Annotated in this window: 198 protein-coding genes, 2 pseudogenes, 1 riboswitch and 1 other annotated feature (1 of these 202 running past the window's edge); of the genes and pseudogenes, 167 read left to right on the top strand and 33 right to left on the bottom strand. The window is 53.1% G+C overall.

What is annotated here, in order from left to right; translation table 11 throughout:
- Positions 1-183: 183 nt before the first annotated feature.
- The 3 genes from IAE55_RS00525 (at position 184) to IAE55_RS00535 (ending at position 2,935) form a co-directional block, all read left to right on the top strand.
- On the top strand, positions 184-345 hold the full coding sequence (locus IAE55_RS00525; RefSeq protein ID WP_181152845.1) for a hypothetical protein: 162 nt from the start codon (positions 184-186) through the stop codon (positions 343-345).
- Between the two features lie 239 nt (positions 346-584).
- Positions 585-1,979 carry an MATE family efflux transporter gene (locus tag IAE55_RS00530; protein ID WP_200630630.1) on the top strand — a complete coding sequence of 465 codons (1,395 nt, stop codon included), beginning with the start codon at positions 585-587 and terminating at the stop codon, positions 1,977-1,979.
- 56 nt (positions 1,980-2,035) lie between these two features.
- Complete coding sequence (locus IAE55_RS00535) at positions 2,036-2,935, top strand: NAD(P)/FAD-dependent oxidoreductase (protein WP_200630631.1); 900 nt, start codon at positions 2,036-2,038, stop codon at positions 2,933-2,935.
- 106 nt (positions 2,936-3,041) lie between these two features.
- Here the strand turns inward: IAE55_RS00535 and IAE55_RS00540 are convergent, their stop codons facing one another.
- Positions 3,042-3,740, bottom strand: a complete 699-nt coding sequence (locus tag IAE55_RS00540; protein ID WP_200630632.1) for a hypothetical protein — start codon at positions 3,738-3,740, stop codon at positions 3,042-3,044.
- A gap of 247 nt (positions 3,741-3,987) precedes the next feature.
- On the opposite strand from IAE55_RS00540, the gene IAE55_RS00545 reads away from it, so the two are divergent.
- From IAE55_RS00545 to cysI, 7 genes are all read left to right on the top strand, one after another.
- Positions 3,988-6,519, top strand: a complete 2,532-nt coding sequence (locus IAE55_RS00545; RefSeq protein ID WP_200630633.1) for a GH39 family glycosyl hydrolase — start codon at positions 3,988-3,990, stop codon at positions 6,517-6,519.
- A 170-nt stretch (positions 6,520-6,689) separates the two neighbouring features.
- The gene (locus tag IAE55_RS00550) at positions 6,690-7,988 is read left to right on the top strand and encodes an MFS transporter (RefSeq protein WP_200630634.1); all 1,299 of its coding nucleotides are present in this window, start codon (positions 6,690-6,692) and stop codon (positions 7,986-7,988) included.
- A complete protein-coding gene (locus tag IAE55_RS00555; RefSeq protein ID WP_200630635.1) occupies positions 7,985-10,285 on the top strand; it encodes a beta-glucosidase in 2,301 nt (766 codons plus the stop codon). The genes IAE55_RS00550 and IAE55_RS00555 overlap by 4 nt, the downstream gene beginning before the upstream one ends.
- Before the next feature lie 29 nt (positions 10,286-10,314).
- Complete coding sequence (locus IAE55_RS00560) at positions 10,315-12,585, top strand: glycoside hydrolase family 3 protein (RefSeq protein ID WP_186381851.1); 2,271 nt, start codon at positions 10,315-10,317, stop codon at positions 12,583-12,585.
- Positions 12,586-12,946: 361 nt separating this feature from the next.
- Positions 12,947-14,098: a serine hydrolase domain-containing protein gene (locus IAE55_RS00565; RefSeq protein WP_234489211.1), complete on the top strand. Its 1,152-nt coding sequence runs from the start codon at positions 12,947-12,949 to the stop codon at positions 14,096-14,098.
- Between the two features lie 240 nt (positions 14,099-14,338).
- On the top strand, positions 14,339-16,195 hold the full coding sequence (locus IAE55_RS00570) for an assimilatory sulfite reductase (NADPH) flavoprotein subunit (RefSeq protein WP_200630636.1): 1,857 nt from the start codon (positions 14,339-14,341) through the stop codon (positions 16,193-16,195).
- 37 nt (positions 16,196-16,232) lie between these two features.
- Positions 16,233-17,957 carry an assimilatory sulfite reductase (NADPH) hemoprotein subunit gene (cysI, locus tag IAE55_RS00575; protein ID WP_145157023.1) on the top strand — a complete coding sequence of 575 codons (1,725 nt, stop codon included), beginning with the start codon at positions 16,233-16,235 and terminating at the stop codon, positions 17,955-17,957.
- 110 nt (positions 17,958-18,067) lie between these two features.
- On the opposite strand, the gene IAE55_RS00580 is transcribed toward cysI, so the two are convergent.
- Complete coding sequence (locus IAE55_RS00580; RefSeq protein ID WP_234489212.1) at positions 18,068-18,604, bottom strand: phosphatase PAP2 family protein; 537 nt, start codon at positions 18,602-18,604, stop codon at positions 18,068-18,070.
- Positions 18,605-18,675: 71 nt separating this feature from the next.
- Positions 18,676-19,293 (bottom strand): DedA family protein, encoded by a 618-nt coding sequence (locus tag IAE55_RS00585; RefSeq protein WP_105443361.1) that lies wholly within the window; start codon positions 19,291-19,293, stop codon positions 18,676-18,678.
- Positions 19,294-19,615: 322 nt separating this feature from the next.
- Between IAE55_RS00585 and IAE55_RS00590 the strand changes: the two genes are divergently transcribed.
- From IAE55_RS00590 to IAE55_RS00610, 5 genes are all read left to right on the top strand, one after another.
- Complete coding sequence (locus tag IAE55_RS00590; RefSeq protein ID WP_105443360.1) at positions 19,616-20,617, top strand: Gfo/Idh/MocA family protein; 1,002 nt, start codon at positions 19,616-19,618, stop codon at positions 20,615-20,617.
- 38 nt (positions 20,618-20,655) lie between these two features.
- Positions 20,656-21,603 (top strand): helix-turn-helix domain-containing protein, encoded by a 948-nt coding sequence (locus IAE55_RS00595; RefSeq protein WP_116230925.1) that lies wholly within the window; start codon positions 20,656-20,658, stop codon positions 21,601-21,603.
- 15 nt (positions 21,604-21,618) lie between these two features.
- Entirely contained in the window at positions 21,619-22,707 is a 1,089-nt protein-coding gene (locus tag IAE55_RS00600; RefSeq protein ID WP_145020881.1) for a Gfo/Idh/MocA family protein, read from the top strand.
- Between the two features lie 186 nt (positions 22,708-22,893).
- Positions 22,894-23,433, top strand: coding sequence for a superoxide dismutase family protein (locus tag IAE55_RS00605; protein WP_145020878.1), 540 nt, complete (start codon positions 22,894-22,896; stop codon positions 23,431-23,433).
- Positions 23,434-23,704: 271 nt separating this feature from the next.
- Entirely contained in the window at positions 23,705-24,970 is a 1,266-nt protein-coding gene (locus tag IAE55_RS00610) for an MDR family MFS transporter (RefSeq protein ID WP_145157024.1), read from the top strand.
- A 63-nt stretch (positions 24,971-25,033) separates the two neighbouring features.
- Here the strand turns inward: IAE55_RS00610 and IAE55_RS00615 are convergent, their stop codons facing one another.
- Together IAE55_RS00615 and IAE55_RS00620 are read right to left on the bottom strand one after the other, a co-directional pair.
- Positions 25,034-26,011: a metallophosphoesterase family protein gene (locus IAE55_RS00615; protein ID WP_145157025.1), complete on the bottom strand. Its 978-nt coding sequence runs from the start codon at positions 26,009-26,011 to the stop codon at positions 25,034-25,036.
- A gap of 15 nt (positions 26,012-26,026) precedes the next feature.
- Positions 26,027-26,878: an alkaline phosphatase family protein gene (locus IAE55_RS00620; protein WP_145157026.1), complete on the bottom strand. Its 852-nt coding sequence runs from the start codon at positions 26,876-26,878 to the stop codon at positions 26,027-26,029.
- 326 nt (positions 26,879-27,204) lie between these two features.
- Here IAE55_RS00620 and IAE55_RS00625 point away from each other — a divergent pair, with 326 nt between their 5' ends.
- The 5 genes from IAE55_RS00625 to IAE55_RS00645 all read left to right on the top strand — a co-directional run bounded on the left by IAE55_RS00625 (position 27,205) and on the right by IAE55_RS00645 (position 33,864).
- Positions 27,205-28,074 carry an ABC transporter permease gene (locus IAE55_RS00625; RefSeq protein ID WP_200631077.1) on the top strand — a complete coding sequence of 290 codons (870 nt, stop codon included), beginning with the start codon at positions 27,205-27,207 and terminating at the stop codon, positions 28,072-28,074.
- A 52-nt stretch (positions 28,075-28,126) separates the two neighbouring features.
- Entirely contained in the window at positions 28,127-29,026 is a 900-nt protein-coding gene (locus IAE55_RS00630; RefSeq protein WP_145157027.1) for a carbohydrate ABC transporter permease, read from the top strand.
- 39 nt (positions 29,027-29,065) lie between these two features.
- Complete coding sequence (locus IAE55_RS00635) at positions 29,066-30,586, top strand: ABC transporter substrate-binding protein (RefSeq protein WP_145157028.1); 1,521 nt, start codon at positions 29,066-29,068, stop codon at positions 30,584-30,586.
- 111 nt (positions 30,587-30,697) lie between these two features.
- Positions 30,698-32,440, top strand: coding sequence for a sensor histidine kinase (locus IAE55_RS00640; RefSeq protein WP_200630637.1), 1,743 nt, complete (start codon positions 30,698-30,700; stop codon positions 32,438-32,440).
- 26 nt (positions 32,441-32,466) lie between these two features.
- A complete protein-coding gene (locus IAE55_RS00645) occupies positions 32,467-33,864 on the top strand; it encodes a helix-turn-helix domain-containing protein (RefSeq protein WP_200630638.1) in 1,398 nt (465 codons plus the stop codon).
- Positions 33,865-33,894: 30 nt separating this feature from the next.
- Here IAE55_RS00645 and IAE55_RS00650 read toward each other — a convergent pair whose 3' ends face one another.
- Positions 33,895-34,791, bottom strand: coding sequence for a LysR family transcriptional regulator (locus IAE55_RS00650; RefSeq protein ID WP_105443352.1), 897 nt, complete (start codon positions 34,789-34,791; stop codon positions 33,895-33,897).
- Between the two features lie 104 nt (positions 34,792-34,895).
- On the opposite strand from IAE55_RS00650, the gene IAE55_RS00655 reads away from it, so the two are divergent.
- From IAE55_RS00655 to IAE55_RS00675, 5 genes are all read left to right on the top strand, one after another.
- Positions 34,896-35,816 (top strand): DMT family transporter, encoded by a 921-nt coding sequence (locus tag IAE55_RS00655; RefSeq protein ID WP_200631079.1) that lies wholly within the window; start codon positions 34,896-34,898, stop codon positions 35,814-35,816.
- 258 nt (positions 35,817-36,074) lie between these two features.
- Positions 36,075-36,491 (top strand): VOC family protein, encoded by a 417-nt coding sequence (locus IAE55_RS00660; RefSeq protein WP_200630639.1) that lies wholly within the window; start codon positions 36,075-36,077, stop codon positions 36,489-36,491.
- A 241-nt stretch (positions 36,492-36,732) separates the two neighbouring features.
- Positions 36,733-37,683 (top strand): glycoside hydrolase family 43 protein, encoded by a 951-nt coding sequence (locus tag IAE55_RS00665; protein ID WP_200630640.1) that lies wholly within the window; start codon positions 36,733-36,735, stop codon positions 37,681-37,683.
- A gap of 98 nt (positions 37,684-37,781) precedes the next feature.
- The gene (locus tag IAE55_RS00670; protein WP_076167139.1) at positions 37,782-38,501 is read left to right on the top strand and encodes a YebC/PmpR family DNA-binding transcriptional regulator; all 720 of its coding nucleotides are present in this window, start codon (positions 37,782-37,784) and stop codon (positions 38,499-38,501) included.
- A 32-nt stretch (positions 38,502-38,533) separates the two neighbouring features.
- A complete protein-coding gene (locus IAE55_RS00675; protein WP_234489213.1) occupies positions 38,534-39,328 on the top strand; it encodes a spermidine synthase in 795 nt (264 codons plus the stop codon).
- 107 nt (positions 39,329-39,435) lie between these two features.
- On the opposite strand, the gene IAE55_RS00680 is transcribed toward IAE55_RS00675, so the two are convergent.
- Positions 39,436-40,278, bottom strand: a complete 843-nt coding sequence (locus IAE55_RS00680) for an aldo/keto reductase (protein ID WP_200630641.1) — start codon at positions 40,276-40,278, stop codon at positions 39,436-39,438.
- Between the two features lie 134 nt (positions 40,279-40,412).
- Complete coding sequence (locus IAE55_RS00685; protein ID WP_105443348.1) at positions 40,413-41,636, bottom strand: MFS transporter; 1,224 nt, start codon at positions 41,634-41,636, stop codon at positions 40,413-40,415.
- Between the two features lie 178 nt (positions 41,637-41,814).
- On the opposite strand from IAE55_RS00685, the gene IAE55_RS00690 reads away from it, so the two are divergent.
- The 19 genes and pseudogenes from IAE55_RS00690 (at position 41,815) to IAE55_RS00780 (ending at position 61,086) form a co-directional block, all read left to right on the top strand.
- Entirely contained in the window at positions 41,815-42,246 is a 432-nt protein-coding gene (locus tag IAE55_RS00690) for a winged helix-turn-helix transcriptional regulator (protein WP_200630642.1), read from the top strand.
- 123 nt (positions 42,247-42,369) lie between these two features.
- A complete protein-coding gene (locus tag IAE55_RS00695; RefSeq protein WP_200630643.1) occupies positions 42,370-43,167 on the top strand; it encodes a helix-turn-helix transcriptional regulator in 798 nt (265 codons plus the stop codon).
- A gap of 231 nt (positions 43,168-43,398) precedes the next feature.
- Positions 43,399-43,793, top strand: a pseudogene (locus IAE55_RS34330) (VOC family protein).
- A gap of 320 nt (positions 43,794-44,113) precedes the next feature.
- A complete protein-coding gene (locus IAE55_RS00705) occupies positions 44,114-45,169 on the top strand; it encodes a LacI family DNA-binding transcriptional regulator (protein WP_200630644.1) in 1,056 nt (351 codons plus the stop codon).
- Positions 45,170-45,280: 111 nt separating this feature from the next.
- Positions 45,281-46,504, top strand: a complete 1,224-nt coding sequence (locus tag IAE55_RS00710; RefSeq protein ID WP_200630645.1) for a sugar ABC transporter substrate-binding protein — start codon at positions 45,281-45,283, stop codon at positions 46,502-46,504.
- A 24-nt stretch (positions 46,505-46,528) separates the two neighbouring features.
- Positions 46,529-47,455 carry a carbohydrate ABC transporter permease gene (locus IAE55_RS00715; protein ID WP_200630646.1) on the top strand — a complete coding sequence of 309 codons (927 nt, stop codon included), beginning with the start codon at positions 46,529-46,531 and terminating at the stop codon, positions 47,453-47,455.
- Positions 47,452-48,291, top strand: a complete 840-nt coding sequence (locus IAE55_RS00720) for a carbohydrate ABC transporter permease (protein ID WP_234489214.1) — start codon at positions 47,452-47,454, stop codon at positions 48,289-48,291. The genes IAE55_RS00715 and IAE55_RS00720 overlap by 4 nt, the downstream gene beginning before the upstream one ends.
- 40 nt (positions 48,292-48,331) lie before the next feature.
- Positions 48,332-50,653, top strand: a complete 2,322-nt coding sequence (gene yicI, locus IAE55_RS00725; RefSeq protein WP_200630647.1) for an alpha-xylosidase — start codon at positions 48,332-48,334, stop codon at positions 50,651-50,653.
- 695 nt (positions 50,654-51,348) lie between these two features.
- The gene (pyrH, locus tag IAE55_RS00730; protein ID WP_145020825.1) at positions 51,349-52,086 is read left to right on the top strand and encodes a UMP kinase; all 738 of its coding nucleotides are present in this window, start codon (positions 51,349-51,351) and stop codon (positions 52,084-52,086) included.
- A 151-nt stretch (positions 52,087-52,237) separates the two neighbouring features.
- Complete coding sequence (locus IAE55_RS00735; RefSeq protein ID WP_200630648.1) at positions 52,238-53,704, top strand: MDR family MFS transporter; 1,467 nt, start codon at positions 52,238-52,240, stop codon at positions 53,702-53,704.
- 240 nt (positions 53,705-53,944) lie between these two features.
- Complete coding sequence (locus IAE55_RS00740; protein WP_200631084.1) at positions 53,945-55,021, top strand: NAD(P)-dependent alcohol dehydrogenase; 1,077 nt, start codon at positions 53,945-53,947, stop codon at positions 55,019-55,021.
- 153 nt (positions 55,022-55,174) lie between these two features.
- Complete coding sequence (locus tag IAE55_RS00745; protein WP_105443343.1) at positions 55,175-55,762, top strand: TetR/AcrR family transcriptional regulator; 588 nt, start codon at positions 55,175-55,177, stop codon at positions 55,760-55,762.
- A 75-nt stretch (positions 55,763-55,837) separates the two neighbouring features.
- A complete protein-coding gene (locus IAE55_RS00750; RefSeq protein ID WP_200630649.1) occupies positions 55,838-56,668 on the top strand; it encodes an SDR family NAD(P)-dependent oxidoreductase in 831 nt (276 codons plus the stop codon).
- A gap of 59 nt (positions 56,669-56,727) precedes the next feature.
- Positions 56,728-57,102, top strand: a complete 375-nt coding sequence (locus IAE55_RS00755; RefSeq protein ID WP_200630650.1) for a DUF4180 domain-containing protein — start codon at positions 56,728-56,730, stop codon at positions 57,100-57,102.
- Positions 57,103-57,468: 366 nt separating this feature from the next.
- On the top strand, positions 57,469-57,999 hold the full coding sequence (locus tag IAE55_RS00760) for a GNAT family N-acetyltransferase (protein ID WP_200630651.1): 531 nt from the start codon (positions 57,469-57,471) through the stop codon (positions 57,997-57,999).
- On the top strand, positions 57,996-58,742 hold the full coding sequence (locus IAE55_RS00765; protein ID WP_200630652.1) for a WecB/TagA/CpsF family glycosyltransferase: 747 nt from the start codon (positions 57,996-57,998) through the stop codon (positions 58,740-58,742). The genes IAE55_RS00760 and IAE55_RS00765 overlap by 4 nt, the downstream gene beginning before the upstream one ends.
- Positions 58,743-58,860: 118 nt before the next feature.
- On the top strand, positions 58,861-59,712 hold the full coding sequence (locus IAE55_RS00770) for an MBL fold metallo-hydrolase (RefSeq protein WP_200630653.1): 852 nt from the start codon (positions 58,861-58,863) through the stop codon (positions 59,710-59,712).
- A gap of 221 nt (positions 59,713-59,933) precedes the next feature.
- A complete protein-coding gene (locus IAE55_RS00775; RefSeq protein ID WP_145157045.1) occupies positions 59,934-60,641 on the top strand; it encodes a Crp/Fnr family transcriptional regulator in 708 nt (235 codons plus the stop codon).
- Positions 60,642-60,756: 115 nt separating this feature from the next.
- Positions 60,757-61,086 carry an antibiotic biosynthesis monooxygenase family protein gene (locus IAE55_RS00780; RefSeq protein ID WP_200630654.1) on the top strand — a complete coding sequence of 110 codons (330 nt, stop codon included), beginning with the start codon at positions 60,757-60,759 and terminating at the stop codon, positions 61,084-61,086.
- A gap of 112 nt (positions 61,087-61,198) precedes the next feature.
- Here IAE55_RS00780 and IAE55_RS00785 read toward each other — a convergent pair whose 3' ends face one another.
- The 3 genes from IAE55_RS00785 to IAE55_RS00790 form a co-directional block, all read right to left on the bottom strand.
- Positions 61,199-61,804: a hypothetical protein gene (locus IAE55_RS00785; protein ID WP_145157047.1), complete on the bottom strand. Its 606-nt coding sequence runs from the start codon at positions 61,802-61,804 to the stop codon at positions 61,199-61,201.
- Positions 61,805-61,872: 68 nt separating this feature from the next.
- On the bottom strand, positions 61,873-61,995 hold the full coding sequence (locus IAE55_RS33690; protein WP_325168600.1) for an AraC family transcriptional regulator: 123 nt from the start codon (positions 61,993-61,995) through the stop codon (positions 61,873-61,875).
- Between the two features lie 12 nt (positions 61,996-62,007).
- Positions 62,008-62,727, bottom strand: a complete 720-nt coding sequence (locus tag IAE55_RS00790) for an AraC family ligand binding domain-containing protein (protein ID WP_234489215.1) — start codon at positions 62,725-62,727, stop codon at positions 62,008-62,010.
- 201 nt (positions 62,728-62,928) lie between these two features.
- Between IAE55_RS00790 and IAE55_RS00795 the strand changes: the two genes are divergently transcribed.
- From IAE55_RS00795 to IAE55_RS00805, 3 genes are all read left to right on the top strand, one after another.
- Positions 62,929-64,542, top strand: coding sequence for an extracellular solute-binding protein (locus IAE55_RS00795; protein ID WP_105443337.1), 1,614 nt, complete (start codon positions 62,929-62,931; stop codon positions 64,540-64,542).
- Positions 64,543-64,737: 195 nt separating this feature from the next.
- Positions 64,738-65,595, top strand: coding sequence for an ABC transporter permease (locus IAE55_RS00800; protein WP_438822508.1), 858 nt, complete (start codon positions 64,738-64,740; stop codon positions 65,593-65,595).
- 84 nt (positions 65,596-65,679) lie between these two features.
- Positions 65,680-66,528, top strand: coding sequence for a carbohydrate ABC transporter permease (locus tag IAE55_RS00805; RefSeq protein WP_105443335.1), 849 nt, complete (start codon positions 65,680-65,682; stop codon positions 66,526-66,528).
- A 125-nt stretch (positions 66,529-66,653) separates the two neighbouring features.
- Here the strand turns inward: IAE55_RS00805 and IAE55_RS00810 are convergent, their stop codons facing one another.
- Entirely contained in the window at positions 66,654-68,240 is a 1,587-nt protein-coding gene (locus IAE55_RS00810) for an ATP-binding protein (protein WP_145157050.1), read from the bottom strand.
- A 238-nt stretch (positions 68,241-68,478) separates the two neighbouring features.
- Here IAE55_RS00810 and IAE55_RS00815 point away from each other — a divergent pair, with 238 nt between their 5' ends.
- The 13 genes from IAE55_RS00815 to IAE55_RS00875 all read left to right on the top strand — a co-directional run bounded on the left by IAE55_RS00815 (position 68,479) and on the right by IAE55_RS00875 (position 79,157).
- Positions 68,479-68,763: a hypothetical protein gene (locus tag IAE55_RS00815; RefSeq protein WP_105443333.1), complete on the top strand. Its 285-nt coding sequence runs from the start codon at positions 68,479-68,481 to the stop codon at positions 68,761-68,763.
- A gap of 240 nt (positions 68,764-69,003) precedes the next feature.
- Positions 69,004-69,870, top strand: a complete 867-nt coding sequence (locus IAE55_RS00820; protein WP_200630655.1) for a class I SAM-dependent methyltransferase — start codon at positions 69,004-69,006, stop codon at positions 69,868-69,870.
- A gap of 195 nt (positions 69,871-70,065) precedes the next feature.
- A complete protein-coding gene (locus IAE55_RS00825) occupies positions 70,066-71,049 on the top strand; it encodes an aminoglycoside phosphotransferase family protein (protein WP_200630656.1) in 984 nt (327 codons plus the stop codon).
- Positions 71,050-71,214: 165 nt separating this feature from the next.
- The gene (locus IAE55_RS00830) at positions 71,215-71,460 is read left to right on the top strand and encodes a spore gernimation protein GerQ (RefSeq protein WP_105443330.1); all 246 of its coding nucleotides are present in this window, start codon (positions 71,215-71,217) and stop codon (positions 71,458-71,460) included.
- 13 nt (positions 71,461-71,473) lie between these two features.
- Complete coding sequence (locus IAE55_RS00835) at positions 71,474-71,860, top strand: spore coat protein (RefSeq protein WP_105443329.1); 387 nt, start codon at positions 71,474-71,476, stop codon at positions 71,858-71,860.
- Positions 71,860-72,996, top strand: coding sequence for a zinc-dependent alcohol dehydrogenase (locus IAE55_RS00840; RefSeq protein WP_200631086.1), 1,137 nt, complete (start codon positions 71,860-71,862; stop codon positions 72,994-72,996). Before IAE55_RS00835 ends, IAE55_RS00840 begins: the two co-directional genes overlap by 1 nt.
- Positions 72,997-73,012: 16 nt before the next feature.
- Positions 73,013-73,222: a hypothetical protein gene (locus IAE55_RS00845; protein WP_200631088.1), complete on the top strand. Its 210-nt coding sequence runs from the start codon at positions 73,013-73,015 to the stop codon at positions 73,220-73,222.
- On the top strand, positions 73,219-73,524 hold the full coding sequence (locus IAE55_RS00850) for a spore coat protein (protein WP_105443328.1): 306 nt from the start codon (positions 73,219-73,221) through the stop codon (positions 73,522-73,524). Before IAE55_RS00845 ends, IAE55_RS00850 begins: the two co-directional genes overlap by 4 nt.
- A gap of 191 nt (positions 73,525-73,715) precedes the next feature.
- The gene (locus tag IAE55_RS00855) at positions 73,716-75,722 is read left to right on the top strand and encodes a Na+/H+ antiporter (protein WP_200630657.1); all 2,007 of its coding nucleotides are present in this window, start codon (positions 73,716-73,718) and stop codon (positions 75,720-75,722) included.
- 66 nt (positions 75,723-75,788) lie between these two features.
- Positions 75,789-76,577: an alpha/beta fold hydrolase gene (locus IAE55_RS00860; protein ID WP_105443327.1), complete on the top strand. Its 789-nt coding sequence runs from the start codon at positions 75,789-75,791 to the stop codon at positions 76,575-76,577.
- A gap of 43 nt (positions 76,578-76,620) precedes the next feature.
- Positions 76,621-77,379, top strand: a complete 759-nt coding sequence (locus tag IAE55_RS00865; protein WP_200630658.1) for a TrmB family transcriptional regulator — start codon at positions 76,621-76,623, stop codon at positions 77,377-77,379.
- A gap of 155 nt (positions 77,380-77,534) precedes the next feature.
- Positions 77,535-78,719, top strand: a complete 1,185-nt coding sequence (locus IAE55_RS00870; RefSeq protein WP_200630659.1) for an MFS transporter — start codon at positions 77,535-77,537, stop codon at positions 78,717-78,719.
- Between the two features lie 33 nt (positions 78,720-78,752).
- Complete coding sequence (locus tag IAE55_RS00875) at positions 78,753-79,157, top strand: hypothetical protein (protein WP_200630660.1); 405 nt, start codon at positions 78,753-78,755, stop codon at positions 79,155-79,157.
- A 73-nt stretch (positions 79,158-79,230) separates the two neighbouring features.
- Here the strand turns inward: IAE55_RS00875 and IAE55_RS00880 are convergent, their stop codons facing one another.
- The gene (locus IAE55_RS00880) at positions 79,231-79,608 is read right to left on the bottom strand and encodes a winged helix-turn-helix transcriptional regulator (protein ID WP_234489216.1); all 378 of its coding nucleotides are present in this window, start codon (positions 79,606-79,608) and stop codon (positions 79,231-79,233) included.
- Between the two features lie 128 nt (positions 79,609-79,736).
- Here IAE55_RS00880 and IAE55_RS00885 point away from each other — a divergent pair, with 128 nt between their 5' ends.
- The 13 genes from IAE55_RS00885 (at position 79,737) to IAE55_RS00945 (ending at position 96,306) form a co-directional block, all read left to right on the top strand.
- The gene (locus tag IAE55_RS00885; RefSeq protein WP_200630661.1) at positions 79,737-81,164 is read left to right on the top strand and encodes an MFS transporter; all 1,428 of its coding nucleotides are present in this window, start codon (positions 79,737-79,739) and stop codon (positions 81,162-81,164) included.
- A gap of 488 nt (positions 81,165-81,652) precedes the next feature.
- Complete coding sequence (locus IAE55_RS00890) at positions 81,653-82,639, top strand: iron-hydroxamate ABC transporter substrate-binding protein (protein WP_200630662.1); 987 nt, start codon at positions 81,653-81,655, stop codon at positions 82,637-82,639.
- Between the two features lie 230 nt (positions 82,640-82,869).
- On the top strand, positions 82,870-83,835 hold the full coding sequence (locus IAE55_RS00895; protein WP_116230882.1) for an ABC transporter permease: 966 nt from the start codon (positions 82,870-82,872) through the stop codon (positions 83,833-83,835).
- Between the two features lie 83 nt (positions 83,836-83,918).
- The gene (locus IAE55_RS00900; RefSeq protein WP_234489283.1) at positions 83,919-84,743 is read left to right on the top strand and encodes a carbohydrate ABC transporter permease; all 825 of its coding nucleotides are present in this window, start codon (positions 83,919-83,921) and stop codon (positions 84,741-84,743) included.
- A gap of 84 nt (positions 84,744-84,827) precedes the next feature.
- Entirely contained in the window at positions 84,828-86,534 is a 1,707-nt protein-coding gene (locus tag IAE55_RS00905) for an extracellular solute-binding protein (protein WP_145157062.1), read from the top strand.
- Between the two features lie 91 nt (positions 86,535-86,625).
- A complete protein-coding gene (locus tag IAE55_RS00910) occupies positions 86,626-88,530 on the top strand; it encodes a cache domain-containing sensor histidine kinase (protein ID WP_234489217.1) in 1,905 nt (634 codons plus the stop codon).
- Positions 88,508-90,067 carry a response regulator transcription factor gene (locus IAE55_RS00915; RefSeq protein WP_200630663.1) on the top strand — a complete coding sequence of 520 codons (1,560 nt, stop codon included), beginning with the start codon at positions 88,508-88,510 and terminating at the stop codon, positions 90,065-90,067. Before IAE55_RS00910 ends, IAE55_RS00915 begins: the two co-directional genes overlap by 23 nt.
- A 655-nt stretch (positions 90,068-90,722) precedes the next feature.
- Entirely contained in the window at positions 90,723-91,445 is a 723-nt protein-coding gene (locus IAE55_RS00920; protein ID WP_200630664.1) for a class I SAM-dependent methyltransferase, read from the top strand.
- A gap of 106 nt (positions 91,446-91,551) precedes the next feature.
- Positions 91,552-91,878, top strand: coding sequence for a YrdB family protein (locus IAE55_RS00925; protein WP_186381855.1), 327 nt, complete (start codon positions 91,552-91,554; stop codon positions 91,876-91,878).
- Between the two features lie 134 nt (positions 91,879-92,012).
- Positions 92,013-92,117, top strand: a riboswitch (TPP riboswitch).
- A gap of 139 nt (positions 92,118-92,256) precedes the next feature.
- Positions 92,257-92,955 (top strand): thiaminase II, encoded by a 699-nt coding sequence (gene tenA / locus IAE55_RS00930; protein WP_145157068.1) that lies wholly within the window; start codon positions 92,257-92,259, stop codon positions 92,953-92,955.
- The gene (gene thiM, locus IAE55_RS00935) at positions 92,952-93,800 is read left to right on the top strand and encodes a hydroxyethylthiazole kinase (RefSeq protein WP_442793321.1); all 849 of its coding nucleotides are present in this window, start codon (positions 92,952-92,954) and stop codon (positions 93,798-93,800) included. Before tenA ends, thiM begins: the two co-directional genes overlap by 4 nt.
- Positions 93,797-94,612, top strand: coding sequence for a bifunctional hydroxymethylpyrimidine kinase/phosphomethylpyrimidine kinase (gene thiD / locus IAE55_RS00940; protein ID WP_105443315.1), 816 nt, complete (start codon positions 93,797-93,799; stop codon positions 94,610-94,612). The genes thiM and thiD overlap by 4 nt, the downstream gene beginning before the upstream one ends.
- 191 nt (positions 94,613-94,803) lie before the next feature.
- A complete protein-coding gene (locus tag IAE55_RS00945) occupies positions 94,804-96,306 on the top strand; it encodes a carboxylesterase/lipase family protein (protein WP_200630665.1) in 1,503 nt (500 codons plus the stop codon).
- A gap of 97 nt (positions 96,307-96,403) precedes the next feature.
- Here IAE55_RS00945 and IAE55_RS00950 read toward each other — a convergent pair whose 3' ends face one another.
- The gene (locus IAE55_RS00950; RefSeq protein ID WP_200630666.1) at positions 96,404-96,802 is read right to left on the bottom strand and encodes an effector binding domain-containing protein; all 399 of its coding nucleotides are present in this window, start codon (positions 96,800-96,802) and stop codon (positions 96,404-96,406) included.
- Between the two features lie 263 nt (positions 96,803-97,065).
- Between IAE55_RS00950 and IAE55_RS00955 the strand changes: the two genes are divergently transcribed.
- The 3 genes from IAE55_RS00955 (at position 97,066) to IAE55_RS00965 (ending at position 99,832) form a co-directional block, all read left to right on the top strand.
- Positions 97,066-98,349 carry an alpha-L-fucosidase gene (locus tag IAE55_RS00955; RefSeq protein ID WP_200630667.1) on the top strand — a complete coding sequence of 428 codons (1,284 nt, stop codon included), beginning with the start codon at positions 97,066-97,068 and terminating at the stop codon, positions 98,347-98,349.
- A 24-nt stretch (positions 98,350-98,373) separates the two neighbouring features.
- On the top strand, positions 98,374-99,246 hold the full coding sequence (locus IAE55_RS00960) for a sugar phosphate isomerase/epimerase family protein (RefSeq protein WP_089546936.1): 873 nt from the start codon (positions 98,374-98,376) through the stop codon (positions 99,244-99,246).
- A gap of 103 nt (positions 99,247-99,349) precedes the next feature.
- The gene (locus IAE55_RS00965; RefSeq protein ID WP_200630668.1) at positions 99,350-99,832 is read left to right on the top strand and encodes an NUDIX hydrolase; all 483 of its coding nucleotides are present in this window, start codon (positions 99,350-99,352) and stop codon (positions 99,830-99,832) included.
- Here the strand turns inward: IAE55_RS00965 and IAE55_RS00970 are convergent.
- Both IAE55_RS00970 and IAE55_RS00975 read right to left on the bottom strand, forming a co-directional pair.
- Positions 99,829-100,200, bottom strand: a complete 372-nt coding sequence (locus IAE55_RS00970) for a hypothetical protein (protein ID WP_200630669.1) — start codon at positions 100,198-100,200, stop codon at positions 99,829-99,831. The genes IAE55_RS00965 and IAE55_RS00970 overlap by 4 nt on opposite strands.
- A 71-nt stretch (positions 100,201-100,271) precedes the next feature.
- Complete coding sequence (locus IAE55_RS00975; RefSeq protein WP_200630670.1) at positions 100,272-100,706, bottom strand: Lrp/AsnC family transcriptional regulator; 435 nt, start codon at positions 100,704-100,706, stop codon at positions 100,272-100,274.
- A gap of 221 nt (positions 100,707-100,927) precedes the next feature.
- Here IAE55_RS00975 and IAE55_RS00980 point away from each other — a divergent pair, with 221 nt between their 5' ends.
- The 5 genes from IAE55_RS00980 to IAE55_RS34210 all read left to right on the top strand — a co-directional run bounded on the left by IAE55_RS00980 (position 100,928) and on the right by IAE55_RS34210 (position 107,208).
- The gene (locus IAE55_RS00980; RefSeq protein WP_145157074.1) at positions 100,928-101,938 is read left to right on the top strand and encodes an oxidoreductase; all 1,011 of its coding nucleotides are present in this window, start codon (positions 100,928-100,930) and stop codon (positions 101,936-101,938) included.
- 72 nt (positions 101,939-102,010) lie between these two features.
- Positions 102,011-102,970 (top strand): AraC family transcriptional regulator, encoded by a 960-nt coding sequence (locus IAE55_RS00985; RefSeq protein WP_325168589.1) that lies wholly within the window; start codon positions 102,011-102,013, stop codon positions 102,968-102,970.
- Between the two features lie 207 nt (positions 102,971-103,177).
- Positions 103,178-104,092 carry an SDR family oxidoreductase gene (locus IAE55_RS00990; protein WP_200630671.1) on the top strand — a complete coding sequence of 305 codons (915 nt, stop codon included), beginning with the start codon at positions 103,178-103,180 and terminating at the stop codon, positions 104,090-104,092.
- Between the two features lie 148 nt (positions 104,093-104,240).
- Positions 104,241-105,221, top strand: coding sequence for an aldo/keto reductase (locus tag IAE55_RS00995; RefSeq protein ID WP_200630672.1), 981 nt, complete (start codon positions 104,241-104,243; stop codon positions 105,219-105,221).
- 178 nt (positions 105,222-105,399) lie between these two features.
- Complete coding sequence (locus tag IAE55_RS34210) at positions 105,400-107,208, top strand: LTA synthase family protein (RefSeq protein ID WP_200630673.1); 1,809 nt, start codon at positions 105,400-105,402, stop codon at positions 107,206-107,208.
- A 77-nt stretch (positions 107,209-107,285) separates the two neighbouring features.
- Here the strand turns inward: IAE55_RS34210 and IAE55_RS01005 are convergent, their stop codons facing one another.
- From IAE55_RS01005 to IAE55_RS01015, 3 genes are read right to left on the bottom strand one after another with little or no spacing between them, the layout of a single operon-like run.
- Positions 107,286-109,217: an ABC transporter permease gene (locus IAE55_RS01005; protein WP_200630674.1), complete on the bottom strand. Its 1,932-nt coding sequence runs from the start codon at positions 109,215-109,217 to the stop codon at positions 107,286-107,288.
- Positions 109,204-109,971 (bottom strand): ABC transporter ATP-binding protein, encoded by a 768-nt coding sequence (locus IAE55_RS01010; protein WP_145157080.1) that lies wholly within the window; start codon positions 109,969-109,971, stop codon positions 109,204-109,206. Before IAE55_RS01010 ends, IAE55_RS01005 begins: the two co-directional genes overlap by 14 nt.
- A 42-nt stretch (positions 109,972-110,013) precedes the next feature.
- Positions 110,014-110,757 carry a hypothetical protein gene (locus IAE55_RS01015; RefSeq protein ID WP_200630675.1) on the bottom strand — a complete coding sequence of 248 codons (744 nt, stop codon included), beginning with the start codon at positions 110,755-110,757 and terminating at the stop codon, positions 110,014-110,016.
- A gap of 198 nt (positions 110,758-110,955) precedes the next feature.
- On the opposite strand from IAE55_RS01015, the gene IAE55_RS01020 reads away from it, so the two are divergent.
- From IAE55_RS01020 to IAE55_RS01075, 12 genes are all read left to right on the top strand, one after another.
- Entirely contained in the window at positions 110,956-111,627 is a 672-nt protein-coding gene (locus tag IAE55_RS01020) for a response regulator transcription factor (RefSeq protein ID WP_145023036.1), read from the top strand.
- A complete protein-coding gene (locus tag IAE55_RS01025; protein ID WP_105443301.1) occupies positions 111,624-112,640 on the top strand; it encodes a sensor histidine kinase in 1,017 nt (338 codons plus the stop codon). Before IAE55_RS01020 ends, IAE55_RS01025 begins: the two co-directional genes overlap by 4 nt.
- A gap of 76 nt (positions 112,641-112,716) precedes the next feature.
- A complete protein-coding gene (locus tag IAE55_RS01030) occupies positions 112,717-113,136 on the top strand; it encodes a MarR family winged helix-turn-helix transcriptional regulator (RefSeq protein WP_200630676.1) in 420 nt (139 codons plus the stop codon).
- Positions 113,137-113,227: 91 nt separating this feature from the next.
- Positions 113,228-114,061 carry an alpha/beta fold hydrolase gene (locus tag IAE55_RS01035; RefSeq protein WP_200630677.1) on the top strand — a complete coding sequence of 278 codons (834 nt, stop codon included), beginning with the start codon at positions 113,228-113,230 and terminating at the stop codon, positions 114,059-114,061.
- A 247-nt stretch (positions 114,062-114,308) separates the two neighbouring features.
- A complete protein-coding gene (locus IAE55_RS01040; RefSeq protein ID WP_105444076.1) occupies positions 114,309-114,914 on the top strand; it encodes a DUF2087 domain-containing protein in 606 nt (201 codons plus the stop codon).
- A gap of 12 nt (positions 114,915-114,926) precedes the next feature.
- A complete protein-coding gene (locus IAE55_RS01045; RefSeq protein WP_325168590.1) occupies positions 114,927-115,586 on the top strand; it encodes a spermidine synthase in 660 nt (219 codons plus the stop codon).
- 371 nt (positions 115,587-115,957) lie between these two features.
- Positions 115,958-116,623, top strand: coding sequence for a Vat family streptogramin A O-acetyltransferase (locus IAE55_RS01050; protein WP_200630678.1), 666 nt, complete (start codon positions 115,958-115,960; stop codon positions 116,621-116,623).
- On the top strand, positions 116,613-117,500 hold the full coding sequence (locus IAE55_RS01055) for a Vgb family protein (RefSeq protein ID WP_200630679.1): 888 nt from the start codon (positions 116,613-116,615) through the stop codon (positions 117,498-117,500). Before IAE55_RS01050 ends, IAE55_RS01055 begins: the two co-directional genes overlap by 11 nt.
- A gap of 312 nt (positions 117,501-117,812) precedes the next feature.
- Positions 117,813-119,882 carry a GxGYxYP domain-containing protein gene (locus IAE55_RS01060; RefSeq protein ID WP_200630680.1) on the top strand — a complete coding sequence of 690 codons (2,070 nt, stop codon included), beginning with the start codon at positions 117,813-117,815 and terminating at the stop codon, positions 119,880-119,882.
- A 172-nt stretch (positions 119,883-120,054) separates the two neighbouring features.
- The gene (locus tag IAE55_RS01065; RefSeq protein ID WP_234489219.1) at positions 120,055-121,098 is read left to right on the top strand and encodes an alpha/beta fold hydrolase; all 1,044 of its coding nucleotides are present in this window, start codon (positions 120,055-120,057) and stop codon (positions 121,096-121,098) included.
- A 65-nt stretch (positions 121,099-121,163) separates the two neighbouring features.
- Complete coding sequence (locus IAE55_RS01070; RefSeq protein WP_105443297.1) at positions 121,164-121,754, top strand: TetR/AcrR family transcriptional regulator; 591 nt, start codon at positions 121,164-121,166, stop codon at positions 121,752-121,754.
- Positions 121,755-121,855: 101 nt separating this feature from the next.
- On the top strand, positions 121,856-122,533 hold the full coding sequence (locus IAE55_RS01075; RefSeq protein WP_200630681.1) for a succinylglutamate desuccinylase/aspartoacylase domain-containing protein: 678 nt from the start codon (positions 121,856-121,858) through the stop codon (positions 122,531-122,533).
- Positions 122,534-122,641: 108 nt separating this feature from the next.
- On the opposite strand, the pseudogene IAE55_RS34335 reads toward IAE55_RS01075, so the two are convergent.
- Both IAE55_RS34335 and IAE55_RS01085 read right to left on the bottom strand, forming a co-directional pair.
- Positions 122,642-122,806 (bottom strand): annotated as a pseudogene (locus IAE55_RS34335) (lipocalin family protein); the annotation flags it as partial.
- Positions 122,807-123,063: 257 nt separating this feature from the next.
- On the bottom strand, positions 123,064-123,996 hold the full coding sequence (locus tag IAE55_RS01085; protein ID WP_200630682.1) for a DMT family transporter: 933 nt from the start codon (positions 123,994-123,996) through the stop codon (positions 123,064-123,066).
- Positions 123,997-124,125: 129 nt separating this feature from the next.
- Between IAE55_RS01085 and IAE55_RS01090 the strand changes: the two genes are divergently transcribed.
- The 9 genes from IAE55_RS01090 (at position 124,126) to IAE55_RS01130 (ending at position 136,535) form a co-directional block, all read left to right on the top strand.
- Entirely contained in the window at positions 124,126-125,550 is a 1,425-nt protein-coding gene (locus IAE55_RS01090; RefSeq protein WP_200630683.1) for an aminotransferase-like domain-containing protein, read from the top strand.
- Between the two features lie 173 nt (positions 125,551-125,723).
- Complete coding sequence (locus tag IAE55_RS01095) at positions 125,724-126,503, top strand: alpha/beta hydrolase (RefSeq protein ID WP_200630684.1); 780 nt, start codon at positions 125,724-125,726, stop codon at positions 126,501-126,503.
- A 214-nt stretch (positions 126,504-126,717) separates the two neighbouring features.
- Entirely contained in the window at positions 126,718-128,433 is a 1,716-nt protein-coding gene (locus IAE55_RS01100; RefSeq protein WP_145157093.1) for an alpha-keto acid decarboxylase family protein, read from the top strand.
- Between the two features lie 188 nt (positions 128,434-128,621).
- Positions 128,622-128,804 (top strand): hypothetical protein, encoded by a 183-nt coding sequence (locus IAE55_RS01105; protein WP_145157094.1) that lies wholly within the window; start codon positions 128,622-128,624, stop codon positions 128,802-128,804.
- Positions 128,805-128,905: 101 nt separating this feature from the next.
- On the top strand, positions 128,906-130,384 hold the full coding sequence (locus tag IAE55_RS01110; RefSeq protein WP_200630685.1) for a polysaccharide deacetylase family protein: 1,479 nt from the start codon (positions 128,906-128,908) through the stop codon (positions 130,382-130,384).
- 13 nt (positions 130,385-130,397) lie between these two features.
- Positions 130,398-131,720, top strand: coding sequence for a nucleotide sugar dehydrogenase (locus tag IAE55_RS01115; protein ID WP_234489220.1), 1,323 nt, complete (start codon positions 130,398-130,400; stop codon positions 131,718-131,720).
- Positions 131,721-131,729: 9 nt separating this feature from the next.
- Positions 131,730-133,607: a glycosyltransferase family 2 protein gene (locus tag IAE55_RS01120; protein ID WP_200630687.1), complete on the top strand. Its 1,878-nt coding sequence runs from the start codon at positions 131,730-131,732 to the stop codon at positions 133,605-133,607.
- Between the two features lie 35 nt (positions 133,608-133,642).
- Positions 133,643-135,412, top strand: coding sequence for a polysaccharide deacetylase family protein (locus tag IAE55_RS01125; RefSeq protein ID WP_200630688.1), 1,770 nt, complete (start codon positions 133,643-133,645; stop codon positions 135,410-135,412).
- Positions 135,413-135,455: 43 nt separating this feature from the next.
- On the top strand, positions 135,456-136,535 hold the full coding sequence (locus tag IAE55_RS01130) for a glycosyl hydrolase family 18 protein (RefSeq protein ID WP_200630689.1): 1,080 nt from the start codon (positions 135,456-135,458) through the stop codon (positions 136,533-136,535).
- A 33-nt stretch (positions 136,536-136,568) separates the two neighbouring features.
- On the opposite strand, the gene IAE55_RS01135 is transcribed toward IAE55_RS01130, so the two are convergent.
- Positions 136,569-137,471 (bottom strand): helix-turn-helix transcriptional regulator, encoded by a 903-nt coding sequence (locus IAE55_RS01135; protein ID WP_200630690.1) that lies wholly within the window; start codon positions 137,469-137,471, stop codon positions 136,569-136,571.
- A 202-nt stretch (positions 137,472-137,673) separates the two neighbouring features.
- On the opposite strand from IAE55_RS01135, the gene IAE55_RS01140 reads away from it, so the two are divergent.
- The 6 genes from IAE55_RS01140 (at position 137,674) to IAE55_RS01165 (ending at position 144,630) form a co-directional block, all read left to right on the top strand.
- The gene (locus IAE55_RS01140; protein ID WP_200630691.1) at positions 137,674-138,756 is read left to right on the top strand and encodes a glycoside hydrolase family 172 protein; all 1,083 of its coding nucleotides are present in this window, start codon (positions 137,674-137,676) and stop codon (positions 138,754-138,756) included.
- An 85-nt stretch (positions 138,757-138,841) separates the two neighbouring features.
- Positions 138,842-139,105: a binding site (T-box leader), on the top strand.
- Between the two features lie 71 nt (positions 139,106-139,176).
- Positions 139,177-140,862 carry a glutamine--tRNA ligase/YqeY domain fusion protein gene (locus IAE55_RS01145; RefSeq protein WP_200630692.1) on the top strand — a complete coding sequence of 562 codons (1,686 nt, stop codon included), beginning with the start codon at positions 139,177-139,179 and terminating at the stop codon, positions 140,860-140,862.
- An 80-nt stretch (positions 140,863-140,942) separates the two neighbouring features.
- Complete coding sequence (locus IAE55_RS01150; RefSeq protein ID WP_200630693.1) at positions 140,943-141,626, top strand: VOC family protein; 684 nt, start codon at positions 140,943-140,945, stop codon at positions 141,624-141,626.
- A 96-nt stretch (positions 141,627-141,722) separates the two neighbouring features.
- Positions 141,723-142,676: a LacI family DNA-binding transcriptional regulator gene (locus IAE55_RS01155; RefSeq protein ID WP_200630694.1), complete on the top strand. Its 954-nt coding sequence runs from the start codon at positions 141,723-141,725 to the stop codon at positions 142,674-142,676.
- A gap of 291 nt (positions 142,677-142,967) precedes the next feature.
- Positions 142,968-143,873 carry an RNA polymerase sigma factor RpoD gene (gene rpoD / locus IAE55_RS01160; protein ID WP_186381884.1) on the top strand — a complete coding sequence of 302 codons (906 nt, stop codon included), beginning with the start codon at positions 142,968-142,970 and terminating at the stop codon, positions 143,871-143,873.
- Between the two features lie 184 nt (positions 143,874-144,057).
- Positions 144,058-144,630, top strand: a complete 573-nt coding sequence (locus tag IAE55_RS01165) for a restriction endonuclease (protein ID WP_260866764.1) — start codon at positions 144,058-144,060, stop codon at positions 144,628-144,630.
- Between the two features lie 56 nt (positions 144,631-144,686).
- Here IAE55_RS01165 and IAE55_RS01170 read toward each other — a convergent pair whose 3' ends face one another.
- Together IAE55_RS01170 and IAE55_RS01175 are read right to left on the bottom strand one after the other, a co-directional pair.
- Entirely contained in the window at positions 144,687-146,291 is a 1,605-nt protein-coding gene (locus IAE55_RS01170) for a response regulator (protein ID WP_200630695.1), read from the bottom strand.
- A gap of 11 nt (positions 146,292-146,302) precedes the next feature.
- Positions 146,303-148,030, bottom strand: coding sequence for a sensor histidine kinase (locus IAE55_RS01175; protein WP_200630696.1), 1,728 nt, complete (start codon positions 148,028-148,030; stop codon positions 146,303-146,305).
- 232 nt (positions 148,031-148,262) lie between these two features.
- On the opposite strand from IAE55_RS01175, the gene IAE55_RS01180 reads away from it, so the two are divergent.
- The 5 genes from IAE55_RS01180 to yjcZ all read left to right on the top strand — a co-directional run bounded on the left by IAE55_RS01180 (position 148,263) and on the right by yjcZ (position 152,818).
- Positions 148,263-149,228, top strand: coding sequence for an ABC transporter permease subunit (locus tag IAE55_RS01180; protein ID WP_200630697.1), 966 nt, complete (start codon positions 148,263-148,265; stop codon positions 149,226-149,228).
- A gap of 25 nt (positions 149,229-149,253) precedes the next feature.
- Complete coding sequence (locus IAE55_RS01185) at positions 149,254-150,162, top strand: carbohydrate ABC transporter permease (RefSeq protein WP_145157602.1); 909 nt, start codon at positions 149,254-149,256, stop codon at positions 150,160-150,162.
- Positions 150,163-150,202: 40 nt separating this feature from the next.
- Positions 150,203-151,807, top strand: a complete 1,605-nt coding sequence (locus tag IAE55_RS01190; RefSeq protein WP_145157109.1) for an extracellular solute-binding protein — start codon at positions 150,203-150,205, stop codon at positions 151,805-151,807.
- A gap of 53 nt (positions 151,808-151,860) precedes the next feature.
- A complete protein-coding gene (locus IAE55_RS01195) occupies positions 151,861-152,589 on the top strand; it encodes a ThuA domain-containing protein (protein ID WP_200631094.1) in 729 nt (242 codons plus the stop codon).
- Positions 152,590-152,704: 115 nt separating this feature from the next.
- Positions 152,705-152,818: a sporulation protein YjcZ gene (yjcZ, locus tag IAE55_RS01200; protein WP_089546971.1), complete on the top strand. Its 114-nt coding sequence runs from the start codon at positions 152,705-152,707 to the stop codon at positions 152,816-152,818.
- Between the two features lie 220 nt (positions 152,819-153,038).
- On the opposite strand, the gene IAE55_RS01205 is transcribed toward yjcZ, so the two are convergent.
- Positions 153,039-153,926, bottom strand: a complete 888-nt coding sequence (locus IAE55_RS01205; RefSeq protein WP_105443279.1) for a helix-turn-helix domain-containing protein — start codon at positions 153,924-153,926, stop codon at positions 153,039-153,041.
- 136 nt (positions 153,927-154,062) lie between these two features.
- On the opposite strand from IAE55_RS01205, the gene IAE55_RS01210 reads away from it, so the two are divergent.
- The 7 genes from IAE55_RS01210 (at position 154,063) to IAE55_RS01240 (ending at position 169,455) form a co-directional block, all read left to right on the top strand.
- Positions 154,063-154,938, top strand: coding sequence for a sugar phosphate isomerase/epimerase family protein (locus tag IAE55_RS01210; RefSeq protein ID WP_105444070.1), 876 nt, complete (start codon positions 154,063-154,065; stop codon positions 154,936-154,938).
- Positions 154,939-154,950: 12 nt separating this feature from the next.
- Positions 154,951-156,009 carry a Gfo/Idh/MocA family protein gene (locus IAE55_RS01215; protein ID WP_145946199.1) on the top strand — a complete coding sequence of 353 codons (1,059 nt, stop codon included), beginning with the start codon at positions 154,951-154,953 and terminating at the stop codon, positions 156,007-156,009.
- A 278-nt stretch (positions 156,010-156,287) separates the two neighbouring features.
- Positions 156,288-162,527 (top strand): S-layer homology domain-containing protein, encoded by a 6,240-nt coding sequence (locus tag IAE55_RS01220; protein WP_200630698.1) that lies wholly within the window; start codon positions 156,288-156,290, stop codon positions 162,525-162,527.
- Positions 162,528-162,800: 273 nt separating this feature from the next.
- A complete protein-coding gene (locus IAE55_RS01225; RefSeq protein WP_200630699.1) occupies positions 162,801-164,522 on the top strand; it encodes a TerB N-terminal domain-containing protein in 1,722 nt (573 codons plus the stop codon).
- 5 nt (positions 164,523-164,527) lie between these two features.
- On the top strand, positions 164,528-165,847 hold the full coding sequence (locus tag IAE55_RS01230) for an ATP-binding protein (protein WP_200630700.1): 1,320 nt from the start codon (positions 164,528-164,530) through the stop codon (positions 165,845-165,847).
- Positions 165,844-168,045, top strand: coding sequence for a DEAD/DEAH box helicase (locus IAE55_RS01235; RefSeq protein ID WP_200630701.1), 2,202 nt, complete (start codon positions 165,844-165,846; stop codon positions 168,043-168,045). The genes IAE55_RS01230 and IAE55_RS01235 overlap by 4 nt, the downstream gene beginning before the upstream one ends.
- Positions 168,046-168,069: 24 nt before the next feature.
- Complete coding sequence (locus IAE55_RS01240; protein WP_234489223.1) at positions 168,070-169,455, top strand: hypothetical protein; 1,386 nt, start codon at positions 168,070-168,072, stop codon at positions 169,453-169,455.
- A 131-nt stretch (positions 169,456-169,586) separates the two neighbouring features.
- On the opposite strand, the gene IAE55_RS01245 is transcribed toward IAE55_RS01240, so the two are convergent.
- Complete coding sequence (locus tag IAE55_RS01245) at positions 169,587-170,132, bottom strand: TetR/AcrR family transcriptional regulator (RefSeq protein ID WP_105443273.1); 546 nt, start codon at positions 170,130-170,132, stop codon at positions 169,587-169,589.
- 169 nt (positions 170,133-170,301) lie between these two features.
- Between IAE55_RS01245 and IAE55_RS01250 the strand changes: the two genes are divergently transcribed.
- The 11 genes from IAE55_RS01250 to IAE55_RS01300 all read left to right on the top strand — a co-directional run bounded on the left by IAE55_RS01250 (position 170,302) and on the right by IAE55_RS01300 (position 186,730).
- The gene (locus IAE55_RS01250) at positions 170,302-171,219 is read left to right on the top strand and encodes an alpha/beta hydrolase (RefSeq protein ID WP_200630702.1); all 918 of its coding nucleotides are present in this window, start codon (positions 170,302-170,304) and stop codon (positions 171,217-171,219) included.
- A 164-nt stretch (positions 171,220-171,383) separates the two neighbouring features.
- Positions 171,384-172,400 carry an NAD-dependent epimerase/dehydratase family protein gene (locus tag IAE55_RS01255; RefSeq protein WP_105443272.1) on the top strand — a complete coding sequence of 339 codons (1,017 nt, stop codon included), beginning with the start codon at positions 171,384-171,386 and terminating at the stop codon, positions 172,398-172,400.
- Between the two features lies 1 nt (position 172,401).
- Positions 172,402-173,493, top strand: coding sequence for a dihydrodipicolinate synthase family protein (locus IAE55_RS01260; RefSeq protein WP_200630703.1), 1,092 nt, complete (start codon positions 172,402-172,404; stop codon positions 173,491-173,493).
- A 263-nt stretch (positions 173,494-173,756) separates the two neighbouring features.
- The gene (locus IAE55_RS01265) at positions 173,757-175,379 is read left to right on the top strand and encodes an extracellular solute-binding protein (protein WP_200630704.1); all 1,623 of its coding nucleotides are present in this window, start codon (positions 173,757-173,759) and stop codon (positions 175,377-175,379) included.
- Between the two features lie 22 nt (positions 175,380-175,401).
- Positions 175,402-176,331 (top strand): ABC transporter permease, encoded by a 930-nt coding sequence (locus IAE55_RS01270; protein ID WP_200630705.1) that lies wholly within the window; start codon positions 175,402-175,404, stop codon positions 176,329-176,331.
- Positions 176,325-177,188 (top strand): carbohydrate ABC transporter permease, encoded by an 864-nt coding sequence (locus IAE55_RS01275; protein WP_145157117.1) that lies wholly within the window; start codon positions 176,325-176,327, stop codon positions 177,186-177,188. Before IAE55_RS01270 ends, IAE55_RS01275 begins: the two co-directional genes overlap by 7 nt.
- Positions 177,189-177,231: 43 nt before the next feature.
- Positions 177,232-179,496, top strand: coding sequence for a helix-turn-helix transcriptional regulator (locus IAE55_RS01280; protein WP_145157609.1), 2,265 nt, complete (start codon positions 177,232-177,234; stop codon positions 179,494-179,496).
- 18 nt (positions 179,497-179,514) lie between these two features.
- A complete protein-coding gene (locus tag IAE55_RS01285) occupies positions 179,515-180,516 on the top strand; it encodes a zinc-dependent alcohol dehydrogenase (RefSeq protein WP_200630706.1) in 1,002 nt (333 codons plus the stop codon).
- Between the two features lie 14 nt (positions 180,517-180,530).
- On the top strand, positions 180,531-183,815 hold the full coding sequence (locus IAE55_RS01290; RefSeq protein WP_200630707.1) for an OmpL47-type beta-barrel domain-containing protein: 3,285 nt from the start codon (positions 180,531-180,533) through the stop codon (positions 183,813-183,815).
- Positions 183,816-184,058: 243 nt separating this feature from the next.
- On the top strand, positions 184,059-185,333 hold the full coding sequence (locus IAE55_RS01295; protein WP_200630708.1) for a hypothetical protein: 1,275 nt from the start codon (positions 184,059-184,061) through the stop codon (positions 185,331-185,333).
- Positions 185,334-185,455: 122 nt separating this feature from the next.
- A complete protein-coding gene (locus IAE55_RS01300) occupies positions 185,456-186,730 on the top strand; it encodes a hypothetical protein (RefSeq protein WP_200630709.1) in 1,275 nt (424 codons plus the stop codon).
- A gap of 94 nt (positions 186,731-186,824) precedes the next feature.
- On the opposite strand, the gene IAE55_RS01305 is transcribed toward IAE55_RS01300, so the two are convergent.
- Entirely contained in the window at positions 186,825-188,048 is a 1,224-nt protein-coding gene (locus IAE55_RS01305) for an MFS transporter (protein ID WP_325168591.1), read from the bottom strand.
- A gap of 149 nt (positions 188,049-188,197) precedes the next feature.
- Between IAE55_RS01305 and IAE55_RS01310 the strand changes: the two genes are divergently transcribed.
- From IAE55_RS01310 to IAE55_RS01320, 3 genes are all read left to right on the top strand, one after another.
- Positions 188,198-189,088: a LysR family transcriptional regulator gene (locus tag IAE55_RS01310; protein ID WP_234489224.1), complete on the top strand. Its 891-nt coding sequence runs from the start codon at positions 188,198-188,200 to the stop codon at positions 189,086-189,088.
- Positions 189,089-189,411: 323 nt separating this feature from the next.
- The gene (locus IAE55_RS01315) at positions 189,412-189,768 is read left to right on the top strand and encodes an ArsR/SmtB family transcription factor (protein ID WP_076166780.1); all 357 of its coding nucleotides are present in this window, start codon (positions 189,412-189,414) and stop codon (positions 189,766-189,768) included.
- Between the two features lie 4 nt (positions 189,769-189,772).
- Positions 189,773-190,264 carry an SRPBCC family protein gene (locus IAE55_RS01320; protein ID WP_200630711.1) on the top strand — a complete coding sequence of 164 codons (492 nt, stop codon included), beginning with the start codon at positions 189,773-189,775 and terminating at the stop codon, positions 190,262-190,264.
- A 111-nt stretch (positions 190,265-190,375) separates the two neighbouring features.
- Here IAE55_RS01320 and IAE55_RS01325 read toward each other — a convergent pair whose 3' ends face one another.
- Positions 190,376-192,346, bottom strand: coding sequence for a glycoside hydrolase family 127 protein (locus IAE55_RS01325; protein WP_234489225.1), 1,971 nt, complete (start codon positions 192,344-192,346; stop codon positions 190,376-190,378).
- A 137-nt stretch (positions 192,347-192,483) separates the two neighbouring features.
- Here IAE55_RS01325 and IAE55_RS01330 point away from each other — a divergent pair, with 137 nt between their 5' ends.
- The 5 genes from IAE55_RS01330 to IAE55_RS01350 all read left to right on the top strand — a co-directional run bounded on the left by IAE55_RS01330 (position 192,484) and on the right by IAE55_RS01350 (position 198,630).
- A complete protein-coding gene (locus tag IAE55_RS01330; RefSeq protein WP_145157124.1) occupies positions 192,484-193,296 on the top strand; it encodes a helix-turn-helix domain-containing protein in 813 nt (270 codons plus the stop codon).
- A gap of 345 nt (positions 193,297-193,641) precedes the next feature.
- On the top strand, positions 193,642-194,832 hold the full coding sequence (locus tag IAE55_RS01335) for a cytochrome P450 (RefSeq protein WP_200630712.1): 1,191 nt from the start codon (positions 193,642-193,644) through the stop codon (positions 194,830-194,832).
- Between the two features lie 321 nt (positions 194,833-195,153).
- Positions 195,154-196,482 (top strand): chromosomal replication initiator protein DnaA, encoded by a 1,329-nt coding sequence (dnaA, locus tag IAE55_RS01340; protein ID WP_234489287.1) that lies wholly within the window; start codon positions 195,154-195,156, stop codon positions 196,480-196,482.
- A 97-nt stretch (positions 196,483-196,579) separates the two neighbouring features.
- Positions 196,580-197,569: a quinone oxidoreductase family protein gene (locus IAE55_RS01345; protein ID WP_200630713.1), complete on the top strand. Its 990-nt coding sequence runs from the start codon at positions 196,580-196,582 to the stop codon at positions 197,567-197,569.
- A 221-nt stretch (positions 197,570-197,790) separates the two neighbouring features.
- Positions 197,791-198,630: a helix-turn-helix transcriptional regulator gene (locus IAE55_RS01350; protein ID WP_200630714.1), complete on the top strand. Its 840-nt coding sequence runs from the start codon at positions 197,791-197,793 to the stop codon at positions 198,628-198,630.
- Between the two features lie 126 nt (positions 198,631-198,756).
- Here the strand turns inward: IAE55_RS01350 and IAE55_RS01355 are convergent, their stop codons facing one another.
- A complete protein-coding gene (locus tag IAE55_RS01355) occupies positions 198,757-199,962 on the bottom strand; it encodes an MFS transporter (RefSeq protein ID WP_200630715.1) in 1,206 nt (401 codons plus the stop codon).
- A 127-nt stretch (positions 199,963-200,089) separates the two neighbouring features.
- Between IAE55_RS01355 and IAE55_RS01360 the strand changes: the two genes are divergently transcribed.
- The 24 genes from IAE55_RS01360 (at position 200,090) to glpX (ending at position 222,924) form a co-directional block, all read left to right on the top strand.
- Positions 200,090-201,352, top strand: coding sequence for an aminotransferase class I/II-fold pyridoxal phosphate-dependent enzyme (locus IAE55_RS01360; RefSeq protein ID WP_200630716.1), 1,263 nt, complete (start codon positions 200,090-200,092; stop codon positions 201,350-201,352).
- Between the two features lie 346 nt (positions 201,353-201,698).
- A complete protein-coding gene (locus IAE55_RS01365) occupies positions 201,699-202,238 on the top strand; it encodes a MarR family transcriptional regulator (protein WP_200631107.1) in 540 nt (179 codons plus the stop codon).
- Between the two features lie 33 nt (positions 202,239-202,271).
- The gene (locus IAE55_RS01370; RefSeq protein WP_200630717.1) at positions 202,272-203,726 is read left to right on the top strand and encodes an aryl-sulfate sulfotransferase; all 1,455 of its coding nucleotides are present in this window, start codon (positions 202,272-202,274) and stop codon (positions 203,724-203,726) included.
- On the top strand, positions 203,719-204,729 hold the full coding sequence (locus IAE55_RS01375) for an ABC transporter substrate-binding protein (RefSeq protein WP_200630718.1): 1,011 nt from the start codon (positions 203,719-203,721) through the stop codon (positions 204,727-204,729). Before IAE55_RS01370 ends, IAE55_RS01375 begins: the two co-directional genes overlap by 8 nt.
- Before the next feature lie 13 nt (positions 204,730-204,742).
- Positions 204,743-205,522, top strand: a complete 780-nt coding sequence (locus tag IAE55_RS01380) for an ABC transporter ATP-binding protein (RefSeq protein ID WP_076166742.1) — start codon at positions 204,743-204,745, stop codon at positions 205,520-205,522.
- A 21-nt stretch (positions 205,523-205,543) separates the two neighbouring features.
- Positions 205,544-206,320: an ABC transporter permease gene (locus tag IAE55_RS01385; protein WP_105443251.1), complete on the top strand. Its 777-nt coding sequence runs from the start codon at positions 205,544-205,546 to the stop codon at positions 206,318-206,320.
- 197 nt (positions 206,321-206,517) lie between these two features.
- On the top strand, positions 206,518-207,039 hold the full coding sequence (locus tag IAE55_RS01390; RefSeq protein WP_145134137.1) for a TetR/AcrR family transcriptional regulator: 522 nt from the start codon (positions 206,518-206,520) through the stop codon (positions 207,037-207,039).
- Positions 207,040-207,176: 137 nt separating this feature from the next.
- Positions 207,177-208,187 carry an NAD-dependent epimerase/dehydratase family protein gene (locus IAE55_RS01395; RefSeq protein WP_200630719.1) on the top strand — a complete coding sequence of 337 codons (1,011 nt, stop codon included), beginning with the start codon at positions 207,177-207,179 and terminating at the stop codon, positions 208,185-208,187.
- A 211-nt stretch (positions 208,188-208,398) separates the two neighbouring features.
- Positions 208,399-209,298 carry an AraC family transcriptional regulator gene (locus tag IAE55_RS01400; protein WP_105443248.1) on the top strand — a complete coding sequence of 300 codons (900 nt, stop codon included), beginning with the start codon at positions 208,399-208,401 and terminating at the stop codon, positions 209,296-209,298.
- Between the two features lie 168 nt (positions 209,299-209,466).
- Positions 209,467-210,999: an extracellular solute-binding protein gene (locus tag IAE55_RS01405; RefSeq protein ID WP_200630720.1), complete on the top strand. Its 1,533-nt coding sequence runs from the start codon at positions 209,467-209,469 to the stop codon at positions 210,997-210,999.
- Between the two features lie 74 nt (positions 211,000-211,073).
- The gene (locus tag IAE55_RS01410; protein WP_234489288.1) at positions 211,074-211,997 is read left to right on the top strand and encodes an ABC transporter permease; all 924 of its coding nucleotides are present in this window, start codon (positions 211,074-211,076) and stop codon (positions 211,995-211,997) included.
- Positions 211,998-212,024: 27 nt separating this feature from the next.
- A complete protein-coding gene (locus tag IAE55_RS01415; RefSeq protein WP_105443246.1) occupies positions 212,025-212,894 on the top strand; it encodes a carbohydrate ABC transporter permease in 870 nt (289 codons plus the stop codon).
- A 45-nt stretch (positions 212,895-212,939) separates the two neighbouring features.
- Positions 212,940-214,475: a sulfatase family protein gene (locus IAE55_RS01420; RefSeq protein ID WP_145157135.1), complete on the top strand. Its 1,536-nt coding sequence runs from the start codon at positions 212,940-212,942 to the stop codon at positions 214,473-214,475.
- Between the two features lie 219 nt (positions 214,476-214,694).
- Positions 214,695-215,120 (top strand): DMT family transporter, encoded by a 426-nt coding sequence (locus IAE55_RS01425; protein WP_076166721.1) that lies wholly within the window; start codon positions 214,695-214,697, stop codon positions 215,118-215,120.
- 52 nt (positions 215,121-215,172) lie between these two features.
- The gene (locus IAE55_RS01430; RefSeq protein ID WP_200630721.1) at positions 215,173-215,898 is read left to right on the top strand and encodes a Crp/Fnr family transcriptional regulator; all 726 of its coding nucleotides are present in this window, start codon (positions 215,173-215,175) and stop codon (positions 215,896-215,898) included.
- Positions 215,895-216,398, top strand: a complete 504-nt coding sequence (locus IAE55_RS01435) for a DMT family transporter (protein ID WP_200630722.1) — start codon at positions 215,895-215,897, stop codon at positions 216,396-216,398. The genes IAE55_RS01430 and IAE55_RS01435 overlap by 4 nt, the downstream gene beginning before the upstream one ends.
- A gap of 15 nt (positions 216,399-216,413) precedes the next feature.
- Positions 216,414-216,812 (top strand): NUDIX hydrolase, encoded by a 399-nt coding sequence (locus tag IAE55_RS01440; protein WP_200630723.1) that lies wholly within the window; start codon positions 216,414-216,416, stop codon positions 216,810-216,812.
- Positions 216,813-217,049: 237 nt separating this feature from the next.
- On the top strand, positions 217,050-217,535 hold the full coding sequence (locus tag IAE55_RS01445; RefSeq protein ID WP_200630724.1) for an RrF2 family transcriptional regulator: 486 nt from the start codon (positions 217,050-217,052) through the stop codon (positions 217,533-217,535).
- Positions 217,536-217,562: 27 nt separating this feature from the next.
- A complete protein-coding gene (locus IAE55_RS01450; RefSeq protein ID WP_200630725.1) occupies positions 217,563-217,838 on the top strand; it encodes a DUF896 domain-containing protein in 276 nt (91 codons plus the stop codon).
- Between the two features lie 125 nt (positions 217,839-217,963).
- Positions 217,964-218,983, top strand: a complete 1,020-nt coding sequence (locus IAE55_RS01455; protein WP_145157140.1) for an LLM class flavin-dependent oxidoreductase — start codon at positions 217,964-217,966, stop codon at positions 218,981-218,983.
- A gap of 238 nt (positions 218,984-219,221) precedes the next feature.
- Positions 219,222-219,515 (top strand): hypothetical protein, encoded by a 294-nt coding sequence (locus IAE55_RS01460; RefSeq protein ID WP_200630726.1) that lies wholly within the window; start codon positions 219,222-219,224, stop codon positions 219,513-219,515.
- A gap of 143 nt (positions 219,516-219,658) precedes the next feature.
- Positions 219,659-220,450: an alpha/beta hydrolase gene (locus IAE55_RS01465; protein ID WP_200630727.1), complete on the top strand. Its 792-nt coding sequence runs from the start codon at positions 219,659-219,661 to the stop codon at positions 220,448-220,450.
- A 230-nt stretch (positions 220,451-220,680) separates the two neighbouring features.
- Positions 220,681-221,679 carry an LLM class flavin-dependent oxidoreductase gene (locus IAE55_RS01470; protein WP_145157142.1) on the top strand — a complete coding sequence of 333 codons (999 nt, stop codon included), beginning with the start codon at positions 220,681-220,683 and terminating at the stop codon, positions 221,677-221,679.
- A 270-nt stretch (positions 221,680-221,949) separates the two neighbouring features.
- A complete protein-coding gene (gene glpX / locus IAE55_RS01475; protein ID WP_200630728.1) occupies positions 221,950-222,924 on the top strand; it encodes a class II fructose-bisphosphatase in 975 nt (324 codons plus the stop codon).
- Between the two features lie 71 nt (positions 222,925-222,995).
- Here glpX and IAE55_RS01480 read toward each other — a convergent pair whose 3' ends face one another.
- Positions 222,996-223,727 carry a class I SAM-dependent methyltransferase gene (locus IAE55_RS01480; protein ID WP_200630729.1) on the bottom strand — a complete coding sequence of 244 codons (732 nt, stop codon included), beginning with the start codon at positions 223,725-223,727 and terminating at the stop codon, positions 222,996-222,998.
- A gap of 172 nt (positions 223,728-223,899) precedes the next feature.
- On the opposite strand from IAE55_RS01480, the gene IAE55_RS01485 reads away from it, so the two are divergent.
- The 3 genes from IAE55_RS01485 (at position 223,900) to IAE55_RS01495 (ending at position 225,939) form a co-directional block, all read left to right on the top strand.
- On the top strand, positions 223,900-224,400 hold the full coding sequence (locus tag IAE55_RS01485; protein ID WP_200630730.1) for a DUF2243 domain-containing protein: 501 nt from the start codon (positions 223,900-223,902) through the stop codon (positions 224,398-224,400).
- Positions 224,401-225,228, top strand: coding sequence for a cytochrome c oxidase assembly protein (locus IAE55_RS01490; protein ID WP_234489227.1), 828 nt, complete (start codon positions 224,401-224,403; stop codon positions 225,226-225,228).
- Positions 225,229-225,345: 117 nt separating this feature from the next.
- Positions 225,346-225,939 carry a thioredoxin family protein gene (locus IAE55_RS01495; RefSeq protein ID WP_234489228.1) on the top strand — a complete coding sequence of 198 codons (594 nt, stop codon included), beginning with the start codon at positions 225,346-225,348 and terminating at the stop codon, positions 225,937-225,939.
- A 13-nt stretch (positions 225,940-225,952) separates the two neighbouring features.
- Here the strand turns inward: IAE55_RS01495 and pdxR are convergent, their stop codons facing one another.
- Together pdxR and pbp4 are read right to left on the bottom strand one after the other, a co-directional pair.
- On the bottom strand, positions 225,953-227,380 hold the full coding sequence (gene pdxR, locus IAE55_RS01500) for a MocR-like pyridoxine biosynthesis transcription factor PdxR (RefSeq protein WP_200630732.1): 1,428 nt from the start codon (positions 227,378-227,380) through the stop codon (positions 225,953-225,955).
- Between the two features lie 108 nt (positions 227,381-227,488).
- Positions 227,489-229,543 (bottom strand): penicillin-binding protein PBP4(5), encoded by a 2,055-nt coding sequence (gene pbp4 / locus IAE55_RS01505; protein WP_200630733.1) that lies wholly within the window; start codon positions 229,541-229,543, stop codon positions 227,489-227,491.
- Between the two features lie 154 nt (positions 229,544-229,697).
- On the opposite strand from pbp4, the gene IAE55_RS01510 reads away from it, so the two are divergent.
- A complete protein-coding gene (locus tag IAE55_RS01510) occupies positions 229,698-230,393 on the top strand; it encodes an FHA domain-containing protein (protein WP_145157148.1) in 696 nt (231 codons plus the stop codon).
- A 93-nt stretch (positions 230,394-230,486) separates the two neighbouring features.
- Here IAE55_RS01510 and IAE55_RS01515 read toward each other — a convergent pair whose 3' ends face one another.
- Positions 230,487-230,686, bottom strand: partial view of a hypothetical protein gene (locus IAE55_RS01515; protein ID WP_200630734.1) — the 3' end only. It continues 316 nt past the right edge of the window; the window shows 200 of its 516 coding nt (coding positions 317-516); its start codon lies beyond the right edge, outside the window — the gene reads right to left on this strand; its stop codon occupies positions 230,487-230,489.

The following is a 230,686-nucleotide window of genomic DNA, read 5'->3' on the forward strand; positions in this document are numbered from 1 at the left end:
CCCCAAATAGGATCCCTACAATTTAATCTTTTATACCACTAGTTTCCAGTTCTTCATTCTAACTGTCAAGCCGGCCGCGCATCAAAAAGTTCAAAACTTCAGACATCTGTCACTTGCCGGCCGGAACCGAGGCGTTGTTTGCCAGTGATCGGAGTAACGATTCTAGCAGAATGGCTTTGATCTATGAAAATCGAGGTGCAGTACAACTCTCCGCTCGGCGCATACCTGATCAATATCGGCTCGGTCGTCATCGGCATCATCGTGCTGCTTACCTGGTCGCTCCGCAAGAAAAACAGGGTGGACTGGAACCGCATAGAGCCGGAAGACGCTAAGCAGGTAAGTTAAGTACAAGCATAATCCGGAAAGAAAAACCGATGGAAGGCGGGCTCTCTGGGAGCCCGCTTTTGTCATTCGTGCAGAACGGTGTAGACGTGCGGTATTGTGAGCAATCAGGGGGAATGGCGGGCTGGGAGGATTCCGGGCATGGTTTTCCCGTACATTTCCACCGTTTTCCTGCCTTGTGCGCTCCTTTTGGCTGAGAATATAATCAGCTTATTACACGACATATCGAAGAAGGAGAAGTCATGGGAATATGGGTGCGTGAACGGTCGTTTTACAGCATGTTTATCCGGTTAACCGTGCTGATCGGACTGCAAAATATCATTACGCTTGGCGTCAATTTGTCCGATAATCTGCTGCTTGGAGGATACAGTGAATCCGCGCTGTCCGGGGTTGCGCTGGCCAACCAGATCCAGTTTATTTTGCATATGCTAGTCATGGGCGCGGCCGAAGGGCTGGTCATCCTGTCCTCTCGAAATTGGGGAGCCAAAAATATAGACGCCATCAAACGGGCCTCCAGCATCGGGATGCGGATCGCCCTGGCTGTAAGCGTGATCATGTGGGCGATCGTTTTTTTCTTCCCGCACGGCTGCCTGTCGCTGTTTACGAACGAGCAGAATGTGATCGCGGAAGGGGCGAAGTATTTAAAGATTATCTGTTTTTCGTACATATTTTTTGCGGTGACCAACATTTTGCTAGCGGCGCTCCGCAGCGTCGAGGTCGTGCGGATCGGCTTTCTCGTTTCGCTGTCCACTTTGATCATTAATGTGTGCCTGAATTACCTCCTGATTTATGGCCACCTGGGCTTCCCGCGCCTTGGGGTGAGCGGTTCGGCCATCGCCACACTGACCGCAAGGGTGATCGAATGCGTGATCGTCCTCACCTTCGTGAAGAAGTTCGATCAGCGGATCCGCTTTAAGCTGAAAGATTTTTACAGCATCGACAAGTCTCTGTTTAAGCAGTATCTGCGGATCGGATCACCTGTGCTGATGGCCAACCTGCTGTGGGCCGTATCGATGGGTGCCCAGACCGCCATCCTGGGGCATATGGGCGAGGCGGCGATCGCCGCCAACAGCGTGGCGAACACGATTTTTCAGCTGGTCACGGTCGTTACTTACGCATCGGCCAGCGCGACGGCGGTCATCATCGGCAAGACGATCGGGGAAGGGAATACGGGTAAGGTCATTTCCTACAGCAAAACGCTGCAGCTGCTGTACTTGCTCATCGGCGTACTGACCGCGGTCCTGCTGTTTGCCGTGAAGGACGTCGTCCTCGATCTGTATGCAATATCGGAGAGCTCCAAAACGCTGGCCCTGCAGTTCATGACCATTCTGTCGGTGACGGTCGTCGGTACGGCATACCAGATGCCTGCCTTGACCGGCATTGTCCGCAGCGGAGGAGACACCAAGTTCGTACTGTACAACGACTTCATTTTCATGTGGCTGATTGTGCTGCCGGCTTCGGCGCTGTGTGCGTTTGTGTTTGATCTGTCGCCGGTTATTACGTTTATGTGCCTCAAATGCGATCAAATCCTGAAATGCTTTGTTGCGATCGTAAAAGTGAACAGGTACCGCTGGATCCGGGTGTTCGACGAGCGTGGCGGGAAGCCAAAGGACGCTGGCGGCAATGTCGCGACCTGATACAGGATGATCACCATCCGGCAGGCGGCCTAAAGGGAAGGAGCGATTCGCTTAAGATGATATGGGACTGCGCGATCATCGGCGGAGGACCCGCCGGACTGAATGCCGCATTGGTGCTGGGGCGCTCCCGCAGGACGGCGGCGCTGATCGATAATGACCAGCCGCGAAACCGGGTCACACGGGTATCGCATGGCTATCTGACGCGGGACGGTGTCCGCCCCGAACAATTCCGAAGCTTGGCATATGAGGAGATCGGGAGGTATCCTACCGTTCGCCGGTTCATGGCAACGGCTCTGGAGGTGCATCCGGCCCGTGGTGCTTTCCGCGTTATCACTTCGATGCGGGAAGAAGTGTGGGCCAGAACGCTGATTCTGGCTACCGGGCTGCACGAAACGTTGCCCCGCATTCCCGGCCTAGAGCCGCTGTATGGAAAAAGCATCTTTAATTGCGTTTATTGCGACGGCTATGAGCTGCAGGACCGGCCATTGTTTGTGCTGTCGGAGCAGCCGGGACTGTATCACTTCGTCAAGACGGTGCACCATTGGAGCCGGGATTTAATCGTCCTGACGAACGGCAAGCCTGTTCTCACGTCCGGGGAAAAGGAAAGGCTCCAGGTCAAGGGGTTGCATGTTGTGGAGGAGCCGATTCATTCGTTCAGGGGAGACGGGGGGCAGTTAACGGAAGTTGTATTTCACAGCGGTGCATACGTACCGCGAGCCGGAGGCTTTATCGTACCCCATTGGTCGCAGAAGGCTCCCTTCGCGGCGCAGCTGGGCTGCCGGCCCGATGGAGCGGGCGGCATTGCCGTGGATGAACTGGGTAGAACGAGCGTAAAGGGTGTGTACGCTGCTGGCGATACCGCCCGTTTCGGGCCTTCGCAGCTGATCATTGCCGCAGGTCAGGGGAGCAAAGCCGCCATGGCAGTGAATGCGGATCTGATCGATGAGGAGTTTTGATGGGAACGATGCTCGTTGTAGAACCAAGCTCAGCATGTATAAAATCGTACATCGTATCCGTGCCACGGGCCATATTCCCGGTTTCTACTTGGGAATACGGCCTTTTTTAGTATGGATGATCCAACCGATCAAGCAATTGATCCGCTACGCTTTGCTCGGCCACAGACAAGTCGCCTGTTTGCTTCAACTGTTCCAGTTTCCCTTTAACCTGAGCGGTATTCTGATCACTTAGACCATAAGCCAGATGGGATACTACGGACTCAATTTGAGATGGAGTTTCCAATCCTGCGAGTGCTTCGATGAATTTGGATGGTTCCCGCGTGTACAGCTTGGCCAGAATGGCCGCATAACTCTCGGCAGAAGCCCCGTCCGTACCGTTACCTGCTCTTACGATGTTAGGATAATCTCCGGCTTCGATCTTATCCAGTTGTTTATAGAGATACTCAACGGTCTCAAGCGTCTTATGGCCGCTGATCCGGTTATACGTCGTCCAATTGATCCCTGCAATTTGCCGCATCATTTGAGCCACTTTCTCCTCATCGCCAATGTCTGTCCGGGAATAGATTTCATACAGCGCTTTTTCCGCGGCGATCTTCCCGCCTCCTTTTGGAATGACGGCCGCTTGCAGGGAACCCTTCGTCCCGGATTGACCGGCCGAATCGGCGGAAGGCTGCTGCCCGGAAGTGCTGGAGCTACTTGGCGTAGACCCTGTAGTAACGTGATTTGAATCCGAAGAATCGGCACAGGCGCTGAGCGATCCGCACAGTATCGCACACACGGCAAACAACGTAAATTTGTGGTTCATCAGAAATCTCAACCCTTTCTTGTATATCTGGATACATATTCCAGACGGTATAAAGGGATAAAAGTTGCTGTGGACCGGGAGAATTAACAAATTTATACAGCAGAGGATGAGAAAATTATCGTATCGGCATCCGTCAGCTAGGCTTTTTGACAACCTATCTGCCATAGTCAGAAACCAAGCGTTACTTACGAACTATCTTCATCTGCTATAATTAGGTCTAATGATGCGTTAAGGAGGCCGCCCAAGTATGGCGAATTCAGTTTTTGAGCTGCTCGAGATCGATGACAGCCTTCCGTTTGACGTATCCCTGCACAGTGTGAATTACGTGCCCAGCCACTGGCATAACAGCGTTGAGATCATTTTTGTGCTGCGGGGAACGCTTGAGGTTTCGATCGACACGGTCAGCCATACGCTCAAGGAAGGGGATGTGCTGCTGATTAACCAGCATCATGTCCATGAGGTCATTGGCCTGGACATGAACATTATCGCCACCTACCAAATTCCAACCGCTTATTTGAAAGAGCATATTGCAGGTTTTGAGGGCTTTTCCTTTGCATTTCAGGCCAGTAAGGCCGGGCCGGAATCCCGCGATGCCGTTTCCCGGCTGCGCCGGCTGCTTGCCGAGATGGTCCAGCTCAAATACAAGCAGACAGAGACGTACGGACTGGAGATGCAGGCCGCGATGCTTGGCGTTCTTTCCATCCTGGTCAAGCAGTTCAAGGTTCCACTGTCCGAAGGCGGCATCAGTGAGCGGTACATGGACCGGATGCTGCGGATTATTACGTATATCGATAACCATTACCGCGAGCCCATCACCCTTCAGTCCATAGCAGACCGGGAGTTTCTGTCCGTGCCTTATTTATCGAAATTTTTCAGCGAAAATATCGGACTGAATTTTCAGGCTTATCTGACCAGCATTCGGTTAAAAAATGCCGTCGAGGATCTGCTGCGACAAGAGGAAATCCCCATCGCCGATTTGGCCATGTTTCACGGTTTTCCGAACGCCAAGTCGTTCTATTCCGCGTTTAAGAACAGATACCATGTGACGCCGAACGAATATCGGAAACAGTACCGGCCGGAGCCGGGAAAGAAGAAGGAAAAATCGACTTCGAATTATATGGAGTTCAATCAATCCAGCGCTCTCGGGATTATCAATCAATACCTGGAGCGGGGCGCATCGCCGGGCGACAGGGAAGTGCATTCGCTGGAAACGCTCACCCGCCAGGTGGATGCGGCCGTGAGGACCCAGGCGATATCGCATACGTGGAAAAACTTGATCACGATCGGCAAAGCCAAGGAAGGACTTCATGCCGACGTTCAGCGGCAGCTCCGTTACGTTCAGGAGCGGTGCCCGTTTCGCTTTTTGCGTTTTCACGGCATTTTTGATGACGGCATGATGGTTTACAACGAGAGGGAGGACGGGCAGCCCGTCTACAATTTCCGGCTCGTTGACCAATTATTTGATTTTCTGCTCTCCATTCATCTGAAGCCGTTTGTGGAGCTCGGGTTTATGCCGTCCGCGCTCGCGGCCGATCCGGAGAAGGGGCTCTATTTTCGCAGAAGCTATACAAGCCCGCCAAAGTCACTCGACACCTGGTGCGAGCTCATTGACCGCTTTATCCGGCACTGCATGAATAGGTACGGTCCGGCGGAAGTCGAGAGCTGGATGTTCGAATTTTGGAACGAGCCGGAGCTCGAGGTGTATTGGCCGGGAACGGATGAAGAGTACTTCGAGTTGTATTCCCGGACTTTCCATACGATGAAGAACATTTCGCGGAATTTGCGGATCGGGGCGCCAGGGCGGATTATAACGCTTCGCTCCAACTTGTTCAGCGAGCGGTTTTTTGCCTTTTGCCGGGAGCGGGATTGCCTGCCCGATTTTATCCCGTGCCATTTTTATCCACATGAAAATCTGGAGGGTTTTTTCGAGCCGGATGAAGAACAAAGCGAGCTGCGCAAACTGGAGCCGTACCGCATCCTGCTGGAGGAGTTCCGGGGCATTTCACCGAACCCGGATTATTTACGGGACATGCTGACCCGGGAGAAGCAGCTTCTTGAAAAGGAAGGCCTGTCGGACCGCGAGATATACCTGACGGAATTCAATTCCACGGCATTTCACAGGGAGCTGACCAACGATACGCTGTACAAGGCGGCATACATCGCGAAAAATTTGATCGATAATCTCGACCGGATTCAGGGCTTCGGCTACTGGGTGCTCAGCGACAATATCGAAGAAACGTCGGCATCCCCTGCGTTGTTCCATGGTGGGCTGGGTTTGATAGCCCAATACGGAATTCCGAAGCCGGCTATGTATGCCTACGAACTGCTGGCCAAGCTGGGGGATCAGCTTATTGAACGCGGCGAAGGCTACATAGTGACGAAGAGTGCGAATGCCTATCAGATACTGTGCTTCAATTACTGCCACTTCGATGACCTGTATGCCCTGGGGGATACTTCGTTCGTAACACCGACCAGCCGGTACAGTGGGTTCAAAAACGAGAGAACCGTCAAGCTGGAATTCCAGCTGGATGGAATAGACAGCGGCAGGTATACAATCGTCCGCCGTTCCTTGAACCGGTCGAGCGGGAGCAGCTTTGACATGTGGGTGGAAATGGGTGCACCGTCTATCATGACCGGGGAGGATCTGCATTACATCAAGCAGAGATCAGAGCCCGGTCGCCATATCACCCAAGTTGATGTGGAGAACCGCCATATGACCTGTACCTTTACCCTGGAACCGCACGCAGTCGAGCTCGTCGAGCTGATTCCGGTCATTTGATGCGGGGTTGTGTCAATTTTTAACCTGAATTTTCGCTGTGTGAAGTGAAACGCTTACAAACGAATTAAAAATGGCCATAAAAGACTGCAAACCGCCGCCTCTCCTGAGCTGGGCGGTTTGTTTTATAATTGGTTTGTAAACGTTTTCAACCAATGAGGAGGTCAACCCATATGGCTAAAGCAAAAATTATCGGTCAAACGATCACGCCATTCAAACGGCTCACTTTCGGTATCATGTTCGGATATGCCTGCATGATGCTGGCTCTCATGACACCTGCAACGCTTCTATTAACTTTTAAAATGGTCGAAATCGATCCGAACGGCTATACCTCCTCCTACGGCTTGGTATCCGGGATTGGCGCCTTTTTTGCCTTAATCGGCAACCCGCTCGGCGGAGCGATCAGCGACCGGACCAACATCTCCTTCGGCCGCCGGCGCACATGGATTCTGCTCGGCCCGCTGTTTGGCTGTGCCGCACTGCTGTGGGTCGGAATGTCCACGCAGATCTGGCAGATCATCATCGGCTGGGCGATCGCCCAATTGTTCTTCAACTTCGGCATGGCCGCGTACACAGCGCTGATTCCTGATCAGGTGAAGGAAGAGAAGCAGGGAACGATCTCCGGGCTGCTGGGTACCGTGTTACCGGTAGCTATGGCGCTGGGCATGGTGCTAATGACGGCCATGACGGACGCCTCCTCGACGACGAAATGGAGCCTGCTTGCGGCCATCGGGATCGTGGGGCCTATCATCAGCCTGTTTATTATCCAGGACGGAAAAGTGCAGATCGAACACATGGCGCAGGAAAAGATGACGCTTGGCGAAAAGCTGAGCAGAGTATATCCAAATCCGCGAAAATTTCCGGCGTTCAGCTGGGCGGTCGTATCCAAGTTTCTGTTAATGATGGGGTACTGCAGCAGCTTGTACCTGACCGTTATGCTGGTTAACCGCATGGGCTATAGTGAAAGCGCTGCAACCGCAGCCGTGGCTACCATCAACATCGTGTCCATGGTGGCGATGGCGATCACGAGTATTTTCGGCGGCGTCTTATCCGATAAGTTCCGCAAGCAAAAGCCGTTCCTGTATATCTCGGCACTCATTATTATCGCAGCCATTCTCATCTATGCCTTTATCGCGCATAACACGGCATTTATCGTAGCATCCGCCGTGATGGGACTCGGGTTCGGCTGTTTCACGGCGGTTGATATGGCACTGGTTTCGCGAATCCTTCCGAACAAGGAAGACGCGGCCAAAGACTTCGGCATTATGAACGTAGCTAACGCACTGCCGCAGTCGATCGTGCCGGCCATCGCACCGCTGCTGCTGAACATCGGCGGCTGGTCCTTCTTCTATATCGTGCTTGCGGTCTGCGTCGTGGCCGGGGTGGCCGCGCTCAAGCCGCTGCCTGAAGTCGGGGAGCACGCCGGTGAAAGTAATCCAACCAATCTGGAAATTGGGAGAAGCGTATCATGAAACGAAATCTGACAGACATCATCTCTCAAATGACCTTAGAAGAAAAAGCCAGCTTATGCTCGGGGCTGAATATGTGGCAGACCAAACCGGTTGAGCGCCTCGGCATTCCGTCCATTGTGATGACGGACGGTCCGCACGGCCTGCGCAAGCAGGCCAACCCCGGGGACATGTCGAGCAAGACGGTACCGGCCACCTGCTTCCCGAGCGGAGCGGGTCTGGCATCTTCCTGGGACCGCGAGCTGATCCGGGAGGTCGGCGCCGCGATCGGCGAGGAGTGTCAGCAGGAGGACGTACAGATTATCCTCGGGCCTGCGGTCAATATTAAGCGGTCACCGCTATGCGGCAGAAACTTCGAATATTTCTCGGAGGATCCGTACCTGTCCTCGGAAATGGGTGTGAGCCATGTGAAAGGCGTCCAAAGCCAAGGCGTCGGAACGTCGGTGAAGCATTTTGCGGCCAACAATCAGGAGACGCTGCGCAACTCGATTAACGCCGTGGTCGACGAGCGGACACTGAACGAAATTTACCTGCGCAGCTTTGAGGGCCCGGTCATCGAAGGTGATGCCTGGACCGTGATGTGCGCCTATAACCAGGTGAACGGCGATTACTGCTCGGAGAACGATTACCTTTTGAACCAGGTGCTGAAGCAAAGATGGGGCCACGGCGGACTGGTCATGACCGATTGGGGCGCCATCAATGAACGGGTGAAGGGACTTAAGGCCGGACTGGAACTGGAAATGCCTTATGTCGGTCCGGAGCATGACCTGATGATCGTAGAGGCCGTTCAATCCGGAGAACTGGAAGAGGCCGTGCTGGATGAGGCGGTTCGCCGTCTGCTCACTGTCATATTTAAAGGATACGATGGTAAAAAGGAAGGCTTCGCCTACGACGCAGAGGCTCATCACCAACTTGCCCGGCGCGCGGCCGCGGACTGTATGGTTCTCTTAAAGAATGAGGGCGGCCTGCTCCCGCTGAAGCCGGAGCAATCGGTCGCCATCATCGGCGCATTCGCCAAGCATCCGCGATACCAGGGCGGCGGCAGCTCGCACATTACTCCGACCCGGATGGACGCTCCGTTCGATGCAATTGCGGGAATGTCTGCTGACTGTGCGTTTGCCCCGGGCTACCTGCTCAAAGGCGGCGAGGCCGACGACAGCTTGATCGAAGAAGCTGTGAAGCTGGCGCAAAGCAAAGACGTGGCCGTCATCTTCGCCGGCCTGCCGGATTCGTTCGAATCCGAAGGCGTCGACCGCACACGGCTGGATATGCCTTCCTCGCACATCCGCCTGATCGAGGCAGTCGCGGCGGCGCAGCCCAACACGGTTGTCGTGCTGTCCAACGGATCGCCGGTGACGATGCCTTGGCTTAAGCATGTCCAAGCGGTGCTGGAAGGCTATCTGGGCGGGCAGGCGACGGGAAGCGCAGCGGCCGACGTGCTGTACGGGAAGGTGAACCCAAGCGGCAAGCTGGCGGAGACATTTCCCGTTCGGCTGGAACAGACGCCGGCGTTCCTGAATTTCCCGGGGGGCAAGAGCGAAGTGACGTACGGGGAAGGCTTGTTCGTGGGCTACCGGTATTATGAAGCGAAAAAAGAGGAGCCGCTCTTCCCATTCGGTTACGGTCTAAGTTACACAACCTTTGCTTATGAGGATATCCGGGCTGACCGAACGTCTATGAAGGATACCGACACCGTCAACGTGTCTGTTACCGTTCGCAACACCGGTACGGTGGCGGGCAAGGAAATCGTGCAGCTGTACGTCAAGCCGCTGGAGAGCCATGTCGTCAGACCAGTCAAGGAGCTGAAGGGGTTTGCCAAGGTTCATCTGCAGCCGGGTGAAGCGAAGACGGTCCATTTTGTGCTGGATCAACGGGCTTTTGCCTACTTCAATACCGATATTCATGACTGGTTTGCCGAATCCGGTGCTTACGACATCGTTGCAGGTCCATCATCGGCGGATACGCCCCTGTCCGTCACCCTGAGCCTGGAATCGACCGGGATTCCGTTCCGTAAAGTGGGGCGCAACACCAAATTCTACGAGCTGATGGCCATCCCCGAAACGGCTGCGTTTGCCGAAGAAGCGATAGAGGGCAGCCTGGAGCGCCTGAAACAGATGGGAGCTATGTTTGCAGAGAGCATGGGAGACGACGGAATCGCCGAGCTGTTCGAGGCCGTGGTGAAGTGGCGGAAGTATGACGCCCTGCGCTCGCTGTCCGGCATGATGGGCGGGGGAACGTCGGAAGCGGATTTATCGAAAATCATCGACGATCTGAACACCAAGCTGAAACTGAATTCGTAATTCCGATGATGGATTGGAGGAAAGAGAACATGTCGAATACAAAAGCTGCGCTAAATATAGAAGAAATTCGTTATGTGAACAATCCCGATGGGCCGACGCTGGGCTATTCGGCTGCCTCGGGCGTAAAGATCCTGGAACAGGACGGCCTTTATTTCAAGGACCTGAGCAGGGACGGCCAACTGGATCCTTATGAGGATTGGCGGCTGTCGCCTGTAGAGCGGGCCAAAGATCTGGCGTCCAAGATGACGACCGAGCAAATTGCCGGTCTGATGCTGTACAGCCGGCATCAGGCGGTGCCTGCGGCGAGCGGAGGCTGGTTCTCCGCAACCTACAGAGGCAAAGCCTTTGAAGAGAGCGGCGTCAAGCCTTGGGAGCTGACCGATGAACAGCTTCATTTTCTGGCACAGGATCACGTGCGGCATATCCTGGTTACCACTGTGGAGAGCCCGGAGACCGCTGCCAAGTGGAACAATCGGGTGCAGGCGTTTGCCGAAGGGCATGGCCTCGGCATCCCGGCCAACAACAGCTCAGATCCGCGGCACGGCTCCGACTCCAGTTCGGAGTTTAACGCAGGCTCCGGCGGCGCCATCTCCATGTGGCCGGAAACCTTGGGGCTGGCGGCGACTTTTGACCCGGAGGTGACGCGGAAATTCGGGGAGATCGCCTCGAAGGAATACCGCGCATTGGGGTTGTCGACGGCGTTGTCCCCGCAGATCGATATCGCCACCGACCCGCGCTGGTTCCGCTTCAACGGAACGTTCGGGGAAGATTCGGCGCTGGCGGCCGATATGGCCCGGGCGTACGTCGACGGCTTCCAGACTTCGGAGGGAGAACGCGAAATTCAGGAAGGCTGGGGCTATGACAGCGTCAACGCCATGGTGAAGCATTGGCCGGGGGGCGGATCCGGTGAAGGCGGCAGAGACGCCCATTTCGGCTGCGGCAAGTATGCGGTCTATCCCGGGAATAATTTCGGCGAGCATCTGATTCCGTTTACAGAAGGCGCCTTCAAGCTGTCCGGGAAGACGGGCAAAGCCTCGGCCGTCATGCCGTATTACACCATTTCGGCGAATCAGGATACCGTGAACGGCGAAAATGTAGGCAATTCCTATAACGCCTGGCTGATCGGAGATCTTCTTCGCGATCAGTACGGATACGATGGCGTTGTGTGCACCGATTGGATGATTACGGCCGACGAGTCCCCTGCCAAGGATTCTTTCCTCAGCGGCAAGCCGTGGGGTGTGGAGGAACTGACCGTCGGTGAACGGCATTACAAGCTGCTGATGGCCGGGGTGGACCAGTTCGGCGGCAACAACGAAATCGGACCGGTGCTGGAAGCCTACGGAGTCGGGTTGCGCGAGCACGGAGAAGACTGGATGCGGCAGCGGTTCGAGCAGTCCGCCGTCCGGCTTCTGGTCAATATGTTCCGGCTCGGATTGTTCGAGAATCCGTATCTTGACCCGGATACGAGCGCCCGAGTTGTCGGAAACGCCGAATTTATGCGCGAGGGGTATGAGGCCCAGCTGAAGTCTGTGGTGCTGCTGAAAAATAAAAATGCGGTGCTGCCGCTGAAGGCCGGGAAAAAGGTATATATTCCGAAGCGATATACGCCGGCCGGAACCGACTGGTTTGGCAACCAAACCCCGGAGAAGCTGGAGTATCCGGTCAGTCTGGAGCTGGTATCCAAATATTTTACGGTGACGGATCAACCGGATGAGGCGGACTTTGGCCTGGTTTTCATTGCCTCCCCGAAATCGGGCTTCGGTTACAGCCAGGAGGACGTGGAGCAGCGGGGGAACGGGTATGTACCGATCAGCCTGCAGTACCGGACTTATACAGCCGAGCATGCACGGGAAGTGAGCCTGGCGGGCGATCCGCGTCCGGAAGACGTGCTGAACCGTTCTTATAAGGGGAAAAGCGTTACGCCTCAAAATACGACAGATTTGGACGCGGTGCTGGACACCCGGAAGGCGATGAAAGGCAAGCCGGTCATCGTGTCGATGCTGCTCTCGAATCCAGCGGTGGTGAACGAATTCGAGTCCGAAGCGGATGCGATTGTAGCCGATTTTGGCGTTCAGGCGCAGGTGATTATGGAGATCCTGACTGGCAGAGTTGAGCCTTCGGGACTGCTGCCGATGCAGATGCCGGCCCATATGAAGACGGTTGAGGAGCAGCTGGAGGATGTGGCTCATGATATGGAATGCCATGTGGACTCTGATGGCAACACGTACGATTTTGGCTTTGGCTTGAATTGGGTTGGCGTTATCGAAGACGAGCGAACGCGGAAATACCGGAAGCGTTGAAACAATGAAGCGGGCTTTTTTTCGGACCTTCAACGCCGAACGTCCGTTGGCGCAGTGGCACCCCTCAATAGCTGCTTGATTAGACTCAAGTTTATGTTTTCCGTGTCTTTATAAAGTTTGGCTATATTTAATTTTGGCGTTGAAGCGGCTGGAGTTCTCTGCTACAATTCCAAGCAGAAAGGCGGTCGATCTCGATGGCAAATCAATTTGCCAGTATGCCAAGCGGCTCATGCAAAGCCTATTCATAGGGCGAACCTTTGCATGGGCGGACGATCAGTTTAACAGTTCGCCCTCAGGACGTTTTATTGGATGGGCTTTGCACCTTATTTTTTCATTTTAAATAATAAGGGAGTTGAATGCATTGACCAATCCATGGATAAACAAACGTCAGCATTTCATCAATCTTCAAACACAGGTCCAGCGGCTGCTGGATGAACTTGCGAAAGACGATATCGGTGTAGGATTCCAAGCCGCAGCCTACTGGCATGGTGAACTGGTGGTGAATGCTTTTTCAGGCAGCGCCGATGCCTTAGGACAAAACCCCGTCCATCCGGATACGCTCTTCGTGATGCAGTCCTGCTCCAAAGGTGTGATTTCCACGGCGATTCATATTCTCGCCGAGCAGGGCAAGCTGGCGTATGATGAGCGGATTTCTCATTACTGGCCCGAGTTCGGGGCGAATGGGAAGGAACAGATTACGCTCCGCCAGGTTCTGACTCATACGGCAGGAGTTCCTTTGATGCCTGCGCACGCGGATATGGAGCTGGTTACCAACTGGCAAGCGATGGTGCACGAGATGGAACAGTTACAACCTATCTGGGAACCTGGCACCAAGGCAGGTTATCACGGCATGACCTTTGGGTGGATTCTAGGGGAAACGGCCGCCAGAGCGGATGGCCGGGCGATTGGCCAGATCATTCAGGACGAGATCTGCAAGCCATTAGGAATGGAGAGGGATCTGTATTTAGGGGCCCCAGCGGAAGCGGAAACCCGGATCGCCGAAATTAGCGGCGAAGCCGTACCTATTGCTTCCATGCCCGATGACATGCTGTTCAAGCGGGTGCTGCCTCCGGCCCTGGTTCCGGTTGCCAATCCGGAGTGGAACTCGGCTTGCTTCCATTCGGCAGCCGTACCAGCCGTCAATGCCGTCGCAAATGCTCAGGCGTTGGCGCGCATGTATGCTTCACTGATTGGCGAGGGCGTGGATGGCAGACGCCTGCTCAAGCCGGCCACCATAACCGAGGCAGCACAGCTGCAATTTGAAGGGATCGACGAAGTTGCGCTTGCTCCCGTTCGGTTGGGGCTGGGCTACTCGCTTAGCCAAGACGGTGATGCCATGGGCGGCGGCTCGGCTTTCGGTTATGCCGGATTGGGCGGCATGATCGGATACGCCGATCCGTCGAACGGCCTTGCCGTGGCAGTGCTGTGCAACCGGATGAAGGTTGGGCGGGGAGACCGGTCTCCGGATCGGCTGGTAACGGATCTGATCCGCGAGAAAATTTGTCATATGTAAATTGAATTTTATTCCTTCGTTTGGAGGGCCCGGCTTGTTTTACGGTCGGGCCTTTTTTATCATCTAACAGCGGTTTCAAGAGGAATAATCGGCACGAAGCCACTTTATCAGCAAACCTGATAAAACCTATAAGATCATTCTAATTGACCGTTCCCCCCTGCTGTGATAGGTTCAAGAGAGAAAATATGAGTAATTTACTAGGAATTATCACTAATGCATGCTACGCGAGGTGGATATTTGTTGGAACTTCAAGTAACGAACAGCCCTTTTAACCAAGAGCAGGTCGAGCTGCTCAACCGTCTGCTGCCCACATTAACCGATGCCCAGCGCATCTGGTTGAGCGGATATATCGCAGCGGCCGCCGTAACGGGTAGCGCTGTGCTGGGAACCGCCCCTATTGCGGCTGCCGCAAATGCGCCGGCTGCGTCTCCGGTAAGCACGGCACCGGCTGCGCCGAAAGAGGTTACCGTCCTGTACGGGTCGCAGACCGGCAATTGCGGGGCGTTGGCCAAGAAGGTGACCAAGAGACTGCAGGATCAGGGCTTTGAGGTCAAGCTTTCTTCGATGAGCGATTTTAAACCGAACGGATTGAAAAAGGTGGAAAACCTGCTGATTCTGGTCAGCACGCATGGCGAAGGGGATCCGCCGGACAACGCTATATCCTTTTATGAATTTCTGCACAGCAAGCGGGCGCCGCAGCTTGAAGGCATGCCGTTCTCTGTACTGGCGCTTGGAGACACCTCCTATGAGTTCTTCTGTCAGACAGGCAAGGATTTTGACAAGCGGCTGGAAGAACTGGGCGGCAAGCGGCTCGTTCCGCGTGTCGATTGCGACGTGGACTTCGACGAGCCGGCGGCGGAATGGATCAACAGCGTGGCCAGTGCGTTTGCCGAGCTTGCCGGAGCAGGAGCCGGAGCTGCACCGCAGGCCGTGCCTGTCACGGCAGATTCGCTGCTCGCATCCGCGGAATCGGAATATTCCAGAACCAATCCGTTCCAGGCCGAGGTTCTGGAGAATATCAACCTGAACGGCCGCGGTTCCGACCGCGAAACCCGGCATTTGGAAATTTCGCTGGAGGGATCGAATCTGGAGTATGAACCCGGAGACAGTCTGGGCATCTACCCGGAAAACCATCCGCGGCTTGTCGATGAATTGATCGAGGCGATGGGCTGGTCCGGCGAAGAATCCGTACCGGTTAACAAAAACGGTGATGAGGCTACGCTGCGCGAAGCGCTGCTCCACCATTATGAAATCACGGTGCTCACCAAGCCTTTGCTGGAAAAGACAGCCGCGCTCATTTCTAACGGTGCTTTGAACGAACTGCTCGCATCGGGTCATGATGAGCTGAGAGCCTACATCGAGGAACGCGATTTGCTCGATCTGGTGCAGGATTATTCCCTGAAGGGCATCCCGGCCAGAGAATTCGTAGCCATTTTGCGCAAAATTCCGGCCCGTCTGTATTCGATCGCCAGCAGCCTGAAGGCGTCGCCGGACGAGGTGCATGTAACGGTCCGGACCGTCCGCTACGAGAATCGCGGAAGAGAGCGGTACGGCGTCTGCTCGATACAGTTGGCTGAACGAAGCGAACCCGGATCGGCTTTGCCGGTCTATATCCAGCATAATCCGAACTTTAAGCTTCCGCAAAATCCGGATACCCCGATCATCATGATCGGCCCGGGCACAGGCGTCGCTCCGTTCCGCTCATTTTTGAGCGAGCGGGAAGAGACCGGAGCCGAAGGCAAGAGCTGGCTGTTTTACGGCGACCAGCACTTCGCGACCGACTTCCTGTACCAGATCGAATGGCAGCGCTGGCTCAAGGACGGCGTCCTGACGCGCATGGACGTGGCATTCTCGCGGGATTCTGATCAGAAGGTTTACGTCCAGCACCGCATGCTGGAGAAGAGCCGGGAACTGTATCAGTGGCTGCAGGAAGGCGCTGTGGTATATGTATGCGGCGACGAGAAACGAATGGCCCATGACGTCCATTCCACGCTGATTACGATCCTTGAACAGGAAGGCGGTCTCAGTCCTGAGGAAGCTGCCGAATATATGATTCGCATGCAGCAGGAGAAACGTTACCAGCGGGATGTCTATTAAGCGCATCCGATAGGCAAGCGAGAAGGAGAGAGCAAACATGTCTGATAACAATTTGATGTCACCAAACAGCGCGCCCCACAGCGATGTGGAGGATATCAAACGCAGAAGCAACTATTTGCGGGGAAGCCTGGTGGATACGCTGAAGGATCCGATCACCGGGTCGATCCCCGAGGACGATAACCGGCTGATGAAGCATCACGGCAGCTACATGCAGGATGACCGGGACCTGCGCAACGAACGGCAGAAGCAGAAGCTTGAGCCGGCTTACCAGTTTATGCTTCGGGTGCGCGCGTCAGGCGGCGTGGTTACCCCGCAGCAGTGGCTGATGATGGACCGGATTTCCCACAAGTACGGGAACGGGACGATCCGCCTGACGACACGCCAGTCGTTTCAACTGCACGGAGTGCTGAAGTGGAACCTCAAGAACACGATTCGCGAGGTGAACGAATCGCTGCTCAGCACACTGGCCGCCTGCGGCGACGTGAACCGGAACGTCATGTGCAATCCGAATCCGTACGAGTCGGAGATTCATTCGGAGGTGTACGACTGGGCCCGCAAGCTGAGTGCCCATTTGGATCCGCGGAGCCGGGCCTATTATGAGATCTGGCTTGACGAAGAAAAGGTGGTGGACAGCCACGATCATGACGTGGAACAGGAGCCGATCTACGGTCCGGTATACCTGCCGCGTAAGTTCAAGATCGGTATGGCGATCCCGCCTTCCAACGATGTCGACGTATTTTCGCAGGACCTCGGGTTGATCGCCATTGTAGAGGACGGACGTCTGGCCGGATTCAACGTTTCGGTCGGCGGGGGCATGGGGATGACCCACGGCGATCCGGCCACGTACCCGCAGGTAGGGCAGGTCATCGGGTTCTGTACGCCGGAGCAGGTGATCGATCTGGCAGAGAAAACCGTGACGATCCAACGCGACTACGGCGACCGTGCCGTGCGGAAACACGCGCGCTTCAAGTATACGATTGACGACCGCGGCATCGACTGGTTTATCCAGGAGCTGAGTGCGCGTCTCGGGTGGGAGCTGGAGCCGGCAAGACCGTTCCATTTCGAAAGCAATGGCGACCGGTACGGCTGGGTCAAAGGCAGCAACGGCAAGTGGCATTTGACCCTCTTTATCCAGAACGGACGGATTAAGGACGAGGAAGGGTATGAGCTGATGACCGGCTTGCGCGAAATCGCCAAGGTTCATACGGGGGATTTCAGACTCACGCCAAACCAGAATCTGGTGATCGGCAGTGTGAGCAGCCAGAAAAAGAAGAAGATCACCGAATTGGTGCAGCAGTACGGTCTGACTGACGGCATCCATTATTCGGCACTGCGCCGTAATTCCATGGCGTGTGTGGCACTGCCGACCTGTGGTCTGGCAATGGCTGAATCCGAACGCTACCTGCCTACGCTGCTCGGCAAAATCGAGCCGATCCTGGAGGAAGCGGGCCTCCGTGAAGAAGAAATCGTCATCCGGATGACAGGCTGCCCGAACGGCTGCGCAAGACCGGCCCTGGCGGAAATCGCCTTTATCGGCAAGGCGCCGGGCAAATACAACATGTACCTCGGCGGCGGATTTGCCGGAGAACGGCTCAACAAACTCTACAAGGAAAATATCGGCGAGGCCGAAATTTTGGATTCCCTGAAGCAGATTATTTTCCATTATGCCAAGGAACGCCGGGAGGGCGAGCATTTCGGTGACTTTACCATCCGCGCCGGTTATGTGAAGGAAGTCCGCTCGGGACAATTCTTCCACGCCTGATGGCATAAGCAGCCGGATCGGCAGTGGCTCGGTACGCTGCGGGCGGTCATAACGGCAGCGCAAAAAAGTGCAGTCCCCAGCGGACTGCACTTTTTATGCTGTATATAAACTCATAGATTGATCACGGCGACAGTGAGCACTGCCGTCATGCTGCCGACGAAGCTGCCGACCAGACAGTCCGAAGGGTAGTGCAGTCCGAGGTAAATCCGGGAAATACAGACGATGAGTGCCATAACAAGCAGCAGGACGGCGACCCAAAAGCCCATAAACAAAAACGGCGTAATGATGGAAAAGATGGCCGTTGAATGCCCAGACGGGAACGAGGGGTCCTTCAGCGGGTTTTTGCCAACCCGAACGCCTTCGAGGGCGAGGTAAGGGCGAATCCGCTGGACCTTGCGTTTAATCAGGGTCGTAATCAAAAAGCTGATAGCCAGCGCGGCAAAGCTCTGCAGACTCGTTGTCCGCCACGGCTCGGGAGCAAACAGCGCCACGGACAGCGTCAGAGTGATTGTAAACAGCGCGCCGCCCAGGTGGGTCAGCATGCGCAGCGCAGCATGGAGCATGGTCGGATTCTGAGTGCGGTTAATCCAGTGGAATACGCGCCGGTCCCAGCCGTGCGCCTGCTCCATATAACGGGTGATGATCATGCATCGGTCCTCCTCAAAAATGTGTTTTTTGCATCGAATGGTCGTCAGCGTCCGAAGCTTACCCTATTGCCTCATTGCCTCGAATGAACCTTAGTACGCTTGCGCCATTTCAGGTAAACGTATACGGCCAGAATGGCGAACACGGCGGCCACGACGTATTTCAAAAAATGCTCCGTCCAGGTCAAGACCAGCTGCCATTGATTGCCGAAAATGTAGCCGATCCCGATAAATACGGTAACCCAGAGCGCGGATCCCGTGTAGGCGTACAAGGCGAAGGTGCGGTAAGGGATGCGGATGATCCCTGTAAAGTAGCCGATAAACTGCCTGACTCCCGGAATGAAATAACTGAACAGTAGCAGCTTGTTGCCGTATTTGTGATATACCCTGGCGGTCTTTTCCACATGCTCCGGTTTGAGAAACAGCCATTTCCCGTAACGCTCAATCAGCGGCTGACCCAGCTTGTACCCTAGCACGTAAGTAACCGTCAGCCCGACGATGGAGCCGAGGTAGGCGGCACCTAGAGCCGGAAGCAGGTCCAGTACGCCTTTATAGGACAAATACCCGGTGTAGGTAAGCGTCGTATTGCCTGGCGGGATCGGCAAGGCGATGGCATCAAGCGGAAGTCCGAGAAGCAGGACCCAATATCCGTACTGTCCGAACAGCCGCTCGATATATCCCAGCACATCCATAAGAATCTCCTTATCGTGATTGTACTTGTGCTTTCTATTTTAATTAGCAAAGATTAAGGACGGATGAACAGAAAGCTTAAGAAAGTATTAAGCCGTCTGCCCGATTTCTTAACAGTCCAGAAGAACTTGTATTCCCATGATACGCAAATTTTTGCCGGAACAAAACCGTCTCCGGTTGGGGCGGAAACCCGTCTTAAGACCAGGTTTTTCTTGCGGCGCGATTTTATATAAAATTGTCGTAATATTATACTGTATTAACGGTTTTTCATGTGTTAGATTAAGGGCATGATGTCTTAATATTAAATACTGAGGAGCGCTGGATATGATCAGAATCGGTAAAATAAGCTATTGGCATGTGCATGCATGGGACTATACGAAACAAGCTGAGGCTCATCCGGGTGCGGAAATCGTGGCTGTGTGGGACGAAAATCCGGAGCGTGGGCAAGAAGCCGCTGATAAGCAGGGTGTAACTTTTTACGCTTCATTGGATGAAATGCTCAGCCGTGACGATATCGATGGGGTCATCGTGGATGCGCCAACGAACATGCACCGCGAAGTCATGATCAAAGCCGCAGAAGCCGGCAAGCATATCTTTACGGAAAAGGTTATTGCCGCAACGCTGAGCGAGGTCAACGACATTATTGCGGCTGTGGAGAAAAATAACGTGAAGCTGACCGTATCCCTTCCCAGACTGAACGACGGCTATACGCTGGCGATTCGGGAACTTCTGGACCAGGAGCTCCTGGGCAAGGTAACTTATGTACGCGTCCGGCTGTCCCACAACGGGGCGACGGCCAATTGGCTGCCTTCGCATTTTTATAAGAAGGAAGAGACGCTCGGCGGCGCCCTGATCGATCTTGGCTGCCATCCAATGTATTTGACGCGACTTTTCTTGAGAGAAGAACCTGTGGACGTGAGCGCGCAATTTGGATACATAACCGGAAAAGAAGTGGAAGACAACGCGGTTGCGACTTTGTCTACGAAATCAGGCGCAGTAGGCGTCGTTGAAGCCGGATTCGTGAACAACTTTTCGCCGTTTACCGTGGAGGTGCACGGCACTGAAGGAACGATCCTGTTCGGAACGCCGGACAGCAAGCTGCTGCTTCGTACGACCCGCAATGAGGAATACAAGGATGCCTGGGTCGAGATTCCGGTTCCGGCCAACCGCGAAAGCGCGTTTGAGCAGTGGATCAGCCATATCGAACAAGGCACAACTGCCGATGAAAACATCGCGATGGCGATCGAATTGACGAAGCTCATGGAAGCGGCCAATCTGTCTAACGCCGAGCGCCGCGCCGTTAAACTGAACGAACTGCAAGGCTAACCATCACAGAACTTATCAGACATAAGGATGTTGCTGCAATGATGAATAATTTTCCATACGAAACTATGCAGGGACGCCAGGATGCTTTGGAGCGTCTAGATTTACGCATCTATTGGGGAAATTATGAGATTCGGGTGATACGTTTTCATTTGACTTCTTTTCCTCCGGGGAAAATCGTATCCTTTCACAAGCATGCCGAGTTCGAGTTTCACTTTATACCGCGCGGCAAGGGAACGGTGATCCTGGTGGATGAACCCTATGCTCTTCAGGAGGGCATGTTCTACCTGACGGGTCCGGAGGTGCTCCATTACCAGGAAGCGGATCCCGAGGAATCGATGGATGAGCTGTGTCTGCATGTGGATATCAGGGACCTGTCGCAGGTGCCGGATGCCGGCCAGTCGCCGCGTCCATACGCCGATCCGTGGGAGGCGGCCGAGGCGCATGACTGCATCGAGAAGCTGCGGACGCTGCCGCTGAAGCCCGTGATGGATACGTACAGGGCGATGCCGTTTTTCCTGGAGGCCTTCAACGCCTCACAGCAAAAATATTTAGGACTGTATACAACGATCAAAAACTGCATCATTCAAATTCTGCTCCGTGCCGTGCGCGCTTACGAGCCGGAACCACGGGAAGCGGAGCTTCCGTCCCGGGACATGAAGGCCTACCGGTACCAGCTGGCTCTGGAGTACATTCATGCCAACTCTTCCGGCGAAGTGGTGCTGGAGGATGTTGCCGACAAGCTGCATATCAGCTCAAGGCAGCTGCAGCGGATCATTAAGGATCAGGGGGGCGGGCGGTCCTTCAGCGAAATTTTGGAGGATTTCCGCCTGCAGGAAGTGTGCCGCCAGCTGGTGGAGACGCGCTGGTCCATCGAGAAAATCGCTGTACAGGGCGGATTTTCCAGCGGAAGCTATCTGCATACCGTTTTTCGGAAGAGGTACGGCTACACGCCATCGGAATACCGGAGAAAGAACGCGAAAGTATAGGAGGATTACGATCTCGTGGGAAAAACAATTCGGATTGGCATTATCGGAAGCGGGGGCATCGCTGGAGCGCATGCCCGGGCTTACAAAGGAATCGAGGATGTTCAAATCGTCGGGGTGGCGGATATTCTGCCAGACAAGGCGCAGCAATTCATTGAGCGTTGGGACCTGCCGGATGCGACCGGCTTTGACGACCACCGCAAGCTGCTCGAGCTTGATCTGGATGGCGTAAGCATCTGTACGCCGAACGTGGCGCATTACCGCACAACGGTGGACGCCCTGTCGGCCGGCAAAAACGTCATGCTGGAAAAACCGATGTCGGTCACGCTGGACGAAGCGGTCGAAATGGTGCAGGTTTCCAAGAAAACCGGAAGGATGCTGAATGTCGGTTTTCAGCCGCGCTACGACCCGAACATGGCCATCATTAAAAATATGGTGCAGAACGGGCAGTTGGGTAAAGTGTATTACGTGGAAACCGGGGGCGGACGCCGCCGCGGCATGCCGGGCGGAACGTTTATCCGTCAAGATATCGCTGGCGCAGGCGCAATGGCCGATATCGGCTGCTATTCGCTGGATCTGGCGCTCAACACGCTTGGTTATCCGAAGCCGCTGACCGTCTCCGCTTATACCTCGAACTATTTTGGCACCAATCCGAAATACCACGCGGAAGCCGGACAATTTGACGTTGAGGATTTCGGCGTGGCTATGGTCCGGTTCGAAGGAGACCTGGTCCTGAACTTCAAGACGTCCTGGGCGATGCATATGGATACGCTTGGTGCGACGATGTTCCTCGGCACGGATGCGGGCATGAAGGTGCTTCCGGCAGGCAGCGGCCCTTGGAGCGGTGTATGGGATGGGCATGTCGGTTCCATCTCGCTGTTCCATGACATCCAGGGACATCATACTGAGAGCAATATTCCGCTCATCAAGCATGAAATCAACGTGTTTGAGGAGAAAATCAAGGATTTTGTCCGCGCGCTGCGTGAAGGCACGCCAGCTCCGATTCCGGGCGAGGAAATTTTGCGGAATCAGGCTATTATTGACGGCATTATCCGCTCCGCGCAGACGAAGAAGGAAGTCGAGATTCATATTCCTGATCTCGTGTAACCGCGCTAACCAAGCCCATTGATTTAACCCGCATGGTTACAGCAGTCCGGATTTCCCGCTCTGGGATCTTCGGGCTGCTTTTATTTTTTCGGATTTCCGTCCGGCACAGGTGTTATCTTTTTCGGGAATTAGGCAAACCTGATTTTGGGAGACCTAAAACCAGAATACAGGAGGACGATTGCAAGTATGAAAAAAATGGTGATGTCCGTCTGCCTCAGCGCCGGATTTCTGCTCGGATCTGCCGCTGCAACACCGGCTGCTTATGCCAATTCGGAAGAGCCGCAGCTGAAGGTGAAAATCGTGGATTCCAAAGGCGGAGAAGTAGGGACGGCGCTTCTGACTCAAAAAGGAGCCGCAGTTCAAATCCATATCGAAGCCGCGAATCTGCCGCCAGGTGAGCACGGCATTCATTTCCACGAAAACGGCAAGTGTGATCCGCCTGACTTTAAAACAGCTGGAGCCCATTTCAACCCGACCGGCAAGCAGCACGGCTTCCATAATCCGAAGGGCTATCATGCCGGAGACCTGCTGAACATTCAGGTGAAGCAGGACGGGACGGTAACTGCCGATTTGGAAACCCAGTCCGTAACGCTTAAAAAGGGAGCCGCCAATTCGCTCCTGAAGCCGGGTGGAACCGCGATCATCATCCATGAGAAAGCGGACGATTACGTGACCGACCCTTCGGGGAACTCCGGCAACCGGATCGCCTGTGCGCGGATCGAATAGCTGCGGCCTGCCGTCAGCATTCCTGGCTGCCGGTAGCGATGATATATACTCCTGAAGGAAAGATGCCTTCAGGAGTTTTTTTGTGTTCTCGCCGTATCACAAGCACATATCGGAACGGGATTGTTATCGCTTGCAAAAAAACGTTGCCCGGCTCCATATTCCTGTGATATATTAAAACTCCTTCCATTTTTCCACGTGATCGGCTATGTCACCGCCAATGATTCTTCAGGAAGAGAAACGACCCCATCATAAAACAGGAGGAACCTCTGTTGTGAACTGGCTTAAATGGGATTTGAACTTGCAAATCCGGCTGATCGGCGACACACTTTTCAATTTGCTGTTTTGGATGTACTTTCCTTACATCACCCTGTTTTTCAGCGACGCGTTCGGCAAGACCGCGGCCAGTATGCTGATGGCTGTTCCCCCCTTGGTCAGCCTGCTCGGGAGCTTGTTCGGCGGGTATCTGGCGGACCGCTTCGGCCGGAGGCCCGCCATGCTGATCGGGGCCTGCATGCAGTCCTGCATGTTTGCTGCCTTTGCGTTATCCCCGTCCCATTGGCTCGATTATGCCGCATATATCGGACTCGGGCTGGGAGGGGCGATCTATTCACCGGGAAGCTCGGCCATGGTGGCCGACGTCACTCCGGAAAAGGATCGGCGGATGGTGTTCGCAACCTTCGTGACGGGCAGAAATATCGGGGCGGTCTTTGGCCCGGCGCTGGGTTCGGTATTCTTCTTCCAGTACCGGCACGAGCTGTTGTGGACCTGCACGTCGGTAACGCTTCTGTACTTTTTGACCATTTTATTGTTCAGCAGGGAGACGCTCCCGGCATCGGCAAGGATGAATCGTACCCGCAGCAAGCTAACCGCTATCTTGAAGGAGCAGGTGGTGAGTTACGGCGTCATTTTTAAGGACAAGGTATTTGCGCTCTATATTGCCGCGGGGATCCTGGTGACGATTGCTTTTATGCAGCTGGATATGTATTTAGCGATGTATGTCAAAGAATACGTACCGGGACAGGCGCTGCTGTCCTTCAGCGGCTGGACGTTCAACCTGAGCAGCGCGCAGGTATTCGGGTTGATGCTGGGGCTGAACGGTCTGCTGTTCGTGCTGTGCGTTCTTCCCGTAACCAAGCTGTTCGAGGGCTGGTCCGAACGGAACATCCTGATCATGTCGGCCTTGCTGTTTGGCGGAGGGATGTTCTTGATCGGTTTGACGACGCAGGTGTGGCTGCTGCTGATGTTTACGTTTGTGTTTACGATCGGCGAGCTATCGCGGAGCCCCGTCACCGACAGCTTTATCAGCAAATATGCGCCTGAACACGCCAGAGGGCAATACATGGGGGCGGCGAATCTGCAGTTTTCGGTCGGCCGGTTTATCGCTCCGGTCACGATTATGCTGTCATCGTGGTTTCCACCGGTGATCGTGTTCGGCTTCATCTTCGTGGCAACAATCCTCAGCTCGCTTTTGTATGTTCAGGTTTTTAAAATCATTCCGGCAAGCTACTACGAGAAGAAAGCCGAAATCACAGGTTGAACCCAAACAAAGCCGTTCAAGAGCGGAGGCAAACCGCATCGCTTGAACGGCTTTTTTAGGCGGTTATTCGGCTGCTGCCGGCATTCCCGCCTGAACGGGTCTGCCTGTCGGTGCATGAACTGGCTGGTCGCGAAGGACGGACCCGTCCTGTAGATGCAGCCAGGTGTCAAAACTCCGCTCCCCTTGCGTGAGCCGGATGACCCGGGCGCCGGGCATGAATGGCTGATCCAGATAAGCGTTGCGGGTGGTCCGTCCGTAACAGAGGCGGATACCGTGCAGCGTTCCCCAAAAATCGTTGCCGTGATCATGGCCGACAAAGGTACCGAGAATATCGCCCATCTCAACCATGCTCGCAAAAAAACCGGTGTTGATCCAGGGCGCACAGCAGTGACGGTCAAGCTTGCTCCCATAACAGACCGAGAAATCCCAAATATCGTTATATTCGGGCAGCGGGATATGGAAGAAGGCTAGCGATGGAAGGGGGACTCCACCGTTGCCTGCCGTAAGACGGTAGGACTGTTGTGTATACCATTCAATCTGGCTGCGGCGGATCCAGTCGTAAAATCCGACGCGCAGATGCTCCAGCGGCGAGTAGCTGCCCGAATCCAAAAAGTAAAGGGCTGCCTCCACGTTGTCCCGGTGTGAATCCCGGATTTCCAAACAATAGTTGCCGGTGCCCTTGACGTGGGGCGGATCGGGAATCGCATAGCAGTATCGGTGGGACAGCTGCAGGGCATGAAGCTGTTCCCGCGTCATATCCGGAGCCTCGGAGTCGTGGTTTCCAAAGACGGCTGCCCAGGGGATGCCCATCTGCTCCGGAACCGACACCGCATCCCGGAACGCTGCGGCCGGATTCGGACTTTTATTGCTGGCGATCACGTCACCGGTGTAGACGACCAGATCGGGCTGTTCCGCCTCTATAATCCTTCGCATCATATCCTTCATTTGAAGCTCTTCATCATCAGGCTCGCAAAACTCCGTATCGGTAAATTGGACGACGGTAAACGTGCCGTCCTCGCGAAATCGTAATGTTTTCCTCATCTGCCTATCCTCCCGCTATGCGTTTTCCGGCATGGACCGAGTCTGGAGCAAGCCGGCAGGGACAACGGCATCCCAGGCATCCGGAATATCCAGGCCGAGAGCGGCTGCGGTGACAGCAGCTGTGTCCACGATCGAGATTTCCCCGATGGTCGTTCCCGGCGCGATTCCCGGCCCCACGCATCCCCAGAACACATTTTTGTCCATCGGATGATCGCTGCCGTGGCTGAATTTGTCGTCGCCTCCACCGCCGTGATCTGTCAGTAAAATCACCAGGCTATCATCAAGAAGTCCCAGCCACTCAAGGGTACCGAGCACCTGACCGAACAGGACGTCATTTTGTGTAATCGCATTCAAATATTCCGGCGAGTCCGGTCCATACCCATGCTTATGTCCGGCCGCATCGGGTTCATCCAGCTGCATGAACAGCAGTTTGACGTCCGGATTCTGTTCCAGATAGTTCTGGATGGCCTGAACCAGATCCGCATCCGGAAGAGATTCTTTATGTATTCCGATGCCATCCTCAACGATCCCGTCATTGATCGGGCTCCAGCTGGTGAAGGAGGCGAGCTTGGCCTCGGGCCATGCCTTCCTTGCAAGCCGGAATACGGAAGGGTAAGGCGATTCGGCAGGATAAGGCTCGCTCGCAGCGACCTCGTTCGTTAATCCATGCTTCTCCGGTACGACGCCGTGAAGCACGGAGCCCCAGCATTCCGCGCTGATTGTCGGCGACTGCGCCTGGGCGTCATAGGTGACGGCCCCTTTTGCCAGAAAAGCGTCGATGACCGGTGTAGCCGTGTGCTGAATAAAGCTGCCGGCGCCGTCCATTCCCAGAATGAATACGCGCGAAACGGCATTTGCATTGCTCATGGGTCAACCTCCCCAAAGATGATTTCGCTTTCATAGGATCGATCAGCCCCTAGCATAAAGATTCCCGTACGGAGTGTCAACCACCATTTGGGAATTAGGCAAACAAGTCATCAGAGCGTTAGCAGGAAGTCATCATCGTGGTAGCCGGACTTTGCTTGCACCGTATAGAATCGGAATTGTAAGGGGTTACAGGTCACGAAACGACAAAAAGGAGTGAGATCATGCAAGAGGCGGTGCAGCTTGACCGGAATGCGGTGAGCCCGGCAAAGATCCGGCGGGTTTCCACGTTCCGGAGACAACTGAAGAAATACAAATGGCTGCTGCTGATGACACTGCCGGGAGTTATTTATTTATTCATCAACAACTATATCCCTATGTACGGCGTCATCTTGGCTTTCAAAAATTACAATTATGTCGACGGCATTTGGGGAAGCGAATGGGCAGGACTGGACAACTTTAAATTTTTGTTCAACTCCCAGGACGCCTATGTCATTACGAGGAACACCTTTCTATACAACTTCGTGTTTATCGTCCTGAATCTGGTGCTGGCCGTCCTCGCAGCGCTGCTGATTAACGAAATCAGGGACAAGGTCATCACCCGGTTCTACCAAAGCACCTTTCTGCTGCCGCACATCATTTCCATGGTCGTTGTGGCGTACCTGGTCTACAGCTTTCTGAATGTTGAAAGCGGGCTGGTGAACCGGCTTATCGCCAAATGGTTCGGCGCTGAAGCCGTTTCCTGGTACGGCGAGCCCCGCTATTGGCCGTATATTCTCGTGATCGTTAACGCGTGGAAGAACGTAGGGTACTTGTCGGTCATCTATTTTGCCGCAATTATCGGGATTGACAAGGAGTATTACGAGGCGGCAACCATCGACGGCGCCAGCAAGTGGAAGCAGATGACGCGGATTACGATCCCGCTGATCACGCCTGTCCTTACTACGATGACACTGCTTGCGGTCAGCGGAATCCTCAGAAGCGACTTCGGTTTGTTCTACCAGGTGCCGATGAACACGGGCGCGCTGATCCCGACCACGAATACGATCGATACGTTTGTGTACCGGGCGATGACGCAGTCGGGCGACATCGGGATGTCCTCGGCAGCAGGCTTCTATCAATCGGTCGTCTGCTTTGTCCTGATTTTGGCAGCCAACGCAGCCGTCCGGCGGATCAACAAGCGCGACGCTTTGTTTTAGGGAGCCGCATGCAATCGTGTATTGATTTTTTCAAGAAAGGTAGAGGAACGTCATGAGGACAGCAAGCGTGAAAAAAATCATTGGCCCTTCCTTGATCCACCTGTTTTTCTGGGCTTTTACACTGGCATCATTGATCCCGTTTATACTGATTTTTATGGTGTCGATCTCGAGTGAGGATTCGATCCTGCAGAAGGGATATTCTTTATTTCCCAAGGAAATCAGCTTTGCTGCTTACCAGTTTTTGTTTAACGATTTTTCGGAGATTGCTAAGGCCTACGGCATCACCATCCTGACGACGCTGATTGGAACGGTGGTTAGTTTGCTCATGACCGCGTTGTTCGCCTATCCGTTGTCCCGTCCGGATTTGCCCCTGCGGCGTACGTTATCCTTTTATATTTTCTTTACGATGCTGTTCGGCGGGGGGATGGTGCCCTGGTACATGACGTACGTCAACATGTTTGACCTGAAAAATACGATTTTCGCCATGATCATTCCCAATCTGCTGCTGAGCGCCTTCAACGTGCTCCTGATGCGAAGCTTCTTCTCATCGACTATTCCGGAGTCGGTCGTGGAGTCGGCGACCATTGACGGAGCCAGCGAAATCCGGATATTTTTCAGCATCGTCCTGCCCCTGTCGCTGCCGATCATGGCGACCATCGGGCTGTTCAACACGCTGTCTTATTGGAACGACTGGTATAACTGCATGCTGTTTATTGATAAGGCCGAGCTGTACAACATTCAGTACTTGATGACCAAAACGTTAACCAATATCCAATACCTGCTGATGAAATCGGGAAGCTCCGCCCAGGTAGGCGAGCTGCTGGCCAAGATGCCCCGGGAAACGGTCCGGATGGCGCTGGCCATCGTCGGGATTGCTCCGCTGCTGTTCGCTTACCCGTTCTTCCAGAAATATTACATCAGCGGGATAACGAGCGGCGCCGTCAAGGGCTGACTCTACATCATTTAATCGTTGAGAGGAGAAGCGTCGACAATGAAAAAAGCCTACCATTTGGTGCTGATCATGATGCTGTGCGGAATGCTTGCCCTGACGGGCTGCGGCAAAGGAGGTGCAGGTGACTCCGGCGAAGCTGCGGGCACGGCCGCCGGCGGCTCCGGTTCGGACAACGGCACCGGTCTGAAGCCTTATAAAATTACGCTGGTGTATCCGGCGTCCGCACCCAAGGATCTGCAGCTTGTCCAGGATGAGATGAGCAAATACCTGACGGAAAAAATCAACGCGACGATCGAGCTGAGGCCGATTGAATGGGCGTCATGGGATGACAAGACCAACCTGATGAAGATCTCCAACGAGCCGTTCGACCTGCTGTTTACGGCAAGCTGGTTCTCGTATGCCAAGGATGTGGCCAAAGGCCAGTTCGTGGAGCTGGACGAACTGATGGCGCAGTACGGCAAGGACATTCCGGGAATTCTCGGAGATGACTTCATTAAAGGCTCGAAGATCGGCGGCAAATTGTACGCGCTGCCGACGAAGAAGGAATTCGGACAGGGCTTCGGTTTCCTGCTCGACAAGAAGCTGGTGGACAAATACAAATTCGATATCAATGGCGTCAAGTCGCTGGAAGATATGGAAGCGATGTTCAAAACGATTAAAGACAACGAGCCTGGCGTGACCCCGATCGTCTCCAGCAAGTTCACGAATACTTGGAGTGCGGCCAATTACGACGGGATCGTGGCGAATCTGGCCGTTCCGCGGGGAAGCAAGGAACTCAAGGCGATCGATACGCTGGAGGATCCCAAGTTCATCGATTTCTTCAAACGGATGCATCAGTGGTATCAGAACGGCTGGTTCGACAAGGACATTCTGACCTCTGACGCCGACCAGGGAATGAATATGATTAAAGCCGGGAAGGCGTTCGCCGTGGCCCAATCCCTGAAACCGGGCAAAGACAAGGAGATGAGCGTCACGACGGGCGTGGATCTGGTACAGGTCGAGACGGCAGTGCCGTTCACGACGACGGGAGATGCGCAGGGGGCGATGCTCGGCATTTCCCGGACCTCCAAGGATCCGGCGCGTGCCATGATGTTCCTTGATCTGCTGTACAACGATCCGAAACTGCTCAACATGCTGGACTGGGGCATTGAGGGCAAGCATTACGTGAAAAAATCCGACCAGGTCATCGATTATCCGGAAGGCGTTAATGCGGACACGCAAACCTACCCGAATCCGGGCGGCTGGATGTTCGGCAACCAGTTCAATTCTTATCTGTGGGCGAACGAGGATCCGAACAAGTGGAAGGAATTTGAGAAGTTCAACGAGCGGGCGGAACGGTCGATCGCCCTCGGATTTGCTTTTGACCAGGAGCCGGTCAAATCGGAACTGGCCTCCATCGCCAACGTGGAAAAAGAGTTTGACGCCACGCTCCGCTCCGGTGCCGCGGATCCGGAGAAAATCATTGCCAAGTGGAAGGAAAAACGCAAGGCGGCGGGCTTTGACAAAGTCAAGGCGGAAGTAGACAAACAGCTCGCCGAATGGGCGAAGGCGAATCCATAACATCGGCAGTTACGAGGGAATCTCCAACCGGTATAGTTTAAAACCGGGGATGGAGATTCCCTATTCCCCTTCCTGAAACACTTTATTTTGACAAAAAGGACCGACAGAGCTATGAATATCAAACGTTCGCTGCGCAGCAAATTAGTGATCGGCTTCATTGCCATTACGCTTCCACTCTTCCTGCTTTTGCTCTATAACAATTACTACGCGATGAACACGGTCCGGGAACAGGTGGCCGATTCGAACAAAAATTCGATCATCCTGTATTCAAGCCAGATCGAGGCGGCGCTCAACAAGGAGATCAAATTTTTGTACAACTTCGCTGTCGAGGATCCCAACATTGCCGCGCTGTCCCAGCTGCTGAAAGATGAAGACGAATATGTTCTGGCCAAGGCCCGGATCCTGAACAGCCTTACGCGCTATCACCGGTTCGATAACAGCGTGGACCTTCAGTTTATCTATTCGGTGCAGAATCATGATTTGTTCAATTCGCCGATCAAGACGCAGTCTTATGACGAACTGCAGTCGATTCAAATGGCTATTCAGCAAGTGGTGAAAAATGCCCGTCCGGACAGCCCTGTGTTCATGCAGTGGAAGGCGATTCCATACAGCAAGGGCAAATACGCCCTGATCCGGCTTGTGGATGCGGGTGACGGTTTCTATTTAGGGGCGTTCGTTCAGCTGAAAAACTTGATGATCCCGCTCGATCTGGTTCATCTCGGGGAAGACGGCTACGCCGGATTTCTGAACGAAGCGGGCGAACTGATCACCAGTTCGGCGTCTCCCGATTCTCCCAAGCTGGACATCCCGCCGGTCGAAGATACAACCGATACCTATCAGGCCGTAAAGGCGGAAGGAAGACGGTATATCGTGGTCCAGCACCCGATTCAGAGTACGGAACTCAGCCTGGGCGCCTTTATTCCGGAAGCCCGGATGCTGCAGAATCTGTACCACTTCAGAAGGGGGATCCTGATGATTTCCGTCTTAGCGGTCATCGTCCTGATCATTTACTTGATCTACTTGAACGATATCATCTTGAAGCCGATGAACAGCTTGATCCGTGGTATGCGGAGCATCAAGAACGGCAATCTGGCTTACCGGCTGAAGCCTTCCAAATCGAAGGAATTTATGATCATCAATGAAACCTTTAACAATATGGCTTCCGAAATTCAAGAGCTGAAAATCAGCGTGTACGAGGAGCAGATCAAGGCGCACAAAGCGGAGCTGAAGCATCTGCAGCTTCAGATCAATCCCCATTTTCTGCTGAACTCAATCAATATCGTATACAATTTGGCCCAAATACAAAATTACGGCGTCATTCAGCTGATGTGTCTGAATCTCGTTCAATATTTCCGCTTTGCGACCCGGACGAACCAGGTGGCGGTGACAATGGCGGAGGAGATGGAGCATTTGGAGAGCTATATCCGGATTCAGCAGGTCCGCTTTCCGGACCAGGTGACATACGCCTGCCATTTGCCGGAGGAGCTTGCCCAGGCGGCGGTTCCGCCGCTGCTCATTCAACCGTTTGTCGAAAATGCGATGAAGCACGGCTTTGATTTTATGGACCATCCGTTTCATATCGATATCCGCATCGATCATGTAGGAACGGGAGAGCTGACGATCGTCATTGCCGACAACGGCGCCGGGTTTGACGAAGAGACGCTGCAGCTGCTGCGGACAGGGGCATATATGGAGAGTCGAAGCAACGAGCATCTGGGCATGACGAACGTCCTGTACCGCTTGAAGCATTTTTTTGGCAGCGATGCGGGACTGTCTTTTGGGAATGCTCCTGAGGGCGGCGCTGTCGTCACGCTGACGATTCCCCACCGGAGAGTGGAGGAGTTCGCTTCCTAATCTTGAACAGAACTGGAGGGAACCTGATGTATAAAGTGCTGATCGTGGATGATGAGATGTATGCCGTTATGGGAATCAAGAGCGGTGTCGATTGGGAGGCGCTGCAGGTTTCAGAGATTTACGAGGCGTATAATCTCAGGGACGCGCTGAAAGTGTTCGAGCGTACGGCGATCGACGTGATGATCTGTGATATCGAAATGCCGAAAGGAACCGGAATTGAGCTGCTGGAGCGCGTAAATGACATTTCTCCGGAAACCGAAACGATATTTTTGACGGCTCACGCCCATTTTGATTTTATGCAGCGGGCGATTCAGCTCGACGGATTTGACTATCTGCTGAAGCCGATCGAGTACGACGTGCTGAAGTCGTCGATCGCCAGGGCGCTGGAGTCTGTCAGGCAGGAACGGGAGATGACGGAGCTGAGGGCACGGTACAATGAAACCTGGCAGAAGAGAAAAGGACTGATCACCGAGAAATTCTGGAACGACGTCCTTACCCGGCGCATCAATTGCACACCGGATAACGTGCTTAAAATTTTGCAGGAACATGAGCTGCTTGCTTTATCGGGGACGACCTTTATGCCTGTTCTGGTCAGCGTGGAATCGTGGATGCGGGAGTACAGCACCCGTGATGAGGAAATGATGGAATACAACGTCCGCAAAGCTGCGGAGGAGATGCTGCTCGATCCCGGCCGCGGTGAGGTGATCCAAACCAAGCAGGGGGTCAACGTTGTTATTTTGTACGGTCCGGAAGATGGGGAAATACTCGAAGATACATTGTATGACCGCTGCATGGCCTACCTGGAGTCCTGCCGGCGTTATTTTCACTGCACCTTATCCTGTTACATCGGGGAGCCGTCGACATTATTTGGAATTGGCGAAACCTATCAAAAGCTGCTTGAGATGGAGTACGGCAATCTGAACAAATCGAATGAGGTGTACCGGCTGGCCGGGTTCGAACCGGAGAGCGGCCAGGTGCCTGCTGCCAAGCTCCGGAATTGGATACAGCTGCTGGAGCTGGGAAAGCTTGAGGATGTAGAGCGGGATCTGAAGACCTGCCTCGCCGCCCAACGTCTTATCCCCGTAATGTCCGAGAAAGAAAGCCATCCTTCGGTCATTCAACGCGTCCAAGGCTACATTGCCGAGCATCTCCATGAACCGATCACAAGGGAGCAGCTCGCCTGTTGTGTGCATTTGAACCCGGCATACCTATCCCGTCTGTTCAAGCGGGAAACGGGAGAGTCCATTACGGATTACATCCTTCGCGAGCGGATGGAGGCCGCCAAAGAGATGATCAGGGAGTCCAGCATGCCGATTTCTGATGTGGCCAAGTCTCTCGGATACTACAATTTTTCGCATTTTTCCAAAATGTTTAAAAAGGTGCATCACGCCTCACCCCAGCAGGTCAGACGAAAGTCGGTTTGAAGGCGTGGATGCCGTGCGACATCTCGCCGCCTAAGTTTGCTCGTCGGGATGGGCTGCTGCAGGCGGAAACAGCCGGAATGCCGTATCCACAAACAATCTGACGGCAATGGATGCCTGCTTGAAGGACGGAACGGCAAGATGCAGCTTGCGGTACGCTCTAGGAGTCAACTCCCGGCTCATGACATGTTCAGGCACGCTCTGAAGGGACAGCTCCGACATGATGCAGATGCCCAGTCCTTCGTTGATCATATTCAGGGCGGTCGGATAGTTGGTCGTAATATGCTTCACGTTCAGATTCGCTCCCCCGGCGCGGAACAGCTCCATAACCGGCAGCTCATAGCCACCCTTGCAGACCAGCATCGGCTCATCCGAGAGATCCTGAATCCGGATTTCCTTGTAATTGCGGAAGGGGTGATCGTCACGGAAAACGACGTGAAGCGCTTCGTTCCGCAGCAGCCTTGTGTCCAGATCGTTCAGCGGCGGAATGAGGAAGCCGACATCCACGACCAGCTCATCGAGCCAATGCCGGACTTCCTCCACGGTGCCTTCATACATCTGAATATTAATGTTCGGATACTTGTCGTTGATGGCCCGGACGATTTTCGGATAATAAAAGGATGCGGCGGCCGGAAAGGCTCCGACACGGATGCTGCCGGTCTCCAGTCCTTTCTCGGCGGCAACCTCCTGCGAAATTTTTTCGTATTGGAGCAAAATTTCCCTGCCAGTGACCACGATCCGTTTGCCGATATCGGTCAGGACGACACCGTTTCGCGGATGGCGGTTCAGGAGGGTAACTCCGAGCTCGGACTCCAGGCTGGATATGGCGCGGCTGACCGCCGGCTGGGTCATATTCATCATCTGGCCCGCTTTCGTAAAGCTTCCCGTTTCCGCGACGGCCACGAACAGTCTGATCTGCGTCTCATTCATAACGGATATGTTATACCTCCTATGAGGAATATGCATTTTATTTATAGTTCAACGTATTGTATCATGGTTATTGACCATGATTCAAGGAGTGACCTTCCGTGCGAATGCAGAAGAATACATTGTTTCTATTAATCTTTTTAATATTGGTATGGGGAATCAACTGGCCATTATCCAAAATAGCTCTGGACTATGCGCCGCCAATCTTGTTCGCCGGCTTGCGGGCACTGATCGGCGGTGTGCTGCTCGTGCTTGTGGCTCTGCCTAAAGCGAAGCAATTGCGGCTGCGTCAGGCCTGGCCGATCTATTTGACCTCCGCGCTTCTCAGCATCGTTATATACTATGGTGTCCAAACCATCGGACTGCAGTATACGCCGGCCGGATTGTTCTCGGCGATCGTGTTTCTCCAGCCCGTGCTGCTTGGGCTGTTCTCATGGTTGTGGCTGGGAGAGGCCATGACGAAGCAGAAGATGCTTGGCCTGATCGTCGGCTTTGCCGGCGTCGCCACCATGAGCGCGGGCGGGTTTACCGGGGACGTTTCCGCCGTCGGTATTATTTTGGCGCTGGTCACGGCCCTCTCCTGGGCGCTTGGCACGGCCTATGTCAAGAAGATCGGACCCAAGGTCGACTCGACCTGGCTGACGGCGATGCAAATTACGATCGGCGGTGTCATTTTGCTGCTGGCCGGTTCGGGGATGGAAGACTGGTCGAAAATCCAGTGGAACGGGACGTTCATTTGGGATACGCTGTTTATCGCCGTTTTCGTTATCGCGGCAGGATGGTTCGTCTATTTTAAACTGATCAGCGAAGGGGAAGCGAGCAAAATCGGTTCGTTTACGTTTCTGATTCCGATTGTTTCGATCTTTTCGAGCGTGCTTTTTCTGAACGAGAAAGTGACGATAAATCTTGTAGCCGGCCTTATTCTGGTTCTTGCCAGCATTGTGCTCGTCAACGTCCGGTTCCAGCGCAGAAGAGCGTCGGCGCTGCCTGCGGTGCCTGAGGGGCACGGAGGGCCGGGAGCCCGATGAAGCGGGAGACCGGGGCTGAAAGTTAAAGCAAAATCCGCGTTTATCGCGGATTTTTTCATTTTTTTGCGAGAAATCAGCGATAATAGCAATTTATAAGAAATGTAGGAGTCATTTCCATGATAGAATGCAATTATGTCAAACGGTATCACGATCTGTGAAGGCAGACTAGACTCAGGAATCTCCGCTTGGCGGAGCGAAAGTTGAGCCTGATCATGCTCAGGTTACCGTGAATATTCCGAGAAAAGGTGGTAATTTTAAATGGCGCTGCAATTGGACAAAATTTTCGTGAATCTCCCGGTTAAAAACCTGAAAAACTCGATCGAATTCTTCTCCAAAATCGGATTTGCCTCTAATCCTCAATTTACGGATGACAATGCAACCTGCATGGTAATCAGTGATCATATTTATGTCATGCTTCTGGTTGAGCCGTATTATCAAACGTTCACCAATAAAGAAATCGCCGATGCCTCCAAAACGAACGAGGTCATCGTGTGCGTGTCCGCCGACAGCCGCGAGCAGGTGGACGAAATCGTAAACAAGGCACTGGAAGCGGGCGGCAAGCCGTCCAATGACAAGCAGGATCACGGATTTATGTACGGCTGGAGCTTCCAGGATCTCGACAACCATTTGTGGGAAGTTATGTATATGGATCCAAGTGCCGTGCAGCAGCAGTAAGCCATTCATCAGATATAATATAGAAAAGAAGGTGCAGGCTGCCGAGCCTGCGCCTTTTTTTGAAGAGAGCAGAAAGTATAAGTTTCGGAGCTTCTGCATCCTGATCTCGCAAGAAAAACCTCCTCTAGAAGCGGTCTATCTTCTTTGAAGCTACGTCGATAGACGTTTTTTCTAGGAAAACGGTTCCATAGTTTGGTAAAATGATGTACAGGACAAGTCACTTGTGGAGAGGAGCAGCATTGTGAATCTTAAAGGTAACGACCGCCGTTCAGGCAACCCGATTTTTTCCGGATGGTATGCCGATCCCGAACCCCGAATTTTTGAGGGCCGGTACTGGGTATATCCTACATACTCGGCAGCTTACGATGACCAGACGTTTTTCGATGCGTTTTATTCCGATGACCTGGTTCACTGGACCAAGGTTGAACGGATTCTGGAGATGAAGGACATTTCATGGGCAAGGCGGGCGATGTGGGCCCCTTCCCCGATCGAGCGAAATGGACGCTACTATTATTATTTTGCGGCAAACGACATCCAGAGCATTGAGGAGCTGGGCGGCATCGGTGTTGCCGTGGCTGACCGGCCCGAAGGACCTTTCCGGGATGCCCTGGGGAAGCCGCTGATCGACCAGTTTTACCATGACGCCCAGCCGATCGACCCTCATGTTTTTATCGATGACGACGGTCAGGCTTATTTGTATTACGGGGGATGGAAGCACTGCAACGTCGTGAAGCTGAACGAAGACATGGTCAGCATCGCTCCATTTTCAGACGGGGAGGTATACAAGGAAATTACGCCGGAGAACTTCGTGGAAGGTCCCTGCATGATCAAGCGCGAAGGCAAGTATTACTTTATGTGGGCCGAAGGCGGTTGGGGAGGCCCGGATTATTCGGTGGGGTACGCCGTCTCGGATTCGCCGCTGGGGCCGTTTGTACGGGAGGCCAAAATACTGCAGCAGGATCCCGAGGTGGCTACGGGAGCGGGACATCACGGCGTCATTCAGATTCCGGGTGAAGACGAGTGGTACATCGTTTACCACCGCCGTCCGCTGACCGAAACCGCAGCGAATCACCGTGAAGTCTGCATCGACCGGATGGAGTTTGACCACGAAGGCCGGATTAGGCCGGTGAAGCTGACCTTTGAAGGGGTGCCACCAAGAACATTGCCGACACGGGAGAAGAGCGATTCGTAAGGCAGAAGCTTGTTCAATAGACCGTTTTTGCGATATAATAGAACACGTCTTCTACAAGGAACGATAGAATCTGATATTAGTGAAAGAGAGCGGATCGTATGGGTCGTAAGTGGAATAACATTAAAGAGAAGAAAGCATCGAAAGACGCAAACACTAGTCGTATATATGCCCGCTTCGGGCGTGAAATTTATGTCGTCGCCAAGCAGGGCGAGCCGGATCCGGAATCCAACCGGGCGCTGAAGGTCGTTCTGGAACGCGCCAAGACGTACAATGTGCCGAAGGCCATCATTGACCGCGCGCTGGAGAAGGCGAGAGGCAACTCTGATGAGACCTATGACGAGCTGCGGTACGAAGGCTTCGGGCCGAACGGATCCATGGTGATCGTGGATGCTTTGACGAATAACGTCAACCGCACCGCTTCAGAGGTCCGGGCTGCATTCAGCAAGAACGGAGGCAACCTTGGCGTCAGCGGATCGGTCGCCTACATGTTCGATTCCACCGCAGTCATCGGCGTCGAAGATAAGACGGAAGAAGAAGTCTTGGAGCTGCTGATGGAAGCGGATGTCGACGTTCGCGACATCATCCAGGAAGACGATTCCGTCATCGTATATGCCGATCCGGAGCAGTTTCATGCCGTGCAGGAAGCCTTCCAGAACGCTGGCGTAACCGAATTTTCGGTTGCCGAGGTTTCCATGATCGCGCAGAACTATGTGGAGCTTCCGGCCGAGTCCCAGCCGGCATTCGAGAAAATGATCGATGCGCTCGAAAATCTGGAGGACGTCCAGAATGTGTACCACAACGTGGAGCTTGAAGATTAATCAGCGTGACGCGATTTGCAGGAAGAAGGCCATTGTCTGAGAAGACGATGGCCTTCTTTTCGGTAGGAAAGGAGAAGACGGAATTGTATGAATTGGCGAGAAAATCGAACGGAAGCCAGGAAATCGTCGTCTACGAAGCGCATGAGCTGTTTGGTCAAACGGGCCGCTTCCGTGTACTTCAATTTGGAGACAACGCGGTTCAAGGTGCCATCGACCTCCGGGATCCGGACCGCATCGTATTGGAGTATCCGCGCGAAATTGTCCGGCTGATTCGCAAGCGGACGCCCGAAAACGGCAGGATTTTTATGATCGGACACGGAATTGGAACGATTGCCGGCCAATTTCGCGAAGATCAATGCCTCGTGGCCGAGGTCAACGCGGATATCTTGGAGCTGAGCAGAAGCTATTTTCAATACGGCTGGAACAATGTCGAGATCGGAGACGGAAGGGCACTGTTGGAGCAGCAGGCCGACGGCTCCTTCGATTATGTGATCTTAGACGCGTTTACACGCGAAGGGACGCCACATCATCTGACGACCGAGGAATTTTTTGCGCTGGCCCGGCAAAAGCTGAGGGCGGGCGGGATGCTGATCATGAACGCAGCTGGCAAGCTGCAGCGGGACCCTGTGCTAAGTGCCATTCAGACCACATTGGAGCAGATGTTTGCTTCAGTTCGAGCATTCGCTCTGACAGAAGGGGAACGGGATGCAGAACGGAACGTGTTGTTCCTGGGCTCGGAAATGCCGGCCGCAGCGGAAGTCAATGGTTTGAAAGGTTTTATGCAGGTGCAGCTGAAGCAAGGATACATTCTTAGAGACCGCGTGTAATGCCTGAGCATGGTTTTAACTGTGTGCAAAAACGATGGAATTTAAAAAACGCCATCCTTCCGAATCCGGAGGGATGGCGTATTCGTATAGCGAATGATAAAGCAAAATTAGAAATCGAAGTTGTCCGGGTCGGGACCTACACGGCGGTTCTCGTTGAGCCCGTCGATCCGGTCCATATCTTCCCGGGACAGTTCAAAATCAAACAGCGATGCATTTTCGACGATACGGTGCTCTTTCGTCGATTTAGGGATGGTCACGACCTCATGCTGCAGGTCCCAACGGAGGATCACCTGGGCGATGGACTTGCCGTATTTGTCCGCGAGTTCTTTCAACAGCGGATGGTTCAGCAGCTCGCCCTGCATCAGCGGAGACCACGCCTCCAGCTGAATGTTGTGCTGCTTCGTGAAGTCACGAAGCTCTTTCTGGGTCAGCATCGGATGGAATTCCACCTGGTTGATGACCGGTACGATTTCCGCATCCTTCATTAAATCTTCCAGGTGGTGTACTTGGAAGTTGCTGACGCCGATGGATTTGACGCGGCCGACCTTGTACAGCTGCTCCATCGCTCTCCATGCCTCTTTATATTTGCCGGCAACCGGCCAGTGGATCAAGTACAGATCCAGATAGTCGAGACCCAGCTTATTCAGGCTTGTCTCGTAGGCGGCGATTGTCGAATCGTAACCGAGGTCTGCGTTCCACACTTTCGAAGTAACAAAAAGGTCTTCCCGCTTCAGTCCGTTGTCGGCCAGCGCCTCGCGGATTCCCTGGCCAACGCTCGTTTCGTTGGCATAGACCGCAGCGGTGTCGATACTCCGGTAGCCGTGCTTCACAGCAGCTTTCACTGCTTCGACGAGCTCGCTGCCTTCCTCCACTTTAAAGACGCCCAGGCCCAGCCAGGGCATCTCGATGCCGTTATTCAATCGGGTTTTGCTTTGTACATGTTGAGTCATTATAAATTGCCCCCTAGATGTTGTTATTCTTGTTATAAATTCGTGATGCTGCCGTAATTCCGAAACCCCATTCGCTTATCATTACCGGATCCGTATAGAACTTATCCGCATTAGATACGATAGCTAAAAAAGCATCAGGATTGCGCACTGAGCATGTTGTTGTCACTAACCGATTGCGCCGTATCCTTGCGTTCGAGAGCGCGGCTCCACCAGGTGAGCAGAACGGCTGCCGCAACCATGATCGAGCCGATCCATGCGGTATGAATCAAGCCGAGATGATCGGTCACGATTCCGCCCAAATACGCGCCGAGCGCTATGCCGGCGTTAAATGCAGCAATGTTCACGGACGAAGCGACGTCGACCGCCTTCGGCGCAAACCGTTCCGCCAGCATTACGACGTAAACCTGAAGTCCAGGCACGTTCATGAAAGCAAGGAGCCCCATGCCGAAGATCGTAATCAGCCCGGCGACCTTAAACGGAGCCGTGAATGTGAGAAGAAGCAAAATGACCGCCTGGATCAGGAACATATACAACAAGGCGGATAAAGGCCTGCGGTTGGCCGCTTTGCCTCCGATCACATTACCAATCGCAATGGCGATGCCGTAGAGCAGCAGTATCAGGGCGACGGTTGATTCTTTAAAGCCGGTAACATCATGCAGCAGCGGCGACAGGTAGGTAAACACCACAAAGGTTCCTCCATAGCCAAGCGCAGTGATCAGAAAAGCAAGCAGCAGGCGGCCGTTCGCCACAATTTTGACCTGATCACGGACTGGCGTCCGGACGCCTTTGCGCAGGTTTCCCGGTACAAGGATCAGGTTGGCAATCAGCGCGATAACGCCGACGATCACGATGGCCACAAACGCGGCTCTCCAGCCGAGCTGCTGACCAATGAATGTTCCCAGCGGCACCCCGGTGACGGTCGCCACCGTCAGTCCGGAGAACATGATGGAAATGGCGCTGGCCCTGCGGTTTTCCGCGACGAGATCGGCGGCAATCGTCGACCCGATCGACATAAACACGCCGTGGGACAAGGCCGAAATGATGCGCGCCGTAAGCAGCAGACCGATCCCGGTGGATGCGGCCGCCAGACTGTTGCCGACAATGAATACCAGCATGATGCCGATAAGCAGAATTTTGCGCGGCACACCTGACGTTAAAGAGGTTAGAATCGGCGCTCCAAAGGTGACACCGAGCGCATATAACGTAACGGTCAACCCGGCAAGGGTTACCGAAATGTGCAGGTCATTGGCGATCAGGGGAAGCAGCCCCACACTGATAAATTCAGTGGTACCAATCGCGAACGCGCTGATGGCTAAAGCTAATAAGGCAAAGGTTGCGCGTTTTTTATCCAAAGACATGGTATCATCTCACTCCTATATATGTTGTTCTATCTATTTGATGTTGTGATCAAGCTACAGGGTAGTCATTACCGGCCGGTGAATGTTATTATGTACCCGTGAAGTAAATTTGAACAGTACGTACTTTTTAGTACGATAGGCACCAAAAAGTGCTCATAGATGTTGAGGAGGGTTTTGGATGGAAAAAAAGAAATACAACATTTCGGTTGAAGCAACGCTGGAAGTGATCGGCGGCAAATGGAAGTGCGTGATCCTGTGCCACTTGACGTATGGAAAGAAGCGGACAAGCGATCTGCGGCGGCTGATGCCGTCTATCACGCAGAAAATGCTGACCCAACAGCTCCGTGAGCTGGAGGAGGACGGGATCGTAAACCGTATCATCTATCACCAGGTTCCACCGAAGGTGGAGTACGAACTGAGCGAATACGGGTGGAGCCTGAAACCGATCCTGGACTCCTTATGCTCTTGGGGGGAGAATCACATTATTAAAGAGTATGGCGACAAGTTTGCCGTATTGGAGGATAACATTCTGAACAATAAGGACATCGGCCTCGCCACCGAAATGGATCAACCTGCGTTAGAAGAGGAAACTTCCTTGTCCAAAAACTGAAATTTGTCTTTTATTTGAAGGGCAAAATATGGTAATATAAACGGGAACAGTTGTTCCTGGTTTGGCGAGGGTTGGCCTTGTTCATCGCGCTCGCATCCATCCGGGACTCAAGGGAGGTAAGGTATGACCAACAAGTTTCCTGAACTGGATGGAGTCATTGCTTATATTCAGAGCCGGCTGGATGAACCGCTGGAGCTGAACATGCTGGCGAAGTATGCAGGGTACAGCCCGTACCATTTTGCCCGGATTTTCAAAGCGCGGATGGGGCTTCCGCCGCTCTATTACGTATCATCGCTCCGCCTGCACCGGGCCAAAGAGCTGCTGCTGCACACGAATCTCAGCATTCGCGACATCAGCCTAGAAATCGGACAGCAGAGCCTCGGCACGTTTACTTCCCGGTTTACGGAAAAGGTTGGGGTAACACCTTCCCTATTCCGCAATTCCAGGGACATCGCGGACAACCATTTAAACTCTCTCAAAGCGCTCGAAAGCTGGTATGATCTGCCAGTTTTGACGTCACCTGTGGGAACCGTGGAAGGGTCCATATCCTTCGAGGTACCGTTCGAAGGGGTCATCCTCATTGGATTGTTCGCCAAACCGATCCCTGAAGGGCTGCCACCTTACGGGACGCTTATCTCTTCGGCGGCACGTCGATTCCGGTTTACCGGCGTGAAGCCTGGAACCTACTATTTATTAGCGACTTCGGTCTCATGGGGAATGAGGGCGGCCGATTTTCTGGTGCCCCAGACGACGCTTCGCGCCAAGCATAAGGTCCCGATCGTCGTCGGTCCCGATAAATCGGTTCCGTTTCAACGGGTAAACATGCGGGTTCCGCATCCGGACGATCCTCCCATCCTAATATCGCTGCCGCTGTTGATGAACAATTTTCTTCATATCAACAGTCAACTCAGCAATCGGTAAGAAATCCGTTCCTGATCGCGGTGTTATAGTAGAGACAGCGGGGCAGGAAGTCATCCATGTACATAACGATTCATACAATGTTGCGCCTTTTCGGACCCGTAATCCCGAGCTTTTTCGGCTGCGGCTTGTTTTCTTGGAAGGGACAAGCATATATTCATCCGCGGCCATGTCACGTGTCAAGGGGACCATTCCTGCTTCTAAATGAACCAATACAGGAAAGGATGAATGACGATGGCCAAGCACATGACTTACATTTTTTCTGAGGATGCCAGAGCGCAGGCCGAGTTTTATGTTCAGGCGCTCGGAGGAGAAATTGTATCGGTACAGACCCATGGGGAATTGCCTCACGCTACGGAAGAATACAAAGAAAGGTGTTGCACTTGAGCCTGGTTGCCGCCGGCGTGAATATTCTAATGTCAGACGCGGTATTCGAACCGGTGCAGCAAGGAACAGCGATCAACCTGGTACTGGAATTTGAACAGGAGCCGGAAGCGTATGCTGCATTTGAGAAACTGTCTGAAGGCGGAACGGTTCGTGACCCGATCAAACCGGCTTTTTGGGGTTCTTTATTCGGCCAATTGGAAGATAAGTTTGGCATCCGCTGGATGATTACGACCGGATCTTAACGTCGCTCTCCATAGCAGAGCCCGGCTAACTAACTATATCAGTTGAATTTGTAAGCCAACAGGGGACTTCCGGGATTCATGCGGAGATCCCTTTTTGCAATGGAACAACTGGAGCTTGTAAGTTAAATAACCATGATCCCGGCTGGCGGTAAGAGGAAGGCGAATAGAAGGACCAGAAGAGATAAAATGATTATCGAACATCATTTTTTGTTCCAAACCATCATGAAAGCGTTGACACGCGGGAAGCCGCGGAGTTACAATAAACCTGCCTGAAAGATCAAACGTCTTTCATTCTGCAGAATAAGACAAGAGGTATACTTATGAAGGATCATAAAAGACTGACGTTAAAAGGAATCGCCCAGCAATTGGACATCTCGGTCGCCACGCTGGACCGGGTCCTCAACAATCGCGGCAATGTGAAGCCGGAGACGTACCGGAAGGTTATGGAGAAGCTGGAGGAACTGGAATACACGCCGAACAAATCGGCGAGATTCCTGTCACGGGGGACTGAAATTTCCTTTGCGATTGTGTTTCCGGAGCATCCGGATTATTTCTGGACACAGATTGAGCGCGGCATTCGCCTTGCGTACGAGGAGCTGCGGGATTACGGCCTGCGGATTGAAATTTTCAAATCGGAGAGCTACGACACGGAGAAGCAGAGACAGATCGTGCAGGAGATCGTGGACAGCGGCGCCTACGATGCGCTGGCCTTGTCTCCCAACGACTCGCAGCAGATGGAGGATCCCATAGACCAGGCGATCGATAAAGGAATGGCGGTATGCACATTCAATAACGACGCGCCTCTCAGCAAGCGACTGTTCTACGTGGGCTGCGACTATCGGATCGCCGGCAGACTCGCTGCCGACATGCTGTGCAAGCTCATCGGAAAGGGCGGACGGGCCGGACTGATTACATCGGATGCCAGCAGCCTGCCGTCGGCGACTACATTTCAGATGCAGCAGAAAATTACCGGCTTCCGCGAAGTCATTGCCGAGCAGGGGAACATCGAAATGGCACTGCCGCTGAAGCTGAAGCATGAGGAATACGATCATCCGGACCGCTTTGGCGAGTACTTTCGGCAGGTCGACGGCATTTATGTCACGAGCGCCAAGCTGCATGTTATTGCGCGCCATCTGGAAGAAGCGGGTCTTGGCGGCACCGTGGCTCTGATCGGCCATGACATGACGGAGGATATTTATCAGGATCTGGACCGCGGCACGGTCACGGCGACGATCTGCCAGGACCCGGTAAACCAGGGCTATTTGGCGGTCAAGGCGCTGTTTAACCATACGGCCAGCGGTGAGAAGGTGAATTTGCGGGAGAACATCTCCAAGCTGGAGCTGGTTACGAGGGAGAACGCACGGTACTATATCTAAAGGTATAGGATGCCGGGCTTCTCACGAGAAAAATGATGTACGTACATCATTTTCTGATTTTTTTAATCATAAAACCAAAATACTAGATCATTTCGTAAGGAGGACATGCTTATGCGCGGCAAAATGAAAGCGCTCTTTCTCGCCTTTTCGCTGTTTACCCTGACGCTGACCGCCTGCTCGGCAGGTTCTGGTACCGATTCGGGAAAAGTCACCCTGACCTGGTGGGATACGATGACGACGGACGGCAGCGTAACCGCGATCAACAACATCATCAGCGAATATGAGAAGGCCCATCCGAACGTGAAAATCAAACGAACATACGTATCTTCTTCCGATATTAAAAACAAGCTTTTGCTTGGTTCAATCGGCAATCAGGGGCCGGATATCGTATGGATCGACAGCGCAGACCATCAGACTTTCGCCGCTGCCGGCATTTTGGCTGACATCACCTCCGAGGTTAAAGCGTGGGGCCAGGCGGATCAATATTATGACGGACCATGGTCCTCCACGGTGTACGAAGGCAAAAATTACGGCGTTCCGGTCGGAAGCAACAACCTGGCTCTGTTTTATAACAAAGATATGTTTGATGAAGCGGGCATCAAGCCGCCCACCAACTGGGATGAGCTGAAGGAAGACGCCAAGCTGCTCACCAAGAAAAATGTATACGGTTTCGCGGTCAGTGCGGTGAAGACGGAAGAAGGGACGTTTCAGTTTTTGCCGTTCCTCCTGCAGGCCGGCTCGGACGTTCCCGACTTTGATAGTCAGGGGACGCTCGATGCGGTAAACCTGTATGACTACATGGCCAAAAACAACTACATGTCCAGGGAAGTGATCACGCAGAAGCAATCCGACACCGCGACGCAGTTCGCCGCAGGCAAAGTGGCGATGATGGTGAACGGAACGTGGCAGATCCCGTTCCTGCAGAAGGAAGGCAAAGTCAATTGGGGCGTCGTGCCGCTGCCGAAGGGCAAAACGGGAGCGACCGTGCTCGGAGGAGAAAACTGGGCGATCTCTGCAGCCTCCAAGCATAAGGATGCTGCCTTTGACGTCATTCGTTTCGCCAACGAGCCGGACCGGCTGAAGAAGCTCCTTCAGACCAACGGCCGTCTGCCGAGCCGCAAAGATTTGCTGCAGGATCCATTCTGGCAGAAGGATCCGCAGATGAAGGTGTTTGCGGATGCGATGGAGGTTGCCAAGGCACGTGCCTACGGCCCGGATTATGCGGGAATTTCCGAAGCGATCCAGACGATGCTTCAGCAGGTACTGACCGGGCAGGCTTCTCCCGAACAGGCCGTTCAAACGGCCTACGGCAAGATCAAACCGCTTGCACCCTAAATTTTGAGAAGGAGGAGGAACCATATGTCTGACCAATCCTATTCCGCGGCATCGCCGGGAACGTCCAAGCGTTTAAGAAGTACAGCATGGACCCGGTATCTGTTCGTTCTGCCCGTCATCCTGTTCCTGCTGGTGTTCATTATTTTCCCGATCGTGTATAACCTGATCCTCAGCTTTCAAAATGTGACGGTATACAACTTTAAGGGGCATCATGCTTTTGCTGGTTTGGCGAGCTATATCAAGACATTCAAAGATCCGGTCTTTTACACCGCGCTTGGAAACTCGGTATTGTTCACCGTTCTCAGCCTCGTGTTTCAGTTTTCGATCGGCTTTGCGCTGGCCCTGTTCTTCAACCGCAGTTTCCCGGGCCGGGGTCTGATGCGCTCGCTCATGCTGCTCGCCTGGATGCTTCCGGTGGTCATTACCGCTTCGGTATTCCAATGGATGCTGAACGGCGACTACGGGGTCGTTAACTACATCCTGCAAAGCCTCGGGATCATTCACGAGCCGCACAGCTGGCTCAGCGAAAACGGTACGGCACTGCTATCCACGATCGTCGCCAACATCTGGGTCGGCATTCCGTTCAATATGATCATCCTGCTGTCCGGACTTCAAGGGCTGCCGGAGCAGCTGTACGAGGCGGCCAAGCTGGACGGCGCAGGAAAAATGCTGCAGTTCCGCCACATCACGCTGCCGCTCATGCGACCGACCATTCTGATTTTGCTCATGCTGGGGATCATAAACACGTTCAAAGTGTTTGACATGATCTTCATTATGACGGCGGGCGGACCGGTAAACTCGTCGAACGTCCTGCCGATTTACGCCTACCAGCTGTCTTTCACCAAGTTCCAGTTCAGCCAGGGCGCATCGGTATCCATGATCATGTTCGCGATTCTTACCGTGCTGGCCGTGATCTATCTCCGGATGTCCAGTAAGGAGGAAGCTGCATGATGAACCAGCGAGCTCAATGGAAGGGCATCGGCATGACCGTGATCGGTGCCGTCATCACCTTGTTGTTTTTGTTTCCCGTCTATTGGATGGTCAAAACGTCGATCACTCCAATTACGGACCTGTTCTCGTCACCGCCCCATTTTGGCGTGCTGAACGCAACCTTTACGGCTTACTATGACAACTTCATTCACAATACGGATATGCTCCGGTATATCGGCAATAGCTTTATTATCGCCATCGGGACGATGATCATGTCGCTGCTGTTCGCCACGCCCGCGGCGTACGCACTGGCGAGACTGGATCTGAAAGGCAAATCGCTGATCATGATTCTGCTGCTCGCGATCCAGATGCTGCCCGGTATTATGATGGCGATGCCGCTATTCATCATGTTCTCGAAGGTTCATCTCGTGAACAGCTACTTCGGGCTCATCCTGGCGGACATGATCCATGCGCTGCCGTTTGCGGTCCTCGTCCTCCGGCCGTCGTTCATGGCACTGCCCAAAGGGCTGGAGGAAGCGGCGAAGATCGACGGCTGCAACCAGTTTACGGCATTTACGCGAATCATCCTGCCGCTCGTCGTACCCGGTATGATGACAGTCGCGGTGTTCTGCTTCCTTTTCGGCTGGGGCGACTTCATCTTCGGCCTGACCTTGACGACCGAGGACAGCGTACGCCCGCTGACGCTTGGACTGTACCGCTTTATCGGACAGTACGGCACGGAGTGGAACAACCTGATGGCGGTCGCCACGCTGGCTGCGCTTCCGATCATTATCATTTTCATCGGCCTGCAGCGCTACGTCGTAGGCGGCATTACCGCCGGTTCCATGAAAGACTGACAATATTAAATAGAAGATATAGATAGGAGAGAGACCCACTATGAAATTTACAGACGGCTATTGGCATGTGCGGCAGGGGCTGCAGGTATTGTATCCGGTTGAGGTAAGGGATATTGAGACCGGGCAAGACGAAATGACGGTGTATGCATCCACCAAAAAAATCGTCCACAAAGGCGATACGCTGAATACGACGCTGCTCACGGTCCGTTATTCTTCCCCGATGGAGAACGTCATCTGCGTGGAATACATCCATCATGACGGCATGGACGACAAGGGCCCAGCCTTCCAAATCTACAAGCAGCCGGATCTGAAAGTCCAGGTCGAGAAGCGCGACGGCGCCGTTACACTCACCAGCGGCAAGCTGACCGCTACCGTTCGTCCAGACGAAGGGTGGAACGTCACGTATGCTTATAACGGACGCCGCCTCACCGGCACCGGCTATAAAGGCCCGGCTTACATCAAATCCTCCGAATCGACGGATGTATATATGAGGGAACAGCTGGACCTGGGGGTCGGCGAATACGTGTACGGGCTTGGGGAACGGTTTACGCCTTTTGTGAAAAACGGGCAAGTCGTGGATCTATGGAACGAAGACGGGGGAACCAGCAGCGAGCAGGCCTATAAAAACATCCCGTTCTATGTGTCCAGCGAAGGATACGGCGTGTTCGTGGATCATCCGGAGCGCGTTTCATATGAAGTCGGGTCCGAAAACGTCTCGAAGGTGCAGTTCAGCGTTCCCGGCGAAAAGCTGAAGTATTACATCATCGGCGGATCCAATCTGAAAGAGGTTCTGCAAAACTATACGGCATTGACCGGGAAACCGGCGCTTCCGCCTGCCTGGTCTTTCGGCCTGTGGCTGACGACCTCGTTTACGACCAGCTATGACGAGGACACGGTCAACAGTTTTGTGAACGGCATGCTCGAGCGGGACATTCCGCTGCATGTGTTCCATTTTGACTGCTTCTGGATGAAGGAATTCCAGTGGTGTGACTTCAAGTGGGATCCCGACGTGTTCCCGGACCCGCAGGGAATGCTGCGGCGGCTGAAAGACAAAGGCCTTCATATCTGTGTCTGGATCAACCCGTACATCGGGCAGAAGTCGTACCTGTTCAAGGAAGGCAAGGAGAACGGCTATCTGGTGAAAAATCCGGACGGCAGCGTCTGGCAGTGGGACCGGTGGCAGTCCGGCATGGGGCTTGTGGATTTTACCAATCCGGAGGCGGTCCGGTGGTACCAGGGCAAGCTGAAGGAGCTGCTCGACATGGGCGTTGACAGCTTCAAAACCGACTTCGGCGAACGGATTCCGACGAACGTCGTTTATCACGACGGCTCCGATCCGGTGAAAATGCACAACTACTACACGTTCCTGTACAATCAAACGGTATTTGAGGTGCTGGAGGAGACGCTCGGTAAAAATGAAGCGGCGGTGTTCGCCCGTTCCGCCACGGCCGGCGGCCAGCAGTTCCCGGTGCATTGGGGCGGCGACTGCTCCGCCTCATACGCATCGATGGCTGAATCGCTTCGCGGCGGCTTGTCCTTGTCGCTCAGCGGCTTCGGGTTCTGGAGCCACGATATCAGCGGCTTTGAAAGTACGGCCACACCGGACCTATATAAGCGCTGGACCGCTTTCGGGATGCTGTCCACGCACAGCCGGCTGCACGGGAACCAGTCGTACCGGGTGCCTTGGCTCTTCGACGAGGAAGCTGTTGACGTATTGCGCTATTTTACCAAGCTGAAATGCACGCTGATGCCATACCTGTTCCGTTCCGCCGTGCAGACTGCTGCAACGGGGGTGCCCGTCATGCGGGCCATGGTGCTGGAATTTCCCGAAGATCCGAACTGCCATGTGCTGGACCGCCAGTATATGCTCGGGGATTCCCTTCTCGTCGCACCGGTCATGAACGACCAGGGACTGGCACGGTACTATGTACCGGAGGGACGCTGGACCGATTTCGTAACCGGAGAGAGTGTAGAGGGAGGTCGGTGGATCAGCCGGCAGGTCGACTACTTTACGGTTCCGCTATTGGCGCGGGCCGGAAGCATCATTCCGGTCGGAGACAATGACCAGCGTCCGGATTACGACTACGCGGACGGCTTAACCCTTCACGCCTTTGAACTTGCGGATGGGACGGAAACTACAAGCGTCGTGAACGGGACGAACGGCAAGGAGGAACTGAAGGTAACGGTAACCCGGAACGGGGGGAGCATCGATGCCCAAGCGGAAGGAACGAAGCCGTGGAAGCTGCTTCTGCGCGGCATAAGCCAGATCGCTCAAATCGAAGGCGCTGAATACGCCGTGACCGAGCAGGGGGTACTGTTGACGCCACAAGCGGGCGTTAAGCAGATATCGATTCAATTGTAATGGGCATTGTCTTAAGCAAACATGAACTATAGCCATACTGACATCAGGCTCCCGAAATACCGCATTTGGCCGGTTTTTCGGGAGTTTTTACGTTTACTTTTTTCACGTTGAACTTTCTTCTATAATGGCGCGCTGCGTCCTTTTAACATTAATTTTCTTAAGTTCATTCTATCTGCTTATTCTGTTAACGTTTACGTCAACTGCGCTGCCAACCTTTTGAAAAAGAGCGAACCAACAACCACTGATATCCATATTGCAACATATGAAAAATTCACAATAGAAAACCAAAAAAATCCGCACCTATCTCCGACCTGCAAACCCATTTTATCGTACAACCTAGACACTACTCACTGGTCACAAGGTAGGTCTGTCCACTCCGCCAGACCACCTCTCTGCGGCCATAGTTGCTTCAGACGAACCTTTCAGGATATAATCTGCTTGGTAAAAAACGGATTTCAAAGGAGGATCCCTGGTGTTCAAGCGGTGCATACATTCCATTATTGAGAAAACGGCATATGAAGGAAGCGTTGAACACTAAGGCATAAGCGGCTTTAGTGTTTTCTTTTTGGACTTCTGATTAGCGGTGTTGGCTGAAGGAACTTGGATGTTTCGAAATCAATACTGAGGAAGCTTATTTATCTAGGTGGGCGTATCACGATAGTCATTTTTTCGGAACCGAAAGGAGTGTTTGATCCATGGCAGCGTACCAAAGAGTGTTAATAAAGCTAAGCGGCGGAGCGGTGGCAGGAACGAGCCAGTTCGGCTTTGATCCGGGCCGGCTGGAGCATATTGCGGACGAAATTTTATCCGTTGTATGTATGGGAGTGGAGGTTTCCCTGGTTATCGGCGGCGGCAACATATTTCGGGGAAACATGGCGGAAACCTGGGGCATCGAAAGGGCGGAGGCCGACAATATCGGCACGCTGGCCACCGTCGTCAACAGCCTGATGCTGCGCGGTGTTCTCAAAGCAAAGACGGACAAGGAGGTCCGTGTCATGACCTCGCTCCCCATCGCATCGGTGGCCGAGCCGTATATTCGATTGCGCGCCATACACCATCTGGAGAAAGGGTATATCGTCATTTTCGCCGGCGGGAACGGCCAGCCTTACGTCACGACCGACTATCCTTCTGTGCAGCGGGCGATCGAGGTGAACTGCGACGCGCTCCTCGTTGCCAAGCAGGGAGTGGACGGTGTGCTGAGCGCCGATCCGAAGACGGATCCCTCCGCCAGAAAATTCAAGTCGCTGCATTATGACGACGTCATCCGGCACGATCTGAAAATCATGGATCAATCGGCCTTTATTCTGGCCCGGGACTACCATCTGCCTATTCATGTATTCAACTTTGACAAGCCGGGTTCAATGAGAGAATTGTGCGAAGGGAAGCATCAAGGTACGATCATCAGCCGCGATTCTGTACTGGCTTATGAGTAACTTCTAGACGGTGTAATAATACTTAAATGACTAAAATAATAAATCATTAAAAAAAAGCAATTTATAAGAAACATTTTAACGGAGTTATATGGTAAAATAGGCTCGCTGATGCCAAATATAGACATATTGCACGAAACAGGAGGGAGAATATATGAATCCAACAGGTGTCGCAGCTGCATCTGCATCTGTACCGGCTGATATCAGCCATATCAAGAAGCTGCCTATATTAGTCTCATTGATTGTGGGGGCGTTCTTTTCGATCTTAAATGAGACGCTGCTCAATATTGCTTTTCCGGAATTGATGGTTGAGCTCAAAGTCTCGGCCTCTACGCTGCAATGGCTGGCCACGGGCTACATGCTGGTCGTCGGCGTTCTGGTTCCTGCATCAGCGCTGCTGGTCCAGTGGTTCACGACAAGGCAAATGTTCCTGGGAGCCATGATCATTTTCACGGTGGGAACGTTTGTCTGTGCCTTTGCCCCGGGCTTTGAATTCCTACTGATTGGCCGTTTGCTTCAGGCCGCAGGAAGCGGTTTGATGCTTCCGGTCATGATGAATACGATCCTGATTCTGTATCCGCCGGAAAAACGCGGGGCCGCTATGGGCAGTATCGGTCTCGTTATTATGTTCGCTCCAGCGATCGGACCGACGTTGTCGGGATTGATTCTGGATTCGTTTGAATGGAGATGGCTGTTCTACTTGGTTCTGCCGTTTGCCATCATTTCGATCATCATCGCGTTTGTGTATTTGAAAAATGTCTCGCAGCCTACCAAACCCAAAGTGGACGTTCTGTCGATCATTCTGTCTACGATCGGATTCGGCGGAATCGTTTATGGCTTCAGCAGTCTGGGTGAAGGTGGAGCGGGCTGGTCGCATCCCAAAGTGTATTGGACCATTATTGTCGGTGCGGTTGCCCTGCTGCTGTTCGTTATTCGTCAGCTCCGGCTGAAAGATCCTTTAATGGATATCCGGTCCTTTAGATTCCCGGCGTTTACCCTAACGGCGATCATGCTGATCATTATGATGATGACGCTGTTTTCCTCCATGTCGCTGCTGCCGTTCCTGTTTCAGGGCGCACTCGGCATGACGGTGTTCGCTTCCGGTCTGCTGATGCTGCCGGGCAGCTTGCTCAACGGCTTGATCTCGCCGATTACCGGTAAACTGTTCGATAAGTTCGGTCCACGGGCGCTGATTATTCCGGGAACGGCTGCTCTGGTCATCATTATGTGGTTCTTTACGCAGGTATCGGTTGAGACGAGCAAAGTCACGCTGCTCATCCTGCATATCTGTATGATGGTTTCCATCTCCATGATCATGATGCCGGCGCAGACGAACGGCATGAACCAGCTTCCGGCCCGGTATTATCCGCACGGTACGGCGATCTTGAATACGCTCCAGCAGGTGGCGGGTGCGATTGGTGTGGCCTTCTTTATCAGCGTCATGTCCAACGGCCAAGCCAGCTTCCTGGAGGGCTCTTCGGATCCAACTGCGCCTGGGCAAATGGCTGAAGCGATGGTAACCGGCGTGCATAACGCGTTTGTCATCGGATTTGGCTTCTCCATCGTGGCGTTGATTCTGGCATTGTTATTCAAACGGACCAAAGGTCCTGCTGAATCCTAAGCGGTTGATGCCCTTGCCTGCCATGTTTCCTTCCGGTTATCCAATTACATAGCCGTGAGTGAAGGGACTTATGCTCCTTCTGCATGGTGGTGCATCTCGCTGCACAGAAAGAATCCGCTCCCGAAGAGGGAGCGGATTCTTTTTGTTGATCAGACGTTGTTTTCATAGATATTAGCGGGTTTCTATAATACAATGTTAAAAAAATATTAGATTTCAGGAAGGGAAGGAAGTACACAGATGATGAACTCCAGCATTCCCCAAACGATGCAAGCCGCTGTTATGCACAGCCCGCGCCAAATCCGGATTGAAACGGTGCCGGTGCCGGACATCGCACCAGATGAAGTGTTGATCAAAGTGATGGCCGTCGGCATTTGCGGATCCGACCTCCATTATTATACGCATGGGCGAATCGGCAAGTACGTCGTGGAGAAGCCGATTATCCTTGGCCATGAATGCTCGGGCGATATCGCCGCCGTAGGCGCAGATGTAACCGGATTCAAAGTGGGGGACCGCGTAGCCGTGGAGCCCGGGGTGACCTGCGGCCGCTGTGAAGCCTGCAAGGAGGGGCGGTATAACCTCTGTCCCGACGTGCAGTTTCTGGCGACGCCGCCGGTAGACGGGGCTTTTGTCCAGTACATCAAAATCCGGCAGGATTTTGTGTTCCGGATCCCGGACTCGCTGAGCTATGAGGAGGCGGCGCTGATCGAGCCGTTTTCCGTCGGCATCCATGCAGCGGCGAGAAGCAAGCTTACGCCGGGATCCACCATTGCGATCATGGGGATGGGACCGGTAGGATTGATGGCCGTGGTCGCGGCCAAAGCGTATGGTGCTACCGAAATTATCGTAACGGATTTGGAACCACTGCGTCTGGATGCCGCCAAGAAGCTCGGAGCGGATCACGTGATTAACGTCGTAGAGCAGGACGGCCTGGAGGAAATTCAGCGGTTGACGGACGGGAAGGGCGTCGATGTCGCTTGGGAAACGGCAGGCAATCCCAAAGCGCTGCAAACGGCGCTGGGCTCGCTGCGCCGGGGCGGGAAGCTGGCCGTCGTCGGACTGCCGGTACAGGATGAAATTCCGCTGAATGTTCCTTTTATCGCGGATAACGAGGTCGATATTTACGGAATATTCCGGTATGCCAATACATATCCGAAAGGCATCCGCTTCCTTGAGTCCGGCATTGCCGATGTGATGACGCTGGTCACGGACCGTTATTCGCTCCAGGATACCCAGGAAGCGATGGAGCAGGCCTTAAATCACAAAAGCGAGTGCTTGAAAGTTGTCGTCTACCCGAACGGCGTGCCAGAGGTGGAGTGAGGCGGTTCTTGTTTCTAAAGGATAATAGCACGGCTTAGGTCGTGCTTTTTGTCTTCTTTTTGAACATTCCAAATATTTCTTGTCAGCGACAGGCCTCATCGCTTATGATGACTTTAGAACGATCGTTCTGTAAATAAGGAAAGGTAGATCGCTTTGAAACGACATTATGACAGTGAAGAAACGCGGCGGATTATTGCGGAGAAGGCTGCGCAGCTCTTTTCGCAAAAGGGGTTCGCCGGAACCTCGATCTCGGATATATCCAAAGCCTCCGGGTTCAGCAAGGGCCATGTGTACTATCATTTTGAGAATAAGGAAAAGCTGTTCGTTTATCTCGCGCTGGACGGCATGCGGGCCTGGGGCGAGAAGTGGGCCGGTGTATCCCCGAACTATAAGACAGCAAGAGATAAATTGTATGCGATGTCTACGTTCGTGATGAACAATTATCAGACCCCGCTGCTCAAGGTAGGGCAGGAGCTGGCGGCGAATCCGGCGACCAGTCCGGAGACGGTCCAGCAGCTGTACGGACTGGCGGTTACGCCGATGCAGGTTTACTCGGACATTTTCCAATACGGGATCGATACCGGAGAATTTGAGATCGACGATCTTCAAGGAACGACATTTTTATTCGGGACGCTGCTGGGGGCGCTGTGCCAGCATATTTACACGATGGAGCATGAACGGCTGCATGGTCTTTTCCGGAAAAGCGTCGATCTTTTTCTAAGCGGAATCCTCAAACGATGAGGTTTTACGCTTAAGTAGATTAGAACGATCGTACTAATTGTTCTAAAGTTAAACTGATGAGGAGGAGTCAAGGATATGGCAGAATGGGGTAAAGTGGCTATTGTCACAGGAGGGGCTTCGGGAATTGGCCGGGCCATTTGCGAAGCGTTGGCAGGGGAGCGTATTTTCGTTGTGGCAGCCGATGTGGACCGAGCAGGCGGCGAGGAGACGGTCCGAAGATTTACCGCTGCGGGTGGGGGAGGGCGTTACGTTCACCTGGACGTGACGGACGCCTATCAGGTGGAAGGGCTGATCGAGAGTGTGTATGAGGAGTTCGGGCGGCTCGACTATATGTTCAACAATGCGGGCATCAGCATTTACGGGGAGCTGTACCACATGACACTTGATCATTGGAACCGGATCATTCAGGTCAACTTGTGGGGCGTCATCCATGGAACTCAGGCAGCCTATCGGGTTATGAAGCAGCAGGGCTTCGGCTGTATTGCGAATACCGCGTCCGCGACCGGATTGGGGCCATCGCCAACCTCCGCCGCGTATGCTGCGACCAAACATGCCGTGGTCGGACTGACCACATCCCTTCACTATGAAGCGGAAGCGTTTGGCGTTCATGTCAGCGCCCTATGCCCCGCTTTCGTGGATACTCCGATCCACCGGACGGGCGAAGCGCTCCATTTGGATCAAGAACTCGTCCTGAAGCAGATGCAGAAACAGAAAATGATGAGCCCCGAGCAGTTCGCCCGAATTGCGATAAAGGGCGTTCACAAGAACGAGCCTGTGGTTTGCCCGATGCCGCTGCGCTGCACCATGGATGTCGTATTCACCTTGTTTCCGCAGCTCCACCGCAAACTGATGCGACTCGTGTGCCGCGTTGCCCGCCAAGCAGCGATTCAGCCGGACCAGACGTAGGAAAAGACTGGAACAGACTTCTCAGACAAGGTAATATAGCGGAAAGGAGGCAAAAAAGTATGAACTATACGATACATGAACAAGACGGCTCGAAGGTAGCGGTTCTTGACGACCCTCATGCCGTTATTGCCGACGTCCAGACGGCTCTGGATCTGATGGCTGGCATTGGGTGGGATTCATCGGGGCCGTGCCATAAGCTGCTGCTGAATCAGTCGAATTTGCCTGATGCGTTTTTTGAGCTGAAAACCGGGCTGGCAGGGGAAATCCTGCAAAAATATCGGACCTATCAATTTAAAATTGCCATTGTTGGTGATTTTGAAGCTTACTCCAGCAAAAGCCTGCGGGATTTCATCTACGAATGCAATCAGGGGGAAGATGTGTTCTTTATGAAGGACCGGGAGGAGGCGCTGGCCGCCCTTCATCGGGTACCTTAAAAGCCTAGAAATTAGGTGAACGCAAGGAACAGGGAGCTGACGAATCTGATGATGATTGATTAGCGTTCGCCGAGCTGCTGGTACGCAAGCAGGCGAAGATGGTCTGTCTGGATATGCCGTCGCCGGATAAGTACCCGTTCGACGTTCATAAATATTTATTCGGACATGGGATATTCATTGCCGAAAATCTGACCAAAACTGACCGGCTGCTATCTTTGACCGCCTTTGAAATGATCGCTCTGCCTTTGTTGATCCGGGCGAATTCATCCCCGGCCCGCATTATTGCACGCAGTATAGAGTAGGCGGAATGTGTTGTAAATCATCGTCGTATATAACGCGTTGTAAAAAAGATAAGGGGGATCCTGGATGAAGGATGTCGTGCTGAGAACGGACCGGTTGATCCTGAGGCAAATGGGACGGGAGGATGTCCCTCTGCTGCAGCAAATTTTTGCCGACCCCGTCGCAATGAAGTACTATCCCTCCACCAAAGACAACCAAGAAACGCTGGAATGGATTGAATGGAACCTGCGAAATTATGAGGAATGCGGTGTCGGCTTATGGATTGTGGAGAACCGGATCAACGGTGATTTTCTGGGACAGTGTGGCATCGTTCCACAGATTGTGGAAGGGGTTCGCGAAATGGAGATTGGCTACCTGTTCGCAAGGCGCGTATGGGGGAACGGTTATGCCACTGAGGCAGCAACGGCTTGCAAGCACTACGGTTTTGAGCAGATGAAGCTTCGCAAAATCGTTTCACTTCCCGATGCCAGTAATAAACCTTCCGCTCGGGTGGCCGAACGGATCGGAATGACGCTGGAAAAACAAATTGTCAAATGGAACAAAGATGTGCTTGTATATTCCGTTTACGCCGATACAGAAGAGGTGGTTGAAAGATGAATCAACATGTGCCCATTATGGGGATTCCTTTCCCGAAATTGACGATGGAGCAAAGCGTAGAGCTTCTTCAAAACGTGATTGACCAAAAGGAGCAGCGGCTGTTTCACGTCGTTACCGGCAATCCGGAGATTGTGATGTCCTGCCAAAAGGATGCGCAGCTGCGCCAAATCGTCGATGAGGCAGGTTTGGTCACTGCGGATGGCATCGGCATTGTCATGGTCTCCCGGGTGCGGGGCGGCAGCCTGCCGGAGCGGGTAACCGGCTGCGATCTGCTGTTTAAGCTGCTTGAGGAGGGCGACCGGAAGGGTTGGTCGTTTTACTTTCTGGGCGCGGATGAGGAAACGAGCAGGCAGGCCGTCATCAACATTGGCCAGCAGTACCCGGGCGTCGCCATACGCGGCAGACATCACGGTTTTTTTACGCCGGAAGATGAACCGCGAATCGTACAGGAGATTGCTGATGCCGCGCCGGATTTTCTGATCGTCGCTCTGGGCGCACCCCGGGCAGAGAAGTGGATACATACCCATAAGGACAAGCTGCAGGCGAAAATTGCCATCGGTGTCGGCGGCAGCCTGGATATCATCGGCGGTAAAGTGAAGCGGGCGCCGGCAGCTTGGCAGCGTCTAAATCTCGAGTGGCTGTATCGGCTGATTTCCCAGCCGTCGAGATGGCGCAGACAGCTGATTTTACCCCGGTTTGCGGTGAAAGCGGTATTTTTTAGAGAGAGATCCAGAAGCGTTTAGCCCGTGTGAGCGGGTGGTTACAAGATACCTGGATAAGGTGAGCGAGATCCGCTGCTTACTTGGGATCTCCATGTAATGATACGTATGACCGTAAAAGTAACGGAAGGGAGAGGAAGGCATGAGCCAGTCACAGCCACAGAAGCAAGGCCAGCTCCTGATTCAGGAAATCGAGGAAACCTTCGTGCCGTACGGCATGGTCGCGGTATGGCCGCTTGGACAAGCCAGTTTTATCATTAAGGGAGGGGATACGGTCATTTACATCGATCCGTATGTCAGCCATAACCCGGATCGTACCTACCCGGCGCCGATCGGACCGGAGCATATTACGAATGCGGATTACTGCCTGGTCACCCATGAGCATTCGGACCATATGGATCTGGAGGCGATTGCGGCCATGTCCAAGGCTAGCCTGCAGACCGTCTATATGGCACCGGCATTCTGCCGCGAGGACATATTGAAGCAGGGCGTAGCCCCCGAGCGCTTCGTGATCGCCGATACGGAAAAGGATTACGGCGATGAAGTGATCATACGCCCCATCGCGGCCGCTCATGAAGAGCTCGAAACAGATGAGCAGGGCTATCATCGTTACGTCGGGTATCTGATCAAACTGAACGGCGTTACGGTATACCATTCCGGAGATACGGTCATTTATGAAGGATTGACGGAACGGCTTCAGGGTGAGTCGATCGACCTCGGGCTTCTCCCGATTAATGGCCGCGACGCATTCCGGAACAGCCGCGGCATTATCGGCAATATGGACTACCGGGAAGCAGCCGAGCTGGCGAAGACCGTTGGGATCGGGATGACGATCCCGATGCATTATGACATTTTTGCGGGGAACGCTGAGCATCCGGGATATTTCGTGGACTATGTATATAACCACTTTCCTGAAATGCGTATTCATGTGATCGCACGTGGCGAAAGATTTATCCACGTGACGGATGCGGCACTGAGCGCTTTGAAGTCATAGACTGAAGGTGACCATTCGATAACGTCAAAAGGTATGGATTAGAGCAGCCGCAAACCGCCTTCATTTGAAGGTGGTTTGTTTTTTTAGTAATCTGCATTACAGAAGAGGAAATTAGGGTGGTTTATGATGAGTGTAACACTCCGTTATCGGTGTTACATGAGGAACGATTATCGCGGTGAGTGGAGCGGTAGTCGCTTGCAGCAATGAAAGGAGGGGTCACAATGTTACATGATGAGGCGATGGAAAACACACCATCATTTTTGCCACAAATCAAGATATTTGAATCGCTTCCGGCAGAAATTATCCGTGAAATCGAACAATTGGTAACCATATCAAATACGTATAGGCTTCCAAAAAACTGTATTCTTCAGACGCCCGACGATGAAAGGAATGGCTTATTTTTCGTAATCGCCGGTAAACTGCGCTTATACAAAACCAATTCGGCCGGCAAACAACATACAGTCTGTATCGTAAGCGAAGGCGGCATGTTTGGCGAGGTTGACACGTTTTCATTGGGCAATAGAGGAACTTATGTGGAGACGATGGAAGACTCGATTGTTTTTTCGATTCCGACTGAACAATTTGAACCGCTTTTACGCAAGTATTCTGAATTGTCTTTGCGATTTTTATCGGAAATAAGCAAACGCCTGCGAGATCAGGATGAATTGGTGGAAAAATTGGTTTTTAGGGATCTACGTGGTAAAGTGCTATACTTTCTCAACCGATTGTCTAAAAAGTTCGGCATAGAAGAAAATGGATACCGAAAAATCGATATTCCCCTGACTCATCAAGAATTGGCCAATATGATCGGTGCCACAAGAGAAGCGGTATCGCTTACCTTACTGGAACTATCCAATGAAGGTATTATCGTGACCAGCCGCAGAATGGTCATGATTCATATCGAAAAAGCAATGAAAGAACTGGCTTGATTCCATGACCCGAAAAACTTCGTAATCTAAATTACTGTCGAATTCTTCATCTAGCGTTATGATCAATGCCGTAACGGAATTACTGCAAAATATGAAGCTTATAGGAGGAGTCAGCATGTCCAATCAACAAGTCCAATTGAATATTCGATTCAAAGTTAAACCAGGGAAAAAAGAAGAATTCCGCAGGGAGCTGTATTCCCTTATTGAGGAGATGTCATCCGAGAAGGCATTCATTAGCGCCATTGTTTCGGACGATCTGGATCAGCCGGATGACTTGATTATTTATGAAACATGGCAAGGCACGAGAGATAGCTGGCTTGCGGAAGAGTTTATTAAACCATACCGCAAAGATTACGAACGAACACTGGGCGATTTCATTGTGGATAGAAGCGTCAGCTGGTTGCAGCCGAAAGGCGAATGGGGGAGCCATATAACGAATGCGTGATGATGTTGAATCTTTAACGCTTAAGCAATTTCTAACAAGCCATATCCCATGGATCAATTCAGGCAGAGGAGTCTATTTAGGCTCTCTGCCTGATTTTCATACTGCGTCGGAGTTATTCCTCTATGCGGAATCGAACTTCCTTTCCGGTCGGCTCGCCGCCGACGGGGGATCCGATTTCCTCCCTGAACACGAATTCAAGACCGGAGAGCTTGTCCGGCAGTGCCGGAGATACCACGTAATTATAAGTTGCGTTGCCGGAGCAGCTTCCTCCCCTGTCCATCCGGCATTCATAGGGATCTCCCATATCCAACACTAAGTTGAATATTTCGGTAGAAGTTCGTTCCGGGATCGTCACATCCCAGTCCACATACAGCGTCACGACGCTCGCATTGGCGTATTGCCGAACCGCAGTGAGCGTAAAGAAGTACCCCTTATGCTCTTGTGAAACTAGCACCGGAACATGCTTGATGAAACCGGCGGGTTCGACGATCGGTTTGAAAAACTCGTCGGATCTGATGGCACCAAAGATATATTTTAGAAAGTCCTCATAAAGCCCCGTTTCGGCCGACCACTGGTCAATGTAAGCGAAAGGCGGGTAACCCGGATTTCCTTCCGAAATCTCTTTGCGCTGCTGCAGCAGCTGGCAGATTTGTCTGTCGATGGGGAGCAGGCGTTCATCGTAATGCTCGGTGGGTCGTGTGAAAGGCATCCGTTTCATCATCATTCCTCCTCATATATTCTATTGTACCCCAAAGTGCTAAATGTTGGAAAACGATCAGCGAAGAATCATTCATAAAATAGCAGCCGCTTCGAGTATGCGTTGCGGAATTCCGTCGGGGTCAACCCCACGATTTTTTTGAAGGATTTCATGAAGTGATGCGGGTCGCTGTAGCCGAGCTGACTGGAAATCTCACTTACGTTCTAGTTCGTATCGGTCAGCAGATATTTGGCCAGCTCCATTTTTTGCTGCAAAATGTACTGTTTCAGCGAAATACCCGAGACGGTTGTAAACAGATGGGACAGGTACTTCTCGTTGTAGCCGAAGTGCGAGGCGATTTGGGAGACCTTGATATTCTCGTGGCGGCTCCATTTGATGTAGTCGAGAATATCGTTGTACAGCTGGGTTTGCTTAAACGATTTGCCGGGGTTGTTCTTTTCGAAGAACAGTTGGTTGTAGAGCTCGCAAAGGATAACGGTAGACATGTAATCATTTAAGGTCTGTTCGTTGTAGCCGCGCACCGAATCCTGGAGCTGCTTCATCATGACGACGATTTTCTCGGGATTGCGCAGGGTGCCGTATTGGGGAATGACGATCCGCCCATTCTCGTGAACATGGGTATAGTGGGAGAGGTCGAGCTTGGGAAGGTTCTGCGAAGATGAAAAGTGCAGCCAATAAAAGCTGCAATCCGACGGCTTGGCTCCTTTCTGGCGCGTGAACGGGGGAAGCAGCAGATACTCTCCCTGGGAGACCTCGTAGGTTTCATCGTCTCCGGAAATGTACAGCGTCCCATGTGTCATGACAATGAGCTCGTAATCCATCAAGTAACGGCTTAAATGAATCCAATCCGCAGAGGGAGCAACGAACTTGCCGGTAAGCTCCATATGGACCGGACGCTCGATGCGGAGCTGATGGGCATTCATCTAAAGTTTCACCACCATTTCTAACCTTTTTCCACCCATTGAAGGGTCGGTAGAACCTAAAATTATCACACGGCAACAAAAGGCACCATCAGCAAGTGCAAACCTTTTGACACAAAATCGATCGTTGAACTATTTTGCCCTCTCAGGATTGAGTATAAGCTTGTGTAAACGGATTCATAAAACCCAAGGGGAGGATGAAGGATGAAAAAAATACTCGCATCCGTGCTCGCGCTTACACTCGGAACGTCACTGCTGGCGGGCTGCAGCAGCGGCGGCAATGAGCCGGAGGAACCAACCGCGCCAGGGGGAAAAGTAAAGCTGAAAGCGATCATGACAAAACATCCGCTCACGCAAAAGTTCGAGAACATGAAATGGCTTCAGGATGCGGAGGAGAGGGCAGGGGTTGATATCGAATGGCAGGAAGTGTCCGCCGACTGGGATCAGAAGAAGGGAGCCATGCTGGCCAGCGGGGATATTCCCGATTTGATCGTTGGCGTTAACTCCATTACCGATTCGGATTTCGCCCAGTTTCCGGGGTTGTTCCAGGACCTGTCCGGAATGATCGACCCATATGCTCCGAATGTCAAGGCAATGTTCGACGCCAAACCCGAAACGAAAATCATAGCCACGCAGCAGGACGGTAAAATATACGGACTGCCCAAATATCAACGGTTCTGGCCCGATACGGCGACCCGTCAGTTTATTAACAAGGAGTGGCTGGACCGGCTGGGGCTCCAGATGCCCACGACATGGGATGAGCTGTTCGACGTGCTGAAGGCGTTCAAAGACAAGGATGCCAACGGGAACGGAGATCCGAACGATGAGATCCCGATGGACTTTGCCCCGACGGGAACCGTCGCATTCGGTTATTTTATGCCGACCGTGCTGCTGGGCAGCGAAGGGATTACGTTGTCCGATGGCAGCGGAAGCGGATATTTTGTAGAGGATGGCCAAGTTAAAAACTTTTTCATCGACGATCGTTACAAAGAGTTAGTCAAATTTTTAAACAAATGCTTCAGCGCCGGTCTGATAAATCCCGAAGTATTCACCCAGGACTACACCAAATACCAATCCGTGGCGAGGGGTAAAGGAAATACGGCTACCGTTGGCTTTACGTGGGGCTGGGAGGTCACCGACCGTTTCGGCAACGCGGTAAGTCCGCAGTATACGGCTATGGCGCCGCTGAAATTTACAGCGGATTCCACCGTTCAGCAGTCGTGGTCGTACGATTACAACACGCTGAATTACGGTACAAATACCGTTCAAATGTCCGCCGCTTCCAAGCATAAAGAAGCCGCAATGAAGTTCATCAACGAATTGTACAACCCCGAGGTCAGCATGCAGGTGCTCTTCGGTTCGCTTGGCACGAACATCAAGGATAACGGGGACGGATCGTTTGCCGTACTGCCGCCGCAGGATCAGGCCATGGATCCGGGAACCTGGAAATGGACCTCCACCTGGGCCGATAACGGACCGATGTATATCGCCGACTCGCTGAAGCTGACATTGGGTACAGACATGCAGTCGGTCGGCAAGCAAACCGAGCCGCTGCAGAAGGTGCTGGACTCAATCGATAAGGACAACGATGTGTTCCCGAACCTGTTTATTAAATACAGCGCGGTGGACAACAGCACGATGGCTCTCGCCAACACGGCGCTTGTGCCGATGGCATTGGCCAAATGGTCGCAGTGGATCACCAAAGGCGGCGTGGATAAGGAGTGGGACGCCTATGTGGAAAATTGCAAAAAGACAGGGCTGCTGAAAAATATCGAAATTATGCAGAAGTACTACGACGACTATAAAAGCAAGCTGTAAAACGCGATCCCCGGTCCGGTGCATGCTCCCTGCATCCGGGCCGGATAATCTAGTATGCAAGCACTGCTGTTACAAGGAGGTAATCTGGTCATGATATCGCGATCCGGCCCCAAATTAAAGCAGGCCGCTTCTTTGCCGAAAGCACGCAAACAAACCGTTCTGAATACGTTCAGGCGGGACTATCAGCTGTGGATCATGATTTTGCCCGCCGTTGTCGTTATTTTTATTTTCAACTACATCCCGATGTACGGCATTCAACTGGCTTTTCGGGACTATAGCTTCACTAAGGGGCTGACCGGAGGAGAGTGGAGGGGATTGTTCTACTTCCGGCAATTCTTTGAAAATTACATGTTCGTGGATCTGATGAAAAATACGGTGGTCATCAGCGTGGCGACGATTGTGCTCAGCTTTCCCGCACCGATCATTCTGGCCCTGCTCATCAATCAGGTCAGGTTGAAGCGGGCGAAGAAGACGCTCCAGACGACCGTGTATTTGCCGCATTTCATCTCGACCGTCGTCATGGTTGGACTGCTGAACGTGCTGCTCTCGCCGAACTCGGGAATCATCGGGCACCTGCTGCAGTGGCTTGGCCTCGGGGATGTCAATCTGCTGGGGTCGACCAAGACGTTCGTCCCCGTATATGTACTGTCGGAAATTTGGCAGCATGGCGGATGGAACAGCATTATCTATTTGGCCGCTTTGTCCACCGTGGATCCGCAGCTGTACGACTCCGCAAAGATGGACGGAGCAAGCCGCTGGCAGACGATCCGGTATGTCGACATTCCCGCCCTGGTGCCGACGATCATTATTTTATTTGTGCTCAGCATGGGCAGCGTCCTGGGAACGGGCTTCGAGAAAGTATTTCTGATGCAAAACCCGCTCAACTTGCCGGTTTCCGAAGTCATTGCCACTTACGTGTACAAAATCGGGATTATCAGCAGCCAGTTCAGCTATTCGGCCGCCATCGGCCTGTTTAATACCGTCATCAACTTTATCTTCCTGTTTGTCATGAACATGATCGCCAAGCGGTGCTCGGACATTAGTCTATGGTAGAGACGGCGATCCCGAAAGGAGCATGGAGTATTGATACTTACACATCGTAATCGCAGGAGTGCGGGGGATGTTCTGTTTCAAGTCATGGTTACCGCCCTGTGCGTGCTGATTTTTCTGATTGTGGCCTATCCGCTGTACTTCGTTGTGATTGCATCCATCAGCGATCAATCGCTGGTGTCGACAGGCCAGGTGACGCTGTATCCCAAACATATCAGCTTTTTTGGCTATCAGGAAATCTTTAAGGATGCCCGCATTTGGACGGGATACAAAAACACGATCATTTACACGGTGCTGGGTACGGCGGTAAACCTGCTGTTTACGCTGCCGGCCGCCTATGTCTTGTCGCGGAAAGAGTTCCGCGCCCGCCGTTTTATCATGTTTGCCTTCGTGGTGACCTTGTTCTTTAACGGCGGCCTGATTCCAACCTACCTGCTGATGAAGCAGCTGCATTTGACCAATTCGATGTGGGTGTTTATCATCCCGTTTTCGGTCAATGTGTACAATTTAATTATCGCACGGTCGTTCTTTGAGCACTCCATTCCGAAAGAGCTGCATGAAGCAGCTTCGATGGACGGCTGCAGCCACTTCACTTTTTTCGTAAAAATCGCGCTTCCGCTCTCCAAGGCGGTTGTGTCTGTCATCGCCCTGTATTATTTAGTCGCCCATTGGAACGATTTTTTTACCGGACTCATCTATATCCAGAGCAATTCGCTCCAGCCGCTGCAAATCGTGCTGCGGGACATCCTGCTGTCCAACCAGGTGTTTTCATCCGGAGCAGGCTCCGGCGGAGCTGCCGGAGGGTATGCGCAGCAGTATGCGGACCAGGTCAAATATGCGGTGATCATCGTATCCACACTGCCGATTCTTATCGTGTATCCGTTTATACAGAAATATTTCGAAAAAGGCGTCATGATCGGCTCGGTCAAAGGTTAGTAGAGCGGGTTCATGCCAGCACGAATGAATAAAGCCGCCGGGCAGCTGTGCCCGGCGGCTTTTGTATCATCGAATCATCATAATGATCGGACCTTTAGAATCGTTTCGATGGCAGGGATCGACGATTAAGCTCCCTCGGTCAATACTGGCAACGTAATCGTGAAGACGGATCCTTCGGATTCCATGCTTTTGACGGTGAGTGTACCGTTGTGATCCTGGATGATTTTATGGCAAATAGATAGGCCGAGGCCGGTTCCTTCTTCCTTGGTCGTATAGAACGGATCGAAGATTTTCGGGAGCAGGTCTTCGGGGATCCCCTTTCCCGTATCGGACACGTCAATGGTTACCATCGAATTCGTTTGCTGCACCTGAATATGGATATGACCCGGCTGTTCCATCGCCTCGATGGCATTGCGCACCAGATTTATCAGCACTTGTACGATTTTATCCCGCTCCATTTCAACCATGACAGAATCGCTGACATTCTCCATGCTGATGCTGTGCCCTCTGGAAGTCACTTGGGACTCGGTTAAATTTCTCGCTCTTTCCACGCAATGCGAGATGGGCTCGGGCCGGATGTTGCCAAGATGGGGCTTGGAAAACTGCAGAAACTCCGCCGTCAGCTCGTTCATACGCGTGATCTCGTTGGTGATGATATCGACCCATGGCCCGATATTGTACGACTGCGATTTGGACAGGTGGATGAAGCCCTTCAGCGTTGTGAGCGGATTCCGGATTTCATGAGCCATGCCCGCAGCAAGCTCGCCGACGATTTTCAGCTTTTCGCTTCGGAACATTTCCTCCTCCCGCTTCAGCCACAGCATCCTCTTTTTCTGAAACAACCGGTCTTCGGCCAGCATGATAATATCATGCGAAGTTGTGCTTTCCCGGGGAAACCGGGCCGTGCTGTAAGTCACCTCATAGCCAAGCTTGCCCGATTCAAGAATATCCTGGGCTTGTCCAAGCGACCCATCGGTATCCGGGATCACCATGGCAAACCGGTCCCCGGCATAACGGGAAATGGCGAAGGCGCTCGGGAAGTAAGTCCGGATGATGAGCGATATTCTCGTCAAAATTTCGTTGCCGCCGCGGATGCTTTCCTTGTTTAGGCTTTTAAAGTCTTGAAAATCCAGCAGGATCAGTACAAACGGCGATTTTTTCGTTTCAACTAATTCGTTGACGGCACTGACATAACCGTCGTAGTTCAAAAACCCGGTCAGCGGATCATGTGATGCGAGAAACTGGTTTCGCCTCAAGAGCCGCTTTCTTTCAATCTCGGTTGTGACGAGATAACGCATTCCAAGGACGATTAATACCAGACTAACCAGATCGTAGACCGAAACCAATAGATTGTAACGGTCCCAGGGGAGGTAGCTTAGCCGGATGACGGTATACAACATGGAATAAGCAAATGCCAGCGACAGCGTATACTTCAAGTTTCTCGTATTTCGGGTTTCCATAATAATTAATATAAAGTAAATGATTTGCGTCCAATTGAGCTGGGAACTCCAATGGAAGAAGGCGAGGCTTACGGATTGAAGAAGCAAGGAACGGCTGCTGGACTCGGCGAAAAAAATCATGACCCCCGTCAGCATCGCTCCGGAGAGAAATAGCAGAAAGATGCTGTCGGCTTTGCCCAACAGAATGGAAGATAACATGATAAATGTAGTTAAGGAAGGAATCAAGACGTGTCTTGTCTGTTTTACGATCATGTTTATGCTCCTAGGGAAAAAAGTAAAATTTCAGTAAGCCCTTATCTACTGCCATTATATCGGATAGGCTCTGAAAACAATGTCGAATTTCCGTGTCGCCTTGGAAATGATCATGATTTTTTTTCTCCTATGGAGAAAACAGATTTTATGGTATAAATGACCTCATAGCCCGCCGGATGAATTCGGTGTGGAGGGATGCCGGAAGGATCCTGCACGAACGCAAACCAGGGGGAGTGTCATGCGGACGTATTTTGTCATCAGCCAGATCATCTATGTGTTATGTTTTATTCCGTGGCTGCTGATTTGGGGGATTTCGTTCATGGGGTTTGATAGTGGAATCAGTGGAGCGGCCATCGCCTTGGTGTCCGTGATCGGCGTTTACCCGCTCGTCACCATTGCCTGTGCCATTATGGCCTGGGTGTTCTACAAGAAGAGGAAGAGAGCGGCGGTCATCGTGAATTCGATTCCGCTCTTGTGGGTACTGGGCATCGGCGTGCCGGTGTTCGCATTGAATCTTTCGTGAACGATTCAAGAGCATGAACAATGCAAAGCCCGGCAGTTTCAGGATAAATCCTGAGTTGCCGGGCTTTGCGTCTTTACAGCACCTGCTTTGGCTACCGACCGTTAACCGATGGTCATTCGGACAAAGCCTCATAAAAATATCCCGCAGACTCCACTTTAAAGCTATACTTTTCCAGGGATATCCACTATTGTTGACTGTGTATCAATATGGATGACCAGAACAATCGGGGAGTGTGAAACAGTGGAGTCTTATGATTGGGATGAGAAGATGGGGTATTTGCGCCGGAGAATGAATCTTTATTATAATGACGACTACATCGCGTTTTTGGTCAAATCGGTTTGGAAATGGGAAACACCGGTTCGGATCGTCGATTTCGGCTGCGGTTACGGGCAGCTGGGCTTGATGATGCTTCCGCACCTGCCGGAAGGCTCAACTTATACGGGGATCGATCCGGGAGCAAGACAGATTGGGTCGGCCAATGAGCTGTACGCTCACCTGCCCTGGAAGGCCGAGTTCATTCAGGCGGAGCTGACGGATGCTGACCTGGGCAGCGCCTTTGATGTCGCCGTATCGCACGCAGTGCTTATGCATAGATCCGATCCCCTGCAGCTGCTGGCCAAGATGGCCGAAAGCGTGAAGGACGGAGGAACGGTCATTTGTTACGAGCCTCACGGTTGTGCTTCCATGTCGAGCTATTATTTTGATGATGTTTTATCTACGGAAGTCATGCCGCTTGGCCCCCTGCAGAAGCTGCATGAACAGGATGCATTGCGGACCGGAAAAGACGCCAACATCGGCATGAAGCTTCCGGTTTACTTTTCGCAGCTGGGGCTGCGCCGGATCGAGAGCAGAATCAGCGATAAGGTGAACTATTACGACCCGGCACAGGATTCCGAGGAGACGAGGGCTTTGTTCAGCAACTTGCAGTTTGAATGCCCGGCTCAGGAGGAAGACTTTATTCAAGCGCTGATTGAGCGGGGGCTAACCCAGGTGGAAGCAGAGCGACTCTATATCGCCGAGGACCTGTTATCCCAGGTCAATACGCCGTCGATTGCGTTCGCCCATGCGCCGAGCATGAAAATTACATTCGGTACGGTAGTCCGATAAGTCCGTGTAACATAAAAAGGAGCTGTTCCCAAGGTTCATTGACCTTCCGGGACAGCTCTTTTTGCTTACGACCATTTTTAACCAGACCTTATTCAACATCATAACAGAACCGAAAGAAACAGTCTATATTTTCAGCAGGGGACTGGGGTATAGTTGGTGATGCCGGCAATCCAATCATAGAAACGGGGAAACAGTATGGAAAATGCATGTCATCTTTCCGAGACGGAATTAACGCATTATACCAAGCAGGTATTCGGGTCGGGTTACGCGATCTCGCAGATTACGCGGCTGAACGGAGGGGCCCAGAAGGTGGTCTATCAGCTCGATTTTCTGAACGGTTTTTCCTGTATGCTGTACGTTTGGGATTTATCCATGAATTACTTTCGGGAAGAAATCGAACATTCGGATCATGATATGCGCTCCTATGGAGCCGACTTGTTTGGCGAGAACAACCGGGTATTAACCCAATTGGGCATTCCCACACCCGAACTGTATAACCTTAATCTGGAGCGCCGGGAGTATGCGTTTGATTATGCGCTTGTCGAACGTATTGGGGGCGGCAAAGCGGAAGACTATTTTGCAGACTCGGATACGGCAGAGCAGCAGCGATTGTTTCGGCAAATCGGGGAGATGGTAGCCAAAATGCACGATAGTGCTAGAGATGTGCACGGGCGGCCCGGTCAAACTAAGCCTCCGCGGAAGTCCTGCCAGCAGGAGCTGGTGGACAATGCCCTCAGGCAGATCACGTATGCAGCCTCTTATTTGCCTGAGATTGCGGCTGCTCAAAAGGGGCTCATGTCCGTCCTTCAGGAATGTTCATCGCGAATTCGTCCAAGGACATCTTACGGACTGATTCATGGCGAGCTTGGACCGGACCACATTTTGGTGAATGCGAATCTGGAGCCATATCTGATCGATATTGAAGGTGTGACCTATTTCGACATTGAGCATGAGCACAGCTTTCTCGAGTTTCGGTTCGGGGAGCATTACCGCTATTTCCGTCAGGACCATCTGGATCCCGACCGGATGGCCTTCTACCGCTTGCACCACCATATCTCCTTAATCGGAGGAGGCTTAAAACTGCTTCACCGCGGCTTTCCCGACCGGCGGCTTGCCCAGGGTATCGTGGATCACCATCTAGAGTGCGCCTTGAAATATGTTCATAAAACATTCCATTAACCCATTAACTGTGGAAGCCTCTATCAGAGGCTTCTTTTTTGTGAGGAGCAACCCGGCAGGCAAATTTTATGATCCCGGGAGTGCCTCGGAAACTGAATCAAGCTATACACAGGAGGATAACCTATCCTTGCAGACATCGTTAAATAAAGGAGGTACAGGTCAGACATGAAGGATTTTCCGCTTGCACCCCATGAATCGATCGATCTTCATGAAGTGCTGAATTTTAAAACGCTCTGCGTCGCCAAATCGAAGCTGATGCAGGGGATGGTTTTTGACAAAGAACTGAAGGCGCTGATGCAAAAGGACGTTGAACAGTCCACGCAGGCCATCAACGAGCTGAAGGCCGTTTATGAACGAGCTCCGTTTCAGGCTCCGGTTCCGGAAAGCAAGCCTGCCCCCATCCTAAATTGAAGGTGATACTCTGATGAACAACGATTATTTAGATCCGATCAATTCGCTCAACATGCCGGAGATGGCCGATATGACTTTTGCTATGGACTTTTTGATCCGGGCGAAGGAAGGGGTTCGTAATACCGCGGTTGCCCTGACCGAAACCGTATCCACAGAAGCGAGGGAACTGCTGAAAAAGCAGCTGAAGCAGGGGATTGCCCTTCATCAGGAAATCACCGAGCTGATGATCCGTAAGAAATGGTTTCACCCGTATGAGCTGCACGAGCAGTACCAGCTGGACCAGCTGTCGGCCAAAAACACGGCCATGATTGCCGGGATGAACCTGTTTCCCGCAGATACTTCGCGCAAAGGGATGTTCGACCGGACGCCCGATGAACATATGGAGGAAAGCCGAGCATGATGAAAGCCGTTACGTACCAAGGGGTTAAAAATGTCGTCGTCAAGGACGTCCCCGATCCGAAAATTCAAAAACCGGATGACATGATCGTCAAGCTGACCAGCACCGCTATTTGCGGCTCCGACCTGCATCTGATCCACGGCATGATTCCCAATCTGCAGGAGGATTACGTCATCGGTCATGAACCGATGGGTATAGTGGAGGAAGTGGGGCCCGAAGTCACCAAGCTGAAGAAAGGCGACCGGGTCATCATCCCGTTTAACATCGCATGCGGGGAATGCTTTTTTTGCAAAAATCATCTGGAGAGCCAGTGCGACAATTCGAACGACAACGGGGACATGGGTGCGTATTTCGGCTACTCGGGAACGACTGGCGGTTATCCGGGCGGGCAAGCCGAGTATTTGCGGGTTCCATTCGCCAATTTCACGCACTTCAAAATTCCGGAAAACAGCGAGCGGCCGGATGAGAGCCTTGCTCTAATCGCCGATGTGATGCCCACCGCCTATTGGAGCGTAGACAATGCCGGCGTAAAGAATGGAGATACGGTCATCGTGCTCGGCTGCGGTCCGGTCGGTCTTCTGGCCCAGAAATTCTGCTGGCTCAAAGGGGCGAAGCGGGTCATCGCCGTCGACTATGTGGATTACCGGCTGCAGCATGCCAAAAAGAACAATCATGTTGAGACTGTCAATTTCGAGCAGCACGACAATGTTGGTGCATACCTGAAGGAAATCACCAAGGGCGGAGCCGACGTGGTCATTGACGCGGTGGGCATGGACGGGAAGATGAGCGACCTCGAGTTTCTGGCGAGCGGCTTAAAGCTGCAAGGAGGCACCATGAGCGCCTTGGTCATCGCCTCCCAGGCCGTTCGCAAGGGCGGAACGATTCAAATTACAGGCGTGTACGGCGGCCGCTACAACGGATTCCCGCTAGGGGACATCATGGAGCGCAATGTGAACATCCGCTCCGGACAAGCTCCGGTCATTCACTATATGCCATATATGTATGAATTGGTGGCGTCCGGCAAAGTCGACGTGGCCGACATCATTACGCATGTCATCCCGCTCAGCGAAGCCAAACGCGGTTACGAAATGTTCGATACGAAGACGGACAACTGCATCAAAGTTATTTTAAAGCCGTAAGGGAGTGAAGTTCTTGATAAATCCAACGTATGCCATGCATGAATTGTTGGAGGCGCATGAAATTGCCGCCTTCAAGACGGTCTGTATGACGAAGTCCAAAACGATGCAGGCGCTGGCCACAGATCCTGAGCTCAAGCTCATTCTCCAGCAGGATGCCGCGATGTCATCCGACCAGCTGGTCGAGCTTGCAGCCGTTCTGAACAAAGGAAAGGAGACGCTGCAATGAATCCCGTATTGGAATACATGACCGGCACGAACAAACTAACCGACGATGTGATTGCCATGGACTTTCTGGTCAGCGCCAAGAGCGGCGTCCGAAATTTGGCGATGGCCGTAACGGAATGCGTCACTCCGGAAATCAAAGGCATCTTGGAGCGGCAATTGGAACAGGCAATTGATACGCATGAGAAGATTACCAAATACGCGATCGCCAAGGGGCTGTACCATCCTTTCAGCGTGCAGGAGCAATTGCGTGTCGATCTGCAGCAGATTCGGACCGCGCAGAGCATTCCCTTTCCCACGCCGTAACAGCTTGATTTGTATCAGGCATCTTATCGGTAACTGCATACGCATTAGACAGACAGCCGGCTGTGTGATACAGCCGGTTTTGCTTTCATGATTTATCCCTGCCGGATCGGCTGACTTCAACTCATGAATTATCCCCCTTCCGGGAATGTTAGCCATATCGACATTTGGCAGAAAGAAGGCAGGAAATCACTATGGAACTGTTACTGATGGTCATCGTTCTTCTTATTCTGATCGGCATATCAAACGTTATCAATCACTTTATCCCGGCGGTCCCGGTGCCTCTGATCCAGATTGCGCTTGGCGTCGCGGTCACGTACATTCCCGGCGTGCATCATGTACCGCTGAATCCCGAACTGTTCTTGCTGCTCTTCATCGCGCCTCTGCTCTTTAATGATGGAAAAATGACACCCCGCGACGAGTTGTGGCAGCTGCGGTCGTTCATTCTGCTGCTGGCGCTCGGCCTCGTGTTTGCCACCGTGCTGATTGCAGGGCCGTTCATTCACTGGCTCATTCCGGCCATCCCGCTGTCGGCGGCTTTTGCGCTGGCGGCCATTCTGTCGCCGACCGATGCGGTGGCCGTCGGCTCGCTGTCCGGCCGGGTGAAGCTCCCGGGCCGCATCATGCGCCTGCTCGAAGGTGAGGCGTTGATGAACGACGCTTCGGGCCTCGTTGCTTTTAATTTTGCCATTGCCGCAACCGTCACCGGCCATTTCTCCCTGCCGCGGGCGATTGGCAGCTTTATCGTGATCGCGGTCGGCGGGATTGTGGTCGGAGCGCTGCTCGGCTTCCTGGCGATTTGGCTCCGCATGCTGCTGCGCAGGCTTGGGATGGAAGATGTCACATTACATGTGCTGATTATTATTTTGACACCGTTTCTGATCTATTGGATTGCTGAAGAATTTCACGTATCCGGTATTTTGGCCGTCGTTGCTGCCGGTGTAACCCATGCGATCGAACGGGACCGGATGAGGACGGGATCGGCGCGCCTGCGCATCGTTTCCGACAGCACGTGGTCGGTCATCCTATTCTCCTTGAACGGTCTCGTGTTTCTGCTGCTTGGACTCGAAATTCCCGGCGTCATCCGGACGGTATGGCAGGACAAGGCATACAATAACGGCCAATCCATTGCCTATATCGTGCTGATTACGCTGGTATTAATGGTCCTTCGCTTTGTGTGGGTATGGGCATCGAACCGCCAATTCCGGTCCGCCGTGCTGACAGCGTTGTCCGGTGTCCGGGGAGCCCTGACGCTGTCGGCGGCCTTCTCCATTCCGTTGACACTGGCCGACAACAGTCCTTTCCCCGAACGGGACTTGATCCTCTTTATCTGTTCAGGCGTCATTCTGCTGACCCTGATCAGTGCCAGCGTGTTACTGCCCATCCTGACCCGCGGTCCCCAGGTGGATTCCGCTCTCGCCGAGGATGCCGAGAGACAAGCGCGCATCCGTGTCATTGAGGCGGGTCTCCGAACGGTCAAAGAGGAGAAAAACGATGAAAACCGGCAGCAGGCTATCGAGCTGATCGCTGCGTATTCCCGCAGGCTGCAGATGTGCAGATTCAGAGATCGTGCGGAAATGAACAGATTATGGAAAGAGGCTGTGGAAATCCGGCTGGAGGCGCTTGAGGCGGAGAAGGAAACCGCGGACCGATGGCTGCAGGAAGAGCGGATATCGCCAAAACTTGCGGATCGGTTCAAGGCCACGATATCGCAGATCGAGCTGCTGCTGTCCACCCGTTTCAAGGTGAAGAAGCTGATGATCGTCGGATGGTCGGCCATCACCCGGCTGTTCCAAGGCAGCAAACACAAAAAAGCCCGCATGACCCCAGACCACCCGAAGTGGAATGCTTATAAGGCGCTGAAGCTGGAAGCGATCCGTGCTGCGATAGAGCGGGTTAAGGGGCTCGAGACATCGGGCAACCGGGACACCATCGCCATGATTATTGCCGATTACCGCGGACTGGAGCTGCATCTGACACAGGAACCTGCACACGAGGAGCGGGCTGAAGAGATGGATGCGGTCCGCCGGGAGCTAGAACTCAAGGCGATCCAGTCGGAGCGGAACGAAATTCAAAGGTTGTTCGAAACGGGTGAGATCAGCCGGGCGCTGGCCAACAATTTAAGGCTGGACGTCAATTATCATGAGGCGCATCTGTTTGAATCGCAAACCGTGCATGAGGAGGAGGGGGAGCATGCTTAGAAAGCTGCTTTGCCTTCCCTGCTGAGAATGGTAAAATAAGCTCATTCCGGTTGGGGAGGGGAAAGTATGGAAGCTTTCGTTAACGGGATCAAGCTCCATTATGTCGATGAAGGAACCGGCTTCCCGATGATTGTATTGCATGGGCTTGGCCTGGACGTTCACTCGATGGAATCCGTCATTCACTCGTTCAGCACTGATTTTCGCGTCATTGCCATCGATGCCAGAGGGCATGGCCTGTCGGATAAGCCGGCAGAATACAGTCTCTCGGATCATGTTCGGGATGTCATCGCGGTGATGGATTTCCTGAAGCTGGACAAGGTATACCTGGTGGGTGGATCGATGGGAAGCTATATCGCGCAAGGAGTCGCCATTGCCGCTCCGGAGCGGGTGGAGAAGCTGGTGCTTGTCACGCCCAAGTCCAACGGCAGGACCTCGTCTATGGCCCGTTTATTCAGTGAGCATGCCGAGGAACTGGAAGGTATGGATACCCCGGCAAAGGTGCAGCATTTAAGCCGGTACATGTTTCACAATCTCTCATTGGTCGGAGTGTGGATGCAGCATGTTCAAGAGGGTGGAACAAGCTTGACGGAGGAGCAGAACGCCGCTTCCAACCGGGCGCTTGAAGGGTTTGATTTCCGTCCCGATTATGGCCGGATTACGGCGGAGACGCTGATCATCAGCGGGAGATACGACGGTCTGAATCCGCCGGAGTGGGGCAGGGAAATCGCGGATGCCATTAAGGGAGCACGGTTCGTGGAGTTCCTTCACTCCGGGCATGCGCCGCATGTGGAGGAGCCGGAGCGGTTTGACCAAACGGTAAGAAGCTTCCTGCTTGCGCCTCCGGAACAAAGCTGAAGATTGCACCGACCAAGCAGCAAGGGGAGCGGGGATAAAAGTCATGTTACATAAATTCGGATTTTCACAATATGAGAGCAAGGTGTACGAGGCGTTGGCTTCGGCGGAGCAGCCGATGGACGCCACGATGATCGTGAAGCATTCCGGCGTGCCTAAGGCGAAGATATATGAAGTGATCTCCCGGATGGTGGAGAAGGGGATGGTGCTGGAATCCGTTTCGGAAAAAAAGAAGCTGTATACCGCATTGCCTCTTCCGCTCGTAATCGAAAAATTAACGTCAGAGTTTCAGTCGGACATTCAGGAGCTGGAGCAGCTTAAGGTTCAGAAGGCAGTCATCGACGACCATGTCTGGAGCTTGAAGGCAGACTCATCGATCGGATCCCAGTTAAAGCAGATGATGGAGAATGCAGAGCGCTCGATCCGGTTTTCGGCATGGGAGGACGATTTCCACAAGTATCTGCCTATCCTGCTGGAGAAGCAGCAAAATGGCGTCAAAGTGGAGGGTGTCGTGATTGGCGATACGCCTGATGGCCTGCCCCAGATCGTCCCGATGAAGCCTAGCGAGCAGCATGTCATGCTGGAGCGGTTCAGGCTGCTGATCGTAGACGACCTCGAGGTCGTATTCGCCGGCGTGGAGAATGATTCGTGGCAGGCGATCAAGACCCAGTCACAGCCGTTTGTGCGCGTGTTTACGGACTATTTCCATCACGATTTGCTCTTGGCGAAAATAACAGGCAAATACAATGATATTCTGCTGAACGACGAGGAGATTATGACGGAGTTGCTTCAGTTGAAATATTAAGCGCGTCACGTGAAAAACGGGTGGACCCGGATCCACTCGTTTTTTGTATGCAAAAAATAGGGGTTGATCCTCATTTTGAATTAGGTTACCATTGCAGTAGTAACCAAACCAAACATGGAACAGAGAGATTTTTACAGAGGGGAGTTACATGCTGCATGAATTTTAAAATTTACATTTTAGCGATCGCCTGCTTCGTGACCGGAATGGTGGAGCTGATCGTCGGGGGGATGCTGAATCTCGTTTCATCGGACCTTCATATTTCGGTGAGCACAGCCGGGCAGTTGATCACTTTGTATTCCGTGGTATTTGCCGTATCGGGGCCTGTGCTTCTGGCGGCAGCTTCGAGGGTCGAACGTAAACTGCTGTACCAATGCGCCCTGCTGGTCTTCATTGCCGGCAATGTGCTTTCGGTCGTCAGCCCGAATTTTACGATGATGGTGATCGCGAGAATTTTGTCGGCGGCGAGCGCCGCGCTCATCACCGTGCTGTCTATCACGATGGCTTCCCAGATGGCGGAACCGGCGTACAGAGCCCGGGCAATCGGCGTTATCTTTATGGGAGTCAGCGGCTCCCTCGTACTGGGCGTACCTGTGGGCATGATGCTGGGCAACGCTTTTGGATGGCGTGCTCCGTTTGTCATGATCTCCATTCTGGCCGTTATATCGTTCATCGCGGTGCAAATTTTTATTACCAAAACGCCTCCCAGCGAGACTGTGCCGCTGCGAAAGCAGCTGGCATCCTTGAAAAACGGCAAAATCATTTTTGGCCAGCTGATTACGATTTTGATGCTGACCGGTCACCTGACCTTATATGCTTATCTTATGCCGTTTCTGCAGGAGACGCTGCACCTGAGTCCTTCCATGCTCAGCCTGTTTTATTTTATTTTTGGCATCGCGGCTGTTCTTGGCGGCGGGGCAGGGGGCTGGGTCACCGACCGGTTTGGGCCTGAGAAAAGCATTCTGACCATTGTCAGCGTGTTTGCCGTGGCCATGCTGCTGATGCCGGTATCTACGATTTCGGTGTATGTCTGCCTGATCGTGATGATCGTCTGGAGCATGCTCAGCTGGTCGATCTCTCCTTCAATGCAGAGCTACCTGATCAAAGCGGCACCAGAATCGCCGGACATCCAGCAGAGCTTGAACAGTTCGGCTTCCCATATCGGTATTGCTCTAGGGTCGGCGATTGGAGGTATGGTGATCGAAGGATCGTCGGTGTATTACAATGCCTGGGTTGGCGTTATTTTCGTCCTGCTCGCATTGGGATCCGCGGTGCTGTCGATTACTTGGAAAAAGCGCCGGACCCAGTCCCGTGCGGCTGCGGGCGTCCAGGAAACATCATGATGGAGGTGAATTCCGCAGTGGCGGCACAGCGGAATGTCAATGGAACAACAGTGGAATATGGAGCCCGCCAAATGCATGGCGTTGACCGTTCAGTTGATGCAGGGTCGGATCTGCCCTGTGACCGGCGGTGATGAAGAAGCAGACGACTTTTACCAAGAGTTGGGGCGATTTGCCCAAGACCCTGTCATTCACGAGCTGCTTGAGAGTGGAAGCTTTGAATTGGTTGACGTGGGGGATGCCGATATATTTGCTTACAAACGAAGCATGGATCAGCATCGGCTGCTGATCGTAGCGAATATGAACAAGGAGGAGGCGGCATTCCGGGGTGATGGAATAACAGGCGGACAGAAAATGGTATCCGTCTATCCGGACACCGTTCCATCCGAAGCGATGCGGCTGCGGCCGTATGAGGCGTTTGCGGTATTGATCAACGGATGAAGGAGGGGAATAATCCCTCCTTTTTTGTGCACTGCTGGAGTGTTTTCGTATAAGGGGGTATCTTAATCGGTGCTTAGTTGGAGTTGGATTGTTTAAGGTGACCGCCCATCGCTTTTTTATAAGAACTGCCCCATTCCCTAATCTGCAGAATGACCGGTTTGATCGTCTGGCCGAACTCGGTCAGCGAATATTCCACCCTCGGGGGGACCTCAGGATAAACCACTCTTTGGACGATTCCGCAGTCCTCCAGCTCCCTAAGCTGAAGTGTGAGCATGCGCTGCGTAATACCTGGAATGATCTGACGCAGCTCGTTAAAGCGTTTGGTGCCGTCCAGAAGGGTGTACAGGATCATCCCCTTCCACTTGCCCCCAATGATATTCAAGGCGACTTCGACGGAGCAGCCCTGGAGATATTCGGCGCGGAGTACGCCATATTCCGGATTTTTCTTCAACCCGATCCCTCCCCATGAGTTACAAGAAGTATACTGTACCACAAAAATGTGCGTACTTACTCCTCTCCATTTTAGCACATATAATCAGATCAGCAGCTGCATACATGGACTAAAGGAGAGAAAAGGATATGGAAAATCAAACTTTAACAGGCCGACAAGCCTCACCTTCTGTAGCGGGATACCGCTGGTGGTCTTTGACCGTCATCCTGCTTGCGACCTTTATGGCAATACTTGACGTATTTGTTGTGAATGTTTCGATACCCGATATTAAAAAAGGCCTTTCGTCAACCGACGGGCAGGTAGAATGGGTGGTGACTTCCTATACGATCGCTTATTCCGTTTTATTGGTGACCGGCGGGCGGTTGGGCGATTATTGGGGGAGAAAACGGATGTTTCTCTGGGGAATGTCAGGTTTCACCGTTGCATCCGCTCTTTGCGGCATGGCCCCAAGTGCTGAGCTGCTGATTGCCGCGCGGGTACTCCAGGGCATGTCGGCAGCCATGATGATTCCGCAGGTTCTATCGACCATTCAGGTGCATTTCACCGGAAGAGAACGGGGGATTGAGCTGGGCATATACGGCGGGGTGATCGGTTTGGCATCCGTTGCCGGGCAAGTGATAGGCGGTTTTGTGCTGGAATGGAACATCGCAGGATTGGGATGGCGGAACGTATTTTTTATTAATATTCCATTCGGAATCATCTCAATCGTCGGATCCATGATCGTACTAAAAGAATCACGCTCGGATTCGCCCGTCGTCAAATTGGACATCATCGGTCTTTCGTCCATCACAGCGGGGCTGCTGCTCCTGATATACCCGCTGATCAGCGGAAGAGAGTCGGGATGGCCCTGGTGGACCTATGCATCCTTGGCATTGGCGGCACTTGTCATCTCGCTCGGTCTGAACTATGAACGCCATGTGAAGCAGAAAGGAAGAGAACCTTTCATTCAGCTGTCTCTTTTTCAATACCCCGCTTTTACAAGAGGTCTGCTGGTGACATTAGCCTATTATTCCGGCAACGCCGGCTTATACTTTGTTCTCGTCCTGTTTCTTCAGCAGGGACTGGGACTATCGCCGCTGGCGTCAGGCTTAACTTTTCTGCCGCTCGGAATCGGGTTTGCCGTATCATCCATGCTTGCCCAAAAGCTGGTCAAGGCTTTTTCCGAAAAAGTCGTATATTGGGGCGCGATCCTGATGCTGGTCAGCGATTTTGCGCTGATCGGTCTATTATATGAATCGGGAGAACATTTAAGCAAAACGCTGCTGTATCTGCTTATGCTCCTTGTGGGAGCGGGCCAGGGAGTCATTGCTCCCCCGCTGCTTCAGACGATACTTTTCAGAATCCGCCAGCAAGATTCAGGCGCTGCCTCGGGGATCCTGACAACGATGACCCAAATCTCTCAGGCATTAGGGATAGCGATATTAGGCGGTGTGTTTTATACTCTGGCGGATCACCACGGGTACGTTACTGCGTTCAGAGACGCGCTGTGGGTCCTACTTGCCTTAGGCACGGCTGTGCTGATTGGTTTAATGAATTTGATTCGCCTCCATAAATGAGAGCTGGGATTGACATTAAGTAGCTCCTAGGAAGGGCGGCATTTGGAACTTCATCGGAGGGACATGCAGAATTCTAGACCTCAGAGATAAGCCTTCCGATGAAGACGATATACAACAGGCATAAGATCAGCATCATATTTAGCAGTATGGTGCCCAATGAGAGAATGAGGATAAACGCAGTCCAGCAGATAAGGGCAACGCCTAATGATATGGCACCGCTTCTTCTCATATTTCTCGCTCCTGTGGGTTATTTAATACCAAGTATACCCAAAGACGGGTCACTGTCACGAAAAAAACACTTGATAATGAGATTCATTATCACTTATGATACTTAAAGAGATATCTTTCACGTAAAACCGGATGGATCATGGATGTACATATAGGTTTTCGTAAAAATAATAAGACTCTAGCCTAGATAGAATGAACTAAAGTTTTGCATTTCTTTAGTTCATTCTATATAGATGAACCAGTGGAGGGGACATACAATCATGAAATTCAAACTTAAAGGATCACTGTTGCTCGTGCTGCTGATGAGCTTTACTGTATTGGCCAGCGCCTGCGGCGATAAAGCCGGCAATTCGAATACAACGGATTCGGGGGCAGCGGCAGGAGGTAACAGCACTGCGGATACCAAGCAGGAACGCGTGCTGACGGACGCGCTTGGTCATGAAGTGAAAGTGCCTGCGAATCCGCAGCGGATCATCGCTTCCTATTTGGAGGACCACCTGCTGACGCTTGGCGTCAAACCGGTTGCCCAGTGGTCGACTGGCAAGGGTTCCGTGCAGTATTACCTGCAGGATCAGCTGAACGGCATTCCGGAAATTTCTTACGACCTGCCCTATGAAGCCGTCATGAGCTTTACGCCGGATCTGATCATCCTGAGCAGTGCGGACATGGCGACGGACGACAAGTACGAGCAGTACTCCAAGATCGCTCCGACCTACGTCGTAGGTAAAGAGAAGAGCAACAATTGGCGCGAAGAACTGAAGGCGGTCGGCGAAGTTCTCGGTAAGAGCAAGGAAGCAGAGGAAGCCGTTCAAACTTATGATAAGAAAGCGGCGGACGCCAAGGAGCAGCTTCAGAAGGCCATCGGCACGCATACGGCCGCGGCACTTTGGGTGACGGGCAAAGACATCTACGTCTCAAGCGACCATCTGTCCAGTGGCTCGGTGCTGTATGATGACTTGGGACTCGCGAAGCCTAAGCTGGTAGAAGAACTGTCCAAAACCGGCACGGTGAGCTGGAACCAGGTTTCGATGGAAAAATTCGCGCAAATGGACGCCGATTATCTGTTTATCGTCAACAGCCGCGGCGTATCGAAGGATGAGCTGCTGAAGGATCCGGTATGGGCCAACATCCCGGCCGTCAAGGAAGGCCATGTGTATGAGTTTGACGATCATTCCAGCTGGCTGTACTCGGGAACGATCGCCAATACGCAAATCATCGATGACGTGTTGTCCAACGTCGTCAAATAAATCAATGAAAACTTGTAACGCTCCACATTAGAAACTAAGGTTTAGAAGCCTCGGTTCCGGCACCTTCTGTCGGATTCGGGGCTTTTTTCTGTCTTCACCACCGGATACCACCTGAAATTTAGAAACCTTAACTAAAATTTGAAGACTATTTTTCATAGGAACCGCCGCCTATAATTAGTACCTGAAAGGGCTTACATAAGAGATTTCAGAAACGGGGTGCTTTCCAGAACATGAACGCAAGGGCCGGTATCGAAGCCGAGTGGGAACCTGCCGCCGGGAAGGCGAAAGAGAGGAAGCTGTGGCGGAAAATTGTGGGCCAGCGCTATCTGCAGATTATGGCTCTGCTGGGCGTCGCCTGGATGATTGTTTTCAATTATATCCCGATGTACGGGGTCATCATTGCTTTTAAAGAGTTCGACATTATTCACTCGATCTCTTCGGCTCCGTGGGTCGGATTGGATCATTTTAAGGAATTTCTGGAGGACGACAGTCTCGGATATGTGATCAAAAATACGCTCGGGATGAGCCTCCTGAAGCTGGTGATCGGGTTTCCGCTGCCCATCCTGTTCGCACTCCTGCTGAACGAAATCCGTTCGATCGTGTTCAAAAAGTGGATTCAGACGATTTCCTACCTGCCTCACTTTTTGTCCTGGGTCATTCTGGGCGGCATCCTCGCCACCTGGCTGGCGGATGTGGGCATCGTCAACAAGGTGCTGATGGCGCTTCACCTGATCGATCAGCCGATTACATACTTGGCCGAGCCCAAATACTTCTGGTCCATCGTCGTCACTTCAGACATCTGGAAGGAGATCGGCTGGTCGGCGATCATTTACCTGGCGGCGATTTCGAGCGTATCTCCGGAGCTGTATGAGGCGGCTACGATCGATGGGGCGGGCCGGATGCAAAAAATGTGGAACATTACGCTTCCTTCGATCAAAGGCACGATTTCCATTTTGTTCATTCTGGCCGTCAGCGGCATCCTGAACTCCAACTTCGACCAGATTCTCGTGCTGCGCAACTCGCTGAACGAAACGTCAAGCAACGTCATAGACGTCTACGTATACAACGTTGGTCTGGCAGAGAGCCGGTACTCCTACGCGGCCGCGGTTGGACTGATCAAAAACGTGATCGCTCTCGCGCTGCTGCTTGGAGCCAACAGCATTACGAAACGGCTTAACAATACTTCCTTATTCTGATGGGACGGCGGTGACTCTTCGTGTATTCATTCAAACGCCAGAGCGCTTCGAGCGCGATCTTTGAAATATTCAACTCCGTGCTGATGCTGATCGTCTGCTTCGTCACGCTGTATCCGATCTGGTACGTCATCGTGAACGCATTTAATGACGGGGCGGACGCGATGCGGGGCGGCATTTACTGGTGGCCGCGGCAGTTCAGCCTGGACAGCTTCCAAGCCGTATTCCGCAGCGAGGGCATCATGACCGCCATGGGGGTCACGGTGGCCAAGACGCTGATCGGTACCCCGGTTCACGTGTTTTTTACCGCGATGGTGGCGTATGCCTTTTCCAGAAGGGAGCTTGTGGGACGCAAGCTGTATATGTTCATCGGCACGGTGACGATGTTCTTCGGCGGGGGCCTCATTCCGTATTACCTGCTGATCCGGGATTTGCATCTGCTGGACAATTTTCTGGTATATATCATACCTGCTGCATTCAGCTTCTTCGACCTGATCATTTTCCTGTCGTTTTTCCGGGAGATTCCCCCGGGATTGGAAGAAGCGGCGAAGATCGACGGGGCGAACGATTTTAAAATTTTCTACAAAGTCATCATTCCGGTATCCATGCCGGTGGTGGCGACAATCGCGCTCTTTCACGGGGTGTACCAATGGAACGATTACTTTACTGGGATGATCTTCATTAATGATACGAACCTGCAGCCGATCCAGACGTATTTGTACCGCGTCGTTGCGCAGTCAAGCTCCAACCAGATGCTGGCATCCATGCCAAGCGGCATGGCGGTGTCGGTGACGAGCCAATCGCTGAAGCTGGCTACCATGGTCGTTACCACCGCGCCGATCGTCTTCGTGTACCCGTTCCTGCAAAAGTATTTTGTAAAAGGCTTCATGATCGGATCGATCAAGGAGTAACCGGGAATCCGGGTTTATTCATGGTTATCAGTCCCGCCTGGCGGGAGTGTTAATAGATTAACGAAAGAAAAGGGGTTAGAATCCATGAGCAAATCGCGCAGACTCATGACTTCCATGATCGCTCTGACCGTCGTGTTCACGATGGCGCTGTCCCTTGCGGGCTGCTCCGGCGGCAAGAGCGAGACAAACGGCGGCAGCACTGCCGCGACAAGCGGAAGCACGGATGCGAAGAACACGTCGTCCACGGGCGGCGGGGAAGCCAAACCGAATCCGGATGAGCCGGGCTGGAAGTCGGACAACGCACCAATCACGTTTGATTGGTACATGAACTTTTCGTGGTTCAATAAAAAATGGGGCGGCGACGCGACTGCCGAATATGTCACCAAGAAGACGGGCGTCAGCATCAACTTTATCGTTCCGGCGGGTAATGAGAACGAGAAGCTGAACACCATGATCGCCTCCGGCAAGCTGCCGGATTTCATCACGCTTGGCTGGAGCGAGGAAGCCGTCAAGAAGATGATCGAGGGCAAGCTCGTGCTTCCGCTGAACGAGTTGGCCGATCAATACGATCCTTACTTCTTCAAAGTAGCCGACCCTGCTAAACTGGGATGGTACACGCAGCCGGACGGCAACATCTACGGTTATCCGAACGCATCGTCCTCTCCTGAAGATTACAAAAAGTACGGCTCGAACTTCACGTCAAACCAAACGTTCGAGGTTCGCAAGGACATGTATGAAGCCATCGGCAGCCCGGATATGAGCACGCCGGAAGGGTTCCTGAATGCGCTCAAGCTGGCGAAGGAGAAATTCCCGGAAGTGAACGGCCAGCCGCTCATTCCGCTCGGACTGCATGAATTCAGCGAGACCGGCAACTATTCGCTCGAAGGCTATCTCCAGAACTTCCTGGCGATCCCGCAGCAGAAGGACGGCAAACTGTACGACCGACGCCTGGATCCCGAATACATCTCTTGGCTGAAGACTTTCCGCAAAGCCAACGAAATGGGACTGCTCTCGAAGGACATCTTCATCGACAAGCGTCCGCAAATGGAAGAAAAAATCGCGCAGGGCCGCTACTTCGCGATGCTGTACCAGCGCTCCGACTTTGATGCGCAGAACATGTCGCTGTACCAGAAGGACCCGAATTCTGCGTACATCGCGATCAACGGTCCGGCCAACTCCAAGAAGGACGCGCCGACCCTTTCCGGTCCTGGCATCTCCGGCTGGACGCTGACCCTGATCTCCAAGGACGTGAAGGATAAGAAGCGGGCGATCGAGTTCCTGACCTACCTGATCAGCGAGGAAGGCAACAAGGACATGTTCCTTGGCGAAAAAGGCGTCACTTACGACAATATCGACGGCAAAGACCAGTTCCTGCCGGATGTCGTGAAGCTGCTGAACACGGACCGCACCGCGTTTGACCAGAAATACGGTGCTTCCTACACCTACTGGATGCTGATGGATACGAACATGAACCTGCAGTGGGCACCGCCGGGCGTCGATCCGCAGAAACAGATGGCGGACTGGACGAAGGGCAAATCGATCAGCATGTCCGAATTCGACAATCTGGATCCGCCGAGCACTTCCGAAGAGGGGGTTGCCGGCAGCAAAAACGCACGGAATTGGGGCAAACTGCTGCCGAAACTGCTGCTGGCCAAATCGGATGCCGACTTCGACAACATGTGGAACAGCTACATCGAAGACCGCAACAAGAACAAACAGGACAAAATTGACGCATACCGTCAAAAGGCATACGAAGAAAACGTCAAAAAACTGGAAGCGCTCAACAAATAAGCGCCTTCTGACACAAGCCTGGAATCCGCGATTTTTTGCTCGCGGATTTTCAGGCTTATTACCATAATTGGGCTGGGTGGTGCTTGCGACAATGATCGAACTTGCCCGGAATCGAATGGCTAGGCTGTCGACCGCCATCGGCCGGATGCCGATTCAATTGAAGCTGATCCTATCGTTTATCTGTATTATTTTGATTCCGATCACCCTGGTTTCCTGGTATTTATTCAACGGGGTATACCTGAATACGATCAAAGATTTGACCAAGAAAAACCAATATATTCTGGAGATCGAGAAAACGAACGTGGCCAACAACATGCAGGTGATGGAACGGACGGCCCAGCTGGCCATCTCCAACAGCGAGATCAATGAGTATCTGCAGAGCCGGGAGGAGCTGGATACGGCCGATTTGATCGATTTTAAGATGAAGACGTTCTCCAGCTTTCAGTACTATCTGTTTAACAATCCGAACATCGCCAACATCCGGCTGTATTCGGAAAACCCGAACGTGAGAGAGTTTTGGCCGGTTATTTTCAAAGAATCCCGAATCAAGAACAAGCCTTGGTACCAGACGGTTCTTCGGCGCAACGGACTGGTCTGGTGGGAGATCAGCGCGACGAATAAGGACGTGATCAAGAACAGCACGGTGGCCAGCGACCAGGTCGGCGATTTTGTCACGCTGCTGCGCGAGATCAAATATCCGAACGATAAGCATAACGGCATCCTGGAGGTGACGATGGAGCTGAACAACTTTTTTATGAAAACCTTCAGCAGCGTACAGGATACAAGCTCGCAAATGATCGTGGTGAACCGGGACGGCAAGGCGTTTACCAACCCGTCTCTGAGCCTGATGCAAACGCTCCCCGTCGAAACGATCATGGCCGAGTTCGCCAAGCACGGCAAGAAGACCGACCACGAGTTTACCTTTACCTATAACGGGACGCCATATTTGTGCATTCCGAGCGATATGGAGCCGCTGGACAGCTATCTGTTCAACGTCGTTTCGCTAAAAAGCGCTTTGTCGGACGTCAGCAAACGGCGAAATACGATTATCATTGCCACGATTATTCTGATCGCTCTGCTGTCGGCCACGTCCTATATCCTGCATTCCTTGATTTTGAAAAAGCTGAACATTTTGCGCGATTCGATGAAAAAAGTACGCAAAGGCGACTTTAATTTCGAAATTGACATCACGAGCATGGATGAGATCGGAGAATTAGCGCATCATTTCCGTCAGATGCTCAAACGGATGAATGAGCTGATCGTCGAGGCGGTGAACCGCCAGGCGGCAACCAAGGAAGCGGAGCTGAAGTCGCTCAAAAACCAGATCGACTCCCATTTTCTGTACAATACTCTCGAAAACTTAAAGATGCTTGCCGAAATTGAGGGCCAATACACGATATCTGATGCGCTTACCTCACTCGGACGTATGATGCGCTACAACCTGCAGTGGACCAGCAACCATGTGCGGCTGAGGGATGAACTGGAGCATATCCAAAACTACATCGCCATCATGAACATACGCTACGACAACAATCTGGTGCTGAACATCAACGTTCCTCCGGTCCATATGGAACAGGAAGTGCTGAAGATGTCGCTCCAGCCCATCGTCGAAAACGCCGTTAAGCATGGGATGGGTTCCCGTTCCGAGGGCGAAAAGCTGGAAATCGCTATACATGCTTATGTATCTGGGGACAGCATCATTATCGAGGTTTGTGACAATGGCGACGGGATTCCCGAATCCAAACTGAAGAAGATCAACCTGATGATCCGGCTGGAAGACGCGGATTATCAGCAAATGCGGAAGGAGCTGAACGACGGGGAAAGCAGCGGCATCGGATTGCGAAATGTCGATCAGCGTATCGTCATGTTTTACGGGAAGTCGCACGGAATCCGGGTGGAGAGCGCCGAAGGAAGTTTTACGCGAGTCACGATGACGCTGCCTTATCTAATTCTAGCGGGAGGTGTGCCTGCCCATGTGCAATCTGCTAATCGTTGATGATGAGAAAAATATCCGGGATGGCCTGAAAGCGATGATTCGCCGCGAGTTCGGCGACGACTACGCACTGTACTTTGCCGCGAATGGGGAGCAGGCGCTTCAAGTCATGGACGAGACGGAAATGGACTTGGTCATTACCGACATCCGCATGCCGGTGATGGACGGAATCGAGCTCATTAACCGTATACAGGATCAGGAGGCGCGGCCGGATCTGGTTATTCTAAGCGGTCATGACGACTTCCAGTATGCCAAAGCGGCGATCCGCTGCAATGTGAAGGAATACTTGCTGAAGCCGATCGTTCGTGACGAGCTGTTCCGGACGCTGCGGCGCCTTGACGAAGAGCGCATCCGCAAGGGGGAAATCGCCGATCAGCTGCGCGGAACGAAGGCGCTGAAGGAAAATTATGCGGTGAGCCGGCTGCAGTATTTGTTTTTACAGGAAGGCATGGACGAGCGCGCCATTCGGGATGTGGTTCTTCAGGCGGGACTGGATTGGCTGGATGCGGGCGGATACGCCGCGCTGGTCCTCGTTCCGGAACGCTACCGGGAAGCCGGCTGGGACGAATTCACCGCTTATGTTGACCAGATGATCGGCTGGCTGCCGGGTGAACGTTATATCCGTTTTTACGACAAAGACGGCAAACTCGTGATGTTTACTGACACCGCTGCTCCGTTCAACCGGCTGGGAGAGGAAATCATCCGCCAGTCGTCCAGCGCCATCCGGGCCGGCATCAGCGAACGGATGGCGGGAGCAGGGGAGGTGAAGAAAGCTTACCAGCAGGCCGGCCGGGCGTTGAAGTACTTTTTGTTCCAAAACATGCCGGGACTCATTCGGAGCACTGAACTGTCCGGCAAACGGACGGATTACCGCATCCCGCTGGAAGACATCCGGAAGACGGCCAATCTGCTCGGATTGGATCGGGATGCCGAGCTGAGCCGGCTGCTGCAGCATATTTTCGATATCCGGACGATTCTTCAATATGATATCGGGTATCTGGAAGGGATCAGCCATGCTTTTAACGAGCATGTATTCGACCAGGTGTTTCAAACCTATGGCGAGGAATCCGTCGACATTTTAAAACTCCACAAGCAGGTGGGGAATCTGTACAACTTCAACCATTTTCATGATTATTTCCATAGTTTGGAGAGCCTGCTCTTCCTGCTGAGCGATTATGTGAAACGGATGCGGTCGATGCATTTTGACCAGAGCGAGATTCAGCGGGCCATCGTCTATATCGAGGAGCATTTTCATGAAAACTTGAATATGGCTGTCGTGTCCAATCATGTCTCATTGAATTATTCGTATTTCAGCCAAGCTTTCAAGGAGTATACGGGGGAGACGTTCGTGAGCTACTTGCGGAAGCTGCGGATCCGTAAGGCCAAGGAGCTGCTCGGCAGCACGGACCTGAAAGTGTACGAAATCAGCGAGCGGGCCGGGTTCGAGAACGTGAAGCACTTTACCAAGGTCTTCAAGGAAATGGAGGGGGTTGCGCCGCTCGAATACCGCTCGCAGCAGGAGGCGCTCAGGCGGAGGTGAACAAAAATTGCCGGGACGATGGGCATCCTGTAGCAGAAGGCATTGCCCTTCAGAGACGTGAAAACCGCTGAAAGCAAATAAATCAAGCGTAACAGGCTGCCGAGAGGCAGCCTTTTACTGTTACTGGACGAGTAATGAGGATTCGTGATGCTAAGCATTCAAACCAGGATTTAGGGATCATGATGTCGACCTCGGATGGCCACGGCGAGCCAATCCTCGCTTCACCCCGTAAATGAGGAGATCAACCGCCGCGCCGATGATGACAGCCATGACGATGGAGAGAAGATACGCCGGGAACCGTAAGGGGATAAAGTAGCTGTTCGTTACGAAAGCGTGTTTATCGGACATCCAGCCCGAGTACACAGTGTCATGCAGGAGGTATTCAAGCAAGGGATTCAGCCGGATCAGTATGATGTTGGCCAAGCCCTGTCCGGAGGCATCCAGTATGCATATGAGAATCATACATAACGTGAGCCAAAAAGAAACGCTTTTTAACAAAGACATTCCCCGCCTTCAAACTTGTTCTTGTCATTTATAACGTATCCTGCCGCAACTAAGTTCTGCACAGCTTACATAAAGCTGGTTTATTTATATCCAACCTTTCTGTTGGTTGGTATAATATGGTGGAGAATAGCGAGTCTACGGAGGTGGTTGCATGAAAGAGAGGGTGCTCGAGGCTTATACCAAGCTCGCCAAGGACTATGAACTGCATACCGATTCGGACAGCGGCGCCAACGCATACTACGAGCGTCCGGCCATGCTGGAGCTGCTGCCAACGGATATGTCCGGACTTCATGCCCTTGATGCAGGCTGCGCCGCAGGATGGTATACCGAGCAGTTCGTTTCCCGCGGGGCATCGGTATCGGCGATCGATTTCAGCCCCGATATGGTGGAGGCGGCCAGACGGAGAGTCGGGAGTCAAGCGGAGATTCGGGTTCACGATCTAAGCGAACCACTGCCATACGGAGCCGATAAGTTCGACTTGATTCTCAGTTCGCTGACGCTGCATTACATCGAAGACTGGGATCCTTTGTTCCGTGAGTTTCAGCGGGTATTGAAGCCTGGAGGAACGTTATTGTTTTCGGTGCATCATCCGTTTATGGACTTTACCGTTTTTAAGAGACCGGATTATTTTGTACGGGAGCTGCTTGTAGACCGGTGGACGAAGAAAGAGGCAGGCAGCGTTGAAGTGACGTTCTTCCGCAGACCCCTGCAGGAAATCGTCAATATGACGTCAAGCTGGTTTGTACTGGACCGGCTTGTTGAACCAAAGCCGGTTCCCGAGTTTCTGGAGCGGCTGCCGGAGTCGGCCGACTTCTACCAGCGGATTCTGCATCACCCGCATTTTTTAATTGTGAAAGCTCACAAGCCGGAGTGAGAGGGGAAAAGTTTTCGCCGCGAGAGGCAAGAAACAATCGGCATAATTTTACTGAGAATGGCTTCATTCCAAAGGCCCTGACCGGCCCAAAATGGAGGGTTTGGCAATGATTGTGATCGACCTTATCTTTTTTCTAATGGAGCTGTGTGCACTGGCAGCCTTTTGCCTGTGGGGATTTAAATTGGATACCGCCTTGTGGATCCGTATCGTGGCAGGAATAGGTTCGCCGGTCGTTGTTGCTGTTTTTTGGGGCATGTATGTCGCACCGAAAGCGACCTTCCCGGTGACGCTTCCCGTCCGGGCTGTGCTGCAGCTGATCGTATTCGGTCTGGCCGCGGCTGCGCTGTACGGATCGGGTTATCGAACGGCAGCTATCATTTATGCCGCTGTCGTCATCGTCGAGATGATCCTTTCTTACGCGTTGAAAAGATAAACACTTGAAGGTGGAAGGAGATCCGCATAAACGATCGACAAGCTTTTTCCCGGTATCCCGACGGCAGCTTTTTTTGTTTGACAACACCGGCAAACGGAGCTACAGTTAATCATGAACTTGTAAAATATCATACGAAAATCCACTAGGGGAGCTGCGGAGGCAGCTGAGACAAGTGATCGCTTGGACCCTTTGAACCTGATCCGGTTAATACCGGCGGAGGGAAGTGGAGCAGGCCTTTACATACGCAACTTTCTTGATGAGATACATTCAGGATGACACTGCAAATAGCGGCCGCTCCATTTCGGGGCGGCTTTTTTGTATTGGCTTCCCCGCGCTCGAACATGCGATTTTCGTCAAAATTAATGGAGGTGCATTATCATGGCCCGGTTTACCGAAGAATTGAGACATGCGGCAGATCCCATTTATCAAGCGATCTTCAAGCATCCGTTTGTACGGGGGATTGCGGAAGGTACCTTGTCCAAGGAGCAGCTGATTCACTATGTGAAGCAGGATTTTGAATACCTGAATGCCTACATCCGGATCTATGGCATTGCCATATCCCGATGCGATTGCCGGCAGACGACCGCGCTTTTTAACGAACAGATTTCGTTTATTTTGAACAGCGAAACGCATCCCCACCAAAACTTTTGTGATGTCGCCGGTGTTGCATATGAGGAACTGCAAGGCTATCCGCTGGCTCCATCGGCCAATCATTACATCCGGCATATGCTGAACGTTGCCCACGAGGGGGGACTTGAGGATATTGTAGCTGCGCTGTTACCTTGTCCGTGGACCTATACGGAAATCGGCCAACGTCTGCTGGAGGAAGTCCAACCGGAGAAATCCCATCCGTTTTATGAATGGATGCACTTTTACGGAGACCGGGAAAGCGGCGTAACGGTACAGCTGCGGCGGCTGCTCGACGAATGGGCGGAAGGCCTGGCTCCCGCAAGAAAAAAACGGCTGATGGAGCATTTTCTGACCAGCTGTCAGCTGGAGTACATGTTCTGGGATATGGCGTTTACGCTTGAGGATTGGCCGGTTTCCCTGGCTGCAGCGGAAGGGGTGGGACGATGACCGCCGATATGTTTCCGTCCGGACTTATCCAGCTTCCTCTACGGATAAAAGAGCAGCGTCCGCTCATTCACAACATGACGAATGTGGTCGTGACCAACTTTACGGCCAACGGCCTGCTTGCCCTTGGCGCCTCTCCGGTTATGGCCTATGCCAAAGAGGAGGTGGCCGATATGGCTCGGGTCGCCCAAGCCGTCGTTCTGAATCTCGGAACGCTGAACAGCGAATTGGTGGAAGCGGCGATCATCGCCGGCCGATCGGCGAATGATCATGGCGTTCCGGTGTTCCTGGATCCCGTCGGCGCGGGAGCGACCGCATTTCGCACGGAGGCTGCGCTGCGGATTTTGCGCGAGGTCCGCGTGTCACTGGTTCGGGGCAACGCAGCGGAGGTTGCCCATCTCATTGGTGAAACCGGCGCGATAAAAGGTGTCGACGCAGGGGAGGGCGGGGAGTCCGCTCCCGCCGACTTGGCGGCACGGGCGGCACACCGTCTGGGGACGCTCGTCGCCATTACCGGGCAAGAAGATGTGATCACCGACGGAACGAGAGGATACTTGATCCGGGGGGGACATCCGATGCTGACCCAAGTCACCGGGACCGGCTGCTTGCTGACATCGGTGATCGCCGCTTTTGGAGCGGTCGAATCCGATCTGCTGTCCGCCGGCGCGGCCGCCTTGGCGTACTACGGTGAAGCGGCCGTTCGGGCATTTGAGCGGGCAGGCATTGGGGGGCCGGGAAGCTTCCAAATCGCTTTCCTCGACGCGTTGTCTGTCATGGACCGGCATCCGCTGGAGGAAGGAACCATTACCGCTCTTCTGGAGTCGGCAGGAAGGGGATTTGTGCAATGAGCATCCCGAAAGCATTGACGGTAGCCGGTTCTGACAGCGGCGGCGGGGCAGGCATCCAGGCGGATATCAAAACGTTCCAGGAGCTCGGCGTATTCGGTATGTCGGCCATTACAGCCATTACCATTCAAAACACACTCGGGGTACAAGGCGTTTATCCGCTTCCTGCGGCTGCGGCAGCCGAACAAATGGATGCCGTGGGCACCGACCTCGGCGTGGATGCGGTCAAAACCGGCATGCTGTTCAGCGCGGATATTATTGAGGCCGTCGCAGGACGAATAGCCGCTTTTGGCTGGAGGAATGTGGTCGTCGACCCGGTTATGGTCGCCAAAGGCGGCGCGCGGCTTCTGCAGCAGGACGCTGTTGACGCGCTGAAGAACAAGCTGCTGCCGCTGGCTGCTGTCGTCACGCCCAACATTCCGGAGGCGGAAGTGCTCGCCGGGATGGCGATCCGGTCGATGGAGGAACGCTGCGAGGCAGCCTACCGCATCGCGGCTTACGGTCCGGCGATGGTTGTGATCAAGGGCGGACATGACGAATCGTCTGACAAGGCGGTTGATCTTACTTTCGACGGAAAATCCTTCTCGACCCTGGAAGGAAGCCGGATTGACACGCGTCATACGCATGGAACGGGATGTACCTTCTCGGCTGCGATCGCCGCTGAGCTGGCTAAAGGGAACCCGGTCAACGAGGCCGTACGGACGGCCCGTGAATTCATCCAGGCGGCCATCGAGAACGCCCTCGGTATTGGCGGCGGGAGCGGTCCGACCAATCATTGGGCCTACCGCAGCCAAAAGGAAGGGGCGGCAAGATAAAGGCAGCCGATACCGGCCTGCTTCACAAGCGATTAGCACCTGTCTATATAGACAGGTTTTTTTCTTGGCGCTGGCTTCCTTAAGTGGTCGTCGATAGATGGTTTTTTGCACCGAGCTTCGGTTAGGCTTTGTCCAATTTTTAGTGTTACAATGGTAGAACGATTCCAACGCTAGAAAGGATGTTAACGAAATTGGACCAACTCCTCATCCGTACTCATAATGGCCTGATTCAAGGATATGTTCAGAACGGCGTCCGGACTTGGAAGGCGATTCCTTACGCCGAGCCCCCCGTCGGCGAGCGGCGTTTCCGGAAACCGCTTCCTGCACGGCCATGGGCAGGCGTCAGATCCGGGGACATGACGGTTCCGCTTGCCCCGCAGCGCGTCAACCCCACGGGTGGCGCGTTTAGACTGAAACGGGATCAGATCCCGCAGTCCGAGGACTGCCTGTACGTCAATGTGTGGGCCCCTGACGAGCCGGCACCGCAGCCGCTTCCGGTCATGGTGTGGATCCATGGCGGCGCCTTCGTGACGGGCGGCGGCGGACTGCCCATTTATGACGGCTCCGAGCTGGCGCGCCGGGGACGCTTAATTGTCGTCAGCCTCAGCTACCGGCTGGGTCCTCTCGGTTTTACGCATTTTTCTCCATTTTCCGGAGAGTCCGAAGACAGTTATGTAAGCAACGCCGGTCTGCTGGACCAAATCGAAGCGCTGCGCTGGGTGAAGCACAACATCACCGCTTTCGGCGGAGATCCTCAGCAGGTGACCGTATTTGGTGAGTCGGCGGGAAGCATGAGCATCGCAGCGCTGCTTGCAATGCCTGCAGCCCGAGGCTTGTTCACCCGGGCGATTATGCAGAGCGGGGCTTCCCAGGCGATTTCGGACTCCCATGGCAGGCTGCTTACGAAGGGACTGCTGGATATCCTTGGCATTCCGGAGGATCAGCTGGAGCGGCTGCAAGAAGTGCCTGCCGAGGAGATCCTAAGAGCGGCAGACAAGTTAAAACAGGCGGCGGGAGCAAGTGCTGTCATGCTGTTCCAGCCGGTCGTCGACGGGAAGCTGCTGCTCGTCACGCCTTTGGAAGCGGTGGCCGCCGGTTCCGCGGCCGGCATCGAGATCATCATTGGTACGAACCGGGATGAGGGGGCGCTTTTTATACCTGAAGGCATGCCAATGCTGACTAAGGAACAAAACGCCCGGGCGTATACAGCGGTGACCGGATCGAAGGAAGCGGCGAGCTGGATCGAAGCATATCCGGCCACCGTGGAGGGACAGCGTCAGGCGATGACCGAGCTGTTCTTCTGGAGGTCGGCCCTTCAGTTCGCAGAAGCCCAGATGCCGCATGCAGCGGTATGGATGTATCGTTACGATTATGCGATGGTGCCGGGCGATCCGCTGCTGGGAACGGCCTTTCATTCCGCCGAAATTCCGTTTGTGTTTAACAATCTCGAATTGCTTGCAGGCGCAGGTACGCCGGTGAACGAAGAGATGAGGATCGTGGCGGAACGCATGCAGGAGGCCTGGACGTCTTTTGCCAAGCGCGGACAGCCCTCAACGCCTTCTCTGCCGTGGCCTGCGTACGATGCGGAGGAACGCTGGACGATGGTGTTCGGTGCAGACAGCGCGGTTACCCGTGATCCGGACGCGGACAAACGGCGGATGCTGACCGGCGGGTCTGACAGAAGAACAACTTAAGCTCCCTATGTCAAAAGGTCACGCCTGGGAATCCAGGTGTGACCTTTTTTTCATAAACCATGAAGTATTCATTACACTTCGTTACTTAGCGGTTTGGTTACTTTACAGCTATGTAAATTTCTATTTCTCCGCCGGGGTGGTATTTCTCATAATCATAGGTATAAGCCCGACGTAACGCCCCTGCTTCTTCTTTCTCCCAGATGCTTCTCCACGTTTTCACGATTCCCATTTCATCAGCGGTGTCTACCGTAAAAACCTCGTACGTCGCGTCATCTGGGATTTCTATCCAAGTATCGCCTGGGACATTCTCGGTTGCGACGCTTAATGAATAGTCTCCCGTGTAATTACTTTCATAATCATAATAAATACCGTATATCATGTCGCGATGCCGCTCAACCTTGCCCGAGGCTTCGTTCCAAATGGCCTGGATTTTTCCGATCATGCCGGGGTCATTAAAATTATTCGTCCGCGTGCTGTTGATCAAGTGCAGTTTCATGGATTTCCCTCCGCTTTCCGTATCGATTCGGTTTCATTCAAGGCGTCTTGTTTCATCTATTATAGAACGTTTGTTTGTGTTTTTCAAATTTTAACCATTTCGGATGACTAGAGTTCGTGCTAAAAAAGCGAATTTGAATAAAAGGGTATCCCGGATGCCGGAACGAAGAATAAGGGAGTGCCGTCCGGCAGTGAGGTAAGCAACGCTGTCGAATTTTGCTGCGGCACAAGTCAAGAAAACAGCTATTGGAGGGCGAATAGGGCATGAATCCGCGTTTTGAAAGAACGGCAACATTAATGAACGACCGCTTTGGCCTGTTTATTCATTGGGGATTGTATGCGATTCCGGCCAGAGGCGAATGGGTACGGAGCCAGGAGCGCATCACGAATGAACAGTACCAAGCCTATTTTGAGGAGTTTAATCCGACTCTGTATGATCCGCGTGCATGGGCCAAGGCGGCCAAAGCGGCCGGACAGCGCTACGCCGTGCTGACGACCAAGCATCACGACGGCTTCTGCTTGTTTGACAGCGAGCTGACAGATTATAAAGCAACGAATACGCCGGCTGGAAGAGACCTGATCCGCGAGTATGTCGATGCGTTTCGCGAAGAAGGGCTGCAGGTCGGTTTCTATTATTCCTTGATCGATTGGTACCATTCGGATTATCCAGCCTTCGGCGACCGCCAGCATCCGATGCGTGCGGAAGAATCGTACAAAAACCGGGAAGAGCAATTCGACCGGTATTTGGAGTACATGCACGGACAGGTCCGGGAACTGCTGACCAACTACGGAAAAATCGATATAATGTGGTTCGATTTCTCATATGATGATATGACGGGCGAAAAGTGGCGCGCCACCGAGCTGATCCGGATGATCCGGTCCCTTCAGCCGGACATCGTCATCGACAACCGCTTGGGCGGCAATATTATGGCGGCGGAGCCGGAGGAATACGCGGGCGACTTCTTCTCGCCTGAACAGATTATTCCGCCGGGCGGCATTGTGAATGACCTGGGCGAGCCGATTCCGTGGGAGGCATGTATCACCCTAAACGACCATTGGGGCTACCATGCGACGGACAAAAACTATAAGTCTCCGAGACAGGTCATCCGTGCGCTGGTGGAATGCGTCAGCAAAAACGGCAATTTGCTCCTGAACGTCGGACCGGACGCCAAAGGAGAAATTCCGAAGGAGTCCCTGGCCATTTTGTCCGTTGTCGGTGAATGGCTGCGCCGGAACGGGGACAGCATTTACGGCTGCGGGATTGCGTCACTTCCCAAGCCGGAGTGGGGGCGGTATACGCAAAAAGGCAATAAGCTGTACGCCCATATTTTTGACCGCGGCATCGGCCCGATCTACTTCCAGGGACTGAAGGGGAAGATCAAGAAGGCCCGCCTGCTGTCGGACGGCAGCGAGCTGCACGTGGAAACGCCTTGGATGGCCGATCAATATTCGGATACGGACAGCGGCGCGTTTATTCACCTGGCCGGCGGCGATCTGCCGGATGAACTGGATACGGTCATCGAACTGGAACTGACAGAAGAAATTTAACAACAGACCGGAGGGATTACGCGAATGAAGCCTGGAGTAAGTACATACAGCCTTTTGCAAGCGATTAAAGCGGGAGAGATGACCGTACTGGACGTCATCGACTGGATTGCGGAGCAGGGCGGGGAACATATGGAGATCGTACCGTACGGATTTACGCTGGAGGATCAGCCGGAGCTGGCCGATGCGGTTCGTGAGCGGGCCGCTGCCAAAGGAATCGAGCTGTCCAATTATTCGATGCCGGCCAACTTCGTGCAGGATACGCCGGAAGCCTTTGAAGAGGAAATTGAACGCATCAAGCGGCATGTGGACACCGTTCACCGATTGGGTATGAAGCATATGCGTCATGACGTGACAGCATTTACGCTGCCGCCGGAGAAGCGGGGCATCGATTATCTCGAAGCCAACCTGGACCAGATCGTCGAAGGCTGCCGGCGGATCGCCGATTATGCGGCGGGGTTCGGCATCACGACCACCGTCGAGAATCACGGCATGAGCGTTCAGGCCAGTGACCGCGTTCAGCGCGTGCTGCAGGCCGTGGACCGTCCCAATTTCAAAACGACGCTCGATATCGGTAACTTCCTCTGTGTCGATGAGCAGCCGCTTGTCGGCGTCAAACGGAATCTCCCCTATGCATCGCTTGTGCATGTGAAGGATTTCTATATCCGTCCGGCGGACCAGAACCCTGGAGGCGGCGCCTGGTTTCTTACCTCGCACGGCAATTATTTGCGGGGAGCTATCTTCGGGCAGGGTGATATCGACGTACGGCGGGTGCTCCGTTTGATCAAGGAATCCGGCTACGACGGATACATTACGCTGGAGTTCGAGGGCATGGAGGAGTGCCGCGAGGGCACGAAGCTTGGCCTTGAAAACCTGAAGCGGATCTGGGACGAAGTCTAAAACACTTCAGCTGCTGCGCAAAAAGGTAGGGAAGCGGCTGCCGGGCCTGCCCGGCAGCCTTGTTTTTTGCAGAAACGTAATCATTTATTTGGAGGTTGATAGCATGATGATGCCTACGCATATCGGAGCCGTCGGCGGCTTTGTTGAGAACGGCTGCGGGGATATCCTCTTGGTCAAGACACGGCACGGCGGATGGGTTTTTCCCGGCGGCCAGGTGGAGAATGGTGAGAACCTCATGGATGCCCTGACTAGAGAAATCAAGGAAGAGAGCGGCATCGACACCGAAGTGTCGCATCTGATCGGGATTTATTCCAATACGGGCAGCTACCTGTGGCATGATGGACAAACCCCGGTTCCGACCAAGCTGATGCTGGACTTTGTATGTACAACGACGGGAGGGGAGCTGTGCACATCCGAAGAGACTTCGGACAGCCGCTGGGTGCCGAAAAGTCAGGTGCTCGACCTCGTAACCGCATCGGCCATCCGGCTCCGCTATCAGGCTTACCTGGACTTTACCGGTAAAATCCATTATATGGAGTACATCACGAGACCGGAATTTGAGGTTAAGCTGCAAAGAACGCTTTAATCCGAATGTAACGCCCCGGGCTCGGGGCGGGCCCATTTGACCCATACCCGATAGATAGTTGTTTTATCGACGTGCTGCTCGTCGGCAAACACCTCACGCCTGCCGTAACCCGCGGACTTCGCTTTCATCAGCTCCCATACCAGGGCGCCGGCGATCTTCGGATCGGCCGTCCGGTACCCGTTATACTCCCAGCCGAGTTTGTTATAGGGTTCATCCAAGGCCCATACTTGGGCTTCATACATCGAATCAAACGTCATTTCTTCATCGTGCCAGATCAAACCGGACAAGTCGTGCTGCTTCAATCCATAGTCCGTACCCTGTGTTACAAGCTCGAAAAACGGCTCAGGCTTGTTTCCATCATCCTTCATGTCCTGTCATCCCCCCAATTATCAATTCAACGAAACGCAGTACTAGCGGTGCATAAGTTTCATGTGGATGCTTATTGTTCGTCCAGCGCAAAAGCTCTGGAATCAAATGTCGTTGACAGCACGGTGATCGTCTGCGTGAAGCCGTACTTGCTGCAGGCCATCCGGAACTCCTCCAGCGATTGCATCGAAGCCGCAACCACCTTCAGGATAAAATTATATTGACCGCTGATTTGATGCAGTTCAAGCACGTCGGGAGACTGGGAGCAGAATTCGGTCAATGCGTTGCAATGATCGGCCTGCACGAGAATAAACGCCGTGATCGGTTTGCCTATTTTATCAGGAGACAGCACCGCACGGTAGGATGCTATGACGCCTTTATCCTCCAGCTTGCGGATCCGCTCGGTCACAGCCGGACCGGACATGTTGATCATGCGGCCCAGCTCGGAAATGGAAATCCGGGCATCCTTTTGCAGAATATCTAAAATACGCAGGTCAATTTGATCCATAAAGTGAACTCCTTTCGTCATTTGAAAAAATCCAGTCAGAGCAAGCCTCTTGATTCAGATTCCGGACAGAACTTTCAAATTATAAATTCCGGAACGGCGTATAACTTCAAATTCTAAGTATGAGGGTAGGAATAACTTGGTTTTTGTATGTAACGATGCCCCTGCGACTCTTACAATGGAGTTAAGAAATCCAAACACAAGAGTCTTAGGAGGAGTTAACCATGAAAACCATCATATATAGCGAAAAACATATCGGAGGGCTGAAGCTGAGCAACCGATTAATCGTTTCCCCCATGCAGCAGAACCAGGGGACGCCCGAAGCGTTCGCCACCGATTATCACGTAAGCCACTACGGCCGGCTTGCCGGCGGAGCCGCGATGGTGATGCTGGAATCGACCGGGGTGTCGCCGAACGGCAGGCTGTTCAGCAACGACATCGGCATTTTTACGGATGAGCATGTAGCCCCCTTGAAAAAAGTGGTCGAAGCTGTTCACGCCAAAAACACGCCGGTTTTCATTCAGCTTACGCATGGCGGCAGAAAGTCGTGGAGAAACGGGGGGTCTCGTCTGCTAGCACCAAGTCCGATTGCCTATGACGATGAATACGGGATACCGGAAGAAATGAGCCTCTCGGATATCCGGAGCGAGATCAACAATTTCCGGCTAGCTGCCAGAAGAAGCCTGGAAGCCGGCTTTGACGGCATCGAAGTGCACGCGGCACACGGCCATTTGGTGCATCAGTTCCTCTCCCCGCTGTCCAACCACCGGACAGATGAATATGGCGGCTCGCCGGAAAAACGAACCCGGTTTCTGCGTGACATTTTGGAAGCCGTCCGTTCGGAGGTGGGACGCGACTATCCGGTACTGATCCGCGTATCCGCGTCCGATTTTACCGAAGGGGGCCTTACGCCCGTAGATGTGGCGAAAATTTCCGCTTCCCTGGAGCCACTGATCGATGCCGTGGACGTGTCTTCCGGCGGCCTGCTCCCGGTCAATCCCGCCGCGACGCCCGAAGGGTATCAGGTACCCTATGCCTCCATTATAAAGCAATACGTGAGTATTCCCATCATTGCCGTGGGTAAAATTTACACCAAAGAACTTGCCGAGTTTATCCTAACGGATCGACTGGCGGACTTTATCGCCATCGGACGGCCGCTGCTGGGAGATCCGGAGTATATTCGCAGCACTTTTTTTACTTCTGAAGTGGAAGCCGTCGGTGTTCATTCTAATTGAGCCTTGAGATGAAAGAGTATCGAAGCTATCGTTAAGGGAGGAAGTAAATGATACGAGGAGTTGTTAAAAACGGTGCAGCTAATAAATGAACATACGGTTCCATCGGCGTATCCTGACGCCGGGGGGACGCTTGAAGCCGAAACAGCCCGGCTGATACAGCTGATCTACCTGTATGCTCCGCATGACGGTGCCTTTGATCAGCGCATCCCTGGTTTGTTCATCGGCCGCTATTCACGAGTAGATATGGACAACGTTAAAACCTTTTACTCGCCTTCTTTGGGAATCGTTGTGCAAGGAGCCAAGGACATCACGGTCGGGAAGGAGGTTCATCGAATCGGCCAATCGGATATGTTTGTGACACCCGCGGCTCTGCCGGTTGCTGTTCAGACCACACAAGCCAGCCATTCCGAACCGCTGCTCGGTGTCAGATTGGATCTGGATCCGCAAAGAATCGCCGAGTTGGTCCTGAAAGTGTATCCCCAGGGACTGCCTCCAATTCATGAACGGAGCGCATGCTACGTCACTCACGCAGACTTAGGCATTGTAAGGACGATGTCAAGACTGATAGAGTATCTATTTCACCCCGGCGATGCCGAATTGCTGGCTCCACTCGCAGTGGATGAGATTTTGATACGGCTTCTGCGCAGCCCCGTCGGTGTTCATGTTGCCGAAATGGGTTTTGCTGACTCGGAAATGCAGCCTGTGGTGAAGGCCATTGCTTGGCTCCGTGACCATTTTTCCCAGCAAATAAAGGTTGAAAACTTAGCGGAATTGGAGCATATGAGTGTGTCTACTTTTTATAAGCATTTTAAGTCAGTCACGTCGATGAGCCCGCTGCAATACCAAAAAGCGCTGCGCCTTCAAGAAGCCCGGCATCTGATGTTATCTCGCCAAATGGACGCGACCACTGCATGCCGGCTTGTAGGGTATGTAAGCGACTCCCAGTTCAGCCGGGATTACAGCGCTTATTTTGGACGCCCTCCAAGAAGGGACGTTTCCAGATTGCTTCAAAGAGAACTAATCATGGACTGACCGAATGGTGTGGGTGAGGCGGGGGTTCGATCAGATTCGGGAAGCATACCAGAATATCAGGCAAAGAGTGGCGAGGATCAGGCAAAGATCTGGGTGAGCTGTGGAGTATGCTAAGTTTAGCGTTGAATCAGCGGCAAGGGGATAAGAGATTACCGCCGCAAGAGATGCAGCAGCTAAACTACTCTACAGCTGTAGGAGGACTTTACTATGCGTGTTTTTGTTACAGGAGCAACAGGCTTTATCGGTTCCGCTGTCGTCCGCGAACTCTTGGGTGCCGGACATCATGTGGTGGGGCTTGCCCGCTCAGACAAATCGGCTGAAGCATTAACTGCCGTCGGGGTTGAGGTGCATCGCGGCAACCTCCACGATCTCGACAGCCTTAAAGCTGGCGCCGAGGCATCGGAAGGTGTCATACACACCGCTTTTAACACGGATTTTAACAACTTTGACGAACCCACGAACTTTGTAGACACCGCCGAAGCGGACCGGCGAGCGATCGAGACGTTGGGCGAAGCGCTCGCCGGAACGAATCGGCCCCTCGTTGTCACATCCGGTACCGCCCTTCTTAGACCGGGCCATCTCGCAATGGAAGAGGACCCAATGGATTCACAGTCGTTCGCAGCGCTTCGGATCCCATCCGAAGAGACGGCACTGTCATTCGCCCAACGAGGTGTGCGTGTATCGGTGGTGCGGCCCCCGTTGTCCGTACACGGCAAAGGGGATCATGGCTTCATCCCGGCACTCATACACCTAGCTCAGACCAGAGGTTACTCGGCATACTTAGGCAAAGGGTCTAATCGCTGGTCCGCTGTGCACCTTCTCGATCTCGCGCACCTGTTCCGGTTGGCCTTGGAAAAGGCTCCTGCCGGCGCACGGCTGCACGGTGTCGGCGAAGAAGCGATCCCGTTTAAAGATATCGCTAATGTTATTGGCCAACGCCTTGAAGTGCCGGTAAAAGCCATTTCCCCCGAGGAGGTTGATGAACATTTCGGTTTTCTTGCAGCCATGGTAAAGATGGACAACCCGGCCTCAAGCACCTGGACCCAAGAGCAGTTGGGCTGGTCTCCCGTGCAGCCCGGGTTGATTGCTGACATCGATCAGAACTACTTTACAAACTCATAATTCGGACCTACAGGCCCAGGCTGTCGACAAACCCTTGTTGGTAATTCATCTAAATTGGTTCTTCCAAAATCGCATGTATTGGCTCTGATCATAAGCCATTTTCCTTATTATACTGAAGCCATACACAAGCGAAAGGGAGGAAATGTTGATGAACAGAACCTTGGGATCATCCGGTATTCCTGTAAGTCCTCTCGGGCTCGGCTGCTGGGCGATTGGCGGAAACTTTACGCTCGGCGGCCTGCCTGACGGATGGGGAGAGGTGGATGATGCGGAATCGGAAGCGGCCATCCATACGGCGCTGGATATGGGAGTAACCTTCTTTGATACGGCCGACGCTTATGGAACCGGACATAGTGAAGAAGTGCTGGGCCGCGCGGTTAGGGGACGCCGGCAACAAGTGGTGATCGCCACCAAATTCGGATTTTTGCAGGACGCCGCGAACAAGGAAGTACATTTGCGTTACGACGTCTCGCCCTCCTATGTCCGCTTTGCCTGCGAGCGTTCGCTCCGGCGGCTGGGGACCGATTACATCGATTTGCTGCAGATTCATCCGGGTTCATTGACCCGCGAAGAGTTGGAGTCCGTGATCGATCCGCTGGAACGTCTGCGCGGGGAGGGGCTTATCCGGGCATACGGGTGGAGCACGGGTGATGCGGAGAACGCCGAGTTTTTCGCCAGCCGGTCGCATGCAGCCGCCATTCAGCATGAGCAAAATGTTTTCCATGACAACCGTGACGTCGTGGCCGTTTGCGAGCGGTTGGGTCTTGTAAGCATTAACAACACGCCGCTGGCGATGGGGCTTTTGAGCGGCAAATTCCGGCCGGAGACAAGCCTGCCGAATACGGATGTCAGAGGCAGCGGGCATGACTGGGTGAGGTACTTTAAAGACGGCAGCCCCCTTCCCGTGTTCATTGAGAAGCTTGACGCCATCAAAGAAATTTTGACGAGCGGCGAGCGGACGCTGGTGCAGGGAGCCCTTGCCTGGTTGTGGGCGAGAAGCGATGCCGCGATCCCGATTCCGGGCTTTAAAACGAGACGGCAGGTGGAGGAACTGGCAGGAGCTGTATCCCTTGGCCCATTATCGGCTAAACAAATGCAAGAAATCGATGCGATTGTGAACAGCTTCTAGCAAAGTTCGCAAATCGATATAGGTATGATCCGACCCTCACGGTAATTCCGTGGGGGTTTGTCAATTCACAAAATTGTAATGCCAATATAAAGAGAATGTTAAATTTTCGTATGATTTTAATGTTTTTTTAAGATAATTGGCGTATACTGTTCGCTTGAGAACAGATGGGAGTGATACCGTGCGCCAATTATTTGTGCCGTCCAGGCGGGTGGGGGTAACCCTTTTCTCCTTGCTGCTCGGCGGTTTTATTTTGAACTTCTTCATGCAGGCGGCTTCGCTCGGAATGAATATCGAAAGCGTGCTGAACTGGATTTCCCAATATTACTGGCTTTATTTATCCGGCAGCCTGTTTTTCTTTTTCGTGCTGCTGGTCTGTGCCATGATTATTCCAAATGTTTATACGGGGGCGTTGATCGCTTTTCTCGTATGCGTGGTCCTCGGGATCGCCAATTTTGAGAAGCTGTCCACAACGGGCGAGCCTCTATTCCCATGGGATTTGATGCAGATCAAGAACGCCCAGGAAATGACGAAAATTACGAAGGGCATGATTTCGCCGACAGCAGTCGTCGTATCGGTGCTGCTCGTTGCGGCGTTGATCTATCTGATGCTGAAGCTGCCAAAGGTCAAGGTCCGTCTTCCGCTGCGGATCACGCTCGGCATTATCTCGTTGGTTGCGGTCGGCGGATTTATTCAAATGGTCGGAGGCCAGCACGCGCTGGCCACATCACTGAAGTATCAGAACATTCCGTGGAACCAGAAGGTCAACTACGCCCAGAACGGGTTCGTGTACGCCTTCGCCGGCAACCTGATGCAGAACCTGATCGAAAAACCGGAGGGTTACAGCAAAGAAGCGATCGAAGCCATCGCGCAAAAATACGGAACATCTACCGGTACGCCGTCAAACAAAACGATAGAGCAGCCGAATATTATGTACATGATGGACGAGGCTTTTTTTGATCCGACCCGGATGCCGTCCTATACGTTCAGCGAGGATCCGCTGAAGTTTATTCACCAGAACGCCCAATCGACGCCGGATGGTTTTCTGCTGTCCCCCGAGTTTGGAGGCAACACGGCCAACGTGGAATTCGAGGCGCTGACCGGCCTGTCGATGTATTTTTTGAAGGACGGGTCGATTCCGTACCAGCAGCGAATTGTCAAAATGTCCTCACTGCCTTCCATCGTCAGCATTCTGAAGGACCGGGGATACGAGGCGCTGGCGCTGCATCCGTTCGATGACACGTTCTACAACCGCAATCGGGTGTATCCGATTCTCGGCTTCGACCAATTCACGAGTGAGAAGGACCTGCCGAACGCCAAGCGGTATACGCCGAATGGCTACATTTCCGACATGGCCGCCGTGCAGGAAGCCGTCCGTGAGCTGAATTCGGCGAGCAAGCCGACGTTCCTGCACCTGGTGACGATGCAGAACCATTTTCCGTTTACCAAGGGGCTGAACGGTTCGAACACGATTACGGTTTCCGGCGTCAAACAGGAATATAAAGACGAGCTGGAAACGTACACACATGATACTAAGCTGACGGATGAGGCGGTGGCTTACTTGAGCCAACAGCTGAAGACGATTCAGCGGCCGACGATCGTCGCGTTCTGGGGCGATCACCTGCCGGCATTGTCCTCCGGGGTGTATGCCCAGGCCGGATTTAACGACAACCCGCGCCTGAAGCATGAGACGAAGCTGATCTACTTGGCCAACTTTGATATCGGCAGCAAGTCTCCGGGCACGATGAGTCCCGCTTTTATCGGACCGACCGTGTTCGAGCTGTCCGGCCAGAGTATGCCGGCGTATTACAAGCTGCTGGAGAAAGTGAAGTCCGAAATTCCCGGCTTGAACAAAAGCGTGTTAATCGGCAAGGACAACGCCGTGATCTCTGCCTTGACGCCGGAGCAGCAGAAGCTTCTGAACGATTACAAGCTTGTGGTTTACGATATGCTGGAGGGAGAGCAGTACGGCAAGGATTTGCTGTACTAGGGATTGCGTGCTGTCCTCACCGATTGAAGAAGGGGATGTCCCGTGGTTATACACCACGGGCATCCCCTTTGCTATATTTATAGCTGTGCCGATACGGTCCGATAATAGGTTTTGACCGTAAACGCATAATAGGCGAGATAGATCAGAAGATAAGCCCCGCCGGAGAGTAGGATCGGAACGGCGAACAGGCCGCTGATCAGGTTAATGCCGGCAAGTGCCTTTAGCATCATGATGCTGTGGACCAGTCCGACAATCAGCGGGAGTCCAAACACGAACAGCACCTGCTTGGCGACAGACCGGCGGATATCTTTACGGCTTACGCCGATTTTTCGTAAAATGCCATAGCTTCCTTTGCTGGCTTCCGCTTCGGTCAACTGATTAAAGTAGATGATGCTCCCGGTGGCTGCCAGAAAGACCAGCCCGAGAAATCCGAGCGTAAAGACGTTGATGCCGGCGTTCTCCACATTCTGGCGATACTGCTGATAGAATGTTGCCATTCCGCTTCCGTCTCCAGAAAGCTTGATGAGCGCCGTTGCAGTTTCCTTCGTCGTTTCCTGGCCCCTGACTTTAAAGGCCTTATAGGTGCTGGCTTCGAGGCTCTTTCTCAACTGGCTGAACAGGCTGTCGCTCATGACGATGCACAGATCCGGATAGCCCCAAGGAAGGATGCGTCCTTCAGCAACCCCAGTCACCTGTAAGCCCTCCTGTTCATTCCCCATGGTGACGGATATTCGATTTCCTTGTACCTCATCAGCCGATAGGTTCGTGTACAATGGGCGAACGAGGACAACATCCCGACCTGTGGGCTGAAGGCGTTCTTTATAGCTCAGTGTCGAAGCGGCCTGATTATACGTTGATGCAGATATCAGCTTTACAGGAACCTTATTTGGCTCGTAATTTCCCGGATGATAGGCAAACCGGGTCAGATCGGCCTCGGTCGCAATCACAGGAAGGTCGATTTCAGCGATAACCGGATGCTTGGCGTCCGAGAGAATGAGTTGTCTGGCCACGGCATCAAGCCCATTTTCCGAAGCGGCGTAGGTGTAGCTGAACGGCATCTCCTGTTCGGCGCTCTGTTTCTGTGTATAAAAAAAGCTGTAGCCGACGCTTACCGCGCACAAGGTCAGGGAACTGAGCAGCGCGATCGTTGTCAGCATGACCGTATTGCTGCGGATGCGGTAGAGCAGCTGGGAAGTGCCGATCATGTTGATGCCGCGGTAATACCTTTTTTTATGATGTGATGACAGCTGTAAGAGCGCAATGACAAGGGAGCGGAACAACAGATAGGTGCCTGCGCCTAGTCCTATAAAAATGATGGAGAAGTTGACAAGGATACCTTGGGTCGTACTTATAGGTTTAAAGGCAGTCCAGTAACCCAGAGCAATGAGGATGACGGACAGCCCTGCAGCGAGCCGAGAAATTCGGGGGGCATGCTCGCCTTTTCGCTCAGCTTGGAAGAGCTCCACAAGCTTGAACTTATAGATCAGCCGGTAGCCCTGCATGGAAGTGATCAAGATCAGGACCGCAAATACCAATGTAACTTGACCAATGGCCTCAATGTGAATTTCAAACCCGGCTCGGACTGGGTTATCCAGCAGCTTCAGCAAAATCATAGTGAACAGCTTCGATAAAAGGGTGCCGAGAAAGACGCCCAAGATCAAGGCAACCAGACTCATGATCAGGTTTTCATAGAACAGCATCCGGGCGATCGTTTGTCTTCGCATACCGAGCAGAGCATATAAACCAACCTCCTTCTTTCTTTTTCGGGTAAAGAAGGCATTCGAGCCCCATACGAATATGGCTGTGAATAAGATCAGGATGACGGATGCCTGGGACAGAACGGCTCGGAGGCTTTCGGAGGACTGAAGTCCTTCAGCAATTGCCTGGCTATATTGAAGCGACACGAAAATATAGTAAATCATGACACTGAAAATCATGGACAGCAGGTAGATTAAATAGTTTTTGACGTTCCCCTGAATATTTTTCTTCGCTACGTCAAACAGCGTCAATGGCTCCGCCTCCCAGTACGGCCAGTACATCCAGCACTTTTTTGAACATGTCCCTTCGCGACTGGCTTCCCTTGACCAATTCGGTGAACAGGCTTCCATCCTTGATGAAAATCACCCGCTTGCAGTAGCTGGCGGCATAGGCGTCATGGGTAACCATCAGAACTGTAGTTCCTTCCTGTTCGTTCAGTTCCTTCAAGCTCTCCAGAAAGTCGGTTGCCGATTTGGAATCGAGCGCCCCGGTAGGCTCGTCGGCCAGCAGCAGCGCGGGTTTCGTCACGATCGCCCGGGAAGCGGCAGTGCGCTGCTTCTGCCCACCCGATATCTGGTACGGATACTTGTCCAGAATCGACTGGATCCCGAACCGGACCGCAACCTCGCTTGCCCGCTGCTCCAGCTGCCCGACATTCATTTTGGCAATGGCCAGCGGAAGCACGATATTTTCCTTAACTGTCAACGTGTCGAGCAGGTTGTAATCCTGAAAAACGAAGCCCAGCCGGTCTCGGCGAAACGAAGACAACTGCTCTTCGTTCATGTTCAGGATGTTTTGTCCGTCGATCACCACCTCGCCCGAGGTCGGGGAATCGATAGTGGCCAAAATATTAAGCAGCGTCGTCTTTCCTGAGCCTGACGGTCCCATAACAGCCACGCTTTCGCCTTCCATGACGGTTAGGTCAATGTGTTGCAGGGCGGGTATGACGCTGTATCCCGAGCCATATACTTTGGAGATTTGTTTGCCTTCGATGACGACATTCATTGATTGTGTCTCCTCCTTAATGGGGGTCTGTATTAGACTTCATTAACCCATGCGGCCAAACAAAGTGAACAGGGAAATCCCGGCGCAAACGATTAGCGTCCAAGTTCCTATTTTCAACCATCCGGGAAAAGGGGTGCTGCGCAGTATGGTCCACCCGAATGGAATAAAAGCGACGGCAAGCCCTCCGGCTGCCGCGATGGACCATGGCGTCGTTCCTTTCAATACGCCGAGCGGGAGTGCGCTGGCCAGTGCCAGTGCTGCGGATTGGACCAAGCCGAGTGTTCCGGAACGGTAAGAGCCGATGGCCAGCACGACCCATCCTAAGATGATAGCCAGATTAAAAGTGCTGTAGATGTGGAAGGCACCGTACGCAGCTCCGACCATGTTCACCGCCTGACCAACGCCGCCCGTTTTCACCAGCTGAAAAGCCAGATGGTCGACACCTGCATGGAAGGTGCGGGCAAACAGGCCTGAAATGACGAATAATCCGCCCCAAAGCGCGAAGCGCGGTTTCGAAACGCCGATCGACTGGACCAGCAGCAGGACGGCCGGCCAGAGCATGATAATCCCGGCCTCGAACAGGCTGTACGAAGCCGTCATCTGCAGCGGATGCTCGTCATAAGCGGCCAACTGGTCGGGAAAGAAAAAGTGATACGGTGAGCGGAGCAGGATGCCCGCCAGAAGCAGTATAGGCGAAACGATCAAGGCGATTCCTCCGGCCCACGGTCCGGGAAATCTCTGCTTCGCCACTGCTGAGGTCAGCGCTATTTTACCATGTCCTTGCATAAAATCTCTCCTTGTTCTTTGCTGTTACCAAGCCCGGTAGTGTTCATTATAGAGGAGTCAAAATGCATCAAAGCTTACGGTATTAGGAAGAACCTAACGATTTTGTCACATTGGGCGGAAAAGCTGGAGGCAGGGGAGGATGTCGTTTACAATAAGGATACGATATAAGTGCGTGAGTAAAGGATGAACCGGATGAACATGAAAATTTTGGTCGTGGAAGACGAACCCGTAATCCGGGAAATGATCGGGGACTCGCTTGCGAAATGGGGATTCGAACCAGTCCTGGTCACCGATTTCGAACAAGTGATGTCTTTGTTCAGTGAACAGGCGCCCGGACTGGTTATTCTGGATATCAACCTTCCAAGGTTCGACGGTTACTATTGGTGCAGCCGGATCAGGGAGGTGTCCAAGGTCCCGATCCTCTTTTTGTCTTCGCGGACGACACCGATGGATATGGTGATGGCAATGAATATGGGAGGGGACGATTTCATCCAGAAGCCCTTCCATATGGACGTGCTGATGGCCAAGATTAACGCTATACTGCGAAGAGTGTATTCCTATCTTGATGTGCAAACTCACATTATCGAGCATCAAGGCGTACTGCTGAACCTGAACGACGGGGATGTGTCCGTCGGCGAGCATCGGGCAGAGCTGACCAAAACCGAATTTATCATCCTGAACATGCTGATGCGGCATGCAGGCACGATCGTCGGACGAACGAAGATGATGCGGAGCTTGTGGGCGGACGAAAGTTTTATTGACGATAATACGCTTACCGTGAATATTGTCAGAATCCGGAAGAAGCTGGCTGACCTCGGGAAGAAGGATTATATTGTGACCAAGAAGGGGCAAGGGTATTTGATACCATGAAATTTGTGGACTATGTAAAGGTCAAAAGCTGGTTTATCGCGTTCTACATCCTGCTGATGACCGTTGTGACACTGTTTATGTATATGGATTCGGACGGCTCTTCCGGAATAGGAAACATGGTATATTTGAATATTATCTGTTTTGCCGGTGCCGCGCTGTACATGGTGATCGGCTATTATTACCGGAGACCTTACTATCAAATGCTTCAGCAAATGAAGATCAGCAAAATGGAGGAAGTAACAGCCCTCCTCCCTGAACCACAGCATCCGCAGCAAGCTATCGTTAATGAATGGGCCGGGCGGCTTCAACGCCTGCACTCTGCCCAGCTCCAGCAGCAGCTTCGTGAGAAGAAGGATCATCAGGACTTTATCATGTCATGGATTCATGAAGTAAAGCTGCCGATTACCGCGTCCAGGCTCCTGTTGGAGAACGGTATGACTCAGAATGCGGAAGCTGTCATGGACAAGCTGGAGGACGAGATCGACAAAATCGATCATTATGTGGAGCAGGCGCTCTATTATTCACGGATCGACTCGTTCAACAGGGATTACTTGATTACCGAAACCGCGCTGGAGCCATTGATTAAAGCAAGCGTCAAGAAATACGCCAAGCTGTTTATAAACAAGCGAATCCAGTTTCAGATGGCCGGCAAGCCGCTTTTCGTTCATACCGACGGCAAATGGCTGGGTTATATGATCGACCAGATCGTGTCCAACGCGCTCAAATATACCGGCGAGAACGGCCGCATCCTGTTCCGTTGTGAGGAAGATGCCGCCGAGAAGCGGCTGGTTATTGAAGACACGGGGATTGGTATCAAGGCGGAGGATCTGCCGCGTGTTTTTGATAGAGGCTTTACGGGCGGAACGGGCAGAATCGAAGCCAAATCCACGGGTATGGGGCTCTATTTGGCCCGTCAGATGGCCCTGAAGCTCAGCCACCGCCTGTCGGTTGATTCTGCCGAAGGCGAGTCGACTGCGTTTACGCTGCATTTTCATAAATTTAAGCAGGAATAGCGGACATATATTGTCGGTTATTCATAAGTTTTCTCGTAGAGCTTTAATATAATTTGGGAAACAGGATGGGATTACAATGAAAAAAAACGCAGCCACCATGTTCAGCAAAATCCGCAACGCTATTAACGCCATGATCGTATCGGAACTGGAACAGCGCAGCATCGAGGGCATCGTTTCCTCACACGGGGATATTTTGTGGGCGCTGTATATCCAGGACATGCAGCCCATTACCGTCCTGAGCGAAAAAATCGACCGGACGCAGCCGACGGTCACTGTGCTCGTAAATAAACTGGAGAAGCTGGGATATGTCCGCAAAGTGAAGAGCAAGGAAGACAGCCGCATGACGCTGGTTTCGCTGACGCCAAAAGGGAAAGAATTGGAGCCGGTGTTCCAGGAAGTGTCCGCCCGTCTCAACGAGACGATATACGGAGGACTTTCCGACAAGGAGCAGGTCCAGCTTGAATCCCTGTTGGAGCAAATATTCAATAGGTTCTAATTCTTCATCTGCAGATACATAGACATCTATGTAATTATTCGGTACACTGTAATACATAGATATCTATGTAAATAGTGAGGAGGCATTCTTTATGAAATGCGAGCTGAAACATACGACGATTCACTACGAGATTCACGGCAACGGTAAGCCGGTTTTGCTGCTGCATGGGTTTTCCTGTGACCATCACCTCATGACGGGATGTATGGAATCGGTGTTCAAGAGCCAATCCGGCTGGAAAAGGATTTATCCGGATTTGCCGGGAATGGGGGACAGCACCGTTACGGACGGTATCCAGAGTACGGATGATATGCTGGAGGCGCTCGATGAGTTTGTTGAAGAAATTTTGGGGGATGTGCCTTTTATTTTGGCTGGAGAATCTTACGGCGGCTATTTGTCCAGAGGACTGCTCAAGAAGCGTCAGCATCAAATCGAGGGTCTGCTCCTGATTTGTCCGACGGCCGGACAGGCGAAGCACGACGCGCCGGCATTTCAGCTCATTGCCCGGGATGAAGAGTTTATGTCGCAGCTGAACCATCCGTACGCGGGTGAATTTACCGGGATGCATACGGTACAGGACGAGTACAATTGGAGCCGGTTTGAACAGGAAATTGTGACCGGACTCAAAAAAGCGGATCGGCCGTTTCTGGAGCGTCTACGCCAGCGTTATGATTTCTCGCCTGAAATGGAGCAGCTGGACACCCCTTATGTGAAGCCCGTGCTTATTCTGGCCGGCCGGCAGGATCATATCGTCGGTTATCGGAATCAGTGGGCGTTTGCGAATGAGTATCCGCGGGCAAGCTTCGTCATGCTTGATCGGGCCAGCCATAATTTGCAGATCGAACAAAGCAGGTTGTTCCACGTCCTGGTGGAAGAATGGCTTGATCGGGTAACCGAAGAGCAGGAAGCCAAGCACAGAAGAGCGTAACTAGGATGCGTTGAATCTGAATTTAATTCACACACAGCATATTTTCACAATGACCAGACTCCCGATATGGGGTCTTTTTTTTCTGGAAGGTACCTTTTCCGGCAATAGCCCGATCTTCATTAATAACCGTTGCAAGCTTTAGGGACAGAGGGGCTTCCCCAGCGCTTTTCTTGACGGAAGCGAAAATATTGATTATCCTTATATTTAATAAACATTAAATTTAATATGCATATAAAGGGTGGTTTTTCTGCAGCTCGATAAACTGGTCAATTATTATAAGGCTTTAGCCGACCGGAACCGGATTCGGATTCTGGTACTCCTGTCTCAAGAAGAAATCAACGGAATGACCCTTGCGGAGAAGCTTGGTGTCACCCCTGCGACGATCACGCATCATATCGCCAAATTAAAGGAAGTCGGGGTTGTCATGGAGCGCCGGGAAAAAAACGTGTCGTACTACCGGATTTCGCAGGACATGATCGAGCGTACGGAAGGCCAGCTCCTGAAGCTGATCCGCAATTATGAGCCCCAGGAGGATCAGCCCGGGACGCAGTTGTCCGCTAAGAACGAGAAGCTTCGGGACACCGTGCTCAAAAGCTTCATCATGGATGACGGCCGGCTGAAGAACATCCCGGCACAGCTCAAGAAAAAGCTGATTGTTCTTGAGTTTATGGTGCGAAACCTGGATATGGGACGAAAATACACGGAGAAGGAAATCAACGAGTTCATTAAAACGTTTCACCCCGATTTTGCCACGATCCGCAGGGAATTCATTATGCATCACTACCTGTATCGTGAAAAAGAAATCTATGAGTTGAACCCGGTGGAAATGTGGGAAAAATGGGAGTATCTCTAGGGAGGCGGTCACGTGCTAGTAGACCCATTGGAAGTTTTGGAACGCTGCTATACCCCGCGCGGTGAAATTCAGCTGCAGCGCCGGGGCGGCGAATACGAATTGATCAGCAACGGTACGTTTCTCATGGCCACCTATAACGGCGAGTCGGAAAAAAGGCTTGTCCGTTCGGCCATCGAGGCCTGCGCCAAAGACGGCATGACCCTGCTGATCGGAGGCTTGGGCGTCGGCTATTCTTTGGGAGAGGCCGTGCATCATCCGCAAACCGGTCAAGTCACTGTCGTGGAAATCGAAGACCAGGTCATCGCCTGGAACCGGACCTATTTGGCGCCATTTTCCGGAAACGCGTTGTCCCATCCAAAGACGAGGGTCGTATGCGCCGACCTGCTGAAATGGATATCTAAGACCGACGAGACGTTCGATGCGCTATGTTTCGACATCGATAACGGGCCGGATTGGACGGTATTTCAAGACAACGAAAGCCTGTATTCTCCGGAAGGTTTGGAGGCGCTTACCCGCCTGCTGAATCCCGGAGGCGTCATGTCTTTCTGGAGTGCTTCGGCGTCTCCGGCATTTAAGGCGCTCCTCGAGTCCCGTTTTGCCGGAGTGGAAGAAATCCGCATTGAGCAGCCGCGGAACGTCGAGCCGGATGTGGTGTACATAGCCAAAACTTAAACTAGTAATCGTGCAACGCTTTATGGAAAAAAAGGTTGAACCTGTGCCTGCGGTATGGTAAATTAAGGGCATTCAAGTCATGAAAGGGTGACCTTAGGCCAATGATCTACTAATCCTATCCACACAAAACAATCGTTTGAAACGATGTTTAGGATAGGATTCGTGCGGGCTTTTTTAAGAAGTCATGCCGGTTGGGCATATGCTTCTTAAATACGGGATCATGGTGCACTCTCTTGACGAGAGGTTTCAGCGGATTTCCATGCGTATACAGCCTCCTGTCCTGAACATCGGGACAGGGGGCTTTTTTGTGTGGCAATGAGGCGACCGAACAAGCTATCCAATCTGCTGAACAATCGAAAGGAGTGACTTGCATGCCAGGTCCTAATCCGAACGCGAAGTTTCCGATACCCGGGGACAACAATATGCAGTTTATCAAAAACGTGATCACGATGCCGAACCTGATCGGGGGAGATTATTCTTACTACTATGCGATCAATGGAGAGTCGTTTGAAGATCAGGTGTTATATCATTACGAATTTCTCGGAACCAAGCTAATTATCGGCAAGTTTTGCTCGATTGCCGGAGAGGCGCGTTTCATGATGGATGGAGGCAACCATCGGATGGACGGCTCCACGTTTCCTTTTAACATTTTCGGAAACGGCTGGGAAGCCCACACGCCAACACTAGATCAGCTCCCGATCAAGGGGGATACCGTTGTGGGAAACGACGTCTGGATCGGACGAAGGGCAACGATCCTGCCGGGCGTGAAGATTGGTGACGGAGCGATCATCGCGGCCGAAGCCGTTGTGACAAGGGACGTTGAGCCTTACACCATCGTCGGCGGCAACCCCGCGAAGGAAATCCGCAAGCGCTACGCACCCGAGGTGATCGCCGAGCTTCTGGAGATCCGCTGGTGGGATCACGACATCGAAGAAATCGAGCGGTTCATGGGCGCTATCGCCAGCAGCGACATGGATCTGCTGCGGCAGATGGGCAAGCCGAAGCAAGAGGAAGGAGGGAGGTCATATGAGGATTGAAATAGAGGAATTCCTCTTGCCTTTGCCGGACTCAGGGCCGTACGGTATTACGGCCGGCAGAGACGGGACCGTGTGGTTCACGGAACAGAAAAGAAACCGAATCGGAGCCCGGGGCGATCGTGGCGAGTTTACCGCGTTTGACGTGCCGACACCAAATGCGGGGGTGATGTCGATCCTGTGCGACCGAAACGGGGATCTTTGGTTTAACGAATATCATGCCGGGCAGATCGGCCGGATGACGCCAGGCGGAGAGTTCACGGAGTATAAGCTGCCGGACCCGGGCTGTGCGCCGTTTGGTCTCGCTGAAGGGCCTGACGGGGCGATCTGGTTCACCGAGATGATGACCGGCCGGATCGGCAGGCTCAGCCCTGGGGGTGAAGTGACCGAGTACAAGCTTCCTCATGAGGATGCTTTTCCATCCTTCATTACCACAGGCAGTGACGGGAAGCTGTGGTTTACTGAAAACCAAGGGAATCGGATCGGCACCATCGCACCGGACGGTTCAGTTACTCAATATGCGCTTCCAACGCCAGATTCCGCACCGGTCGGGATTACGGCGGGGCCTGACGGCGCGCTGTGGTTTGTGCAGATCGCCGGTAATCGGGTCGGCAGAATCACGACGGAAGGTGAGATAAGCGAGTATTCGCTGCCTGCCGCAGGGGCGAAGCCTCACGCGATCACGTCCGGAATCGGCCAGGACCTTTGGTTCACGGAATGGGGGGCGAACCGGATCGGCCGCATCTCCGTGGACGGTAAACTGACCGAATATGACATTCCGACACAGGGGGCGGAACCGCATGGCATCGCTGTGGCCGCGGACGGCACGGTGTGGTTTGCCGATGAATGCAATCGACTTGGACGATTGACGATCAAGTAGAGAGTGCGAAGCAAAAGTCTCAGGATCATCCGTGACCTGAGGCTTTTCGGTATGAAAATGACATATCTTTTTCTGTCCGTTTATTCGGAACAATGGACTAAGTGGATGCTCCACGAGTACTAATTTTTTAACTATTTTTGTCGAAAGCCTTGTAAAGCAATATTAGATATATTAAATATAGATTGTATAACAGCAATGGAGAACCTCGATTCCGTTCGGCGTTCAGCATGGCGAGGTTTCAAATACGGGCCGGGAGTAGGGTGTTTCTTTCAATTGCCAACCAAATCAGCGTAAAGTTGAGGTGTATTGTTCATGCTTCGAAAGTTCACCACGGTTTGTCTCGCTGCGGTCTGTGCACTGTCCATTTCCATGGGCGCGTCCGCCGAACCGGCGCCAAACCCCTCATCCTCATCCAGCGGCATCAAATGGCCAGAATCGCAAGCGCTTCCAAGCTTTGCTAAGGTGAAGCATCTGGACGTTGCGGACGTTTATGACGCCCCAGGAGACGTCAAGATCATGCTGGCGACCCTGCAGGGCATCGTCAACCGAAACCAGCCTCGCATCTATTTGCTGGAGAGTCAGGAAGAAGGCAAAATGACTTGGCTGAACGATCTCAAGGTGCCTTATACGGTGCATGACGATCCTTGGGAACTGGTAAGCGATTTTAAAAAAGAAGTGAAGGGAATCATCGTCTACGATCCGAAAGTGCCGGACAGCATTAACGTGGCCACAACGCTTGCCGGGCTGAAGGATGCGGTGGTTGCCAGCCCTGAGCTCAGCGCCAAGCTGACAGCGGCTCCTTATGGCCTGAAAGTGCTCGATGATTTGCAGGGCAAGTTTAAGGATAAATTGGATGCCTACACCTGGCAGTACGAAAATTTGTGGAAGCAGACGACGCACCGGATGCTGATCGGGCTGAGCCCGGATACGTCAGTGAAGCTGCCTCCGGGACTCCCGCAGTCGTTCAAAGTGGTGGCTGAGGAGAAAACGCAGGAGCGGGATGCGAAGAACCGCCAGACCTACGACCTGGATTTGACGTCTTTCCTGGGTACGGATGCGGTATACCTCCGCTTTGAGGATGCGTTCCAGCAGGACGGATGGGGATCGGCCGTTCACGAAGTGACCGTGAAGGCTGATGGCCAGACGATCGCCCAGTTCGTGCCCGGAACCGACGATGAGAAGCCTTTCCTGTACGACGCTCAAGGCTCGCAGCTTTCCGCCGGCAGCGGCGGACACCGGTTCGCAGACAACGGGCGGTACTTTGTCTACGAATTTAAAGTACCTGCTGGCACGAAGTCGTTGACCGCTTCGGTGGACATGTGGAACCAATTCAAGGTGCTTGCGGGCAACGAAGCTCCGCCTTCATCGGAACAGAAAGAGCCGTACGGCTATCTCCGCGATTATGCGGTCGCCAACAAGGCGATGGTATTCTGGCTGGGCACCAATACGCCTGAGCAAAAGGCATTGTTTGATAAGATCCTTGCCGATGTTCCTGCAGGAACACCCTACCTCGGCTGGTTCAGCAACGATACCGAAGGCGAGTTCAACGGGGTAGAGCTGTTGTCGAACCACAGCATCTACGTTCTTGCTGCCGACTGGTTCAGTAATCTGACCGTATTTTCCGGTACGGAGAACAAAGGCCAAGGGCCGCTTCCGTCCGACAAGGTCAAGACACCAAAGCTCGAAAATAAAATTTATGTGACGTACACCTTCAGCGAAGGCGACAACTTCCAGTACAACCAGCACCGGATGCGCAATTTGTGGGATGATCCGAACCGCGGCAAAGTGCCGATCAACTGGACGTCCAGTCCGATGCTGTACGACGGGGCTCCGGCTATGCTGAACTACTACAGAAGCACGGCAACGGCGAACGACCAGCTGATCGCTGGACCTTCCGGCGGCGGGTACTTCTACCCGAACGCTTGGCCGGAGAAGACGCTGCCTGCATTCCTGAAGAAGACTTCCTCCTACCTGAAAAAGACCGGAATGACCGTACCCTACGTACTGAACCGCGTTGCGAACCAAAACGTTCCGCTCAGCGACTCGGTCGTCAAAGCTTATGAGGACAATTACCGTCCAAACGGACTGCTCCTGAGCTGGGAAGATCATTTCGGTGTGGAAATCCTGAATGGGAACCTGCCGGTATCGACGATTCAGGGTATTAGTACCGTACAGGACGGACAAAAGATTCTGGCAGACGCTAAAGCAAAGTGGGACGGCAAATCTCCATTGTTCGTATCCCTCGGGCTGCTGGCCTGGAATATGACGCCGACCGATGTGGTGAAGCTGACGGATTCGCTCGGGCCTGAATACCAGCCGGTGCTGGCCGACCAATACTTCTCCCTCATTCGGGAAGCGAACGATCTGCCAAAAAAGCCGTAAATCAAGGACAATAATGAAAGCGGTCAACGCGAGAAGGCGTTGACCGCTTTTTAGCATCTCATCAGAAAAAAATTTAATATACCCATTGACAAAGGATCTAGGAATCCATTATCTTTATGATTAAAGATGAGTGAGTAACTCACTCATTGTAAAACGAAAGCGGGGAATTCATATGAGCAATGCTTTGGTTCAAATCGTGATGCGGAAAAGAAATCAACAGAAAAATGCGCGGCTGCTTCGTATAACAGCTTCTGAGGGAATCGCTGAATCCAGCTTTGTATGTATTGGTGGGATTGAACAATGGGTGACCATCCGGGGGGAAAACCGGCGCAATCCGGTGCTGCTGTTTGTTCATGGAGGGCCGGGATCGGTGTACTCCATCTTCAGTCCACTGCTGCGTTCCTGGGAGAAGGATTTTACGATCGTGCAGTGGGATCAGCGGGGAGCAGGAAAGACCTTCCGGCGCAACGGCAAACAAGGCAGCGGATCGTTGACCTTCGACCGGTTGGCGCAGGATGGGATCGAGTTATCCGAATATCTATGCGGCAAGCTCCAACAGACCAAGCTAATTCTGGTTGGCAGTTCGGCGGGCAGCCTTACCGGCATCATGATGGCTGCGCGACGTCCGGATTTATACCACGCTTATGTAGGGACGGATCAGAACGCCCCCGATCCCGAACACGTTGGGCATCGATTGCTGCTGGAGGCATTCCGAGCTACGGGCAGCAAGAAGGGAGCCGAACTGCTTGAGCGTATGGGGACCGATCCTTCTACTTGGAACAGCAGGGATGTCGATACACGCAACCGGCTTATGGTGAAGGCAATACGTGGTGTCCCCAATATGATCACGGATTTGATCATGCCGTCGATGCTGTCATCTCCGGAACATACGATGAAGGATATGTCGGATCTGTTTAAAGGAATGAAGTTTTCCGCTGAGGCTCTTCATGAAGACATGGTCCGTTTTGATTTTGACAAGATCGGATACCGCTTCGAGCTGCCTGTGTTTATTGTTCAAGGGGATTCGGACTTTATTACGCCGACGGCAACGGCCAAAGCGTATTACGGCCGCATCGATGCCCCATACAAAGAGTTCGGGCTCATCCATCAGGCCGGCCATTTGGCGTGCTTTTCCCGGCCGGAACAGTTTTACGCATTTCTGCAGAATAAAATCCTCCCCTTGGCGATGACTGCGGAAATGAAGCAAGCACGGTGATCCAAAAGGAACGTCATGGTACAATAGGGATACATTATTTTTGAGAGATTGGAGTTCGGAGTCTATTGTCACCATTAAATAAGGAACAGCTGGCCCATATCCGGGATGAGAGGAAAAATCAAATCAAGCAGGCCGCGACAAAGCTTTTTGCCCGCAGCGGCTTTACAGGAACAAAGACCAGCATGATCGCGGCGGAAGCCGGCGTCAGCGAGGGGCTGATATATCGTTATTTCACGTCAAAGGATGAGCTGTTTACCAGCATCGTCCAGGAGCTGATGGAGGAAGGGCGGAGAGAGACGGGGAATGTGCCGAGCCTGCCGGGCACGCCATATGAGCAGATTCAAGCGCTGACGGAAAATATGCTCAGCGAGAACAAATTCGCTTTTATGCTCATTCTCCGCGCCGTCCGCAGCCTTGACGCCATTCCCAAGGACGCCGCAGACATTCTGAAGGAGCACTCGGCTGATGCCATGATCGATCCGCTGATTCCTTTGTTCGTGCAGGGGCAGGAAGCCGGGGAGTTTGCCGAAGGCGATCCTCGCGAGCTGCTCCATTGGTATTTTTACATCGTGAACGCCTTGATCGTCGAGGAAGCGGATGAGAAGCCGTATGGAACACCGTCGGCGGAAATGCTGATGAGGATGCTGAAAAAGTGATCGTATTGAAATGGGGATAAATTCATAACTTCCGGACAACTCCTGCCTGTACACCTCCTATCAATCTAGCATAGGATACCGTATCGGAGGTGGTGGAGGCTATGTTGTACGAAAGTCGAAAACTCGCCAAAGGAACCTCGTTTGAAACAACGATGCACATTTTTGACGGTGATACTCCCGGTACTGTATTCATGATCGTGGCAGGCATTCATGGCAGGGAAGTGGGGAGCATTCGCGCCGCCCAGAAGCTGGTGAAACAGCTGAAAAACGGCGATTGGACGATTGAACGGGGCACGCTGATCGTGGTCCCTATTGCCAATCGGCCTGCCTTCAAAAAACGAATCCGGGGCAAGCCGGATTTGAACCGGACGTTCCCGCGCGGTCCGTCAGGCCGCACCACGCATGAAATGTCGCGTGCTTTGTATAAAATCATGCGAAAGTATAAACCTGCCTGGTACCTGGATCTTCACGAAGCCAACGGCCTGTCGTCCGCGAGCGCAGACGTGCTGGGACAGACGCTGATTACGGATTCAGGTAGCCCGGCTGTACCCGCTGTCCGAAGGGTGATCAAGCATATGAACGAGAGGGTGGTCCGCCGTTCTCATCGTTTTCATATCCGGATGCACAAGCTGAAGGGCTCTTCCCGGACAGCTGCGGCTGATCGGCTAAAGGCCAAAGCGGTAACCGTTGAAACGTGCTGGAGCCTTGACATGAACGTACGGATCAACTACCAAACCGAGGTGGTACGATCATTTCTACGGGAGGCGGGCTTAATTTAAGAGATGGTTCAATGCAAAACATCGTTATACGGCAAACGGCCGGTCAGGATGATTCCTGATCGGCCGTTTTTGATTGTGCTATTTTATGCTAAAACAGGTGGATAGAGTTCATTCGGCATCAACGAAGAAATTCCGGCTGCCGATTTGAACATCTTGAACATTTGGTTTTCCATCTTTGCCGGTGTGGATAAAAATGACGTAACGTTCAACTGTACCGTCAGTAATCTTGAGGGTAATCGTATTGCCCGAAATGCTGTACGTTCCCGTTCCACTAGACCCCGCGGAGGTATTGGTTGTTCCTTACAGATACGACATTCGGCGACGACAACCATGTGTATGCGTAAAATGGCCGATTATTCCCGGACGCTTCCGATTATAGTTCGATTTGGATCTGCATGTGAGGTCCCTAGTTCCTTTTTTCTACATATTCGTTATAGGTCGAAGAGAAGAATAAATTTGCATATCTGCACACGTCTTCCACGGTTGCAGATGTGCCGGATGTTGATTGGCAATGGTGAAAAGAAATGCGGCTAATCCCGGACGGCCGTTACGTCTGTCGTGACTTGCGCCGGCCTGCGGATCACCCGCAGAATGCTGTCCAGATTGGTGATCAGCGTTCCTACAATAATCGTAATCATGCCGGCGACCGAGAGCCAGGTGATGCGTTCATGATACAGCACGGCCCCTGCCGCCATGGCGATCATGGGCGAGATGTACAGCCATGTCGACGGAAAAACGGGATTCGTCTTGGCAACCAGCCAATAATAGAGACTGTGGGCGACCATGGATCCCATGACGATCAGATAAACGAGTGAACCGAAAGCGGCACCGGCGGGCAGTCCGGCGGCATGTATGGGCTCAGTCAGCAGAGATAGCACAAGCAGAAGGAATCCGCCATGCATCATCTGCGCCGCATTCAGCGCAATGGGCGACGCTTCGGGGAAGCGTTGGATCACCTTTCGTGAATACAGCGTTCCTGCGGCGTAGCAGATTTCCCCGGCAAGGATGACCAGGCCGCCGATAATCCAGGCGCCTCCGGTGGAGGAAGAGAGGTCCGAGAGCAGCAGCAGCAGGACGCCCGCGAAACCTAGAAGGCAGCCGGCGACGGTCCTCGCCGTGCTCTTTGCTTTGAAGACCAGCATTTGGATGAGTAAAATGATCAGCGGACCTGTAGCCGAGAAGACGGCGGCGGATCCGGAAGAAACGTGCTGCTCGGCCCAATAGAGTGGCGCAAAAGTGCCGAAGGTCAGCAGGAGGCCGCTCAGCAGCATTTCTTTGCGCAGCAGAAGACCAAAACGGGTCTTTTTACGCCAAACCATCCACAAAAACAGCGCCAAGCCGGCCGCGAAAAAGCGCAGTCCCGCAGAGAAAAAGGGTGGAGCGGATGCGTCCACCCCGATTTTAATGGCCAGAAACGTTGTGCCAAAAATAAGACACATCAGCAAGTAGTTGACAAGTATCATGCTAAATCCTCCTTTGGTTGTCTCCCCATCATACAAGGAGGATTACAGAACAGATGCATGATAACAGAACAGATGGACGCGGGTTTATAGTACAATGAGTCTACAACCCATTTGATGTCCGGAGGGAAAATGAAAATGCAGACGACACAGAAGGATCATCCGCTGCTGTACCGGCAGGTCTACGATCATATTGTCGCCAGGATTCAGCGGGGAGAACTTGCAGCCCATGACAAGCTTCCTTCGATCCGGATGCTGGCCGAGGAGCTTCAGGTTCATCGGCTCACCGTTTTTCGCGCCTACCAGCTGCTGAAGGAAGAGGGGAAGGCTTACGTAAAGGAAAAATCGGGATATTATGTTGCTCCGATGCATGAAATCACGGGACTGCCAACATATGAAAAAAGCTTCGCTTCTGCCCGGACCTATCAGAATGAGATGTCCGACATTCAGCGCGTGCCTTCCATTTATCAATTTTCGCAGGCGCTGATTGATCCCAATCTGCTGCCCAATTTGTATCTGTCCCAATATGTCAAAGAGGTGTTTGACCGCTATCCGAAAATGATCGGCACTTATTCCGATTTGCAGGGGGATGCCGAGCTAAGGGATTTTCTGGGCGATTACATGACGGGAAGGCTCAAGGTGAGTATATCGGCGGACGAGTTGATCATTACATCCGGTGCGCAGCAGGCTATTGATCTGCTGGCCCGGCTCTATATTCGTCCGCTGGACGCCGTGATGGTGGAGCGTCCGACTTACAGCGCGGCACTGGATATTTTTCGCGCTCAGGGGGCCCGGTTTCTTCCCGTCGACATTTCGCCTGGCGGATACGACCTTGACCAGGTCGAGGAGATGATGAAGCGGCATAAGCCCCGCTTTTTCTATATGAATCCGACTTTTCACAACCCAACGGGCTATTCGGTCCCTGCCGGTCAGCGGAAAGAGCTGGTCGCCTTAGCCGAGAAATATCAGTGCCTGCTCGTTGAGGACGACACGTTTCGCGACATTTATTTCGGCGAGCCTCCGTCGTTACCGCTGTTTACCTATGACACGGAGGGATGGGTCGTCTATTTGAGCAGCTTCAGTAAATACGTAGCTCCGGGTCTCCGGATCTGTGCTGTGGTGGGCCGAAGCTCGGTCATCCAGCCGCTGTTAACCTTGAAGTCGCTTGCGGATAACGGCTCGCCGCTCGTCAATCAGAAGCTGTTTCTGCACTATTTCGGATCAGAGCGGATGCAGAATCACCTGGAAAAGCTGCGGATTGCCCTTCAGATCCGGCGGGATCTGATGATCGAGTCACTCCGGGGCACCGGTTGGCAGTGGACTGTGCCTGAAGGAGGTCTCAACCTGTGGGTGAAGCTCCCGGATCATCTCTCTGTGGATATGTTATGGCGGCGCGCCACCGCAGAGGCGGTTTCGTTCGTTCCGGGCAAGGTGTTTGACCCAAAGCGCGAAATGCGCTCCTGGATACGGTTCAGCTACAGCTTTGTCAATGAGGAGCAGATTCGGACCGGCATGCGGCTTCTGACAAATTTGGCGGGCAGCATGCACAATGGATAGCCTCGATCCGACCTTCGTTACACCCAAAAATCATCATGAACTTTTTGCCATGACGCGTTACAATAATGATGGAGGCCGAACACACGGATCCCGCTTGCAGCAGGCAATGGAGCAGGCGGGAAGAAAACGGCGGCCGATCCGATGGATCGATTATAGAGAGGTGGACTTATATCATGGCTTTGATTCAATGTCACTTTTTTTCGGACGTGCTGCAGCTCAGTACTTCCATGACGGTCATTCTTCCGCAGCAGACCCGCCATCAGATCGGGATGCAGAATAACACATTTGCGGACAAGCATCCGACGCTGTATCTGCTCCACGGATTGTCGGATGACGATTCCATCTGGCTGCGCAGAACGTCGATCGAGCGTTATGTCGCATCGACGGGACTGGCGGTCGTTATGCCTCAGGTGCACCGCAGCTTCTACACGGACATGGCCTACGGAAACAAATACTGGACGTTCATCAGCGAGGAGCTGCCAAGCATTGCCCGCTCTTTCTTCCCGCTGTCGGCGGAAAGGAAGGACAATTTCGTCGCAGGGCTGTCCATGGGAGGTTACGGGGCGTTTAAATGGGCGCTTAGCAAACCGGAGAGCTTCGCGGCCGCCGCTTCGTTGTCAGGTGCCATGAACGGTATGAGAGCCCCGGAAGATCCGGACCGCTTCCCGGATTATAAGCTGATTTACGGGGACAAGCCGAAAAAAAACCGCGAGGAAGACTTGTTCTGGCTGATGGAGCAGTGCGGGAAGTCGGAAGGACCGAAACCGATGCTGTATCAATGCTGCGGCACCGAAGACTTTTTGTACGAGGACAACGTTATGTTCCGTGAAGCGTGCAAGCAGTCGGGGCTGGACTATACATACGAAGAGGGCCCGGGAAGCCATGAATGGGGCTATTGGGACGCCAAAATTCAAGACGTGCTCGCCTGGCTCCCGCTGAAGAACAACGCATAACCTGAGGATTTGCAACCTTGTAATGCAGACCGAGGCATACGACATATGCCAAGGTCTTTTTTTTGTAAATGAAAAAAGTATCAGCATCAACGACAGAACTTCCTTACGTTCCACTCTGGGGAGCGATTTGAATCCTCGTGTAGAATAACCTGTCCACGGAAAGGGTAATGTTATACAGAAACAGCCCAAGAAATGGATAAGGAGTGAGCGAAGAATGGGTAACATGACGGCGACGGGAAGTACCAATCAGAAGTCTGGCAACACAGGGAAATGTCTCGGCCAGTATTTGTTCGACTGCTTAAAGCTTGAGGGAATCACCGAAATTTTCGGCGTGCCCGGAGACTATAATTTTACCCTGCTCGATACGCTGGAGAAGTATAACGGCATTGAATTTATTAATGGAAGAAATGAATTGAACTCGGGATACGCGGCAGACGCATATGCCAGGATCAAAGGCATTTCGGCGCTGATTACGACGTTCGGCGTCGGTGAACTCAGTGCCTGCAACGCGATCGCCGGGGCGAACAGCGAGCATATTCCGCTGATTCATATCGTCGGATCCCCTCCGGACAAGGATCAGAAGGAGCATAAGCTGATGCACCACACCTTGATGGACGGCAATTTTGACGTCTTTCGCAAGGTGTACGAGCCGATTACGGCCTATACGGCTGTCGTCACGCCGGAGAATGCCGAGATCGAAATTCCGACGGCTATCCGGATCGCCAAGGAGAAGAAAAAGCCGGTCTATCTGGTGATCGCCGACGACTTGGTCTCAAAGCCTGTTATGGGAAGGGGAGAACCGACACCGCCAAAACCGTCATCCAACCTGACAACTCTTAAAGCAGCGGCGGATCAGGTGCGCCAGCTGCTTGACCGGGCCCGCAAGCCGGTTTTGCTGGTTGACGTGAATGCGATGCGTTTCGGACTTCAAACGGCGGTGCGTCAGCTGGCAGATGCCATGAATATTCCGGTGGCGACGATGATGTTCGGTAAAGGTGCTTTCGATGAGTCACACCCCAACTATATCGGGGTATACGGCGGCTCGTTTGGTTCGTCTGAAGTACAAACGGCGGTGGAACAAGCCGACTGCGTCATCGCGGTCGGGATGGTGTGGGCGGACAGCAATACGGGCACGTACACCGCCAAATTGAATCCGCTTGTTACCGTCGATATTCAACCTAAGATGGTTAAGGTGGGAGGGGCTGAATTCCCGAATGTGCTGGCTGCCGACATGCTGCTTGAGCTGCAAAAGATCGGTTATAAGGGCAGCGGCGCCGCCGGCAAGGGGGCGTTTCCGTACGATCAAATTACGGGTGAACCCGAAGCGCCGCTGCTCGCCTCGACTTATTATCCAAGGATTCAGCGCATGCTGAAGGAAGGCGACATCGTCGTCGCCGAGACGGGAACGTTCTATAACGGCATGGCTTACGTACGGCTGCCCCGGAACGTCACGTATATTACGCAGGGAGGTTGGCAGTCGATCGGCTATGCCACGCCGTCAGCCTATGGTGCCTGCATTGCCGCCCCGGACCGCAGGGTGCTGCTGTTTACGGGGGACGGCTCGCTGCAGCTGACTGCGCAGGAGATCAGCTCGATGCTGTATTACGGCTGCAAGCCGATCATTTTCGTTCTGAATAATGACGGATACACCATCGAAAAATACTTGAACGTGAAGACGGAGAATCAGCGCTACAACCAGATTCCACGCTGGTCGTACACGAAACTGGCCGAAGCCTTCGGCGGAGAGGCGTTTACGGCGACGGTGCGGACAAACGGGGAACTCGAGCAGGCGTTCGCTCAAGCGGATCAGGAGCGGGCCGGAAAGCTCTGCATCATTGAAATGATCGCCGCCGACCCGATGGATGCGCCGGAATATATGAAGCGAATGCGGAATTACATGGAGGAGCAGGCGAAAAAAGGGCAGAAATAATGCATGGGAACAGTGCTGCAGGAAGGTTCTTGATGAACTTTCCAGCAGCACTTTTTTTGTGTTTATCGAATCCAGCAAAACGACGAAAATCGACGGTTTAGACCGGGTCTATGGACATGTTCAGAATTTGTACAGTTGAATCTAGTAACCTAGTACTATACACATAGATAAATGGAGTGGTTATTAGGATGCTCGACCGTTATTTTACAGAAATGCGTAAGCTTAGTCATGAAGACGAATTGCGTTACCGTTATTTGATCAGAGGGGTTAAACTGCTGCTGGAGCAGCGAAAGTCGGAGAACTCCAAAGGATTTCCGCGATGGAGAAGATGCCGGCAGTCCGAATCGATCCAGCCCGGGACCTGGGATTAAAGTATGAATGTCGAAAAATTGACATCTTTTTGTCATTTGTTGAATAGGCTTTACACGTTATTCTTTTGGTAGGACTTAAGAGTGTGTCAAAGGAGATATCTATGAAAGTGATGAAAGACTTCTCGCCTAGAAAACCGGCCGGATGGCTGGTGCTCGCGGTTCTGGCAATAAACATGCTGTCAGGATGCTCTTGGATGGGGGGAGACGATACGGACGGCGGCACGAAAGCAGCTGAGGCTGACAAGCCGGTCCAGCGTTATACCGGTGAGATGAGCCAAGCCGTTTCTCTGGGATACACGACCAGCCGGAACCTTGCCTTAACGTTTAACGGGATGGCAGACGCCCAAACGATGGACAAGCTTCTTGATCAGCTGGATGCCTTAGGCATAAAAGCAACCTTCTTTTTGCCGGGGATGCGGGTCGCGGAGGAACCGGACATCGCCCGGCAAATTTTATCCCGGGGACATGAGGTCGAGAACAATACGCTGAATGCGGTCGACATGAGCCGGATGGACTACGGACAAATCTACAAGGAAATCCATTTGGCCGACGATGTCATCCGCAAACAAACGGGGGTCACTCCGAAGTTCGTCCGAACGCAAACGGGAGCGATCAGCGAGGATATCCGGCTGGCTGCGGCACAGAGCGGACAGCAGGCGGTCATATCGTACAGTCTGTTTTTACATAATTGGAAGGCGGAGACCCCTCAGCAAAAAAAGAACTATATCCGGAAATACATCAACCGCGGTGGGATCGTGGCGATTGACCTGGCGGAGAACCGGACTTTGAATGAATCGGTGGAACTGATCGCTGCGGAAGCTTCGGCAGCCGGTTATCATTTCGTTACTTTAGACAAGCTGGTCGCCACAGGCGGCGTACGTAAACCGGCCGACACGGTTCAAGGGTACCAGGCTGCGAAGTATAACGCGGATTACGCCAAAGCGGATTACAATCTCGTGTACAGCCACAAGACCGCCAAGAAGGAAATCGCCCTTACCTTCGACGACTGGGGCACGGATGAAACGATCACGAAGCTGCTCGACATTTTGGACCAGTACCACGTGAAGGGTACGTTTTTTTTGCGTGCGGACGGGGTGGAGAAAAATCCGAACCTGGCGCGGGCGATCGCGCAAGCAGGGCATGATGTCGGAAATCATACTTACAGCCATCCGGTCCTGACCAAGCTCAGCGTCAAGCAGCTGCAGGATGAAGTGGTCAAGGCGCACCGGATCATTACGGATGCGATCCAGCAGCAGCCGGCCATGCTGTTCCGGCCGCCGACCGGCGATATTGACGACCGCACGGCCCGGATTATCGCGGCGGCCGGTTACCGGAATATTGTCGATTTCGATATCGATCCGAATGATTGGAATCGGGAGCGCACCGCTTCGCAGATCGTGAACTCGGTCATCCAGCAAAGCCACAGCGGCGGAATTATTCTGCTGCATTCGCTGGACGATACCCACACGGCAGAGGCACTGCCGGGCATTATTCAAAACTTGCGGAAACAAGGATACACGTTCGTGAAACTGTCCGACTGGATTTCTGAGGATGGGAATCTGTCAGGTAATGAAAGATAGATGGAGATGGAATATGTCAACACCAACTAAAGAAGTGCTGTATGCATACAGCCCGGTCGCGGTCATTGGACTCGGGTACGTAGGCCTTCCCCTGGCACAGGCGTTCTCGAAAAAGATGCGGGTAATCGGCTTTGACGTCAACCCGGACAAGGTCAGCCGGCATCAGGAGGAAGCCTCTCCTGATGTGCAGACGTCCGTGGATGACGCAGACCCAGCGTCTGCGGGTTTGGATTATACATCCGACGCGGACCGGCTTGGCGAAGCCATGTTTTATGTGATTGCCGTACCGACCCCGGTGCAGAGCGGTAACGTGCCGGATTTACGGTTTGTGGAAGAAGCGAGCCGTATGGTCGGCAGGAGGCTGCGCCAAGGAGCTGTCGTGGTTTATGAATCGACCGTGTATCCTGGCGTCACCGAAGAGATTTGCGTTCCGATCCTGGAGGCGGAGTCAGGCCTGCGCTGCGGAACCGATTTTAAAGTAGGATATTCGCCGGAGCGGATCAATCCAGGTGATGAGGTTCACCGGCTCGACAATATCGTCAAGATCGTGTCGGGAATGGATGAGGAATCGCTCGGGATCATTGCCGGCATGTACGAACAGATCATCGATGCCGGCGTATACCGGGCGGAAAGCATCAAGGTGGCCGAAGCGGCAAAGGTTATTGAAAATGCCCAGCGGGACATTAACATCGCCTTTATGAACGAACTGTCCATGCTCTTCCACCAGATGGGCATCGATACCCGGGAAGTGCTGCGTGCCGCAGGGACAAAGTGGAATTTCCTGAACTTCGTTCCCGGTTTGGTTGGCGGGCACTGCATAGGAATCGATCCGTACTACTTGACGTACAAAGCGGAGGATACCGGCATCCGTTCACGGATCATTCTGGCGGCACGGCATATCAACGACGGGATGGGCAAATATGTCGCCGAGCAGCTGATCAAGCTGCTCGTCCGGCAGCGGCTGGACCTGCGCGACGTGAAGGTCGGCGTTCTTGGCTTGGCTTACAAGGAAGACTGCGCCGATATCCGGAATTCCAAAGTGGTGGATATCATCAAAGAGCTTCAGGATTACGGTATTGAACCCCGGATCCTCGACCCGCTGGTAGACCCGAAAGCGGCTTATGCCGAATACGGTCTGGAGCTGTCCCGAGTGGAGGAACTGCTGGACCTGCATGTGCTGGTCACGGCCGTCCCGCATCAATGCTTTGCGGGCATGGGCTATGCGGATATGGATCGGATGTTCAGAAAGGACTCGGTAAAGATCTTGCTGGACGTTAAGGGAATATATGACAAAGCAGAGTTCGAGCGTCAGGGTTACATTTATTGGCGGCTGTAACGAGAGCAGATGGGAGAAATAAGAACCGTGTTCAGACGAAAGAAAAAACAAACCGATGAGGTTCTGACCTTACCCCGTTCGGATCGGCGGATCTTATCGAACGTTCCTGACCCGGAACAAATTCGCCGTTCAGTCGACCGGAGAGGCTCGCGGGATAACGATGCGGACCAGTTCAGTTCAGATTATTTGGAACGGATGCGGAAGTTCAGCCTGCGTTACGAGGCGGATTTTCCCGTGCTTCTGACTTGGGGCAAAGGAAAGAACCGGAGAAAACTGAAAACGAAGGCAGTCGATGTCTCTTCAACTGGCCTCCTGCTCGAGCTGCCTTTCACGACGGACCACATCCAGCCGGGAAGCAAAGTGTCCATGCACTTTGAAATTCCGGCAGGCACGATGCCGGAAGGTTTTGAATCCAAAGTGGATATCGAAGGAGTCGTCGTGCGGACCTTTGAGCGCGGAACCGGCAGAGAGGCCGTTTCGATGGCTGCTTTTGAGTTCACCAACCCGCTGCATGAATATTTTCAGCGCAAACGCTGGGGGTACTCCGTGTATACGGCCAGCGGCCTGCTGCTGCTTGCCGCCGTTTTTGTGCTGCTGCTTCGGGCGGAGAGCATCATTTATTTTAAGTACAATTTCCTGCTGTATTTATACAGCCTGATCGCCGCGGCATTTCTGTTGACGAGATACTTGTTCGGGTCTCTATATCGTGATGTGCCGGTCAATCCGGATTTTACGCCGGGCGTATCGATCATTATTCCGTGCTTTAATGAAGAGAAGTGGATCCATCGGACGATTATCAGCTGCATCAATCAGGATTACCCGGTGGACAAGCTGGAGGTCATCGTCGTTGATGACCGCTCTACCGATAGTTCCGCGGAGCAGATTCAAAAAACGATCGACCTGCTTCATCAGGAAGCCGACCGCTTTCAAACCAAAGAGCGGCTTCGGATGCATATCCTCCCTGAGAACGGAGGGAAACGGGAAGCCTTGGTGCAAGGGGTACGGATGGCAAAGCATGATCTGGTCGTGTTCGTGGATTCGGACAGCTTCCTCGATCCGCTCGCCATCAAGCACTTGGTGCAGCCCTTCCAAGATCAGCGTATGGGCGGGGTTGCCGGGCGGACGGACGTGGAGAACAAGTATACCAACTCCATTACGAAGCTCCAGACCGTGCGCTATTATATCGCGTTCCGTATTATGAAAGCGGCCGAGTCCTGGTTTGACAGCGTCACCTGCCTGTCCGGGCCGTTATCCTGTTATAAAAAGAGGCTTGTGCTGAAGCATGCGGACGCCTGGCTCAACCAGAAGTTTCTGGGACAGCCCGCTACGTTCGGCGACGACCGCAGCATGACCAACTTTATCCTGAAGACACACCGGACGGCGTACCAGGATAAAGCGATTTGCTCTACGATCGTTCCTTCGGAGATGAATGTCTTCCTGAAGCAGCAGATGCGCTGGAAGCGTTCCTGGCTGCGGGAATCCCTTAGGGCGGCCGGATTTATTTGGCGCAAGGAACCGTTTATGGCTCTTTTTTTCTACATCGGTGTCATCGTTCCGATCGCTGCGCCGCTGATTGTGCTCTACAACCTGCTGTATGTGCCCATATTCCACCATGTGTTTCCGGGAACCTTCTTGATGGGGCTTCTGTTGATGTCCCTGCTGATGAGCTTGGCCCATCTTTTGTTCCGTAAAAGCAAGCTGTGGGTATTCGGCTTCGTCTTTTGCTTTTTCTACGAAATGGTGCTGCTCTGGCAAATGCCGGTCGCCTGGTTCACCTTCTGGAAATCAACCTGGGGGACAAGGGAAACGCCGCAGGACGTCGAGGCGAGAAATAAAAAGGCCGCAAGAAAAAACCGAAAAAATACGAAGACGGAAGTGCCGCTGTAACCCGGCGAACCGTGGAATTTAAATGAGGATGCAGGATGAAAAAAGGAAAACGCAGCGAAGCGCTTGATGTGAAGCGCAAAAACCGGCGGAAGTGGATCAAAACCTGGATCCAGCTCTTCCTGGTGATCATGGTCATCTTTCTGATCTACCAAGCCGTCGCAAGAACCGACCGCTACGCCGAACCGGACAAGTCGACGTGGCATAATCGAAGCGGGTTTGTCGCGCTGTCTTACTTTGGGGTCAGCCGAACCGGAACACCGCTTCTGATCGATAAAGACCAGCTCAAAGCCCAGCTGCAAACCCTCCATGATCAAGGTTATGTCACGGTGTCACAGCAGGACATCCTCGATTTCTACCATAAGGGGAAGGCGCTGCCGGACAAGGCGCTGTTTTTGTCCTTTGAGGACGGGCGCAACGACTCCAGTCTTTATGCCCAGCCTTTGCTGGAGAGATACAATGATAAGGCGACCTTCCTCACCTATGCCAACAAGATGGGGAACGGGGATCATAAATTCGTGCAGCCCAAGGAACTCCGCAGCATGATGAAAAGCGGTTACTGGGAAATGGGGACCAACGGGTACCGTTTGACCTACATCAATATTTTCGATAAAAACGGTGGCTACATCGGCGTCAAGGACGAAAATAAGCTGGACAGCAAAGAGGACATCGAGCATTATAATCATTACCTTATGGATTTTATCCGCGATGAAAACATGATTCCGCTCGAGGACCGGGATACGATGCAGGCGCGGATCAGCAAGGATTATCAACTGATGAATACGGTCTATACCGACAAGCTCGGCTTTGTGCCCGGCGTCTATATGATCATGCATGCCAACGCGATGTACGGGAGCATGAACCGGCTTGTGACGGATGTAAATGACCGCAATATTCGTTCTCTGTTCCAGATGCATTTTAACCTGGAGGGCAATGCGTTCAACGGGCCGTCACAGGATGTGTACAACCTGACCCGCGTCCAGCCTGAGCCCTACTGGTCAACCAACCATCTTTTGATGAAAATCGGCAAGGACAGCGGCCAGCAAATGACGTACGTGACCGGGGACGAGAAGCAATCGGGGCAGTGGAAGCAGGCTGGAGGCGCCGTCGAATTCAAGGATAACCGGATCGTTCTGACGTCACCGCCTGCCGGGGAAGGCAAGCTTTTGCTGGATCAAGGAGAACAGGCGCCTGAGGATTTCATCTTAAGCGCGAAGGTTTCCGGCAACGTGGTCGGCAAGCAGTCTTTTTACTTGAGGGACCGTGGAGATGGTCAGCAGTACGTACGCGTCACGCTGGACCGCAACAATATCCAGGTGGAGCAGAAGCTGTCTGGATCCTCTGTGACTGCCTTGGGTTCACAAAAGCTGGATCCGGTCAAGTGGTCTTCGGAGGACCTCGCCTTTGACAAGGCAACGGTATATTCCGCAGAAGAAGCGCAGGCCGGCGCCAATACGGATGACGAGGATGAATATCCCGTCAACATCAAAAGTACCCGGCAGATTCAAATGAAGGTGTCGGGAAATCGGCTGGAGGTCATCGTGGACGGGCAGCCCGTTCTCCAAGCCTCGGTCGATCCTTCGCTGAAGGGCGGTGCCGTTGGACTGGGATCAGCCTATAGTCCGCAAAACACCAAGGACGATATCTATGACGGAATTTTTGAGGATGTTACGGTGACTACGGAAAATGCGGCGGATGGAAAAACCTCGGTGTGGTATACGAATAAGCTGCTCGGCTGGAAAAAAGTCGCGGCGCAGGTTGAGCATGCCATGGACGCGACGATCGATTGGGCTATCGATACGTTCTGACGAAAGAGCAATTTCAAAGGCGAAATGGCGGTGGAATGAGAAGATGGGTATGAAGCAAGTGGCTCAATCCGGATGGATGACTTTGGTGCTTGTCATCGTCGCCGTAGGGGTCGGTTTCAGCATTTGGATGAGGCAGCCGGCGATGCAAGCGGCGGCTCCGCCGGCCAGAACTCCTGTGAACCTCACCGCATGGGTGGTGGATTGGCAGTGGGAGTCGGGGCTTGCGGATGCAGGGGAGCTGGGCAAGGCTCTGAGCCGTGTTCAGGCTTTTGCCGCTTATTTTGACGAATCGGATCAGCCCTATTTTACGAAGGCGTTCCAAGAAGCGCTGCCGCAAATCCGGGAAACGGCGGAGGTTGCCGGCATCGGCGAGCTGAACTTGACCCTTGTTAACGATATCGTGCGGCAGGACGGCAGCGAGTCCCCCAAAGACTCGAAGCTGATCTCGCGGCTGGTATCCACGAAGGAAGCGCGGGAGAAGCATATCGCCGAGATTGAGGCCCTGCTCGATCAATACTCGTTTCAAGGGGTGGAGATCGATTATGAGCGCATCCCGGACAAGGACTGGGGTTATATGACCGCTTTTTACCGCGAATTGTATGAGCGGATGCATGCCAAGGGGAAATCGCTCCGCATCGTGCTGGAGTCAAGGGCTCCCGTCGAAACGCTGAAGCTGCCCGAAGGGCCTGAATATGTGATGATGGCCTACAATCTGTACGGTACACACAGCGGTCCAGGACCCAAAGCGGACAAAGCTTTTCTGAAAAAGCTGGCCAAGCGGATGACAGCCGTACCGGGCGATAAAGCGATCGCGATTGCGGCCGGGGGCTTTGACTGGCATGGGGATCAAGTGACTGCCATCACCGAACAGCAGGCCGTAAAGATACGGTACACGAACGGCTCGGAGCTCAAGCGGGACGCGGCCAGCGGAAGTCTGCACTATCAGTACACCGATGATAAGAACGTAAAACATACGGTATGGTATGCGGACGGTTCAACGCTGACTTCCTGGATCGACACGCTGCGCCAAGCCGGGATTAGCCATGTGGCCGTATGGAGGCTGGGAGAACTCGGAAGCGGAACTTTGGACAAGCTGGTTCAAGCTGCCGCAACGGCAAAGTAAAAAAAGGCCGCTGCGCGTTTACGCGTCAGCGGCTTAAGGATGGATTTCCGGAGCACCCATGGAGGCATGGGTGCTCATGTATTTTTTCGGAGAGATGCCGCAGGCGGACTTAAACGCTTTGCTGAAAGCGTAAATATTGCTGTAGCCAACCTGCTCGGCGATCGCGGACAGGGATAACCGGCTGTACATCATCAGCTCCTTGGCCCGCTCCATCCGGTACCGGATCTGGAATTGGTGCGGGGACACGTCATACGTCTGCTTGAATACGCGCGAGAAGTGATACAGGCTCAAGCAGGCTGTTTTGGACAAGTCCTCCAGCCGGATGACGGTATCGTAATGCTCCATAATGTGGGTCGCCGCCCGCTCCATCGCGGCCTGATGCAGCGAGAGCCGGCCATGTCCTGCCGCCTTCAGGCCCTTGATGACCAAATACAGAATATCCAGCACAAGCGATTTCTGAAGCAGCGGATATTCGGCATCCCGGCGCTCGTAGGCGTGGATGAGCCGCATCAGCTCCTGATGAATTTCCGCATGGTTCTGTACCCGGATCAGATGGGGGATTTCCAGCACGGAACCCAGCCAATCCGGCCGGAGCCACGAAAGCTCTTGTTGGCTGCATTCCGCCCGCAGTTTAAAGTTGATCGGTACCTCCTCGTAGTCTTCATAATACAGGGCGTCGAAATGGATATGGGGCATCCAGCAGGGTCCCCTGGAACGGACAAATTCATGCTCAATACCGGGCTTGAACAGCAGCAGGTCGCCTGGAAACACAGTCAGTGAATCCCCGCCAATCCGGATGTCGAGCTCGCCTTGTTCAACATACAGCAGTTCGTAATCAAAAATGATCCGCGGCGCCAGTTTCATACGGTCAACTTTGTGATGCCACGCCCTTCGCACGTAGGGGGACAAGGCTTGCAGCAGCTGTTGCCGGTCCATACGCTTTGACAGCTCCCTCCTTTAATGGTCCCTTATCCGGGTTTCCGCTCTTTCAGCGGCTCAGCGGTTCTTTATTCTGACAATAGCAAGAATGGATAACAAATAACAAGTCCCAACATCGATAAAGAGGGGAAACGACTGTAGAATGACTTGTAACCGCTTTAATGCAAATCCGATTTGACCAATGACAGGAGAGATGAGCATGGAACCTTTTAACGGGCTGAACATGGGCCTCGGCAATCTATTCCGGATGTCCTCTGCACAGACGAGATCGATCAGCGCGGAAAATGTGACAGGTGCTAAAGGAAAAGGCGGAATGGCTACCCAGGGAACCGGAGCGAATGCCGGCCGGGATTTGGGTCAGGGATGGAAAATATCGCCATCGGTGGAGATCAAACCGGGTGAGGTGTTTACCGCCGCAGAAATCGACGGACCCGGGGCCATTCAGCATATTTGGCTGACCTGCTTTCCGGACAGCTGGCGTTATATGATTCTGCGCTTTTATTGGGATGATGAGCCGGAGCCTTCCATAGAAGTGCCTGTCGGCGACTTCTTCTGCAACGGATGGTGCGAGCGGAGCAATGTCAACTCCCTGCCTGTGGCGGTCAATCCCGCTGGCGGGATGAACAGCTATTGGGTGATGCCGTTTCGCAAGAAAGCCCGGGTTACAGTAGAGAACCGGATGGACAAACCCGTCGTACTGTATTACCAGTTCACCTATACGCTGACCGAGGTGCCGGAGGATGCGGCCTATTTTCACGCCCAATGGCGCCGGAGCAACCCCTTGCCGTATAAGCAGGACCATGTGCTTCTGGATGGCGTGAAGGGGAGGGGGCAGTACGTCGGCACGTACATCGCCTGGCAGGTGAACAACACGGGGTGGTGGGGAGAAGGCGAGATCAAGTTCTATATGGACGGCGACCGCGATTTCCCGACGATTTGCGGCACCGGGACCGAAGACTATTTTGGCGGCGCCTGGAATTTTGAGCATCCACAAGGACAGTACGGTGCGTTTTCCACTGCCTATTTGGGCTTTCACCAGCAAATCAGACCGGACGGCCTGTACCGGAGTCAGCAGCGATTCGGGATGTACCGCTGGCATGTGATGGACCCGATCCGGTTTGAACAGGACTTGAAGGTAACGATCCAGGCGCTCGGTTGGCGTTCCGGCGGCCGTTATTTGCCGCTGCAGGACGATATCGCCTCCGTCGCTTTCTGGTATCAGTCCGAGCCGCACACCCCGCATCCGCCGCTGCCGGATAACGATGGCCTGGAGGTTATTTAATCTCTACCCTTTCCGGTTAAAGCATGCATAATGCGGTTTACATTGGCCGAAAATGATGTTAATATGGTCAAAATCAAATCGGAACGAAAACGCGGTGAAGAGAAGAGTAGATGAACGGGCAGCCTTGCAGAGAGCTCCGGCAGCTGTGAAGGAGCAGGCCGCTCGTCATTGAAGCAAGCCTCCGAGCGGCGCATCGGAAGAGGGATCCTCATTCCTTCGGATGGTGCGACAGGAGCTCCTGTTACAGAGCTAGGGTATAAGCATGCGTCCATGCCGTACCCGAAGAGGCGGATGTAGCGATAGATCCGCGAACCGGGGTGGCACCGCGAAATACAATCTCGTCCCCAAGACGTCAGCGTCTTGGAGGCGGGATTTTTTTGTTTTCTTTTTGATTGATATAAGAGCAGGAGGGGACATTTTATGGAAGGAAAAGTAAGGAAAGAAGAAGCCGTGGATTTTCTAACGAAAACCGTGATGGAGGATGTGGAGAACGAAACGTACTCTAGACCGATCGCGACCCGGTTTCCGCCGGAGCCGAACGGCTATTTACACATCGGAAGCGCCTATGCAATTCACGTGAACGCAGCCATTGCCGAAGCATTTCACGGGAAGATGAATCTGCGCTTTGACGATACGAATCCGCTGAAGGAAGACATGAAATACGTGGAGGCGATCCGGGAGGATGTCCGGTGGCTTGGTCTGGACCTGCCGGTGTACTTTGGCTCGGATTATTCGGAAGAGATCTTCGAAGCGGCTTTGAAGCTCATCCGTAAAGGAAAGGCTTATGTCTGCGATTTGTCGGCGGAGGAAATGACGGAATACCGCGGAACGCTCACGGAGCCTGGAAGAAACAGTCCTTATCGCGAGCGGTCTGTGGAGGACAATCTATCCCTGTTCCATCAAATGAAGGAAGGCCGGTTCCCGGACGGTGCCAAGGTGCTGCGGGCCAAAATCGACATGTCCTCGCCCAACATCAACTTGAGGGACCCGGCCTTGTACCGCATCATCCATGCCGAGCATTACCGGACAGGGAGTGAGTGGTGTATATATCCGATGTATGATTTTGCCCATCCGATCCAGGATGCCATCGAGGGCATCACGCATTCACTGTGCTCCGCGGAATTCAGGGATCACCGCCCCTTGTACGAATGGGTGCTGCGCGAGCTGGAAGTGGCGGAACCCCCGAAGCAGCGGGAATTCGGACGTCTGAACGTTTCCGGAATGGTCACGAGCAAAAGGTACATCAGGGAGCTGGTCGAAGGCGGATTCGTCGACGGCTGGGATGATCCCCGTCTTCCGACCTTGAAGGGGCTGCGGCGAAGAGGCGTTACGCCGGAAGGCCTCCGGAGGTTCATGCAGGAAGTGGGCATGCTGAGGGGGAGCAGCACGGTGGATGCTGCGATGCTCGACCACTTCATCCGCCAGGACTTAAAGGATAAGTCTGTCGCTGTGATGGCTGTGCTTGATCCGCTTAAAGTCGTCATCACGAATTATCCGAAGGATCAGGTGGAAATGCTGCATCTCAACCACAGCGATGCCGATCCGATGCTTGGCGGCAGGGATGTCCCCTTTTCTAGAGAATTGTATATCGAGCGGGAGGACTTTATGGAACATCCGGTACCGGGCTTTCATCGTCTGTTTCCAGGAAGCGAAGTTCGACTGAAGGGGGCGTACTATTTAAAATGCCATCATGCCGTCAAGGATCTGGAGACCGGTGAAGTGAAAGAGCTGCACTGCACGTACGATCCCGAGACAAAAAGCGGGACCGGGTTCAGCGGCAGAAAAGTGAAGTCGACGATACATTGGGTGTCCGCCGCACACGGTATTCCCGCCGAGATCCGCTTGTACGGCAGCCTGCTGAAAGATGCTGCGTCCGTGGCGGAATCGGACAATGATTGGGCAGAGCTGGTATCTCCCGATTCCCGAATCATTTTCAGGCAAGCGATCATGGAGCCATCGATGAAAAATGCTTCACCGGATGTTAAATACCAGTTTATCCGCCAAGGCTATTTCTGCCTGGATCACAAAGATCTGACCGGACCGGTACCGGTATTTAACCGGATCGTTTCGCTGAAAGATTCATGGAAGAGGGAAGCATCGCGTTGACCCAGGCGCTGACCCACACGCTGCATACGCTGCCGCAGAGCAATTCATTGATAATCAGAAGGATATGGAGGTCTTTTACGATGAAAATCCAACAACTTACGATAAATGCCCGGCATTTTGCGGAGATGAAGCAATTTTACGCCGGGAAGCTCGGTCTTCCAGTGGCCGAAGAACAGTCGGATAGGGTCACCATTCAAGCCGGCGGCAGCCAGCTCATTCTTCAGAAGGCGGCAGCGCCCGGCGAAAAATCGATGTACCATATTGCCTTTACGATTCCGACGAATCAGCTCGGCGCAGCCAAAAAATGGGCCGCTAAGCGTGGAATTACCCTGTTCCGCGATCAGGATGGGGATCAATTTCACTTCGGGAACTGGAATGCCGACGCCCTGTATTTTTACGATCCGGATGAGAATCTGATTGAATTCATTGCCCACCATTCCTTTGATAACGACGAAAATGAAGACTTTTCAAGCAGCCAGCTGCTGCGGATCAGCGAAATCGGGCTCCCTGTTGATGAAGTGGCCGCTGCCGTGGAACAGATTCAAACGACGCTGGGACTGTCCATGTGGAGCGGCGACGGCCGGCAATTTGCGGCGATGGGCGACGCCGAGGGCTTGTTGATCGTGGTGGACCGCGAACGGCCTTGGTTTCCGGACAGAAGAGCGCCAATTGTCAGCGGGACACGGGTTGTCATTCAGGCACAAGGCAGCGAGCAGCTTTTGCTGCAGGCAGATCAGTACGACATTCAGTCCCGGGATGAATAATAACCTGCGGCTGGTCCACTATCGTAATGAGGATCGGAGTCAGCGTGATATAATAAAGGAACCATTCGAAATGAAAAAGTCAGAAGGCAGGGAGTTATGGCCAACATTCACGAAATCGCCAGACGAGCCGGTGTTTCGGTATCCACGGTATCCCGGGTTCTCAACCAGCATCCGTACGTTTCCGCTGAGAAAAGAGCCGCCGTGCAGCGAGCCATCGACGAACTGGATTACACGCCAAACCGTAATGCGGTTGATTTGATCCGCGGCCGGACCCGCAGCATCGGCGTGATCATCCCGTACAACAACAACCCAGCTTTCGACCGGATGTTAAGCGGTGTATTGAACAAATCGGTTGAGGAAGATTACACCGTAACCGTGCTTCCAACCCGGTATGATCCGGAGAAAGAGCTGGAGTATTTAACGATGCTGAAAACTAAACTGCTCGACGGGATCATCATTACGTCCCGTGCCAACGATTGGTCGTCCATCGTCCCCTTTGCGGGATATGGTCACATCGTAGCCTGCGAGTATACGGAGCTGGAGGAAATCGGCTGCGCGTACATTGACCGGTATGCCGCAACGCTCGAGGTGTTCTCCTTCCTGAAAAACATGGGACACACAGAGGTTGCGTTCACGACGGCAAGAGGGGAGACCAGCATCAGCACCCGGCTGACGATGCAGGCTTACCGGGACGTTTTTGGGGAAGTATCGCCATGCCGGTGCCTGGATGGCTGCACCACATTGAAGGATGGTATGGATGCAGCCCGCCACTTTCTTGAAGGAAAAGTCCGGCCGACCGCCGTGTATGCCAACGGGGACGAGGTGGCAGCCGGAATCCACCAATTTGTTCTCTCTGCGGGGCTGCGTATTCCAGAGGATATCGCCATCATCGGACAGGAAAATCAGCCGATTGGCCAAGTCCTTCAGCTTACCACGGTAGACCATCAGCTCTTCCGGGTAGGTGAGGAGGCTTTAAGGCTCGTGACCCGTGGTTCCGGGGAAAAGGTGCAGATCCCGTACCGGATCATATACCGTTCTTCATCCGGATAAAGCCAACAAAAAAGACCCGCAGGAGAACATCAGCGTTACTCCGGCGGGTCTATATTATGTAATTTCATCCAAAAGGCTAAATTCTATGAAACATATTGAAATGTAAATGCGTATATGATATTATAATGTGTACTCCAAAATTAATCACATTATTACCATTTATCGTATCACAACGATTGGTGATTGTCAATATTTTTTACACCTCAGAAAGCCGTATCAAGCGATACAGAGAGATTATTTTCAGGGGGAGGAACGTACAGGATGATGGAAGAACGTGAACGCGATGAAGTGATGAGAAATCAAGCCGAGTCGAATCAACAGGAGCAAGATCAGCCCTACGCTGACGTCGAGCTGCTGCCGACGGGCATGAAGAATGATGATTCTGTGCGTATGTACTTGAAGGGAATTGGCCGTGTCGGCCTGCTGAGCACGGAAGAAGAAATCAAACTGGCCAAGCGCGTCGCCGAAGGGGACGAGGAAGCCAAGAAAATCATGGTCGAGGCGAACCTGCGACTGGTTGTCAGCATTGCCCGGAGATATGCGGGCCGCGGCATGCAGCTGTTGGATCTGATCCAGGAAGGCAACATGGGGCTCATCAAAGCCGTAGATAAATTCGATTACACGAAAGGCTTTAAGTTCAGCACCTATGCCACATGGTGGATCAGACAGGCGATTACGCGGGCCATAGCCGATCAGGGAAGAACGATCCGGATTCCGGTCCATATGATCGAAACGATTAACAAGCTGGCACGTATATCGCGGCAGCTGGTACAGGAGCTTGGACGCGAACCCGAAGTGGAAGAAATCGCTGCGGCGATGGAGCTCAGCGTAGAGAAGGTCCGTGAAATTATGAAAATTTCGCAGGATCCGGTTTCGCTCGAAACACCGATCGGGGACGAGCATGATTCCAAGCTGGGTGACTTTATTGAGGATCATGACGCCCTGGCACCGGTTGACTCTGCGGCGTTCACCTTCCTGAAGGAGCAGCTGGGCGATGTCCTCGACACGCTGACAGAGCGGGAAGAGAACGTTCTCCGTCTGCGCTTTGGCCTCGAAGACGGCCGCACGCGCACGCTGGAAGAGGTCGGCAAGGTATTCGGCGTAACCCGTGAGCGTATCCGCCAAATTGAGGCGAAAGCGCTGCGGAAGCTGAGACACCCCAGCCGGAGCAAACGATTGAAGGATTATATTGATTAAACGATAGAGTCTAAGCGAATTCATTCGATTTGGAATTCATTAATCATTTCATATGTCATCCTATTCATTTGAAAGCTGTCTGCAGGTCTAACTGCAGGCAGCTTTTCTCGTTGGCCTTGGCATGAAGGTCTGAAAACGATCGGCGCTGGTTACACTGATTTTCATACAAGGAGGTTGGAAGATTGTGATCATCAGTATATTAATCGTGACCAATGTCTGCTGGCTGCTGCTCTATCTCCGGCAGAAAGGGATGTTGATGCATTACCGATCCAGTGCGATCGATACGCTGACCACTCATGACGAGATGAAAGAAACGCTAAAAATCGGCTTATATCATCGATATAAAAAGGAACAGGGTGAAGACAAGGACGAAGGGTCCCTGGAGTTCGAGGCGTTTGTCGCCGAAATGATGGAAGCGGTAAGGGGAGGACGGACCTATGTCACCCGGGCATCACGCAATTACGGAATCGACATCGAGGAGCACACCGACCATGGCTTGTACCTGGGGCTTGCCGTTTGTGCTGACGACCGGAATCCGGTGGATTACGGCCCCATTGCCGTGGTCCATTCCCAGATGGTGAAGCGCGGTGCCGTCGGCGGGTATGTAGCAACGACCGGGGAATTCACGGCGGGTGCGTACCAGTATGCCGATGAGCTGAACATCGAGCTGTACAATGGAGACAGGCTGGTGGACCTGTGGGTGGGAAGCGAAGAAGCCCAGGAAGAAGAACTGACGGAGTTCAGCCCGGCGACTTGACCGTTGCCCTTGATCTGACTGAAGAAACACCGAGTGCATGCTGTTGATAAGACCGCCTACCCCAGGCGGTCTTTTTGCTGCTTGTGCCTAAATTCGTAAGGAGTCAAGCCGCATTCCTGCTTGAACAGCCTGGAAAAGTACGAATCGTTGGCATAGCCAACCTTTCCGGCGATCATATGAACAGGCATTTGTGATGTGGCGAGCCAATGCTTTGCCATCTGAATTCGGGTCTCGATAATGTAATTGCCTAACGGCACACCCGTTTCCTTTTTAAACAAACGCGCCAAATAATCCGGATTGAGATAGACGGTTTCAGCAAGGCTGTTCCGCGTCAAATCTTCCCCGATATGCTTGCTGATATACAGCTTGATTTCCTCCACGACCGAGTTGGGCTTTTCCGCAAACGTCCGGTACGCCAGAGCAGTATCTACCAGATAGGCGATATACTGCTCCATATCCTCAATCGATTGGAGCGACTGCTGAAACAATTGATCGTTGGTGCTCCCGGAATAGAGCTTATGGGCTTGGATTTCCCGCTGCTTCAGGAAAGAGTAAATCATCTGCATCAAATCAAGGCGGAACTGCCGCAGTGCGGACACTTTCAGCGCCTGCCGCCCGGTCAATTCATGCAGATACCGGCTTATCTCCGCACAAAATGCGGAAGTGTCACCATCACTCAGCAGTCTTTCCAGCAGCTCCAGGTCGGGCGAGATATAAGCCGCTTCGTCCACCGGCCGTTGATCGATACGGAAGACTTGATTACGGATGTTGATCATTTCTTCATTGAGATGAATCAGCTGCCGGATCATGGGATGCACCGCCGCCAAGCTCTCAGTAAGTCCCAAATGACAGTATACGTCGCACTTCAGGAACCGGTTGGCTTTGGGGATGAGGGAGGCGCATGTGTCTTCAATCTGACCGGTAGAAGGTTCGGCGCTCCATTGTAAAATGACAATCCAGTGATTCTCCGTGTATTCCAGCACCGTTTCGACCTTGTACAAGGGACTCCGCAGCAGTTCGTTCAGCACGTTGAGCAGGGCGTAATCAAACAGGTCCTTGTCGTTTTTGCCAAGACTCCCGTCATGAGGAAACACCTTGATGATCAGTGGCGTAAACCGGTCGGACAGCTGATAAGGCAAATGCTGTTCTTCCATAACACGCTGAATGGCCCGGGGTTCCGAGGGAAAGCTTTTGCCCGTGATCAGCTTGCGCCAGAACAGCTCCAGCAGGCGGTTCTGGTTTTTTTTCCACAGCAGCCCCTCGCGCGCAGCCTCCTCAATCGAACGTTCCTCGCTCGCTTTGATTGCCGCCTTGCGGATAATCAGGGCTAATTTGTCAAACTCGATCGGTTTGAGGAAATAATCGAAGCTCTGCAGTTCGATCGCTTTCTGGGCGTAGTTAAAGTCCACGTAATTCGTCAGGAATATCGCCTGCACCCGGTAGCGCTCCTCCCGGATCCAGGCCAGCAGCTCCAGGCCGCTGCCTTGCGGCATTTCAATATCGCATATGAGAATGTCTACGGCGTGCTGCTGTAAAATTTCCTTCGCCTGGGAAACGTTATAAGCCGTGTAAATTTGCTCAATGGATAGTGCTTGCCAGTCGATTTTGCTTTCGAGCGCCGCTACGACAAAATAATCGTCATCCACCAGTAAAACGTTCATGCGATTCCTCCTTAATCAATGGCTTCCGGCGGCGATACGGGGATGGTCATGGTTACTTCCGCTCCGCCTCCCTCGCGGTTAGAAAAGGAGACGCTCGCTTGACCCTTGTAGAGCAGCTCGAGGCGCTGTATCGTGTTCATCATACCGATCCGGTTGCCGTTCTCCGCGTTCAGCGGCCCACCATGCATGAGCTGTTCTAAAATGTCCGGAGGAAAGCCCGGTCCCGAATCCGAAATCGTGATTTTGGCAAGATCATCCGGCATTTCCCTGCTGACCGATAACGTAATGTTCGCCTCGGTGACGCGTGATACGGCATATTTTACGGCATTTTCAATGAAGGTCTGCAGCACGAGCGGGGGAATGAGGATATCTCCGGTTTCTGCATCTTGGGAAATATGATAGGCGAAGGCGTTCCTGTACCGGTGACGCTGGATGTCGAGATAAATGCGGACATGCTCAATTTCATCCTGCAGCCGCACGAAGTTGTGCCCGTTCTGAAAGATGTAGCGAAAGTATTGGGTCGTCGACATGGCCATTCGCTCGATTTCGCCATACATTTGCATTTGGGCCATGCTGTACATGCTCGTCAGACAGTTGAGAAAAAAGTGCGGGTTGATCTGCAGCTTCATGTAATCCAGCTGGATCCGCTGCTTTTCCAGCTCCTGCTCATACATATCGATCTTGAACCTGCGGATTTGCCCGATCAGATGCTTAAACTGCTGGCTGGCCTGCTCCAGTTCGATAATCTTGCTGTTTTTAAAATCCAATGCGGCGCTCTCCTCGTTCCACCGGGCGAGCGTATCCGAGAAGCTTTGGATCGGCCGCAGCACCCGTTTGTTGAAATAGAGCATGACGATGCAGAGGACGATCGCGATCATCAGCGCCAGCAGAATGATGACCAGCTGGGCGATCATAATTTTTTCGAACGTGCCGTATCTGGCGATCATTTGAACGCTGAATGAGGCGTCGGAGAACCGGCTGGTCACGGCTGCCCGGGAGTGGGCGAGGCCGAAGGGAGAAGGCTTGGCGGTATCCAGCGCCTGGGTCTCGTCCACGCGGATCGGTGTGGAAATATTGATGCCCTGTTCATCAACAAGAGAGACGGTGCCGTTCTTTCCCATGTCGATGCTCTGCAGCGGACGGATCAGTTCGTCTGCAGAGATAAGGCAGATCAAATAACGGTCATGATAAGGGACGATATTGACAATATAATATTTATTCCGGACAAGGACCGGCGTCCAGCGGGAATAAAACTTGTCGTATACATTTTTGTCCTCGGCGTAGGAAATGATCTGCCGCTTCAGTTCCAAATAATCGGGATACCCGATGCTTAAGGGAACGCAGTTCAGGAAAAAATCTTTGTTTTTCAGATAGATGAAAAATTGATATGCCTGGCCGTAATTTTTCTGCAGCTCGGTAAATCGCTGATGAAGCTGGGTGTTGGACTTTAGAAATTCGGCCGAACCTGAAGCGTTCTCATCCATCGTCTCGATGATTTGGTCATTGGCCAGCGACCAGCCCATGTAGTGATTGATGTAGGCGAAATCATGGTTGATCCGGTTGATGTACAGATCGGCTGTGTCCCGCAGGCTTCGGCCGGACTGCTGCTTGACGATGGAGATCGAAGCATAGCTGATCATAAAATCGAGGACCAGCGCCGTAAATAAAATGACAATCAGCATGTTGACATAATGTTTGACCGGGTAAGGTTTGCCGGTACGGTGGATGATTAGCCGCATGAAAATTCTGTTCTGACGCCTCCTCTTATGAATGCGCTTTATTTTTCATTATATATAACCCCAGCCCGTAACAAAATGCGAAATACTGCGCATCCGCTCCAAAAGTCCGGAAAGTGACATCCTTACGTCCGGATCGGACGGTTGGCGTGGCTGCGCGGACAGACTTTTCCGTACCCGGGAGTCCGGATAACGGCGGCAAGAGGTCCGATTAAGCTCCTCAAGTCCATTTATAATGAGTCTTGTTCCGAAAGAAAGGAGAGAGGGGGGACCTGCGTTGAAATCAGAGTCATCCGGCTTCCGGCGAACCTGGGGAAGAATCGAAAGGAATTGGGGGCTGTACGTGCTGCTGCTGCCGGCGGCGATACTGCTGCTGCTGTTCTCCTACAAGCCGATGTACGGCGTCCTCATTGCGTTCAAGGATTACAGTCCGGCGCTGGGCATTATGGGAAGTCCCTGGGCAGGGATGAAGTATTTCGAGAAATTTTTTCATTCCTACCAATTTAACATCACGATCAAAAATACGCTGATCATCAGCCTGTACAGCATCGTGACCTTCCCGATCCCGATCGTATTGGCCTTGATGGTCAATCAGATGAGGGCGAGCCGGTTTAAACGTTTTTTTCAAACCGTGACGTACATGCCTCATTTTATCTCTACCGTCGTCATGGTCGGCCTGATGCTGATCCTGCTGTCTCCAGGGAGCGGCCTGATCGGCAGCATCTACCGGCTGTTCGGTGCGGAGGCACCCAACATCATGGGATCGGCCGGGATGTTCAGCAGCGTGTATGTATGGTCGGATGTGTGGCAGCATGCGGGATGGGACAGCATTATCTACATTGCGGCGCTGTCAGCCGTAGATCCGAGCCTCTATGAAGCGGCAACCGTAGACGGGGCCAGCCGCTGGCAGAAAATCCGTTACATCGATATTCCGATGCTGATCCCGACGGCCGTCACCCTGTTTATTTTGCGGATGGGCGGACTGCTGGGCGTCGGCTTTGAGAAAGTGTATCTGATGCAGAACAACTTGAACATCTCATCCAGCGAAGTCATTTCCACGTACGTGTACAAAATCGGTCTGCTCAGCAGCCAGTACAGCTTCTCATCGGCCATCAACCTGTTTAATACGCTGATCAACTTTGTGCTGCTGATCCTGGTAAACCAGATTTCCAAAAAGCTCAGCAGCAACAGTCTGTGGTAAGGGAGGGAATAACACCGTGGAAGCCATGCAGGCAGCAAGCACCGCCACCGGAAGGGCCGGCGGCCGATCATCCGACCGCGTTCTGGAAGTTTTGCTCTACATCGTCGCGGTGCTGCTGCTGATCGTCCTCATGTATCCGCTGTATTTTATCGTCATCGCCTCCTTCAGCGATCCCTCGGCTGTGGGCAACGGCCAGGTATGGCTGTTTCCGCGAGGCTTTACGCTTGACGGCTACAAAGAGCTGCTGAAGCATGAGAACATTTGGATCGGATACCGCAATACCATTCTCTACACGGTCGTCGGCACAGCGATCGGCCTGATCGTGAACGTATCAGCCGCTTACGCATTGTCCCGTAAAGACCTGGTCGGCCGTAAGGCGATTTCCCTGTTTTTTATTTTCACGATGTTTTTTAGCGGCGGCTTGATTCCGACCTTCCTGACCATCCGGGATTTTCACATGTACAATACGTTCCTGGTAATGGTGCTGCCATTTTCGGTCGTCGTTTACGACATCATCGTAGCGCGGACCTTTTTCCAGACCAGCATACCGGGGGACCTGTGGGAGGCGGCCCAGATCGACGGGTGCGGCAACTTGCGCTATTATGTCCTGGTCGTGCTGCCGCTGTCCAAGGCGGTCATCTCCGTGCTCGCTTTGTGGATCGCCGTCGGCTACTGGAACTCCTATTTTAATGCTTTGATTTATTTGAAAAATCCTAATTTGTATCCGCTGCAGTTAATTCTGAGAAACATCCTGATCACGAATCAAATGCAGTCGAGCCTCGGCAGCGGGGAAGCGGCCAATATCGCGCTGCGGCTGGCGAACATGATGCGGTATTCGGTCATTATCGTATCGACCCTCCCGATTATGTGCCTGTACCCGTTCGTGCAAAAGTACTTCAACCAAGGGGTGATGATCGGAGCGGTCAAGGAATAAACGGCAAGGCCACTTAATAAATATTAGGGGGATTTCTGGAATGGGCAAAAAAAGAACCGGTAAACTGTTGGTTACCTTGGGGCTGGTGTCCACGCTGCTGATCGGTGTGACGGCGTGCAGCGGCGGCGACTCCGGCGGCAAAACGGCCGAAAGCAGTGACAGCTTCAATCAAACAGGCCTTCCCATCGTGAAGGAGCCGATTACGCTGAACGTGCTGACCGTCCGATGGGGAAATATGGGGGACACATTCACGAAGAACACCTGGCTGCAAAATTTGGAAAAAGAAACGAATATCAAGATCAACTGGCAGGTCATGTCTTCCAACGATTGGGGCGAGCAGAAATCGATCATGCTGGCCAGCGGCACGCTGCCGGATATCGTCTTCGGGGACATCGCTTTCTCCGACTCGGATATCGTGAATAATCTCAGCCTCTTCCAGCCGCTGGACGATTATATTGACAAGTACATGCCGAATTTGAAAGCGGCCATGGAGGAGTCGCCGGAGCTGAAGAAGCTCAGCACGTTCCCGGACGGAAAAATGTACTCCCTGCCCGCAAGGCTGCCGTCCCGTCCGGTGACGCAGAATCAGCCGGTCATCAACAAAGCCTGGCTGGACCGCCTTGGGCTTCAGGTTCCCGAGACGATTGATGAGCTGCATCAAGTGCTGAAGGCTTTTAAAGAAAACGATCCGAACGGAAACGGTAAAAAGGACGAAATTCCATACAGCGGATCCGGCGACATCAGCATGGACCTGCTCAATCCATTCGGCATTACGGACCTGAATGGTACCGGCATGATGATCAAAGACGGCAAACCGGTGTATTATCCGACATCCGAAGAATACAAGGAAGCGATTAAGTGGGCGCATCAGCTGTTCTCGGAAGGACTGATCGACCAGGAGCTGTTTACCCAGGACAACACAATGCTGACGGCCAAGCAGCAAAATCCGGACGTATCGCTGGTCGGCTTCACCCATCAGTGGACGCCGGATGCGGTGTTCGGCAAATGGAAGGACGAATATGTCACCATTCCGACGATTTCCGGACCGGACGGTAAGCGTTATCAAGTCGGCGATCCGAACGGGCTCAGCTACCGGCGTAACGAGCTGCTGATCACCACGACATGCAAATATCCGGAAGCGGCAGCGCGCTGGGCGGACCAGTTCTATACGAACGAAGCCAGCATCCAAAACTTCTGGGGCGCCATCGACACCGTCATTAAGAAAAACGACGACGGCACCTATGCCCTGATGAATCCGCCGGCAGGGACCAGTGCGGATGCGTGGTATTGGGAGTCCTCTGTCCGTGATTTTGGCCCGAAATACGTGAGCCCGAGCTTTGAGAAAAATATTATCCTCGACCCGAGCAACGGGGACGGCCTCAAGCTGACCATCGACAAGCTGGGCAAGGATTACGTTACGACCCCGTTCCCGAATGTCATGTACACCGCTGAGGAATTTCAGGAGCTCCCGACGCTCACGACCGATATCGATACGTATGTGCGGACGACCCGCGCACAGTGGATTACAAAGGGCGGTATCGACGAGCAGTGGGACGCTTACATTAAAAAGCTGAATGAGATGGGTCTGGAACGGCTGGTGACGATCCGGACGGATGCCTATGAGCGTTACAACAGCGTAAAATAGCGCGCCGGACGATTCCAGACCGTCAGTATCGGCTTTTCGAAGGAGTGCTGAACATAATGAAAGTTACGGTCTGGAATGAGTTTCGTCATGAGCAGCGGCATGCCGCCGTCCGCGAGATTTATCCGGATGGCATCCATGGCACGATCGCCGGATTTCTAGGGAAGGCCGGATTGACGGTTGCAACGGCGACGCTGGATGAACCGGAGCACGGATTGACCGATGAGGTGCTTGCGCAGACGGATGTGCTTGTCTGGTGGGGTCATCTTGCCCATCATGAAGTCCAGGATTCGGTCGTGGACAGAGTGTACCGCCGGGTCATGGACGGGATGGGTCTCATCGTGCTTCACTCCGGCCATGCCTCCAAAATATTCGGCCGGCTGCTCGGAACGCCGACCGGGCAGCTGAAATGGCGCGAGGCGGACGACAAGGAACGGATCTGGGTCATTAACCCGGCTCATCCCATTGCCGCCGGGCTCGGCGAGTATATCGAACTGCCGAAAGAGGAGATGTACGGGGAGCATTTTAATATTCCGGCGCCCGATGAGCTGGTGTTCGTGTCCTGGTTTGAGGGCGGGGAAGTATTCCGCAGCGGAGCCGTATTCTATCGTGGACGGGGCAAAATTTTCTACTTCCGCCCGGGTCATGAAACCTATCCGACTTATCATAACGAGGAAATTCAGCGGGTGATCACAAACGCCGTGCAATGGGCTGCTCCCAGCGGGGCGGCGGCCCCGGTCTACGGCAACCGGGCGCCGCTGGAGCCTATCCAGGTTAAGGGATAAAGTGCCCTGCATTACAACAGCACATATTGGCGGGAACCTTCCTCTTAGCCCGCTCCTCTCCCAAGATCGAATCATAGAATGTGATGTATTCCGGATACGAAGGAGGGACTCGCACATGAGTGAAGTAGCTGGTGTTGGATACGGTGGCGGAATGTGGGGGAACAGCGTAGCTGCCATTCTCGTTCTGTTTATTCTCCTGGTCATTATCACCAAGGCATTTATCTATTAATCTCTCAAAGGGCTTAGCTATCAGCTAGGCCCTTTGCATTTGTACGGTAGCTGAAAATGGAAGCCCGAAGAAAAGTTGGGTACGTATAACAAGGGAGTCTGTGCGAACAACCCTGTGTTATCGTCCTGATGTTTACATAATCTTCATTACGTAAATCTGCAAACGGATCGCACCTGCTTTCTTTGGACCAAATGGAGTTTTGGCACCGGGCCAATCCTATTCAGCTTTTTCTTTCCCTGGTTGGTGTCGTCCCCATGTATTTTTTATAGAGCTTCGTAAAATAATTCGGATTGTCAAGCCCTACACGCGAAGCGATTTCCGTCACGGACTCGTTGGTTTCGGTCAGGAGCCGCCGGGCTTCCTTTACTCGGCAGATGTTAACGTATTCAACAAAAGTGCGGCCCGTCAACCGCTTGAACAGCTTGCAGAAATAGTGCGGATTCAGGCTGACCTGCCTGGCCGCCTGCTCAACGGTCATCTTATCCGAAAAGTTCGATTCGATATGCCGGATCAGCTGCTTAAACCTCTCCCGGTTGGGAAAATAAGCGTTATGTGCCTCTGCTTCGAGCATGCTCGGATTATTCTCCCTGGCCAACAACGTCAATAAGAGATGCAGTCTGGATTTCACGGTCAGCTGGTAAGCCGGAGGCTTGGAGCTGAGTTCCCGGATGATCTCCTCCAAGTGGGCCCAATAACCGGGATGCCCTTCTTCAAAAGAGCTAATTTTCACAGGGAACCGAAGCCGGCCTTCCAGATAGGGGGCGACGTATTGAATATGTATAGGATCATGCAGCCAGTCATTAAACAGGGAAGCATTGACGACAATGCAGTCATAATGGACGTCGCCTTCGGCGAGGGAGTAGCCTACGTGAAGGCTCCCGCCGGGAATGATGAGGACATCCCCTTCAGCTGCAGCATACGGGCGGCTGTCGATATGGAACACGGCGCTGCCGCGCTTCATGACAAGCAGCTCAAAATGCTCGTGCCAGTGCAGGTACAGAATACAGTGGCCGGCGCGGGCGGCAAGGCAGCGGTTTTGAAAAAGCTGAAACGGATAAGCGGTATTTTCCAGCGCGGTATCTTCCCATAGGTCCCTGGGATAGGTCATTTCCACACCCCCTCAAAATCAGACTAGTATTCCACAAGATCGGTTAGAGAAAACGGCGGTTCTCCCGGCTATAATGGTGATGTTATGAATACTATATGTCAATATAGGAGTGATCACAATATTGGATACCAACATCATGCGTATCGGAACGCTGGTCGGCGGCGCTGACGCGGTCCGGGTGATCCCGCAGATCGTCAAGCACGGCTTTGAATCGTTTAATCTGACCTTTTGGCAAACCTCGGGTGGCACCGATCTGAAGGAGCTTGCTGCGCGAGTGAGAGAGCTGGCGGATGAGCATGATTTCGTTATTTCGGCCATCAGTGTGTTCGGCAATCCTTTGACCGGGGAAGGCAACAATGAGGATACGCTGGCGACGTGGGAGCGGCTGATCGATCATGCCCATTTGTTCGGCACTGAAATTGTATCCGGTTTCACGGGCCGTTTGACAGGACGTCCCATTGACGAATCCATCCCGAAATTTGCAGAGGTATTTGGAGAGCTGGCGCGGCGGGCGGCAGATCAAGGCGTCAAACTGGCGTTTGAGAACTGCGACATGGACGGCACCTGGAAGACCGGGGATTGGAATATCGCCCATGGTCCGGCTGCGTGGGAAATGATGTTCAATGCCGTGCCGGCGGACAATCTCGGACTGGAATGGGAGCCGTGCCATCAAATGGTCAGCCTGATCGATCCGATCCCGCAGCTTCGCAAATGGGCCCCGAAAGTGTTCCATGTGCATGGAAAAGACGCCACGATCGCATGGGATGTCGTCAGAGAGCATGGCGTTCACGGCAATCAGCCGTTCGTCTGGCACCGGACGCCGGGATTCGGCGACAGCAACTGGGCGGACATCATCACCATTTTGCGGCAGAACGGATATCAGGGAACGATCGACATCGAAGGCTGGCATGACCCGGTTTACAGGGGCGAACTGGAGATGACGGGCCAGGTTCACGCATTGAATTATTTAAAACGGTGCCGGGGCGGGGATTTCATCCCGAATCCGGTGTAGGAGGACAAGCAGATGACTGCGAAGTACAAAGTCGTCGTCGCAGGCTGCGGCGGCATGGCGAATACCTGGGTCGATTACGCGGCCGGGCGGGAAGACACCGAGATCGTCGGATTGGTGGATATTAAAAAGGAAGCGGCGCTGGCGATGGCTGAGCGCAAGTCGCTGAACTGCCCGGTATTTACAGATGTCAAGGAAGCGATTCAGGCCTCGGGAGCCAATCTCGTTTTTGACGTGACCATTCCTTCAAGCCATCATGGTGTGAGCGCGACGGCTCTGGAGCTGGGCTGCGACGTATTTGCAGAGAAGCCGCTGGCTGAAACGATGGAGGACTGTCTGGACATTGTCCGGAGATCGGCGCGGACCGGGCGCACGCATGCCGTGATGCAGAATCGGCGTTACGACCCGCGCATCCGGGCCTTCCGCAAGCTGATTGCCGAGGGAACGATCGGACGGACGGGATTTATTGGGGCAGACTTCTTTATCGGCGCCCATTTCGGCGGCTTCCGCGAAGCGATGGCCAGCCCGCTGCTCCTGGATATGGCGATCCATACGTTTGATCAGGCCCGCCTCATTACGGGAGCCAATCCGGTCTCCGTATACTGCCACGAGTTTAATCCTCCGGGATCCTGGTATGAGGGGAATGCCATGGCGATCTGCATCTTTGAGATGTCCGACGGCACGGTGTTCAACTACCGCGGCTCCTGGTGCGCCGAGGGGATGCCGACATCCTGGGAAGCATCCTGGCGCGTCACCGGAGAAAAGGGGACGGCCGTTTGGGATGGGCACGGCGAACCTTATGCCGAAGTCGTAGCCGAAGGGGATCAGGACGGCAAGTTTATCCGCGAATATACGCGCGTACCCGGCGTGCTTGATTCCATGCGCAACACCTTTCATCACGGCTGCCTGGACGAAATGTTCGCGGCGCTTGAAGCGGGGCGCAAGCCGGAAACGGACTGCAGCGACAACATCTACAGCATGGCCATGGTGCTGGCTGCGCTGGAAAGCGCCAAGACGGGCAGCAAGGTGCTGATCCGGGAAGTGATGGAGGCGGGCCCTGCGGTGCAGGCATAACCCGTTAATCCAACTTATCAAGGCGGATGATGTTTATCATCCATTTCGTTTGCTGTTGCATGACATGACAAGGACTGCAGGCTTTTGCTGCAGTCCTTTTTTGCTGCGTCAAGTGTAAGATATACGCCTTCATCGCTTTACCGGATGACTGAAAATTTAATGAGATTAATGATCACTTTACATTCCAATGACATGGCGTAAATAAAAACTCACTACACTGAAGTATGCAGACATCAGGATGCAGACAACATTTCATGAGTGAAGGAGAGACTTACCCATTGAAGAGGACTAGTAAGCTGCAGCGCAGCGTGTCCGCCGTGATGCTTGGCAGTATGCTGATCAGCGCAGCAGCACCCGTCAGCTACGCAGACGGCCTGAACGATCAAACCGCGCCTGTCGTTACGGCGGAGCCGGTGAACGATCCCACCGCCCCCGCAGCAGGCAACAGCACGAACACGGAGACCCCGCAGGAGGGTCAGCAGACGCAAAATACGCTGCAGATCGCTCATCAGGCACCTGCTGAAGTTTCGGCCGATCAGGATTTCACGGTGAGCGCAGCCATCACAGGAGTAGCCGCTGCTGGTTGGTCAGGCGTCGTGAAGTATGCGGTGGACGGGAACACCGAAGCATCGGTACCGTTGGTACAGGTCGAAGGCAAGCAGGATACATACAATGCAATCATTCCAGCAGAGGCGCTAAAGGGCACGATTCTGAATTATTCGATAACGCTGCTGGACGAGCAGTCCAAGGTGCTCCAGACAATCTCTTATAGCGCGCCAATTAAGGGCAGCGAAACAGAACCAGGCACCGGGCAGGATACGGTAGCGAACATTTCCGCAGCCGGGCTGCCGCTGCTGATTACCGAGATGGTTCCGGATACAGCCAACGTGGCTGGTGTTTCAGCAGATGCTTACGAATATGTCGAAGTTTATAACAATACGGATCAGAACATCAATTTTAAGGACTATTCTTTCTTTTACAATAATAAAGACAACTGGACGCCGGTCAGCAGCGGGGATATGATCATTCCCGCGCACAGCCCGGCAGTTTTCTGGATTATAAACGAGAACAACAAAGGCGAGACCGAGGAAGCCTTTAACGAAAACTACGGTACGAGTCTGGTTGAGGGGCAGAACCTGTTCCGGATCAACGGTGGCGGTGGCATGGCCAATGGCAGTGCCAGGACGCTGTCCATTAAGGACAGCATGGGCAGCATCATTGTGACGGCATCTTATGAGGCCCAGCACGTCAAGATGAATCAGGGGATCCTGTTTCAGCACCCGGTCGAAGGCAGCGTGCAAATGGCGGTGATGCCTGCTTCCGGACAAGTCCCGGCGACACCGGGAACGGTTGACTCCGCACAGCTCGTTCCGGTCGAGGTGCCGGAAGGAAGCGAGACGGTCATCATCCATACGCCGCAAACATCCGTCGAAGTGAAGGACCTCGAGATTCAGGCGCATGTCGAGAATCCGGGCAAGAACAGCGACGGCACTCCGGCTCCTGTGCAGCTGCTCTACAAAACGCCTGGACAAACGAGATATACGGTGATCCCGATGGCAGACGCTCAAGGCACGGGCGACTATAAGGCGACCATTCCGGCCTCGGCGCTGGTTGAGCCCCAAATCGATTACCGCATCGCAGCCAGCCAAACGGAGAAAGCATACTCCGTCAAGGTGAACCTGCCCGAGTTTGATCCGGCTAAGGCACCTCCGCTGCTGGTCACGGAGCTTGTCCCGAATACTACGAACGTGACCGGGACGTCGACCGACGCATATGAAGCGATTGAAGTGTACAACAATACGGACCAGCCGGTTTCTTTTAAAAACTATAAGCTGTTTTACCGTTATCCGGATAAAGGGGCGGCTGGTGATGTCGTATGGCCGTCGACGAAGGAGGACTTTGTCATCCCATCTAAGGGAACGGTCGTTTTCTGGATCAAAAACAGCGCAAACCAGTCATACACGGCGGAACAATTCAACGATTTCTACAAAACGAATCTGGTAGAAAACCAAGACTTGTTTATGATTCAGAGCGACGGGATGTCCAATTCCGGGCGTCGCGCGATTGTCATTAAAACGAATACCGGCAAGGAAATATCGGCGGCTTATTATGACGCGGATACCTTGTACGAGAACGGCACCAAAGGCGACGAAACCAAGGAAAATATGGGGCTGCAGTATGCATACCCTCAGAACGGCAGCACGACGATGATCAAGGCAAGCACCGGGACTCAAGCGGCATCGCCAGGATCGGTAGAGACCTCTCAAGTTCCAAGTGAGCCGGTCCATCAAGAAGAGGACAGCAATCCTCCGACGATCGAAGATGTAACGAAGGTTAAGGAAAACGAACAGTCGAAGAGCCTCGAGCTGATCGCCGATGCGCGGGACGACAAGGAAGTCCGGTCCGTTCAGGTATACGTTCGCTCCGACAAGCAGAGCGATTATACATTGCATAATCTGTCCGAGGACTTCAATGATACGATGTACCACTACAAGCTGTCCTCTGCCGAATTGATCGGTCGAAAATATATCGAATATTATTTTGCTGCGTCGGACGGCGTAAACGAAATGAAAACCGACCCGGTCAAAATAGTCGTTACGGGTGGACCGGATTCTTCTCCACTTCGGCTGAACGTGAAGGACCAACAGATCATTAAGGGGACAAGCACCATTAAAGGCACGGCCGAATCCCTAGGATCGGACAAACTGCAGCTAAGCATTGACGGCAAACTGGTTGCGGATGGCAGCACGTTCACCCAGCTTGAGCATGACGCTTACTTTGTTTTCGATGCAGTCAATGTTGACTATTACTTCAAAAATGCGGTAACGATGGGACCGGCAGAGCTCGGAGACAAATCGATCTTGTATACGTTCCTGGACCCGATCACAACGTATACGACGCTTTCGTTCCCGATCAGCGCCGATCGTCTTAAGGCGGATGAGGACAATATCATTTATGTTCGCGCCGGTTCCAAAACGGGCCCGTTTGACGATCGACCGGAAGAGAACAAGGACGATTTTGAGATCAAGAACGTAAGGCTCGTGCTGGCGGACGGAACCGAAATCTGGGATCCGGCCTATGCTGTTAAAGATCAAGTGATCAAAATGGGGGATTCCGCCGGAAAAAACGAGTCCGTTGGGTTCAAGTTTAACCTGACTGCCGACCAGCTGAAGTCCAAGGCTTACGCCTGGAACACGCTCGAAGCGACAGACGGCCCGCACGAAATCAAAGTGACAGACGGAACGGATGAATATAAGTCTACCGTAATCGTGGATAATACGCCTCCGGAGATCAAGCCATCGATCGAAAACGGCAAGGAATACCGCGGTGAGTTTACGCTGGATGCCGAAATCGAGGACGCTTATGCGGGTGTGGATAAGGTTGATGTGAAGCTGGACGATCAGAGCATCAAGCTTCCGTATCAAACTTCGTCCGGATCGCTGAAAGGCGGAGAACATTCGCTGACCATTCATGCGGTGGACAAAGCGGGGAATGAAACCACACGGACCGTAAAATTCATAGTGCCGGACGAGAATCCGCTGGCTCCGGAGCTGATCAGCCCGCAGCAAGGGCAGGCGAACGTGGGAAGCAGCGCCAATCTGACCGTCAAGGTGCAGGACCCGAGCCAGGACCCGATGAATGTGCTCTTTTACAAGGGGTATAAATACGACGGAAGCCGGACGGAGGACTTTACAGGGTACTTGAACGCTTCGGTGACCGAGCCTCCGAAGGAAATGGTTCCTACAGGCGAAACGCAAATGAATCCGGGGGATTACGCCAAAATCAGTGCGGAAGACGGCCAATATTTAGTGAACGAGTCGGTAGACAAGTTCCCTTACCAGCGATTCGAAGTGAAGCTTGACCCATCCGTGAAAGCGACGGACCGCGTGGATATTCACTGGAAAGGAAAGTCGCTCGAAGGCCGCAAGGTCAGCTTGTATGCCTGGAGCCCAGCGCAGAGCAAATGGATCCAGCTTGATCATGTGATCGCCGGAACCGAAGACTTTGAGCTGAACGCAACCGTGAAGGCGGGAGATTATGCGTCCGGCCAAGCGATCGACGTCATGGTGCAGGACGAAATCGCCGCGGCGGCGGAGGGTGCGGCCGCAGGCACCAAGCCTTCGCCGGAGCAGGAAGATCCTTACGACTTCTCATTCGTCTGGATGTCCGACACTCAGTACTATTCGCAGAGTTATCCAAAAATTTATCAGGATATCGTCAACTGGATCGCTGCCCAGAAGGAAAAAATGAATATTCAATACGTCATTCACACGGGCGACGTCGTCGACAAATCCTATGAGGAGTATCAGTGGGTCGAAGCCGACAAGGACATGAAGGTGCTGGAGAATGCCGGCATTCCTTACGGCGTACTGGCTGGTAACCACGACGTTGGCCATCAGGATAACGATTATACGAAGTTCAAAGAGTATTTCGGAGAGGACCGGTTTAAGAACAACTCGACGTTTGCCGGTTCCTATGACAACAACCGCGGTCATTATGACCTGGTATCTTCGAACGGAAACGATTTTATCATCGTCTACATGGGTTGGGGTCTCGGGGACGACGAAATCGAATGGATGAACGAAGTGGTGTCCAAGTATCCGGAACGCAAAGCGATCCTGTGCCTGCATGAATATATGCTCGTATCGAATAACCGCGCACCGATTGCGGACCAAATTTTCGAAAAAGTGGTGAAGCCGAACAAGAATGTCATCGCTGCACTGTCCGGGCATTATCACGACGCGGAGCTCAAGGTGGATGAGCTTGATGACAACGGCGACGGTGTGCCGGACCGTAACGTCTATCAGATGCTCGCGGATTACCAGGGAGCGCCTGAGGGCGGGCTGGGTTACATCCGTCTCATGCAGTTCGATATGAAAAACAACAAGCTCCACATCAAAACGTATTCGCCATATTTGAACGATTATAACTACTATGATCCGCAGGAAAATCCGGGCAAGGACGAGTTTGACCTGGACCTGGATCTACAGCCGAAAACCAAGCGGGTTGCGACGGATTACATCAGCGTCAAAGTGTACACCGATAGCGAAATCGGAAGCAGCCGTGATGTGGTCAGCGGGTCCCAGGCATCTGTCTTATGGAACGGGCTGCCTGCGGACAGCTACCAGCAGTGGTATGTAAAAGCGGAAGACGCGCACAGCGGCAGCACGCTCTCCGATATTTGGGGCTTCTATACCGGGAAAAACAATTCCGGCAACCCTGGCGGCGGTAACGGAGGAAACAACGGGGGCGGCAGTGGAGGCAACGGTGGCGGAAATGGCGGCGGAACAACGCCGTCACAACCGGGTAACGGAAACGCCACTTCCCCTGAAACACCTTCTAATCCTGGAACAGGCGGCAATAAGGGAACCGTGGTGCTGAAGCCGGGCACGAACGGAAGCTATCAGGTCGATGCGAAGGCATTAGACCAGGCCATGACCGAAAGCACGAACGGCAAAATCGTCATCACGCTCGACGGAGAGACCGGCCAAGGACAACAGGCGGCTTCCTTGTCCCTGCCTGCAGCCAGCGTGGCCAAAGCCAAACAAAACGGTCTGTCGCTGATCGTTGCCGGACCTGACATGACGGTTACGGTGCCTGCGGCATCGTGGCCGGGCTCGCTGACCGATGCACAGCAGCTGGTGCTGCGTATGGATGCGACGATGAACAGTACAGCCAGCCAGGCTGTACGAGATGCCATCGGCTCCCAATCCGACTATAGTCTCGCCGGACCGGTGTACACACTTAAGCTGGTCAAGGTCAATGGTCAGGCGGAACCCGAAATCCAGAATCTGAGCGGCCCCGTTACGGTTGAGGGTAAGCTCACCCCAGAGCAGCTGCAAAAATTGGATACCGATTACGCTGGGGTTTATGAGCTGGGCAGCGGCCAGCCTAAATATCTCGGAGGTCGCTTCAGCAGCGGCTCCGTGAGCTTTACGGCAGATCACCTTGCTCCGTTCGCTGTGCTGGAGTATCATAAACAATTTGCAGATGTGAACGGCTCCTGGGCGGACGAATACATCGGTAAGCTGGCAGCCAAACATCTGGTCAACGGAATCGACGAGAACCGATTCGGGCCTAAGCTGAACGTCAGCCGTGCGGATTTCCTCACACTGGCGATGCGAATGATGGGCACAACTTCGCAAACTTCGGGAAGTTCGGCATTTGCGGATGTTCCGGTGGACAGCTATTACGCCGGCGCGGTGGCTGAGGCCGCAAAACTCGGACTCATCCAAGGCAGCGGCGGCAAGTTCAGGCCTCAGGATCCGATCAGCCGCGAGGAAGCTGCGTCCATTGTGGTGAAGCTGGCCAAAGCGGTGAACTGGAGCGGCGAATCGACTGCATCCAGCAGCTTTGCCGACATACAAAACGTATCCGGATGGGCGAAGCAGGCTGTTACGGAAGCCGGTCAATTCGGTCTGATGAACGGCAAAGGCGGCGGCAAGTTCGATCCGCAGGGTCAAGTCACCCGCGCAGAAACAGCGAAAATGATGTACACGCTCATCGCGCAAAAATAGCATGAATAAAAAGAGGGGGAAAGCGGCGGTTAAGCCTTCCTGCCTGCCGCAAGCCGGCGCCAGAAATTTTGGCGCCGGCTTGTGTGCGTTTCGATTCCGGCCTTGAAACCGGCGAACGTGCGTTCTATAATCAACACATACAATGAAATTGAAATTCCATAAAGTTTCGGGGCTGCCATGATATAATATTTTTAATTCATGATGTTAGTCTTGCTAATCTAGATTGGCTGGTTTGGATTTAGTTTGGAAATCACCGGTTAGGGATGGATATACGTGAACAATAACGAAAGAGGACCCATTGAATTTACGGAAATCGACCTGGGCGGAGATGCCGGAGAAGGCATGCGCATTCCCGCCCGGGACCCCGCGGCCGTCACTCCGTCGAAATCCATAACGTTTAGTATGGAGAGCCGGGAGCAGGCCTTTGCTGAGGAAGCGCTTGGAAGAGCGGATGAAGCTGGCGAGCCGGCCCCATTTGTTCCTTTTATGAGCTATTGGGCGACTTATCAGCAGATGACCGAGGCTCAGCGGAAATGGTATTTTTACTGGAGGAGCGAAGTGCGGCAGGGTCGTTATCATCGTACGGATCTGTCCTATATCTTCATATACGTTTATGAGCTGATTCATCAAGTCGGCTGGACCGATCCCAGAGAAGGATACAAGCTGCTGGATGAGATTTGGACGGCTTACCGGGATAAGTTCCCCAGGCTGGATCATTATTTAAAGGAATGGACTGCCGACTTTGTGCTTATTCACAAGCTTGATATTCCGTTGATTCACATTACGCAAAGGGCGGGCAGCTTGCTGTCCCATGAGCTGATGGATTTGGAGCTCGTGCGATTGTTCCAAGAAAAACCGCTGCAGATTCCGATGGAATTGCTGCTTATTTTAAGCGATTATGATGTCCAGGACAGCAGGTTTTATGTGGAAGCGGGCCAAGAGGATTTAGATTATCATATTCCGCGGATCCTATCGCTGGCTGCCGGTTATTTACGCGAAAAGGAAAACGATCAATGGAAGGAATTGTTTGCACCGGATATTCCGCCAAAAACAACTGAACGGTATTTGTTCCACAGAGCGGTGTACGATGCCCGTTTGTATGGGCGTTTACTTCCGGTGACCACAATTCCGATCCGCAACCATGCTCCGCTGCGGAGCTGGGTGACGCAAATTATCCGGTACACGGAAAACAAGCTGCGGGAACATCGCGGATTTAAGGGGCGTTTAAGAGGTGTAGAAATCGCCCCCTCGATCGAGCGTCTTGTCGAGCTTTATCTGAAGCGTGAGCTGACCGGCCGCCAGGAGGAAAGACCGGCGATTGTTATCGATTCGGACAAGCTCGCTTCACTGCAAAAGGACACCGAATATGTCCGGAGCATGCTCACCGTTGAAGAACCGGGCACGACAGAGGAGAAGGACGAGGAAACGGTTGCCCCTGCAAATAAGCCGAGCGCCGTCCATTCGGATACGTCTGGTGAAGGTTCGATTAGCGATCCGGTCGTTGCTCTTCATTCTGAAGAGTCAAGGGAACCTGCAAGCGTTCCGGAGGCGGATCCCCGGTTGGAGTTGGGATCTGGCCAAGTAATGGATACAGCTGTAAGCTCTGATCAGGAACCTGCCCCCGTACCGGAGACGGATTACAGTCCGGCACTCCTTGCAGACGATGATCATGCAGCAAGTACAGATTCGAGGACCTCAGAATCCGTCGAAGCGACGAATGCCGACTCGGCAGCTTGGGACACCTCCGGGCTGGATGAGGAATGGGCCCGCTTTGCTGAGATGCTGGCACCATACCAGCTGGAGGCGCTGCGTGTTTTGACAGGATCAATTCCGAATGCAGACTTAGACCAAGTGGCTGACCGTCACGGGACGATGCCCGGTTTGATCATCGATGAGATTAATGACTTGGCCATGGAGACGATCGGCGACCTGGTCATTGGCGGGGACCGAATCGCCCAGGAATATATGGATTGCTTTGAGAATTTGAAAGGATGAAACGAATGAATGAAGTGAAGATACCCAAAAGGCTGACCACTGCGCTCGTGAATTCATTGACGGCGGGTGTCGTACCCCGCGTAGGGCTGGAGCATGTCGCCGTGGGACGCCGGGCCGAAGTGGACGCCATATTAAGGGATATGGACAACATCGCCGAAGGAGGAGCGGGCTTCAAATTTATCACCGGCCGTTACGGCAGCGGAAAAAGCTTTCTGCTCCAGACCTTCCGCAATTATGCCATGGACCGCGACTTTGTCGTGGCGGATGCCGATTTGTCTCCGGAACGGAGGCTGGTTGGGACGAAGGGCCAGGGATTGGCAACGTACCGTGAGCTGATGACCCATTTATCTACCCGCACACGGCCGGACGGGGGAGCTTTGGAAGCCATCCTCCAGAAGTGGATCGCCGGCCTGCAGCAGTCCGCGATGCAGGAGAAGGGACTCCGTCCGAATGACGCTGGACTCCATGAAGAGGTGGAGCAGCGGATTTTCACGGTGACTTCGCAGATGCAGAGCCTGGTGCACGGGTTTGATTTCGCCAAGGTACTGTCCGTCTACTGGAACGGTTATAAGCTGGGGGACGACGACCGTAAGCAGGCGGCACTGCGCTGGCTTCGCGGTGAAATTCCGACGAAGACGGAAGCGCGGCGGGAGCTTGAGGTGGGCGTGATCATCGATGACGACAACTGGTACGATTACATGAAGCTGTGGGCGGAGTTTACGGCAAAAATCGGATATAAAGGACTGCTGCTGTTCATTGACGAAGCGGTCAATTTGTACAAAATTACGAACAGCGTTTCCCGGCAGAGCAACTATGAGAAGCTGCTGACGATGTTCAATGATACGATGCAGGGGAAAGCCGAACATCTCGGCATCTTTATCGGGGGAACGCCCCAGTTTGTGGAAGATGAGCGCAGGGGACTCTTCAGCTACGAAGCACTGCGCTCCCGCCTGATCGAAGGCCGGTATGCGGGAAGCGGCTTCGCCAATTACTCCGGACCGATCATTAAGCTGGAGATGCTGTCGAGTGAAGAAATTTTCATCCTGCTGGAAAAGCTGACGCGGATTCATGCCACGCATTATGGATATGAGCCTGCAGTAGGAAGCGGCGAAATCATTACGTTTATGGAAAATGCGGCCGGCCGGCTCGGAGCGGATGAGCTGCTGACCCCGCGGGAAGTGATCCGCGATTATATGGATCTGCTTCATACCCTGCATCAGAATCCGGGAATTACCTTTGAGCAGCTGGTCGGGGAGCGCAGCGTGAAGCCGGCGGATGCCGACCCGGACGAAGTCAGCGACTTTTTGGCGGAGTTCGAGCTATGAGTGGTAACCCGTTTTACAAGTTGGCCCCTTTCATTCAGGAGTATATTTACAAAAAAAGGTGGGACACGCTTCGGCCGGCACAGGTTGAAGCGCTCAATATCTGCTTCGGTACGCGGAACCATCTGCTGATCGCGGCGGGTACGGCTTCCGGCAAGACGGAGGCGGCCTTCTTTCCAGCCATGTCCGAACTGCACGAGCGGCCGGCGAAATCTGTGGGGATTTTGTACATTGGACCACTCAAGGCGCTCATTAACGACCAGTTTGAGCGTATGAAGGACCTGCTGATCGAATCGCGGATCCCGGTATGGCACTGGCACGGTGACGTATCTCAGGCGGAGAAAACGAAGCTGATGCGAAATCCTTCGGGCATTCTGCAAATTACTCCCGAGTCGCTGGAAGGGCTGCTGATGAACCGGCCAAATGCGATCCCGGCGCTATTTCAGGACCTCAGATACATCATTATTGATGAGGTTCATGCGTTTATGGGCGCAGACCGGGGGATTCAAGTGCTGAGCCAGATCACCAGGTTAGAGCGGATGGCGGGCTGCCGTCCTAGACGAGTGGGCTTGTCCGCCACTTTGAGCGACTACGATTCCGCAACCGCCTGGCTCGGTGCGGGCAGTCCCGAGCAAGTATCCGTGGTCACATCGCCGGGCGGCCGCAAGCTGCGGCTTCGGGTCGACCATTTTTCGTTTCCCGATGCGAGGGACGAGGAGCAGGCGGAGCAGCTGCAAAACGCACGCAAAGCGTACTACGAGTATATTTACGAGACGACGCACCTGAAGAAGGCGCTGATTTTTACGAACAGCCGGTCCGATGCCGAGCTGACGACGCTGGAAATGCGCAGAGTCGCGGCCAGACGCAGCCAGCCGGACGTCTTTTATGTGCATCATGGCAGCATTTCAGCCATGCTGCGGGAGGAAGCCGAAAGCGCGCTGAAGATCGGGCCGGGTCCGGCCGTGGCGGCGGCAACGCTGACGCTGGAGCTGGGCATCGACCTGGGGGAACTGGAGCGGGTGGTACAGCTCGGCGCGCCGTACAGCGCATCCAGCTTCGTCCAGCGGCTTGGCCGGTCCGGACGCAGGGGCGACTCCGCTTCGGAAATGCTGTTTGTCGTACAGGAGGAAGAAAATGAAGAAGCACCGCTTCCGGCCAGAATGCCCTGGACCCTGCTTCGGGCCATCGCGGTCATCGAACTCTATGTGCGCTATAAATGGGTGGAGCCTCATGATATCCGCCGGATGCCTGTCGGGACGCTGTACCACCAGACAATGAGCATGCTGAAGAGCATAGGGGAATCCGAACCCTCCGAATTGGCGCGTGCGGTCCTTACGCTTCCTTCGTTTAAACATGTGACACCTGATGAGTTCAAAGTGTTTCTCAGCTACCTGATCCAGACCGACCACATTCAATGGACCGAGGAACAGACCCTCATCATCGGGCTGACGGGGGAGAAGATCGTGAATAACTACCGTTTTTATGCGGTGTTTAAGGATGATGAGGACCACGTCGTGTATAACGGCTCCGAGGAAATCGGCTCCATCACGACGGTACCGCCGCCCGGTTATTGCTTCTCCTTGGCCGGGAAGCTGTGGAAAGTGGTGGAGGTGGACACCAAGCACAAAGCCGTGTATGTCAAGGCGGCCAAAGGCAAGGTGGACACACTGTGGCTTGGATCGGGCGGCGACATTCACACGAAAGTGATGCGAAAAATGAGAGAAGTGCTTGCCGATTCCGCGATTTATCCGTACTTGTCGCCACAGGCGGTGAATCGTTTGGAGCGAGCCCGGCGCCTGGCTAGAGAAAGCGGACTGCTCCGCGATATCGTCATTCCGGCCGGCGGCGATTCGCTCTTTGTGCTGCCGTGGGTCGGCAGCAAGCAGTTCCGTACGCTGGAACGGATGCTGAAGCACCACTTGGCGGATCGCCTCTCCCTGAGATCCATCGTGCCGATGGAGCCTTACTATATGGTCGTCGCCGGCAACAGCGATGCCGGGACGCTGATCCAGGAGATCGCGGCCGAATGCTCCCGGTGCGGCGAAGAACAGCTCCTCGCTCCGGAAGAAGCCCCGTACCTCGGCAAGTACGATGAATTTGTCGCTCCGGATCTGGTTCGCCGCGCGTTTGTCGTCGATGGGCTGGACCTCAAAGGGCTGAGAGAAGGAATTTTGGGAGAGCCAGCGGGGTTTTCTTCCTAATGGATACGAACGGGGGGACATGAATTGCCAGCTAACGAGGAGAATCATTTTTATCAACGTCTGCAGGCCGCTCATCAGATCCCGATCGGGATCATCGGGCCTAAACGTTTGGTTGAACAGATCCTGCGCGTGATCGAGACGTTTCCTTCTTTTGAAGCCATTCCCCGGGTATTTGAGGATGCGGCGGAGGCGTCAATGCTGGCGGAACGGTTAGCCAGTGAGACGGAGGTGCTGCTATTGTCCGACCCGTTGTCTCACAGGAAGGTCAAGGAAAACCCACGGGTAACCGTTCCAGCCCATTACGTACCGTTAACCGATGCGGGCCTCTATAAGGCGCTGTTTGCGGCGCATCAGCGCGGCCTGCTTGACCGGGGAATCTCGGTGGATACGCTCACCGAAACGATGGTTCGCAGAGCCTGCAGGGATTTAGGGATGACGGATGAACGGTGGAACGTGTATGATGGTCCGGTATATGCGTCGCCGGATAAGCTGATTGCATTCCATCAAGCCGGATTTGAGTCCGGCGGATGCTCCGTCGTTTTTACAGGACAGCAGGCAGTGGCTCAGCGCTTGGAGGAAAGGGGCATCCCTTCCGAGTGGCTGCTTCCCTCCGATCAAGACATCGTCGTCGCGCTCGAGCGGGCGCTTCTGTCAACGGAGACCCGGCGCAGCAAAGAGTCCCAGATCGTCGTCGGGATGATCAACGTCGACCATTTCGAACGGGTAGCCATGCAGCGGAGCAATGAGCATGAGGTCCAGAAGCTGAAGCTGGACATCCACCGCATGGTGCTCGACTATGTGGAATCGCTGGACGGATTTCTGGCCCACCAGGGCGGGGACGAATACCTTTTCTTTACGACGCGGGGCATCTTCGAACGCGAAAGCGGCGGATACAAGACGATTCCGCTGGCCAAGGATGTCAATACGACGCACGGCATTTCGCTGAGCATCGGGATCGGCTTCGGCCGTTCGGCCAGTTTGGCCGGCACCCATGCCAGAACCGCGATGCGGAAGGCGAAGGAGGCAGGAGGGAATGCCTGTTTTATCGTCAGGGAGGACGAGACGCTGATCGGTCCGCTCGAGATGGCCGATCCGGTCCGGGAGGTGCTGTCTTTCACCGATGCGGAGCTGATGAAGCATGCGGTGGATGCCGGCATGACCAGCGCGTATTTGAGCCGGCTGCTTCATAACCGGGCCAAGTACGGCCAAACCGATTATAAGGTCCATGAGCTGGCGTCATTACTCGGCATTACGGTACGAAGCGCGCATCGGCTGCTGCTGCAGTGGATCGATCATGGGTTGGTGGCAATTGCCGGCATGGAGAAGGTGCCGCGCGGGCGGCCGCGGCAAATATTCAGGTTTACCTGTTTGGACAGGACTTCGTCGGAAGCAGGAGACGTGCCTGATTGAATTTGAAGATTGAATGCCTAACGAACACGAGAACTGTAAATGATGTTTACCTGCGGGGAATCTTTTAAAGAAGATTCTCCTTTTTGTTTGGGGATGCCAAGGCAGCGTATTTGACGTTATGAACGATCCTGTTAGCCTGTTAATTGCGTTTTATACAGCTGCACAACTTGCGTTGCTACAGCTTCAATATCACTATCTAATTCTTCTAATACATAGGATTCCAATACTCCCATGGTTGCCGTTCCTAAAAACTTCAAAAAAATATGCTTATCAATAATCGGAAGCGAATCCTCATTAAGCTTTTTGTCTATCTCCGCCATAGTAAAAGACAATAGCTTTTTGCGAAATGTTGAGGCACCTTCACTTTTAAACAAGGCTGCAAAAAATGATTTATGCTGCTCAAAATAAGAAAACCATAATATCGAACCTTCGATAAGCCCTTTGTCTTGTTTTTGATCACATATTTCTCGCAATTGTGCTATATGGTCGTCCACAATCTTATCTAACAGATCATATTTATCAGTATAATGCAGGTAGAATGTTTTTCGGCCAATGTCAGCTTTTTCCGTAAGTTTTTTAACCGTAATCTCATCAAACCCTTCCTGAAGTAACATTTGCAAAAAAGTCGATTGAATCGCTTGCCGAGACTTTAGAATTCTTCGATCTGTTTTAACCATGTAGCAGTCCTCCTTGATGATTGTACACAATGAAAACAACTTGTGTATTAACACGCATATTGCGCGATGTGGTCATTGAATCAACAGACCCCTTATTTTAAAGTAAATATACACGAGGCGATTAATACGCACAAGTGTATAATAAATATGAATAAAGGTGGTTTTAATTGTGACAGTCACCAAAAGGAACGTGAAATTTCATGCACATGGACTACAAATAGCCGCGATTTTAAATGTACCTGAACTTGCTGAAGACAAGAAACAAAATCCAGCTATAGTTTGCGTTCATCCGGGCAGCAGCTGTAAAGAACAAACGGCGGGCATTTATGCGGAGAAACTTGCTGAGCTAGGGTACGTAACGATTGTATTCGATGCATCCTATCAAGGAGAAAGCGATGGCGAGCCTCGTTATGCTGAATACCCGGCTTCACGTGTTGAGGATATCCGGTCTGCGGTTGATTACTTAACTACCCTGGATTATGTCGATGAAGATCGTATTGGCGTGTTAGGTATTTGTGCAGGAGGCGGGTATGCTGTAAATGCTTCGATGACAGAACGCCGCATCAAAGCTGTAGGTGCAGTTTCCGTTGCGAATATAGGTCGAGGATATCGTGAAAACGATCCAATCAAAATGTTAGAGCAGGTTGCCCTGCAACGTACGGCTGAAGCTCGTGGAGCCGAGCCTCTGGTTGTTCAATGGATTCCTAACAGTCATGCTGAAAGAGAAGAAGCGGGAATGACTGAACTGGATCTTGTACAAGCGGTTGATTACTATAGAACACCAAGAGGCCAGAGCCCTAATTCTCCAAACAAATTGAAATTCACCAGTGTTGATTCAATCATTGCCTTTGATGCTTTCCATTTGGCAGAAATTTTACTGACTCAACCTTTGCAAATCATTGTCGGTGGTGTACAAGGAGCGTTTGGATCATATAAGGATGGCCACGAGCTTTATAACCGAGCAGCTTCAGAGAAAAAAGATTTGTTCGTTATTGAAGGGGCAAGCCACTATGACCTGTACGACAGACCCGAGCCAGTGAATAAAGCCGTAGAAAAATTAGGTGCCTTCTATAAAGAAAATCTTTAGCAAACAGCTAAATATACAGAACCTTAGCGGTGCAGGCAATGAACCTGTATCGCTTTTTTTGCGCCAAAATCCCGCTAATTTAAAGACAATTAAAAGATTTGTCTTTATATAGGCCGAGTCTTTATGATGAAGTGGAAAACGATTGAATGGGAGGAAGAACAAGGATGAAAAATGTAGCTGAATTGGAAGCACGGCTGGCCCAGCCGTCGGAAGCGCTCATTGCCGACCTCATGTCCGTCGAAGGGGATATTCTCGTGCTGGGCGTTGGTGGCAAAATGGGTCCGAGTTTGGCCAGACTGGCCGCGAATGCGATACGAATGGGGGGCATGAACAAGAAGGTCATCGGGGTATCGCGTTTCTCGAATGAAGAGACCCGCAAGGAACTGGAGGATGCCGGGGTGACTACGATTTCGTGCGATTTGCTGAATGATCAGGAACTCAAGCAGCTGCCCGACGTGCCAAACGTCATTTTCATGGCCGGACATAAATTCGGAACAACGGGAAGGGAGTATTTTACATGGGCGATGAACAGCTATTTGCCCGGCAGGGTCGCCGAGAAATACCGCGATTCCAGGATCGTTGTGTTTTCTTCCGGCAACGTGTATCCCTTCACCCCGGTTGCCAGCGGTGGACCCAGTGAGCATACTCCACCGGAACCGGTCGGAGAATATGCGCAGTCCTGCCTCGGCAGGGAGCGGATCTTCGAGTATTTCTCGCATCAGTACGGTACACCGATGGCGATTTACCGGCTGAACTATGCGATCGACATGCGGTACGGCGTGCTGTTGGAGCTGGCGAAGTCCGTCAACGAAGGAAGGCCGGTCGATGTGACGATGGGCTACGCCAATGTCATTTGGCAGGGGGATGCGAACGAAATGGCGCTGCGCTGCCTGACCCAATGCGCCAACCCGCCGCAGATCATCAATGTGACGGGACCTGAAACGATGTCGATCCGCTGGGCGGCGGAAGAGCTGGCGCGCCGTTTAGGTAAAGAAGTAGTGTTTACGGGAACGGAAGCGGATACTGCGCTGCTCAGCAATGCATCGAAGTCCCATCAGCTGTTCGGATATCCGCGTGTATCCCTCCTGCAAATGATCGACTGGATCGCCGACTGGGTTCGGCAGGGCGGGGCTACATGGAGCAAACCTACGCATTTTCAGGAAAGAAAGGGGAAGTTCTAATATGAAAAATCCGGAGCATTCGCTAACCGCAGAGCAAATCGCAGCGCTGCACGACGGCCTGGTCATCCCGGCCCACCCGCTGGCACTGGATGAAAACCGGAAGCTGGATGAGCGGCATCAGCGGGCATTGACGCGTTACTATATAGATTCAGGCGCAGGAGGAATCGCCGTAGGCGTCCATTCCACTCAGTTTGAAATCCGGGACCCCGGCGTCGATTTGTTTGAGCCTGTCCTTCGGATGGCGGCCGAGGAAGTTCAGCGCGCACAGCTGCAGCGCCCCTTCATTTTGGTGGCCGGCATATGCGGTCCGACCGCCCAAGCGCTCAGGGAGGTGGAAACCGCGCGGAAGCTCGGCTATGATGCAGGTCTGCTCAGCATGGGAGGACTAGCGGATTGGAGCGAGGAAGAGCTGCTGCAGCGCACACGGGAAGTGGCTCAAAGGATACCCGTTATCGGCTTCTATCTCCAACCTTCCGTGGGCGGACGAATGTTCAGCTTCGACTTCTGGCGGGAATTCGCCGAAATCCCCAACGTCGTCGCCATCAAGATGGCGCCGTTTAACCGGTATCAAACCCTTGATGTTGCCCGGGCTGTCTGTTATTGCAGCCGCCGTGACGAAATCGCCCTGTACACGGGCAACGATGACAACATCATTATTGATCTTCTCACGACTTACCGATTCCGGGTGGACGGTGAGCTCGTGGAGAAGAAGGTTGTCGGCGGATTGCTCGGCCACTGGGCGGTATGGACGCGGAAAGCCGTAGAGCTGCTGGAGGAAATCAAGCAGGTTCGTGGTGGAGCCGGCACCATTTCGGAAGAATGGCTAAGACGGAATGTGGAGGTGACCGACACCAACGCTGCATTCTTCGATCCCGCCCACCAATTCGCCGGGTGCATTCCGGGCATTCACGAAGTGCTGCGGAGGCAGGGGCTGATGCGTGGGATCTGGTGCCTGAATCCGGAAGAGACGCTTTCTCCTGGGCAGGCGGAAGAAATCGACCGGATTTATCGGGATTATCCCCATTTGAACGACGACGATTTTGTCCGCGGGCAACTGAATAAGTGGCTGGTAACGAAACCCAATCACGCGTAGAAAATGATAAAAACCTGACATCCCGAAAGCGGATAATTTGATATATTTCTACCGATTTAGCATTTTCCACACCGCTCAAAAGCTTGATGCAGCAGCATTTTTAGCCATTTCGGTGTTCATGGTTCGGTAAATTCCAATCTCAAGGAAATCACGCTGTTTACCGCAGGTGGAAGCGTTTTTATGATGGGATTACCGGTGAATCACGAACACCGAAAATCGTAACACCCCCAAGATGAGCCCCAAAACATGAAGGAGGAAAGAGTATGGCAAAGAAGTGGATCAATATGGTTGCGGCAGTCACGATGCTCATCTTCGTACTCAGCGCTTGCAGCGGTGGAAGCAAAACTTCAAATGAAGGAGCTGCACCGGCAGCGGAGCCTGCACCAACCGGAGGCGCCGGAGCCGGAAGCAGCACCGAGCAGTATGGCGACACCGGCGGATTAAAGCTGCCGCTGGTTGATAAGCCGACGACGATTAAATTTATGTTGTCGAGTAACTCGGCCAAAATCGGCGACGACAAGCTGATCGTCCAGGAGCTCGAGAAGCGTACGGGGATTAAGGTCGAGTTCCAAACGTATTCCCCGCAAACGTATCAGGACAAATTGAAGGTTGTGGTGGCCTCCGGCAAACTTCCGGACATTTTCATCGGGCTGAAGCCGGCTGAACTGAAAAAAATCGGCCAGCAAAAAGGCGTAGTCGCGATCAACGAATATGCCGACATGCTGCCAAACTTTTCCAAATTGTATTTGCAGGAAAACAACTGGGTCATTAAATCGTTTGGCGACGAAAAAGGCAACATTTATACTTGGCCCATCTACGACCTTAACCGGGATGTCAATCACGGCTTCCTGTACCGGAAAGACATTTTTGACAAGAACGGCATCAAGGAATGGACAAATACAGAAGAATTCTACCAGGCTCTGAAGAAACTGAAGGAAATTTACCCGGATTCTTATCCGTATGCTTCCAAAGGTCTGGCCAACATCTTCAGAGATTGGTCCTTCGGATGGGGCATCGGTAATGGCGACAACTATCCGGCGTATTACGACGAAAAGGACGGAACGTGGAAATATGCGACGGTTCAGCCAGAGCACAAGGATATGCTTGATTTTATGAAAAAGCTGTACAACGAAGGGCTGATGGATCCCGAGTTTCTGACGGATACGCAGGATTCCTGGACGACGAAGATGACGACCGACAAATCGTTTGTCACCTGGGATTGGATCGGCAGACTCGACTTGTTCTACAACCAGGTGAAGGACAAAAATCCGGATTATGATTTAAGATACGCCAATCCGGTCGGCCCAACGGGCCATGTCAGAACCCTTCCGAAAGTCTCCGACTTCAGCATTGCGGTCGCCAACAACAAGAACAAGGAAGCGGCGCTTAAACTGCTCGATTACCTCACCAGTCCTTCGGGCGGCGAGCTGATGACCGTCGGTGTGGAGGGTGTCAACTTCGAATGGGGGCAGGACGGCCGTCCGGTGTATCCGGAGCTCAAGGATCTCCCGCTCGTCGATATCGGCGTGCTGGAAGACCGCTACGGCATGTGGCTGGAAGGAGCATACCTCAGACCGGATAAACGCAGCGTGTACTATAAGTTCTCCGAAAAAGAACAGGAAGCCCAGGACAAAATCATGAAAGAGGACAAGAGAGAACCGATGGATCCGATCCTGAACTTCACCGATGACGAAATTTCCACGATGGCGGAGCTGCAAACATCGCTTCAGAAAGCGGCGGAGGAATTCAACGCCAAATATATTCTGGATAAATCTTACGGCGACGCACAGTTCGAAAATTTCAAGAAGCAAATCGCCAAGCAGGGCCTGGACGACCTGATGAAAATTTATAACGATGCCCAAAAACGTTACGACGCGGCGAAATAAATCAATGAGGATTTGAAGACTTATGAAGAAACCGAACAAGGGACGTTTGACCGAAACGCTGAAGCACATCCGGCGGGACCGTGAACTGCTGCTGCTTTTTATCCCGTGTATTCTCTTTTATATCATTTTTCGCTACGGTCCCCTGTACGGCTTGATTATTGCTTTTAAGGACTACAGCGTATTCTCCGGCGTGATGGGCAGCGATTGGGTCGGCCTGAAGCATTTTGTTAAATTTTTCAGCAATCAGGACTTTTGGATGCTGTTCCGCAATACATTGCTGCTTGGATTTTACACGCTGATCTTCGGCTTCCCGTTTCCGATTCTGCTGGCGATCCTGCTGAACGAGGTCCGGACCAAGTGGTTTAAAAAATCGGTTCAAACGCTCAGTTACCTGCCGGCGTTTTTGTCAGTCGTCATTATCAGCAGCATGATCATCGATTTCCTGTCGCCGACGAACGGACTGCTGAACCAGCTGCTGGCTGCTTTCGGCTTTGAGAAAAAGTACTTTCTCGTCGATCCCGGCTGGTTCCGTCCGATCTATGTGATCTCCGAGATCTGGGGCACGATCGGCTACGAGTCGATCATCTACCTGGCAGCGATTGCGGGAATCAATCCGACGCTGTATGAAGCGGCCCGTGTTGACGGCACATCCCGGTTTCATATGATCCGGCACATTACGATTCCCGGTCTCATGCCGACGATGCTCATTATGTTCATCCTGAAAACAGGCTCGATGATCCGAATCGGCTACGAAAAGGTGCTGCTGCTGTACAATCCGATGACCTACAACGTGGCCGACGTCTTCTCGACATACGTGTACCGGAAAGGACTGCTCGAATCCAATTACAGCTATGCCGCCGCGGTCGGCATGTTTGAAGCGCTGGTGGCCATGACGATGCTCCTTGGCGCAAACGCAATCAGCCGGAAGATCGGAGGGAAAGGGCTATGGTAGGAGAACGCAAAATATCGGTCTTCGGCATCGTCAACGCCCTGATCCTGGCCTGCATTGCGATTGCGACGCTCTATCCGGTGCTCTACATCACGGTCATTTCGTTCAGCGACACGGCTTCGGTCATTCAGGGCAAGGTATTCCTGTTTCCCAAAGGCTTTAATCTCGATGCCTACAAAGAAGTGCTGAGCAACAACACGATTCCCAGAGCTTATCTGAATTCCATTTACTATACGGCATTGGGTACCTTCATCAATCTGCTGTTTACGGCGGTGGCTGCGTATCCGTTGTCCCAGCCCAACTTCTTCGGGCGGAGGGTGTTCATGCTGGGGATCATTGTCACGATGTTCCTGAACCCCGGCATTATCCCCACGTACATCGTCGTTCAGAAGCTGGGACTGACGGATACGGTCTGGTCGCTTGTGCTGCCGAACGCGATCTGGACGATGGAGCTGATCATTCTGAAGAGCTTCTATGAAAACATGTCGTCGCAGATCCGTGAGGCGGCCCTCATCGACGGCGCATCGGAGACGCGGATTCTGTTCAGTATCGTCATCCCGCTTTCCAAGCCGGCGCTGGCATCCATCGGCCTGTTCTTTTTCATGGGCCACTGGAACAGCTTCTTCCTTCCGCTCATTTATTTGAACGACAAGGAGATGTATCCGCTTCAGGTGGTCCTGCGCGATATGCTCATTTTTAACAGCGAAAATGATGCCGGACTCGTGGACCGGGCGGCTCTCGCACCGCAGGCGGTCAAGAACGCCACGATCGTGCTGTCGATGATTCCGGTGCTGCTGATCTATCCTTTTGCCCAAAAGTATTTTGCCAAAGGGGTCATGTTAGGTTCCGAGAAGGGTTAAGCGGACGGATGTGGAATAGTTGTCATCATGAGAGGTGACGCCAATGAATCGGCTGCTTGCAAACCGGGGACTACTGCAAATCTTCTGCTCTCTGCTGTTAGTCATCATGATCATGTCTGCATCAAGCTATGTCGTTTACAAAAAATCCATTTCCGGCATCTATGACAAAGTTACGCAAAACAATCGGCTCGTCGTCAAAAATATCATCCAGGCGTTCGACAGCAGCTTTACGACGGTCAACAACCTGATGTTTACGATCCACGGACTGCCGTTTGATCCGGTCAAATCCGGAGACGGCGGCCGCATGGATATGGCACAGGTCTATAATCTGCAGGATAATTTAGCATCGCTGATTTCTTCTGTCGATTATATCGAAGATGTCATCGTTTTTTACGACAACCAGGATCTGGCCATTACGGCTAATGGAACGAGCGACATGAAGCTGCTCTTCCAGAACAAGTACAGACACGATACGTACAATGCCTCGTACTGGCGCAGCTTTTCCAAATCCAAACGTCCGTTTACGGTATTTCCTTCTTCCGATTACATGATGCAGACGGAAGGGTCTAAAACGCAAAGCCGGCAGCTCATCGCTGTCATGGACGGCAACAAATACAAGCTGTCAGATAAAAACGTGATTATCCTGATCAATGCGGAAAAGCTGCTGCAGCATGTAAACATGTCCTCCATGATTCCGGGATCGTCAATGATCGTGCTGGACGGCGACCGGAAAATCGTGCTCAGCACGGAAAAAAACTGGGACCTGGTCGAAGTGCTGAACGACGTCTATTTTAACCAGTCCCAGGAAGACTCGCTGACTCGCGGTGACTTCGAGTATCATGTGTACCAGTCGGATTACAACGATTTCATTTACATTGATAAGATGCCTTATCAATTCCAGAATATCGATACCGTGGCCAGCGGCAGCCGGATCATTATGGTGATCGCCATTGTGAGCGCGGTGCTGCTGTCGGGGCTGCTCAGCGTCTATCTGTACCTGCCGGTCAAAGGCATTCTTCAGCTGTTCGGAGAGGGCCGCGTCAAAGGGAATGACTTTCGGAAAATCTACAGCGGCATCGTCAAAGTCCAGCGCGAGAACGAAACGCTAAGGCAGCGGATGGAGAGAGCCGAGGCTGAAATGTGCAGGAATGCCTTCCTTCAGGTGCTGGAAAGCCAGCGCTCCAGCGACATCGCGCGGGATGTGCTGAAGTATGAGCCGTTTTTCTTCCGAGACCGCAGCTTTGTGATGGCATCCCTTGAGTTTAGGCTTTCCCAGAAGGGGGATCGTTCTCATCCGGCGATGGAGCCCCGGCAAATAGCCGAGCTGCTGCGCAAGGAACTTGGCAGCATGGCGGGTTCGGGCTATACGGCAGTGTTTCACCAGCGGGAGATGCAGTTTCTTATCCTGCTGGGCATACCGCAGGGCGGCGACCGGCAGACGGTGATATCCGGCTGGGCTGCCTTCATTCAGGAAGCGAACCGCGATGTGCTGCCTGGGTATGTGCTCCGTTCCTTTGTCAGCAAGGATTATGAGGCTCATGTCCCGAATCTTCTGTCCGCTTACCAGGACATCTTGAACGGGATGCTCTACCGGAACGTACAAGATGAGGCTCAGACCGTGATCGATACCGCGGCGGTACAGTATGTGGGTGACGTTTATTTTCCATTGGAGAAAATGGATCATTTGGCCCGCTGCCTGACGGCCGGACTGACCGAGGAGAGCATTCAAATCGTGACGGACATTATTCACGAAAATGCGCGCCGGAACATTCATCATTACCATCTGGCTCATGTGGCCAAAAGCATGTTCCTCTATCTGATCAAGCCGGCCAAAGCTACGGCGGAAGGCGATCAGGAACTGATGCAGCTGGAGTCCCGTTTCATCCGGCGGGTCGAGCAGGCATATGATCACCGCGAAATCACGGAGGCGCTCCTGGAAGTGGTGAAGAAGGTTGCCGGCAGCCGCGGCGGCGAGCCGAAAAGCAAGCTGAATCCCGCCTTTATTTCGCAGTACATCGAACTTCATTATATGAACAACCTGTACCTCGACCATATGGCGGAGGTGCTGGATACGAGCCCGAAATACTTTTCGAATTATTTCAAGAAAACGTTCGGCATCAACTACGTCGAATACCTGAACAAGGTGCGGTTGGCGCACGCCCGAGAATTTCTGAAGAACACCGATTACAACATATCGGAAATCGGGGAAAAGACGGGGTACATGAACGCGTCAACCTTTACCACGACGTTCAAAAAATACTACGGCATCTCCCCCAGCGAATACCGGAAAATGGCGGGGGAGGGGTAGAAGGAGCGAACCATCGTCATGAAAGCCGTTGCCGCATTACGAGGAAGCATTGTAGTCACGGATACGGAAGTCCCGCCTCTGGAGAGGGGGCATGTCCGGATCCGGACCGAATATTCGGCCATTAGTCCCGGCACGGAGCTGTCTTTTCTGAAAAAGGGAGGCGATCATCCGTCCCTGCTCGGGTACAGCGCGGCCGGCATCGTCGAGGAAATCGGCGAAGGCGTGACCGGCCTGCTGCCCGGTCAAAGGGTGGCATGCTATGGAGCCCCTTACGTCCGGCATGCGGAACGTCTCACGGTACCGTCCAATTTGGTGGCCGCGGTACCGGACCACGTCCTGCCGGAGGAAGCCGCTTTTGCGGGCCTTGGGGCGATAGCCATTCATGCCCTGCGGACGGCGGATCTGCGGTTCGGGGAGTCGGCGGTGGTCGTGGGCCTTGGCATTCTGGGCCAGATCATTGCCCAAATCGCTTCAGCGGCTGCAGTTCGCGTCGCAGCGCTCGATTTGAACGCGCAGCGCGTACTGATGCTGCAGGAACAAGGAATCCGTCACGCGTATAACCGGCATGAACAGCTTGAGGAGCAGCTGCAGATTCTCACGGACGGCCATGGGGCGGACAGCGTCATCTTGTGCGCAGGGGGGCCGGGGGAGGAACTGATCAACCGGTCGCTCACCTGGATTCGCGACCGCGGCAATATCGTGGTTGTCGGTGACTTGACCACTACGTTTTCCCGTGGTCAGATGTTCGGCAAGGAGGCGCAGGTGCTCATCTCCAGGGCCGGCGGGCCCGGCAGATATGACAGCGGATACGAGAAGGATAACCGGGATTATCCGATCGGTTATGTGCGGTGGACCGAGGGCAGAAACGTTGCGGAATACGTCCGCCTCCTCGCAGAAGGACGGATATCGGTACTGCCGCTCATATCGCACCGCTACCCGCTAGGTGAAGCGGAAGCGGCTTACGCCAACTATTTGAATCCTACGGATTGTCTGGGAACGATTCTCGAATACGAATCCTGAAGGAGGATGTGTGAATGCGGAAGTCATGGTTTGCACTATTGGCATGTGTTGTACTGTTAACAGGCTGGACTGGATTGGGAGGCAGCGGCACGGCAAAGGCGGAAGACAGCCGTCTGTCGCAGAAAGTATATGGCAGCCCGGAAGAACTGCTGCCCCCGCTGAACTACACCGTTTCGATTTTTAACGGGACCGTAGGCTATGAAGAGGGACGGCCGGTCATGTATACCGTGTCTAAAGGGAAACCGGGCCAGCTGAATGTCATTGACCTGGAGGATTACAAGCTGCTGCGCAGCATTCCGATCCCGCCCTCGGAGAGCTCATGGGCGCATACGGTTGCGCCGGACGGCACGCTGTACGTCGCGGCCGACGGCGGCGGGGCCAGGTTGTGGAAATATTCTCCGGTGACGCATACCGTGGAACAAGCCGCCTCCTTTGCCGGCGAATCGTGGCCGATCTGCATCACAACGGATGAGGCGGGCCGGGTATACGTCGGTACTTATCCTGGAGGCAAGGTGATTCAGTACGATCCAGCCACCGGCCAAACCAAGGACTATGGCCGCGTGATCGGTAACATTGCCCAAGAATATGTCCGCTCCATCGCATATCAGGGCGGTAACATTTATGCGGGAACGGCGCATCATCAGATTGTCCGCGTTAACCTGGAGACCGGCGAGAAGACGGACATTGCCGCGTCACTGAATGTTCCGGAAGGGGACGATACGGTATACGATTTGGACACCATCGACAACCGCTACCTGTTCGCCCGTTATACGGATGGCAGCGGTGTACCGGGTCCGGCATACATTTATGATACACAAACCGGTTCCTGGCTCGATACGGTGCTGGACAACGTGACCGGACTGCACGAGACCGATTCCTTGGACGGCAAAATTTATTTTATGTCCGACAAAAAATTGAAGACCTTCGATCTTGCCACACATGAAGTCAGTGAAACAGGAATGGAGTACAACAGCGGATTCCGGGGAGCCGATTGGGTAGAGTTTCCGAACAACCCCGACCTCCCGGGTAAAAACCTGGTTACCGTCCGCTATGACGGCGGAGTGGCGATCATGAACATCGAGACCAAGCAAGTGCACCTGATGCCATCCGTCGTTCCGGGATTGCCGGGCGTGGTGAACCGGATCCAGTCCGCTCCGGACGGGAATCTGTTCGTCACCGGGGTACAAACGAGCCGGGGTTCGATTATCGACCCGAATACCCTGACTTCCTCGGCATTCTCCATCGGTCAGGCGGACAGCGTGTATCCGCTCGGCGATAAAATGTATATGGGCGTCTATCCGGAAGGAGCGCTGTTCGAATACGACATGACCCAGCCGCCAGGGACAGAAAACCCGAAGAAGACGTTCGTCCTGGAAAATGGGCAGGAACGCCTGGTGAATATGACATCGGGAGGCGGCAAGCTCTATATCGCGACCATCCCGGGTTACGGTACCCTTGGCGGATCGGTTACGGTATATGATCCCGCTACGGGGGAAAGCCGCGTTCACCGCAACGTCGTGCAGGATCAAAGCGTCCTGAGCCTTGCCTATAAAGACGGCAAATTGTTCGGATCGACGACGATTCGCGGGGGATTGGGCTCGGAGCCATCGGCGGATGAAGCGAAAATATTCGTATGGGACACCCAGACCGAGCAGAAGATCACGGAATTCCCGCTGCGGATCGCCGGACTCGATAAACCGGTTTTTATCGGGGATTTGAGCGTAGGTCCGGACGGACTGATCTGGGGCGCGGCGTATGAATACGTGTTTGCGCTGGATCCAAATACGTATCAGGTTGTAAAGAGCAAAAAGGTGCAGTCTGGCGTTAGCTATACGCAGTGGGCTCATCACATGATCCGCTGGTCGGAAGACGGCCTTATGTACGTCTTGTTCAACAACAAACTGACGGTCATCGATCCGCAAACGCTGGAATCGCGCACGATCACCAATGCCGCCCGGTTCGAGCTCGGCAAGGACGGCAACATCTACTTTACGGACAATGCCACGAATACGATCATGTACCGGATTGAGGTCGATGGGGAAATTGTCGAGCAGCCACCAGGCATTCCGCTTCCGGTTAAAAATCCAGGATTTGAGGATGCCGTGAATGGCGCTGCGATCCCAGGTTGGACGTCCTTGTTTGCCACTGGTTCCGATTTGAGCTACGCGGTCAGCACGGACCGGAGCTCCTCCGGCAGTGCCAGCCTGAAGCTGATGGATAATACCCGTACGGGATCCGTCGCCTTGCAGAGCGATAAGATCACCGTTGAACCGGGCAAGAAATACACGTCCAAAGTCCAGGTGTATATCGAATCGGGACAGCCGGGAACGATGCTGCGCTTCTTTGACAGCAGCAATCAAACGCTGGCTACGCAGGAGATCCATCTGGACGAGAGCCGGCTGGCCCAGTGGCAGACCGTGACGCTAGACGCAACGGCTCCCGACAATGCGGCCTACGCCCGCTTGATCGCAGTGGTCAGCCGCTACAACATGGCGTCGGCCTATTATGACGACTTCTCCCTGTCCGTTGAAGGGACGCCTGAACCGGCGGATCAGGCAGCGCCGGTGTCTGCGGCCGAGGTATCGCCCGCTGCTGGCGAGAGCGGCTGGCTGAACCGTGACGCATCCGTGCAAATCCAGGCGGAGGACGAGGGCAGCGGCGTGGCCGCCATAACCTATGCTGCCAGCGGAGCGGGTTCGCTTGAACCGGTTCGAGTGGAAGGAGCATCCGCATCCTTCAACGTGACTGCCGAAGGAGTCACCACGGTGACCTATTCGGCCGAGGACCAGGCCGGCAACAAGGAGGATGCGCGGGAGCTTACGGTCAAGATCGATAAAACGGCGCCTGAAATTACGTTTACCGGGGAAGCAGCCTATACGGTAGATCAGAAGGTGTCCATTCAGTGCGCGGCGTCCGACAGCTTATCAGGTGTAGCGTCGGAACCGTGCATCGGGACAGACCGACCCGCGTATGAGCTGGAGCCTGGCACCAATGTGATCACGGCTTCGGCTAAAGATGCCGCAGGCAATGAAAGCACAAAGGCGTTTTCATTCGGAGTTACGGCAACGTACGACAGTCTGGGCACGCTTGTGCGTTCGTTCCTGCCTGCGGATGCCGACTTTGCTCAGTCGCTGAACGCGAAGCTGCTGGCGGCCAAGGCTTCGGCCGGACGTGATCAGGCTCAAGCGGTGCAGGGTCAGCTGTCCGCGTTCGAGCAGGAGGTTACCGCCCAAAGCGGCAATAAGCTGACGGCGGATCAGGCAGCTGTCCTGCTAAAGTGGGTGAAAACGCTGAAATAGAAGGATATCGAAAAGAATAGTCGTGTTAAGCGGCGTCAAATGAGGAGTCTGCGAGCAAGCGCAGGCTCCTCATTTTTCTTTTCTGAACGATTCCGAATCTTTAGAACCGGCGAGGTTACCAGTGTTTGCAAAAATCGGCAACTTTCCCAAACGAAAAAGCGTTTAACATGTAGTTCGATCCGGATCGAAAACCGGACAAAGATGATACTTATTTGATACAAGGGGCAGGGAGATGAAATAGTTATGAATAAAAAGCACCACTTTGGCACCGTAGCACGGTCTGCCGTGATGCTGACGATTCTGGGAGCCACGGTGATACCCAGCCCGTTTGTGGCGGCAGAGGATTTAGCAGTTCCGGCTAAGGTTCTGAGCACTCAGAACCCATCCGCAACTGGACAGGCGGCGCAGGTACTTGCCCAGAAGGCGGCAATCAAATGGAAATTTAGCCCTTCGTTTTACGATCAGGCAACCAGTTATTCCTACTACTCCGCCACCGCCGACCAAATGATCAGTCGCACCGTCTATCTTGATCAGGAGGGGGAGTGGCATGCGTTTGCAGAAGGAGTAACGATACATCGGGACTACACTTTGGAAACACCGGTCGTGGACAGGACGAAATACGGCGATCCTATGGAAGGGCTCTACTCGACCGTATACGACCCATCCAAGGAGACTGCGACGAGAGGGGTATATTTTGCAGGCGGCTCGGACCTCCAGCATGGATTTCGTTACGTAAAAAACTATTACAAGCGGCAGGACGCGCAGGGAAAGGAGTATACTGCTTCCGATTTCAGCCTGCTCCTTCGAACCCGTTCCGGAGTGATCCGCGAGATCGAGCGCGTGCCTAACCGTTTGCATTTTAAGGCGATGCCGGACGGAAATGCGCTTGCGGTTCAGTACAGCGTTCCACATAAACCGGATGAAATACTGATCATCAACACCGAAACGGGGAAGAAGAAGCACCTGACATATGGCCGACCAGAATACTATGACGCAAAAGGGGGGCGGCTTCTCATCACCCTCAATAAAACGGGAAATCCAAGTATCGTGTATACGCTAGCCGACGGTAAGCAGCGCCCGGCGACGGAACAGGATTGGAAAGTGTTTAGCAGCATTAGCTTGGCTGAAGGCCGCCACCTTCCGTGGCCGGACCCTGCCACTGCGCCTCCAGCTGATTTGCAGCCACAGGATTTGCCGGTGACATCGGTCCAATCTCAAGATCAAATCTTGGTCCGAGCTGCGATTGGCGGTCGTGCGGTGAATTTATCCTTTGCTTTTGTCCAAAACGGCCGGACTCTGTTCCCTGTTTCTGAATTGGCGGAGCAAACAGGCCTGGAGGTCAAGCAATCGAAAGTGTCTGGAAAAGCGGGCGGCACATCTTTTACCTTGAAAGGACCTGGGGGGAGCGTAAGTTTAACGCCGACTGACTCTATGTTGATCAGCGGCCAGCTCTTTATTGGCTCTGATATCTTGAAGCGGATTGGCCTGCCGGTGCAGGGGGTGAATTGGAATCCGTAATTAGATGAGGGCGGATTTGGAGATTGGCTTATCTTTGAAAAAAAGGGATTGATCATGGATCCATCCAATGGTTACTCAAACCGAAAAACTAGGAATTACATAGTGAAAGGAGAAAATCAACGGTGAACAAGAAGCACAAGCGGAAGGCCTCGTTGTTGTTTGCGGCGCTGCTGACTGCGGCGGGTACGGCGGTGGCGCCAAGCCCCAGCGTACAGGCGGAGGGGGCACCTGCGGCTGCAGTACAAGCGGATCGTGCACAGAGTAAAGGAGTTTCCGATTCACAAGCAACTCAGGCACCCGAACTCAAATGGGATTTCAGGGCTGAATTTTATGATAAGGGCATGGGACGTGCCTATTACGATGCGTCCGCTTATGACGGTGAGCAATATTATAACCGCACAGTATTCCGCGACTTTAATGGGAAGTGGAGTGCACTGGAGGAAGGCATCTCCGTAACCTGGGACTATGAATTGGGGAGACCCGTTTTGATAGGCAAAGGTCTCGGCGATTATTTGAATGGGCTGTTTTCGACTGCATTTGATCCAGCGCAAGGGACGGGAACCACCGGAGTGTTTTTCACTGGCAGTAAGGATAACCGGAGCGGTCTGCATTATATCAAAAATTATGAGATAGGTCAGGACGCACAGCAGAATTGGTACTCCACTTCTTTTTTTAGTGTATTTTTGCGCACCGGAGACGGAGTAATTAAGGAAGTTGATGGTGCACCTTTACGTCCAGGATTTATCCCGATGCCGGACGGACGTGTGCTCGCCGTTCAGTATAGCTCCGCAGCCAAGATGAATGAAATTTTGGTCATGAATCCGGCAACGGGAATTAGGAAGCATCTTGTCTATGCGAGCCTCGGCTCTTATGATGTCAAAGGTGGACGACTACTTGTCAGATATAATCAGCCGAATCGTCCGAGCGAAGTCATAACGCTGTCCAATGGAAAAGCACGCAAGGCAACGGAACAGGATTTCAAGGAATTTTCCAACCTGGCAGAAAAGAGCTACCAGGCACCTATACCAAACGCATCGACCAAGCCCCCTGCCGATTTACAACCACAAAACTTGCCTGTGATACCCATTCAAATTCGTGATCAGATCACTGCAAGAGCCACTATTGGCGGCAAGGTGGTATATCTCAGTTTTGCCTTTATTCAAAACGGACGCACGATGATTCCGGTACGGGAACTGATGGAGCAGACAGGTCTGGAAGTGATACAGCAGAAGGTGGCTGGAAAAATGGGCAGCAGCACTTTTACCTTAAAAGGGCCAGAGGGAACAGCGACAGTCGCGGCTGCTGACAGCATGATGATCGGTGACCGGCTCTATGTTGGATCTAATGTTTTGAAGCGAATTGGGTTGCCAGTTCAGGGGATGAATTGGAATCCGTAAGCAAGATCGCGGCCCTATCATAAAAAATAACGGCATGCTCTCCCATGGTCTACAAAGGAGGCATGCCGTTTTCATTACAATCGGTAGGGTTTGATTACAGGGCAGTTGGTTTGGCTTCGCTGCCGTGCCGCTCCTGCCGGGAAGACCGAGTCACGTACAAAAGCAGCAGCGCGGTGATCACTATTAACGCGATGATCATTCCGATCACCCCATTCCAGCCGAAGCCGGACAGGAAGAATCCGCCGGACCAGCCGACAAGGCTGGACCCCGTGTAGTAGAAGAGCAGGTAAAGGGATGAAGCGTAAGCTTTATAGCGCATCGGTGCCGCTTTGCCCACCCAGCCGCTGGCAACGGTGTGTCCCGCGAAGAAGCCGCATGCGAACAGAATCATGCCTGCGATCATAAAGACCACGTTACCCGCCAGCATGAGCAGGGCACCGACAAGAAGCATGCCCAGGCCGCTGGCAATCAAGCCGGCACGTGAATAACGGTCAGCCAGCTTACCGAACCAGACGGAGGACCAGGAGCCGATCAACTGGAAGACGAACAGGCATCCGATCAACGTTTGACTCAGCTCATAAGGCGGCTGGGACAGCGGGAAGTCGATATAGTTAAACAGCGTAACGTACGCGCCAAGCAGCAGAAAACCGATCAGGTACAGGCACAGGAGCCGGGTGTTTGCAAATCCGTTCCGGAAGCCGTCGGCCCAGTGGTGCATTGAAATGCTGACCGGTTTGAAGTGGTTTGATTTTGGCAGGTAGAGCCAAAACAGCAGACTGCATAGAAGGCTGACCAAGCCTAGGACAAACATCGCAATATGCCAATTGAAAAAATCGGTGATCAGACTGATGATAACCCTTCCGGCAAAACCGCCTACCGCAGTGCCTGCCACATAGAATCCCATGACCTGCCCGATGCTGCGCGGTTCGATCTCCTCGTTGAGATAAGTCATGGCGATGGCCGGAAAGCCCGCAAGGCTGACGCCTTCGAGCAGCCTTGCGGCCAGCAGCAGATGAAAGTTTGTGCTGAACGAAGACACCATAGCCAGCACGGATGTAACGAACAGCGACACGCTCATGACGCCTCTGCGCCCCCAGGCATTGGACAGCAGGGAGACAAACAGCATGGTGACTGCTAATGTAATCGTTGAGAAAGAAATGATGAAGCTGGCACTGGAAGGGGATACGTGGAATTCCTTCGCAAACGTGCCGATCAAAGGCTGCGGGCTGTACAGGATCGCAAAGGTGACCAGACTGCCCAACAGCATGCTGACCAGTACCCGGAAATAGGCACGGGTACCGATTTGAATGTACTGCACGGTAAACGCCTCTCTTTATTAAGTTCTGAAAACTCCTCTTTCAGTGACGTCCCTAAGTATACGCCTGGTTCGCTTATGTTGTATAATGAATTAAAATTATCAAATTAATGCCTCTGGGTTATGAGGGAATGGAAAGAGGGCAGGCAACCATGGAATGGCAGCAGCTGGAGTATTTCCGCGTCGTGGCCAGGCTGGAGCATTTCATCAAATCGGCGGAGCAGCTGGCTATTTCCCAGCCGGCGCTGAGCCGGTCGATGACGAAGCTGGAAAAAGAACTTGGGGTACAGCTGTTTGACCGGCATGGCCGATCCGTTCAGCTGAATGAAACAGGGAAGCTGTTTTTGGCTAGGGTAGAGCGGGCTATGCAGGAGATTGAGGATGGGATCGAAGAGATCCGGCAGTTCCACGATCCGTTTGCTGGCAAGGTCTCGATTGCATTTTTGATGTCATTTGGCGTTCACATGCTGCCGGATGTCATCGCAAGCTTCAACCGCAAATATCCGGACGTTGAATTCGCGCTGTATCAAAACCCGACGACGGTTATTCTGCCGCAATTGCTGCGAAGCGAGGTGGACCTGTGCATTATCGGTCCGTTCGGCGCAGAGCCCGGTGTTGTCTGGCACAAGCTAGTTGAGGAAGAAATGTACGTCTACGTACCTGCGGATCACCGGCTTGCAAAGCGTGAATCGATCCGGCTGGAAGAGGTAGCGGGCGAACCGTTTATATCCTTTAAGCCGGGTTATGGCGTCCGGACGCTGATGGAACGGTTTTGCGGTGAAGCCGGTTTTGAGCCGAGCATCCGGTTTGAGGGTGATGATATTATGACGGCCGCTGGGCTTGTCTCCGCTGGACTTGGAGTTACGATCATCCCGGCTTTTTCGGGTATTGAACATGGAAAGGTCAAGCGGCTGCGCGTGACGGAGCCTTACTGCCGGAGGGAAATTGGACTGGCCTGGGTCGAGGATCGGAAGCTTCCTCCTTCCGCCGACCTGTTTCGTTCATTTATTATCGAGTATTTTCGTGGCCAAGGCGAACTGTAGAATGCCCCTATTCTGAGAAAATAACTACAAGGTACGCAGATTGAAAGCCTGGATATCCAGGCTTTTTCTCTTATCGAATGACCCGTTTTCAAGGAAACAAGACTGGGATTAGCGAAGGTCATTTTTTATTTAAGTATTTACTTTATTAAGGAAATGGTTTATTATAACAACAGAGAGAGCTGAACCATCTTTTACCTGATGATCCTTGGGTTCACCAACTTAACAGTCCAGATAATTACATGAACAAACTAAGCTTCACTCAACACAGAGGCAGACCGCCGCAGGGCGGATTCGAGAAGAGGGAGGGGAGACAGCTTCATCTTATGGCAAATGATACGTTTTCCGCACTGGCAGATCCAACACGTCGCGGCATCCTCGAATTGCTGGCCGGGAATCCCGAACTATCCGCCACACAGATCTATGAACGTTTTGATGTAAGCCCGCAGGCCATTTCGCAACATCTGAAAATCCTTCGGGAAACACAGCTCGTCCGGGTTGAGAAAAGGGCGCAGCAGCGCATCTACTCATTGAACATCGATCCGGTCAAAGAACTCGAGCATTGGGCACAAGCCATCCGGCAGCAGTGGGATGGAAGGCTCAATGCCATGGATCGCGTGCTCGCTGAAGAGATGGCTAAACGAAAAGCCAATCAGGCGAATCATGAAAATAAAGGAGAATGAATAAATGAATCATAATGCCAGCAAGCAGGAGCTCGTCATTACCCGTGTGTTTGATTATCCGGTTGATTTGGTCTGGGATGCCTGGACGGATCCGAGCCTGGTCATGAAATGGTGGGGGCCTGCCCATTTCAGCTCACCATCGTGCAAGATCGATCTTCGCGAAGGGGGAAGCTACCTGTTCTGCATGCGTGCGCCGGAATCCTTCGGCGGGCAGGATTATTACTCCGCGGGAGTGTACAAACGAATCGTTCCGCAGCAGCGGCTTGAATTTACGCAGGTTCTGGCCGATGCGGAAGGAAACGCAGTTAAGCCTTCTGATGTCGGCATGCCGGAGGACTTCCCGGCTGTGGTCGATTTCGTCATTGATTTCATCTCGAAGGGCGACCAAACCGAGCTGATCATCAGGGAGTCCAACTGGAGCCCGGGTCCAATGGCCGACAACGCGGTTACGGGCATGAACCAGTCTCTCGACAAACTTGCCGCAAGTTTGGCTTAACTATGTTTTTCACACATTCAGGAAACGATATATAGAAGAAAAAAACGCCCCAGATTCGTATCTGGAGCGTTTTTTGTGCTGCAATGCCTTCTTGCGGCGTGTTGATGAACATCAGCTTTCGCGAATCCAAACCGTCATTTCGCCAGGCTCCCGGTTGCCCCATAGCGTATATGGGACGGCCCGGAGGCGCTGCTGGTCCAACTGCGGCCGCGCTGTGCTGTAGAGATCGTTCGGCGCTTCCGCCGGCGTGCCAGTGCGAAGGCCATCCGCCTCGATTACGGCGACACCTCCGCGCCATTCGTCCATGACGACCTGCAGCTCTGCATCTGCCGGCAGACTTAGAGAAGCGAGCGGGGCTCCGTTGTCGGTCTCCTCCAGGCAGTAGACGAGCGGGCCGCGCTGCAGCGCAACCTTTCCGCTGCTGGCGCGCAGGTTCGGGTGGGCGTAGATCCGCCGCGGCTGCATATCGAATTCAAGCTCAACTATGTCACCGGCCTGCCAATCCCGGCGAATATAGGCATAGCCGTCACGCAGCTCATACTGGGCAGACTGACCATTCACGCGAATCGCGCTTGCGGCAGACCAGCCGGGAAGACGAAGCGCGATCGTGAAGTCACCCGCGCCATCCGCTTCCTGCACTTTCAGGCGCACCTGGCCTTCCCAAGGCAAACGGCTCTCCATGTCCAGCTGAACGCTGCGGCCGGCCGCCTGGTGGCTGATCTGGCTGCCAATATACAGATGCACAAAGAGTGCCTCGTCGCTCGCCGAATAAATGTATTGACCGAGCGAGGACAGCAGGCGTGACACGTTTGGCGGGCAGCAGGCGCAGCCGTACCATTTTTGCCGGACCGGCTTGATGTGGCGCTTGCCGGGATTGCCTTCGCTGGCCGCCGGCCACACTTCCATCGGGTTCACGTAAAAATAATGCTTGCCGTCGCCGGCAATCCCCGCGGTTACGGTATTATACAGCGCACGCTCCATCACATCGGCGTATTCGCCCTTCACTTCATTCTGAAGCAGCCGCTGGGCGAAAAAGATCAGGCCGATCGATGCGCAGGTTTCGCTGTAGTTTGTGTCGTTCGGCAGGTCGTAATCAAACGTAAAAGCCTCACCGTGATGCGTGGATCCGATACTGCCTGTGACATACATTTGCTTCTGCACAATGTTGTCCCATAAGCGGCGGCAGGCTTCCAGCAGGGCGGTGTCTCCCTTAAGCAGAGCCAGGTCGGCCATGGCTGTATACATATAGACGGCTCTGACCGCATGGCCTGTCGCCACCTCGTGTTCCCTCACCGGCTTATGCGCCTGATGGTAGGCAAGATTTACAGGACCCTTCTGAACGACACCTGGTGCCCAGTGCGAAATCCGGCCCCGCCGTTCAAATTCCTCCGCAAAGAAATTCGGCTCCTGCCCGCGTTCATCGATCAAAAAGCCGGCTAGATTCAGGTATCTGGCTTCACCTGTTGCATGGTACAGCTTGACCAGGGCAAGCTCAATTTCCTGGTGACCGTCGTAACCCCGGATTTTGCCTTCTTCCGGCCCAAAACGGTCATCGATATGGTCGGCAATCTTGCGTGCAATGTCAAGAAGCTTGGTTTTGCCTGTTCCGTAAAAATAGGCGACCGCTGCTTCGATCAGGTGTCCAGCCGTATACATTTCGTGGCAGTCCATCAGATTGGTCCAGCGCTGGTCGAGCTTGTCAATCGTAAAGTAGGTGTTCAGGTAACCATCTTCCAGCTGTGCGGCTCCGATCAGATCGATCGCTTCATCGGCGACTTTTTCCAGATCGGAGTCTGGGGATTGGGCGAGCGAATACCCGACCGCTTCCAGCCATTTATACAGGTCGGTGTCCTGAAACACGAATCCGGCAAAGCTTCCTTCCTCGAATCCTGCGGCAATCCGGAAGTTGCGGATCGCATGGCTGGGTTCAGCATCGGGAACACGGTCATTCAGGGCTTCCCACTGGTAGGGAATCACGGTATGCTTGATAAGATCCACATGACTGGACCAATAGGAGTCGGTGATGCGGACGGATTTCAAATCAAGCGGCTGTGGATGGGTTGGCGCATTTTTGGTAGACAAGTTTTCGTTCACTCCTAACATCATCATCTGCAGCTTTATCATATCGAATCAAGCCAAGGATTGTCGGTAGTGGAACGTGCATAAAAAGTGTCATTAGCCCACTAAATTGATTTTTACAGACGAGCAGGAGGATTGTCATGCTGCCTATTTATCTACAACAACCTTACAAGCTCCAAATGGGTGGACAATTTGTCAGCGATGAGGATTGGTCCCATATGGAACGGACCATTTCCGATTATGAGCTGATTATCGGTGTTGCGGGGGTGGTCTTTCTCGAAGCCGGCGGCCAGCTGTACGAAGTGAAGGCAGGGGACATGCTGCTGCTGCGGCCGGGTGAGAAGCATCGTGGATACAGGCTGTCTTCCCCCGGCGTTTCATTTTACTGGTTTCATTTCCTGCTTCCTCCGGAGACGGGCGGTGAGCCGGACGGGGCCATACCTCATTATGCACACTGCCCGGAACCGAGCCGCGTACACATTTTGGCCAGGCAGCTTCTGCACGCGGCGAGCGGGGGATACCGGCTGAAGCAGGCGGGAGACTATTTTCTGACGTCGCTGCTGATTGAATTGGCGGAACAGCTTCAGGATGCGGGCGCATCCGAAGCGATGGACCCCCGCCTGTCGGAGCTGCTGGAATGGACCCGGCTGCATGCCCTCGAGAGGCATATGTCCGTCGACCGGATCGCGATGCACATGGGGTATAACCGCAACTATTTGTCGCGGATGTTCAAGCAGAGATTCGGTACCGGCCTCAGGGATTATATTCACCGGATCCGGCTGGAAGCGGCAAGGGAGCTGCTTGTGTCGAGCAAGCTGCATATCAAGGAAATTGCGGACAGGGTCGGCATCGAAGACGACAAGCAGTTTATTAAATGGTTCAAGCGTCTGTCCGGCGTTACCCCGACGGAGTACCGTCAGGCGTTTTCGGCAACGCGTCTGAACAAGACGTAGGGATCGATGACATCGGTCCCTTGGATGCCGGCAAAAAGGGCTTCGCGGGGAAATTGATTCTTCCGGACTCTGTTTTTTTGGGTAACACAAACTATTTGGCCCTTTTGGCCGTGTCTGCATCCGGATCATCCGTGCGAATAGAGCTGCATGTAATGCTTTAGTACCTCCCAAAAATACATCCTGGGTAAGTCGAGACTCCCATTTGAATCGTGCTATCATTTTTTTAGACCGTTGTTTGCAAGCTGCCAAACATCGTGAACGACGGCCTTCAGAAGAACCTGCAGAAGTATATGCAGCAGAATCTGCACACGATTGCACGATACTTGAGGAAAGGATTTGAACTCGATGATCCAGGAAAAATACGCCAACATGCTGAACATGGCCGAGGTTTCGACCCCGGACCGAATGTTATATCCTTTTGATATCTTTCGCCAGCTTAGACAAGAAACGCCAGTGCGCTACGACAGCAGCCGAAACTGCTGGGACGTCTTCCGCTATGAGGATGTGCAGCGCATTTTGAAGGATCCGAAAACATTTTCCTCCGAGCGTGGAGCAGGCGCAGGCGGCTCCATTCTGTTTATGGATCCGCCCAAGCATAAGCAAATGCGCGACCTGGTCAGCAAAGCGTTTACGCCCAAGGCGATCCAAGAGCTGACCCCCCGTATCCAGTCCATCGCCGAGCAGCTGCTCGATTCGGTAACGGATGGAGCCATGGACATTTCCGGCGAATTCGCGACTCCGCTGCCGGTCATCGTCATTGCCGAGCTGCTGGGTGCTCCGAAGGAAGACCGGAACAAGTTCAAGCACTGGTCCGATATTCTCGTGGAAAGTGCCGACGACCTCACCGACGAAGCATTCCAGCGGATTACCGACAAGCGGATGAAAGCGATGGGAGAGCTGTCCGATTATTTTAAGGGAATTATGGCGCAGCGGGCTGAAGAGCCGCAGGAAGATCTCGTAACTGCTCTCCTGAACGCTGAAATTGAAGGAGAGAAGCTGTCGGAAAGGGATATCATCAGCTTCTGCGTGCTGCTGCTGGCTGCAGGAAACGAGACGACGACGAACCTGATCACCAATGGCGTGCGCGTGCTGACCGAAAGACCGGAGCTGCAGGAGCAGCTGTATCAAGCGCCGGACCTCATACCTTCCTTTATTGAAGAAGTACTGCGCTATTACCCGCCGATCATCGCGATCGGACGCAAAGCCGCGGAGACGGTACAAATCGGAGAGCATACGATGGAGCAGGGAGCACAGGTCATTTCCTGGGTTGGGGCCGCCAACCGCGACGAGTCCCGGTTCGACGACCCGGACGGCTTCCGAATAGACCGCAAACCGAACCCGCATATGACGTTCGGCTTCGGTATCCACTTCTGTCTTGGGGCTCCACTGGCCAGGCTGGAAGGGAAAATTGCGTTTCAGGCACTCCTCGACAGATTCAAGGATCTGCGCAGAGCCGAGGACGCTGAACTCCAGCCGATCCAAAGCTCCTTTGTCTTCGGCGTCAAAAATTATCCGATCGCGATGAGCCGCAGATAGAGTCAGGTATCCTTAGGAGTGCTCCTACATTGTTTCAAAGAGTATAACCGGCATGGGGATCTGACAGATTCCATTTTCGGGAGCTGTCCATATTTCTTGGAGGCTCCCGGATATGCTAGAATAGAAAATAGCAGCTTGTACATAAGCATGATGATCTAAGGCATCCCTTTACTGCGATGGTTCCAGGAACAGCATTTGCAGGGAAGAACGGATGCCTTTTTGCGTAAGCCCGCCGGGATGATCATTTCGTTTTACCGAAGTATAAGGAGTTGAGCGCCCGTGGAAAGGCAAGTCGAAGAATTGTGGCACCAGGTCCTGTCCATGATTCAAAAGAAGATCAGCAAGCCCAGCTATGATACGTGGCTGAAATCGACGAAGGCCGTCAGTTTGCAGGATAACGTCCTGACGATCAGCACGCCCAACACGTTTACGCAGGAATGGCTGGAGAATCGGTATACCAAGCTCATTTTGACAGCGGTTCGCGAATGCATGGATGCTCAGCCTGAGCTTCATATCATTACCCAGGATGAGCTGGAGACCGAGAGAAGATCCGCATCACCCGAACCGGCTGCCCTCATAGAGGATAATATCCTGAACGATCCAGCTTTTGCCGCCATGCTGAACCCAAAATACACCTTCGACACGTTCGTCGTCGGACTCGGCAACCGTTTTGCCCATGCAGCTGCGCTGGCTGTAGCCGAGGCGCCGGGCAAGGCGTATAACCCGCTGTTTTTGTACGGCGGCGTCGGTCTGGGGAAAACCCATTTGATGCAGGCGATCGGCCACTATGTGCTGGAGCACAATCCGCAGGCGAAGGTGCTCTATTTATCCTCCGAAAAATTCACCAACCAGTTTATCAATGCCATCATGAACAACCGCGGCGAAGCTTTCCGTAACAAGTACCGCAACATCGACGTGCTTCTGATCGACGACATCCAGTTTATCGCCGGCAAGGAGCAGACACAGGAAGAATTTTTCCATACCTTCAACGCCCTGAAAGAAATGGGGAAGGCGATCATCATTTCCAGCGACCGTCCGCCCAAGGAAATCCCCACCCTGGAGGAACGACTGCGTTCTCGCTTTGAATGGGGACTCATCACGGATATTCAGCCCCCGGATCTGGAGACCCGGATCGCTATTCTGCGTAAGAAGGCGAAGGCGGAGCATCTCGACATTCCGAACGAAGCGATGGTATACATCGCCAGCCATATTCATACGAACGTCCGTGAGCTCGAAGGGGCTCTCATCCGCGTCATCGCTTATTCCTCGCTTGTGAATCAGGACATCACCGTGCATATGACAGCCGAAGCATTAAAAAATATGATCTCGCAGTCCCGTCCCCAAATGATCTCGATCCAGGACATTCAGGAGCGGGTGGGAGATTATTATGGTTTGCGCATCGAGGATTTTAAAGCACGGAAACGGACAAGGGCCGTGGCTTTTCCCCGGCAAATCGCCATGTATCTGTCCAGGGAGCTGACCGATTACTCGCTGCCCAAAATCGGGGAAGCTTTTGGCGGCAGGGACCATACGACCGTCATCCACGCCCATGAAAAAATCGCCTCGGTTATTCGTGAGGACCAGGAGATTCATCAAATCGTAAGCCGGTTGTCCGAGAACATTAAAAGCCGCATCCAACCGCGCGTGTAGCCTGTTACTTTTTATACCCGTATAATCTGAACCTGTCTGCCTCAGACCCTCCTTGGTAAGATAACGGCATAAAACATCTACCAGGGAGGTTCTTTATATGAAATCCATCGTCATTGAAAGAGCGGGCGGAACAGAAGTGCTTAAGGTCAGGGAAATGCCGGATCTTGCGCCAAGATATGGGGAAATGATCGTGGACGTGGCGTACGCAGGCGTCGGGCTCGTGGATATTTTGATCCGCAAAGGCGGATTTACGGAGCTGTTTCCGTTTCCGGTGATTCCGGGGCTTGAGGTGTCCGGATTCGTCCGCTCAATCGGGGACGGAGTTGAAGGGTTCCGGATCGGCCAGCCGGTCGCTTCCATGAAGCTGCTTGAGCTTGGCGGATACGCTACCCAGGCCAGAGTGACGCCGCAGCTTACGGTTCCGCTCGATTCACTCGGAGGAGATCTCGATATGGCCGAGGCGGCAGCCTCCATCGTCAACTTGACGACTGCCTACTTCGCGGTCAAGCAGGTGAACCGGATGAGGCAGGGGGACACGGTGCTGGTTCACGCCGCCGCAGGCGGACTCGGCAGCTTTCTGGGGCAAATCGCCAAGCGCTTTGGCGCTGGGAAGGTGCTGGGGACGGTGGGTTCGCCGGATAAAATCAAGCTGGCCGCATCTCTCGGATACGACGAACTGCTGCTGCGCTCCGATTTTGTGAACGAAGTGAAGCGGATCGCGGGAGTACAGGGGGTCGACGCCGTATTTGACCCGGTTGGCGGCGAGACGCGGGCACGCAGCCTTGATCTCCTGAAACCGCTCGGGCAAATCGTCGCTCTGGGCAACGCCAGCGGCGGCGAGCTGGCGCATCAGAGCAACGAGATTTGGCTCGGCAACCAGAGCATCGCCGGCTTTAACTTGGGGGCGTATGCCCTGTATGATCCGGTTGGCGTGGGGCAGGCGGCCAGAGAAGCGCTGCAGATGCTCGCCAGCAGAGAGGTCTGCTCGGAGGTGCACGGCATTTACCCGATGGAGGACGCCATTGAGGCGCATCGTCTGCTCGAAAGCGGCCAAACCACGGGCAAACTGGTACTGCAGATGGGCTAAGCGAGGCAGGTCCTTGCTCTCGCGTTCTATGCCACAGGTTTTGTCAGACTACAGCCTATGAAGAGTCCCTTGCCTGCCTGAAAGTCTGCATCTGCAACCGTTTATATGAGCCTCTTGCCCGCTTGAACGCGGAACGGAGGCTTTCTTTTACGGCGGGAGGGGTGGTATCATTTGAATCGTGGAGTTTATGGAACGTTGTACATCTCGGAGGTGCTGCTAACATGATGCAAACCCGGAATCTGCTCGGGGAATTTTTGAAATCGCGCAGGGAAAAGCTTCAGCCGGCGGACGTCGGGGTTAGCGGGGGATACGGCAGAAGAAGGACTCCTGGACTTCGCCGTGAAGAGGTGGCGGAAATCGCTAATGTCAGCACTACCTGGTACACATGGCTGGAGCAGGGGAGAGACGTGGCCGCTTCCAGGGAAGTCATGGAGAACATCGCCAGGGCGCTGCTCCTGTCTCCCGACGAGAAGCTGCATGTCATGCGGCTGGCGGGATTCGGCGATCTTCCGGACTGGTCCGCGCCGGCGGCCGTCCCGCCGTTGGAGCCAGGACTGCAGAAAATTATTGATCAGCTGCGCTATCCCGCCATCTTGGTCAACCGCCGGACCGAAATTATGGCTTGGAACCGCCAGGCTCCCCGGCTGTTGTATGACTTTCTGGAAGATCCGATAATGGGCCGCAACATGGTCTGGTCCATCTTCATGAATCCGTATTTACGGGAACGCGTCCTGAACTGGGAGGAGTTTGCTGCATACAGTGCTGCCATTCTCCGTGCTTACCATGGCCAATCAAAGGGGGACCCGTGGTACCAGGCGTTTGCCCAGAAGTTGTCCGAAGTAAGCCCGGAATTTAGGGCGCTCTGGGACTCACACGATGTACGGGAGAAGCAGGTGCAGCCATTCGTGCTGAACCATCCGGACCTTGGGCCGTTATCCTTTGAAATCAACACGTTTGCCCATATTAATGGAAATGAAGACCTGCACTGCTGCGTCTATTCTCCGCTGGCCGGAACCGGAACCGAGGAGAAGCTGGATCTGGACGCGCAAAAAACGCCGTAGCCGGACGACCGGCTGCGGCGTTTTTAAGAGATATGAAAGTATAAACTTCCGAGGTTAAACATCCTTATTTCGCTAGAAAAACTTCCTCTAAAAGCGGTCTGTCTCCTTTGAATGTACGTCGACCGGCTACATCGTGTGAATCCGGGCGGCAGCCCCGATGCTCAAATGCTCTTGATCCAGCTGATGGCAGCGGGCCGTTACGGCAAAAGCGCCGATCGAAAAAGCCAGTGCCGCCCACGGTAAATAAGCCAAACCGATGCTGTCGACGACCAGGCTGCCAAGCAGGGAGCCACAGGCGATGCCAAGGTTGGAGGCCACCGGCATCAGGGTCGAGGCAAAGTCCTTGGACCCGCCGGCCGATGCGTCGGCGAGATCGATTAGATACAACTGAACGGCGGCGCTCAGGGCGTAGGAGAACAAGGCAATGAGCATCAGGCAGAGAACGGCAGCCCAGGTGAAGCTCAGGGTCAGGGCAAGGGCCAGCATCATCAGGCTCTGAACGATAAATACAATTTTGAGCTTGGACCTCGAATCCCCTTCGGCTACCTTGGCTCCGATCCAATTGCTCAGGATGGTCAGGCCGCCATAACCGAGCAGCACAGCGCTTGTCCACTGCTTCGGAATGCCGAGCACGTTCTCAAGAATCGGTGTGATATAAGTATAGACGATAAAGACCGAACCCACGCCGAGCACTGGAATCAAGAAAGCCATCCGGATGCGGCGGTTTGCGAACAAGGCGAACTGCTGTTTCATGGAGCTGACGCTGACGGTATCGCTTTTCGGCAGAACCGAAGCGATGATGAACAGCGGAATGATGCCCACGGCGGAGGTGACAATGAATGCCGCCCGCCATCCGAGCAGCTGGCCGATATAGGTGCCGACCGGCACGCCCAGGACGTTGGCGATCGAGAAGCCGCCGATGATCCATGCAACGGCGCCTGCTCGGCGGGAAGCCTGGATGTGTTCGCTGGCCGCGGCAATGGACAGTGACAAGGTCAACCCGCACAAAATGGCTGTGATGACCCGGATCACAAACATCAGGGCGAAATTGCCGGCGAAAATCGTCAGGGCGTTCAGCACCAGCAGTACTGCATAACCCGACAATATGGTCACATGCCGGGGGATGCGTCCCAAGAGGCTGACGGCAAACGGTGTGCCGACCGCATAAGCGATGGCGAAGCTGGATACAAGGATGCCGGCGGCCGCCAGGGATACGCCCAAACTGACGCTGATATCCTTCAGCAGGCCGACGATAACGTATTCGGTCGTCCCCAGCACGAACGCGGCAAAGGTGAAGGCAAAGATCAGAATGGTTTCTTTTTTAGTTGTCATGGTTCTCTCTTCTCCTGGTAGTCTGTTTTTTTCTTTGATCTTACAGGATGAAAGGCTTTTCAAGTCAATAAAAAAATTGTCGAATGGTGCGGTAGGCTGAAGGAGCCTCGCTTAAAAGCATGCTATAATGAAAGGAAAAAGCAGGTGGACGGATTTGACGAATCATACAACCAGACCTTGGCGCGCCGATAAGCTGTCGCGTTTAGGTTCCTCTATTTTTGCGGAGGTGGCCGCTTGGAAGAAAGAAGCCGAAATGGCCGGTCGTGACCTGATTGACCTAAGCATCGGCAGCCCGGATCTCGGACCCACGGATGCGGTGCGCCGCGCCCTAAACGAAGCTGTGCTGGACGAAAAAAACTATACATATCCCGGCTCGGCGGGAAGCGATGCGTTCCGGGAGAAATGTGCCGCATGGATGGAGCATCGCTTCAATGTGCGCCTGGATCCGAAGGCGGAAGTGCTGTCCCTCATGGGTTCGCAGGACGGGCTGGCGCATTTGGCCCAGGCGATCTGCAATCCCGGCGACCTGGCGATCGTCCCGAATCCGGGATATCCGATTTATGCCGGTTCGCTGGCCATTGCAGGCGTGAAGTCCTATGAAATGCCGCTTCGGGAAGAGCACGGCTTCCTGCCCGATTTGGAGAGCATCCCGGACGAAATTTGGGAGCAGGCGGTATTTATCCTATTGAACTTCCCTGGTAATCCGATTGCGGCAACGGCGGATCGGCCGTACTTTGAACGGCTTGTCGCCTTGGCTCGAAAATGGAACGTGCTGATCGTCCATGATCTGGCCTATTCGGAAATGGGCTTTGACGGTTACCGGCCGCCAAGCATTCTGGAAATCCCGGGTGCAATCGAAACGGCCGTCGAGTTCCATTCGTTCTCCAAGAGCTTTAATATGGCGGGCTGCCGGATCGGATTTCTGGCCGGGAACCGCGATGTCCTCGCTTCGCTGCTGGAGCTGAAGAACAACATCGATTACGGCGTCTTCGGACCGATCCAGACGGCGGCGATCGCTGCGCTGGAGCAGGCGATGGACCCCTTCCGGCCTGCGGCTGGGGTGGCCGGTTTGTACGAACGCCGCCGGGACGCGCTGATTGATGCGCTCGCGCGGGAGGGCTGGGTGGTACCCAAGCCGAAGGCGACGATGTTTGCCTGGGCGAAGCTGCCGGCGGCTTTCCTGGAAGGCGCTGAGCCTTGGAGTTCCCGGCAGTTTGCCCGGGAGCTGCTGCTGGGAACAGGGGTGGCCGTGATCCCAGGGGACGGATTTGGTTCGGAAGGGGAGGGTTATGTGCGGATCGCCCTTGTTCAGGAGGAGGCGCGTCTGCGTGAAGCGGCCGCGCGGATCGGACAATTTATTACGATGCATGGAAAAGAAACAAGCATGTGACATACCGGGCCATGACAGAAACAACCCTGCTCTTGTGAGCAGGGTTTATTTGTTTATTGATTAAAAACTAAAAATCGATTTTTAATTCCTACTTGACAGGTGAGATTAATTGGTTTAATCTTACGTCAAGGAAATCGATTAACATTCATTTAATGAGTGGTCATTATTTTAACATTAAACTAAATATCAGCCGATTGGTCCACCAAAGGCTCCTGTAATCCATACCGCTTCTTGCGGCGATGGCATTCGGGGGCCTTTTTGTATATCAGCATGCACGTTGATACGGATGGCTGCTACTCCATGGGGAGAGCAATGGTGGTGGTTGATGAATGGTGAAAGGAGAGATATGGAAGAGAAGCAGTGGCTTCTGATGGAGGAAGCCGATTGGCATTTTCGCAGGCTGGTTCGGAGATTCGTCAAGGAACGTGACAAAGTATCGATTGAAGGCGTGTCCCTGCCCGGGATGCTCGTGCTGAACGCGATTCTGCATGAAGGCGAGCAGAAGCTTGGGGATCTGGCCGAACGGCTGGATTTCACCACAGGCGCGGTGACCGCTGTTTGCGACAAGCTGGAATCGCTCGGCTTCGCACAGCGAAAGCGCCTGGAGACCGATCGCAGATCGGTTGTCCTGGACATTACAGATAAGGGCAGGGACATGCTTGTACGCAACCGGGACGCAGGTACATACATGATTGAACGCATCTTTGGAGGCTTTACGGCCAAGGAACTAGAGGAACAAATCGTGAATTTCAAAAGACTCTACGAGCATTTGGAAGGCTTTGCCGACGCCGTGCTGAAGCAGGCACATCCACCGGAGAACGCCGAGGAGCCGTCTCCCGGCCACCGGAAGGCAGCGCAGAGACCGAACCGATTTATTTCATATTAAAATCATTGTGAGCAGGGAAGGGAGACAGATCATATGGGACATCCAACCATTTATCCGACAGGAACGACCGTTTACCAACCAGGAAAGGCATGGAGCGGTTACACCATCTACCAGGCAGCTGACACCGGGGCACTGCTGATCGACATGAACGGCAGAGAGGTGCATTTGTGGAAGGGGCTGCGCGGTTTCCCGAACAAAATATTCCCTGGAGGCTATGTGCTGGGCAGCACTGCCGAGCGGGATCCCAAATATGGTTTTCAGGACGAAGCCAATCTGGTACAGGTCGATTGGGATGGCAATGTCGTCTGGAAATTCGACCGGTACGAATGGATTGAGGATCCGGGTCATCCCGCGCAGTGGATGGCACGCCAGCATCATGATTACCAGCGGGAAGGCAATCCGGTCGGATATTATGTGCCTGGTGCCGATCCGAAAGTCGGTTCAGGCAATACAATCATTCTCGCGCATAAAAACGTCAACCGTCCCGAAATTTCGGACATCGAGCTGCTGGACGACACGATCATCGAAGTGGATTGGGAGGGCAATGTCGTCTGGGAATGGGCCGTCAGTGATCACTTTGAAGAACTTGGATTTGACGAAGCGGCGAAGGAGGCGCTGTACCGGGACCCGAATACCCGGGCGTTCGGCACCCATTCCGGAGATTGGATGCATATCAACTCTGTTTCGGTGCTCGGTCCGAATAAGCACTATGATGCAGGCGACGAGCGCTTTCATCCGGACAATCTGATATGGGACGCGCGGGAATCCAACATTATCGCGATCATCGATAAACGGACCGGGAACATCGTATGGAAGCTCGGCCCGGACTATTCCGGAGAAGACACCAAACATATCGGCTGGATTATCGGCCAGCACCATGCCCATCTGATTCCGAAGGGATTGCCGGGAGAGGGCAATATTCTGGTATTCGATAACGGAGGCTGGGGCGGCTATGGCAGCCCGAACCCCGAATCACCGGATGGCGTCAAGGTGGCGCGCCGCGACCATTCCCGGATTCTGGAGATTCACCCGATTACGCTGGAGATCGAATGGCAGTACACACCGACTGAAGCCGGATTCCAGGCGCCATTGGACTCTTACCGCTTTTATAGCCCTTATATCAGCTCGGCGCAGCGTCTGCCTAACGGCAATACGCTGATTACCGAGGGAGCGGACGGAAGAATTTTCGAAGTCACGCGGGAGCATGAACTGGTGTGGGAATACATCTCTCCTTATAAAAACTCCAGAAACGCGAATATGGTTTACCGCGCTTACCGCGTACCTTATGAGTGGATCCCGCAGCTGGAAAAGCCGGTGGAGACGGAAATCGCTCCGCTTGATGTAGCCGATTACCGGCTGCCGGGCGCTGCGCCGCGTGGAGCCGTGACCGCAGTCGAAGTTGAGGGTACTGTATCCTATGGCGATGGAGCCTTCTGCGTAGCGACCACGGACGAAGTCGTCAGGAAGGAACGGGATCAAGATGAGTAGGCATGTGTTTCGACGCATCAGCGTAATGACCGCAGCCGTCCTGCTCGTTTCTGTGCTACTCACCGCATGCGGAACCGCCTCGGGAAAAGACAGCGGGCACCAGCTTAAGGTGAAAATCGCCGATATTTCCACCAACCCGATTTTCCGGGTCGCCGTGAAAAAAGGATTTTTCGAAAAACACGGCATTGATGCGGAGCTGGTCAACTTCGCCACGCCGGCCGAAGGGGTCAACGCCCTGTTCATCAAGCAGGTGGATATTGCCTTTGGCGCAGACTTCCCGCTGTTGAATGCCGTCAGCAAAGGCGACTATGCGATCTTTGCTTCCTCCGGAACGGCAACGGATCTGAGCGCAAGCGAATGGAAGATGTTCGCCCGTAAAGAGATTGCCGGCCCCGCCGACCTGAAGGGCAAGAAACTGAGCTACTCGCGTGGAACGTTCATTCCTTATTTGTGGGACGTTTATTTGCAGCAAAACGGCATTGCCTTGAAAGACGTCACGCTGGTCGGGCAGGGAGGATTTGACGAAACGTATGTGGCGCTGAAAAAGGGCGAGATCGACGCGGCCTGGGTGTACGGCTCGGTGCTGAACGACAAGTTCGCCGCACTGTCCGAAGCGCATGAGCTGTCGGATATGTCCCAGACGCCTGTCCGGCTCGGCACAGGTCTGATCGCCGGCACCAAACTGATCCAGGACCACCCGGACGAATTGGTCGAACTGCTGAAGGCGCTTGACGAAACATCCGACTACGTCCAGGCACATCCGGACGAAACAGCTGACATTATGTATGACGAAGTGAAGCAGCCGAAAGAGGCCACGCTTAAGGATCTGCCGAAAAATCCTTGGAAGATCGGCTTCACCCAGCAGGCCTACGACGGGCTGGCCGGCCAGAAAAAATATATGGTGGATACCGGCATTATTGAAAAGGATTTTAACCTGAACGACAAGCTGAATTTGGACCTGGTGCGCAAAGCGTTCCCGGACCGCGTGCTTGAGTTGAAATAAGGAGGCTGGGATGATGGGGGCAGTAACCAGACCAAACGAGATTTATATTGAGCGCTTGAATAAAAGCTATAGTCAACAGCAGACGGCGGGGGATCTGCATTATATTATCCAGGATGTCGATCTGGTCGTGAAGGGAGGAGAATTTTTCGTTCTCCTCGGCCCTAGCGGCTGCGGTAAGTCGACGCTGCTCAGCCTGATCGCCGGGTTCGTGTCGAAAACCTCGGGGCATTTGCGGGTGGGCGAGAAAGAGGTGGATCGGCCTGGCCAGGATCGGGCCGTCGTCTTCCAGCAGGCCGATTCCTCGCTCTTCCCCTGGCTGACCGTCAGGGAGAACGTGGAGTTCGGCCTGCGGATGAAGCGCATTCCCGCCGCCCGGCGCAAGGAAATCTCCGATCGTTTTATCGGCATGGTTGGACTCAAAGGGCATGAAAATAAATTCCCCCGCGAGCTCTCCGGCGGGATGAAGCAGCGGGTGCAGTTGGCGAGGGTGCTGTCCAACGATCCCGGCATTCTGCTGATGGATGAGCCGTTCGGCGCGCTGGATGCGATGACCCGACGAACGATGCAGCGCGAACTGGTAAAGATCTGGCAGGAAACCGACAAGACGGTGATCTTCGTCACCCACGACATACAGGAAGCGCTGCTACTTGGCGGAAGGATCGGTATTATGTCCGCCGGACCCTCTTCGCGGATCACCGATATTTACGAGGTGCCGCTGGCGTACCCGAGAGATTTAGCCGCGCCGGAATTCCATGACCTGTACAATCGCATTCAGGCCCATTTTGACGAATAGAATCCGATCGGAGGAATCACCATGAGCAAGAAAATAAAGAAAGGACCGCTTCAAGTGCTGTTCTGGATCGCTTTGATCATCATCTGGCAGCTGGTCTCGCTTGTATACGGGCCGGAGATTCTGCCAGGCCCGATTTACACGGCGAAAGGCGGATACGAGCTGTTGATGGACGGCACACTTCTGCAGTACATTGGCATCAGCGCCTATCGTGTCCTTCTCGGATGGACGCTCGGCAGTTTGGTGGCGGTGCCTATCGGGATCATCATCGGTAAAGTCGGATTCATCCGTACCTTCGCCGAGCCGTTTTTGAACTTTATCCGATTTATTCCGCCGATCGCGTTCATCACGCTGTTCCTGGTCTGGTTCGGCATCGGCGAAACGTCTAAAGTTATGCTGATCATGTACGCGACATTTTTTATCGTCATTCTGAATACGTTCACCGGCGTTCTCTCCGTCGAGGAGGATAAAATTCGTTCGGCCCGCAGCATGGGAGCCTCCGAATGGCAGATCGTCGTTCATGTCATCATCCCGGCAACGGTTCCGTACATCTTTACCGGCATCCGGCTGGCCATGGGCACATCCTTTATGGCCATCATCGGAGCTGAAATGATCGCTTCCAATGAGGGAGTCGGGTATCTGATCTGGAACTCGCGTCTGTTTTTCCGGACGGATTGGATTTTCGTAGGTCTGATTTGCTTAGGGCTAATGGGCTTCCTGACGGATCGGGCAGTTGGACTGCTCGGGCGCAGGCTGCTCGCGAGATACGGTGTGGTAAGTACGACGTCTTTGAAGCGGTAGGAGACGGGACGGAGAGTCATAGGACAAAGATTTAAATATCATCGTAAAACGAGGCGAACCGCAGTGGCGGTCCGTCTCTTTGGTTTATCACCGCTCAGCTTGAGGAAGAGAATTGCATTCCGCTTCGTTATCCCCTATACTTCTTAGATAGTGATCAATTACTTACTAATCTGCGTCATGAAAAGGAGTTATGCGCCATGGCAAGAGATGCGTCTACTTCGGTCAACCGAAGAACAGATATTATATCGGCCGCCATCGAGGTTTTTGCCGAAACTGGCTATTACCGGGCCACCACAGCACAGGTTGCACAGCGGGCCCACATTTCGCAGCCTTACGTCTTTCGTTTCTTCTCAACGAAGGAAGCGCTGCTGCTTGCGGCTCTGGAAGTGTCCTGGTCCCGGATGATCGAGTCGTTTCAGCAAGTCGTGAAGTCGGCGTCGCCGGAGCGGCTGGAAGCGGAGCTGATTACGGAATACGAGAAAATCATGGAGAACCACCGGAACGAGATTCTGCTGCAGATGCAGTCCCAAACGATTCAGGAAGAAGCGATCCAGGAAGCGATGAGAAACGGATTCCGGGAGGTTCGTCAAATCGTACTGCAGGCATTTCGCGAGGCGGGGATTCCACATCCCGAAGAAAGAACGATGCTCTTTTTGGCCAGAGGGATGCTGTGCAACGTAGCGGATGCGATCAGTTTGCCCGAATTAAAAGAAAGATAAGGGGACGAGAGAGAGGTCTCCTTATCAAAAAGGATTTTTTTGACGATTAGTTATTGACCAATCACTAACTGAATGTTATGATGAGTTCAAATTAGTGATTGATCAATCACAAAACAAAACAGAGAGGACGATTTCATATGACGATAAACCAAGCGATGGTGGTTGGAGCCACAGGCGGAACAGGTGCAGCCATTACAGAGGAATTGGTAAAGCGGGGAATTCCAACGATTGCGTTCGGGAGATCACGCCAAAAGCTGGAGCAGCTCGCCGGCAGATTGGGAAACCCGGTGCATTTGAAGCTAGCCATGGGAGATGCCATGCGGCCTGAGGAGATCATCGCGCAAGCTGGGGATGCAGACGTCATGTTTCATTGTGCGAACGTACCTTACCATGAGATGGCCAGCAAGCTGATCCCGCTTGGTGAATCCGTAATGGAGGCGGCAGAACAGCTCGCTATCAAAGTGGTTGCGATTGATGGGATCTATCCTTATGGAAGAAGGCAGTCCGACCCGGTCACCGAAGAGCATCCGAAACAGCCGCATACGAAGAAAGGGAAGGTTCGTTTGGACTTTGAACGCATGCTGTTCGGCAAGCGCTGGAAAAAGGCAAGGATTATGATCGTCCGTCTGCCGGATTATTATGGGCCAACAGCGAATGAAGCGTCCTATCTGGGTTCAACGCTTGAAGCAATTGCGGCTGGCAAAATGGCCTTTTTCATCGGTAATATGACCGTTCCCCGCGAATATGTCTACTTGCCGGACGCCGCCGCCATGATTGCCGAAGTGGCTGGTCATGACGCAGCTTACGGTCAAAACTGGAACATTCCAGGGGGCGGGCTGATATCGGGACGGGAGATCGTGCGGATCGCGAGAGCGGCCAGTGGAAGCAGCAAACCGGTCATTCCGTTGAAGAAAATCGGATTATCTCTGCTAGGATTAGGCGTGCCTGTGATGAAAGAGGTCGTCGAGATGCTATACCTGACCGAGGAACCGCTGACGCTGAGCGGAGCTAAGTACGAAAAGTGGATCGGCCCGATTATCGCAACACCGTTCGAGGAAGGCATTACCGCGACGGTCAAAGCACTGCAGCAGGCGAACACCGCAGCATCGGTCCAGACATCACAGACGGCTAACTCTAGAACAGTTTAAGTGCTTGTTATTGATTAATCACTAATCAAACAAAAGGCGTCCATGTTAGCAGGGGGTAGTTCATGTTTACGATTGCTCCGGAATTGCTTATAATGGATCGCAAAGTTAGGCGTATCAGAATATTAACGTCTACCGTACAAACGGAGACCTGTTGGCCCATTCAGCCGATAGGTCTCCTTGCGTTTTTTGAGACAGCGAAAGGGAGGTCCATATGGAGCGGAAAAAATTTTCGGAATACGATCGAGGGGAGTATGACGTGTGGATTCAACGCGCTTCCCACGGAAAGCACAACCTGTTCGAAGAACATCTTCATGATTTCGTTGAGCTTATTTATGTTGTCCAGGGACAAGGCATGCATCGGATCAACGGAACGAATTATGCGCTGAACACCGGGGATGTGTTCTTGATCATGCCAGGGGAAAGCCATCATTTTCCTGATGCCCCAAATAGTCATCTTGAAATCGTGAACTGCTTGTTCCGGCAGGAGACGATTCCTGTATATTTGCCGAAAGGCTTGAACGTTCTGACGGACCTTCCCTTTATTAGGCCATTTTGCGGTAGCGGCGAACGCCCTCCGAGAAAACTGTCCTTGACTTCGGCGGAATCGACGGAGGTGCTTGGCCAGTTGGAAGCAATGCTTCAGGAATTAAAGACAGGCGCCCCAGGCGCCAACGTAATCGCTGTCCAATTGCTCGTGCATTTGCTCATCCGGCTGTCGCGAATCTTACTGCGGCAATCTCCCGATATCTCCCGCACTAAACCTGTGCCGATCCAGCACGAAATTTTGGTTCGAAAGGTGATTGCGTATCTCGAGCAGCACTTCCACCGGAAGCTGTCCATCGAGGAACTCGCCCGGGCGTTCACGATAAGCGGCAGGCATTTGTGCCGTGTATTTCGCGAGCAAACGAACCGAAGTATTCATGAAACGCTAATGCAAATCCGGGTCGAGCGAGCGAAGCAGATGCTGGCGGAAACGAACCGCAGTGTGGACTCGATCGCATCGTTCGCAGGCTTTAGCGACTCTTCGCATTTTAACCGTACATTTGTCAGACTAGCGGGCTGCACGCCAAGCAGATACCGAAAGGAATGCTTGTGGAAAACGATTTATTAAAGAAGCAGGCACGATCTCTGCAGGACAGCCAGTGACGGTCCTTGGCTCAAAGAGTCAATTATCTGTCCCGATTATACAATTACCAAGTCCCATTTTAAGCTAAGATGATTTCATAAATCATACTAAACAAGGGTGAATTCTTAGTTATAAAAGGGAGAGGGATAACGGATGAGAGTAAAGCCACGCCTGTTCTTTCAAATTTTCATGTGCACGGTCCTGGTGTCATTGTCTGCTTGCGGGAGGTCTGCGGGCTCTTCGAATGACGAAGCCGGTGGGCAAAATTCAAAAGGCGCTCCCGAGCGTGCCGAAATCAGCATTATGACCATAACGCCCAGCACACCTCCGGCATCCGATGATAATGTCATCAAGCGGGAAATTGAAAAGCTGACGGATTCAAAGCTGGACATTCAATGGATTTCCAACAATGTGTATGATGATAAATTGAACATTACACTCGTCTCAGGCGAGCTGCCTGATTTGACTTATATCAGCGACCCTTTCGGGCCGTCTTTCCGGAATCTGGTCAAGCAGGGGGCCATTTGGGACATAACACCGTATTTGAAGGATTACCCGAATTTGCAGAAGGGAGTCCCTGAAGTTGCGTGGGAGCTTACCAAAATGGAGGATGGGAAAAATTACGGCATTCCCCGTGGACGCGATGCGAATGACGTATCCTTCCTGATTCTCCGCAAGGACTGGCTGGATAAGCTGGACCTTCAGCCTCCGAAAACGACGGAGGAGCTGTACGGTGTACTGAAGGCATTTGCCGAAAAGGATCCCGACGGCAACGGAAAAGCCGATACGTTCGGACTGTCCGCTGGGATTGATACGCTGACAGGCACGTTCCGTGAAATTTTTACCGGTGTGACCGGCTCCTGGAAGGAAGAAGGCGATGGATTGACCTATGCCTCCTTTCTGCCGGAAGCCCGCGAGTCGCTGGCTTATTTAGCTAAGCTATATTCGGAAAAGCTGCTGCCTGAAGACTTGCTAACCTTGAAAACAACGCAGGTGCGAGACTACTACATCGGCAATCGGGCCGGCGGTGTCATCGACAAGACGGGAACCGGGCCCAAGGTTTATTCTCCCGGTTTGAAAAAGCTCGTACCGTCTTACAAGGAAGCGGATTTTTATCCACTGGCTACGCTTAACGGATTTGTCCCGAAAGGGACCGGTTTTAATGGCATTCTGGCCATTCCAAAAACGGTGCCGGAAGACAAACTCAAGCAAATTTTGAAACTAGTTGACACCTGGCTGACGCCGGAAGTATCCGCTGTTCAGCGGTTTGGCATCGAGGGGATTCATTATCGGATAGAAAACGGTGTCAAAATCGTCGATCCGGACAAACTCCTGAAGGACAACGCATCCGACTTCAATCAGATCGTCAATTCGATCGATCCTGCGCTGAATCCCCCGCCAGCCAATCCGGAACTGAAGGAGCTGGAGGACCTGAGAAGCCAGGTGGATGCTCAGCGGAGCAAGGAGAACGTACCGGATATCGGAGTAGGCCTGTACTCCCCAGCGGCGGAAAAGCTGCTGCCGGACCTCGAAAAGCGGATCAGCGACCTGACCGCCAAGATCGTCATCGGCCAAGAACCGCTGTCCGCATGGGATGACTTGGTTGCCAAAACGAAAAGCGATCCGCAGTTCATCCAAGCGACGAAAGAAATGTCAGACGCTTATCGGATACGCAACGGGCATTGATGGGAGGTGGAGTCTTGAATCAAGCGAAAACGATGACTGACAACCATTCTGCATATCGGAACAAGGGCGAGTCCATGTCCAAACGAACGTATTTTCATAGGCTGGTTCGCGATATCGGACGAAACCCGTATCTGTATCTGCTGGCTATGCCCGGCATTCTCTTCTTCATCGTGTTTAAATACATACCGATGTGGGGAACGCTCATGGCGTTTCAGGATTACTCCCCGTTTGCCGGAATGAGGGGGAGCCCCTGGGTGGGGCTGGAGCACTTCCATACATTTTTCGCCACGCCGGATTTTGGTATGCTGCTTCGCAACACGCTGGCGATCAATGTGCTGAACCTGGTCTTCTTCTTCCCGCTGCCGATTGCCCTTGCGCTTTTGTTGAACGAGGTGCGCAGTGGAGGGTATAAGCGGTTGGTGCAGTCTGTATTGTACCTGCCGCACTTTTTGTCCTGGGTGATCATTGCCGGTTTGACGTTCACGCTGTTCGCTAGAGGCGAGGGTCTCGTCAATCACTGGCTGGAGGCAGCGGGGTATGACCGGATCGATTTCCTGACCAATCCCCATAAGTTTTGGATCGTCATTACGCTGCAGTCGATGTGGAAGGACGCGGGCTGGGGGACGATCGTGTTTCTGGCCGCGATGGCGGGCGTGGATCCGCAGCTGTACGAAGCGGCGAAAATGGATGGAGCGGGGAGATTAAGACAAATGTGGCATGTCACACTGCCCGCTTTACGTAACGTCATTGTCGTGCTGCTGATTTTGCGGCTGGGAGATCTGATGGACGTAGGTTTCGAGCAGGTGTTTCTCATGTACAACGGGGCAGTCTCCAATGTTGCGGAAGTGTTCGACACCTACGTCTACCGCATCGGCATTCAGCGCGGAGAGTTCAGCTACAGTACGGCGATCGGACTCTTTAAGTCGGTGGTCGGACTCGTGCTCGTGCTGCTGTCCAACAAGCTGGCCAATAAATGGGGGAATGGTGGGATATTTTAGGATTTTCTGCAGATCGGAGAGAAAAGAATGAGAATTGGATGGAGAAACCAGGCATTTCAAAGCCTGAATGGAGTCGGACTTGGATTGCTGGGGGTGGCGACGTGCTTTCCTATTTATTACGTGCTGGTCGTTTCGCTTGCGGATCCAGCCGAGTTTGCACAGAAACGCTGGCTGCTGTGGCCCGATCACTGGAGTTTCGATGCTTACCGCTACCTTCTCTCAACGGACGCGTTCCTGCGGTCGGTGGGAAACAGCGCTTTTCTTGCGACTGTCGGCACAGCATTATCACTCATTGTGACGGCCATGCTCGCCTACCCGCTGTCACGGCGGAGAATGCGTGGTCGGCGCAAGGTGCTTTTGTTCGTGCTGATTACGATATTGTTCAGTCCGGGACTAATCCCGGCTTATATGCTCGTGCGCCAGCTCGGTCTGATCGACAGCATCTGGGCGCTCATTATCCCGTCGCTGGCTAACGGATGGAGCGTGCTGCTGATGAAATCCTTTTTTGAGAGCATTCCTGCCGATCTGGATGAATCTGCAGCGATGGACGGCGCCAACGATATGCGGATATGGTTTTCCGTCATTCTGCCGCTGTCAATGCCTGCTTTGGCAGCTTTTGGCCTTTTTTATGCAGTAGGGTATTGGAACCAATTTTTTTCAGCACTGATTTACTTGAACGATTCCACCAAATGGCCGATTCAGGTTCTGCTGCAAAATATGCTGCTCAGCGCCAACAACGCGGCTCTCGACGCGTATGATGTGTCCGCTGCGCCTCCGCCTTCCGAAATGCTGAAAATGGCAGCGGTTATCGTGGCGACCGTGCCGATTGTGCTCGTGTATCCGTTTTTGCAAAAGCATTTTGCCAAGGGTGCCATGGTCGGCTCTATCAAAGGATGACCGGCAGAGGTAGGCCGTGCAAATGAAGGGAGGAGTTAGGGTTCAATGGCTTTAACGAAACCGAATATTATATTTCTGATGACCGACCAGCAGCGCTGGGATTGCATCGGGAGATTCAATCAGCATATCAAAACACCGACGCTCGACCGTCTTGCGGACGAAGGGATCGTATTCAGCCAGGCGGTTTGCCAAGCGCCAATGTGCGTTCCCAGCCGCAGTTCGATGATGTTCGGGCTGTATCCTTCGCAAATCGGGGTAAGAACCAACCGGGACGGCCTTGACGACGAGGACGGTTTTCCCATCCCGCCTTTGCCGGAGCTGCTGCGCAGGCAGGGCTACCAGACGGCCGGTTTCGGCAAAACGCACTGGAATCACGGCCGGCGATCCCACCCGTCGGCGCGCGGATTTGAGGTTCGGGCTATCGGGCTCGGCCGGGACAGCGGGCATTACGAAGAGAATGCGCTGATGATGGATGAGGATGATCCGGAAGGATTGAGCGCATATTATGAGGAAACCCGCGATTACGGAAGCGGGGAAGAAAATGTGCTCGGATATATCGGCCGCACCAGCGAAGTGCCGATGCACCGGCATCGTGACGGGTGGGTGGCTGAGCAATGCAAGAAGTTTATCGAGCACGGGCTGGATGGTTCGCGGCCGCTGTTTCTGTATTTGTCGTTTCTAAAGCCCCATGCGGGCTTTAATGTTCCGAAGGAGTTCGAAGACTGGTATCGGCTCGAGGACATTCCGGACATTGAGCAGCCTCCTTGGGAATTAGAACAGGGAACGCATGTGGAAGAAGAGGCTTTGATCCACGGAGAAGGCGGCAGCCGATATTGGGACAGAAGGCAGATGTGGGAACGGATGAGCGTGATGGAGCGCAGGCGGACAACGCTGCGTTACTGGGCCAACTGTTCTTGGCTGGACCATTATTTCGGAGAGGTGCTGGACGGTCTGCGTTCCAAGGGATACCTGGACAACGCTCTGATCGTTTTCGTATCGGATCACGGTGAAATGTTGGGAGAGCGCCGGTTCCGCTTCAGTAAATATTGCTTGTTTGAGAGCAGCGTACGGGTTCCGATGATATTGTCCGGCAGCTGGATTCCCGCTGAAATGCGTGGGATAACGGATGACAGGCCGGCCGAGTTGATCGACCTGGTTCCCACGCTGGCGAAAGCATCGGGAGCCGAACTTAATCCTGTGCTTCCCGGTCTCGACTTGTTAGCAGGCAAGCGGCGCACAGGAACGTTTTGCGAGTTCCACCGGACGACAGATGACGAACGATTCGCCGCTCCGTCCGTCATGTGGCGCAAACGGGATTGGAAGCTGATCATGTCTTTACCAGGGCCACTGGACGATGCAGACTCCAGGCTGAAAGAGCTTAAGGGGGAGCTGTACCATCTGAAGGAAGATCCTGGCGAGTGGTTTAATTTGTACAGAGATGAACGCTTCACGGCGATCCGGGAACAAATGACCTCCGAATTGCTTATGCACCTGGCAATTACGTGGACAAGAGGACCATCGTTTGGACGTGCGGAATTCGGAAATGCTGAATTTTATAGCCCGTCTCTCGAACCGCGATGACATAACCTAAGATCGAGGGCCGCAGATGAAGATAAACCGCACGTTAGCAAAGCTAACTGACGTGCGGTTTTTTGTGTGTCGGAGGGTCTTTATGCAGTCCCGGTCTGCTGTTCAGATTCATTGGCTGCGGGATTCCATCCAATTGAGGACATATGTCCTATCCTATACCGCCGCGGTTGCCTTTTAATAATGACAGAACAATACAGAGGGAGAGGACCTATGAAAGGCATTATATTTGCACTGCTGGGGGGCGCCTGCATTACGCTGCAGGGTGTCGCCAACTCGCGGATCAGCGGGGATATCGGGACGTGGCAGGCCGCGGCGGTAACCCAACTGACCGGCTGTATTCTCGCGTTGATCATCCTGCTGTTTGCACGGGACGGCAGCCGGGAGGGCTTTACAAGCGTCAAGCCGCTGTACCGCATCGGTGGGGCCTTGGGAGCAGTCATCATATTCAGCGAAGTGACGTCGATTCAGACGATCGGAGTGACCTTTACGATTTCCGCATTATTAATCGCCCAGCTCTGCCTGACTTTTATTGTCGATCTGAATGGCTGGTTCGGCATGAAAAAACGAAAGATCAGCCCCGCACAGTTTATCGGGATCGGGATGATGATTGCGGGCGTCGTTATTCTTAAATTTTGACATCGTTGCCGTACGCCATTATGATGGGCCTAAGTTAGAGGGGACGTTCAAGATGAGAGAGATTCAGGACCGCGGGCTGCTGGCGGATTACATGCGCCAATATGAGCTGGAGACGATATTTAACGAACCGTTTAGACCGCATTTATCGCTGTATGGCTTTGACCAGGGAGAATTCATTTGCTCGCAGGGAGCACCTGCGGAATATTTATACGTGCTCGTCAGCGGGAAAATTAAAATCTATACCACCTCACCCGAAGGGAAAACGCTGATCCTTAACTTTATGAAACCGCTGGAAATTATCGGGGATATCGAATACCTCAAGGAAACGGATACGGTCAATACCGTTGAAGCGGTCACGACCGTGCATATGATCGGCATCCACCACCGATGGCTGCGGAAATTTGGACAGGATTACGCTCCTATGCTCCAGTTTCTGCTGGATATGATCACCAATAAGTTTTATATAAAATCCAATTTTCTAAGCCTTAATCTAATGTATCCGGTTGAAGTCCGGCTGGCCAGCTACTTGCTGTCGATCTCTTTCGACGATGCGGATACATCCGGGGAGGAACAGCGGACAGCCATCAACCTGGTGGATGCGGCCAACTTAATCGGGACCAGCTATCGCCACGTCAACCGGGTGATCCAGAAGTTTTGCAAAGACGGACTCGTGGAGCGGGATAAAGGATATATCCGCGTTATAGACAGAAAAGGGCTAAGCGATCTGGCTGGACAAAATATTTATGAAGTCGTAACGAAAGGAGGGGCAAACCAATGATGCTTGGTCTTGTGTTATCACTGATCGCCGGCTCCCTGGTGAGCATGCAGAACATTTTTAACAGCAAAATGAATCAGCGTATCGGCTCCTGGGCGACAACTACGTGGGTGCTGTTCCTCGGGTTTGTCGCATCGTTCGGCATCGGCTTGGCGGTCGAAGGCAAGGGCATGCTGACACTCCAGCATATGCAGCCATGGTACTGGTTCAGCGGCATGATCGGAGTGGGGGTTGTGTTTTGTCTGATGCAGAGCATGAAACTGCTTGCACCCACTTTTGCCATCGCCGTAGTCATGACGTCCCAGCTTGGGTTTGCGCTGATTTGGGACTCGCTTGGCTGGATGGGACTGGAGAAAGTTCCGCTGACTCCGAACAAAGTGATCGGCGTGCTCGTTATCGTGGCCGGAATCGTTGTTTTCAAAATCGGCGAAGGGCGGCTTCCAGCGGGAAAATCTGCTTCCGTTCAAAAAGAGACTGCCGCGTTCGAGCAAGGAAATAGATAAGGAGTGAAGACGAATATGACGACCATGATTGATAAGGTTGCCTGGATTCAGATTCAGGACGGACGGGTACTCTCCGCACGTTCCAAAGGAAAGGACACGTATTATTTGCCTGGGGGAAAGAGGGAACCCGGTGAAACCGATGAGCAGACGCTGATCCGTGAAATCAGGGAAGAGCTTACAGTTGAGATCGATCCGGAGACCCTTGCATTCGTGGGAACGTTTGAAGCTCAGGCACATGGCAAAGCGGAAAATGTGACGGTCCAAATGAGCTGTTACACCGGCGCATATTCTGGCGAGCTCCGCCCATCGGCGGAAATCGAGGAGTTTTCCTGGCTGACCTATGCGGATCGCAGCCGCGTATCGCCAGTATGCCAGCGGATTTTCGACCATCTGCACGAGCGTCAATGGATCTGATCAGGTGTGCCTTGATAAGAAACGGATATTCACAGGAATACGCATTCCTGCCGGGTATCCGTTTTGTTGTGTTGTGAAAGTTACTGCAAATTTTTCATTGTGAAACTAATGGTTTACATTTGGTCCGATTTCATATAATCTAATACGGACAATAATTATCCGCTTTAGTCGGCAAAACCAAATTTTCCGCTCAAATGGGATTGATGGAGACCACATTAATATTGGAGGTGACGACCTATGCATATGAAGACCGGCGTGGAGCAGTGCGTTTATGCGATTTTTCTGCTGAGCATGCTTCCGGACAAGGCGGTTCTGCCCGGCGAGGCGATCAGCCAGCAGCTCGGCACTTCCCCGACGTATTTCCAGAAGCTTTTGCGTAAGCTGGTCAGCGCGGATCTAATCACCTCCGTGCCCGGGGTAAAAGGCGGGTTTAAATTGAAGAAAAAAACAGAAGATATCCGTATCTACGATATTTACATCGCCATTGAGGGGCAGCAGTCCCTTTATTCCTCCAGCGGCATTTTCCGGGATATGCTGGAGCTGCGGGACGATCCCGATCCGTGCTGCCTTCTGGCCAATTTGATGGAAGAAGCAGAATCCGCCTGGAAGAACGTGCTTCAGCGGGAGACGGTAGCTTCCATTTACGACGATGCGCATCGGGAGCGTTACAAACAGAAGATTGAATCGCTAAAGGATTGGGTTCACGAAAAAATGGTCGTATAACATACAAACAAGAAAAGAGGGAAAAGCATGATTACGATTTTAAGCCGAATCAATGAGCTTGCCAAAAAGGAAAAAGAAGAAGGGCTCACCAACGCCGAACGCGTGGAACAGCAATCGCTACGCGAGGATTATCTCCGCGAAATCCGCGGGCAGGTGCTGGGCACGTTCTCCCGTTTGACGGTGGTCGACCCGCTGGGCAATGACGTTACGCCCGAGAAGGTCCGCAAAGTCAAGGCTGAGCAGGAGGAGACGGAAGAGGAAACCCCCGGCGTTGTAAACCGGATTCGCCGCTATTTGGATTAACGGCCGGCGACAGAGACTTTACGCATATGCACTTTTATCGATCACTATCATTCATTTGCATGACAACTTAGATTCAATTGTCCTACCGACATTCATATAAATTTGCAGGAAAGAAGCTGATACCTATGAGCAACCACGATACGAAAACGCTGGATCAGATCAAGTTTTCCGTTCTTGATTTGGCACCCATCGTCAGGGGTGGAACCGCGGCCGAATCGTTTAAAAATACATTGAACCTGGCGCAGCACGCCGAACGTTGGGGCTATAACCGTTATTGGCTGGCTGAGCATCACAACATGCCGGGCATCGCCAGTTCGGCAACGTCCGTCGTCATCGGATATGTAGCCGGAGGGACCCAATCGATCCGCGTCGGTTCCGGAGGCATCATGCTGCCTAACCATGCGCCGCTGGTCATTGCGGAACAGTTCGGTACGCTGGAAGCCATGTATCCGGGGCGGATTGACCTTGGACTCGGACGCGCTCCGGGTTCCGACCAACTGACCGCAGAAGCACTGCGCCGCGATCCGAGCAACGGGCATTATTTTCCGCAGCATGTTCAGGAATTGATGAGCTATTTCGACGAGAAGTCCAAATATAACCGCGTCCGGGCCATTCCGGGGGAAGGACAGCAAGTTCCGATCTGGCTGCTCGGCTCCAGCGATTTCAGCGCTGCTTTGGCTGCCAAGATGGGCCTGCCGTTCTCCTTCGCCAGTCATTTCTCGCCCGATCATACACTGCAGGCGCTGGCCATTTACCGGAGACAGTTTCAGCCGTCTGCGGTTCTGGACAAACCTTACGCCATGGTTGGAGTAAACGTGTACGCGGCCGATACAACGGAAGAGGCGGAGTTTATCGCCACATCGCATCAGCAGCAGTTTCTCAGCCTGATCCGGAATACGCCCGGCCAGCTCGCCCCGCCTGTTAAATCGCTGGAAGGCAACTGGAACGAGTTCGAGAAGGCGCATGTGATGAAACAGATCCTTTCATCGGTCATCGGCAATCCGGAAGAAGTCAAGCAGCAGCTGCAGGCCTTCCTGAATGAGACCCAAGCGGACGAAATGATCGTCAACTCAATGGTCTACGACCCAACGGCACGCCTGCGTTCTTATGAGATCGTGGCCGAAGTCACCGGTATGAAAAAGTGAGAGCTATGAATCGCATATGACTCGTGTAAATCAACGTGATTGAGAAAGGCTGGCCTTATTTATAAGGTCAGCCTTTTTTTTGTCCCGTCGGCTCATGGAATTTTATAATGGAGTATGCTTGAACACGGAAATAAGGGAAGGGTGCAACATTTGCCGCTGCTTTCTCGTTCTTTTAACAACAGAATGAAGGCTCAATCAAAAGTTCCAGCCCATCCAGGCGAAAGGGGAAGACGGCGTTATGATTAAATATGCCATGATCATGCTGCTGCTGCTGGCAGCGGCTTTGCTCAGCGGATGCGAGCATTCAGAGGATACCAAGCCAGCCATTATTTCCGAGGAGCAGGCGGTTCAAATCGTTCAGCAATATGAGGAGCGCAACACCAGGCTTGGTGAGCTTAAAATCGTCGGCGTGGAACACATCGGGCATCAATATAAGGTATCTTGGGAGCGTAAGAGCAACTGCGAGAGCGGAACGCATATTTTGGAGGACCGTAATGGGCAGATCGTGAACAGTACCGTATCGATCTGTTGAGAGCAGGGGGAAGAATCAAAACGGATACGGCTTCAGTACTGGGCATTCCCAGGTGATCGGCTAAAAAAAACGACAGCCTTGTCCGGATGGTGTATAATTTTGGAAATGTTAGGTCTACACCATTTGAAGAAAGGATGAGTGCCATGCGATTTCCTTTTGATAATCCTGTCCGCGAAATCACCTACAAAGTGGTAAAAGACCGGAAGCTGCGTTTGTATGTTTCCGAACCGGACCAGGAGGCGGTAAACAGGCCGGTGATTTTGTTTTTCCAAGGGGGGAGCTTTCAGCCAAATCCGAAGTTCTCGCCGGCTCAATTTCAGCACCAGGCCCATGCTTTGGCATCCTTAGGCGTCGTTTCGATCTGCGTGGACTACAGGACAGGGCGAGATGCTGGATTTACCCCGCTGCAGGCGATTATGGATGTTAAATCGGCCGTGCGGTGGGTGCGTCAGCATGCAGAGGAGCTCGGTGTCGATCCGGAGAAGCTGGCCATATGCGGAGCTTCGGCGGGCGGGTATATTTCCGTATCCTCCATCATGTTCGACCGCTTGAACGACGATTTGGACGATGTGAGCGTGAAGGCCGTTCCCGATAAGCTTGTCATCTTTGCAGCCGGGATGGACGGGGTGGACATTATGTCCCGCCGATACCCCGAGCTGCTGCCTATTGCCGAAGAGATTTCGCCCATACATCACGTGCGGCGCTGCCTGCCGCAGACGCTCTGGGTATGCGGGACCGGCGACGATTTGTATGACCAGAACCGCGGCTTTGTTCAAGAAATGCAGGATGCCGGTAACCCGATTACGTTCAAAACTTATGATGGTATGGAGCATGGCTTTTTTAATTACGGCCGGCACAACAATACCTATTTTCATGAAACCAGGCAGGATATTGAGGGCTTTCTCCGCCCGTGGTTGGAGCATACTGCTGAATAAAAGCTTGAATAACTCTGAAGTTTGGCGCTCAGGCCAGGAACGAAAAACGGTGTGTCGCCGGATTTTATCATGCTGACAGCGGGTCAGAGAATCTCCGAATTGATTTGATGCCAGTCTTTACTTTTCGACCAGGATATATTACGATAACGTGGATAATGTTTATCCTCTTTGATACTGGATGAATAAATTGCGTTCAGGATGATGTTTAACCTGGAAGGGAAGGTAACCTCATGAAATTAAGTGTATTGGATCAAGCACCCGTTACGATAGGAAATACGGCGGAAGGAGCGCTTCACAAGGCGGAAGAATTGGCCGTTCTGGCCGACGAGCTGGGATACACCCGTATGTGGATGGCTGAGCACCATGGGGCGCGCACGTTTGCGAGTTCTGCGCCCGAAGTGACGGCGGCCCGACTTGCGGCCAAAACGCAGTCCATTCGGATCGGCACCGGTGGGGTCATGATGATGCATTATTCCCCTTTGAAGCTGGCCGAGGTGTTCAAGACGCTGAGCGCATTCACGCCTGGCCGGATCGACTTCGGCGTCGGCCGGGCACCCGGCGGAGATACTAGCTCAATGTATGCCTTGTCGGAAGGGCGGCAGCTGATGCTGCACAATATGTACGAGAAGCTGAAGACGACGCTGCAGCTGATGAATGATGAGGTTCCGGAAGATAGCCTGTACGCCAAAAACGCCGCATCCCCGGCCCACGTCTCCCTGCCTGAGGCATGGCTGCTCGGATCAAGCGGCGACAGTGCGCTTAAGGCCGGAGAGATGGGTGTTGGGTATTCGTTTGCGCAATTTTTCAACGGAGCGATGAGCCGCGAAATTCTCGATATTTATAAAGACCAGTTCAAGCCTTCGGCATTTATGGAGAAACCGCAGATCAGCGTGACCTATTTGGTGACCACCGCTGAGACTAGGGAAGAAGCCGAATATGAGGCGTTGCCGCAGGATCTGTTTCGGCTTATGATGGCTAAGGGGCGGCAGATCACGCAGCTGCTCACTCCGGAAGAAGCGCATAATTACCCGTTAACCGAAATGGACCGGATGCTGATCCAGGACAACCGGAGGCTGCATTTGGTTGGCCCGGTTAAGGAAATTGCTGCCCGCCTGAAGGAAGAGCAGGAGCTGTATGGATTTGATGAGGCCATGATCTGCAGCATCCCGCATTCCCAGGAAAAGCGGCTGCAGGTATATAAGTTGCTGGCACGCGAGCTTTTACAATAGTATATATGACGTAATAATAGCGTACTTACCTCTTGCGATAATGGAGGGGAGTACGCTTTTTGGATTATTTATAGGACTTGGAAACGATATTCATCCCATCTATAGCTGTATTAAAAATTAATGATGTCATATATATTGATAAGTAACTTATTATGACGTAATATATAAAACACAATAAAATGAAATGGAAGGGGGCTTGGGTTTTCACTCAGCAGCACACGGCAGAATTACCGAATTAACAGGGCATGGAATAGGAGGAGAGGTAAAGATATGGAACGTCATATTGCTATGGATATGGTAAGAGTGACAGAGGCGGCGGCGCTTGCCGCCGGACGCTGGACGGGAAGAGGAGACAAAAACAGCGCAGATCAGGCAGCAACGACAGCGATCAGGAAGCAATTCCATTCGATGCCCATTGATGGAACGGTCGTGATTGGCGAGGGGGAGATGGACGAAGCTCCCATGCTCTTTATCGGAGAACAAGTGGGGGACCGCCGCGGTCCGAAGGTCGACATCGCGGTGGATCCGCTTGAGGGGACCGAAACGGTAGCCAGCGGTTTGAACAATGCCATATCGGTCATTGCCGCCGCTCCCGCAGGCCAGCTTCTGCATGCGCCGGATATGTACATGGCCAAGCTGGCGGCAGGTCCGAAGCTGGCCGGCCAGCTGTCCCTCGATGATCCGATCGAAACGACGCTTTCCAAAGCATCGGCCATACTGAACAAGCCGGTATCGGATATAACGGTATCGATTCTGGACCGGGAACGCCATCAGGACATCATTGCCAAGCTCCGGATGATGGGGGCACGGATCAAGCTGCTCAGTCACGGCGACGTCATGGGAGCGATTGAAGCGGCGATGGAGAGCGAAGTGGATCTGTATGTCGGCTCAGGCGGTGCGCCTGAGGGTGTTTTGGCCGCCGCCGCCCTCCGCTGCCTTGGCGGGGAGATGCAGGGAAGACTGCTTCCGGCAGGCCCGCCGGATCTCGAGCGCTGCCTGCGGATGGGGATTCCGGATCCGCACAAGGTGCTGACGATGGACGATCTCGTTGGTACAAAAGAAGTGCTGTTCGTTGCCACCGGCGTCACTTCCGGATCATTCTTGAACGGCGTGCGATACCTGCAGGAAGACAAAGCCGAAACCTATTCGGTCGTCATGCATTCGGCCAACAAGACGATCAGCTACCTGCGGACGATCCATGAGCTTCCGGTGCAGGAGGCATTGGTTCAAGGGGCGGCAATGTAACGCTGGGTGCCTTGCAGTGAGCACCGGCATCGAACCAACAAGGACAGGCGGGAAGCCTGTCCTTGTTGGTTTTATTTTTTCTCAGCAGACAGAATGAGGAACATCGGCCGGCGGGTTTCGTCCTTCATACCAGGGTGATGCATCAATTTCGGGTCGGGAAGCGGCTCGCGAACCGCCGTGATGGCAAACCCGGTGCGAATTAAATCGTTGATGTAAGTGGAAAGGGTACGGTGATATTTAATGACATGATCCGTTAAAAACGCTGTGTTGCGAACACCTTCATCCTGATAGTGATCCACCGGCCAGTACAGCGGGCTGCCCTGGTCGTCCAGAATCCATTCCTGTTCGGGCCGGGACGTAAAAATAGGATGCTCCACCGAGAAGACGAAGGTACCACCCTGCTTTAAGCAGCTGTGTACTTTTTGGCATACGACATCAAACGACTGCACGTAATGGAAAGCGAGCGAGCTGAGGACGACGTCGAAATGGCCGTCGGGAAAGTCGATATCTTCGATCGGTGCCTGCAGATAGGTGATTGCCGGATCATCCGTTTGTTCACGTGCGGATTCCAGCATTTTAGCCGAAATGTCTACGCCAACCACCTCAGCTGCATGCTGTTCCCGCGCATACCGGCAGTGCCAGCCAAAGCCGCAGCCGAGGTCGAGAACCGATTTGCCCTGCAGATCCGGAAGCAATGCTTTAAATTCATGCCATTCCCCTGCAGCCCCAAGCCCACCGATGGACCGGGGCATCTCTTTATACGCCGCGAAAAAAGCGGAATCGTCATACTTGTTTTGCTTCATAACCGATGCACTCCTTTATTAGCTATTCACCGTTCCTCTTGTTTCCATCTGATCCAACTATAAATTGGGTGTGTCTTCCGGGTCAAGATGATGCTGGATTCAGAACATGTTATAACCTGGCATCGACTGGGTATATTGAGAAATAACATGTCTTACAAAAGGTGGAAAAACCATGAGATCCAACGCAACGGAGTCTTTCAATCTTTCAGCACGGATTACGTATTCCAGCCGTAACCTCTGGTCGGGATTTCTGGCCGGCATCGGATTTATCGCTTTTGTGGATGAGGTCGTGTTTCATCAGCTACTGCATTGGCATCATTTTTATGACAAATCCTCATCGGCCGTGGGGCTTGTGTCGGACGGCCTGTTTCATGCGCTCAATTGGTTCGCGACGGTCGCCGGCATGTTTATGGTATCGGATCTCCGGCGGAGAAACGCCATGTGGCCGAAACGCTGGTGGGGCGGCATGCTCCTCGGCGTCGGCGGATTTCAGCTGTATGACGGGACGATCCAGCACAAGTGGATGCGGATTCATCAGATCCGGTACGTTGACAACGTCTTCGTATACGACGTCGTTTGGAATATCAGCGCCGCCGTCATTATGATCATCGGCATCATGCTGATCGTTCAAACGGGCAGATTAGCGAAGCGGAAAACGGAAAGGGACGGTTAAATGAATATGACAGGACATCACGCAGGTCATGCTGTCGGAGGTCACCATGCTGCCGAGAATCTCCATGACGCCCTCTTTATCCTCTTATTTCTCGTGCTTATCGGCTTCTACACCGTGACGGCGAATGCTTCGAAACGCCGGTTTAACAGATGGCCCGCCATGCGCACGATCTGCTGGATCCTTGGTGTCACTGCTGCGGCAGCAGCGTTAACGGGACCACTGGCGGCAAGGGCACATGACGATTTTTTCTATCATATGCTGGGGCATCTGCTGCTTGGCATGCTCTCCCCTTTATTGCTCGCATGCTCTGCTCCCATAACCTTATTGCTGCGCAGCTTAACGATTTCGTCGGCGCGCAGGATGTCAGCCTGTCTGAAAACCCGGCCAGTGCGTCTGCTGAGCCATCCAGTTACGGCATCACTTTTGAACGTCGGAGGACTGTGGGTGCTGTATTATACCGGCTTGTACTCGGCGATGCAGCACCATGCGGTTCTTCATGTTTTGGTGCATGCACATATGTTTGTCGCAGGGTACATATACGCCGCGACGCTGCTCTGCATGGATCCCAGTCCTCACCGGACAGGATACGGATTTCGTGCAGGCATCCTTGTGTTATCTCTTGCCGGACATGGAATCTTGGCTAAGGTTCTATATGCATATCCGCCGGGAGGCGTCCCCATAGCTCAGGCTGAATCGGGAGCACAGCTCATGTATTACGGGGGAGATGCCGTCGACCTGATCCTCATCTTTCTGTTTTGTCTGCAGTGGTACAAGTCGGCACGGCCTGGCAAAAGGCACAAGACCGCTTCGTCCCCGGCCATTTCGTAAAATTGACTTTTTTAATAAAAGGAAACTGACCATTTCTATAGGGTCAGTTTTGTTTTATGTTGGTAGATATACGAATAAGAAAGGTTGGAAGTGGCGATGACAGAAGCGGTCAATCTAATGAATAAAGTCGGACAAGGGATTACTCCGCAGCAATTTATGGAACGTATGCAGGTCAGAGAAATGGTTAACAGCGGGATACCGAATACCGTTGAAAGGTTTTATGACAAATATCATGGATTCCGTACGCTCGATTCGGCCAGGCGGGGTTTGTTTGCATCTTCAGGCGAGCGTTTAGGCATTCGCTGCCTGATCTTGTGCACGGACTGGTGTCCGGATGTCATGTGGAACGTCCCCGTGCTGTTTCGGATCATGGAGCAGTCCGGCATCCCGGTTGAAGCGCTGATCATGGAAGAACATCTGGATACGATGGATTTATTTCTGACGGACGGCGGAAGAGCCCAGCCTGTGGCGATATTTGTTGACCGGGGTGGCAACGTGCTCGGCAGGTGGGGGGCGCGCCCAGCCTACATTCAGCAAGTGATGGACGACTTTAAAGCCAGCCGGCCGGACCGGCAGTCCCCTTCCTATCAAGAACAGCTGAACCAAGTTTACCGGGACATCGGAGCTCTTTACCTTGAAGGCGACCGGTACCAGGATGTCATTTTGCAAGAGCTGGACGTGCTGTTTCGTCGTTTTGTTCAAACACCGTAGTGATAGTAAGAGATTAGGTGCCGAACCAAGCCTTTTTTAAACGAAGGATACCTTCTTCCATAACCGGAAGCGGAAGGCCGGCAAAGCCCAAATAAACGACAGGAAGGGGGGCATCGGGAGGGTCAGCCCACATACTGCGGAAATCATACACCCTGACCCGCTGCTGTTCAGCCCGCTGAATCAGCTCTTGAGCGGTACCATGGCGGCGGACGCTCAGCTGAAGGTGAAGCCCCGCATGCTGACCGGTAATATGGACTTGCTCACCCAAGTGAATGCGTATCAGGTCTATCAAATGATGATGCTTCCTGCGGTACAAGTTGCGTGTCTTCCGCAAATGTCTGTACCAGTGCCCCTCCCGCATGAACCGCTCCAGCGCCCACTGTTCCAGGCGCGAAGGTGCATGCAGCAGATCAGGGTGGAGGTTGGATAAGTTGAGCAAGAGTGTGGGAGGAACGACCATATAATTGATGCGGAGCGCAGGCGACAATGTCTTCGAGAAGGTACCGATATAGATAACCCTGCCTTTGTTATCGAGCCCTTGAAGGGAGGGGATCGGTTTTCCCTGATACCGGAATTCTCCGTCATAGTCATCCTCGACAATATAAGCGCCCGCCGTTTCGGCCCATGCGAGCAGACGTACCCGCTGCGAATACGGCATGATGCTTCCTGTCGGGAACTGATGCGAAGGTGTGACATATACGGCCTGAAAAGGAATTTTTGCCAGCTCATCCACAAGCAGCCCTTGGCCGCTAACCGGGACCGGAACCGCCTCCCAGCCGTATCCGTTCAATAGGTTCCTTACGAGATCGAAGCCAGGCTCTTCAAATGCCACCCGCCGTACCCCGTCCAGTAGTTTAACCAGAATTCCGATGCTGTACGACATGCCGCTGCCAATGATGACTTGCTCCGGTGAACAGAGGACGCCTCTGGAATGAGCCAGATACTCCGAGATGGCAGCCCGCAGTCCCGGTTCGCCTCGGGAATCCCCATATCGACCCAGCTGTGCGGCCAATGGCTGTATGGCTTCTTTTAGCATTTTGTTCCATGTCCGCAATGGAAACGAATTTCCATCCAAATGGGTAGGGTTAAAATCGATCCAGTTCATGCCTTCTTCGGGTAAAGGCTCGTGAAAGTCGGGTACGGTATGGTTAGACTGCATGCGCGAAGCCGGAGATGCAAGGGCATTTTGTATAAATTCAGGGTCGTCCACCACGTAAAAGCCTGACTTCGGTTTGTTGATAGCATAGCCTTCGACCACCAGCATGTGATATGCGGTTTCGACAGGCGTCTTGCTGATATGAAGCTGCTGCTGAAGCGCCCGTACGGATGGCAGGCGCGACCCAGGCGCAACTTTCACTAAGCGGATTTGTTCGCGGATCAAATGATAGAGTTGAAGATATAACGGAGAGCCGGAATGCTCGGGTAGCAAAAGGTCAAACATGGGATACCGCCTTTGCGTTGTATTCGCTGATTCTTGTCCTCATCGTATCACAAGAGGGACTCGATCTGCAGCGATGGCCGCAACGCAAGTTGACGGATTTCTTGACCGTTATTTTGTTTGTAGATTCAGTATATTTAGAAAAGGCTTCAGCTTGTTCACGACGTAGTGGCTGCCGCCGCGTGCATGTACATTTTCGATCAGTGCGGATATCAGGAAAGAAGATTGCTCCGCGTCGAAGGCGACCACGAATCCATTCTCCTCGCCCTGTTCGCCTTTTTTGGCTTTCAGCTCGGCTGTACCGGTTTTTGCCGCCAGCTTCAGCTCGGCAGAAGACAGCGCGTGAGCGGTGCCGCCGCTTCGGCTGACGACCTGCGTCAGTGCATCTTTGACCGTTCCGGCAACCTGTGGAGTGATGATTTGGATCGCTTGAGGAGATTGTTGATCTTCCTGCTGTAGAAAGAGGATAGGGGGGACAAGTTGACCTTGCTGGGCGAAGGGTGTGAATGCGACCGCCACATGGATCGGGGACAACAGCATTTCTCCTTGTCCATAGGACGTATCGGCGAGCAGAACTTCCGAAGCCAGGTCCCGGTGGGAGGCGTTGGCATACTGGCTTGGCTTCAGGTTGATCACGTCCAGCCCCCAATTCTCGCCGAAGCCGAATTTGGATATGCCATCGATAAATTTGCCACTGCCCATTTCCAGCGCTTCTTGTGCAAAATAAATGTTGTCCGAATACACGAGGGCATCCACCATATTCACGGAGCTGACATCCTTCACCCGCGTGACATAGTACCCGCCCCAGCCCGCGTCTTTTTTCCAATGCAGACCGTCAATGCGGCGGGTCTTATCCGCTTGGGTTATGCCTTCGGTCAGGCCGGCAGCGGCCGTCACCGCTTTAAACACCGAACCCGGCGCATACCGGGCCGCGAACCGGTTAAAGAAAGGAAGCTCCGGATCCTTGGAATAAGCATCCCATTCCTGCTGTGACAGGCCGGTGACCATTTGGTTCGGGTCATACGAAGGGGTGCTGACCAGGGCCAGCAGATCTCCATGCTTCGGGTTCATCAACACTGCCGCGCCGGTATCGCCGGACAGCGTACGGTACAGGTCCTGCTGAAGAGCGGAAGCGACCGTAAGGCGGAAGTTCTCGCCGTTTACCGCTGGCTTCTCGGCAACGATGCGTTTACGGTTCCCCTTCGCGTCGGTAATTTCGATCAATCCCCCTTTCCGTCCCCGCAGCTGCTTTTCCAGCGATTGTTCCAGTCCGGCCTTGCCAATCCAGTCCCCGGCTGCATAATAGCCGTCTTTATCGTTCTGCAAATCTTCCTGCGTCACCTGACGGACATAACCGGTGAGGTGGGCGGCGGCTTGGCCCAGCGGATAATACCTCACTTCTTTCGGTCTGACCGAGACGCCCGGCAGTTTCTGGGACAGATCGGCATCGGGAACATTGGCCATTGGTACAAAATAATCCGGTATAACCCATTTCTGCGCCAGCTTTTTTTGGATATATTCCACCGGAAGTTTGAAGTAGGCGGAGATGCCTGCGATCGTCTGATCCGGATGGTCTCCGAGCTCGGAAGGGGTAATCCCCCATTCGTATGCGGTGCCGCGGGTGGCCAGCGGGTTCCCGTCCCGGTCCGTGATTTCACCACGCTGAGGCGTCAATACCCGGACCCTTACTTTGTCGCCGGAGGACATCTCTGGTAGAATCAGAGAAGGATGCCACTCGATGGCCCAAACCTTATTATGGTCTAGCTCAACCTGAACCAGCTTCATGTGGTAATCCCCATCAACATCGCCGATCTGGGTATGCCAGGTAGCGGTATAGTCCATGGAATAATGATGATCCTCTTCGGACTGGAAGGCAGGCCCCTGCGTCACATTAACGCCGGTAACGCCCATTCCGCTGAAGATCGATTGGTATTTCTCGACGAACTGCTCGCGGCTCATTCCCGATTGCTCAAGGGATTCAGGCGTCATGAGGTCGTAGAGCCTGTCAAATTTCATTTCTTTCAGACTGTTGAAGTAAGACTGCAGCGTCTGTTCGGGACCGGGTTCATCCCGCCCCTGAATAAACACGTATATCGCCATCCCGCTGGCAACCAGAAAAGCTAACAGCACGTATGTAAAAAATTGTTTTCGCTTTAATCGCTTCATTGCTATAAACCTCGCTTTTGAAATATAATTCACAAGTAAACATGGAAACGGGTATAGGCTAACTATAAAATCAGCCGGGTAGGCAAACAATGGAACAAATCTGACGAATTTATCATTGACGGGAGAAAGAGACAAAGGAAAGTGAGAGGTAGATATGCCGGACAAAATCAAAATCATGATTGATACCGCCGGCCAGAAAGGCCATGGATCGTTTATTTACTTGGAAGAAGGAGAAACCGTGACGGTTGGTAGACATACCGGCTCGGAACAAGGGATGCTTGAGATATACAACCTGCTGGTATCTAAACAGCACTGCCGGATCGCGTGGACCGAAGAGGGGCTTCAAGTCGAGGATTTAGGCAGCAAGAACGGGACCGAGCTGAACGGCCAGCGCTTGAACCCCCATGAACCCGCTGCGGTGTCTCCGGGTGACCGCCTAACTCTGGTGAACGGACTGGTTGCTTTGGTGCTGGAGACGGTCATGGATCTGGAGGAAACGAGGGAGTATGTTTTTTCGGGGTGGCCTGAAGACGATGTGCGCTTGAATGACGATATGCAGAGCGTTCAGATTGATGAGGAGACGGTCCCGCTATCTAAGAAGGAATACCAGCTGTTTAAGCTGATGCACAGCCGGCTGGACCATTTTGTGACCCGGGACGAAATTATGAGATATGTATGGCCGGAGCGCTGCATCGATGATACTGAGCTGGTTGGCATTGACGAGGTCAATTCGCTGATTTACCGGACGAACAAGAAACTGCAAGGATATTTCGTCATCAAGTCGGTGTACAAAAAAGGCGTATATATGAAACGGGAGCATCAAGATGCGGATTCTGCAGTTAGTAGATGAAACGAGAGTAAATAGAGAAGCGGGAAGAACCCGCCCGATTTTTCGGGGGGTTCTTCTGCGTTTCCAGCTTATTTACGGGGGTCATTCCTGCAGCTAGGATCGCTGCAAAACCTTCTGCTTGTTCAGCAGGATCACATTGTAAGTTACGTAATAGGCGAACATGATCAGCATCAATCCCGCGGACCAACTGCTTCCCATCCCGGCCAGCCGGTCGGACATCTGTGCTCCTTGCTGAAAATAACCCGATTGGATCATATCGATAATTCTGTAGATCAGCCGGCCAAAGAACAGCT

It is taken from the genome of Paenibacillus sp. S28, from assembly GCF_016624415.1.
GTDB classification, from domain to species: Bacteria; Bacillota; Bacilli; order Paenibacillales; family Paenibacillaceae; genus Paenibacillus_AQ; species Paenibacillus_AQ favisporus.

What these genes read in the sequence shown, in the direction of transcription:
- IAE55_RS00640 (WP_200630637.1), top strand. Translation starts at nt 30,698, where the DNA reads ATGAATATCAAACGTTCGCTGCGCAGCAAATTAGTGATCGGCTTCATT.
- cysI (WP_145157023.1), top strand. Translation starts at nt 16,233, where the DNA reads ATGTCTGATAACAATTTGATGTCACCAAACAGCGCGCCCCACAGCGAT.
- IAE55_RS01175 (WP_200630696.1), bottom strand. Translation starts at nt 148,030, where the DNA reads ATGCGGCTAATCATCCACCGTACCGGCAAACCTTACCCGGTCAAACAT.
- IAE55_RS01030 (WP_200630676.1), top strand. Translation starts at nt 112,717, where the DNA reads ATGAAAAAAAACGCAGCCACCATGTTCAGCAAAATCCGCAACGCTATT.
- IAE55_RS00530 (WP_200630630.1), top strand. Translation starts at nt 585, where the DNA reads ATGGGAATATGGGTGCGTGAACGGTCGTTTTACAGCATGTTTATCCGG.
- IAE55_RS00965 (WP_200630668.1), top strand. Translation starts at nt 99,350, where the DNA reads ATGATGATGCCTACGCATATCGGAGCCGTCGGCGGCTTTGTTGAGAAC.
- IAE55_RS01330 (WP_145157124.1), top strand. Translation starts at nt 192,484, where the DNA reads ATGCTGCCTATTTATCTACAACAACCTTACAAGCTCCAAATGGGTGGA.
- IAE55_RS00605 (WP_145020878.1), top strand. Translation starts at nt 22,894, where the DNA reads ATGAAAAAAATGGTGATGTCCGTCTGCCTCAGCGCCGGATTTCTGCTC.
- IAE55_RS01055 (WP_200630679.1), top strand. Translation starts at nt 116,613, where the DNA reads ATGAGGATTGAAATAGAGGAATTCCTCTTGCCTTTGCCGGACTCAGGG.
- IAE55_RS00595 (WP_116230925.1), top strand. Translation starts at nt 20,656, where the DNA reads ATGATGAATAATTTTCCATACGAAACTATGCAGGGACGCCAGGATGCT.
- IAE55_RS01125 (WP_200630688.1), top strand. Translation starts at nt 133,643, where the DNA reads ATGAAAAAAGGAAAACGCAGCGAAGCGCTTGATGTGAAGCGCAAAAAC.
- IAE55_RS00635 (WP_145157028.1), top strand. Translation starts at nt 29,066, where the DNA reads ATGAAAAAAGCCTACCATTTGGTGCTGATCATGATGCTGTGCGGAATG.
- IAE55_RS01050 (WP_200630678.1), top strand. Translation starts at nt 115,958, where the DNA reads ATGCCAGGTCCTAATCCGAACGCGAAGTTTCCGATACCCGGGGACAAC.
- IAE55_RS00805 (WP_105443335.1), top strand. Translation starts at nt 65,680, where the DNA reads ATGGTTACCGCCCTGTGCGTGCTGATTTTTCTGATTGTGGCCTATCCG.
- dnaA (WP_234489287.1), top strand. Translation starts at nt 195,154, where the DNA reads ATGATTCAAAAGAAGATCAGCAAGCCCAGCTATGATACGTGGCTGAAA.
- IAE55_RS01290 (WP_200630707.1), top strand. Translation starts at nt 180,531, where the DNA reads ATGCGGAAGTCATGGTTTGCACTATTGGCATGTGTTGTACTGTTAACA.
- thiD (WP_105443315.1), top strand. Translation starts at nt 93,797, where the DNA reads ATGAGCATCCCGAAAGCATTGACGGTAGCCGGTTCTGACAGCGGCGGC.
- IAE55_RS00695 (WP_200630643.1), top strand. Translation starts at nt 42,370, where the DNA reads ATGACCAACAAGTTTCCTGAACTGGATGGAGTCATTGCTTATATTCAG.
- IAE55_RS01365 (WP_200631107.1), top strand. Translation starts at nt 201,699, where the DNA reads ATGGAAGAGAAGCAGTGGCTTCTGATGGAGGAAGCCGATTGGCATTTT.
- IAE55_RS00740 (WP_200631084.1), top strand. Translation starts at nt 53,945, where the DNA reads ATGAACTCCAGCATTCCCCAAACGATGCAAGCCGCTGTTATGCACAGC.
- IAE55_RS01135 (WP_200630690.1), bottom strand. Translation starts at nt 137,471, where the DNA reads ATGGACCGGCAACAGCTGCTGCAAGCCTTGTCCCCCTACGTGCGAAGG.
- IAE55_RS01380 (WP_076166742.1), top strand. Translation starts at nt 204,743, where the DNA reads ATGGGGGCAGTAACCAGACCAAACGAGATTTATATTGAGCGCTTGAAT.
- IAE55_RS01385 (WP_105443251.1), top strand. Translation starts at nt 205,544, where the DNA reads ATGAGCAAGAAAATAAAGAAAGGACCGCTTCAAGTGCTGTTCTGGATC.
- IAE55_RS01465 (WP_200630727.1), top strand. Translation starts at nt 219,659, where the DNA reads ATGCGATTTCCTTTTGATAATCCTGTCCGCGAAATCACCTACAAAGTG.
- IAE55_RS01280 (WP_145157609.1), top strand. Translation starts at nt 177,232, where the DNA reads ATGAATCGGCTGCTTGCAAACCGGGGACTACTGCAAATCTTCTGCTCT.
- IAE55_RS01430 (WP_200630721.1), top strand. Translation starts at nt 215,173, where the DNA reads ATGAGAGAGATTCAGGACCGCGGGCTGCTGGCGGATTACATGCGCCAA.
- IAE55_RS00865 (WP_200630658.1), top strand. Translation starts at nt 76,621, where the DNA reads ATGTTACATAAATTCGGATTTTCACAATATGAGAGCAAGGTGTACGAG.
- IAE55_RS00990 (WP_200630671.1), top strand. Translation starts at nt 103,178, where the DNA reads ATGCGTGTTTTTGTTACAGGAGCAACAGGCTTTATCGGTTCCGCTGTC.
- IAE55_RS00815 (WP_105443333.1), top strand. Translation starts at nt 68,479, where the DNA reads ATGCGGACGTATTTTGTCATCAGCCAGATCATCTATGTGTTATGTTTT.
- IAE55_RS00545 (WP_200630633.1), top strand. Translation starts at nt 3,988, where the DNA reads ATGGCGAATTCAGTTTTTGAGCTGCTCGAGATCGATGACAGCCTTCCG.
- IAE55_RS01445 (WP_200630724.1), top strand. Translation starts at nt 217,050, where the DNA reads ATGCATATGAAGACCGGCGTGGAGCAGTGCGTTTATGCGATTTTTCTG.
- IAE55_RS00660 (WP_200630639.1), top strand. Translation starts at nt 36,075, where the DNA reads ATGGCGCTGCAATTGGACAAAATTTTCGTGAATCTCCCGGTTAAAAAC.
- IAE55_RS01285 (WP_200630706.1), top strand. Translation starts at nt 179,515, where the DNA reads ATGAAAGCCGTTGCCGCATTACGAGGAAGCATTGTAGTCACGGATACG.
- IAE55_RS01075 (WP_200630681.1), top strand. Translation starts at nt 121,856, where the DNA reads ATGTTGTACGAAAGTCGAAAACTCGCCAAAGGAACCTCGTTTGAAACA.
- IAE55_RS00765 (WP_200630652.1), top strand. Translation starts at nt 57,996, where the DNA reads ATGAATCAACATGTGCCCATTATGGGGATTCCTTTCCCGAAATTGACG.
- IAE55_RS01060 (WP_200630680.1), top strand. Translation starts at nt 117,813, where the DNA reads ATGCTTCGAAAGTTCACCACGGTTTGTCTCGCTGCGGTCTGTGCACTG.
- IAE55_RS01025 (WP_105443301.1), top strand. Translation starts at nt 111,624, where the DNA reads ATGAAATTTGTGGACTATGTAAAGGTCAAAAGCTGGTTTATCGCGTTC.
- IAE55_RS00955 (WP_200630667.1), top strand. Translation starts at nt 97,066, where the DNA reads ATGAATCCGCGTTTTGAAAGAACGGCAACATTAATGAACGACCGCTTT.
- IAE55_RS00895 (WP_116230882.1), top strand. Translation starts at nt 82,870, where the DNA reads ATGAACGCAAGGGCCGGTATCGAAGCCGAGTGGGAACCTGCCGCCGGG.
- IAE55_RS01410 (WP_234489288.1), top strand. Translation starts at nt 211,074, where the DNA reads ATGTCCAAACGAACGTATTTTCATAGGCTGGTTCGCGATATCGGACGA.
- IAE55_RS01320 (WP_200630711.1), top strand. Translation starts at nt 189,773, where the DNA reads ATGAATCATAATGCCAGCAAGCAGGAGCTCGTCATTACCCGTGTGTTT.
- IAE55_RS01010 (WP_145157080.1), bottom strand. Translation starts at nt 109,971, where the DNA reads ATGAATGTCGTCATCGAAGGCAAACAAATCTCCAAAGTATATGGCTCG.
- IAE55_RS00710 (WP_200630645.1), top strand. Translation starts at nt 45,281, where the DNA reads ATGCGCGGCAAAATGAAAGCGCTCTTTCTCGCCTTTTCGCTGTTTACC.
- IAE55_RS00970 (WP_200630669.1), bottom strand. Translation starts at nt 100,200, where the DNA reads ATGAAGGATGATGGAAACAAGCCTGAGCCGTTTTTCGAGCTTGTAACA.
- IAE55_RS01205 (WP_105443279.1), bottom strand. Translation starts at nt 153,926, where the DNA reads ATGACCTATCCCAGGGACCTATGGGAAGATACCGCGCTGGAAAATACC.
- IAE55_RS00850 (WP_105443328.1), top strand. Translation starts at nt 73,219, where the DNA reads ATGAATCCCGTATTGGAATACATGACCGGCACGAACAAACTAACCGAC.
- IAE55_RS00720 (WP_234489214.1), top strand. Translation starts at nt 47,452, where the DNA reads ATGATGAACCAGCGAGCTCAATGGAAGGGCATCGGCATGACCGTGATC.
- IAE55_RS00950 (WP_200630666.1), bottom strand. Translation starts at nt 96,802, where the DNA reads ATGAAACTGCACTTGATCAACAGCACGCGGACGAATAATTTTAATGAC.
- IAE55_RS01405 (WP_200630720.1), top strand. Translation starts at nt 209,467, where the DNA reads ATGAGAGTAAAGCCACGCCTGTTCTTTCAAATTTTCATGTGCACGGTC.
- IAE55_RS01105 (WP_145157094.1), top strand. Translation starts at nt 128,622, where the DNA reads ATGCTCGACCGTTATTTTACAGAAATGCGTAAGCTTAGTCATGAAGAC.
- IAE55_RS00920 (WP_200630664.1), top strand. Translation starts at nt 90,723, where the DNA reads ATGAAAGAGAGGGTGCTCGAGGCTTATACCAAGCTCGCCAAGGACTAT.
- IAE55_RS00650 (WP_105443352.1), bottom strand. Translation starts at nt 34,791, where the DNA reads ATGAATGAGACGCAGATCAGACTGTTCGTGGCCGTCGCGGAAACGGGA.
- IAE55_RS01415 (WP_105443246.1), top strand. Translation starts at nt 212,025, where the DNA reads ATGAGAATTGGATGGAGAAACCAGGCATTTCAAAGCCTGAATGGAGTC.
- IAE55_RS01035 (WP_200630677.1), top strand. Translation starts at nt 113,228, where the DNA reads ATGAAATGCGAGCTGAAACATACGACGATTCACTACGAGATTCACGGC.
- IAE55_RS00995 (WP_200630672.1), top strand. Translation starts at nt 104,241, where the DNA reads ATGAACAGAACCTTGGGATCATCCGGTATTCCTGTAAGTCCTCTCGGG.
- IAE55_RS01130 (WP_200630689.1), top strand. Translation starts at nt 135,456, where the DNA reads ATGGGTATGAAGCAAGTGGCTCAATCCGGATGGATGACTTTGGTGCTT.
- IAE55_RS00625 (WP_200631077.1), top strand. Translation starts at nt 27,205, where the DNA reads ATGACACTGCCGGGAGTTATTTATTTATTCATCAACAACTATATCCCT.
- IAE55_RS00830 (WP_105443330.1), top strand. Translation starts at nt 71,215, where the DNA reads ATGAAGGATTTTCCGCTTGCACCCCATGAATCGATCGATCTTCATGAA.
- IAE55_RS00825 (WP_200630656.1), top strand. Translation starts at nt 70,066, where the DNA reads ATGGAAAATGCATGTCATCTTTCCGAGACGGAATTAACGCATTATACC.
- IAE55_RS01455 (WP_145157140.1), top strand. Translation starts at nt 217,964, where the DNA reads ATGAGCAACCACGATACGAAAACGCTGGATCAGATCAAGTTTTCCGTT.
- IAE55_RS00770 (WP_200630653.1), top strand. Translation starts at nt 58,861, where the DNA reads ATGAGCCAGTCACAGCCACAGAAGCAAGGCCAGCTCCTGATTCAGGAA.
- IAE55_RS01400 (WP_105443248.1), top strand. Translation starts at nt 208,399, where the DNA reads ATGGAGCGGAAAAAATTTTCGGAATACGATCGAGGGGAGTATGACGTG.
- IAE55_RS01270 (WP_200630705.1), top strand. Translation starts at nt 175,402, where the DNA reads ATGAAGAAACCGAACAAGGGACGTTTGACCGAAACGCTGAAGCACATC.
- IAE55_RS01490 (WP_234489227.1), top strand. Translation starts at nt 224,401, where the DNA reads ATGAATATGACAGGACATCACGCAGGTCATGCTGTCGGAGGTCACCAT.
- IAE55_RS01345 (WP_200630713.1), top strand. Translation starts at nt 196,580, where the DNA reads ATGAAATCCATCGTCATTGAAAGAGCGGGCGGAACAGAAGTGCTTAAG.
- IAE55_RS01510 (WP_145157148.1), top strand. Translation starts at nt 229,698, where the DNA reads ATGCCGGACAAAATCAAAATCATGATTGATACCGCCGGCCAGAAAGGC.
- IAE55_RS01090 (WP_200630683.1), top strand. Translation starts at nt 124,126, where the DNA reads ATGAAAATGCAGACGACACAGAAGGATCATCCGCTGCTGTACCGGCAG.
- IAE55_RS01235 (WP_200630701.1), top strand. Translation starts at nt 165,844, where the DNA reads ATGAGTGGTAACCCGTTTTACAAGTTGGCCCCTTTCATTCAGGAGTAT.
- IAE55_RS00890 (WP_200630662.1), top strand. Translation starts at nt 81,653, where the DNA reads ATGAAATTCAAACTTAAAGGATCACTGTTGCTCGTGCTGCTGATGAGC.
- IAE55_RS00550 (WP_200630634.1), top strand. Translation starts at nt 6,690, where the DNA reads ATGGCTAAAGCAAAAATTATCGGTCAAACGATCACGCCATTCAAACGG.
- IAE55_RS00975 (WP_200630670.1), bottom strand. Translation starts at nt 100,706, where the DNA reads ATGGATCAAATTGACCTGCGTATTTTAGATATTCTGCAAAAGGATGCC.
- IAE55_RS00870 (WP_200630659.1), top strand. Translation starts at nt 77,535, where the DNA reads ATGAATTTTAAAATTTACATTTTAGCGATCGCCTGCTTCGTGACCGGA.
- IAE55_RS01440 (WP_200630723.1), top strand. Translation starts at nt 216,414, where the DNA reads ATGACGACCATGATTGATAAGGTTGCCTGGATTCAGATTCAGGACGGA.
- IAE55_RS00960 (WP_089546936.1), top strand. Translation starts at nt 98,374, where the DNA reads ATGAAGCCTGGAGTAAGTACATACAGCCTTTTGCAAGCGATTAAAGCG.
- IAE55_RS00590 (WP_105443360.1), top strand. Translation starts at nt 19,616, where the DNA reads ATGATCAGAATCGGTAAAATAAGCTATTGGCATGTGCATGCATGGGAC.
- IAE55_RS01140 (WP_200630691.1), top strand. Translation starts at nt 137,674, where the DNA reads ATGGAACCTTTTAACGGGCTGAACATGGGCCTCGGCAATCTATTCCGG.
- IAE55_RS00580 (WP_234489212.1), bottom strand. Translation starts at nt 18,604, where the DNA reads ATGATCATCACCCGTTATATGGAGCAGGCGCACGGCTGGGACCGGCGC.
- IAE55_RS00560 (WP_186381851.1), top strand. Translation starts at nt 10,315, where the DNA reads ATGTCGAATACAAAAGCTGCGCTAAATATAGAAGAAATTCGTTATGTG.
- thiM (WP_442793321.1), top strand. Translation starts at nt 92,952, where the DNA reads ATGACCGCCGATATGTTTCCGTCCGGACTTATCCAGCTTCCTCTACGG.
- IAE55_RS00980 (WP_145157074.1), top strand. Translation starts at nt 100,928, where the DNA reads ATGAAAACCATCATATATAGCGAAAAACATATCGGAGGGCTGAAGCTG.
- IAE55_RS01355 (WP_200630715.1), bottom strand. Translation starts at nt 199,962, where the DNA reads ATGACAACTAAAAAAGAAACCATTCTGATCTTTGCCTTCACCTTTGCC.
- IAE55_RS01360 (WP_200630716.1), top strand. Translation starts at nt 200,090, where the DNA reads ATGAAAGGAAAAAGCAGGTGGACGGATTTGACGAATCATACAACCAGA.
- IAE55_RS00925 (WP_186381855.1), top strand. Translation starts at nt 91,552, where the DNA reads ATGATTGTGATCGACCTTATCTTTTTTCTAATGGAGCTGTGTGCACTG.
- IAE55_RS00860 (WP_105443327.1), top strand. Translation starts at nt 75,789, where the DNA reads ATGGAAGCTTTCGTTAACGGGATCAAGCTCCATTATGTCGATGAAGGA.
- IAE55_RS00680 (WP_200630641.1), bottom strand. Translation starts at nt 40,278, where the DNA reads ATGACTCAACATGTACAAAGCAAAACCCGATTGAATAACGGCATCGAG.
- IAE55_RS00620 (WP_145157026.1), bottom strand. Translation starts at nt 26,878, where the DNA reads ATGAGCAATGCAAATGCCGTTTCGCGCGTATTCATTCTGGGAATGGAC.
- IAE55_RS00735 (WP_200630648.1), top strand. Translation starts at nt 52,238, where the DNA reads ATGAATCCAACAGGTGTCGCAGCTGCATCTGCATCTGTACCGGCTGAT.
- IAE55_RS01115 (WP_234489220.1), top strand. Translation starts at nt 130,398, where the DNA reads ATGTCAACACCAACTAAAGAAGTGCTGTATGCATACAGCCCGGTCGCG.
- IAE55_RS00855 (WP_200630657.1), top strand. Translation starts at nt 73,716, where the DNA reads ATGGAACTGTTACTGATGGTCATCGTTCTTCTTATTCTGATCGGCATA.
- IAE55_RS01155 (WP_200630694.1), top strand. Translation starts at nt 141,723, where the DNA reads ATGGCCAACATTCACGAAATCGCCAGACGAGCCGGTGTTTCGGTATCC.
- yjcZ (WP_089546971.1), top strand. Translation starts at nt 152,705, where the DNA reads ATGAGTGAAGTAGCTGGTGTTGGATACGGTGGCGGAATGTGGGGGAAC.
- IAE55_RS01065 (WP_234489219.1), top strand. Translation starts at nt 120,055, where the DNA reads ATGAGCAATGCTTTGGTTCAAATCGTGATGCGGAAAAGAAATCAACAG.
- IAE55_RS00715 (WP_200630646.1), top strand. Translation starts at nt 46,529, where the DNA reads ATGTCTGACCAATCCTATTCCGCGGCATCGCCGGGAACGTCCAAGCGT.
- IAE55_RS00705 (WP_200630644.1), top strand. Translation starts at nt 44,114, where the DNA reads ATGAAGGATCATAAAAGACTGACGTTAAAAGGAATCGCCCAGCAATTG.
- pdxR (WP_200630732.1), bottom strand. Translation starts at nt 227,380, where the DNA reads ATGTTTGACCTTTTGCTACCCGAGCATTCCGGCTCTCCGTTATATCTT.
- IAE55_RS00800 (WP_438822508.1), top strand. Translation starts at nt 64,738, where the DNA reads ATGATTTTGCCCGCCGTTGTCGTTATTTTTATTTTCAACTACATCCCG.
- IAE55_RS01450 (WP_200630725.1), top strand. Translation starts at nt 217,563, where the DNA reads ATGATTACGATTTTAAGCCGAATCAATGAGCTTGCCAAAAAGGAAAAA.
- IAE55_RS00915 (WP_200630663.1), top strand. Translation starts at nt 88,508, where the DNA reads ATGTGCAATCTGCTAATCGTTGATGATGAGAAAAATATCCGGGATGGC.
- IAE55_RS01435 (WP_200630722.1), top strand. Translation starts at nt 215,895, where the DNA reads ATGATGCTTGGTCTTGTGTTATCACTGATCGCCGGCTCCCTGGTGAGC.
- IAE55_RS00540 (WP_200630632.1), bottom strand. Translation starts at nt 3,740, where the DNA reads ATGAACCACAAATTTACGTTGTTTGCCGTGTGTGCGATACTGTGCGGA.
- IAE55_RS01420 (WP_145157135.1), top strand. Translation starts at nt 212,940, where the DNA reads ATGGCTTTAACGAAACCGAATATTATATTTCTGATGACCGACCAGCAG.
- IAE55_RS00785 (WP_145157047.1), bottom strand. Translation starts at nt 61,804, where the DNA reads ATGAAACGGATGCCTTTCACACGACCCACCGAGCATTACGATGAACGC.
- IAE55_RS01425 (WP_076166721.1), top strand. Translation starts at nt 214,695, where the DNA reads ATGAAAGGCATTATATTTGCACTGCTGGGGGGCGCCTGCATTACGCTG.
- IAE55_RS01275 (WP_145157117.1), top strand. Translation starts at nt 176,325, where the DNA reads ATGGTAGGAGAACGCAAAATATCGGTCTTCGGCATCGTCAACGCCCTG.
- IAE55_RS00755 (WP_200630650.1), top strand. Translation starts at nt 56,728, where the DNA reads ATGAACTATACGATACATGAACAAGACGGCTCGAAGGTAGCGGTTCTT.
- IAE55_RS00535 (WP_200630631.1), top strand. Translation starts at nt 2,036, where the DNA reads ATGATATGGGACTGCGCGATCATCGGCGGAGGACCCGCCGGACTGAAT.
- yicI (WP_200630647.1), top strand. Translation starts at nt 48,332, where the DNA reads ATGAAATTTACAGACGGCTATTGGCATGTGCGGCAGGGGCTGCAGGTA.
- pbp4 (WP_200630733.1), bottom strand. Translation starts at nt 229,543, where the DNA reads ATGAAGCGATTAAAGCGAAAACAATTTTTTACATACGTGCTGTTAGCT.
- IAE55_RS00790 (WP_234489215.1), bottom strand. Translation starts at nt 62,727, where the DNA reads ATGAATGCCCATCAGCTCCGCATCGAGCGTCCGGTCCATATGGAGCTT.
- IAE55_RS00875 (WP_200630660.1), top strand. Translation starts at nt 78,753, where the DNA reads ATGTCAATGGAACAACAGTGGAATATGGAGCCCGCCAAATGCATGGCG.
- IAE55_RS00690 (WP_200630642.1), top strand. Translation starts at nt 41,815, where the DNA reads ATGGAAAAAAAGAAATACAACATTTCGGTTGAAGCAACGCTGGAAGTG.
- IAE55_RS00685 (WP_105443348.1), bottom strand. Translation starts at nt 41,636, where the DNA reads ATGTCTTTGGATAAAAAACGCGCAACCTTTGCCTTATTAGCTTTAGCC.
- IAE55_RS01020 (WP_145023036.1), top strand. Translation starts at nt 110,956, where the DNA reads ATGAAAATTTTGGTCGTGGAAGACGAACCCGTAATCCGGGAAATGATC.
- IAE55_RS00905 (WP_145157062.1), top strand. Translation starts at nt 84,828, where the DNA reads ATGAGCAAATCGCGCAGACTCATGACTTCCATGATCGCTCTGACCGTC.
- IAE55_RS01470 (WP_145157142.1), top strand. Translation starts at nt 220,681, where the DNA reads ATGAAATTAAGTGTATTGGATCAAGCACCCGTTACGATAGGAAATACG.
- IAE55_RS01370 (WP_200630717.1), top strand. Translation starts at nt 202,272, where the DNA reads ATGGGACATCCAACCATTTATCCGACAGGAACGACCGTTTACCAACCA.
- IAE55_RS01190 (WP_145157109.1), top strand. Translation starts at nt 150,203, where the DNA reads ATGGGCAAAAAAAGAACCGGTAAACTGTTGGTTACCTTGGGGCTGGTG.
- IAE55_RS01085 (WP_200630682.1), bottom strand. Translation starts at nt 123,996, where the DNA reads ATGATACTTGTCAACTACTTGCTGATGTGTCTTATTTTTGGCACAACG.
- IAE55_RS00615 (WP_145157025.1), bottom strand. Translation starts at nt 26,011, where the DNA reads ATGAGGAAAACATTACGATTTCGCGAGGACGGCACGTTTACCGTCGTC.
- IAE55_RS00840 (WP_200631086.1), top strand. Translation starts at nt 71,860, where the DNA reads ATGAAAGCCGTTACGTACCAAGGGGTTAAAAATGTCGTCGTCAAGGAC.
- IAE55_RS01390 (WP_145134137.1), top strand. Translation starts at nt 206,518, where the DNA reads ATGGCAAGAGATGCGTCTACTTCGGTCAACCGAAGAACAGATATTATA.
- IAE55_RS00555 (WP_200630635.1), top strand. Translation starts at nt 7,985, where the DNA reads ATGAAACGAAATCTGACAGACATCATCTCTCAAATGACCTTAGAAGAA.
- IAE55_RS01480 (WP_200630729.1), bottom strand. Translation starts at nt 223,727, where the DNA reads ATGAAGCAAAACAAGTATGACGATTCCGCTTTTTTCGCGGCGTATAAA.
- IAE55_RS01310 (WP_234489224.1), top strand. Translation starts at nt 188,198, where the DNA reads ATGGAATGGCAGCAGCTGGAGTATTTCCGCGTCGTGGCCAGGCTGGAG.
- IAE55_RS01485 (WP_200630730.1), top strand. Translation starts at nt 223,900, where the DNA reads ATGAGATCCAACGCAACGGAGTCTTTCAATCTTTCAGCACGGATTACG.
- IAE55_RS01295 (WP_200630708.1), top strand. Translation starts at nt 184,059, where the DNA reads ATGAATAAAAAGCACCACTTTGGCACCGTAGCACGGTCTGCCGTGATG.
- IAE55_RS00810 (WP_145157050.1), bottom strand. Translation starts at nt 68,240, where the DNA reads ATGATCGTAAAACAGACAAGACACGTCTTGATTCCTTCCTTAACTACA.
- IAE55_RS00525 (WP_181152845.1), top strand. Translation starts at nt 184, where the DNA reads ATGAAAATCGAGGTGCAGTACAACTCTCCGCTCGGCGCATACCTGATC.
- IAE55_RS00655 (WP_200631079.1), top strand. Translation starts at nt 34,896, where the DNA reads ATGCAGAAGAATACATTGTTTCTATTAATCTTTTTAATATTGGTATGG.
- IAE55_RS00910 (WP_234489217.1), top strand. Translation starts at nt 86,626, where the DNA reads ATGATCGAACTTGCCCGGAATCGAATGGCTAGGCTGTCGACCGCCATC.
- IAE55_RS00585 (WP_105443361.1), bottom strand. Translation starts at nt 19,293, where the DNA reads ATGGATGTGCTGGGATATATCGAGCGGCTGTTCGGACAGTACGGATAT.
- IAE55_RS01255 (WP_105443272.1), top strand. Translation starts at nt 171,384, where the DNA reads ATGAAAAATGTAGCTGAATTGGAAGCACGGCTGGCCCAGCCGTCGGAA.
- IAE55_RS01150 (WP_200630693.1), top strand. Translation starts at nt 140,943, where the DNA reads ATGAAAATCCAACAACTTACGATAAATGCCCGGCATTTTGCGGAGATG.
- tenA (WP_145157068.1), top strand. Translation starts at nt 92,257, where the DNA reads ATGGCCCGGTTTACCGAAGAATTGAGACATGCGGCAGATCCCATTTAT.
- IAE55_RS01230 (WP_200630700.1), top strand. Translation starts at nt 164,528, where the DNA reads ATGAATGAAGTGAAGATACCCAAAAGGCTGACCACTGCGCTCGTGAAT.
- IAE55_RS01185 (WP_145157602.1), top strand. Translation starts at nt 149,254, where the DNA reads ATGCAGGCAGCAAGCACCGCCACCGGAAGGGCCGGCGGCCGATCATCC.
- IAE55_RS01315 (WP_076166780.1), top strand. Translation starts at nt 189,412, where the DNA reads ATGGCAAATGATACGTTTTCCGCACTGGCAGATCCAACACGTCGCGGC.
- IAE55_RS00775 (WP_145157045.1), top strand. Translation starts at nt 59,934, where the DNA reads ATGTTACATGATGAGGCGATGGAAAACACACCATCATTTTTGCCACAA.
- IAE55_RS01460 (WP_200630726.1), top strand. Translation starts at nt 219,222, where the DNA reads ATGATTAAATATGCCATGATCATGCTGCTGCTGCTGGCAGCGGCTTTG.
- IAE55_RS00780 (WP_200630654.1), top strand. Translation starts at nt 60,757, where the DNA reads ATGTCCAATCAACAAGTCCAATTGAATATTCGATTCAAAGTTAAACCA.
- IAE55_RS01335 (WP_200630712.1), top strand. Translation starts at nt 193,642, where the DNA reads ATGATCCAGGAAAAATACGCCAACATGCTGAACATGGCCGAGGTTTCG.
- pyrH (WP_145020825.1), top strand. Translation starts at nt 51,349, where the DNA reads ATGGCAGCGTACCAAAGAGTGTTAATAAAGCTAAGCGGCGGAGCGGTG.
- IAE55_RS01495 (WP_234489228.1), top strand. Translation starts at nt 225,346, where the DNA reads ATGAATAAAGTCGGACAAGGGATTACTCCGCAGCAATTTATGGAACGT.
- IAE55_RS01265 (WP_200630704.1), top strand. Translation starts at nt 173,757, where the DNA reads ATGGCAAAGAAGTGGATCAATATGGTTGCGGCAGTCACGATGCTCATC.
- IAE55_RS01180 (WP_200630697.1), top strand. Translation starts at nt 148,263, where the DNA reads ATGAGTCTTGTTCCGAAAGAAAGGAGAGAGGGGGGACCTGCGTTGAAA.
- IAE55_RS01210 (WP_105444070.1), top strand. Translation starts at nt 154,063, where the DNA reads ATGCGTATCGGAACGCTGGTCGGCGGCGCTGACGCGGTCCGGGTGATC.
- IAE55_RS00835 (WP_105443329.1), top strand. Translation starts at nt 71,474, where the DNA reads ATGAACAACGATTATTTAGATCCGATCAATTCGCTCAACATGCCGGAG.
- IAE55_RS00900 (WP_234489283.1), top strand. Translation starts at nt 83,919, where the DNA reads ATGCTGATCGTCTGCTTCGTCACGCTGTATCCGATCTGGTACGTCATC.
- IAE55_RS01215 (WP_145946199.1), top strand. Translation starts at nt 154,951, where the DNA reads ATGACTGCGAAGTACAAAGTCGTCGTCGCAGGCTGCGGCGGCATGGCG.
- IAE55_RS00630 (WP_145157027.1), top strand. Translation starts at nt 28,127, where the DNA reads ATGAGGACAGCAAGCGTGAAAAAAATCATTGGCCCTTCCTTGATCCAC.
- IAE55_RS01350 (WP_200630714.1), top strand. Translation starts at nt 197,791, where the DNA reads ATGATGCAAACCCGGAATCTGCTCGGGGAATTTTTGAAATCGCGCAGG.
- IAE55_RS01375 (WP_200630718.1), top strand. Translation starts at nt 203,719, where the DNA reads ATGAGTAGGCATGTGTTTCGACGCATCAGCGTAATGACCGCAGCCGTC.
- IAE55_RS01170 (WP_200630695.1), bottom strand. Translation starts at nt 146,291, where the DNA reads ATGAACGTTTTACTGGTGGATGACGATTATTTTGTCGTAGCGGCGCTC.
- IAE55_RS01100 (WP_145157093.1), top strand. Translation starts at nt 126,718, where the DNA reads ATGGGTAACATGACGGCGACGGGAAGTACCAATCAGAAGTCTGGCAAC.
- IAE55_RS01015 (WP_200630675.1), bottom strand. Translation starts at nt 110,757, where the DNA reads ATGCAAGGACATGGTAAAATAGCGCTGACCTCAGCAGTGGCGAAGCAG.
- IAE55_RS00645 (WP_200630638.1), top strand. Translation starts at nt 32,467, where the DNA reads ATGTATAAAGTGCTGATCGTGGATGATGAGATGTATGCCGTTATGGGA.
- IAE55_RS00760 (WP_200630651.1), top strand. Translation starts at nt 57,469, where the DNA reads ATGAAGGATGTCGTGCTGAGAACGGACCGGTTGATCCTGAGGCAAATG.
- IAE55_RS00795 (WP_105443337.1), top strand. Translation starts at nt 62,929, where the DNA reads ATGAAAAAAATACTCGCATCCGTGCTCGCGCTTACACTCGGAACGTCA.
- IAE55_RS01145 (WP_200630692.1), top strand. Translation starts at nt 139,177, where the DNA reads ATGGAAGGAAAAGTAAGGAAAGAAGAAGCCGTGGATTTTCTAACGAAA.
- glpX (WP_200630728.1), top strand. Translation starts at nt 221,950, where the DNA reads ATGGAACGTCATATTGCTATGGATATGGTAAGAGTGACAGAGGCGGCG.
- IAE55_RS00885 (WP_200630661.1), top strand. Translation starts at nt 79,737, where the DNA reads ATGGAAAATCAAACTTTAACAGGCCGACAAGCCTCACCTTCTGTAGCG.
- rpoD (WP_186381884.1), top strand. Translation starts at nt 142,968, where the DNA reads ATGAGAAATCAAGCCGAGTCGAATCAACAGGAGCAAGATCAGCCCTAC.
- IAE55_RS00670 (WP_076167139.1), top strand. Translation starts at nt 37,782, where the DNA reads ATGGGTCGTAAGTGGAATAACATTAAAGAGAAGAAAGCATCGAAAGAC.
- IAE55_RS01120 (WP_200630687.1), top strand. Translation starts at nt 131,730, where the DNA reads ATGGGAGAAATAAGAACCGTGTTCAGACGAAAGAAAAAACAAACCGAT.
- IAE55_RS01095 (WP_200630684.1), top strand. Translation starts at nt 125,724, where the DNA reads ATGGCTTTGATTCAATGTCACTTTTTTTCGGACGTGCTGCAGCTCAGT.
- IAE55_RS00750 (WP_200630649.1), top strand. Translation starts at nt 55,838, where the DNA reads ATGGCAGAATGGGGTAAAGTGGCTATTGTCACAGGAGGGGCTTCGGGA.
- IAE55_RS01260 (WP_200630703.1), top strand. Translation starts at nt 172,402, where the DNA reads ATGAAAAATCCGGAGCATTCGCTAACCGCAGAGCAAATCGCAGCGCTG.
- IAE55_RS01245 (WP_105443273.1), bottom strand. Translation starts at nt 170,132, where the DNA reads ATGGTTAAAACAGATCGAAGAATTCTAAAGTCTCGGCAAGCGATTCAA.
- IAE55_RS01395 (WP_200630719.1), top strand. Translation starts at nt 207,177, where the DNA reads ATGACGATAAACCAAGCGATGGTGGTTGGAGCCACAGGCGGAACAGGT.
- IAE55_RS01110 (WP_200630685.1), top strand. Translation starts at nt 128,906, where the DNA reads ATGAAAGTGATGAAAGACTTCTCGCCTAGAAAACCGGCCGGATGGCTG.